This window comes from Streptomyces sp. NPDC025721 (assembly GCF_055558595.1).
Genome location: NZ_JBVHMF010000006.1, coordinates 48834 through 277128, shown reverse-complemented (window position 1 = coordinate 277128; position 228295 = coordinate 48834). Strand labels below are relative to the sequence as shown.

The 228295-nt window shown below is 71.5% G+C and carries 200 protein-coding genes, 3 tRNA genes, 3 pseudogenes and 3 riboswitches; of the genes and pseudogenes, 63 read left to right on the top strand and 143 right to left on the bottom strand.

The window, feature by feature from the left end:
* Positions 1 to 41 precede the first annotated feature (41 nt).
* From ACZ4EF_RS12250 to rimP, 3 genes are all read right to left on the bottom strand, one after another.
* On the bottom strand, positions 42 to 320 hold the full coding sequence (locus ACZ4EF_RS12250; protein ID WP_355350310.1) for a YlxR family protein: 279 nt from the start codon (positions 318 to 320) through the stop codon (positions 42 to 44).
* 138 nt (positions 321 to 458) lie between these two features.
* Complete coding sequence (nusA, locus tag ACZ4EF_RS12245; protein WP_188279440.1) at positions 459 to 1445, bottom strand: transcription termination factor NusA; 987 nt, start codon at positions 1443 to 1445, stop codon at positions 459 to 461.
* Between the two features lie 2 nt (positions 1446 to 1447).
* Complete coding sequence (rimP, locus tag ACZ4EF_RS12240; RefSeq protein WP_401723056.1) at positions 1448 to 2005, bottom strand: ribosome maturation factor RimP; 558 nt, start codon at positions 2003 to 2005, stop codon at positions 1448 to 1450.
* A 147-nt stretch (positions 2006 to 2152) separates the two neighbouring features.
* Here rimP and ACZ4EF_RS12235 point away from each other — a divergent pair, with 147 nt between their 5' ends.
* From ACZ4EF_RS12235 to ACZ4EF_RS12225, 3 genes are read left to right on the top strand one after another with little or no spacing between them, the layout of a single operon-like run.
* Entirely contained in the window at positions 2153 to 2698 is a 546-nt protein-coding gene (locus ACZ4EF_RS12235; protein ID WP_467504145.1) for a hypothetical protein, read from the top strand.
* Positions 2695 to 3114 carry a ferritin-like domain-containing protein gene (locus ACZ4EF_RS12230; protein WP_355350320.1) on the top strand — a complete coding sequence of 140 codons (420 nt, stop codon included), beginning with the start codon at positions 2695 to 2697 and terminating at the stop codon, positions 3112 to 3114. The genes ACZ4EF_RS12235 and ACZ4EF_RS12230 overlap by 4 nt, the downstream gene beginning before the upstream one ends.
* A 43-nt stretch (positions 3115 to 3157) precedes the next feature.
* Entirely contained in the window at positions 3158 to 4102 is a 945-nt protein-coding gene (locus ACZ4EF_RS12225) for an aminoglycoside phosphotransferase family protein (protein WP_355350323.1), read from the top strand.
* A 163-nt stretch (positions 4103 to 4265) separates the two neighbouring features.
* Here the strand turns inward: ACZ4EF_RS12225 and ACZ4EF_RS12220 are convergent, their stop codons facing one another.
* The 8 genes from ACZ4EF_RS12220 to ACZ4EF_RS12185 form a co-directional block, all read right to left on the bottom strand.
* Entirely contained in the window at positions 4266 to 5963 is a 1698-nt protein-coding gene (locus tag ACZ4EF_RS12220) for a proline--tRNA ligase (protein ID WP_467504142.1), read from the bottom strand.
* Positions 5964 to 6073: 110 nt separating this feature from the next.
* The gene (locus ACZ4EF_RS12215; RefSeq protein ID WP_355350329.1) at positions 6074 to 6607 is read right to left on the bottom strand and encodes a GNAT family N-acetyltransferase; all 534 of its coding nucleotides are present in this window, start codon (positions 6605 to 6607) and stop codon (positions 6074 to 6076) included.
* 43 nt (positions 6608 to 6650) lie between these two features.
* Entirely contained in the window at positions 6651 to 7496 is an 846-nt protein-coding gene (locus ACZ4EF_RS12210) for a GNAT family N-acetyltransferase (RefSeq protein WP_401306076.1), read from the bottom strand.
* A gap of 179 nt (positions 7497 to 7675) precedes the next feature.
* Positions 7676 to 8830, bottom strand: a complete 1155-nt coding sequence (ispG, locus tag ACZ4EF_RS12205; protein ID WP_391050316.1) for a flavodoxin-dependent (E)-4-hydroxy-3-methylbut-2-enyl-diphosphate synthase — start codon at positions 8828 to 8830, stop codon at positions 7676 to 7678.
* A 100-nt stretch (positions 8831 to 8930) separates the two neighbouring features.
* Positions 8931 to 10247, bottom strand: coding sequence for a M50 family metallopeptidase (locus ACZ4EF_RS12200; protein WP_391050317.1), 1317 nt, complete (start codon positions 10245 to 10247; stop codon positions 8931 to 8933).
* A complete protein-coding gene (dxr, locus tag ACZ4EF_RS12195) occupies positions 10244 to 11554 on the bottom strand; it encodes a 1-deoxy-D-xylulose-5-phosphate reductoisomerase (RefSeq protein ID WP_467504139.1) in 1311 nt (436 codons plus the stop codon). Before dxr ends, ACZ4EF_RS12200 begins: the two co-directional genes overlap by 4 nt.
* Before the next feature lie 29 nt (positions 11555 to 11583).
* The gene (locus ACZ4EF_RS12190) at positions 11584 to 13524 is read right to left on the bottom strand and encodes an acyl-CoA dehydrogenase family protein (RefSeq protein WP_401723043.1); all 1941 of its coding nucleotides are present in this window, start codon (positions 13522 to 13524) and stop codon (positions 11584 to 11586) included.
* A gap of 200 nt (positions 13525 to 13724) precedes the next feature.
* Complete coding sequence (locus ACZ4EF_RS12185) at positions 13725 to 15185, bottom strand: aldehyde dehydrogenase family protein (RefSeq protein WP_355346583.1); 1461 nt, start codon at positions 15183 to 15185, stop codon at positions 13725 to 13727.
* A gap of 650 nt (positions 15186 to 15835) precedes the next feature.
* Here ACZ4EF_RS12185 and ACZ4EF_RS12180 point away from each other — a divergent pair.
* The 5 genes from ACZ4EF_RS12180 to ACZ4EF_RS12160 are packed head-to-tail and all read left to right on the top strand — an operon-like array spanning position 15836 to position 25354.
* Positions 15836 to 16345 (top strand): CU044_2847 family protein, encoded by a 510-nt coding sequence (locus ACZ4EF_RS12180; protein ID WP_467504136.1) that lies wholly within the window; start codon positions 15836 to 15838, stop codon positions 16343 to 16345.
* On the top strand, positions 16342 to 17304 hold the full coding sequence (locus tag ACZ4EF_RS12175; RefSeq protein WP_467504134.1) for a trypsin-like peptidase domain-containing protein: 963 nt from the start codon (positions 16342 to 16344) through the stop codon (positions 17302 to 17304). Before ACZ4EF_RS12180 ends, ACZ4EF_RS12175 begins: the two co-directional genes overlap by 4 nt.
* 4 nt (positions 17305 to 17308) lie before the next feature.
* Positions 17309 to 19036, top strand: a complete 1728-nt coding sequence (locus tag ACZ4EF_RS12170) for a VMAP-C domain-containing protein (protein ID WP_467504133.1) — start codon at positions 17309 to 17311, stop codon at positions 19034 to 19036.
* Between the two features lie 54 nt (positions 19037 to 19090).
* A complete protein-coding gene (locus ACZ4EF_RS12165) occupies positions 19091 to 20191 on the top strand; it encodes an AAA family ATPase (RefSeq protein WP_467504131.1) in 1101 nt (366 codons plus the stop codon).
* Positions 20192 to 20203: 12 nt separating this feature from the next.
* The gene (locus ACZ4EF_RS12160; RefSeq protein ID WP_467504129.1) at positions 20204 to 25354 is read left to right on the top strand and encodes an SAV_2336 N-terminal domain-related protein; all 5151 of its coding nucleotides are present in this window, start codon (positions 20204 to 20206) and stop codon (positions 25352 to 25354) included.
* A 15-nt stretch (positions 25355 to 25369) separates the two neighbouring features.
* On the opposite strand, the gene ACZ4EF_RS12155 is transcribed toward ACZ4EF_RS12160, so the two are convergent.
* Together ACZ4EF_RS12155 and ACZ4EF_RS12150 are read right to left on the bottom strand one after the other, a co-directional pair.
* Positions 25370 to 26917 carry a helix-turn-helix domain-containing protein gene (locus ACZ4EF_RS12155; protein ID WP_355346565.1) on the bottom strand — a complete coding sequence of 516 codons (1548 nt, stop codon included), beginning with the start codon at positions 26915 to 26917 and terminating at the stop codon, positions 25370 to 25372.
* A 227-nt stretch (positions 26918 to 27144) separates the two neighbouring features.
* Complete coding sequence (locus ACZ4EF_RS12150; RefSeq protein ID WP_467504127.1) at positions 27145 to 29487, bottom strand: type IV secretory system conjugative DNA transfer family protein; 2343 nt, start codon at positions 29485 to 29487, stop codon at positions 27145 to 27147.
* A 278-nt stretch (positions 29488 to 29765) separates the two neighbouring features.
* On the opposite strand from ACZ4EF_RS12150, the gene gabT reads away from it, so the two are divergent.
* On the top strand, positions 29766 to 31097 hold the full coding sequence (gene gabT, locus ACZ4EF_RS12145) for a 4-aminobutyrate--2-oxoglutarate transaminase (RefSeq protein WP_355346559.1): 1332 nt from the start codon (positions 29766 to 29768) through the stop codon (positions 31095 to 31097).
* 56 nt (positions 31098 to 31153) lie between these two features.
* The gene (locus ACZ4EF_RS12140; protein ID WP_467504125.1) at positions 31154 to 32185 is read left to right on the top strand and encodes a phosphatase PAP2 family protein; all 1032 of its coding nucleotides are present in this window, start codon (positions 31154 to 31156) and stop codon (positions 32183 to 32185) included.
* On the opposite strand, the gene ACZ4EF_RS12135 is transcribed toward ACZ4EF_RS12140, so the two are convergent.
* From ACZ4EF_RS12135 to ACZ4EF_RS12100, 8 genes are all read right to left on the bottom strand, one after another.
* Positions 32157 to 33689 (bottom strand): CoA-acylating methylmalonate-semialdehyde dehydrogenase, encoded by a 1533-nt coding sequence (locus tag ACZ4EF_RS12135; protein ID WP_391161430.1) that lies wholly within the window; start codon positions 33687 to 33689, stop codon positions 32157 to 32159. The two genes, ACZ4EF_RS12140 and ACZ4EF_RS12135, sit on opposite strands and share 29 nt — an antisense overlap.
* 68 nt (positions 33690 to 33757) lie before the next feature.
* The gene (locus tag ACZ4EF_RS12130; RefSeq protein WP_355346550.1) at positions 33758 to 34210 is read right to left on the bottom strand and encodes a hypothetical protein; all 453 of its coding nucleotides are present in this window, start codon (positions 34208 to 34210) and stop codon (positions 33758 to 33760) included.
* A 201-nt stretch (positions 34211 to 34411) separates the two neighbouring features.
* Positions 34412 to 35806 carry an NAD(P)/FAD-dependent oxidoreductase gene (locus ACZ4EF_RS12125; RefSeq protein ID WP_467504123.1) on the bottom strand — a complete coding sequence of 465 codons (1395 nt, stop codon included), beginning with the start codon at positions 35804 to 35806 and terminating at the stop codon, positions 34412 to 34414.
* Between the two features lie 57 nt (positions 35807 to 35863).
* The gene (locus ACZ4EF_RS12120; protein WP_188280861.1) at positions 35864 to 36664 is read right to left on the bottom strand and encodes an ABC transporter permease; all 801 of its coding nucleotides are present in this window, start codon (positions 36662 to 36664) and stop codon (positions 35864 to 35866) included.
* Positions 36664 to 37611 (bottom strand): ABC transporter permease, encoded by a 948-nt coding sequence (locus ACZ4EF_RS12115; protein ID WP_467504120.1) that lies wholly within the window; start codon positions 37609 to 37611, stop codon positions 36664 to 36666. The genes ACZ4EF_RS12120 and ACZ4EF_RS12115 overlap by 1 nt, the downstream gene beginning before the upstream one ends.
* Positions 37608 to 38771, bottom strand: coding sequence for an ABC transporter ATP-binding protein (locus ACZ4EF_RS12110; RefSeq protein WP_188280859.1), 1164 nt, complete (start codon positions 38769 to 38771; stop codon positions 37608 to 37610). The genes ACZ4EF_RS12115 and ACZ4EF_RS12110 overlap by 4 nt, the downstream gene beginning before the upstream one ends.
* A 47-nt stretch (positions 38772 to 38818) precedes the next feature.
* Positions 38819 to 40051: an ABC transporter substrate-binding protein gene (locus ACZ4EF_RS12105; protein WP_391050330.1), complete on the bottom strand. Its 1233-nt coding sequence runs from the start codon at positions 40049 to 40051 to the stop codon at positions 38819 to 38821.
* A gap of 16 nt (positions 40052 to 40067) precedes the next feature.
* The gene (locus ACZ4EF_RS12100; RefSeq protein WP_467504118.1) at positions 40068 to 41582 is read right to left on the bottom strand and encodes a gamma-aminobutyraldehyde dehydrogenase; all 1515 of its coding nucleotides are present in this window, start codon (positions 41580 to 41582) and stop codon (positions 40068 to 40070) included.
* A gap of 309 nt (positions 41583 to 41891) precedes the next feature.
* Here ACZ4EF_RS12100 and ACZ4EF_RS12095 point away from each other — a divergent pair, with 309 nt between their 5' ends.
* Positions 41892 to 42935, top strand: coding sequence for an adenosine deaminase (locus ACZ4EF_RS12095; RefSeq protein WP_467504116.1), 1044 nt, complete (start codon positions 41892 to 41894; stop codon positions 42933 to 42935).
* Complete coding sequence (locus ACZ4EF_RS12090; protein WP_355346528.1) at positions 42926 to 43618, top strand: glycerophosphodiester phosphodiesterase; 693 nt, start codon at positions 42926 to 42928, stop codon at positions 43616 to 43618. The genes ACZ4EF_RS12095 and ACZ4EF_RS12090 overlap by 10 nt, the downstream gene beginning before the upstream one ends.
* A 48-nt stretch (positions 43619 to 43666) precedes the next feature.
* Here ACZ4EF_RS12090 and ACZ4EF_RS12085 read toward each other — a convergent pair whose 3' ends face one another.
* The gene (locus ACZ4EF_RS12085; RefSeq protein ID WP_355346525.1) at positions 43667 to 45103 is read right to left on the bottom strand and encodes a gamma-aminobutyraldehyde dehydrogenase; all 1437 of its coding nucleotides are present in this window, start codon (positions 45101 to 45103) and stop codon (positions 43667 to 43669) included.
* A gap of 192 nt (positions 45104 to 45295) precedes the next feature.
* On the opposite strand from ACZ4EF_RS12085, the gene ACZ4EF_RS12080 reads away from it, so the two are divergent.
* From ACZ4EF_RS12080 to ACZ4EF_RS12060, 5 genes are all read left to right on the top strand, one after another.
* Positions 45296 to 45772, top strand: coding sequence for an Lrp/AsnC family transcriptional regulator (locus ACZ4EF_RS12080; protein WP_355346522.1), 477 nt, complete (start codon positions 45296 to 45298; stop codon positions 45770 to 45772).
* Between the two features lie 2 nt (positions 45773 to 45774).
* Positions 45775 to 47166 carry an aspartate aminotransferase family protein gene (locus ACZ4EF_RS12075; protein WP_355346519.1) on the top strand — a complete coding sequence of 464 codons (1392 nt, stop codon included), beginning with the start codon at positions 45775 to 45777 and terminating at the stop codon, positions 47164 to 47166.
* 216 nt (positions 47167 to 47382) lie between these two features.
* A complete protein-coding gene (locus ACZ4EF_RS12070) occupies positions 47383 to 48126 on the top strand; it encodes an ABC transporter ATP-binding protein (protein WP_391161438.1) in 744 nt (247 codons plus the stop codon).
* Positions 48127 to 48235: 109 nt separating this feature from the next.
* Positions 48236 to 49393, top strand: coding sequence for a hypothetical protein (locus tag ACZ4EF_RS12065; protein ID WP_467504114.1), 1158 nt, complete (start codon positions 48236 to 48238; stop codon positions 49391 to 49393).
* Between the two features lie 26 nt (positions 49394 to 49419).
* Positions 49420 to 50562: an LOG family protein gene (locus tag ACZ4EF_RS12060; RefSeq protein WP_467504112.1), complete on the top strand. Its 1143-nt coding sequence runs from the start codon at positions 49420 to 49422 to the stop codon at positions 50560 to 50562.
* A 123-nt stretch (positions 50563 to 50685) separates the two neighbouring features.
* Here ACZ4EF_RS12060 and ACZ4EF_RS12055 read toward each other — a convergent pair whose 3' ends face one another.
* From ACZ4EF_RS12055 to rpsB, 9 genes are all read right to left on the bottom strand, one after another.
* On the bottom strand, positions 50686 to 51726 hold the full coding sequence (locus ACZ4EF_RS12055; RefSeq protein ID WP_391161441.1) for an ABC transporter ATP-binding protein: 1041 nt from the start codon (positions 51724 to 51726) through the stop codon (positions 50686 to 50688).
* Positions 51726 to 53363, bottom strand: coding sequence for an ABC transporter permease (locus tag ACZ4EF_RS12050; protein WP_355346599.1), 1638 nt, complete (start codon positions 53361 to 53363; stop codon positions 51726 to 51728). Before ACZ4EF_RS12050 ends, ACZ4EF_RS12055 begins: the two co-directional genes overlap by 1 nt.
* A 158-nt stretch (positions 53364 to 53521) precedes the next feature.
* Positions 53522 to 54619: a thiamine ABC transporter substrate-binding protein gene (locus ACZ4EF_RS12045; protein WP_467504110.1), complete on the bottom strand. Its 1098-nt coding sequence runs from the start codon at positions 54617 to 54619 to the stop codon at positions 53522 to 53524.
* Positions 54613 to 54724: riboswitch (TPP riboswitch) on the bottom strand. Its footprint overlaps the gene before it by 7 nt.
* Positions 54725 to 54815: 91 nt before the next feature.
* Entirely contained in the window at positions 54816 to 55922 is a 1107-nt protein-coding gene (gene rlmN / locus ACZ4EF_RS12040; protein WP_355346501.1) for a dual-specificity RNA methyltransferase RlmN, read from the bottom strand.
* An 84-nt stretch (positions 55923 to 56006) separates the two neighbouring features.
* Positions 56007 to 57032, bottom strand: a complete 1026-nt coding sequence (locus ACZ4EF_RS12035; protein WP_391161444.1) for a phosphatidate cytidylyltransferase — start codon at positions 57030 to 57032, stop codon at positions 56007 to 56009.
* Between the two features lie 219 nt (positions 57033 to 57251).
* Positions 57252 to 57809: a ribosome recycling factor gene (gene frr, locus ACZ4EF_RS12030; RefSeq protein WP_188281238.1), complete on the bottom strand. Its 558-nt coding sequence runs from the start codon at positions 57807 to 57809 to the stop codon at positions 57252 to 57254.
* A gap of 145 nt (positions 57810 to 57954) precedes the next feature.
* Entirely contained in the window at positions 57955 to 58713 is a 759-nt protein-coding gene (gene pyrH, locus ACZ4EF_RS12025; protein WP_355346495.1) for a UMP kinase, read from the bottom strand.
* Between the two features lie 166 nt (positions 58714 to 58879).
* Positions 58880 to 59716, bottom strand: coding sequence for a translation elongation factor Ts (gene tsf, locus ACZ4EF_RS12020; protein WP_391050340.1), 837 nt, complete (start codon positions 59714 to 59716; stop codon positions 58880 to 58882).
* A gap of 173 nt (positions 59717 to 59889) precedes the next feature.
* Complete coding sequence (gene rpsB, locus ACZ4EF_RS12015; RefSeq protein ID WP_467504107.1) at positions 59890 to 60828, bottom strand: 30S ribosomal protein S2; 939 nt, start codon at positions 60826 to 60828, stop codon at positions 59890 to 59892.
* Positions 60829 to 61093: 265 nt separating this feature from the next.
* Here rpsB and ACZ4EF_RS12010 point away from each other — a divergent pair, with 265 nt between their 5' ends.
* Positions 61094 to 61783: a peptidoglycan DD-metalloendopeptidase family protein gene (locus ACZ4EF_RS12010; RefSeq protein ID WP_467504105.1), complete on the top strand. Its 690-nt coding sequence runs from the start codon at positions 61094 to 61096 to the stop codon at positions 61781 to 61783.
* Here ACZ4EF_RS12010 and ACZ4EF_RS12005 read toward each other — a convergent pair.
* The 3 genes and pseudogenes from ACZ4EF_RS12005 to ACZ4EF_RS11995 form a co-directional block, all read right to left on the bottom strand.
* Positions 61746 to 62333 carry a TetR/AcrR family transcriptional regulator gene (locus tag ACZ4EF_RS12005; protein ID WP_355346483.1) on the bottom strand — a complete coding sequence of 196 codons (588 nt, stop codon included), beginning with the start codon at positions 62331 to 62333 and terminating at the stop codon, positions 61746 to 61748. The two genes, ACZ4EF_RS12010 and ACZ4EF_RS12005, sit on opposite strands and share 38 nt — an antisense overlap.
* 30 nt (positions 62334 to 62363) lie before the next feature.
* Positions 62364 to 63200 carry an RNA polymerase sigma factor WhiG gene (gene whiG / locus ACZ4EF_RS12000; protein ID WP_355346480.1) on the bottom strand — a complete coding sequence of 279 codons (837 nt, stop codon included), beginning with the start codon at positions 63198 to 63200 and terminating at the stop codon, positions 62364 to 62366.
* A 281-nt stretch (positions 63201 to 63481) separates the two neighbouring features.
* A pseudogene (locus ACZ4EF_RS11995) lies at positions 63482 to 64162 on the bottom strand (DNA-processing protein DprA); the annotation flags it as partial.
* Between the two features lie 172 nt (positions 64163 to 64334).
* Between ACZ4EF_RS11995 and ACZ4EF_RS11990 the strand changes: the two are divergent.
* The gene (locus tag ACZ4EF_RS11990) at positions 64335 to 65375 is read left to right on the top strand and encodes an HNH endonuclease (protein WP_467504103.1); all 1041 of its coding nucleotides are present in this window, start codon (positions 64335 to 64337) and stop codon (positions 65373 to 65375) included.
* A 31-nt stretch (positions 65376 to 65406) separates the two neighbouring features.
* Here ACZ4EF_RS11990 and ACZ4EF_RS11985 read toward each other — a convergent pair whose 3' ends face one another.
* Positions 65407 to 66642 carry a hypothetical protein gene (locus tag ACZ4EF_RS11985; protein ID WP_467504101.1) on the bottom strand — a complete coding sequence of 412 codons (1236 nt, stop codon included), beginning with the start codon at positions 66640 to 66642 and terminating at the stop codon, positions 65407 to 65409.
* Between the two features lie 137 nt (positions 66643 to 66779).
* The gene (locus ACZ4EF_RS11980) at positions 66780 to 67490 is read right to left on the bottom strand and encodes a hypothetical protein (protein WP_467504099.1); all 711 of its coding nucleotides are present in this window, start codon (positions 67488 to 67490) and stop codon (positions 66780 to 66782) included.
* A 156-nt stretch (positions 67491 to 67646) separates the two neighbouring features.
* On the opposite strand from ACZ4EF_RS11980, the gene ACZ4EF_RS11975 reads away from it, so the two are divergent.
* The gene (locus tag ACZ4EF_RS11975) at positions 67647 to 68426 is read left to right on the top strand and encodes a hypothetical protein (protein ID WP_467504097.1); all 780 of its coding nucleotides are present in this window, start codon (positions 67647 to 67649) and stop codon (positions 68424 to 68426) included.
* A 69-nt stretch (positions 68427 to 68495) separates the two neighbouring features.
* On the opposite strand, the gene ACZ4EF_RS11970 is transcribed toward ACZ4EF_RS11975, so the two are convergent.
* From ACZ4EF_RS11970 to proS, 20 genes and pseudogenes are all read right to left on the bottom strand, one after another.
* The gene (locus tag ACZ4EF_RS11970; RefSeq protein ID WP_467504095.1) at positions 68496 to 68987 is read right to left on the bottom strand and encodes a hypothetical protein; all 492 of its coding nucleotides are present in this window, start codon (positions 68985 to 68987) and stop codon (positions 68496 to 68498) included.
* Positions 68984 to 71134 (bottom strand): hypothetical protein, encoded by a 2151-nt coding sequence (locus tag ACZ4EF_RS11965; RefSeq protein WP_467504093.1) that lies wholly within the window; start codon positions 71132 to 71134, stop codon positions 68984 to 68986. Before ACZ4EF_RS11965 ends, ACZ4EF_RS11970 begins: the two co-directional genes overlap by 4 nt.
* Positions 71131 to 73026, bottom strand: a complete 1896-nt coding sequence (locus ACZ4EF_RS11960; protein ID WP_467504091.1) for a hypothetical protein — start codon at positions 73024 to 73026, stop codon at positions 71131 to 71133. The genes ACZ4EF_RS11965 and ACZ4EF_RS11960 overlap by 4 nt, the downstream gene beginning before the upstream one ends.
* A gap of 20 nt (positions 73027 to 73046) precedes the next feature.
* Positions 73047 to 74372 carry a hypothetical protein gene (locus tag ACZ4EF_RS11955; protein WP_467504090.1) on the bottom strand — a complete coding sequence of 442 codons (1326 nt, stop codon included), beginning with the start codon at positions 74370 to 74372 and terminating at the stop codon, positions 73047 to 73049.
* Positions 74373 to 74669: 297 nt separating this feature from the next.
* Positions 74670 to 75350: pseudogene (locus ACZ4EF_RS11950) on the bottom strand (DNA-processing protein DprA); the annotation flags it as partial.
* Positions 75350 to 76981: a YifB family Mg chelatase-like AAA ATPase gene (locus ACZ4EF_RS11945; protein ID WP_467504088.1), complete on the bottom strand. Its 1632-nt coding sequence runs from the start codon at positions 76979 to 76981 to the stop codon at positions 75350 to 75352. The gene ACZ4EF_RS11945 and the pseudogene ACZ4EF_RS11950, both read right to left, overlap by 1 nt.
* Positions 76981 to 77467, bottom strand: a pseudogene (locus tag ACZ4EF_RS11940) (YraN family protein). Before ACZ4EF_RS11940 ends, ACZ4EF_RS11945 begins: the two are co-directional and overlap by 1 nt.
* A gap of 85 nt (positions 77468 to 77552) precedes the next feature.
* Positions 77553 to 77879 (bottom strand): DUF2469 domain-containing protein, encoded by a 327-nt coding sequence (locus tag ACZ4EF_RS11935; RefSeq protein WP_188281213.1) that lies wholly within the window; start codon positions 77877 to 77879, stop codon positions 77553 to 77555.
* Positions 77880 to 77919: 40 nt separating this feature from the next.
* Entirely contained in the window at positions 77920 to 78399 is a 480-nt protein-coding gene (locus ACZ4EF_RS11930) for an NUDIX hydrolase (RefSeq protein WP_355346595.1), read from the bottom strand.
* 5 nt (positions 78400 to 78404) lie between these two features.
* Complete coding sequence (gene lepB / locus ACZ4EF_RS11925; protein ID WP_355346404.1) at positions 78405 to 79169, bottom strand: signal peptidase I; 765 nt, start codon at positions 79167 to 79169, stop codon at positions 78405 to 78407.
* Positions 79170 to 79266: 97 nt separating this feature from the next.
* The gene (lepB, locus tag ACZ4EF_RS11920) at positions 79267 to 80013 is read right to left on the bottom strand and encodes a signal peptidase I (RefSeq protein ID WP_467504176.1); all 747 of its coding nucleotides are present in this window, start codon (positions 80011 to 80013) and stop codon (positions 79267 to 79269) included.
* 124 nt (positions 80014 to 80137) lie between these two features.
* Complete coding sequence (gene lepB / locus ACZ4EF_RS11915; RefSeq protein ID WP_355346398.1) at positions 80138 to 81424, bottom strand: signal peptidase I; 1287 nt, start codon at positions 81422 to 81424, stop codon at positions 80138 to 80140.
* Complete coding sequence (gene lepB, locus ACZ4EF_RS11910; RefSeq protein ID WP_467504086.1) at positions 81417 to 82178, bottom strand: signal peptidase I; 762 nt, start codon at positions 82176 to 82178, stop codon at positions 81417 to 81419. The genes lepB (ACZ4EF_RS11915) and lepB (ACZ4EF_RS11910) overlap by 8 nt, the downstream gene beginning before the upstream one ends.
* 32 nt (positions 82179 to 82210) lie before the next feature.
* Positions 82211 to 82561: a 50S ribosomal protein L19 gene (gene rplS / locus ACZ4EF_RS11905; protein WP_093716565.1), complete on the bottom strand. Its 351-nt coding sequence runs from the start codon at positions 82559 to 82561 to the stop codon at positions 82211 to 82213.
* A gap of 140 nt (positions 82562 to 82701) precedes the next feature.
* A complete protein-coding gene (gene trmD / locus ACZ4EF_RS11900) occupies positions 82702 to 83523 on the bottom strand; it encodes a tRNA (guanosine(37)-N1)-methyltransferase TrmD (protein WP_355346392.1) in 822 nt (273 codons plus the stop codon).
* 1 nt (position 83524) lies between these two features.
* Entirely contained in the window at positions 83525 to 84151 is a 627-nt protein-coding gene (gene rimM, locus ACZ4EF_RS11895; RefSeq protein ID WP_467348447.1) for a ribosome maturation factor RimM, read from the bottom strand.
* Positions 84152 to 84329: 178 nt separating this feature from the next.
* Entirely contained in the window at positions 84330 to 84569 is a 240-nt protein-coding gene (locus ACZ4EF_RS11890) for an RNA-binding protein (RefSeq protein WP_355346386.1), read from the bottom strand.
* Between the two features lie 2 nt (positions 84570 to 84571).
* Complete coding sequence (gene rpsP / locus ACZ4EF_RS11885) at positions 84572 to 85024, bottom strand: 30S ribosomal protein S16 (RefSeq protein WP_467504084.1); 453 nt, start codon at positions 85022 to 85024, stop codon at positions 84572 to 84574.
* Between the two features lie 149 nt (positions 85025 to 85173).
* A complete protein-coding gene (locus tag ACZ4EF_RS11880; protein ID WP_188281222.1) occupies positions 85174 to 85764 on the bottom strand; it encodes a hypothetical protein in 591 nt (196 codons plus the stop codon).
* A 198-nt stretch (positions 85765 to 85962) separates the two neighbouring features.
* Positions 85963 to 87375, bottom strand: coding sequence for a proline--tRNA ligase (gene proS, locus ACZ4EF_RS11875; protein ID WP_391161453.1), 1413 nt, complete (start codon positions 87373 to 87375; stop codon positions 85963 to 85965).
* Between the two features lie 212 nt (positions 87376 to 87587).
* Between proS and ACZ4EF_RS11870 the strand changes: the two genes are divergently transcribed.
* Together ACZ4EF_RS11870 and ACZ4EF_RS11865 are read left to right on the top strand one after the other, a co-directional pair.
* On the top strand, positions 87588 to 88463 hold the full coding sequence (locus ACZ4EF_RS11870) for an SAM-dependent methyltransferase (protein ID WP_391161454.1): 876 nt from the start codon (positions 87588 to 87590) through the stop codon (positions 88461 to 88463).
* A gap of 226 nt (positions 88464 to 88689) precedes the next feature.
* A complete protein-coding gene (locus ACZ4EF_RS11865) occupies positions 88690 to 89196 on the top strand; it encodes a ribonuclease FAU-1 family protein (RefSeq protein ID WP_467504081.1) in 507 nt (168 codons plus the stop codon).
* A gap of 64 nt (positions 89197 to 89260) precedes the next feature.
* On the opposite strand, the gene ACZ4EF_RS11860 is transcribed toward ACZ4EF_RS11865, so the two are convergent.
* The 6 genes from ACZ4EF_RS11860 to nsdA form a co-directional block, all read right to left on the bottom strand.
* On the bottom strand, positions 89261 to 89785 hold the full coding sequence (locus tag ACZ4EF_RS11860) for a GNAT family N-acetyltransferase (RefSeq protein WP_355346371.1): 525 nt from the start codon (positions 89783 to 89785) through the stop codon (positions 89261 to 89263).
* Positions 89786 to 89857: 72 nt separating this feature from the next.
* Positions 89858 to 91417, bottom strand: a complete 1560-nt coding sequence (gene ffh, locus ACZ4EF_RS11855) for a signal recognition particle protein (RefSeq protein WP_391050350.1) — start codon at positions 91415 to 91417, stop codon at positions 89858 to 89860.
* A gap of 160 nt (positions 91418 to 91577) precedes the next feature.
* Positions 91578 to 94013, bottom strand: coding sequence for a [protein-PII] uridylyltransferase (locus ACZ4EF_RS11850; protein ID WP_391161456.1), 2436 nt, complete (start codon positions 94011 to 94013; stop codon positions 91578 to 91580).
* A 70-nt stretch (positions 94014 to 94083) separates the two neighbouring features.
* On the bottom strand, positions 94084 to 94422 hold the full coding sequence (locus ACZ4EF_RS11845) for a P-II family nitrogen regulator (protein ID WP_355346362.1): 339 nt from the start codon (positions 94420 to 94422) through the stop codon (positions 94084 to 94086).
* Positions 94419 to 95756 carry an ammonium transporter gene (locus ACZ4EF_RS11840; RefSeq protein WP_391050352.1) on the bottom strand — a complete coding sequence of 446 codons (1338 nt, stop codon included), beginning with the start codon at positions 95754 to 95756 and terminating at the stop codon, positions 94419 to 94421. The genes ACZ4EF_RS11845 and ACZ4EF_RS11840 overlap by 4 nt, the downstream gene beginning before the upstream one ends.
* Positions 95757 to 96129: 373 nt before the next feature.
* Positions 96130 to 97614, bottom strand: a complete 1485-nt coding sequence (gene nsdA / locus ACZ4EF_RS11835; protein ID WP_467504077.1) for a transcriptional repressor NsdA — start codon at positions 97612 to 97614, stop codon at positions 96130 to 96132.
* A gap of 311 nt (positions 97615 to 97925) precedes the next feature.
* On the opposite strand from nsdA, the gene ACZ4EF_RS11830 reads away from it, so the two are divergent.
* Positions 97926 to 98624, top strand: a complete 699-nt coding sequence (locus ACZ4EF_RS11830; RefSeq protein WP_391050354.1) for a bifunctional DNA primase/polymerase — start codon at positions 97926 to 97928, stop codon at positions 98622 to 98624.
* 140 nt (positions 98625 to 98764) lie between these two features.
* Here the strand turns inward: ACZ4EF_RS11830 and ftsY are convergent, their stop codons facing one another.
* Positions 98765 to 99973: a signal recognition particle-docking protein FtsY gene (gene ftsY, locus ACZ4EF_RS11825; RefSeq protein WP_391050355.1), complete on the bottom strand. Its 1209-nt coding sequence runs from the start codon at positions 99971 to 99973 to the stop codon at positions 98765 to 98767.
* Positions 99974 to 100278: 305 nt separating this feature from the next.
* Between ftsY and ACZ4EF_RS11820 the strand changes: the two genes are divergently transcribed.
* Positions 100279 to 101265, top strand: a complete 987-nt coding sequence (locus ACZ4EF_RS11820) for an LLM class flavin-dependent oxidoreductase (RefSeq protein WP_188281234.1) — start codon at positions 100279 to 100281, stop codon at positions 101263 to 101265.
* A gap of 79 nt (positions 101266 to 101344) precedes the next feature.
* On the opposite strand, the gene ACZ4EF_RS11815 is transcribed toward ACZ4EF_RS11820, so the two are convergent.
* The 4 genes from ACZ4EF_RS11815 to ACZ4EF_RS11800 all read right to left on the bottom strand — a co-directional run bounded on the left by ACZ4EF_RS11815 (position 101345) and on the right by ACZ4EF_RS11800 (position 107737).
* Complete coding sequence (locus tag ACZ4EF_RS11815) at positions 101345 to 102760, bottom strand: sugar porter family MFS transporter (RefSeq protein ID WP_355346347.1); 1416 nt, start codon at positions 102758 to 102760, stop codon at positions 101345 to 101347.
* A 108-nt stretch (positions 102761 to 102868) separates the two neighbouring features.
* Positions 102869 to 106744, bottom strand: coding sequence for an AAA family ATPase (locus tag ACZ4EF_RS11810; RefSeq protein WP_467504075.1), 3876 nt, complete (start codon positions 106742 to 106744; stop codon positions 102869 to 102871).
* A gap of 211 nt (positions 106745 to 106955) precedes the next feature.
* Entirely contained in the window at positions 106956 to 107159 is a 204-nt protein-coding gene (locus ACZ4EF_RS11805; RefSeq protein ID WP_188281861.1) for a hypothetical protein, read from the bottom strand.
* 296 nt (positions 107160 to 107455) lie between these two features.
* Positions 107456 to 107737 (bottom strand): acylphosphatase, encoded by a 282-nt coding sequence (locus ACZ4EF_RS11800; RefSeq protein WP_355349478.1) that lies wholly within the window; start codon positions 107735 to 107737, stop codon positions 107456 to 107458.
* 145 nt (positions 107738 to 107882) lie between these two features.
* Between ACZ4EF_RS11800 and ACZ4EF_RS11795 the strand changes: the two genes are divergently transcribed.
* Complete coding sequence (locus ACZ4EF_RS11795) at positions 107883 to 108767, top strand: CAP domain-containing protein (RefSeq protein WP_355349475.1); 885 nt, start codon at positions 107883 to 107885, stop codon at positions 108765 to 108767.
* Between the two features lie 127 nt (positions 108768 to 108894).
* Positions 108895 to 109320, top strand: a complete 426-nt coding sequence (locus tag ACZ4EF_RS11790; protein ID WP_391050358.1) for a winged helix-turn-helix transcriptional regulator — start codon at positions 108895 to 108897, stop codon at positions 109318 to 109320.
* Here ACZ4EF_RS11790 and mutM read toward each other — a convergent pair.
* The 9 genes from mutM to ACZ4EF_RS11745 all read right to left on the bottom strand — a co-directional run bounded on the left by mutM (position 109293) and on the right by ACZ4EF_RS11745 (position 118389).
* The gene (gene mutM / locus ACZ4EF_RS11785; RefSeq protein ID WP_467504072.1) at positions 109293 to 110159 is read right to left on the bottom strand and encodes a bifunctional DNA-formamidopyrimidine glycosylase/DNA-(apurinic or apyrimidinic site) lyase; all 867 of its coding nucleotides are present in this window, start codon (positions 110157 to 110159) and stop codon (positions 109293 to 109295) included. The two genes, ACZ4EF_RS11790 and mutM, sit on opposite strands and share 28 nt — an antisense overlap.
* A 175-nt stretch (positions 110160 to 110334) precedes the next feature.
* The gene (gene rnc / locus ACZ4EF_RS11780; protein WP_188281856.1) at positions 110335 to 111075 is read right to left on the bottom strand and encodes a ribonuclease III; all 741 of its coding nucleotides are present in this window, start codon (positions 111073 to 111075) and stop codon (positions 110335 to 110337) included.
* 19 nt (positions 111076 to 111094) lie between these two features.
* Complete coding sequence (rpmF, locus tag ACZ4EF_RS11775) at positions 111095 to 111268, bottom strand: 50S ribosomal protein L32 (RefSeq protein WP_188281855.1); 174 nt, start codon at positions 111266 to 111268, stop codon at positions 111095 to 111097.
* A 2-nt stretch (positions 111269 to 111270) separates the two neighbouring features.
* Positions 111271 to 111879 carry a YceD family protein gene (locus ACZ4EF_RS11770; RefSeq protein ID WP_467504174.1) on the bottom strand — a complete coding sequence of 203 codons (609 nt, stop codon included), beginning with the start codon at positions 111877 to 111879 and terminating at the stop codon, positions 111271 to 111273.
* Positions 111880 to 112054: 175 nt separating this feature from the next.
* The gene (locus ACZ4EF_RS11765; RefSeq protein ID WP_391050359.1) at positions 112055 to 113230 is read right to left on the bottom strand and encodes an ATP synthase subunit B family protein; all 1176 of its coding nucleotides are present in this window, start codon (positions 113228 to 113230) and stop codon (positions 112055 to 112057) included.
* A 10-nt stretch (positions 113231 to 113240) separates the two neighbouring features.
* Positions 113241 to 113720 (bottom strand): pantetheine-phosphate adenylyltransferase, encoded by a 480-nt coding sequence (gene coaD / locus ACZ4EF_RS11760; RefSeq protein ID WP_355349488.1) that lies wholly within the window; start codon positions 113718 to 113720, stop codon positions 113241 to 113243.
* Positions 113721 to 113790: 70 nt separating this feature from the next.
* Positions 113791 to 114369: a 16S rRNA (guanine(966)-N(2))-methyltransferase RsmD gene (rsmD, locus tag ACZ4EF_RS11755; protein WP_355349461.1), complete on the bottom strand. Its 579-nt coding sequence runs from the start codon at positions 114367 to 114369 to the stop codon at positions 113791 to 113793.
* A 62-nt stretch (positions 114370 to 114431) separates the two neighbouring features.
* Positions 114432 to 116663 carry an ATP-dependent DNA helicase RecG gene (gene recG / locus ACZ4EF_RS11750; protein ID WP_391050360.1) on the bottom strand — a complete coding sequence of 744 codons (2232 nt, stop codon included), beginning with the start codon at positions 116661 to 116663 and terminating at the stop codon, positions 114432 to 114434.
* A gap of 76 nt (positions 116664 to 116739) precedes the next feature.
* Positions 116740 to 118389 carry a DAK2 domain-containing protein gene (locus ACZ4EF_RS11745; RefSeq protein WP_355349455.1) on the bottom strand — a complete coding sequence of 550 codons (1650 nt, stop codon included), beginning with the start codon at positions 118387 to 118389 and terminating at the stop codon, positions 116740 to 116742.
* A 278-nt stretch (positions 118390 to 118667) separates the two neighbouring features.
* On the opposite strand from ACZ4EF_RS11745, the gene rpmB reads away from it, so the two are divergent.
* The gene (rpmB, locus tag ACZ4EF_RS11740) at positions 118668 to 118853 is read left to right on the top strand and encodes a 50S ribosomal protein L28 (RefSeq protein WP_028426177.1); all 186 of its coding nucleotides are present in this window, start codon (positions 118668 to 118670) and stop codon (positions 118851 to 118853) included.
* Between the two features lie 120 nt (positions 118854 to 118973).
* On the opposite strand, the gene thiD is transcribed toward rpmB, so the two are convergent.
* Positions 118974 to 119822: a bifunctional hydroxymethylpyrimidine kinase/phosphomethylpyrimidine kinase gene (gene thiD / locus ACZ4EF_RS11735; protein WP_467504069.1), complete on the bottom strand. Its 849-nt coding sequence runs from the start codon at positions 119820 to 119822 to the stop codon at positions 118974 to 118976.
* A complete protein-coding gene (locus ACZ4EF_RS11730) occupies positions 119819 to 120784 on the bottom strand; it encodes a thiamine-phosphate kinase (protein WP_401852144.1) in 966 nt (321 codons plus the stop codon). Before ACZ4EF_RS11730 ends, thiD begins: the two co-directional genes overlap by 4 nt.
* 179 nt (positions 120785 to 120963) lie before the next feature.
* Between ACZ4EF_RS11730 and ACZ4EF_RS11725 the strand changes: the two genes are divergently transcribed.
* Together ACZ4EF_RS11725 and ACZ4EF_RS11720 are read left to right on the top strand one after the other, a co-directional pair.
* Positions 120964 to 121197, top strand: a complete 234-nt coding sequence (locus tag ACZ4EF_RS11725; RefSeq protein ID WP_188284985.1) for an Lrp/AsnC family transcriptional regulator — start codon at positions 120964 to 120966, stop codon at positions 121195 to 121197.
* Between the two features lie 51 nt (positions 121198 to 121248).
* On the top strand, positions 121249 to 121695 hold the full coding sequence (locus tag ACZ4EF_RS11720) for a DUF3515 domain-containing protein (RefSeq protein WP_355349448.1): 447 nt from the start codon (positions 121249 to 121251) through the stop codon (positions 121693 to 121695).
* Positions 121696 to 121752: 57 nt separating this feature from the next.
* On the opposite strand, the gene ACZ4EF_RS11715 is transcribed toward ACZ4EF_RS11720, so the two are convergent.
* From ACZ4EF_RS11715 to ACZ4EF_RS11705, 3 genes are read right to left on the bottom strand one after another with little or no spacing between them, the layout of a single operon-like run.
* The gene (locus ACZ4EF_RS11715; protein ID WP_391050363.1) at positions 121753 to 122988 is read right to left on the bottom strand and encodes a D-alanine--D-alanine ligase family protein; all 1236 of its coding nucleotides are present in this window, start codon (positions 122986 to 122988) and stop codon (positions 121753 to 121755) included.
* Between the two features lie 12 nt (positions 122989 to 123000).
* Positions 123001 to 124002, bottom strand: coding sequence for an NAD(P)H-dependent glycerol-3-phosphate dehydrogenase (locus tag ACZ4EF_RS11710; protein ID WP_467504066.1), 1002 nt, complete (start codon positions 124000 to 124002; stop codon positions 123001 to 123003).
* Positions 123999 to 124721, bottom strand: coding sequence for a lysophospholipid acyltransferase family protein (locus tag ACZ4EF_RS11705; RefSeq protein ID WP_355349439.1), 723 nt, complete (start codon positions 124719 to 124721; stop codon positions 123999 to 124001). Before ACZ4EF_RS11705 ends, ACZ4EF_RS11710 begins: the two co-directional genes overlap by 4 nt.
* A gap of 151 nt (positions 124722 to 124872) precedes the next feature.
* On the opposite strand from ACZ4EF_RS11705, the gene cofC reads away from it, so the two are divergent.
* Together cofC and ACZ4EF_RS11695 are read left to right on the top strand one after the other, a co-directional pair.
* Positions 124873 to 125526, top strand: a complete 654-nt coding sequence (gene cofC, locus ACZ4EF_RS11700; RefSeq protein ID WP_355349436.1) for a 2-phospho-L-lactate guanylyltransferase — start codon at positions 124873 to 124875, stop codon at positions 125524 to 125526.
* 71 nt (positions 125527 to 125597) lie between these two features.
* Positions 125598 to 125816: a hypothetical protein gene (locus tag ACZ4EF_RS11695; RefSeq protein ID WP_467504064.1), complete on the top strand. Its 219-nt coding sequence runs from the start codon at positions 125598 to 125600 to the stop codon at positions 125814 to 125816.
* Positions 125817 to 125995: 179 nt separating this feature from the next.
* Here ACZ4EF_RS11695 and ACZ4EF_RS11690 read toward each other — a convergent pair whose 3' ends face one another.
* The 4 genes from ACZ4EF_RS11690 to leuC form a co-directional block, all read right to left on the bottom strand.
* Complete coding sequence (locus tag ACZ4EF_RS11690) at positions 125996 to 126613, bottom strand: HU family DNA-binding protein (protein WP_355349430.1); 618 nt, start codon at positions 126611 to 126613, stop codon at positions 125996 to 125998.
* A 132-nt stretch (positions 126614 to 126745) separates the two neighbouring features.
* Complete coding sequence (locus ACZ4EF_RS11685) at positions 126746 to 126970, bottom strand: SCO5555 family protein (protein ID WP_188284977.1); 225 nt, start codon at positions 126968 to 126970, stop codon at positions 126746 to 126748.
* A gap of 220 nt (positions 126971 to 127190) precedes the next feature.
* Positions 127191 to 127796: a 3-isopropylmalate dehydratase small subunit gene (leuD, locus tag ACZ4EF_RS11680; protein WP_467504062.1), complete on the bottom strand. Its 606-nt coding sequence runs from the start codon at positions 127794 to 127796 to the stop codon at positions 127191 to 127193.
* Between the two features lie 6 nt (positions 127797 to 127802).
* Positions 127803 to 129227, bottom strand: coding sequence for a 3-isopropylmalate dehydratase large subunit (gene leuC, locus ACZ4EF_RS11675; protein ID WP_355349424.1), 1425 nt, complete (start codon positions 129225 to 129227; stop codon positions 127803 to 127805).
* A gap of 183 nt (positions 129228 to 129410) precedes the next feature.
* On the opposite strand from leuC, the gene ndgR reads away from it, so the two are divergent.
* On the top strand, positions 129411 to 130127 hold the full coding sequence (gene ndgR, locus ACZ4EF_RS11670) for an IclR family transcriptional regulator NdgR (RefSeq protein ID WP_188284974.1): 717 nt from the start codon (positions 129411 to 129413) through the stop codon (positions 130125 to 130127).
* Between the two features lie 155 nt (positions 130128 to 130282).
* On the opposite strand, the gene ACZ4EF_RS11665 is transcribed toward ndgR, so the two are convergent.
* From ACZ4EF_RS11665 to ACZ4EF_RS11640, 6 genes are all read right to left on the bottom strand, one after another.
* Positions 130283 to 130355, bottom strand: a tRNA-Glu gene (locus tag ACZ4EF_RS11665).
* 61 nt (positions 130356 to 130416) lie between these two features.
* Positions 130417 to 130489 (bottom strand) — tRNA-Glu (locus ACZ4EF_RS11660).
* 27 nt (positions 130490 to 130516) lie between these two features.
* Positions 130517 to 130588: transfer RNA gene (locus tag ACZ4EF_RS11655), tRNA-Gln, on the bottom strand.
* Between the two features lie 86 nt (positions 130589 to 130674).
* Complete coding sequence (locus ACZ4EF_RS11650; RefSeq protein WP_401722926.1) at positions 130675 to 131394, bottom strand: HAD family hydrolase; 720 nt, start codon at positions 131392 to 131394, stop codon at positions 130675 to 130677.
* A gap of 22 nt (positions 131395 to 131416) precedes the next feature.
* Positions 131417 to 132232: a fumarylacetoacetate hydrolase family protein gene (locus ACZ4EF_RS11645; RefSeq protein ID WP_355349418.1), complete on the bottom strand. Its 816-nt coding sequence runs from the start codon at positions 132230 to 132232 to the stop codon at positions 131417 to 131419.
* Between the two features lie 35 nt (positions 132233 to 132267).
* The gene (locus ACZ4EF_RS11640) at positions 132268 to 132471 is read right to left on the bottom strand and encodes a hypothetical protein (protein ID WP_188284971.1); all 204 of its coding nucleotides are present in this window, start codon (positions 132469 to 132471) and stop codon (positions 132268 to 132270) included.
* A gap of 580 nt (positions 132472 to 133051) precedes the next feature.
* Here ACZ4EF_RS11640 and ACZ4EF_RS11635 point away from each other — a divergent pair.
* The 8 genes from ACZ4EF_RS11635 to ACZ4EF_RS11600 all read left to right on the top strand — a co-directional run bounded on the left by ACZ4EF_RS11635 (position 133052) and on the right by ACZ4EF_RS11600 (position 143933).
* Positions 133052 to 137173, top strand: coding sequence for a sensor histidine kinase (locus ACZ4EF_RS11635; protein WP_467504059.1), 4122 nt, complete (start codon positions 133052 to 133054; stop codon positions 137171 to 137173).
* Positions 137174 to 137182: 9 nt separating this feature from the next.
* The gene (locus tag ACZ4EF_RS11630) at positions 137183 to 137596 is read left to right on the top strand and encodes a roadblock/LC7 domain-containing protein (RefSeq protein WP_317452960.1); all 414 of its coding nucleotides are present in this window, start codon (positions 137183 to 137185) and stop codon (positions 137594 to 137596) included.
* Positions 137597 to 137669: 73 nt separating this feature from the next.
* Positions 137670 to 138077 carry a DUF742 domain-containing protein gene (locus tag ACZ4EF_RS11625; protein ID WP_093717892.1) on the top strand — a complete coding sequence of 136 codons (408 nt, stop codon included), beginning with the start codon at positions 137670 to 137672 and terminating at the stop codon, positions 138075 to 138077.
* A complete protein-coding gene (locus tag ACZ4EF_RS11620) occupies positions 138058 to 138666 on the top strand; it encodes a GTP-binding protein (RefSeq protein ID WP_391050368.1) in 609 nt (202 codons plus the stop codon). The genes ACZ4EF_RS11625 and ACZ4EF_RS11620 overlap by 20 nt, the downstream gene beginning before the upstream one ends.
* Positions 138667 to 139155: 489 nt before the next feature.
* Positions 139156 to 142257 (top strand): sensor histidine kinase, encoded by a 3102-nt coding sequence (locus tag ACZ4EF_RS11615; RefSeq protein WP_391050369.1) that lies wholly within the window; start codon positions 139156 to 139158, stop codon positions 142255 to 142257.
* A gap of 9 nt (positions 142258 to 142266) precedes the next feature.
* The gene (locus ACZ4EF_RS11610) at positions 142267 to 142680 is read left to right on the top strand and encodes a roadblock/LC7 domain-containing protein (protein WP_033173109.1); all 414 of its coding nucleotides are present in this window, start codon (positions 142267 to 142269) and stop codon (positions 142678 to 142680) included.
* A gap of 94 nt (positions 142681 to 142774) precedes the next feature.
* On the top strand, positions 142775 to 143353 hold the full coding sequence (locus ACZ4EF_RS11605; RefSeq protein ID WP_391050370.1) for a DUF742 domain-containing protein: 579 nt from the start codon (positions 142775 to 142777) through the stop codon (positions 143351 to 143353).
* Complete coding sequence (locus tag ACZ4EF_RS11600; RefSeq protein ID WP_355349403.1) at positions 143334 to 143933, top strand: GTP-binding protein; 600 nt, start codon at positions 143334 to 143336, stop codon at positions 143931 to 143933. The genes ACZ4EF_RS11605 and ACZ4EF_RS11600 overlap by 20 nt, the downstream gene beginning before the upstream one ends.
* Positions 143934 to 144035: 102 nt before the next feature.
* Here the strand turns inward: ACZ4EF_RS11600 and ACZ4EF_RS11595 are convergent, their stop codons facing one another.
* The 4 genes from ACZ4EF_RS11595 to ACZ4EF_RS11580 form a co-directional block, all read right to left on the bottom strand.
* Positions 144036 to 144257: an acyl-CoA carboxylase epsilon subunit gene (locus ACZ4EF_RS11595; protein WP_355349400.1), complete on the bottom strand. Its 222-nt coding sequence runs from the start codon at positions 144255 to 144257 to the stop codon at positions 144036 to 144038.
* 2 nt (positions 144258 to 144259) lie between these two features.
* Complete coding sequence (locus tag ACZ4EF_RS11590; RefSeq protein WP_355349397.1) at positions 144260 to 145843, bottom strand: acyl-CoA carboxylase subunit beta; 1584 nt, start codon at positions 145841 to 145843, stop codon at positions 144260 to 144262.
* 168 nt (positions 145844 to 146011) lie between these two features.
* Complete coding sequence (locus ACZ4EF_RS11585) at positions 146012 to 146881, bottom strand: HpcH/HpaI aldolase/citrate lyase family protein (RefSeq protein ID WP_467504056.1); 870 nt, start codon at positions 146879 to 146881, stop codon at positions 146012 to 146014.
* Entirely contained in the window at positions 146878 to 147996 is a 1119-nt protein-coding gene (locus tag ACZ4EF_RS11580; protein WP_467504054.1) for an HpcH/HpaI aldolase/citrate lyase family protein, read from the bottom strand. The genes ACZ4EF_RS11585 and ACZ4EF_RS11580 overlap by 4 nt, the downstream gene beginning before the upstream one ends.
* Before the next feature lie 211 nt (positions 147997 to 148207).
* Between ACZ4EF_RS11580 and ACZ4EF_RS11575 the strand changes: the two genes are divergently transcribed.
* On the top strand, positions 148208 to 148423 hold the full coding sequence (locus ACZ4EF_RS11575) for a type II toxin-antitoxin system VapB family antitoxin (RefSeq protein WP_355349388.1): 216 nt from the start codon (positions 148208 to 148210) through the stop codon (positions 148421 to 148423).
* Entirely contained in the window at positions 148420 to 148842 is a 423-nt protein-coding gene (locus ACZ4EF_RS11570) for a PIN domain-containing protein (RefSeq protein WP_467504052.1), read from the top strand. The genes ACZ4EF_RS11575 and ACZ4EF_RS11570 overlap by 4 nt, the downstream gene beginning before the upstream one ends.
* 34 nt (positions 148843 to 148876) lie before the next feature.
* Here the strand turns inward: ACZ4EF_RS11570 and ACZ4EF_RS11565 are convergent, their stop codons facing one another.
* The 3 genes from ACZ4EF_RS11565 to ACZ4EF_RS11555 are packed head-to-tail and all read right to left on the bottom strand — an operon-like array spanning position 148877 to position 150725.
* Positions 148877 to 149917: a hypothetical protein gene (locus ACZ4EF_RS11565; protein ID WP_467504050.1), complete on the bottom strand. Its 1041-nt coding sequence runs from the start codon at positions 149915 to 149917 to the stop codon at positions 148877 to 148879.
* Positions 149914 to 150477: an RNA polymerase sigma factor gene (locus ACZ4EF_RS11560; RefSeq protein ID WP_391161472.1), complete on the bottom strand. Its 564-nt coding sequence runs from the start codon at positions 150475 to 150477 to the stop codon at positions 149914 to 149916. The genes ACZ4EF_RS11565 and ACZ4EF_RS11560 overlap by 4 nt, the downstream gene beginning before the upstream one ends.
* Positions 150474 to 150725: a hypothetical protein gene (locus tag ACZ4EF_RS11555; RefSeq protein ID WP_355349376.1), complete on the bottom strand. Its 252-nt coding sequence runs from the start codon at positions 150723 to 150725 to the stop codon at positions 150474 to 150476. The genes ACZ4EF_RS11560 and ACZ4EF_RS11555 overlap by 4 nt, the downstream gene beginning before the upstream one ends.
* Positions 150726 to 150865: 140 nt before the next feature.
* Here ACZ4EF_RS11555 and ACZ4EF_RS11550 point away from each other — a divergent pair, with 140 nt between their 5' ends.
* The 7 genes from ACZ4EF_RS11550 to ACZ4EF_RS11520 all read left to right on the top strand — a co-directional run bounded on the left by ACZ4EF_RS11550 (position 150866) and on the right by ACZ4EF_RS11520 (position 155377).
* Complete coding sequence (locus ACZ4EF_RS11550) at positions 150866 to 151687, top strand: helix-turn-helix domain-containing protein (RefSeq protein ID WP_391050376.1); 822 nt, start codon at positions 150866 to 150868, stop codon at positions 151685 to 151687.
* On the top strand, positions 151684 to 152022 hold the full coding sequence (locus tag ACZ4EF_RS11545) for a DUF397 domain-containing protein (RefSeq protein WP_467504047.1): 339 nt from the start codon (positions 151684 to 151686) through the stop codon (positions 152020 to 152022). Before ACZ4EF_RS11550 ends, ACZ4EF_RS11545 begins: the two co-directional genes overlap by 4 nt.
* A gap of 78 nt (positions 152023 to 152100) precedes the next feature.
* Positions 152101 to 152577 (top strand): SRPBCC family protein, encoded by a 477-nt coding sequence (locus ACZ4EF_RS11540; RefSeq protein WP_391161476.1) that lies wholly within the window; start codon positions 152101 to 152103, stop codon positions 152575 to 152577.
* 82 nt (positions 152578 to 152659) lie between these two features.
* Entirely contained in the window at positions 152660 to 153238 is a 579-nt protein-coding gene (locus tag ACZ4EF_RS11535) for an RDD family protein (protein WP_467504045.1), read from the top strand.
* A 69-nt stretch (positions 153239 to 153307) separates the two neighbouring features.
* Positions 153308 to 153838 carry a hypothetical protein gene (locus tag ACZ4EF_RS11530; protein ID WP_467504043.1) on the top strand — a complete coding sequence of 177 codons (531 nt, stop codon included), beginning with the start codon at positions 153308 to 153310 and terminating at the stop codon, positions 153836 to 153838.
* A 64-nt stretch (positions 153839 to 153902) separates the two neighbouring features.
* Complete coding sequence (locus ACZ4EF_RS11525; RefSeq protein ID WP_467504041.1) at positions 153903 to 154850, top strand: RHS repeat domain-containing protein; 948 nt, start codon at positions 153903 to 153905, stop codon at positions 154848 to 154850.
* Between the two features lie 26 nt (positions 154851 to 154876).
* On the top strand, positions 154877 to 155377 hold the full coding sequence (locus tag ACZ4EF_RS11520; protein ID WP_402710918.1) for a hypothetical protein: 501 nt from the start codon (positions 154877 to 154879) through the stop codon (positions 155375 to 155377).
* Here the strand turns inward: ACZ4EF_RS11520 and ACZ4EF_RS11515 are convergent.
* From ACZ4EF_RS11515 to ACZ4EF_RS11485, 7 genes are all read right to left on the bottom strand, one after another.
* Positions 155370 to 155873, bottom strand: coding sequence for a YfbM family protein (locus ACZ4EF_RS11515; RefSeq protein WP_391161482.1), 504 nt, complete (start codon positions 155871 to 155873; stop codon positions 155370 to 155372). The two genes, ACZ4EF_RS11520 and ACZ4EF_RS11515, sit on opposite strands and share 8 nt — an antisense overlap.
* A 51-nt stretch (positions 155874 to 155924) precedes the next feature.
* Positions 155925 to 156383 (bottom strand): GNAT family N-acetyltransferase, encoded by a 459-nt coding sequence (locus ACZ4EF_RS11510; protein WP_355348151.1) that lies wholly within the window; start codon positions 156381 to 156383, stop codon positions 155925 to 155927.
* 209 nt (positions 156384 to 156592) lie between these two features.
* Positions 156593 to 157531 (bottom strand): lipase family protein, encoded by a 939-nt coding sequence (locus ACZ4EF_RS11505; protein ID WP_401306181.1) that lies wholly within the window; start codon positions 157529 to 157531, stop codon positions 156593 to 156595.
* 317 nt (positions 157532 to 157848) lie between these two features.
* Positions 157849 to 158367 carry a hypothetical protein gene (locus ACZ4EF_RS11500; protein WP_355348146.1) on the bottom strand — a complete coding sequence of 173 codons (519 nt, stop codon included), beginning with the start codon at positions 158365 to 158367 and terminating at the stop codon, positions 157849 to 157851.
* Positions 158368 to 158596: 229 nt separating this feature from the next.
* Positions 158597 to 160210, bottom strand: a complete 1614-nt coding sequence (gene cimA, locus ACZ4EF_RS11495; protein ID WP_355348143.1) for a citramalate synthase — start codon at positions 160208 to 160210, stop codon at positions 158597 to 158599.
* Between the two features lie 363 nt (positions 160211 to 160573).
* The gene (locus tag ACZ4EF_RS11490; RefSeq protein WP_355348140.1) at positions 160574 to 161662 is read right to left on the bottom strand and encodes a branched-chain amino acid aminotransferase; all 1089 of its coding nucleotides are present in this window, start codon (positions 161660 to 161662) and stop codon (positions 160574 to 160576) included.
* Between the two features lie 243 nt (positions 161663 to 161905).
* A complete protein-coding gene (locus tag ACZ4EF_RS11485; protein WP_391044771.1) occupies positions 161906 to 162949 on the bottom strand; it encodes a 3-isopropylmalate dehydrogenase in 1044 nt (347 codons plus the stop codon).
* A 165-nt stretch (positions 162950 to 163114) separates the two neighbouring features.
* Here ACZ4EF_RS11485 and ACZ4EF_RS11480 point away from each other — a divergent pair, with 165 nt between their 5' ends.
* Entirely contained in the window at positions 163115 to 164728 is a 1614-nt protein-coding gene (locus tag ACZ4EF_RS11480; RefSeq protein WP_391161488.1) for a fibronectin type III domain-containing protein, read from the top strand.
* 94 nt (positions 164729 to 164822) lie between these two features.
* On the opposite strand, the gene ACZ4EF_RS11475 is transcribed toward ACZ4EF_RS11480, so the two are convergent.
* From ACZ4EF_RS11475 to ACZ4EF_RS11465, 3 genes are all read right to left on the bottom strand, one after another.
* Positions 164823 to 164966 (bottom strand): hypothetical protein, encoded by a 144-nt coding sequence (locus ACZ4EF_RS11475; protein WP_188284990.1) that lies wholly within the window; start codon positions 164964 to 164966, stop codon positions 164823 to 164825.
* A gap of 234 nt (positions 164967 to 165200) precedes the next feature.
* On the bottom strand, positions 165201 to 166832 hold the full coding sequence (gene pruA / locus ACZ4EF_RS11470) for an L-glutamate gamma-semialdehyde dehydrogenase (RefSeq protein WP_391044767.1): 1632 nt from the start codon (positions 166830 to 166832) through the stop codon (positions 165201 to 165203).
* 85 nt (positions 166833 to 166917) lie between these two features.
* Positions 166918 to 167847 carry a proline dehydrogenase family protein gene (locus ACZ4EF_RS11465; protein ID WP_355348129.1) on the bottom strand — a complete coding sequence of 310 codons (930 nt, stop codon included), beginning with the start codon at positions 167845 to 167847 and terminating at the stop codon, positions 166918 to 166920.
* A gap of 132 nt (positions 167848 to 167979) precedes the next feature.
* On the opposite strand from ACZ4EF_RS11465, the gene ACZ4EF_RS11460 reads away from it, so the two are divergent.
* A complete protein-coding gene (locus ACZ4EF_RS11460) occupies positions 167980 to 169176 on the top strand; it encodes a PucR family transcriptional regulator (protein ID WP_355348126.1) in 1197 nt (398 codons plus the stop codon).
* A 73-nt stretch (positions 169177 to 169249) separates the two neighbouring features.
* On the opposite strand, the gene serA is transcribed toward ACZ4EF_RS11460, so the two are convergent.
* From serA to ACZ4EF_RS11430, 6 genes are all read right to left on the bottom strand, one after another.
* Positions 169250 to 170842: a phosphoglycerate dehydrogenase gene (serA, locus tag ACZ4EF_RS11455; protein ID WP_355348123.1), complete on the bottom strand. Its 1593-nt coding sequence runs from the start codon at positions 170840 to 170842 to the stop codon at positions 169250 to 169252.
* A 266-nt stretch (positions 170843 to 171108) separates the two neighbouring features.
* Positions 171109 to 172107 carry a ketol-acid reductoisomerase gene (gene ilvC, locus ACZ4EF_RS11450; RefSeq protein ID WP_355348120.1) on the bottom strand — a complete coding sequence of 333 codons (999 nt, stop codon included), beginning with the start codon at positions 172105 to 172107 and terminating at the stop codon, positions 171109 to 171111.
* 117 nt (positions 172108 to 172224) lie between these two features.
* Positions 172225 to 172752 carry an acetolactate synthase small subunit gene (ilvN, locus tag ACZ4EF_RS11445; RefSeq protein ID WP_188284938.1) on the bottom strand — a complete coding sequence of 176 codons (528 nt, stop codon included), beginning with the start codon at positions 172750 to 172752 and terminating at the stop codon, positions 172225 to 172227.
* Between the two features lie 36 nt (positions 172753 to 172788).
* Positions 172789 to 174666: an acetolactate synthase large subunit gene (locus ACZ4EF_RS11440; RefSeq protein WP_355348116.1), complete on the bottom strand. Its 1878-nt coding sequence runs from the start codon at positions 174664 to 174666 to the stop codon at positions 172789 to 172791.
* A gap of 216 nt (positions 174667 to 174882) precedes the next feature.
* Positions 174883 to 177711, bottom strand: a complete 2829-nt coding sequence (locus ACZ4EF_RS11435) for a putative bifunctional diguanylate cyclase/phosphodiesterase (RefSeq protein ID WP_355348113.1) — start codon at positions 177709 to 177711, stop codon at positions 174883 to 174885.
* Positions 177712 to 178130: 419 nt separating this feature from the next.
* On the bottom strand, positions 178131 to 179075 hold the full coding sequence (locus ACZ4EF_RS11430; protein WP_391044844.1) for a 2-hydroxyacid dehydrogenase: 945 nt from the start codon (positions 179073 to 179075) through the stop codon (positions 178131 to 178133).
* A gap of 92 nt (positions 179076 to 179167) precedes the next feature.
* On the opposite strand from ACZ4EF_RS11430, the gene ACZ4EF_RS11425 reads away from it, so the two are divergent.
* Positions 179168 to 180160 (top strand): aldo/keto reductase, encoded by a 993-nt coding sequence (locus ACZ4EF_RS11425; protein ID WP_355348110.1) that lies wholly within the window; start codon positions 179168 to 179170, stop codon positions 180158 to 180160.
* A gap of 97 nt (positions 180161 to 180257) precedes the next feature.
* A complete protein-coding gene (locus tag ACZ4EF_RS11420; protein ID WP_467504036.1) occupies positions 180258 to 181475 on the top strand; it encodes a PQQ-dependent sugar dehydrogenase in 1218 nt (405 codons plus the stop codon).
* Between the two features lie 15 nt (positions 181476 to 181490).
* On the opposite strand, the gene ACZ4EF_RS11415 is transcribed toward ACZ4EF_RS11420, so the two are convergent.
* The 22 genes from ACZ4EF_RS11415 to ACZ4EF_RS11310 all read right to left on the bottom strand — a co-directional run bounded on the left by ACZ4EF_RS11415 (position 181491) and on the right by ACZ4EF_RS11310 (position 209217).
* Positions 181491 to 184502, bottom strand: coding sequence for a helix-turn-helix transcriptional regulator (locus ACZ4EF_RS11415; RefSeq protein WP_401852202.1), 3012 nt, complete (start codon positions 184500 to 184502; stop codon positions 181491 to 181493).
* 161 nt (positions 184503 to 184663) lie between these two features.
* Entirely contained in the window at positions 184664 to 184885 is a 222-nt protein-coding gene (locus ACZ4EF_RS11410) for a hypothetical protein (RefSeq protein WP_355348101.1), read from the bottom strand.
* A gap of 161 nt (positions 184886 to 185046) precedes the next feature.
* On the bottom strand, positions 185047 to 185739 hold the full coding sequence (locus ACZ4EF_RS11405) for a hypothetical protein (protein WP_467504033.1): 693 nt from the start codon (positions 185737 to 185739) through the stop codon (positions 185047 to 185049).
* Between the two features lie 217 nt (positions 185740 to 185956).
* The gene (gene gatB, locus ACZ4EF_RS11400) at positions 185957 to 187465 is read right to left on the bottom strand and encodes an Asp-tRNA(Asn)/Glu-tRNA(Gln) amidotransferase subunit GatB (protein WP_355348095.1); all 1509 of its coding nucleotides are present in this window, start codon (positions 187463 to 187465) and stop codon (positions 185957 to 185959) included.
* Positions 187466 to 187494: 29 nt separating this feature from the next.
* Positions 187495 to 187719, bottom strand: a complete 225-nt coding sequence (locus ACZ4EF_RS11395) for a hypothetical protein (protein WP_467504031.1) — start codon at positions 187717 to 187719, stop codon at positions 187495 to 187497.
* Positions 187716 to 189209, bottom strand: coding sequence for an Asp-tRNA(Asn)/Glu-tRNA(Gln) amidotransferase subunit GatA (gene gatA, locus ACZ4EF_RS11390; protein ID WP_355348089.1), 1494 nt, complete (start codon positions 189207 to 189209; stop codon positions 187716 to 187718). Before gatA ends, ACZ4EF_RS11395 begins: the two co-directional genes overlap by 4 nt.
* Before the next feature lie 4 nt (positions 189210 to 189213).
* A complete protein-coding gene (gene gatC, locus ACZ4EF_RS11385) occupies positions 189214 to 189510 on the bottom strand; it encodes an Asp-tRNA(Asn)/Glu-tRNA(Gln) amidotransferase subunit GatC (protein ID WP_355348086.1) in 297 nt (98 codons plus the stop codon).
* Between the two features lie 212 nt (positions 189511 to 189722).
* Positions 189723 to 191861 (bottom strand): putative bifunctional diguanylate cyclase/phosphodiesterase, encoded by a 2139-nt coding sequence (locus ACZ4EF_RS11380; RefSeq protein WP_401852209.1) that lies wholly within the window; start codon positions 191859 to 191861, stop codon positions 189723 to 189725.
* Positions 191862 to 192083: 222 nt separating this feature from the next.
* Positions 192084 to 194390, bottom strand: a complete 2307-nt coding sequence (gene ligA, locus ACZ4EF_RS11375; RefSeq protein WP_401852212.1) for an NAD-dependent DNA ligase LigA — start codon at positions 194388 to 194390, stop codon at positions 192084 to 192086.
* Positions 194391 to 194415: 25 nt separating this feature from the next.
* Positions 194416 to 195426 carry a methionine synthase gene (locus ACZ4EF_RS11370; protein WP_355348077.1) on the bottom strand — a complete coding sequence of 337 codons (1011 nt, stop codon included), beginning with the start codon at positions 195424 to 195426 and terminating at the stop codon, positions 194416 to 194418.
* A 94-nt stretch (positions 195427 to 195520) separates the two neighbouring features.
* Complete coding sequence (locus ACZ4EF_RS11365) at positions 195521 to 196735, bottom strand: hypothetical protein (RefSeq protein ID WP_391044745.1); 1215 nt, start codon at positions 196733 to 196735, stop codon at positions 195521 to 195523.
* A 378-nt stretch (positions 196736 to 197113) separates the two neighbouring features.
* Entirely contained in the window at positions 197114 to 197803 is a 690-nt protein-coding gene (locus ACZ4EF_RS11360) for an SDR family oxidoreductase (RefSeq protein WP_355348071.1), read from the bottom strand.
* Positions 197800 to 198330: an LOG family protein gene (locus ACZ4EF_RS11355; RefSeq protein ID WP_355348068.1), complete on the bottom strand. Its 531-nt coding sequence runs from the start codon at positions 198328 to 198330 to the stop codon at positions 197800 to 197802. The genes ACZ4EF_RS11360 and ACZ4EF_RS11355 overlap by 4 nt, the downstream gene beginning before the upstream one ends.
* Positions 198327 to 199511, bottom strand: a complete 1185-nt coding sequence (gene mnmA, locus ACZ4EF_RS11350; RefSeq protein WP_467504171.1) for a tRNA 2-thiouridine(34) synthase MnmA — start codon at positions 199509 to 199511, stop codon at positions 198327 to 198329. Before mnmA ends, ACZ4EF_RS11355 begins: the two co-directional genes overlap by 4 nt.
* Positions 199512 to 199594: 83 nt before the next feature.
* Positions 199595 to 200761: a cysteine desulfurase family protein gene (locus ACZ4EF_RS11345; RefSeq protein WP_401722840.1), complete on the bottom strand. Its 1167-nt coding sequence runs from the start codon at positions 200759 to 200761 to the stop codon at positions 199595 to 199597.
* Positions 200762 to 200975: 214 nt separating this feature from the next.
* Positions 200976 to 201839, bottom strand: coding sequence for a thioesterase family protein (locus ACZ4EF_RS11340; RefSeq protein WP_355348062.1), 864 nt, complete (start codon positions 201837 to 201839; stop codon positions 200976 to 200978).
* A gap of 178 nt (positions 201840 to 202017) precedes the next feature.
* On the bottom strand, positions 202018 to 202677 hold the full coding sequence (locus tag ACZ4EF_RS11335) for a trimeric intracellular cation channel family protein (RefSeq protein ID WP_355348059.1): 660 nt from the start codon (positions 202675 to 202677) through the stop codon (positions 202018 to 202020).
* A gap of 125 nt (positions 202678 to 202802) precedes the next feature.
* Positions 202803 to 203834 carry an ABC transporter ATP-binding protein gene (locus ACZ4EF_RS11330; RefSeq protein WP_391044839.1) on the bottom strand — a complete coding sequence of 344 codons (1032 nt, stop codon included), beginning with the start codon at positions 203832 to 203834 and terminating at the stop codon, positions 202803 to 202805.
* 254 nt (positions 203835 to 204088) lie between these two features.
* Positions 204089 to 205135, bottom strand: coding sequence for an ABC transporter ATP-binding protein (locus ACZ4EF_RS11325; protein WP_391161733.1), 1047 nt, complete (start codon positions 205133 to 205135; stop codon positions 204089 to 204091).
* A 98-nt stretch (positions 205136 to 205233) separates the two neighbouring features.
* On the bottom strand, positions 205234 to 206244 hold the full coding sequence (locus ACZ4EF_RS11320; RefSeq protein ID WP_355348056.1) for an ABC transporter permease: 1011 nt from the start codon (positions 206242 to 206244) through the stop codon (positions 205234 to 205236).
* A gap of 95 nt (positions 206245 to 206339) precedes the next feature.
* Positions 206340 to 208115, bottom strand: a complete 1776-nt coding sequence (locus ACZ4EF_RS11315) for an ABC transporter substrate-binding protein (RefSeq protein ID WP_355348053.1) — start codon at positions 208113 to 208115, stop codon at positions 206340 to 206342.
* Between the two features lie 103 nt (positions 208116 to 208218).
* The gene (locus tag ACZ4EF_RS11310; protein ID WP_188283044.1) at positions 208219 to 209217 is read right to left on the bottom strand and encodes an ABC transporter permease; all 999 of its coding nucleotides are present in this window, start codon (positions 209215 to 209217) and stop codon (positions 208219 to 208221) included.
* 308 nt (positions 209218 to 209525) lie between these two features.
* Between ACZ4EF_RS11310 and ACZ4EF_RS11305 the strand changes: the two genes are divergently transcribed.
* The gene (locus ACZ4EF_RS11305) at positions 209526 to 211046 is read left to right on the top strand and encodes a DUF885 family protein (RefSeq protein ID WP_467348520.1); all 1521 of its coding nucleotides are present in this window, start codon (positions 209526 to 209528) and stop codon (positions 211044 to 211046) included.
* Between the two features lie 38 nt (positions 211047 to 211084).
* Here ACZ4EF_RS11305 and ACZ4EF_RS11300 read toward each other — a convergent pair whose 3' ends face one another.
* Positions 211085 to 211798 carry an enhanced serine sensitivity protein SseB C-terminal domain-containing protein gene (locus ACZ4EF_RS11300; RefSeq protein ID WP_401306573.1) on the bottom strand — a complete coding sequence of 238 codons (714 nt, stop codon included), beginning with the start codon at positions 211796 to 211798 and terminating at the stop codon, positions 211085 to 211087.
* Between the two features lie 204 nt (positions 211799 to 212002).
* On the bottom strand, positions 212003 to 212776 hold the full coding sequence (locus ACZ4EF_RS11295; protein ID WP_355348046.1) for an enhanced serine sensitivity protein SseB: 774 nt from the start codon (positions 212774 to 212776) through the stop codon (positions 212003 to 212005).
* A gap of 94 nt (positions 212777 to 212870) precedes the next feature.
* Positions 212871 to 212968, top strand: a riboswitch (glycine riboswitch).
* A riboswitch (glycine riboswitch) is annotated at positions 212969 to 213083 on the top strand. It abuts the riboswitch before it with no gap.
* 65 nt (positions 213084 to 213148) lie between these two features.
* Between ACZ4EF_RS11295 and gcvT the strand changes: the two genes are divergently transcribed.
* From gcvT to ACZ4EF_RS11275, 4 genes are all read left to right on the top strand, one after another.
* The gene (gene gcvT, locus ACZ4EF_RS11290) at positions 213149 to 214279 is read left to right on the top strand and encodes a glycine cleavage system aminomethyltransferase GcvT (protein ID WP_467504026.1); all 1131 of its coding nucleotides are present in this window, start codon (positions 213149 to 213151) and stop codon (positions 214277 to 214279) included.
* A 120-nt stretch (positions 214280 to 214399) separates the two neighbouring features.
* Positions 214400 to 214780: a glycine cleavage system protein GcvH gene (gcvH, locus tag ACZ4EF_RS11285; RefSeq protein ID WP_355348040.1), complete on the top strand. Its 381-nt coding sequence runs from the start codon at positions 214400 to 214402 to the stop codon at positions 214778 to 214780.
* A 149-nt stretch (positions 214781 to 214929) separates the two neighbouring features.
* The gene (gene glyA / locus ACZ4EF_RS11280) at positions 214930 to 216183 is read left to right on the top strand and encodes a serine hydroxymethyltransferase (protein WP_355348037.1); all 1254 of its coding nucleotides are present in this window, start codon (positions 214930 to 214932) and stop codon (positions 216181 to 216183) included.
* Positions 216184 to 216408: 225 nt separating this feature from the next.
* Entirely contained in the window at positions 216409 to 217794 is a 1386-nt protein-coding gene (locus ACZ4EF_RS11275; RefSeq protein WP_467504024.1) for an L-serine ammonia-lyase, read from the top strand.
* Positions 217795 to 218400: 606 nt separating this feature from the next.
* On the opposite strand, the gene ACZ4EF_RS11270 is transcribed toward ACZ4EF_RS11275, so the two are convergent.
* Positions 218401 to 218769, bottom strand: a complete 369-nt coding sequence (locus tag ACZ4EF_RS11270; protein ID WP_467504022.1) for a hypothetical protein — start codon at positions 218767 to 218769, stop codon at positions 218401 to 218403.
* A 136-nt stretch (positions 218770 to 218905) separates the two neighbouring features.
* On the opposite strand from ACZ4EF_RS11270, the gene ACZ4EF_RS11265 reads away from it, so the two are divergent.
* Both ACZ4EF_RS11265 and ACZ4EF_RS11260 read left to right on the top strand, forming a co-directional pair.
* The gene (locus ACZ4EF_RS11265; RefSeq protein WP_467504020.1) at positions 218906 to 221143 is read left to right on the top strand and encodes a CATRA conflict system CASPASE/TPR repeat-associated protein; all 2238 of its coding nucleotides are present in this window, start codon (positions 218906 to 218908) and stop codon (positions 221141 to 221143) included.
* Between the two features lie 297 nt (positions 221144 to 221440).
* A complete protein-coding gene (locus tag ACZ4EF_RS11260) occupies positions 221441 to 223801 on the top strand; it encodes an ATP-binding protein (protein ID WP_467504018.1) in 2361 nt (786 codons plus the stop codon).
* Here ACZ4EF_RS11260 and ACZ4EF_RS11255 read toward each other — a convergent pair.
* Positions 223795 to 224778 carry a helix-turn-helix domain-containing protein gene (locus ACZ4EF_RS11255; RefSeq protein ID WP_391044724.1) on the bottom strand — a complete coding sequence of 328 codons (984 nt, stop codon included), beginning with the start codon at positions 224776 to 224778 and terminating at the stop codon, positions 223795 to 223797. The genes ACZ4EF_RS11260 and ACZ4EF_RS11255 overlap by 7 nt on opposite strands.
* A 255-nt stretch (positions 224779 to 225033) precedes the next feature.
* On the opposite strand from ACZ4EF_RS11255, the gene ACZ4EF_RS11250 reads away from it, so the two are divergent.
* Together ACZ4EF_RS11250 and ACZ4EF_RS11245 are read left to right on the top strand one after the other, a co-directional pair.
* Positions 225034 to 225756, top strand: coding sequence for a hypothetical protein (locus ACZ4EF_RS11250; protein ID WP_467504016.1), 723 nt, complete (start codon positions 225034 to 225036; stop codon positions 225754 to 225756).
* 172 nt (positions 225757 to 225928) lie between these two features.
* Positions 225929 to 226315 (top strand): hypothetical protein, encoded by a 387-nt coding sequence (locus ACZ4EF_RS11245; RefSeq protein WP_355348019.1) that lies wholly within the window; start codon positions 225929 to 225931, stop codon positions 226313 to 226315.
* A gap of 72 nt (positions 226316 to 226387) precedes the next feature.
* Here ACZ4EF_RS11245 and ACZ4EF_RS11240 read toward each other — a convergent pair whose 3' ends face one another.
* Positions 226388 to 227086 carry a hypothetical protein gene (locus tag ACZ4EF_RS11240; protein ID WP_401722813.1) on the bottom strand — a complete coding sequence of 233 codons (699 nt, stop codon included), beginning with the start codon at positions 227084 to 227086 and terminating at the stop codon, positions 226388 to 226390.
* A 100-nt stretch (positions 227087 to 227186) separates the two neighbouring features.
* The gene (locus tag ACZ4EF_RS11235; protein ID WP_391044718.1) at positions 227187 to 227561 is read right to left on the bottom strand and encodes a CATRA system-associated protein; all 375 of its coding nucleotides are present in this window, start codon (positions 227559 to 227561) and stop codon (positions 227187 to 227189) included.
* Between the two features lie 12 nt (positions 227562 to 227573).
* Here ACZ4EF_RS11235 and ACZ4EF_RS11230 point away from each other — a divergent pair, with 12 nt between their 5' ends.
* Positions 227574 to 227705, top strand: coding sequence for a hypothetical protein (locus ACZ4EF_RS11230; RefSeq protein WP_467504013.1), 132 nt, complete (start codon positions 227574 to 227576; stop codon positions 227703 to 227705).
* Here ACZ4EF_RS11230 and ACZ4EF_RS11225 read toward each other — a convergent pair.
* The gene (locus ACZ4EF_RS11225) at positions 227684 to 228166 is read right to left on the bottom strand and encodes a CHAT domain-containing protein (RefSeq protein ID WP_467348535.1); all 483 of its coding nucleotides are present in this window, start codon (positions 228164 to 228166) and stop codon (positions 227684 to 227686) included. The two genes, ACZ4EF_RS11230 and ACZ4EF_RS11225, sit on opposite strands and share 22 nt — an antisense overlap.
* Between the last annotated feature and the right edge of the window lie 129 nt (positions 228167 to 228295).

Below are 228295 nucleotides of genomic sequence, written 5' to 3'. Positions count from 1 at the left end.
GTACCTGACCGCACGGTGACCCGTGCCGTTCTTCCTACTTCTTACGGGGCTGCCTGCTCGACGAACCGGCGCAACTCCGCGGTGTCGGGCGTCACCGGGCCTTTGAAGGCCCGGTTGAACGCCCGGCGGCGGACCGCCAGGTCCAGACAGGCAAGGGCGGGGTGCAGATACGCACCCCGACCGGGCAGCGTACCGCGATGATCGGGAACACAGGTGTCACCGTCCACCGCCACACGCAGCAGCTCGCTCTTGGCCGCACGCTCCCGGCAGCCGATGCAACTTCGCTCCGGGCATGCTGGGGTTCGCGTCCGACCAGACACTCTTTAGTCTACCTCCCCGCACCGACCTCACTCCTTCGAGTGTGCCGACGCACGGTTGTTCGTTTCCTGCCCGCCGCCGGCGGAGGGCATGCATTGCCCGCCGCCGACCGCTTTCGGTCCGTGTTCCGGGCCCGGCCCTCAGCTCTGCGGCTGCTCGGTGTCCGGGCGGATGTCGATCCGCCAGCCGGTCAGCCGGGCGGCCAGGCGGGCGTTCTGCCCCTCCTTGCCGATGGCGAGCGAGAGCTGGTAGTCGGGCACGGTCACCCGCGCCGACCTGGCACCGGCGTCGACCACCTCGACCTTGGAGACGCGGGCCGGGGACAGCGCGTTCGCCACCATCTCGGCCGGGTCGTCCGACCAGTCGACGATGTCGATCTTCTCGCTGTTCAGCTCGGCCATCACGGCCCGTACCCGCGCGCCCATCGGGCCGATGCAGGCGCCCTTGGCGTTCAGCCCCGAGCGGGTCGAGCGGACCGCGATCTTCGTACGGTGTCCGGCCTCGCGGGCGATGGCCTCGATCAGCACCGAGCCGTCCGCGATCTCCGGGACCTCCATCGCGAAGAGCTTCTTCACCAGGTTGGGGTGGGTCCGCGACAGGGTCACCGACGGGCCGCGTACGCCCTTGGCGACCCGGACCACGTACGCCCGCAGCCGGGTGCCGTGCCGGTAGTCCTCGCCGGGCACCTGCTCCTGGACCGGCAGGATCGCCTCCAGCTTGCCGATGTCGACCAGCACGTTCTTCGGGTCCTTGCCCTGCTGGACCAGGCCGGAGACGATGTCGCCCTCGCGGCCCGCGTACTCCCCGAAGGTGATGTCGTCCTCGGCGTCGCGCAGCCGCTGGAGGATCACCTGTTTGGCGGTCGACGCGGCGATCCGGCCGAAGCCGGTCGGGGTGTCGTCGAACTCGCGCGGCTCGGCGTCCTCGGCGACCTCCTCCGGGTCCTCCTTCGCCCATACGGTCACGTGTCCGCTGGTGCGGTCCAGCTCCACGCGGGCCTTGCGGTGGCTGCCGGGCTCGCGGTGGTACGCGATGAGGAGCGCCGACTCGATCGCCTCGACCAGCAGGTCGAACGAGATCTGCCTCTCCTGCACCAGACCCCGCAGGGCCTTCATGTCGATGTCCACGGCTACGCCTCCTCGTCGTTCTCGTCGTCTTCGTGTACGTCGTGTACGTCTTCGTCTTCGTCGTGCACGTCGTCACCGGCCGCGTTCTTGCGGTTGAACTCGACCTCCACGCGGGCCTTCTCGATCTCGGCGAAGTCCGCGCGGGCGGGCTTGGGCTTGCGGCCCTTGACGCCGGGGACCTCCAGGTCGAGACCCGCGTCGTCCACCGTCATGATCCGCGCGATCAGCTCGCCGCGCTCCTTGAGCTGGAGCTTCACCAGCCGGCCGCTGTTGCGCCGGAAGTGCCGGGGCTCGGTCAGCGGCCGGTCGGTGCCCGGCGAGGTGACCTCCAGGACGTACTCCGCGTCGCCCATAGCGTCCGAGGCGTCCAGCGCCTGCGAGATCTCCCGGCTCAGCGCCGCGACCGCGTCGAGCTGCACGCCCTCGTCCGAGTCCACGACGACCAGCAACTGCCGCCGCTTGCCCGCGGCCGTCACCGTGACCTCTTCCAGATCCAGTCCCGTCCTCACGACGAGCGGCTCAAGCAGCCCGCGCAGCCTCTCGCTCTGGGTGGTGCTCATCCGGGTGACTCCTCGGCCGCGTGTGCTGTTGTGGTGGAAGGTCGCGTGTAAAGGAAAGATTACCCGAGTTTCCACACGTCGCCGCGCCATCGCGGGCCGCCGGGAGGCGGCGCCGAGCGCCCTCCCGCGCACCCTTACACTCGCCCAATGATCCCGGACGTGCCTCGGCTCAGCAGGCGGAGTGTGGTGGCGGTGGCGGCCGTTGTCGTCAGTGCCGGGTGTTCCAGAGGTGGTGGAACAGCGGGCTCGGACGGGGCCGGACACAAGGCCACGCTGCCCGAACCGGGCGAGCTGGCGCTGCGCCAGGCGGTCCGCGACAGCGCGGCGTTGCTGGCGCGGTACGACGCGGTGGCCGCCGCGTATCCGGCGCTCGCCGGTCGGCTGGCGCCGCTGCGGGCCGAAGTGGCCCTGCACGTGGGCGCGTTCGGCGGCCGGGCGGCGCCCGTACCGACCGGCTCGCCGTCCCCCGGCGCGACGTCCGCCGCGACCCCCGCCTCCTCGCCGTCCGCTCCCCCGGCCTCCTCGCCGTCCGCGGCCCTGAAGTCCCTGGCGGACGAGGAGCGGCGGCTCGCCGACAGCCGGGCGACGGCGCTGCTCAATGTGCCGGGCGAGACGGCCCGGCTGTTCGCGTCGGTGGCGGCGGCGGGCGCCGGGCACGTGGCGCTGCTCGGGACGAAGGGGGCGGTGCGATGAGCGCGGTGCTGGACGCGGCGCAGGCGGCGCTGGCCGCCGAGCACGCGGCGGTGTACGGCTACGGCGTCGTGGGCGGCCTGGTCGGCGGGAGCCGCCGGCCCGAGGCGCGGCAGGCGTACGACGCGCACCGCGCGCGGCGGGACGTGCTGGGCCGCACCGTGCGCGATCTGGGCGGGGTGCCGGTGACGGCGGCGGCGGGTTACCAGCTGCCGTTCCCGGTGGCGGACGCGGCGGCGGCGCTGCGGCTGGCGGCGTATCTGGAGGAGCGGGTGGCGGGCGCCTACGGCGACGTGGTGCGGTCCGCGATCGGGGACATCAGGCGGGACGCGGCGGGCGCGATGCGCGAGGCGGCGGTGCGTGCCGTGCGGTGGCGCGGCGGCAGCGTAGCCTTCCCGGGGTTGGCGGAACGGAGCTGATCACCGTTCCCCGCCGCACACGACACGGAGGGAACGCACAGGGATGGCTTCAGCAGCGCACCACGGGGGGCCGGAAGGCGTACGGCTGGAGCCGCCGGAGCGGCTGGTCCGCACCGTCGGGGCCTGGGAGGGCGAGGCGGGCCGGGTGTGGCTGGCCGAACTCCCCGACCGGGTGGCGCGGTTCCTGGAGCGGTGGGGGCTGACCGTCGAGCGGGTCTTCGCGGCCGGGGGCCAGATCAGCATGATCGTGCTGGTCCGCACTGCGGACGGGGTGCCGGCGGTGCTGAAGGTCGGCATGGTCACGCGGGAGACCGAGCACGAGCACGCGGCGCTCGCGCACTGGGACGGGCGGGGCGCCGTACGCCTCCTCGACGCCGATCCCGGCGAGGGGGCGATGCTGCTGGAGCGGCTTCAGGCAGATGTGTCGCTGCGGTCGCTTGCCGAGCCCAAGGCGATGCTGGAGGCCGCCGGGGTTCTTCAGCGGCTCTGGGTGCCGCCGGCCGAGGGGCATCCCTTCACGTCGGTCGCCGACTACACCGGTGCGTTGGTGGCGCTGCTGCGCGAGCGGCGGGAACGGCCTTGGGCGGCCGAGGCGGTCGGGCTCGTCGACGAGGCGCTGTCGGTGCACGCGGAGCTGGTCGCCTCGGGCGCCGAGGAGGTGCTGCTGCACGGGGATTATCACCACGGCAATGTGCTGGCCGGGGAGCGGATGGCGTGGCTGGCCATCGACCCGAAGCCGCTGGTCGGTGAGCGGGCCTACGATCTCGCCTGGCTGGTCCGTGACCGGCTTCCGACCCTGGCCGCCCAGCCCGGTTCCCGGGCCGCGGCCCGGCGGCGGCTCGCCAAGCTCGCCGCCTCTCTTGAGGTCGAGCCCGAGCGCCTTCGCGGCTGGGCCCTCTTCCGTGCCGTCGAGGCAGGCGTCTGGTACCTCTCCGTCGGCGACCGCGAAGCCGCCGAGCTCCTCCTCGAATTCGCCTCCTGGCTCTAGCCCCCGCCCCTCCCCGAAAGTCCTCAATCGCCGGACGGGCTGAGTTGGGGTTGGGTCTGATCCCGCAAGGAGCCGCCTTCCCAGGGACGCGGGGACCCGCGCGACCGCCGTCCGCACGGCGGGGTCGATCCGTCACCGCGCGATCAGCCACGGCGGCGAGCCGTCAGTGGGGGGTGGTGAGGAGGGCGAGGGCTTCGGGGAGAGGGAGCTCTCGGCGGGTGCCGGTGCGGCGGTCCTTGAGCTCGACGACGGCGTCGCGGGCGCGGCGGCCGGCGATGAGGAGGGTGGGGACGCCGATGAGCTCGGCGTCGGTGAATTTGACGCCGGGCGAGAGGGAGGGCCGGTCGTCGAGGAGGACCCGCAGTCCCGCGGCGTGCAGCGCGGCGGCGGCCTCCTCCGCGAGAGCGGTCTGTTCGGCCTTGCCCGCGGCGATGACGTGGACGTCGGCGGGGGCGACCTCGGCGGGCCAGCACAGCCCCGCGTCGTCGGCGGTCTGTTCGGCGAGGGCGGCGACGGCGCGCGAGACGCCGATGCCGTAGCAGCCCATGGTGACGCGCACGGGCTTGCCGTCGCGCCCGAGGACGTCGAGCTGGAAGACGTCGGAGTATTTGCGGCCGAGCTGGAAGATGTGGCCGATCTCGATGGCCCGGTCGAGGCGGAGCCCGGCGCCGCACCGGGGGCAGGGGTCACCGGCGCGGACGGTGACCACGTCGAGGTAGCGGTCGACGGTGAAGTCCCGGCCGCAGACGACGTTGGCGGCGTGCCTGCCGGGCTTGTTGGCGCCGGTGACCCACGCGGTGCCGGGGGCGATCCGGGGATCGGCGAGGTAGCGGACGCCCAGGCCCTGGGGGCCGACGTAGCCGCGTACGAGATCGGGCCGGGCGGCGAAGTCCTCGGCGGTGACGAGTGCGACGGCTGCGGGCGCGAGGTGTTCCGCGAGCTTGCCGAGGTCCACCTCGCGGTCGCCGGGGACGCCGACCGCGGTGATCTCGCCGTCCACCGTGACCAGCAGGTTCTTGAGTGTGGCGGAGGCGGGCACGCCGAGGCGGGCGGCGAGCGATTCGATGGTGGGGGTGTCGGGGGTGTCCAGTTCCTCGACGGGGCCGTGCTCAGCGGCAGCCGGGTCACCGGGCGCGGCCGTGAAGGTGACCGCCTCCGTATTGGCGGCGTAGTCGCAGGCGGGGCAGTCCGCGAAGGTGTCCTCGCCCGCGGCGGCGGGCGCCAGGAACTCCTCGGAGGCGGAGCCGCCCATGGCGCCGGAGACGGCGGAGACGACGCGGAAGTCGAAGCCGAGGCGTTCGAAGATCCGGATGTACGCCTGCCGGTGCAGCCGGTACGACGCGGCGAGTCCTTCGTCGTCGGTGTCGAAGGAGTACGCGTCCTTCATCTGGAACTCGCGGCCCCGCAGCACGCCCGAACGGGGCCTGGCCTCGTCGCGGTACTTGGTCTGGATCTGGAAGAGGGTCAGGGGCAGGTCCTTGTAGGACGTGCACTGGTCCTTCACGATCTGCGTGAAGACCTCCTCGTGGGTGGGGCCGAGCACATAGTCGGCGCCCTTGCGGTCGGTGAGCCGGAAGAGCAGGTCGCCGTACTCGTCGGCGCGCCCGGTGGCCGCGTACTGCTCGCGGGGCAGGAGCGCGGGCAGCAGCACCTCCTGGCCGCCGATCGCCTCCATCTCCTCGCGTACGACGCGGGCGACGTTGTCCAGGACGCGTTTGCCGAGCGGCAGCCAGGTCCACATCCCGGCGGACGAGCGGCGCACGTATCCGGCGCGGACCAGCAGCTTGTGGCTGGCGGTCTCCGCGTCGGCCGGGGCGTCGCGCAGCGTCTTGAGCATCAGCCGGGACATGCGCAGGACCATGGCGTTCTCCGTGAAGGTCGGGGGTGCGGCGAGGGTAGCCGGGCCGCCGGGCGCCCGCACAACCCTTTTCCCCCACGCGCGCCCGCCCCTACGCCGTGATGGGCCGCGCTCTACCGCAGCAGCGGCAGCGGCGCGCCCATCACGGCGTAGGGGCGGGCGGCGCTCGGGAAGTGCACCGGGCGGGCCAGGTCCTGGTACCCGAGGGCGTGGTAGAGGCGGCGGGCGGGGCTGTCGCCGTCGATCGCGGAGAGGATGCTGCGCGGCTCGGTGGCGGTGTCGGTGATCTCGGTGATCAGGCGGCGGCCGACCCGGTGGCCCTGGAAGTCGGGCAGCACGTGCAGTTCGGTGATGACGAAGGAGTCGTCGAGCCAGCCGTCGGTGCCGCGCTGCCGCAGGTACGGCTGGACGACGCTCGACCACCAGTGGCCGCGGTCGTTGGGCAGCCCGTAGACGAAGCCGACCAGCCGTCCGTCGTCGGTCTGGGCGCCGAGGGCCCGCGCACCGGGGTAGTTGAGGTGCCGGAGCACGATCTGCCGCCGGATGGCGACCTCGCCGGGGCCGAGCCCGAAGGCGAGCGCCTGTACGGCGAGGGCTTCGTCGACCCGCGCGCCGAGGTCGACAGGTCCGACCACCACGTTCTCCATGGGCCGGGACACTACCCCCAGCGCCCGCGGCCTTCGAGCGCGGTCAGAACAACACACTCATGAACGCGCCGACTTCGGAGAATCCGACCCGCTGGTAGGCGGCCCGCGCGGGGGCGTTGAAGTCGTTGACGTAGAGGCTGGCGACCGGGGCGACATCGCGCAGGGCGTAGTGCAGGACGGCGGCCATGCCGGTCTCCGACAGGCCCTTGCCGCGGTGTTCGGGGGCGACCCAGACGCCCTGGATCTGGCAGGTGTGCCGGGTGACGGCGCCGATCTCGGCCTTGAAGACGACCCGGCCGTCCTCGATGCGGGCGAAGGCCCGTCCGGTGGAGACCAGTTCGGCGACGCGGGCCTGGTAGAGCAGGCCGCCGTCGCCCGCGAGCGGGGAGACGCCGACCTCCTCGGTGAACATGGCCACGCACGCGGGCATGATCACGTCCATCTCGTCGCGCCGGACGCGGCGGACCAGCGGGTCGGGCGTGATGTCGGCGGGCAGCGCGCGGGTGGTCATCAGCGGCTGGTGGGAGCGGACCTCGCGGGCCGGGCCCCAGTGGGGTTCGAGGAGCGCCCACAGGTCGGCGGTGGGTTCCGCGGGGCCGACGATCGAGGAGCAGCGGCGGCCGGCCCGGCGGGCGCGCTCGGCGAAGGCGCGGATGGCCTCGGGGGTGGCGCACAGCGGTACGAGGTTGGCGCCCGCGTAACAGAGCGAGGTGAGTCTGCCGCCGCTGTACCAGCCCCACATCTCGCCGCCGAGCCGCCAGGGGTCGAGCCCGGCGACATTGACCCGGGAGGTGACGAAGGCGTTGGCCACCGGGTCGCGGTTGAGTACGGCGAGGGCGGCGTCGAGATCGCCCGGTTCGAGGACCTTGGCAGTCGATGTGGTCAACACGTGGGTGCCTCACCGTACGGGCCGCAGCAGGCTTGGCTTGAGCAGCAGGCTTGGGATGATCTGCGCACTTTACCGCGCGGGGCCGTGCCGCGCCCCGCGTCCGGCCACCGGTGGGCGGCGGGCGGCGGGCGCGGGGCTCGGGCGTGGCCCGGCGGCCGGTCGCGCGGGCTGCTCGGCAGTCAGGAGACGCTCACCTGCGGTTCGCCTGACATGGTGCCGTCGGCCTCCATCTGCTCGGCGAGTTTCATCGCCTCTTCGATCAGCGTCTCGACGATCTTCGACTCCGGCACGGTCTTGATGACCTCACCCTTGACGAAGATCTGACCCTTGCCATTGCCCGACGCCACACCGAGGTCGGCCTCACGGGCCTCACCCGGACCGTTGACGACACAGCCCATCACCGCGACCCGCAGCGGGACCTCCATACCGTCAAGACCCGCCGACACCTGATCCGCCAGCTTGTACACATCCACCTGCGCACGCCCGCACGACGGACACGACACGATCTCCAGCCGCCGCTGCCGCAGATTCAACGACTCCAGAATCTGAATCCCGACCTTGACCTCCTCCGCCGGAGGAGCCGACAACGACACCCGGATCGTGTCCCCGATACCCTCCGACAGCAGCGCACCGAACGCCACAGCGGACTTGATCGTCCCCTGGAACGCCGGACCCGCCTCCGTCACACCCAGGTGGAGGGGGTAGTCCGACTGCGCCGCCAGCAGCCGGTAGGCGTTGACCATCACCACCGGGTCGTTGTGCTTCACCGAGATCTTGATGTCCCGGAAACCGTGCTCCTCGAACAGCGACGCCTCCCACAGCGCGGACTCCACCAGCGCCTCAGGCGTCGCCTTCCCGTACTTCTTCAGCAGCCGCGCGTCCAGCGACCCCGCGTTCACACCGATCCGGATCGGCGTCCCCGCGTCCGAAGCCGCCCGCGCGATCTCCTTGACCTTGTCGTCGAACTGCTTGATGTTCCCCGGATTCACCCGAACCGCCGCACACCCGGCATCGATCGCCGCGAACACGTACTTCGGCTGAAAATGAATGTCCGCGATCACCGGAATCTGCGACTTCTTCGCGATCGTCGCCAACGCGTCGGCGTCATCCTGCGTCGGACACGCCACCCGCACGATCTGACAGCCCGAAGCCGTCAGCTCAGCGATCTGCTGAAGAGTGGCACCGATGTCAGAGGTACGGGTCGTCGTCATCGACTGGACGGAAACAGGCGCGTCCCCGCCCACCGGGACCGACCCGACCTGGATCTGACGGCTCTTGCGGCGTTCGGCGAGCTTGATCGGAACATCTGGCATCCCGAGCGAAATCGCGGTCATTGCGTGGCATCCCCAAGGTGTGGATCGAGGTCCCGCGTGGGCGGGCTCCGATAACCGAGGTTACGGCACCCCGCCCACGACCCACACGCCCCTCATCCCATTACGAACTCAGTTTGACGGGGTTGACCACGTCGGCGATCAGGACGAGCAAGGTGAAGGACACAAAGATTCCGGCCACGACATAGGCGATCGGCATGAGCTTGGCGACGTCGAAGGGGCCGGGGTCCGGCTTGCGGAAGACCTTGGCGGCCTTGCGCCGGACGGACTCCCACAGCGCGCCCGCGATGTGGCCGCCGTCCAGCGGCAGCAGCGGGAGCATGTTGAACAGGAACAGCGAGAGGTTGAAGCCGCCGACGAGCATGACCATGGTCATGACGCGGTTGATGGCGGGCTCCTGGAGCGCGAAGACCTCGCCGCCGACGCGGGCGGCGCCGACGACGCCCATCGGGGAGTCCGGCTTGCGCTGCGCGCCGTTGAAGGCCGCGTTCCACAGGTCGGGAATCCGCTTGGGCAGGCTGATCAGAGAATTCACGCCCTGTTTGGCCATGTCGCCCATGTGGTTCACGGAATCGGTGAAGCCCAGCGGCTGGATGTGGCTGGCCGGGCTGAAGCCGAGGAAGCCCGCCTTGACCGTGCCGTCCACGTAGTTGCCGTCGCTGTCGGTCTTGGCGACGGTGTTGGTGGTGATCGTGGGGTGCAGGGTGAGCCGCTGTCCGTCGCGGACCACGACGACGCTGGCCGGGCCGATGCCGTCGCGGATGTCCTTGGACAGGGCGTTCCAGTCGCCGACCGGGTGGCCGTTGAACTCCACGATCTTGTCGCCGGCCTTGAAGCCCGCGGTCTTGGCGGGCGCGACCGGGTCGGAGGGCAGGCACGGGTTGTTCACGTCGCGCTTGGCGGTGTCCGCCTGCGAGATCACACAGTCGCTGACCTGGCTGACCACGGTGGTGCGCATGCTGATGCCGAAGCCCATGAACACGCCGAGGAACAGCGCGACGGCCAGGATCAGGTTCATGAACGGTCCGGCGAACATCACGATGACGCGCTTCCACGGCTTGCGCGTGTAGAACATCCGCGTCTCGTCGCCGGGCTGGAGCTCCTCGTACGCCGCCGAGCGGGCGTCCTCGATCATGCTGCGCCACGGCGAGGTCGACCGGGCGGAGACCTTGCCGTCCGCCCCCGGCGGGAACATCCCGATCATGCGGATGTAGCCGCCGAGCGGCACGGCCTTGAAGCCGTACTCGGTCTCGCCCTTGTGCCGGGACCAGATCGTCGGGCCGAATCCGACCATGTACTGCGGCACGCGGATCTTGAAGAGCTTGGCCGTGGAGAGGTGGCCCAGCTCGTGCCAGGCGATGGAGACCATCAGGCCCACGGCGAAGACCACTATGCCGAGGACCGTCATGAGAGCGGTCATACGCCTGCTGCCTCCGATGTCGACGCGCTCGTGTTCACGTTCCCGTTCACGTCCGCACTCCCGTTGTTCCCGTTCACGTTCGCGAGTTCCCTGGCACGGGCACGGGCCCACGCCTCCGCTTCGAGGACGTCCTCGACGGTCAGTCGAGTTCCCGTCCCGGGCACGCCGTGTTCCTCGACGACCTTCGCGACGGTGTCCACGATCCCGGTGAACGGCAGCCGGCCGGCGAGGAAGGCGTCGACGCACTCCTCGTTGGCCGCGTTGAACACCGCGGGCGCGGTGCCTCCGAGGCTACCCACATGTCGCGCCAATGCGACGGACGGGAACGCGTCGTCGTCCAGCGGGAAGAATTCCCATGTCGAGGCTTTCGACCAGTCGAAGGCGGGCGCGGCGTCCGGGACCCGGTCCGGCCAGCCGAGACCCAGCGCGATCGGCATCCGCATGTCGGGCGGGCTGGCCTGGGCGAGCGTCGATCCGTCCACGAATTCCACCATCGAGTGAATGTAGGACTGGGGGTGGACGACGACCTCGATCCGCTCGAACGGGATGTCGTAGAGCAGGTGCGCCTCGATGACCTCAAGGCCCTTGTTGACCAGGGTCGCGGAGTTGATGGTGATCACCGGGCCCATGTCCCAGGTGGGGTGCGCGAGGGCGTCGGCGGGCTTGACGTCGGCCAGCTCCTCGCGGGTACGGCCGCGGAAGGGGCCGCCGGAGGCGGTGACGACGAGCTTGCGGACCTCGGCGCGGCTGCCGCCGAGCATCGCCTGGAAGAGCGCGGAGTGCTCGGAGTCGACGGGCACGATCTGGCCGGGCTTCGCGACGGCCTTCACCAGGGGGCCGCCGACGATCAGCGACTCCTTGTTGGCGAGGATCAGCACCCGGTCGGCCTCCAGCGCCGCCAGCGTGGGCCGCAGGCCGATCGAGCCGGTGATGCCGTTGAGCACCGCGTGGCACTCCAGGGTCGCGGCCTGGGTGGCGGCTTCCGGGCCGACCAGCAGCTCCGGCCCGTTGCCGGGGCCGAAGTGCCTGGTCAGGGCCTGTCGCAGCGGCTCCACGGCGGCCTCGTCCGCGACCGCGACCGTATGCACCTGAAGCTGGTGCGCCTGTTCGGCGAGCAGTTCCGCGCGGCTGCCCGCGGCGGAGATGGCCACGACGCGGAAGCGGTCCGGGTTGCGGAGCACCACGTCGATGGCCTGGGTGCCGACAGAGCCGGTCGAGCCGAGGATCACGATGTCCCGTCGGCCGGCGGCCGCCGCCTCTCCGGTCGTGTACGGGCGGTAGTGCGGGTCTGCGAGAGCGTCCGTCATGGGGCCATTCTGTCCTGCCGTGGCGGCTGTCAGTGCACCGGTCGGCGGACGTTGTCCGCCCGCGACGGGCCGGGCTCGGCCTCCGCGATCCACGGGCCCTCGCGGCTGGCGTCGACGATTCCGGCTTCCAGCCAGGTGAGGTCGCCGTTGAGCACGGAGCGGGTGAGGCGGCGGTCGGTGCTGTCGGTGTTGGTCCACAGCCGGGCGAACAGCTCCTCGGTGCGGATGCGCGACTGGTGGCAGAAGGCGTCGGCCAGACGGCGGGCCTCCCGGCCGTGGTCGCCGGTCGCGGCCAGGTGCTGGGCGCGGACGCAGGCGGCGCTCATCGCGAAGAGTTCCGCGCCGATGTCGACGATCCGGGCGAGGAAGTTCTGCTTGGTCTCCATCCGGCCCTGCCAGCGCGACATCGCGTAGAAGGTGCAGCGGGCCAGCTTGCGCGCGCTGCGTTCCACGTACCGCAGGTGTCCGGCGAGCGGCCCGAATTCGGCGTACGCGTGCGGGAGCTGGCCCGGGCCCGCGACGAGTTTGGGCAGCCAGCGGGCGTAGAAGCCGCCTGCCTTGGCGCCCGCCTTGGCCTTGTCGCCCAGGGTGGTGTCGGGGTCGATGAGGTCGCCCGCCACGGACAGGTGGGCGTCGACGGCCTCGCGGGCGATCAGCAGGTGCATGATCTCGGTGGAGCCCTCGAAGATCCGGTTGATCCGCAGGTCCCGGAGCATCTGCTCGGCCGGGACGGCGCGCTCGCCGCGGGCGGCCAGCGAGTCGGCGGTCTCGAAGCCGCGCCCGCCGCGGATCTGCACCAGTTCGTCGGCCATCAGCCAGGCGGCCTCAGAGCCGAAGAGCTTGGCCAGCGCGGCCTCGATCCGGATGTCGTTGCGGTCCTCATCCGCCATCTGGGACGACAGGTCCAGTACGGCTTCGAGCGCGAACGTGGTGGCGGCGATGTACGCGATCTTCGCGCCGACGGCCTCGTGCTCGGCGATCGGCTTGCCCCACTGCTCACGGGCGGCCGACCACTCGCGGGCGATCTTCAGGCACCACTTGCCCGCGCCCGCGCACATGGCGGGCAGTGACAGGCGGCCGGTGTTCAGGGTGGTCAGCGCGATCTTCAGGCCCGCGCCCTCGGCGCCGATCCGGTTCGCTGCCGGGACCCGGACCTGGTGGAAGCGGGTGACGCCGTTCTCCAGACCGCGCAGGCCCATGAAGGCGTTGCGGTTCTCCACGGTGATGCCCGGGGAGTCGGCCTCCACGACGAAGGCGGTGATGCCGCCCCTGTGGTCCTCGTAGGTGTCCGCGCCGCCGTCCGGCTTCGGCACCCGGGCCATGACGACGAGCAGGTCGGCGATGACGCCGTTGGTGGTCCACAGCTTCACGCCGTCGAGTACGTAGTCGTCGCCGTCGCGGACCGCGCTGGTGGCCAGCCGCGCCGGGTCGGAGCCGACGTCGGGCTCGGTGAGCAGGAAGGCGCTGATGTCGGTACGGGCGCAGCGCGGCAGGAACTTCTCCTTCTGCTCCCGCGTGCCGAACATCTTCAGCGGCTGCGGTACGCCGATCGACTGATGGGCCGACAGCAGCGCGCCGATCGCGGGGCTCGCGGAACCGGCGAGGGCCAGCGCCTTGTTGTAGTACACCTGGGTGAGGCCGAGGCCGCCGTACGCGGTGTCGATCTTCATCCCGAAGGCGCCGATTTCCTTCAGGCCCGCGATCGTCTCGTCGGGAATCCGCGCCTCGCGCTCGATCCTGGCGCCGTCGACCTTCGTCTCGCAGAAACCCTTGAGCAGGTCGAGGAACGCCTCGCCCTTCTCCACCGCCTCGGCCGCGGGCAGCGGGTGGGGGTGGATCAGGTCGAGGCGGAAGCGGCCGAGGAACAGTTCCTTGGCGAAGCTGGGCTTGCGCCAGTCCTGTTCTCTGGCGGCCTCCGCCACCTGACGTGCTTCGCGCTCCGAGACCTTGCGTGCGGTGGGTGCGGACACGGTTGCGTCACCTCCGGGTAGCCGGTTACCAACCGGTGCTACTTGTCCGTACTACCCGAATCCGGCCGACCCGACCATCCGCGGCGCGAGGTCGGCCGAATCCCTCGGGGCTCGGAGGCCGGTGCCTGGAGGTCCCGTGTCTGGAGGTCCCGCGCCTGGAGGTTCCGTGTCTGGAGGTTCCGTGTCTGGAGGTCCTGTGTTTAAAGGTCCAGGCCGGTGAGGACCAGCACGCGCTCGTACGTGTAGTCGTCCATCGCGTACTTGACGCCTTCGCGCCCGGTGCCGGAGTCCTTCACACCGCCGTACGGCATCTGGTCGGCGCGGTAGGAGGGCGCGTCGCCGATGATGACGCCGCCGACCTCCAGTTCGCGGTGGGCGCGGAAGGCGGCCTGGAGGTCGTGGGTGAACACGCCGCTCTGGAGGCCGAAGCGGGAGTCGTTGACGGCGGCGAAAGCCTCGTCGGTGCCGTTCACCCGGTGCAGCGACAGGACGGGGCCGAATGCCTCGGCCGAGGCGAGGACGGCGTCGGCGGGCAGGTCGGCCAGGACGGTCGGGGCGTAGCTCGCGCCGTCCCGCACCCCGCCGGTCAGCAGCTTGGCGCCCTTGCCGACGGCGTCGTCGACCCAGGAGGCGACGCGCTCGGCGGCGGCCTCGCTGACCAGCGGACCGACGTCGGTCGCGTCGTCGGCGGGGTCGCCGACCGCCTGCGCGCGCACCTTGGCGACGATCTTCTCGGCGAGCGCGTCGTAGACGGCGGTGTCGGCGATGACGCGCTGCACCGAGATGCAGGACTGGCCCGCCTGGTAGTTGGCGAAGGTGGCGATCCGGCTCGCCGCCCAGTCCAGGTCGGCCTCGGACGACCAGTCGGCGAGGACGACGGCGGCGGCGTTGCCGCCGAGTTCGAGGGTGACGTGCTTGCGCGGCACGGAGTCCATGATCTGGTAGCCGACGGTGTCGGAGCCGGTGAAGGAGATCACCGGCAGCCGCGGGTCCTGGACCAGCGAGGACATCCGGTCGTTCGCCACCGGCAGCACGCTCCAGGCGCCCTCGGGCAGGCCGGTGGTCTCGGCGAGGAGTTCGCCGAGCAGCAGCGCGGACAGCGGGGTCGCGGGGGCGGGCTTGAGGATGATCGGCGTGCCGACCGCGATGGCCGGGGCGATCTTGTGGGCCACCAGGTTGAGCGGGAAGTTGAACGGCGCGATGCCCAGCACCGGGCCGCGGCTGAAGCGGCGGGTCAGCGCGAGCCGCCCGACGCCGCCGGCGTCGGTGTCCAGCCGCTGCGCCTCGCCGCTGTTGAAGCGGCGGGCCTCCTCCGCGGCCCAGCGGAAGACGGACACGGCGCGGCCGACCTCGCCGCGCGACCATTTCATCGGCTTGCCGTTCTCCGCCGTGATCAGCCGGGCGACCTCCTCCGACCGCTCCGCGAGCCGCTTCGACACGTGGTCGAGCGCCGCCGCGCGCACATGGGCGGGCGTCGCCGAGAACGCGTCCTGCGCCGCCGCTGCCGCCGCCACCGCCTCCTCGACCTGCGCGTCCGTCGGCACGCTCACCCGGCCGACCGCCGCGCCGTCCCACGGGCTGGTCACATCGAAGGTGTCCGTACCGGTGGCCTCACGGCCCGCCAGCCAGAACGCGTACGCGGCTGCGCCTGTCGTTGTCACGGTGGGTCCCGCCCTTCAGAAGTTCGATTGTGCTGCCGTCCCGTCTCTCACGGTAGGCGCGCCCGCGGACACCGCACGTTGTCCACGACGTAGTACGTGCCCACTGACGCGCGCCGTAATGGCCGGAATGGCCCGGCGCTGCGAGGGGGCCCTTCTTCCGGGGGACCGCCGGGGCCCCGGCGGCGGCCGGTCGGGGCGTACCGGACGGGGTGTACCGGACGGCGTCCGGTGGGGCGTCGGTGCCGGGGGAAGGCGGGGCCGGGCTTACGTGGACCGCCAGGGGCCCGGCGGCGGCCGGTGGACCGCCGGTGCCTGGGACGGCAGGGGCCGGGCTTATGGGGACCACCAGGGGCCCGGCGGCGGCCGGTGGACCGCCGGGGCCGGGGACGGCAGGGGCCGGGCTTATGGGGACCGGCCGCGTTCGGCAGTGGCCCGGCGGGGTGACCGGAAGCCTTCCGACGGCGGCTGGTGAGGCTCCGGCCGGGGGCCGCGCGGGCGGACGGCGTCGGGTACGGCCCCAAGAGGGCCGGGGCACGGCCGGGGTACGGCCGGTCGGCGGCAGCGGCTTCGGCCGGGGGGGCAGGTGGGGAAAGCCGCACGGCGTGCCCTCGGGCGCCTCTATCCTGCTGGCGGGACGGGGAGGGAACGCCATGACGGAGACCGTGACGATCGACCTGGGCGACGGCTCGACGGTGGAGGCCGAGGTCATCGGCGACCTCACCTTCCGGCAGCCCGGTGAGGCCGCCTCCGGCGCGGGCGGCGCCGACGCGTACGGCGACGTCGGTGTCGACGTCGGCCGCCGCGCCGCCGCGCTGGGCTCGGCCGTCGCCCTGAGCCTCGGCCAGGTGCGCGACACCGTCCGCAGTGTCGGCCGCTGGGCGGCCGAAACGGTGACGGAGGGCGGCGCCGCCGGTTCCCCCGACGCCTTCGAGGTCGAATTCGGCCTCAATCTGGCCGTGAAGTCCGGCCAGCTCTTCGGGATCATCGCGGAGGCGGGCAGCGAGGCCAGCCTGACCGTACGGCTCTCCTGGGACCTGGCGGCGCGCAGAGCCCGCGCGGAAGCGGCCGAGGCGGCTGAGGCTGCTGAGGCGGCCGTCACGGCGGTGGTCGGAGCCGCCGCGGACGGGGACACGGGCTCCGGGTCCGGCGGACAGCCGTGAGCGCTGGGGCCGTCGCCTGGTGGGGCGCCGGGCCGCTGGGCGGCGAGGCGCACTTTCGCGCGGTGTGGCTGGAGATCGGCGGGACCTTCCGGGGCAGCGGCTTCCTCGTACGGGACGGGCTCGTCGTCACCGCCGCGCACGTGGTGGCCGGAGCGGCCGGAATCGTCGTACGTCACCCGTCCGGCGGTGGTCCCGTGGCGGCGGACGGCGTACGGGCGGTGCCTCCGCACAGCGACGGCGGGCGCTTCCACCCGTATCCGGACTTGGCGCTGCTGACCGTGGCCGGGTGGTCCGGGCACCCCGTCGCGTCGCTCGCGGCCAGCGACCCCGAGCCGGGCACCGAGGTGACGGCGCTCGGCTACTCGGAGTTCACCCCCTCCCCCGGCGTCCAGCCGGACTCGCTCGCGCTGCGCACAGGAGCCAGGTCAGGCGACTTCTTCCGGGTGCTGGGCGACGGCGTCCGCGAGGGCTTCAGCGGCAGCATGCTGCTCGACCGGGCCGGTCTCGTGGTCGGTGTGGTGAAGGGCAGCCGCTCGTACCGGGACGACCGGGGCGGCTGGTGCACCCCGGTCTCGGCCCTGCGCGGCCTCCTCGGTATCGCCGACGCCCCGGCCGGCTCCGCCCCGACGGCCGCCGCGCCCGGCCCGCCGCCCACCGACATGGAACTGGTCGACGCCCTGCTGGCGTTCCCCTCTCTGGGACGCGCGGACAACCGCTACGACCTGCTCGACCGGATGGGCGACCACCTCGGCCTGCCGTACTCCTTCGAGGTGGAGGAGCGGCCGGGCCGCCGGGACCACCTCTTCCGGCTGGTGCTGAGCTGCCGCCGGTTCCGGGACGAGGGGGCCGCGTGGCGCGCCCTGTTCACGGCGATGGAGGAGATCGTGCCGGACGACCGGGCCCTGGAGCGGCTGCGCGACCTGGTCGGGCGGGCGATCGGCGGCTGGGGGGACGCGTAGCGCGATGGGTTCCGTGGAGGGGAAGTGGACGGCGAAGCGCCTGCTGGCCAAGGTCGGCAGGGCCGGGGACGGTCCCGGTCCGGCGGCCGACGGGGGTCCGTGGCCGGTCGGCGCGGCCGAGCTGCTGGGTGAACTGCTGGAGGACTTCCCGCAGTTGTCCCGGCACGGCGACCGGCTCGACCTGCTCCAGCGGATGGACGAGGCGGCGGAGCGCCACGAGCCGCGGCCGTACGGTCCGGGCGGCGTGCGGGGCGCGCGCCGGGCCCGCTTCCGGCTCGACGTCCGCGAGGAGTTCGTCGCCCGCGCCCACCTGCGCAATCTCGTCGGCGCGATCGAGACCCGCCCCGACCCCGACGCGGCACTGGACGCGCTGCGGGCGGCGCTGCGCGGTCAGGCGCCGTACGACAAGGCCCTGCCGTGGCTGGAGTTGGCCGTCCTGGGCCTGACCGGCGCGGCGCCCCTGCCGCCCGACGCCTCGCTCACCGTCCTCACCGCGCTGCGCGCGGACCTCCCGCATCTCCCCTCCCCCGCCCAGCTCGCGCGCCATGTCCCGCACGGCGCGCCCGGCACCGCGCTGCTCACCGGCCGCGAGACCCTGCCGGAGATCCTGGTGCGCCTGTCCGATCTGCGGGGCGGCGGCCCCGGCGGCGACGCGGGCCGGGCGGTACCGCTGCTGCGCTTCCTCGGCTCCGTCACGGCCGACACCGACCTTGCCGCGTACGCCCGTTGGGCGGCGCTGCGCGACCTGCTCGGCGCGCTGGGCGGCGGCCGGGCCGGGGACACCGGGACGGCCGGCGGCGGAGCGCAGAGCCCGGAGGCCGCCGACCGGCTGATCGTGCAGATCCGCGTCGAGGCCGCGGGCCCCGAGCATGTCGAGGACGGCAGCTACGAACTGCGCGGCGCCTACTACCGGCAGGCCGTGCACGGCGGCCCGCTGCGCCGGGTGGCGGCGCTGCCGCCCAGCGAGCCCTTCCGCCGCAGCGAGCTGACCGGCGCGGGCAGCGCGCGGATGTCGGCGTGGACGGAGCTGGCCCGCGAGGTGCGCGGCGCGGGCGGCGGTGTACGGGTCGAATTCCTGCTGCCCGAGGCCCTGTTGGGGTACAGCGCCGAGCTGTGGTCGGCCGGGCCGACCCGTACCCCGCTCGGCCAGCACCACCCCGTCGTCGTACGGTCCCTGGAGCGGTACACCGACTCCTGGGTCATCGGCGCGTGGCGGCAGCGCTGGCAGCATCTGCGCCGGGACCCGCAGCGAGCGGCGGCGAGCCCGCTCGGCGACGGGAACGGCGACACGGCCGGAACCGGGGCTCGGGAGGCGGACCCGGCGGACGACGCGCTCGGCAGGATCTCCTGGCCCCGGCTGCACGGGCGGTCCGCCGCGACTGAGCTGACCGAATCCCTCGTACGGCAGCCCGAGTTGGCCTGCCTCGGCCTGACCGTGCCGTACGACCGGCTCTCGGCGCACCTGCTCGCGGCCGTGAAGGACGCGCTGTACACCGAGGGCGTGCCCGTCATGCTGTGGCGGCGCGACCCCGGCGACCCGCGCGAGCTGGTGACGGCGCTGCGCGCCCACCCCCCGGCCCGGCTGCTCGACCTGCCGGAGACCGTGCACCGTTGCCGCAAGTACGGCAGGACGGCGGGCGCCGACGACGTGCGGAACAACATCACGCTGCTCTGGGACGACCCGGACAGCGTGGACGCCGACCAGGACACGCCGTACGCGGGGATGGCCTGACATGCGGAGGACGCGCACAGGACGCACAGGACGAAGAGGACAAGGAGCGGTGCGGTGACGGCGAACGGCGACGACTGGTGGGTGTACCGGGGTACCGGCACCCCGCACGACGGCATCAACGGCCTGCCGGAGGCCCCCGCCTGGCGGGCCTTCGGCACCGAGTACGGCGACCCCGGCGAACTGCCCCCGCCGCCCGCCGACGGCACGGGACCGGGCGCGGACGGCGCCACCGCCCGGCGGCTCGGCCGCGACCGCCAGGCCGTCGCCTATCAGGCCGACCGGCGCGAGGTGCAGCTCGTCAACCTGGCCCTGCACCTGCGCCGCCCCCTGCTCATCACGGGCAAGCCGGGAGTCGGCAAGTCGACACTCGCCTACGCGGTCGCCCACGAACTGCGCCTCGGTCCCGTGCTGCGCTGGCCGATCACCAGCCGCGCCACCTTGCGCGACGGTCTGTACGCGTACGACGCGATCGGCCGTCTGCACGACGCGGGCATGGGACGCGGTCCGGCGGGGAGCACGGGCGGCGCGGGGAGGGACGGCACCGGGGGCGGCACCGGCAGGGAGGAGCCGCCGCCCGTCGGCCGCTATCTGCGGCTCGGTCCCCTCGGTACGGCGCTGCTGCCCTGGCGGCACCCGCGGGTGCTGCTCATCGACGAGATCGACAAGAGTGATCTCGATCTGCCCAATGACCTGCTGAACGTCTTCGAGGAAGGCGAATTCGGGATTCCGGAACTCGCCCGGCTGGGGCCGGGTGATCAGGAAGTCATGACCGCGGACGGTGCGCGGACGGCCACCGTCACTGGCGGGACGGTGCGCTGTGCTCAGTTCCCCTTCACCGTCTTGACGAGCAACGCCGAGCGGGAGTTCCCGGCCGCGTTCCTGCGTCGCTGCGTCCGACTGGAGATCCAGCCGCCGGACGCGGACCGGCTCGCCGCGATGGTCACCGCGCACCTGGGACCCGGCGCCCCCGGCGCGGCGGCCGAACGCGCCGCGGTCATCGCGGAGTTCCTGCGCCGCCAGCGCGAGGAGGGCGCGGAGCTTGCCAACGACCAGCTCCTGAACGCCCTGTTGATGGCCGACCGCGGCCTGTGGTCGGGCCGGCAGGACCGCGAGTTCATCGAGAGCGTCCTCCTCCGCCCCCTCAACGAGTCCTGACCCGCGCCCGCCATGCCCCCACCCCCACCCCCACCGCCGCGGCCACCCGAGCACCCCGACGGGCTCAGGGCCGTACTGGCCGGGCTCCTCGGCGGCCACGAGGACGGCCCCACGGCTGTCGAAATGGCCGATGTGGTGTGGCTGGCACGGCTGGCCGGACTGACGGCGGAAGACGGGGCCGACGAGGTGGACGGCGGCGGCCCGGAGGAACCGCCGCGGGCGGTCGCACCGGAACCGGACCCCGTACGGCCGGGCCCCGAACCGGCGGAGCGGGAGCGCGCACCGGACCCCGGACCCGGACCGCGCCGCCCACCGGCCGCGCCCGCCGCCCCCGCCCCGCGCGTCGGCCTGCACTCGCTCACCAAGGCCGCGCCCGCGCCCGGCGGCCCCGCCGCGCATGTCGTGCGGGTCACCCAGCCGCCCGCGCTCAGCGGTTCCCTGGACCTCGCCCGGGCCCTGCGCCCGCTGCGCCAGTCCGTGCCCGCGCCGGGACCCGCGGTCCTCGACGAGGAGGCCACCGCCCAGGCGACCGGCGAGGCGGAGTATCTGCTGCCGGTCTGGCGGCCGGCGAGCGAACGCCGGTTCTCCGTCGACCTGTTGATCGACACCGGCGCCACGATGGCGGTCTGGCACCGCCTGGCCACCGAGCTGTGCACAGTGCTGGAGCGGCACGGCGCCTTCGCCGACGTACGGTGCTGGTCGCTGTCGACCGACGGCCCCGCGCCGCGCCTGTCCCCCTTCCGCCGCCGCAAGTCCGCCCGCCCGGCGGCCCCGGCGGGTCCCGCGGGCCCGCGCTGGAGCCGCGCCCTGGAGGACCCCACCGGCCGGACGCTGCTGCTCGTGCTCACCGACGGCGTCGGCCCCGCCTGGTACGGCGACGAGCTGCCCGAATTTTTGGCCCGCGCGGGCCGGGAACGCCCGGTGGCCGCGCTCCAGGTCCTGCCGCGCAGGCTGTGGCACCGCACCGCGCTGCGTACGGCGCCCGTCGAATTGCGGGTGCCCGACGCGGCGCGGCCGGTCGCCGAGGTACGGACGGCCGCCGCCGTGCCGGGCCTGCCGCGCGGCGCCCGCCCGCACGGCGTGCGCTGGCTGCCGGTGATGGAGGTGGACGGCGCCTGGCTGGCACCCTGGGCCGGTCTGGTCGCGGGCCGCGTGCCCGGCTGGTCCCCGATGCTGGCGGCGCCCGTACACGGCGCGCCCCGGCCCGCGCGCGCCGCCGCCCCCTCGGAGCCGCCGGGCCCCGCGGAGCGCGTCGCCCGCTTCCGTTCCGGCTGCTCCCCCGACGCCTTCCGCCTCGCCTGCCACCTCGCGGCGGCCCCGCTGAGCCTGCCCGTCATGCGGCTCGTCCAGCAGGCCACCGTCCCCGGCTCGGGCCAGACCGACCTCGCCGAACTCTTCCTCTCCGGCCTGATCGAGCGCCGCGGCCCGGCCCCCGATGACGCTGCCGCGCCCGCACCGCCCACCGACCCCGACGAGGTCGTCTACGACTTCGCCCCCGGCGTCCGCGACGCGCTGCTCGCCGAGCTGACCCGTACCGAATCCCTGCACGTCCTGGACGACGTCCTCGCGCGCGTCTCCGGCCGCGTCGCCGCGACCTTCGGCGGCACCCTGGACTTCCGGGCGCTGGCCTCCCTGGCCGTCGACGCCGCCTCGGCCCCGGCGGCGGCCCCCGAGAACGGCGCCTCCGGCCGGCTCCTGCCCGAACGCAGCCTCCCCTTCGCCGAGGTCGCCGCCGCCGTCCTCAGCGGCGCGGGCGGCCAGCACCGGGCGCTGGCACGGCAGTTGACGGCAGCGGCCGAGGGACGCGCCCTGGACGTGCTCGACGCCGGGCCGCACGAGGGGGCGGCAGCGACGCCGCACGCCTCCACCGTCCCGCACCCCGAACACCTCCTCCCCGTCCCGCCGGTCACCACCCCGCCCGATCCCGAGCGGATGATCGGCCGCGCCCCCGAACTGGACACCCTGAAAAGGACGTTGCGACCCTCCCCCGCCGACCGCACGGCGGACCGCGGCTGGAGCATGCCCTCGGTGGCCGTCGTCGTCGGCGCGAACGGGTCGGGCCGCACCCGCCTGGTGCAGGAGTACGTCCGCAAGTACGGGCCCCGGCACAGCTTCGTCCACCGGATCGACGCACGGACCCGGCAGAGCCTGCGCGAAGGGCTGACCGCGCTGGAGTCCGCGCTCACCCCGGACCGGGAGCACCGCTCCGCGCCCCCCACGGACCTGTGGGCACGCCTGGGCGCACACCGCGACTGGCTGCTGATCTTCGACCGGGTCCGGTCCTACGGCGAGGGCCTGCGCGAGGCGCTGGAGGGATGCCTTCCCCCGTACGGCCGGGGCTCCGTGCTGTTCACCGTGGCCTCCCTCGACGGCGTTCGCGACCCGTCGAGCCTGGGCACCGTCGTCACCCTCGGCGAGCTGACCCGCGCCGAGATCATGGACCACCTCACCGCGAACATCGAGCCGGACCTGCTGGCGCTGGACCGCTCCACTCCGAGCAGGCTCTACGAGCTGGCCCAGCGCATGCCGACCAACCCCGGCGCGCTCCAGGCGATCGACGTACGGGCCGAGTTCGGCCGCCTGTTCGGCAGCCCCGACGAACCGGTCCTGCCGCTCTACGAGTGGGCCACAGCCAAGGGCGACCGGGGCCTCGCCGGATACGTCTGGGGCGGCAGCGTGTGGCTGATGGCGGCCGGTTACGGCCAGGGCGCGCACCTGTGGGACGCGGCCGGGAGCGCGGGCCCGGGCGTACCGCTGGAGGGCGGCCCCGACGCCGTGCAGACGCTCACCGTCTTCCCCGACGCGAACGGCCGTCCGCAGGCCGCCGTCGCGGGGATCGGCGGCGCCGTCTCCCTCTGGGACCTCCTTGCGGGCACACGGACGCGCACGCTCGTCGCCGGCCCGTCGTCCGGGGCGCACCTCCTGACGACCTTCACCGACGCGGACGGACGGCTCGTCCTGGTCACGGCGGGCCCTGACGTCGCCCTGCGCTGCTGGGACCCCGGGACCGGCACCGAATTCGGCTCGGCCCTCACCCCCTTGGTGGGCCGCGTCCGCGCCCTCACCTTCTTCACCGGCCCCGGCGTACGGCCGCTCTGCCTCCACGTGACCGGGGACCACCCGCCGGAGAACCGCACCGTCCACGTCAGGGACGCCGCCAGCGGCGAGGAGGTCGACAGCGACCTGCCCGCACGGCTCGGACAGGTGGACGCGCTCACCACCGTCCACGTCCATGGCCGGCCCGACCTGGTCGCGGCGATCGACGCCGAGGGCACGGTCACGCTCTGGGACACCGCGTCCGCTCAGCCGGTCGGCACCGTCGCCACCGGGGACACCAGCCGTGTGGTGGCCGTCGCCGCCTTCAACGGCACGTACGGCAGGCCCCTGTTGGCCACGGCCTCGTCCTTCGGCCGCGCGCGGATCTGGGACGTGGCGTCGGTGACGGCGGGTTTCACGGCGCGGGAGGCGGCCGACGCCGGTCCGTTCTCCCCGGTGCTTCCCCTCAGCCCCGACCTGCTGCTCACTCTGTGGCTGCTGGACTTCCTCGACACCGGCGACGGCGTCACAGGAGCCACGGTGTCCGCGCTGTGGGCGTCGTGGCCGGAGGGACGCGGTCCGTCCTCCGAACTCCCCGTCGACACCGCACGGTTGGTGGAAGGCAATCTGGCCGAGGTCGACGGGACGGCGCTGCGGCTGACCGAGTCGGCCCGTACCGCCGTGCGGGCCCGGGTGACCCGCCAGGACGCCGCGCGCTTCCGGCGCGCGCTGGTCGGGACCCTGTCCCGCTTCTACCCGGAGCCGACCCCCGATCCCGCGACCTGGGCCGCGTATGAAAGTGGGCCGCCGTTCGGCGAGTTGGTCGGGCGGGTCATGGATACCCGCGAGGACCAGGTGCTCCCCACCACCGACCCCATCCTCACGCTGCTCGTGAACTGGAGCCGGTATCAGCTGCTGCACGGCTCCGCGGCGGAGGCCGAACGGCTGGCCCTGATCGCGCTGGGCGACGACAGGCCCCTGTCGAGGTCGCTGTTCATCCCCAACGAGCGCCAGAGTTGGCGGATCATCTCCCTGCGGGCACGGATGGCGCGCGGCCTGGTGCGGCAGGCGCTGGAGCGCTGCACCGAGATCGAGGCGGCTCCCGGCGCCGGGCGCGGTTCGCCTTCCGCGAAGGAGGAGGCCGCGCTGGCCAGAGCCGAACTCGCGCTGTGGTGTGGCTCGTTGGATGCGGCGAAGGAGGAATACCTGAGGCTGGAGCCGACGGTGTCTCAGCGTGGTCGGCGCCTTGTCGGCCAGGGTCTCCTGAGGCACGGGTTCGTGACCGGCGACCTCAGCCGGGCGTCCCGGTCGTACGGCCGGTCGGCGGAGCCGTCGTCCTGGGGAGGTCGCAGGGACGACATGACGGCGGAACTCCTCGACAGCTGCCGGGACTCGTTCCTCGACGCCTCGATCGCGGCCGCCAGGGACGAAGTGTCATCGTCCGCCATCGGTGCCGCTGTGCCGCTGGCCGAGGAGGCACTCCTGCGGTTGCGCCTCGGCGCCGCCGACAGCGGCACCGAGGCCGACCTCGCGTCTCTGGCCACGGCCGCGACACGCGAGCACTTCGATCTGTACCTGGCCCTCACCGAATTGCTCGCGACAAGCCTCGCGCAGTACGCGTCCGGCTCGCAGTGGGCCGAACGGGAACCGTACAGCGACGACCGGTGGTATCGGGCCATCACCCGCGCCCAACGGCACATCGATGCGATGCGGCCCTTCGTGGAGCGCGCGAACGTCGAACGGCCGCATCTCTACGCGCGGTTCAGGACGGCGGAGGGCCATGTGCTGCTGGCGGCCGGGGACGTCCAGGCGGCGGCGGTCCAACTGCTGCGCGCGCGCGACGCCACCGTGGACGTCTACGGCTCCCGGTGCCCGCTGCTGCCGCGCCTGGAACTGCTGCTGGCCCGCGCCCGTGAACTGGCGGGTGACCGGTCGCGGGCCGAGGGGCACCTGTCCGCCGCCGAGTCGCTGCTGGACAGCCTCTTCGCCGACCGCCCGCACCAGGACCGGGTGACCGCGCTGCGGGCCAAGTCCCTGCTGGCGAGGCGGCGTTCGGACGCGCGGGACGCCGAGCGGCAGGCGCAGAGCATGGCCGCGCGGCTGCTGGCCGACAACCGGCAGGGCTGACCGCGGGTCAGCGCCTCACGGCCCGGTCTTCAGCGCCAGCCACAGCTCCATCCGCACGTCCGGGTCGTCCAGCGAGCGGCCCAGGATTTCCTCGACGCGCCGCATGCGGTAGCGGAGCGTGTGGCGGTGGACGCCCAGGTCGGCGGCGGCGGCGTCCCATTGGCCGTGGTGGGAGAGCCAGGCGTGCAGGGAGGCGACGAGGTCGCCGCGGGAGGTGGCGTCGTGGTCGCGCAGTGGCCGCAGCAGACCTTCGGAGAAGGCGCGGACGGCGTCGTCGGCGAGGAGGGGCAGGACGGAGCCCGCGCCGACCTCGCCGTGCTCGACGAGGTTGCGGCCGCGGCGCAGGGCGACGGCGAGGGCGCGTTCGGCCTGGCGGTGGGCCTCGGGGACCTCGGCGGGGAGTACGGGCGCGGACAGTCCCGCGGCCAGCGCGTCCTCGGCCTCGGCGAGGTCGGCGGCGGTGGACAGGGCCATGGACTCCTCGGCGGCCAGCACGATCAGCCGGGGGCCCTCGCGGACCGCGAGGAGTGCGTCGCCGGAGCGGGAGGCGACGGCCTCGGCGCGTTCGCCAAGGAGGGTGACGGCGTCGGCGCCCGCGGTGGCGTGGGCCTCGGCCGGTTCGGCGATGAGCACGCGGACCGGGTGGTCGAGGAGGGTGCCGTAGAGCTTGCCCGCGACGCTGCGGGCGTGGCCGGGCTCCCCGGCGAGCAGCATCCGCAACAGGGCGGCGGCCAGGCGCTGTTCGGCGTCCTGGAGGGTGCGGGACTGTTCGAGGGAGAGGGTGAGCAGGGCGACGGCGGCGTGCACGACGTAGCGCGCGGCGGTGTCGAGGCGTTCCTCGGTGCCGACGGCGAGGAAGCCGCGGGGGCGGCGGCCGGTGCCCAGCGACTGGAGTTCGACGCGGTCCTCGCTGCCCGCGGGTCCCGCGACGGCGGCGCTGGCCGGGGCGGGCGTGTCGCGCAGCCGGTCGATCTCGCCCGCGAGCCGGGCCGCCCTGCGGCCCGCCCAGTCGGGGGCCGCGGCCAGGACGGCGCCTGAAGCGTCGTAGAGCGCGGCCCAGCCGTCGAGGTGCTGGGCGAGGCGGCTCAGGAGCGCGGCGGTGCCGTCGGGGGCGAGGGCGGCGCGGGTCAGTTCGCGCTGGGCCTCGAAGCCCGCCGTGACGGCCTTGTACTGGTCGGCGGCGACGGCCGCGGAGACCGCTTTGCTGATGGCGATGAACGGGGTCTTGCGCGGCACCTCGAACAGCGGCAGCCGGGCGGTCTCCGCCGCGGCCACCAGGGCGGGGGGCACGGCGTCGTGGCCGACCCCGACGCCGAAGCCGAGGCCGACGACTCCGGCCGCCGCCAGCCGCGTCACGTACGCGCGTATGTGCTCCGCGTCGTCCACGGGCAGTTTCAGGCCGGTGGTGAGCAGCAGTTCGCCGCCCTCCAGGTACGGTCCCGGGTCGTCCAGCTCGCTGGTGTGGACCCAGCGCACTTCGGTGTCCCCCAGCCGGTCGCCTCCGGCGAGGACGGTGAGCTTGAGGACCGAGTGGTGGGCGAGGGACGCGAGCGTGAGGGGCATAGGTGCCTGGTACGGGAGAAGGCCGATTTTTGGCCGACCGGGAGCGGTCGCCACCCCCAATTGTGCCGCACCGTCCAGCACTGCCCTGACGCCAGCCGCCAATACCGGACACGCACGCCCCTCCGCCGCCCGACCCGACCGGACACGCACGCCCCGCCGCCGCCCGACCCGACCAGGCCCGCACGCCCTGCCAGCGCCACCGGCGCCCGGCCCGCACGCCCTCGGCGCTACCCCCGCAGGTCCACCAGGACCGGCGGGGCGCTCTCCCCCGCGGTGGTCGTGAGCGAGACGACGGCCTGCCCGGCGGGCACGGTGTGGGCGAGGTCGGAGGCCGACCAGCGTTCGCGCTCGACCTCGCGGACGGTGACGGCGTCGGCGGTGACGACCCGGCCGGTGATCATCCGGCGTGCCACGCGGTTGACGCGCTGCGCCATGCCGCCCGACTGGTCGGCGCGGGTGACCTCGCGGGTCTCCACCCGCGTGGTGCCCCAGGACTCGGCGAAGAACTTGCCGTCCCACGGCGTGACCCCGGCCAGGGACATCCGGCAGCCCGCGGCGGCGACGAGCGGGCCGCGCAGGTGCTCGGGCACGTCGGCCAGGGTGCGCAGGCCGAGGACCATGCCCGCCGTGGTGGACGGCAGGGCCGCCAGCGCGCGGACGGTCTCCGCGGTGACGGCCTGGCCGATGTCGTCGACGATCAGGCAGACGAACCGGGTCCAGGTGCGCTGGGCGCGGACGGCGGCGGTGAACTGGGCGAGCAGCAGCCGGACGAGGATCCGGGAGGCTTCGGCGTGGCCGCGTTCGGGCAGTTCGATCCGCACCCGGATGGGGTGCACGAGCGCTTCCATCGAGAACGGCCGGGCCCGGTCGGGGGCGCCGAAGGACCCGGCGAAGGCGGGCCGGTCGAGCAGCGCGATCCGGTTGGCGAGGTCGCCGCCGATGTCCCCGGTGCGGGCGGACTGCCGCTGCCTGGCGTCGAGTTCGCGCAGCAGCGCGGGCGCGCCCGCCGCGTCCACGGCGCGGCGCAGGTCCTCGTACGCCTCGGGGGCGCCGTCCAGCAGTTCGCGGAGCACCGGCACCGGGGGGAAACGGCCGTGGGCGGCGGCGTAGGGGCCGAGGAGCTGGCCGAGGGCGGCGACGGCGCGGCGCTGTTCGGCCTCGGGGCCGTCGACGAGGGCTTCGGCGAGCAGCCAGGCGGCCATGTCGGGGTCGGTGGTGCCGCCGTACAGGTCGAGGCTGTAGCGGGAGGCCGGGTCGCCGGGCGCGATGACGACGTCGTACGCCTCGTGCGGTCCGAGGTCGGTGTCCGCGCCGGCCACGACGACCACGGCGGCGGTGCCGGTGAGCGCCTGGAGGCAGAGCGACTCGGCCGCCGGGCGCATGACGCGGCGGGTCCTGTCGGCGCCGGGCGGGCCGACGACGAGCAGTCCCGTACCGAGCAGTGCGGGGTCGAGGGCCATGCCGGAGCCGCGGTACTGGAAGCCGTTGCGGTCGTCCTCGACGCCGCGGCCGATCCTGACCTGGCCGCCGAGCAGGTCGTGCGGGGCGGTGCGGGCGGGCAGGTCGCGCTCGCCCGACGGGTGGAGGCAGGCGCCGCCGCCGAGGCGCCGGACCTCGTCGGTGAACGCCAGGACCTCGCGGGGGCGCTGCCGGGTCTCGTCCCACGCGTGCCGGACGCGGACGCAGTCCACGTCGTTCATCCGGCCCAGGCCCACATCCCGCGCCAGCCGGTCGGCCGCGTCGGAGCGCCCGGCCGCGCGCAGTTCCGGCCAGTCCGCGGGGGTCTCCCCGGAGGGGTCGGCGCCGGTGCGGGTGTACGAGGGGGCGGCGGGGCGCGTTCCCGCGGTGTCGTCGGGCTGCCAGCCGGGGATGCCGAACCAGCCGCCGAATGTGGCGCAGGGCCAGGCGATCAGCGCGGCGACGAGGGCGTAGATGGCGTAGGTGACCGCGGCGGCCCGGTTGGGGTTGCCGCCACCGCTTATCCACGAGTACGGGAAGAGGTCGAGCACCGTGTCGAGGAGGGGCACGTAGCCCGTCCAGCTCAGTTGCCACACCAGGGCGCCCGCGGCGAGCGCGAACCAGCCGCGGCGCGCGGGGGTGTTCAGGAAGCGGCGGGCCGCCTCGCCCCAGTTGCCGAGCCTGCCGGTGATCCAGACGATCACGGCGGCCGACAGCACGCTGTAGAGGTTCTGGGTGAAGACCTCGGGGCGGGACTGGTGGCCGCTGAAGGACCAGCTGTGCGGGGTCAGGATCTTGAGCGGGAACTGCCACCAGGGCAGGAAGCCGTTGTTGCGCAGGGACCAGATGAGGATTCCGGCGAGGAGGGCGAGTGCGGCGCGGCCGAGGACGCGGCCGTCGGGGACCCGGTCGGCTTCGTTGGGCACGTGTCCGTAGGCGTACACGCCGGGCGCGTCGGAGATCCGGGGGGTGCGCAGCCAGCGCTCGGTCTCGGACATCGGCGGTGCCTGTTTGGGCACGGGGGGCGCGGCGGCCGGGCGCGCCGGTGTCCCGGCGGGCCGGGGCGGCACCTCGGGCCGGTGGCCGTACCCGTGCGCGCCCTCGTGATCCATGGCATCCATGGTGCGTGCCCCTCGCCCCTCGTCGCCGACGATGCGCTCAATGTAGTCGAGCGGCTACCGCCGTAAAAGGATCTTGCCGGTGGCGGGCGGTGGCACGCCGCGGCGCGCGCACTGGCCGTTACGGCGAATCGTCGGTGGGCAGTGTTACCTATCGGCGTATGCGGGCGGGCCGGGACGCGGCCTAGCCTGCGGGAAGAGCTGAAAAGTCCGAAGAGATCCGAAGAGACACCGCACAGACACCGCCGCCCGGCTTGAGGAGAGCACCCGCCATGACCGCACTTCCGCAGGAACGCAAGCTGGTCACCAGCATTCCCGGCCCGAAGTCGCAGGAGCTGTCGGCGCGCAAGAGCGCCGCGGTCGCGAACGGGGTGGGGGTGACGCTGCCGGTGTACGTGACGCGCGCCGGGGGCGGCGTGGTGGAGGACGTGGACGGGAACCGGCTGATCGACTTCGGCTCCGGGATCGCGGTCACGTCGGTGGGCAACAGCGCGGAGGCCGTGGTGCGCCGGGCCACGGCGCAGCTCGCCGACTTCACGCACACCTGCTTCATGGTGACGCCGTACGAGGGGTACGTGGAGGTCGCCGAGGCGCTGAACGAGCTGACGCCCGGCAGCCACGCGAAGAAGACGGCGCTGTTCAACTCGGGCGCGGAGGCGGTGGAGAACGCGGTGAAGATCGCGCGTTCGTACACCAAGCGCCCGGCGGTCGTGGTGTTCGACCACGGCTATCACGGCCGGACGAATCTGACGATGGCGCTGACCGCGAAGAACATGCCGTACAAGGAGGGCTTCGGGCCGTTCGCGCCCGAGGTGTACCGGGTGCCGCTGGCGTACGGCTTCCGGTGGCTGACCGGGCCGGAGCACGCGGCGGAGGAGGCGGCGGCGCAGGCGATCGACATGATCACCAAGCAGATCGGCGCGGAGCACGTGGCGGCGATCGTGATCGAGCCGATCGCGGGCGAGGGCGGCTTCATCGAGCCCGCCAAGGGCTTCCTGCCGCGGATCGCGCAGTTCGCGAAGGACAACGGGATCGTGTTCGTCGCGGACGAGATCCAGACCGGCTTCTGCCGTACCGGTCAGTGGTTCGCGTGCGAGGACGAGGGCGTGGTGCCGGACCTGATCACGACGGCGAAGGGCATCGCGGGCGGTCTGCCGCTGGCGGCGGTGACCGGCCGCGCGGAGATCATGGACGCGGCGCACGCGGGCGGCCTCGGCGGCACCTACGGCGGCAACCCGGTGGCGTGCGCGGCGGCCCTGGGCGCGATCGAGACGATGAAGGAGCTGGACCTCGCGGCGAAGGCGCGGCGGATCGGCGAGGTCATGAAGGCGCGGCTGACCGCGCTCCAGGAGAAGTTCCCGGCGATCGGCGAGGTCCGCGGGCGCGGCGCGATGATCGCGGTGGAACTGGTCGAGCCGGGCACCACGACCCCGGACGCGGCGCTGACCGGCGCGATCGCCCGCGCGTGTCACAGTGCGGGCCTGGTTGTCCTCACTTGTGGCACCTACGGCAACGTGTTGCGTTTCCTCCCGCCGCTGGTTATCGGGGAGGATCTGCTCAACGAGGGCCTCGACATCATCGAGGGGGCCTTCGCCGGGGTGTGACCGGCGGTAAGGAATGGGGGGACGTGAAGAACGTGTGCGGGCCTGATGGCGGAGGGGTGATCCCTGGCCTTGTGGCCCTCCCGGTGACGTACGGTCTGAGCAGAACACCCCGCTCGGGGCGGTCTCCGAAGGAGATCACCACGGGCGACACCGCGCCGGTGTATCCCCAACACCGGCTCAGCAGTGCCCTCGCGCACGACACCGCCGGGACCGTAGGCCCCGGCACTCCTCGCCGATCGGTCGGCCGTTCGTCCCACACCCCCCGGGACGAGCGGCACGGCGGTCGCCCTGGCCGCCCCGGAACTCTCCCCCCTGTTCCGGGGCGGCTGACTTTTCTCCTGCTGCTGAGCGCCGTCGGCGCCGCCCTGTTCTCCCTGCTCACCTGGCAGGTCGAGACCGGCGGGCGGCTGGTCGGCCGCGACTGGACCGTACTCGGCTGGTTCCGGCGGGCGTCCGCCGCGCATCCGGGCGTGCACGGCACCGCGCAGGTCGTGAGCGACTTCGGCAACATCGAGGTGGCGGTGCCGGTCCTGCTCGTCGCGGTCGTGGCCGCCGCGGTGCTCGGGCGGCGGGCGGCCGTCGTCCGCTGGTGGCTGCCGCCGCTGGCCGCCTGCGTGGCCATGGCGCTGCTGCCGGTCGTCGTCGACACGGTCAAGTCCGCGGTGCACCGGCCCGCGCCCGGCCGCCTCCTGCCCCGGCTCGACGGCTACGGCTACTTCCCCTCCGGTCACGCCGCGACCTCCGCCGTCGCGTACGGCCTGGCCCTGCTGCTCTTGCTGCCGTACGTGCGCCGCCCCGCGGCCAGGACCGCGCTGACCGTTTTCACCCTCGCCCTCCAGGCGGCCGTGGGCGTCGCACTGGTGTGGTGCGACTACCACTGGCCGCTGGACGTGCTGGCGAGCTGGTTCCTGACGGTCACGCTGGTGGCGTGGGTGGCGGCGGCCGGGCTGTTCAGCCACGCGCCGGAAGCCGGCGAACCGGACGCCGACGGTTCGAGCGCCGACCGTCCGGGCGTCGGCGGACCGGACGCCGACGGACCGGACGCCGACGGACAGACGGTCAGCTATTCGTCGGGAAGCCCAGATTGATGCCCCCGTGCGAAGGGTCGAGCCAGCGCTGCGTGACGGCCTTGCCGCGGGTGAAGAAGCGGACCCCGTCCTCGCCGTAGGCGTGGGTGTCGCCGAAGAGCGAGGACTTCCAGCCGCCGAAGGAGTAGTACGCGACCGGCACCGGGATCGGCACGTTGATGCCGACCATGCCGACCTCGACCTCGTGCTGGAAGCGCCGCGCGGCGCCGCCGTCGTTGGTGAACAGCGCGGTCCCGTTGCCGTACGGGTTGGCGTTGATCAGCGCCAGGCCCTCCTCGTACGAGGCGACGCGGACGACGGAGAGCACCGGGCCGAAGATCTCGTCGTCGTAGACGGACATGCCGGGCGTGACGCGGTCGAAGAGGGTGGGGCCGAGCCAGAAGCCGTCGGCGGTCTCCGCGCCCGAGATCGGGTGCTTGCGGCCGTCGACGGCCAGTTCCGCGCCGTCCGCGACGCCGGAGTCCAGATACGCGGTCACCTTGTCGCGGTGCACGCCGGTGACCAGCGGGCCCATCTCGGAACTGGCGGCGCAGCCGGGTCCCACGGTCAGACCCGCGACGCGCTGCTTGATCCGCTCGACCAGGCCGTCGCCGACCGGGTCGACGGCGACCAGCACGGAGACCGCCATGCAGCGTTCGCCCGCGGCGCCGAAGCCCGCGTTGACGGCGGCGTCGGCGGCCAGGTCCAGGTCCGCGTCGGGCAGCACCAGCATGTGGTTCTTGGCGCCGCCGAGGGCCTGGACGCGCTTGCCGTGCCGGGTGCCGGTCTCGTACACGTAGCGGGCGATGGGGGTGGAGCCGACGAAGGAGACGGCCTTGATGTCGGGGTGTTCCAGCAGGCGGTCGACGGCGGGCTTGTCGCCGTGCACGACGTTGAAGACGCCGTCGGGCAGGCCCGCCTCCTGCCAGAGCCCGGCCATGAAGTTGGCGGCGGAGGGGTCCTTCTCCGACGGCTTGACGACGACGGTGTTGCCCGCGGCGATGGCCAGCGGGAAGAACCACATCGGCACCATGGCGGGGAAGTTGAACGGCGAGATGATCGCGACCGGGCCGAGCGGCTGGCGGATCGAGTAGACGTCGATGCCGGTGGACGCCTGCTCGGTGAAGCCGCCCTTGATCAGTTGCGGGATGCCGCACGCGTACTCCACGACCTCGATGCCGCGGGCGACCTCGCCGAGGGCGTCGGAGTGCACCTTGCCGTGCTCGGCGACGATGATCGAGGCCAGTTCGTCGCGGCGGGCGTTGAGCAGTTCGCGGAAGGCGAAGAGGACGCCGGTGCGCTTGGCGATCGAGGTGTGCCGCCACTGCTGGAACGCGTCGAGGGCGGCGTCGACCGCCGCGTCCACGACGTCGGCGGACGCGAGGTCCACCTGCCCGGTGATCGCGCCGGTCGCCGGGTCGTACACGTCTGCGTGCCGTTCCGCGCCGCCGGTCCAGCCCTTGCCTGCGATCCAGTGGGTGATGTGCTTGGTCGTCACGGGCTGACCCTTCCGTCGTTGTCTCATGTCAGTCTCCCCAGGCCGGGGAGGTGGTCACAAGCACCGCGCGGTGGGCTCGCTCCGCGGTGCGTCCTTCAGCCGCCGCCCGCGATCTGGGCGGCGGCCTCGTGCATGGCCAGTTCGAGCAGCACCGGGTCGGTGAGGTGTCCGCTGCCGTCCGGCGGCACCAGCCACCGCACCCCGCCGGTCGCCCGGCCCGGGTACGGCACGACGATCCAGGTGCCGCGGCCCGCCGTCCGTACGCCGGTGGCCAGCCAGCGCGCCGCCGTGCCCGGCGGTACGAAGAACCCCATCCGGGAGTCGCCGAAGTCGGCGAGCACCGGGCCCGGCCGCTCCACGAGCCGGGTCAGGACGTCCAGGGTGGGGTAGCCGAGATCCCCGGTGAGGATCAGGACGTCCCACAGTTTCCCGGCGGGCAGCAGCGTGACCCCGAGGGGGTTGCGCTCCCACTCCCACCGGCAGCTCACCGGATCCACCGCCACCGACACCAGCCACTCGACCGCGCTCTTCGCACCGGTGCTGACCATGACCGGCTCCTCCGTCTCTTCCGCCCGACGACCGCTGTGGACGGTCGCTGTCATGGAAGAGAGCGGGTTGGGGGCCGATCATTACGCGGGTTTCGCTACTCATTGGTAGTGAAGTGGCTCACGCCGTATGCCGGTTGTGCGCCGGGGGATCACCGCGGGTCCGCGCCGGGCGGCCCCAGGGCCTGTCCGGCGGATCAGGCCCTAGCTGTCGAAGCCGAGCCCGGCGCGGTCCATCGCCTTCAGCCACAGATTGCGCCGCCCTCCCGACCGGTCGGCGCGGGCCAGCGACCACTGGGTGATGCCGATCCCGACGGTGGCCAGCGGCTCCGGCGGGAACGGCAGCGGCTTTTTGCGGACCATCTCCAGGCGGGTCCGCTCGGTCTCCTCCCCCGCCAGCAGGTCCAGCATCACGTCGGCGCCGAAGCGGGTGGCGCCCACGCCCAGCCCGGTGTACCCGGCCGCGTAGGCGACCCGGCCGCCGTACGCGGTGCCGAAGAAGGCGGAGAAGCGCGAGCAGGTGTCGATCGCGCCGCCCCAGGCGTGGGTGAAGCGGACGTCCTCCAACTGCGGGAAGCAGGTGCGGAAGTGCTCCGCCAGCTTCAGGAAGGTCTCGGGCCGCTGGTCGTACTCCGCGCGCATCCGGCCGCTGCGCGGATAGACCGCGTCGTAGCCGCCCCACAGGATGCGGTTGTCCGCGCTGAGCCGGAAGTAGTGGAAGTGGTTGGCGCTGTCGCTCAGTCCCTGGCGGCCCTGCCAGCCGATCGCCGCGAGCCGCTGTTCGGTCAGCGGCTCCGTCATCAGCGCGTAGTCGTAGACCGGCACGGTGTACGGGCGGGCCCGGCGGACCAGTGACGGGAAGACGTTGGTGCCGAGCGCCACCTGGCGGGCGGTCACCCTGCCGTACGGGGTGCGCACCCCCAGCGCCGTGCCGTAGGTGGCCAGGTCGCGGGCCGGGGTGCGCTCGTAGATCCGTACGCCCGCGTCGGCGGCGGCGCGGGCCAGGCCCCAGGCGAGCTTGGCGGGGTGCAGCATGGCGACGCCGCGCCGGTTGTACAGGCCGCCGAGGAAGGTGGGCGAGTCGACTTCGGCACGGACCTGGTCGCGGTCCAGCAGTTCCGCGTCCAGGCCGTGCTCGGCGCCTTCCTGGGCGGCCTCGCGCAGTTCGTCGTACTGGTGCGGCTCGGTGGCCACGTCGATCTCGCCGGTCCGCTCGAAGTCGCAGTCCAGGCCGTAGCGGGCGACGGCCTCCTCGATGGCGTCGAGATTGCGGTCGCCCAGGCGCTGGAGCGCGTCGAATTCGTCGGGCCAGCGGGCGAGTCCGTTGGCGGCGCCGTGGGTGAGGCTCGCGGCGCAGAAGCCGCCGTTGCGCCCGGAGGCGGCCCACCCGATCCTGTCCCCCTCGACCAGCACCACGTCCCGCTGCGGATCGCGCTCCTTGGCCAGCAGCGCGGTCCACAGCCCGCTGTAACCGCCCCCGACCACCAGCAGGTCGCAACTGTCGTGGCCGGTGAGCGCGGGGTGCGCCTGCGGCCTGCCGGGGTCGTCCAGCCAGTACGGTCGGGCCTCGGCCTCGGCGAGCGAGCGGGCTGCGTCCATGGTTCTCACACCTTCGTGATGCGCGGGTCTGCGTCCGGAATACGGGGGCGGTACGGGTCAGGTGCGCGCCCTCCTGCGGCTGCTGCCGAGAAGCTGCCCGGCCAGTACGAGCAGCACCGCGATGACGAACATCGCCGTACCGATCACATTGACCTGGACGGGTGTGCCGCGCTGCGCGGAGCCCCACACGAACATCGGGAAGGTGACGGTGTTGCCCGCGTTGAAGCTGGTGATGATGTAGTCGTCGAAGGAGAGCGCGAAGGACAGCAGGGCGCCCGCCGCGATACCGGGCGCGGCCAGCGGCAGCGTGATCCGCAGGAACGTCTGCGTCGGGGTGGCGTAGAGATCCTGCGCGGCCTGCTCCAGACGGGGGTCCATGCTCATCACGCGGGCCTTGACGGCGACGACGACGAAGCTCAGGCAGAACATGATGTGCGCGATGAGGATGGTCCAGAAGCCGAACTGGATGCGCATGTTGAGGAAGAGGGTGCCCAGCGAGGCGCCCATCACGACCTCGGGCATCGCCATCGGCAGGAAGATCAGCATGTTGGTGGTGGCGCGGCCCCTGAAGCGGTAGCGGGCCAGCGCGAAGGCGGTCATCGTGCCGAGCACGGTGGCGCCGATGGTCGAGTAGACGGCCAGCTTCAGGCTGAGCGTGAGGGAGTCGCACATGCCCGCGACGTCGCAGGGGTGCTGCCAGGCGTCGGTGGAGAACCGCGTCCAGGTGTAGTTGTAGCGGCCGTTGGGCTTGTTGAAGGAGAAGAGCAGCACCACGAGGTTGGGCACGATCAGGTACGTCAGGGTGAGCACCCCGGCGATCACCACGAGGTTCTTGCGCAGCCAGCGGATCGGACGCATCAGACCAGTTCCTCCGTTCCCGCGCGGCGGACGTAGACCATGACGATCGCCAGGATGACCGCCATGAGGATGAACGACAGGGCGGCGGCCGTCGGGTAGTCCAGCACCCGCAGGAACTGCGACTGGATGACGCTGCCGATCATCTTCTGGTTGGTGGAGCCCAGCAACTCGGCGTTGATGTAGTCGCCGGAGGCCGGGATGAAGGTGAGCAGGGTGCCGGCCACCACGCCCGGCATGGACAGCGGGAAGGTCACCTTGCGGAAGGTGGTGAACGGGGTCGCGTACAGGTCGCCCGCCGCCTCGTGCAGCTTGCCGTCGACCCGCTCCAGGGACGTGTAGAGCGGCAGGATCATGAACGGCAGGAAGTTGTACGTGAGGCCGCAGACCACCGCCAGCGGGGTGGCCATCACCCGGTTGCCCTCGGTGATGCCGAGCGCGGACGTGACGTCCAGCAGGTGGATGTGGTTCAGGAACGACACCAGCGGGCTCTGGTCGGCGAGGATCGTCTCCCACGCCAGGGTGCGGATCAGGAAGCTGGTGAAGAAGGGCGCGATCACCAGGATCAGCACCAGATTGCGCCAGCGTCCGGTCCGGAAGGCGATGGTGTACGCCAGCGGGTAGCCGATGCCCAGGCACAGCACGGTGGCGATGCCGGAGTAGACCAGCGACTTCACGAACTGCGGCCAGTACTCTTGGAAGGCGTCCCAGTACGTGGCGAAGTGCCAGGTCACCTTGAAGCCGTCGTCGAGCGAGCCGGTCTGCACCGAGGTCGACGCCTGGTAGACCATCGGGGCCACGAAGAAGACCAGCAGCCAGGCGACGCCCGCGAGCAGCAGCAGGTACGGGATGCGCCGCCGTCTGCGGGCGGCCTTCTTCAGGGCGGCGGGCAGCGGGGCCGCCTCGGCCGGGGCCGGCGGCCCGGTGACGGGCGCGGTCGCTGCGCTCATGCGGCGGCCTCCCCCTCGTCGGTGTCGGTACCGGCGTCGATGTCCTGGTCGGCGTCGAGGCCGAAGGTGTGCTCGGGGTTCCAGTGCAGGACGACGGGCGCGCCGGGCACCAGGCGGCCGTCGCGTTCCACGTTGGGCACGAAGACCTCCAGCTCCGGGCAGACCGGGCTGTCGATGACGTACTGCGTGGAGACGCCGATGAAGCTGGAGTCGACGATCCGGCCGCGCACCCGGTTGCGGCTCTCGGCTATCTCGTGCTCGTCGTCACTGTGCGCCAGGGTGATCTTCTCGGGGCGGACCCCGGCCAGCACCCGGCCGCCGGTCGTCACGTCGACGCGACATCGGGCGGCGGGCAGGGTCAGCTTCTGTCCGGCGGCGGTGAGCTGGAGTTCGCCGCCGCTGACGCCGGTCACCTCGGTCTCGATGAGGTTGGAGGTGCCGAGGAAGTTGGCGACGAAGGTGGAGGCGGGGTTCTCGTAGAGGTCGGCGGGCGCGCCCATCTGCTCGACGCGTCCGGCGTTCATCACCGCGACGGTGTCGGCCATCGTCATGGCCTCCTCCTGGTCGTGGGTGACGTGGATGAAGGTGATGCCCACCTCGGTCTGGATGCGCTTGAGTTCGAGCTGCATCTGGCGGCGCAGCTTGAGGTCGAGCGCGCCGAGCGGTTCGTCGAGCAGCAGCACCTGCGGCTGGTTGATCAGCGCGCGGGCCACGGCGACGCGCTGCTGCTGGCCGCCGGAGAGCTGGTGCGGCTTGCGGCGGGCGAGCGCGCCGAGCTGGACGAGGTCCAGCATGTCGCCGACCTGCTTCTTGACGGATTTGATGCCGCGGCGGCGCAGCCCGAAGGCGACGTTCTCGTAGACGTCGAGGTGCGGGAAGAGCGCGTAGTTCTGGAAGACGGTGTTGACCGGGCGCTTGTACGGCGGCAGGGCGGTGACGTCCTGGCCGCCGAGGCGTACGGAGCCGGAGGAGGGGTCCTCCAGGCCCGCGATCATGCGCAAGGTGGTGGTCTTGCCGCATCCGGAGGCGCCGAGCAGTGCGAAGAAGGAACCGGCGGGCACGGCGAGGTCCAGCGGGTGGACGGCGGTGAAGGAGCCGTAGGTCTTGCTGATCCCGGTGAGGCTGACGGCGTCGTCGGCCGGGGTCTTGGGGGTCGTCATGAGGTGTCCCGGAAGTCGTCGGGGAGTGCGGGCTGCTGGAGCGCCGGTCAGGCGCCGGTGAGCTTGGAGAACTTCGCCTCGTACCGGGTGTCCTCGTCCTCGCTGAGCGAGCGGAAGGCGTGCGACGTGGCGTTCATCTGGGCGTTCGGGATGATCAGCGGGTTGGTGGCGAGCGACGGGTCGATCTTGGCCAGTTCCTCGCGGACGCCCATCACCGGGGACACATAGGTGGTGTAGGCGGCCAGTTCGGCCGCGATCCGCGGCTGGTAGTACCAGTCGATCAGCCGCTCGGCGTTGGTCTTGTGCCGCGCCTTGGCGGGGATCAGCAGATTGTCCGTGGAGGTCATGTAACCGGCGGCCGGGAAGGAGTACTCGATGTTCGGGTCGTCGAGCCTGAGCTGCACCAGGTCACCGGCCCAGGCGATACAGGCGGCGATGTCGCCCTTGCTGAGGCCGTCGGTGTACTCGCCGCCGGTGAACTTGCGGATCTGCCCCTTGTCCACCGCGCCCTGGATGCGGTTGAGCGCGGCGTCGTACTCGTCGTCGGTGACGGTCTCCGGCTTCTTGCCCATGTCGAGCAGCGTCATCCCGACGGTGTCGCGCATCTCGGAGAGCATGGCGGCCTTGCCCTTGAGCGCGGGGTCGTCCAGCAGTTGCGACACCGAGGTGACTTTGCGGCCCTTGGTGACCTTCTTGTTGTAGGCGATGCAGGTGGGGATGCCGGCCCAGGGGTAGGAGTAGGCGCGGCCGGGGTCCCAGTCGGGGCTGCGGAAGCGCTGTTCCAGGTTGGCGAAGGCGTGCGGCAGGTTCGAGGGGTCGAGCTTCTGGACCCAGCCGAGCCGGATCATCCGGCCCGCGAGCCAGTCGGTGAGCACCATCAGGTCGCGGCCGGTGTCCTGGCCCGCGGACAGTTGCGGCTTGATCTTGCCGAAGAACTCGACGTTGTCGTTGATGTCCTCGGTGTAGTCGACCTTGATGCCGGTGGCCTTGGTGAACTGGTCGAGGCTCGGGCGGTGCTTGCCGTCGTCGGTGACGTCGATGTACTGGTCCCAGTTGGAGAAGTTCACGACCTTCTCCTGCGCCGAGTGGTCGGTCGACGCCGTGGTGTCGCCCTTGCGGCCCGCGGCCGGGATGCCGCACGCCGTCAGTCCCGCCGTGGCGACGGTGCCCAGCCCCGCGGCGCGCAGCAGCGTCCGGCGGCCGAGGGCGCCGCGCCCGCCGGTCATGCTGCGGAGTATCGCCGCGCGCACCGGCGGGGACAGGGTCTCGTACTGCTCCATGGGTGGTGCCCTTCCGCTATCGGTCTCCGAAGACGGTGCGGTGCCAGTCCTTGCGCGCCACCGCGGTGTTGTCGAACATCACGTGCTTGACCTGCGTGTACTCCTCGAAGGAGTACGTGGACATGTCCTTGCCGAAGCCCGAGGACTTCGCTCCGCCGTGCGGCATCTCGCTGACGATCGGGATGTGGTCGTTGATCCAGACGCAGCCCGCGGTGATCTCCCGCGCGGCCCGCCCGGCCCGGTAGACATCGCGGGTCCAGGCGGAGGCGGCCAGGCCGTACGGGGTGTCGTTGGCGTACGCCAGGCCCTGATCGTCGCTGTCGAACGGCAGCACCGCCAGTACCGGGCCGAAGATCTCCTGCTGGACGGCCTCGCTGTGCTGCGGCGCGCCGGTGAGCAGCGTGGGCCGGTAGTACGCGCCCGCCGCGAGCCCGCCGCCGGGCGCCGCGCCGCCGGTGACGACGGTGGCGTACGTACGGGCCCGCTCGACGACGGCCGCGACGCGGTCGCGGTGCGCGAAGGAGATGAGCGGGCCGAGGTCGGTGGCCGGGTCGGCGGGGTCGCCGAGCCGTACGGTCGCCATCAGGTCGGCGACGGCGGTCACGAAGGCGTCGTACAGCGGGCGCTGGACGTAGGCGCGGGTGGCGGCGGTGCAGTCCTGGCCGCTGTTGATCAGGGCGGCGGCGACCGCGCCGTGCACGGCCGCGTCGAGGTCGGCGTCGTCGAAGACCACGAAGGGGGCCTTGCCGCCGAGTTCGAGGTGCAGGCGCTTGACGGTGCCCGCGGTGAGCCGGGCGATCCGGGTGCCGACGGCGGTGGAGCCGGTGAAGGACGTCATGGCGACGTCGGGGTGGGTGACCAGGTGCTCGCCCGCGCCCTGCCCCGTGCCGGTGACGATGTTGAGCACGCCGTCCGGGATTCCGGCCTCGGTGGCGGCCTCGGCGAACATCAGGGCGGTCAGCGGGGTCAGCTCCGACGGCTTGAGCACGATGGTGTTGCCCGCCGCGACCGCCGGGAGGATCTTCCACCCGGCCATCTGGAGCGGGTAGTTCCAGGGGGCGACGGAACCGATGACGCCGACCGGCTCGCGGCGCACGTACGAGGTGTGGTCCGGGCTGTACTCGCCTGCCGCCTTGCCCTCCAGGTGGCGGGCGGCCCCGGCGAAGAACGCGGCGTTGTCCACGGTGCCCGGCACGTCGAATTCGGTGCTGAGCTTGATCGGCTTGCCGCACTGGAGGGTTTCGGCGCGGGCCAGTTCGTCGGCGCGCGCGTCGAGGGCGGCGGACAGCCGGTACAGCGCGGCGGAGCGCTCGCCGGGCGCGGTGGCCGCCCAGCCGGGCAGCGCGGCCTTCGCGGCGGCGACGGCGGCGTCCACGTCGGCGGGTCCCGCGGTGGCGTACGTCCACACCGTGCGGCCCGTCGCCGGGTCCACGACGGAGTGCGTGTCGCCGCTGCCGCCGGTGCGCGGGCGGCCGTCGATGTACTGGGCTCCGCCCGCGAACCGTTTCGCCACGTCCGTCACGTGGTCCATCACGTTCTCCTCGCCTCCGCGCCCACTCCTGGCGGCGTGGCCAAACTCTGGATTGATCGCCGATCCTGGCAGAGGAGCTGTCCTTCAACAAGTGATTCCGTTGTTGCCTTTTGGTTACGCGACGAATTCTGTGTGAATCCGGCCGTCGCGGCGATCCCCGGCGGCGTGACCGGGGGACGTCTGGGGGCCATGGTGCGACGTCGGCCGTCCCCGCCCGCCGTCACGGCGTCCCCGCCCGCCGTCCCAGCGCCGTTTCCCGGTGCCGTTTACGATGAACCGCACCGATCGGACCCCTGGGAGGACCCCCGCATGCCCGACACCGCGCCCGGCTCCGGCTCCGGCCTCGACACCTTCATCGCCGGACTTCCGAAAGCCGAGTTGCATGTCCACCACGTCGGGTCCGCGTCACCGCGGATCGTCGCGGAACTGGCCGCCCGGCACCCGGACTCCGCGGTCCCCGCCGACCCCGCGGCCCTCGCCGACTTCTTCACCTTCAAGGACTTCGCGCACTTCATCCAGGTCTACCTGTCGGTGGTCGACCTGATCAGGGACGCCGAGGACGTACGGCTGCTCACCTTCGAGGTGGCCAGGGACATGGCGCGGCAGAACATCCGCTACGCGGAGCTGACCGTCACCCCGTTCAGCTCGACCCGGCGCGGCATCCACGAGCAGGCGTTCATGGAGGCCATCGAGGACGCGCGCAAGGCCGCGGAGTCCGAGCTGGGCGTGACCCTGCGCTGGTGCTTCGACATCCCCGGCGAGGCGGGTCTTGAGTCCGCCGAGCAGACCACGCACCTGGCGCTCGACCTGCGCCCCGAGGGCCTGGTCTCCTTCGGTCTGGGCGGCCCGGAACTGGGCGTGCCGAGGCCGCAGTTCAAGCCGTACTTCGACCGGGCGCGCGCCGCCGGTCTGCACAGCGTGCCGCACGCGGGCGAGACGACGGGCCCCGAGACGATCTGGGACGCGATCAACGAACTGGGCGCGGAGCGCATCGGCCACGGCACCAGCGCGGTACGCGACCGGCGGCTGCTCGATCACCTCGCGGAGCAGCGCATCCCGCTGGAGGTCTGCCCCACCTCCAACATCGCCACCCGCGCGGTCACCGAGATCGACCAGCACCCGATCAGGGAGATGATCGACGCGGGCGTGCTGGTCACGGTCAACAGCGACGACCCGCCGATGTTCGGCACCGACCTCAACACCGAGTACGCGGTCGCCGCCCGGCTGCTGGAGCTGGACCACACCGGGGTCGCGGCGCTCGCCAAGAACGCCGTCGAGGTCTCCTTCCTCGACCCGGCGGGCAAGCGTGCGCTGGCCGCCGAGATCGACGCGTACACGGCGGCGTGGCGGTGACCGTCGCGGTCTCCCACCGCGGCGACCCGTACCACGAGCGCGAGAACACCCTGCCCTCCGTGCGGTCGGCGCTGCTCAAGGGCGCGGGCGCGGTGGAGGTCGACGTGAAGCTGACCGCCGACGGCGTGCCGGTGCTGCTGCACGACGAGACGCTGGAGCGGCTGTGGAAGGTGCCGGAGGCGGTCGGCGACCTGTCGCTGAACGACGTCGTGGACCTCACCGACGGCCGTGTGCCCACCCTGGCGGACGCCTTCGCTGAGCTGCTGCGGCACCCCGGCGGCGGCCGGATGATGCTGGACCTGACCTCGGTCGGCCAGGTGAAGGCGACCATGGCCGCGGTGGCGGAGGCGGGCGTCGGCGACCGCGTCTACTACTGCGGCGGGCTCGGCGCGATGCTGACGGTGCGCGACCTGGACGCGTCGGCGGAGATCGCCATGACCTGGACGACGGTGGCCCCGCCGCCGCGCTCGCTCCTGGACGAGCTGAAGCCGCGGTGGATCAATCTGCGCTTCGGGCTGATCGACGCCACGACCGTGCGGTGGGCCGCGGACAACGGGCTGCTGGTCGGCGCGTGGACGGCGGACTGGCAGCGCAACATGACCCGGCTGCTCGACCTGGGCGTGGACGCGATCACCACGAACCGGCTGGACGCCTTGCAGCGGCTGCTGCGGCGCCGCGCCTGACCGCCCCTCCCCCGCGGGCCCGCCCGCGGGGGAGGCCGGACGGCCGGCTCAGCCGTCCAGCGAGGTCATCACGTGCTTGATCCGCGTGTAGTCCTCGAAGCCGTAGCCCGACAGGTCCTTGCCGTAGCCGGACCGCTTGAAGCCGCCGTGCGGCATCTCGGCGACCAGCGGGATGTGGGTGTTGATCCACACGCAGCCGAAGTCCAGCCGCTTGGACATCCGCATGGCGCGCCCGTGGTCCTTGGTCCACACCGAGGACGCCAGCGCGTAGTCCACGCCGTTGGCCCAGGCGACGGCCTGCTCCTCGTCGGTGAAGGACTGGACGGTGATGACGGGGCCGAAGACCTCGCGCTGGATGATCTCGTCGTCCTGCCGCAGCCCGGACACGACGGTCGGCGCGTAGAAGTAGCCGCGCTCGCCGACCCGGTGGCCGCCGGTCTCGACCTTGGCGTGCGCGGGCAGCCGCTCGATGAAGCCGCTGACCTGGGCGAGCTGGTTGGCGTTGTTCAGCGGCCCGTACAGCACGTCCTCGTCGTCCGGCAGGCCGGTCCTGGTCTCGGCGGCGGCCTTGGCGAGGGCCGCGGTGAACTCCGCGTGGATCGACTCCTGGACCAGGACGCGGGTGGCCGCGGTGCAGTCCTGCCCGGCGTTGAAGAATCCGGCGACGGCGATGTCCTCGACGGCCTTGGCGATGTCGGTGTCCTCGAAGACCACGACGGGGGCCTTGCCGCCCAGTTCGAGGTGGACCCGCTTGACGTCCTTGGCGGCCGATCCGGCGACCTCGATGCCCGCGCGTACCGAACCGGTGATGGAGGCCATCGCGGGCACCGGGTGCTCGACCATCGCCCGGCCGGTGTCCCGGTCGCCGCAGACGACGTTGAAGACGCCCTTGGGGAGGATGCCGCCGAGGATCTCGGCGAGCAGCACGGTGGAGGCGGGCGTGGTGTCGGACGGCTTGAGGACGACGGTGTTGCCCGCCGCGATGGCCGGGGCGAACTTCCACACGGCCATCATCATCGGGTAGTTCCAGGGCGCGACCTGCGCGCAGACGCCGACCGGCTCGCGCCGCACGATGGACGTCATGCCGTCCATGTACTCACCGGCCGAGCGGCCTTCGAGCATGCGCGCGGCGCCCGCGAAGAAGCGGATCTGGTCCACCATCGGCGGGATTTCCTCGCTGGCGGTCAGTCCGATCGGCTTGCCGGTGTTCTCGCTCTCCACCGCGATAAGCTCATCGGCGCGCGCCTCGATCGCGTCGGCGATCTTCAGCAGCGCCTTCTGCCGCTCCGACGGGGTGGCGTCGCGCCACGCGGGGAAAGCGGCCGCCGCGGCGGCCATCGCCGCGTCCACGTCGGCCGCGCCGGACAGCGGCGCGGTGGCGTACGCGTCGCCGGTCACCGGGCTGACCACCTCGGTGGTCCGGCCGTCCGCGGCGTCGCGGAACTCTCCGTCGATGTAATTGCGCAGAGTACGGAGTTCGGTCACGGCGCTTGCTCCCTGGTCGTACGAGTCCGGTGTCCACGGGCTGAGACGTTCCCCAGCTTAGCCGCAGGACTGCCGTATTCGACACACCCATCCCCCCTCAACAACCGATTCGGTACCACAGAGGGCCGTCGGCGACGATTTTCATCGTGAAGGGCTTGCGCGACCGTCGACCTCTCCTGCACAGTGGGGCGCGTGGCCACTCGGGACAAGAACGGCGGAGCGCCGTCGATAGACGCGGTGTCGAACGCGATCATCGAACAGCTCCAGCAGGACGGACGCCGTCCGTACGCGACGATCGGCAAGGCCGTGGGCCTGTCCGAGGCGGCGGTGCGGCAGCGCGTACAGAAGCTGCTCGACCAGGGCGTCATGCAGATCGTCGCCGTCACCGACCCGCTCACCGTGGGCTTCCGGCGGCAGGCGATGGTCGGCATCAACGTGGACGGCGACATCGACCCGGTCGCCGAGACGCTGACCGCGCTGGACGAGGTCGACTACGTCGTCATCACCGCCGGTTCCTTCGACCTGATGGTGGAGATCGTCTGCGAGGACGACGACCACCTGCTGGACCTGGTGAACAAGCGGATCCGGGCACTGCCCGGCGTCCGCTCCACCGAGACCTTCGTCTACCTCAAGCTGCGGAAGCAGACCTACACCTGGGGAACCAGATAGCCATGACCTCCACGAACCCCGCACCGTCCGCGACTGCCTCGGACTCCTCCAGGACCGCCCACGACCACCTGTGGATGCACTTCACCCGCATGTCGTCGTACGAGAACGCCCCCGTGCCGACCATCGTGCGCGGCGAGGGCACGTACATCTACGACGACCACGGCAAGCGGTACATCGACGGTCTGTCGGGGCTCTTCGTGGTCAACGCCGGTCACGGCAGGCACGAGCTGGCCGAGACCGCGTACAAGCAGGCCCAGGAGCTGGCCTTCTTCCCGATCTGGAGCTACGCGCACCCCAAGGCGATCGAACTGGCCGAGCGGCTCGCGCACTACGCGCCCGGCGACCTCAACAAGGTCTTCTTCACCACCGGCGGCGGCGAGGCCGTCGAGACGGCCTGGAAGCTCGCGAAGCAGTATCACAAGCTGACCGGCAACCACACCAAGTACAAGGTGATCTCACGGGCGGTCGCCTACCACGGCACCCCGCAGGGCGCCCTGTCGATCACCGGGCTGCCCGCCCTGAAGGCCCCCTTCGAGCCGCTGGTCCCCGGCGCGCGCAAGGTGCCCAACACGAACATCTACCGCGCCCCGATCCACGGTGACGACCCCGAGGCGTTCGGCCGCTGGGCCGCCGACCAGATCGAGCAGCAGATCCTCTTCGAGGGCCCCGACACCGTCGCCGCCGTCTTCCTGGAGCCGGTGCAGAACGCGGGCGGCTGCTTCCCGCCGCCCCCCGGATACTTCCGGCGCGTCCGCGAGATCTGCGACCAGTACGACGTGCTGCTCGTCTCCGACGAGGTCATCTGCGCCTTCGGGCGGCTCGGCACGATGTTCGCCTGCGACAAGTTCGACTTCGTGCCCGACATGATCACCTGCGCCAAGGGCATGACCTCCGGGTACTCCCCCATCGGCGCCTGCATCATCTCCGACCGGCTCGCCGAGCCCTTCTACAAGGGCAACAACACCTTCCTCCACGGGTACACCTTCGGCGGCCACCCCGTCTCGGCCGCCGTCGGCATCGCCAACCTCGACATCTTCGAGCGCGAGGGCCTCAACCAGCACGTCCTGGACAACGAGGGCGCGTTCTTCGACACCCTCAAGAAGCTCAACGACCTGCCGATAGTGGGCGACGTCCGCGGCAACGGCTTCTTCTACGGCATCGAACTCGTCAAGGACAAGGCCACCAAGGAGACCTTCACCGACGAGGAGACCGAGCGCGTCCTGTACGGCTTCCTCTCCAAGGAGCTGTACGCCGCCGGCCTCTACTGCCGCGCCGACGACCGCGGCGACCCCGTCGTCCAGCTCGCCCCGCCGCTCACCTCCGACCAGTCCCTCTTCAACGACATCGAGGCCATCCTGCGCGGCGTCCTGACCGAGGCGTGGACCAAGCTCTGACGCTTCCAGCGCGCTCCCTCGGCGTGAGACGCCATCGCCGTGCTTCTTTTGGGGGCGCGGGGAACTGGGGCACCCGCCTGCGTCAGGCAGGCGTCGGGGGCTTGTCACCCGGACGGGCGGCTCGCGGGGGACGTACGCCGTGCCTGCGGGCCGCGGGGGCTGACGGCGCCTAACCTCCCCGGAGGGGATTGGTTCGCGAACCGCGGAGGTAACGGCATGGTGGCCCCGCCGGACAATGACGTGTTGTGGGCCCGTTCGCTGCGCCACGCGCACGACGGGTCCCCCGCGCTGCTGGGTGTGTCGCTGGGCGTACGGCAGGGCGAGATCCTGGCCGTCGTGGGTCCGCGAGGCGCGGGCAAGTCGACGCTGCTGCGCTGCCTGTCGGGGCAGTTGGTGCCGGACGAGGGCGAGGTGTGGTTCAACAGCGCCCCGGTCCACACCCTCCCCGAGACGGCCAGGGACGAGCTGCGCAGGGACCGCTTCGGCTGGGTCGGCAGCACCTCGCAACTGCTGCCCGAGCTGACGGCCTGGGAGAACGCGGCGCTGCCGCTGCTGCTGCGCGGCACCAAGTACCGCGCGGCCAGGGCCGCGGCGCAGGAGTGGCTTGACCGGCTCGACATCGGGGCCGCCGCCCGCAAGCGCCCGGCCGAACTCCTCCAGGCCGAGCGGCAGCGGATCGCGGTGGCCCGCGCCCTGGTCACCACCCCGGAGATCGTCTTCGCCGACGACCCGGGCGCGCCGCTGCACCGTCCCGACCGCGCCCTGGTGATGCGGACCCTCACCAGCGCGGCCCGCTCGCACGGCATCACCGTCGTGCTCAGCGCCTGCGACCACGACATCGCGCCCTTCGCGGACCGCGTGATCCCGCTGCTCGACGGCCGGGTCAACGCCGCGATGCCCGCGCAGGAGCGGGATTCCGAGCCGACCGCGACGACGACGACGCGGGCCGCGTCCGTATGACCTCGACTGTCCATACCGCCCGTGCCCTTACGGGTGCCCGCTTCGGCGGGGCCGGTGCCGTGGCCATGGCCCGTACGGGGCGGCGGCCCGTGTCGGAAGGGAGCCGGGCGTGCTGAGTTTTCGTGTCGTACGCGGGGCGCGGTACACCGCGCTGGTGCGGTGGGTGCTGGTCGCCGCCGCGTCGGCGGCCACCGGGCTGCTGCTGCTGGCCGCGCTGGGATACGCCCTCGGGCACCCGCACCGGCCGGCCGACGCCGCCGCGCGGCTGGCGTGGTGCGCGCTGCCGGTCGTGGTGACCGTGCAGTTCGCGGTGGCCGCGGGGCGGGCGGTGCCCGCGCGGTGGCCGCGTCCCGGACTGGCCGCGGTGGGCCTCGGCCGGGCCGGCGTGGCCCTGCTCGCCGCGTCGGCGACCGCCCTGACCTGCGCGGTCGGCAGCGCGGTGGCCCTGCTGGCGTTTCTGCACCTGCGCGGCGACCTGACGGGCGCGCTGCCCTTCCACGGCGCCGCCTCCGACCTCCTCGGCGGCGGCGAACAGGTGCCGCTCGCGGGCGCGTTGACGCTGCTCGCGCTGGTCCCGGTGAGCGCCGCCGTCATCGGCGCGGCCCAGTTGTGGCCACCGCGCACCGTCTCCACCGCGCCCGCCCCCGCGACCCGCAAGGTCTCCGCGGCCGATCCGCCCGGCGGCCTGCCCTGGGGCGTCGCCCTGATCGCCGTCGGGCTCGCCGCCGAGGTGGCCGCGCCGCACGGCCACGAGGTGCCGCTGCCCGGCGGTCTCGGCTCCATCGCGCCGCTCGCGCTCGGCGGCTGGGTCGTCGCCACCGCGGGCATGGTCCTCGCGGGTCCCGGCCTCGTGCACGCCTGCGGACGGCTGCTCGCCGCCTTCCGCCCCGGCGCGCTCCGGCTGCTGGCCGGACGCGCCCTCCAGGAGGAGGCCGGTGCGGTCGGCCGCCCGCTCGGCGCCCTGTGCGCCACCGCCGCCGCGGCCGTGGCCGCGTACGACCTGCACCGCGGCGGCGCCCGCCCCTTCGGCCCCCTCACCGCCCTGGCCGGTGTCCTGATCGTGGTGTGCGTGCTGGCCACCGCGGGCACCGCGCTGCTGGAGGCCCGGCGCGGCCGGGAGCCCGCGATGGCCGCCCTGCGCCAGGTCGGCGCCTCCCCCGCGCTCCTGCGCGGCGCGGTCGCGCTGCGGGCGGGCGTCCTGCTGGCCGCCGCCGTCCCCCTCACGGCCCTGGTCGCCGTACTCACCACCGTCCCGCCGGGCCGGTGAGCCGCACCGAGGACTATCGTTCAGACGTGCCCGCCGACATCCCGCCCGCAGCGCCCGACACTCCCCGAACTCCCGGACGGGACAGGGAAGTTGAGTCGCTGGCCGAATTCGACCAGGTCGCCCTGAGCGGTTCCTTCGCCGGATACCGCGTACAGGCCGTCGACCTGACCGACCGTACGTTCGCGCTCCTCGTCACCGACACCTCGCAGGCCGTCTTCCTCGGCTGCCCGATGGAACCGCAGGCCCTCGCCCATGTGCGCGCGGGCGGCGCGCTGGTCTTCCCGCCCGTCCCCGACCTGCCCTTCGACCCGTACCGGGGCGCGCTCTACAGCCCCGACGAGCTGTACGCGGGCCTCGACGAGGACGGTTACGAGCGGACGCCGGACGCCCGTACGCACGCCTGGGCGCGCTCCGCCGCGGCGGAGGGCGACATACTCGCCTCGATGCTGCGCTCGATCCACGACGACGCCGTGTCCGACGCCCTCGACGAGCGCCTGCGCGGCCTCAGCGTGGTCGGCGTCATGGGCGGCCACGCCATGGAGCGCGGCTCCGACGCCTACGCGGGCGCCGCACGGCTCGGCCGCGACCTCGCCAGGGCCGGGCACACCGTCGCCACCGGCGGCGGCCCCGGCGCGATGGAGGCCGCCAACTTCGGCGCCTACGCCGCGCCCTACGACGACCTGATGCTCCGCAAGGCCCTCGCCGTCCTGGCCGGCGTCCCGTCCTTCGCGCCCTCCGTCGGCGACTGGGCCCGTACCGCCTTCGAGGTACGCGACCGCTGGCCGGACGGCGGACCCTCCTACGGGCTGCCCACCTGGTTCTACGGCCACGAGCCGCCGAACGCCTTCGCCTCCGGCATCGCCAAGTTCTTCGCCAACGCGACCCGCGAGGACGGGTTGCTCTCGCGCTGCACCGGCGGGGTCGTCTTCCTCCCCGGCGCCGCCGGGACCGTCCAGGAGATCTTCGACGCCGCCACCCCCGACTACTACTCCTCCCGAGGGGTTCCCGTTCCCCTCGTCCTCGTCGACCGCGTCCACTGGACCACCACTCTCCCCGCCTGGCCCCTCCTCACCGCCCTCGCCTCCGGCCGCCCCATGTCCCCCCTCCTCGCCCTCGTCGACTCCGTCGCGGAAGTCCCCGCCGCCCTGTCCAAGCTGGCCACCCCCTAGAACGGCTCACTGACCGAGACGGTCAGCCGGTCTTTTCCCCCAACGGGGCGGATCGGTTGTCGTCGGACCACCGGCCGGTGGCGGATTGCTCGCGCGGTTCCCCGCGCCCCTGAAGGACCGGCCCTAGGGGCGGTGGGGGGCGTCCGCGAGGAGGACGACCTCTTCGGGGGCGAAGGTCACGGCGACCTCGGCGCCGACCTCGGGTGCCGCCCGCCAAGGGCACCCGGCTTCGAGGCGCGGCCCCGCCTCCGGCGCCAGGACGAGCGTGATGTGGTCACCACGAAACGTGCGGGCGACGACAGTGCAGCGAAGCCCGGACCCGGGGCCGGTGAGGCGCACCCCGGCGGGCCGGATGAGCAGGTGGCAGGGCCCCTGCGGGGTGCCGGAGGGCACCGGCACCTTCCCCCACGGCGTATCGGCGACGCCACCCCCGACGCTGGCGTCCACGATGTTGTCGAAGCCGAGGAAGCGGGCCACGAAGGGCGACACCGGCCGCTGCCAGACCTCCAGCGGCGTACCGGACTGCGCGATGCGCCCGTCGCGCATCACCACGACCCGGTCCGCGAGGGCGAACGCCTCGCTCTGGTCGTGCGTGACGGCCAGGACCGTCGTCCCCAGGCGACGGAAAAGTTCGCGCAGCTCCACGACGAGCCGTTCGCGCAGCGCCCGGTCGAGCTGTCCCAGCGGCTCGTCGAGCATGAGCAGCCGCGGCTCGGGGGCGAGGGCGCGGGCCAGGGCGACCCGCTGCTGCTCCCCGCCGGAGAGCGTGGCGACGCCGCGCCCGCCCGCGCCGGGCAGCCCGACGAGGTCGAGCAGTTCGCGCACCCGCTCCTCGCGCCGCTCGCGCGGCACCTTGTGCATGCGCGGCCCGAAGGCGACGTTGCCGCCGACGTCGCGCTGCGGAAAGAGCTGGTGGTCCTGGAACATCAGGCCGACGCCGCGCCGGTGCGCGGGAACGCCCGCCTGGTCGGCGCCGTCGAGCAGCACCCGTCCGCCGTCCAGCGGCTGGAGTCCGGCGACGGCCCGCAGCAGCGTGGACTTGCCGCTGCCGCTGGGCCCGAGCACGCACACCGTCTCGTGCGCGGCCACCTCCAGCGTGACGGCGTCCAGCGCGGCCCGCGCGCCGAACCGTACGGTCGCGTCCTCGACTCGCAGCAGCGTCATCAGAACTCTCCGGGTGAGGGGTCGGCGCCCCGCCCGCGCGGGCGCAGATTCTCCAGCACCAGCAGCGACGCGGCGCAGACCAGCATGAGGATGGTGCTCAGTGCCATGGCCTGGCCGTACGTGGACGGGCCCGCGCGGCCGAGCAGGCGGGCGACGGCGACCGGGAGGGTCGGGCTGTCGGGGCGGGCGATGAAGACGGTGGCGCCGAATTCGCCGAGCGACACGGCGAAGGCGAAGCCCGCGGCGACGGCCAGCGCCCGTCCGACGAGCGGGAGTTCGACCTCGCGCCAGACCCGTAGCGGTGACGCGCCGAGCACCGCGGCGGCCTCCCGCAGCCGGTCGTCCACGGCGCGCAGCACCGGCAGCATGACGCGTACGACGAACGGCACACCGACCAGCGCCTGGGCGAGCGGCACCAGGATCCAGGAGGACCGCAGGTCGAGCGGCGGCTTGTCGAGGGTGATCAGGAAGCCGAAGCCGACGGTGACGGCGGAGGTGCCGAGCGGCAGCATCAGCAGCGCGTCGAAGCCGCGGACCAGCCGTCCCGCCCTGCGGACCAGGGCCGCGGCGGCGAGCCCGCCGACCGTCAAGGCGATGACGGTGGCGACGGCGGCGTACCGCAGCGAATTCCAGACCGTCTCCAGCGGGGCGACGGTGAAGGTGCCGCCGCTCCGACCCGAGCCGACGGAGCCGAGCGAGCGGTAGAAGGCGAAGCCGTAGCCGTCCGGGCCGTCCAGCGAGCGGGCGACGAGCACGCCCAGCGGCAGCAGGATCAGCAGCGCGATGACGGCGAGCACTCCGGCGAGCAGCGTCCGCTCCCCCCTGCCGCGCGGCCGGTGCGCGGTGGTGGCCGCGTCGACCAGCCGCAGCGTGGACTCCCGGCGGCGTACGGTCCAGGCGTGCACGGCGAGGATCGCGGCGACGGCGGCGAATTGCAGCAGGGTCAGCACGGCGGCGGTCGGCAGGTCGAGGAGTTCCGCGGTCTGCCGGTAGATCTCCACTTCGAGGGTGGAGTACAGCGGGCCGCCGAGGATCTGGATCACGCCGAAGGAGGTGAAGGTGAACAGGAACACCATCAGCCCGGCGGCGGCCACCGAGGGGCCGAGCGCGGGCAGCGTGACCCGCCGCCAGGCGGCGAGCCGGCTCGCGCCGAGCATCCGCGCGGCCTCTTCCTGGCGCGGGTCGAGCTGCGCCCACAGGCCGCCGACGGTGCGGACGACCACCGCGTAGTTGAAGAAGACGTGCGCGATGAGGATCGCCCACACGGTGGTGTCCAGGCGGACGCCCCACAGCGAGTCGGTGAAGCCGCCGCGGCCGAGCAGCGCGAGGAAGGCCGAACCGGCGACCACGGTCGGCAGCACGAAGGGCACGGTGACGACGGCCCGCAGCAGCCGCTTGCCGGGGAAGTCGAGCCGCGCGAAGACGTACGCGCCGGGCAGGGCGACGGCCAGGGTCAGCGCGGTGGACGCGGCGGCCTGCCAGCAGGTGAACCACAGCACGTGCCGGATGGAGCCGTCGCCGAGGACGTCGCCGATCCGGCCGAGCTGCCACCGGCCGCCCTGGTGCAGGCCGCGGCCGACGATGGAGATCACGGGGTAGGCGAAGAACACCCCGAAGAAGGCGGCGGGCACGGCCATCAGGGCGAGCCGGATCGCGGTGCCGCGACCGGGTACGAGCGACCGGCCCCTGCCGCGTACCGCCGATGCCGTGCCGGTCGTGTCCGTCGTATCGGTCGTGTCCGTCGTATCGGCGTGGCCCGACGTATCGGCCGCGTCCGTCTTTTCGGCGCCGGGCGTCACTTGAGGACGATCGACGACCATGCCTTGACCCACTCGTCGCGCTTGGCGGCGATCTTGTCGGGCGCCAGCGTCTTCGGGTCGGTGATCTTCGCGCCGTATTTGGTGAACACCTCGGGCTCGGCGGCGTCCTTGCGCACCGGGTCGACGTACATCTGGAGGGGCATGTCCTCCTGGAACGTCCTGCTCAGCAGGAAGTCGATCAGCGCCCGGCCGCCCGCGGTGTTCTTCGCGCCGTGCAGCAGCCCGGCGAATTCGATCTGGCGGAAGCAGGTGCCGGTGGAGACCCCGGTCGGGGACTGGGCGGGCGCGGGGGTGACGCCCACGACCTCGGCGGGCGGGCTGGACGCGTACGACACGACCAGCGGCTTGTCGCCCTTGGCCTTCTTGCCTGCCGAGGAGCCGGAGAAGCGGTCGTTGTACGCCTGCTCCCAACCGTCCACGACCTCGACGCCGTTGGCCTTGAGCTGCTTCCAGTACGACTGCCAGTCGGAGTCCCCGTAGGCGGCGGCGCTGCCGAGCAGGAAGGCCAGACCGGGCGAGGACGTCGCGGCGTTCTCGGTGACCAGCAGGTTCTTGTACTCCGGCTTGACCAGGTCCGCGAAGGTGGCGGGCGGGGCCAGCTTGTGCGCGGTGAAGTACGCCCGGTCGTAGTTGACGCACACGTCACCGGAGTCGATGGGCGTCACCCGGTGCTTGACCGCGTCGAGTTGGAGGTCGGCGGGCACCTGGTCGAGGCCCTTGGCCGCGTACGGGGTGAACAGGCCGTTGTCGAGCGCGCGGGACAGCAGCGTGTTGTCGACGCCGAAGAAGACGTCGCCCTGCGGGTGGTCCTTGGTGAGGATCGCCTGGTTGACGGCCGCGCCCGCGTCTCCGCCGCGCAGCACCTTGACCGTGTAGCCGGTCTCCTTGGTGAAGTCCTTGAGCACGGCGTCGGACGCCGCGAACGAGTCGTGGCTGACCAGCGTCACGGTCTTGGACGTGCTGCCGCCGCTGGTCTTGGTGCCGCCCGAGTCGCTGCCGCACGCGGCGAGCGCGGTGGCGCCGACCGTGGCCAGGACGAGCGCGCCGATGGCACGCCGACGGATGGTGTTCATCTGTGCAGACTCCCTACGCCGGTATGACCCGGATCAGGTCCGAGGGTCTGCGGTCTCGTGGGCCGCACTCTCAGCGCCGTCTCAGGCGCTCCCCTGTCGGAATGTTCACTTGTACGTACTTGTGTGATTGCACGTGCACGATAGCAGCAGGTGCGAAAGGGCTGGTCAGCGCCGGGCCCCTAACGCGCCCGGCGCCTCAGCGCTCCGAGGCCGCGAGCTGGCCGCACGCGCCGTCGATCTCCTGGCCGCGGGTGTCCCGCACGGTCACGGGCACGCCGTGGGACTCGAGCGCGGCGACGAACGCCCGCTCGTCCTCCGGCCGGGAGGCCGTCCACTTGGAGCCGGGCGTGGGGTTGAGCGGGATCAGATTGACGTGCACCCGGTGGTTCTTCAGCATCCGGCCGAGCCGGTCCGCGCGCCACGCCTGGTCGTTGATGTCCCGGATCAGCGCGTACTCGATGGAGATCCGGCGGCCGGAGACCTCGGCGTAGTGCCAGGCCGCGTCCAGCACCTCGCGGACCTTCCAGCGGGTGTTGACCGGCACCAGGGTGTCGCGCAGCTCGTCGTCCGGCGCGTGCAGCGAGACCGCGAGGCGGCACTTCAGCCCCTCGTCGGCGAACCGGTAGATCGCCGGGACCAGGCCGACCGTGGAGACGGTGATGCCGCGCTGCGACAGGCCGAGGCCGTCCGGCTCGGGGTCGGTGAGGCGGCGGATCGCGCCGATCACGCGCTTGTAGTTGGCCAGCGGCTCGCCCATCCCCATGAAGACGATGTTCGACAGCCGCGCGGGCCCCCCGGGCACCTCGCCGTCGCGCAGGCTCTTCATGCCCGCGACGATCTGGTGCACGATCTCGGCGGTGGACAGATTCCGGTCGAGACCGGCCTGCCCGGTCGCGCAGAACGGGCAGTTCATGCCGCAGCCCGCCTGCGAGGAGATGCACATCGTGACCCGGTCCGGGTACCGCATCAGCACCGACTCGACGAGCGTCCCGTCGAACAGCTTCCACAGCGTCTTACGGGTGTCCCCGTCGTCGCACGACGCGTGCCGCACCACCGTCATCAGCTCCGGCAGCAGGTCCTCCGCCAGCTTCCCCCGCGCCGCGGCCGGAATGTCCGTCCACGCCGCCGGATCGTCGGCGTACCGCGCGAAGTAGTGCTGCGACAGTTGCTTCGCCCGGAACGGCTTCTCCCCGAGCGCGGCCACCGCCTCCCGCCGCTCGACGGGAGTGAGGTCGGCAAGGTGCCGCGGCGGCTTCTTGGCCCCACGCGGCGCGGCAAAAGTGAGTTCTCCGGGTACAGGCATGATCTGACAAGTGTCGCAGATCGAAATGGGTCGGCCGGTCGCCCGCTGGTCCGGGGGCTGTCGCTCGGGCGGCGGCCGTCGGGGTCAGCCGGTGCCGACGAAGACGGCCAGGAGGAGCCAGACCACGGGGGCGGTGGGGAGCAGGGAGTCGAGGCGGTCCATGATGCCGCCGTGGCCCGGCAGGAGGGTGCCCATGTCCTTGATGCCGAGGTCGCGCTTGATCATGGATTCGCCGAGGTCGCCGAGGGTGGCGCTGACGGCGGCGGCGAGGCCGAGGAGGAGGCCCTGCCACCAGCGGCCGTCGTCGATGACGTACTGCATGAGCAGGGCGCCCGCGACCATGGCGAAGGAGATCGCGCCGAGCAGGCCCTCGCGGGTCTTGCCGGGGCTGATGCGGGGCGCGAGCCTGTGCTTGCCGAAGCGCCAGCCGACGGCGTAGGCGCCGGTGTCGCTGATCACGGTGAGCAGCAGGAAGACCAGGACGCGGCGCGGGCCGTCGTCGGCGGCGAGCATCATGACCACGAAGGTGGCCAGGAAGGGCACGTAGAAGGCGGCGAAGACGCCGGCGGTGACGTCGCGCAGGTAGTTCTCGGGCGGCTCCGTCATGCGCCACACGAGGATGGCGAGCGCGGTGAGGGCCATCGCCACCCAGGCGCCGTCCGCGCCGCGCAGATACCCGGCGATGATCATCGCCGTACCGCCGGCCGCGATCGGGATCAGCGGGGCGCGGATGCCCTTGCGCTCCGCCAGCCGCGAGGTCAGCTCCCAGACGCCGACGGCGGCGGCGACGACCACGACGCCGACGAACACCGCCTTCACGATGAAGAGCGAGGCGACGATGACCGCGCCGAGGCCGAGGCCGACCCCTATCGCCGCGCGCAGATTCCGCCCTGCGGACTTCTTCGCGGGGGGCTGCGGCGGCGGTGTCGGCTCCGGGGCGGTTGGCATAGGAGGAGTCTTCCTGCCGCGCCCGGAATCGGGTGCGGAACCCGCCGGATAGATGATCGTGTCATCCGCAATCGAGCCGTCGGCCGCGCCGTTGGTGACCGTGTCCTCGGGCGCTCCCCAGTGACCGGCGCGTGGCGAAGCGCCCCAGGAAGAGTCGTTCACTGAGCTTCGCCTCGCGTCGTCGTGTGTCGGCCGGGAAGGGCTGAGGGCGGGATCGTGCATACGGTCGTACTGCCGGTGTCCGGACGGGCGTCAGGAATGGTGCCCGGACGGGCGTGTCCGGACGGGCGTGTCCGGACGGGCGTGTCCGGACGGGCGTGTCCGGACGGACTGAGATGTCCGGGGCGGTGTTTCCGGGGCGGGCCCGGGGGCCCGGCCCGGTCAGACCTCCAGCAGCTCGGCTTCCTTGTGCTTGAGCAGCTCGTCGACCTGGGCGACGTACTTCGACGTCGTGTCGTCCAGCTCCTTCTCCGCGCGGCGCACCTCGTCCTCGCCCGACTCGCCGTCCTTGACGAGCTTGTCGAGGGTCTCCTTGGCCTTGCGGCGGACGCTGCGGATCGAGATCTTGGCGTCCTCGCCCTTGGTCTTGGCGACCTTGATGTACTCCCGGCGCCGCTCCTCGGTGAGCTGCGGGAACGCCACCCGGATGATCCGGCCGTCGTTGCTCGGGTTGACGCCGAGGTCGGAGTTGCGGATCGCCTCCTCGATGTTGCGCAGACTGCTGCTGTCGAAGGGGGTGATCACCGCCATCCGCGGCTCGGGCACCGCGAACGAGGCGAGCTGGTTGATCGGGGTGGGCGCGCCGTAGTACTCGGCCACGATCTTGTTGAACATCGCGGGGTGCGCCCGGCCGGTACGGATCGCCGCGAAGTCCTCCTTGGCGACGACGACGGCCTTCTCCATCTTCTCCTCGGCCTCGAGGAGGGTCTCTTCAATCACCATGTGCTCCTGGTATTCAGAAGGCGGAGCCTGACGGTCGGGCCCCTGCGCGCGTCTTTCCTGCACGGTGTCCGACCGGCAGCCTGTTGTCCATCCCCGGACCGGGCGAACCGGGACGTGTCACCACCCGGCGCTCGGGCGGTCATTAAGCCCTGGAGCCCCGGTCGTTGACCAGCGTGCCGATCTTCTCACCCTTCACGGCCCGCGCGATGTTCCCTTCGGCGAGCAGCTCGAAGACGAGGATCGGCAGCTTGTTGTCCTGGCAGAGGGTGATCGCGGTGAGGTCGGCGACCCGCAGGTCGCGGGTGATGACCTCGCCGTACTCCAGGGCGTCGAACTTCACCGCGTCCGGGTTCAGCTTGGGGTCGGAGTCGTAGACCCCGTCGACCCCGTTCTTGCCCATCAGCATGGCCGCCGCGTCGATCTCCAGGGCCCGCTGGGCGGCGGTGGTGTCGGTGGAGAAGTACGGCATGCCCATACCGGCGCCGAAGATGACGACGCGGCCCTTCTCCAGGTGCCGTACGGCCCGCAGCGGGATGTACGGCTCGGCGACCTGGCCCATGGTGATCGCGGTCTGCACGCGGGTCTCGACGCCCTCCTTCTCCAGGAAGTCCTGGAGGGCCAGGCAGTTCATGACCGTGCCGAGCATGCCCATGTAGTCCGAGCGGGCCCGGTCCATGCCGCGCTGCTGGAGTTCGGCGCCGCGGAAGAAGTTGCCGCCGCCGACGACGAGGGCGATCTCGTAGCCGTCCGCGACGACCGCGGCGATCTCGCGGGCGATGGCGTGCACGACGTCGGGATCGACTCCGAGACCGCCTCCCCCGGCGAACGCCTCGCCGGACAGCTTCAGCAGATAGCGGCGGTGGGCGGTGGTGTGGTGGGCCGTATCGGCGCCTTTGTCCATGGAGATCTCCTCGTGCACGTACGAAGGAGGCCATTGCCGCGGGTCCTCGTGGGTTCCCTGTACGGCAATGGCCTCCTCGTCACATCTGCGGCCGGTCGGCGGGCGGCCGACCGCGTACGACCCTAGCCGGGCCGTCGGTCATTCGCTGCTTTCGTGTCCAGCGCGATCAGACGCCGACGCGGAAACGCGCGAAACGCTTCAGCGTGACGCCGGCCTCGTCCAGCACCTTCTGGACGGTCTTCTTGGAGTCCTTCGCGAAGGCCTGCTCCAGGACGACGTTCTCCTTGAAGAAGCCGTTCACCCGGCCCTCGACGATGCGCGCCAGGGCGGCCTCGGGCTTGCCCTCCTCGCGGGCGGTGGCCTCGGCGACGCGACGCTCGTTCTCGACCGTCTCGGCCGGGATCTCGTCGCGGGACAGGGCGGTCGGCGCGAAGGCGGCGATGTGCTGGGCGACGTCCTTGGCGACCTGCGCGTCGGCCTTGTCCAGCTCGACCAGGACGCCGACCTGCGGGGGCAGGTCGGGGCTGGTGCGGTGCAGGTAGGAGGTCACGTAGGTGCCGGAGAACTGGGCGAAGCGGTCGAGCACGATCTTCTCGCCGAGGGTGGCGTTCGCCTCGTCCACGTACGCCTGGACGGTCTGGCCGTCCTTGATCTCGGAGCCGAGCAGCGCCGTGATGTCGGCCGGCTTGCTGGCGGCGACGTGGGCGGCGATGGCGTCGGCCACGGCGACGAACTTGTCGCCCTTGGCGACGAAGTCCGTCTCGCACTTCAGCTCGACGAGGACGCCCTCGGAGTTGTCGGCGGCGATCAGGGAGACGACCGCACCGTTGGAGGCCGAGCGGCCCTCGCGCTTGGTGACGCCCTTCTGGCCCTTGACCCGAAGGATCTCGACGGCCTTGTCCAGGTCGCCTTCGGCCTCCACAAGGGCGTTCTTGCAGTCCATCATGCCCGCGGCGGTCAGCTCGCGGAGCTTCTTGACGTCAGCGGCGGTGAAGTTCGCCATGGGTTTAAGTCTCTTCCCGAATGGTCGGTGGATCTACGGGTGGACGGCGGGGGCATGGGCCCCCGCCGTCGTCACGCGTGGTTCACGTCGTACGCGTCGTACGCGATACGCGTCCTGCTGCTGTGCGGTTGACCGGTGGTGCCGGTGTGCCGTCGGTACGGGTCGGAACAGGCTCAGGCCTGCTCGGACTCGCCCTCCGTGGCGGCCGGGGCGGCGTCGGCCGGAGCCTCGGCGGTCTCGGCGTCGGCCGGGGCGGCGTCGGCCGGAGCCTCGGCCTCGGCGGCGGGCGCCTCGGCAGCGGCGGCGGTCGCGTCGGCGGCGGGCGCCTCGTCGGCCTTCTTCTCGCCCTCGAGCAGGTCACGCTCCCACTCGGCGAGCGGCTCGGCGACGCCTTCGGCCTTCTTGTCACCGGTGGCGGCACCGGAGCGGGCGATGAGGCCCTCGGCGACGGCGTCGGCGATCACACGGGTGAGCAGCGTGACGGAACGGATCGCGTCGTCGTTGCCCGGGATCTTGTAGTCGACCTCGTCGGGGTCGCAGTTGGTGTCGAGGATCGCGACGACCGGGATGCGGAGCTTGCGCGCCTCACCGACGGCGATGTGCTCCTTCTTGGTGTCGACGATCCAGACGGCGCTCGGCACCTTCTGCATCTCGCGGATGCCGCCGAGGGTCTTCTCCAGCTTGTCCTTCTCGCGGGAGAGGACCAGCAGCTCCTTCTTCGTGAGGCCGGACGCGGCCACGTCGTCGAAGTCGATCTCCTCGAGCTCCTTCAGGCGCTGGAGGCGCTTGTAGACGGTCGAGAAGTTGGTGAGCATGCCGCCCAGCCAGCGCTGGTTGACGTAGGGCATGCCGACGCGGGCGGCCTGCTCCGCGATGGCTTCCTGCGCCTGCTTCTTGGTGCCGACGAACATGATGGAGCCGCCGTGCGCGACGGTCTCCTTGACGAACTCGTAGGCGCGGTCGATGTACGACAGCGACTGGAGCAGGTCGATGATGTAGATGCCATTGCGCTCGGTGAAGATGAAGCGCTTCATCTTCGGGTTCCAGCGACGGGTCTGGTGCCCGAAGTGGACGCCGCTCTCCAGCAGCTCCCGCATCGTGACGACGGCCATGGCCGTACTCCTTGAGGTACTCGGTTATCGCGACCGCCGGACGGCGGTCGCGCCTGACGTCCCGACGCGCCGTGCCACGAGGGACCGAGGGGCGCGGCCACCGTCCCGATGAGGGGAGTGGGTGGCGGGGCGTGCGAAGTCGACCCGGTGACCCGGATCGCCAGAGAAAGTGTACGGGACCGGTGGAGTGCCGGGCGACACCCGAGTTATCCACAGGCCAGGACCATGATCATCTTTCGCCGCCCGGATCCGGGATGCTCGTGCCATGGCACTTCACATGTGGTTGACGGTGGTGATGACGGCTCTGCTGACGGCCCTCCCCGGCGGCACGGGGACGGCGGGCGGCGCCGGTACGGCGGGCGGCACGGGGACGGCCGGCGGCACGGGGACGGCGGGCGGCGCGGGGTGCGCGGGCGCCGGCTCGGACGCGCGCTGCTGGCCCGTGGCAGGGCCGGGAGTACGGGGGCGGCCGGCGGTGCTGCGCGCCTTCGAGCCGCCCGCGACGCCCTATGCCGCGGGACACCGCGGGGTCGACTTACGCGCGGGGCCGGGGAGCGTGGTGCGGGCGGCGGCTCCCGGCGAGGTGACCTTCGCGGGGAAGGTGGCGGGCACCGATGTCGTCGTGCTGCGGCTCGACCGGCCGGACGCGAGCCTGCGCGTCACCTATGAGCCGGTACGGGGGACGGTCGCGGTCGGCACCCGGCTCGCGGCGGGCGGGCCGTTGGGAGTGGTGACCGACTCCGCCGTCCACCGCTCACCCGGTTGCCTCCACTGGGGCCTCCTGCGGGGTGACGTCTACCTCGACCCGTTGACCCTGCTGCCGCCGTGGCTGCTGCGCGCGGGGCCCTCCCGGCTGCTGCCGGTGTTCGGCGCGGCGGCGGGCGGGACGGAACGGAAGGCGGAGGCGGCAGCGCGGGTCAGGGGCGGCCGGTCACCCCGTGCAGCGCCATCGTGACGGCCGACTCGGTGATGTGAACGGGGTCTTCTGCGGCGCCGAGTTCGATCCGGCGGACCGCGGCGTCGACCACGCCTTGCAGGAGCATGGCGGTCAGGCGGGGCTCGGCGTGGCCGAGGGCCGCGAGGGCGGCGCCGACCATCGTGACCAGGCCGCCGTGGGCGGCGCGGATCTTCTCGCGGGCGCCCGCGTCCAGTTCACCGGCGGAGATCGCGACGACGGCGCGGTGGCGGCGGTCGCCGACCAGCGCGAGCTGGCTGCGTACGTAGGCCTCGATCTGGCCCTCGGCGGTGTCGGCGGCCTGCATGGCGGCCTCGACCTCGGCGGCCCAGACGGGGAAGTCCACGGCGCACAGCTCTTCGACCACCGCGGCGCGGGAGCGGAAGTACTCGTAGACCGAGGAGCGCGCCAGTCCGGTGCGCTCGGCCAGGGCGGGGAAGGTCAGCGCCTCCGTGCCGCCCTCGGACAGCAGCGAACGCGCGGCGTCCAGCAGGGCCTGGCGCTGCATCGTCCGGTGTTCGGCCACCGAGGCCGCTCGAATCCTGGGCATCCCACCACTGTAGACACTGTGCCGCGCCTGTCACCGCCCGACGTCGGCCAGCTTTGCCCGTAGTTGGAGGACGGACTTGGTGTGGATCTGGCTGACCCTGCTTTCGGTGACGCCGAGTACCTGGCCGATCTCGGCGAGTGTCAGGCCCTCGTAGTAGTAGAGGGTGACGACGGTCTTCTCGCGTTCGGGAAGGGTGTTGACCGCGCGGGCGAGCAGTCGGCGCAGCTCACGGTCCTCGGCGACCTCGACGGGGTTGTCGGCACCGGTGTCCTCCAGGGTGTCGACGAGGCTGAGCCGGTCGCCGCCCTCGCCGCCCGCGTGCAGGAGGTCCTCCAGCGCGACGACGTTGGCCAGGGACAGCGCGCTGAACACCGCGTGCAGGTCTTCGATCCCGACGCCCATCTCCGCCGCCACCTCGGGCTCGCTCGGAGTGCGGCGCAGCTTGGCCTCAAGGGTGGCGTAGGCGCGTTCGACGGCGCGCGCCTTCTGCCGGACGGAGCGCGGGATCCAGTCGAGCGCGCGCAGTTCGTCGATCATGGCGCCGCGGATACGGGTGATCGCGTAGGTCTCGAATTTGATCGCGCGTTCCGGGTCGAACTTCTCGATCGCGTCGATGAGTCCGAACACCCCGGAGGAGACGAAGTCGGCCTGCTCGACGTTGGCCGGGAGTCCGACGCTGACCCGGCCCGCCACGTACTTCACCAGCGGCGAGTAGTGCAGGATCAACTGCTCCCGCAGCCGGGCGTCCCCCGTGGACTTATAGGTCCGCCACAGTTCGTCGAGCGACGTGGGGGCGGCTGGCCGAGGGGAGGTGCGGGGGGCGGTCGCCGCCGTCGCCCGCTCGGACCCGGGGGTGTACTGGGGCATGTGCCGTTTTGAGCCGTTCTGCCGAGACGTGGGCGGGAAATCGAGCCTCCGCGAGCGTAGCGTGACCATAGTGTCGCTTATTGCTACATCATCCGTATGGGACATGCGCAGATACGTTCCTCTACCGGTGCGCGCTCACCGGACCGGCTATACCGCCCGGTACGGGGCCCGAGCGGGAGCCCCTCGGGTCATCATGGTGGGCCGCCGGGCCGCCCGCGGCCGGTCCTACGATCGTCCCAGGTCACGGCGGTTTCCTGTCACCTGATGGTGTGTCGATGGCGTCAACCCTCCCGACGCGGCGCGCCGTCGTGCGCGGTACGGACCAACTTCCACCGCCCGTCGTCGCGTTCGACGAAGCCGAGGGCCTGCAATTCGTAGAGCCGTCTCAGCGTGTCGTCGCTGGTGGACCCCACGACGAGGGCGATCTCCTCTTCGCAGGCGTCCCCTTGACCGGGGAGCGCTTCCAGTACGCGGGCCGCCGCCGGGTCGAGCAGATCGCGCGGCAGTACGGGTCCGCGGCGGGCGGGTGCGAGGTCGGCGCCGATCTCCCCCACCATCTCGATGACTTCGGCCGCGTCGGTCACCACCACGGCGTCCCCGCGCAGCAGTTCGTGCACCCCTTCCGACAGACCGCTCGTGCAGGGCCCCGGCACCCCCATCGTCACCCGCCCCAACTGGGCGGCCCGCCGCGCGGTGACCAGGGAACCGCTGCGGTAGCGCGCCTCGACCACCACCGTGCCGCGGGTCAGGGCGGCGATCACCCGGTTCCGCAGCACGAATCTGCTGCGGGTGGGGTGGTCGCCCGGCGGCAGTTCGCCGACTAGCAGGCCGCGTTCGGCGATCTCGCCGATCAACTGGGTGTTGCCCGGCGGGTACGGCACATCGACGCCGCTGGCCACCACGCCGATGGTGGCGCCGCCCGCCCGCAGCGCGCCCCGGTGCACCACACCGTCCACCCCGTAGGTTCTCTAGCCGGTCCGAGCGTGTTGCATCTGGATGCTCCACAGTCTGCAACCCAGCGTCTTCAGTCGGTGGCAGAGCCAGGACCTGCGGCAGCCGCGCACGAGTATCAATGTCAGTGGCTCCTCGTAGTCTGCAAAGTCGACCTCTAAGGATCATGACGGGGAGGGACTCGTGAAGTCTTGCGAAGGGTGCGGCGAACTGTTACCGCCGAGCAAGAACCCGATCGCGCGGTTCTGTGACCGCGACTGTTACTGGAAGAAACAGCGCGACGATCGAGCGGCCAAGAAGCGGCCACTCAAGTGCCAGGCTCACAACTGTGGCGTCGAGTTCCTGCCGACTCGATCAGATCAGATCTACTGTTCGAAAACCTGCAAGGGCCGCGTCAACGCCATCAAGTCGAACGCGAAGCGCGTCGCGAAGGACAAGGAAGATCGCTTGCAACGACGCAAGGGGCGGACTTGCAAGCTCTGCGAGGGACCGATCCCTGAGTCACGTACGAACAAGGCGGAGTACTGCAGCTCCGACTGCGCTGCCGGATATCACCCGGTCCACAACCCCAAGCAAGTGATCGACCCGCTGGAAGACTGCGCATGGTGCGGCGGAGCAATCAGCGATGATCGAGCCTCCAATGCGATCTTTTGCTCACACAAGTGCAGCAGCGAGGCCCGGAGTGCCGCCCGCGACGGACTGTCCCGACCTGACTATATGCACTTGCTCCAAAATCGCCGATGCCTGGAGTGCGGCACTCCCATCTCCGAGTCTCGTTCGACTCGCGCGCGATTCTGCCGCGGCAGGATCTGCCTCCAGCGCTTCAACATCCGCCGCTGGTCGAACGCCAACCGCGACCGCGTGAACGAGTTGGGTCGCGCCAGTGCTCAGCGCCGCCGCGCCCGCATGGCTGCGGTCGTCGTGGAGCGGTTTTCTCACGAGGAGATATTTGAGCGTGACGGATGGGTCTGCCAGCTATGCAGTGAGCCTGTGGACCCTGGATGCACGTGGAACGACCCGCTGACGCGGCCACTGAGCGCCAGCCTCGACCACATCACCCCTCTGGTGAGAGGAGGAGACCATACCCGCGGCAATGTTCAACTGGCCCATCTGCTGTGCAATCTGCGTAAGGCAGACAAATTGGTGGGCGAGGCATCTTTCCAGAGTAACGAGCAGCTCGTCGCGCGGCAGGGTTTCCTCTTTGAGGTGGAGTGCGGTGTCTGAGCCGCCTGAGGCCAGAGTGGCACGAAACTGCTCAGCTGTTGACGAACGGCATCAGCTCGTTGTTGATGAAGGTGGCGGGTCGCCACCCTTTCCTGAAGCGGTCGAGGACCAGGCGATCGAGCATGGCCAAGCCGAGAGCCGCTGTCGGAGCGGCGAGCTCGGCTGTGGTCGCATGGCCGGCAACCATGCCGAAGTCAACGACGGTGGGTAGAACCCAGGTCAGTTCCTTGTTGAGCGGGAGCTTCTCGAACGGGCTCTTCTTGAACGCCTCCGCGTAATACGTGGCGACAAGGTCAGAAGTGGGAGCCTGCTTGTCGAGCCAAACCCGGAAGTCCTCCGCCTTGTCAAGAACGTCGAGGAACTCGCGGAAGGTGCGCTGCCCCGAGTTGATCGCTCCCCCCATATCGTCAATTCCCTTGACGACCAGCGTCTGGAACTCCTCGATCTTGCCCTGCTGACTGTCCAGCTGGGCAAAAAGCTCGGTGCACTTGGTCCGCATAATCCGCTCACTCAGACGATCCTGGGCGAGCGAGGTCCCCAGATCCGCCCCTAGGGCAAGATCTTGGCGCATCTCAACCATGCCGAGCAGTACCTTGACGGGGTCAAGGAGGCCTGCATCGCCATCCGAGCCACTCGCTCGTGACACAGCAGCCCAGTCCAGGTTCGTCTCGAACTTGTAGTGCTCGTCGGCGGTGGGGGTAAGACATACCTTGAAGTCGCTCGGAATCGCATAGTCCGGGGCAAATTCACGAACGAGGTCGACGAGCACCTGGCGAACCAATCCTTGGTCCTCCCAGTCCTCATTGGCCAGGCCCAGCAGATTCGGGTCGAACGCATGGACATCTATCTGTCCGAGGAACCGATTGGCCATCCGCCGTCCGGCGCCAGACTTTCCGGTGGCCTCGCGGAACATCTCGATAACCAGCGACTCGAGCGTCTGGGGGGCATACGTGGTCTCGTCGCCGCGCTGGATCGAGTCCATCACGGTGATCGTGGCTGGCCGATGCCGGGCTTCCCCCGTCCCCGTGTCTTCCGTCCGCAGGACGAAGTCACGGTCCAGAAAGATCAGGTCGACGTTCGGATTCTTGGAGAGTTCCAAGGCCACGTCTGGTCCGAGTGAAACGATCAGCTGTTTCAGGCTGTGACGTGTGACCGCCAGTCGAACCTTGCGGTAGAAGAGCATCGACTCAGCGAGCCGACCAAGGTCAAGCGGTCCCCCGGAAGCTCCAGAGGGAGCGGTGCGCCGGATCGCAATCGCGTCGAACACGGCGGCCAGCTTATCGGCATGGCGTGGCCCTGTCCGGGACTTGTCGTCGCTGCCTCTCAGATGGCCCGCTCGCTCCGACCACACGCACTTGATAGTGAACGTATGTTCTCTAGCTGGCCTGGTCGTATTGCTAAGAGTTAGAGCTTCGAAACGTGCAGTCCAAGCGTGAGCGGCGGCAGCTTCTGCCAGACCGGTTGAGGTGCCTGTAGGTGCTTGGCAGCAGCTTCCGCAGTCAGCCGGACGGTCGCTCGAAAGAAGCCGACGCAGTCAATAGCGTCGGTGAGGCGAAGCGTGGGCGCGGACCTGGCCTTGTGAGACGCGTTGGCGTCACGTACTGCGGTCAGGACAGGAACGGCGTGGATCGTGGCATGGCCGTGGGCAACATCGTGCCTCACGCGAAGCCACTGCGTGATCACTTCAGCGACGTGCTTGGGCTGCACTATAAGGGGGTGCTTGCCCCTGCCCCCGCCTTGCTTCCAGGTCCAATGGGGGCGGGGGTCGAAGCCGACGCGTCCGAGGAGCGAGCAGGACTGCGCGGGTCCTGGAGTGGAGAACTTTTCGAGGGCCGCATCGAAGTCAGTGGCCCAGCTTTTCATCGCTCCAGCCAGCAGCGGAGCACCCGAGATCGTGTTGAGCTCGGCCAGTGCCTCGTCGCGCAACGCGCAGGCAGTGTCCTGGACGAATGCCTGCCAGGCCGCGACTGCCAGCACGATCGTTCCCCGGTTGACCGAGGTCTCAGCAGTTCGGCGGCCGCGGATCCCGCTCCCAGCAGCCCGATGGACGTCGATCAGGTTGTCACAGTGCTTCATGGCACCGGCGTAGTTGTCGACGGCGGTTTGGATGTCCACGTTCGCTCTCATCGCATCTAGGTGACTGATAGTCACGACTACTTTTTTGTGCCATCAAGTGGATCTCTTGACAACGCAGGCCAGGATCGCTGTCGGTGGTTCGTCGGTTCCGACCAACTAGGTTCGCGTGTCAGACCGCAGCTCTAGGCTTGCTGGGTGACTTCAGAAGTCGGCAAGACCTCCAACGAGGAGGCGGCGCTCTCCGTCGAAGAGATCGTCCTCGGGCAAACGGCCTGGTTCCTTCATGATCAAGGAGACGTTCAAGCAGCGGCTCTTCTCCTGGACGTCGAGGGGATCGAGTGGTCTCCCGGCAACAGGTTTGGCGACTGGATGGATGCCCGCCTCCTCGTCCCGGGGTGGCTGATGGATCGGTTCACCGAGGACGTTCTTGCGCGGATCCGAGATGCTCTCTTGCCGATCGCTGAGCGGAACGGAGTGGAAGCACATTCTGTCTATATCGGGCCAGCGCTTCCAGAGGTGGGTTCGGACTGGAGACAGGACCTGCAAGGTCGACTCACGTCCGATACCACGACAAACCACGCCGCGCGGGTCACCGATCCGAAGCCCGAACTGCGACGCGACGGATTCGTCTTTGATTCCCGCGAGGAACTACGGGTCTATGAGGCGCTCAAGCGAGCTCAGGCCGCCCTTCCTGCCGACGCCACCATCTCGATCTTTCCCTTGCCCTTGGGGCGTGTGGGTGTCGGCAACACGTGGACGCCAGACTTCCTCGTCGTTCGCGAGGGCAGGGCTGGCCTGATCGAGGTCGACGGGCCGCATCACCGCGGCCGACTGGCAGCCGACGGAACTCGGGATCGGCACTGGCGGAACAGCGGCTTCGTTCACATTGAGCGCATCCTGGTGGAGGAAACCGCTCAGGACCCGGAGCTGGACGCGCTGGTCCGGACCTTCCTCAAGCGGCTGCGGACCCATTAGTCGGCCCCGAGTCACCCTTACTGCCTTGTCCTCGGAATGCGTCCGTTCTGTTCCTGATGAGCGGCCGCATCAGCGCCGCCCGCGCGGAAGCGGGCGGTGAACCCGGCCGGCGGGGGCCGTCCTCTGCGGTGGAGGATTCAGGGTGGTAACACCCAGCGCGGCGTCCAGGGCGGCCAAGGCCTCGTCGCGTTCCGCGACCGCCTGGGACCGCTCCGTCGCAAGCTGTTCGATCATGACCGCGTAGGTGCTCAGCAGGTCCGCCAGCTGTCGCTTCTCCTTCCGGGCGCTGGCCAGGTCCTCGCGGAGCTTGTCGATTTCGGCCTCGGCCTTCTTAACCGGCTCGCTCTTATGTCGGGCTGCCTTGAACTCGGCCTGGTACTTGGCCATGAGGGTCGTCGGGTGCTTGTGCGTCAGCAGCCACCGCTTGACCTGGGCTTCCTCGGCGAGGTCGAGAATGGTGAGCTTGCCCGAGGAGTGCAGCGGGGTGCCGGCCAGCAGCCGGTCGGCGGCCCCCCGCAGCTTAAGACACAACTCCTGCGGCGGGTCCTGCTCTGCCTTCACCGTCTGTCCCCTCCCGGGCGCCCGCGATCGTGCTCGTCGATGAGCCCGTCCAGGTGAGCCAGGCGGCGGCGTTCTCGTCCCCAGCGGATCTGCGGGCTCGCCTCATCAGCGACCTTGATCCGCAACTCCGCGGCCTCGGCCCGTAGTTCGTCAATGTTTTCCTCGGTGCGGCAGATGTTGCCGCAGGCCGGGTGACAGCCCTCGGTGTCCGGTGTGACCCGTGCGTCATCAAGTGAGGGCTCCAGTTCGCAGCGTGCCGTCGGGGCGGCGAAGACGCAGGTCATCCCCTTGCCCGGGTAGATTTGCAGCGAGGGGTTCGCCATCACGTGCCTCGCCTCCGCCCCGGTCCGTAGGACGCGCCCGGCGAACTTCCTCGCCCCTCCGCTGACCCGCGACCGGTAGGCACCGGCTGCCGGGCCGCTGACGTGCTCGCCGGCCTTCAGTCGCCGATCGGCGTCCTGCAGGTCCTCCAGTCGGGTCAGCCACCGCTCGAACGCGAGGTCGTCGGGGAATCCCGAGGCGTAAGTGCCGGCATAGCCCTGGGTGATCTGGACCCGCAGATGCCCGTACTGAATCGCCGCAGCGACCATGCCGCGCGGGCGGCGGCAGATAAACCAGGCCAGTGTGCGCCGCAGGCGTGAGATCGTCAGACGCTTCGGATCGACGGGGATCACATCGCTGCGGCCGTGTCGGCCGCAGAAGGCATTTACCCAGACGACGAAGCGGTTCAGGTCGTCGTTGATCGAGGCGAGGGTCCGGGCCCCGCCGCCCTCATGCTGGTCGCGCTCGTCCGCCACCAGCCAGACGGGAAAGAGGGCCTCAGCGTCGTGAAGGCGTTCTTGGACGCCGATCGCCGTGGCGACCAGATCGGGGGCGATCCACGGCTCGTCGCGGAATTGCCCCTCGGGGATCTTGGCGCCGTTCTCGTCGCGGGCGTTCTTCCACTTCCGGCCGTGGACCTCCCACAATTTCGTCACCTTGTCCCGGCGCAGGCAGCCGCGCCGCAGGCTGACCGCCTCCCCGGGGCGGCAGCCGGTCAGATAGGCCACCAGGAGGAAGCAGGCGGTCGACAGCGTCCGCACCAGCTTCTTGACGTCGCCGTAGGCGATGTTCTTCGTCCAGGGCTCGCCGTCCAGCAGGCCCTTCGGGCGGGCCGTCAGGAACGTGCCGCGGGCGACGGGGAGGCCGGAGGTCAAGAACATGCCCCGGTAGGCATCGTTCTTCTGCATCGCCCCGGGGTCGATGTCCAGGAGCTTGGCAAGAAAGGGCCAGTCCGGCTCCCAGGTGCCGTCCTCCCGCTGCCTGCCGGGCAGGTCACGGCCCTGCGCGCGGAAGGATTCGATCAAGGCGCCGACCTCTGGGGTCGCCCCGGCTTTGCCTGGGATCCGGACCCGGCGGTGCGGGCCGGGGCTGTAGCGACCGGGCTTGAAGCCGAACAGCGGCCGGAACTCCTCCATGGCCGCGATGATGTCCTCGGCGAAGTCCTCGACGAACCGCGCCGCCCACAACACCGCCATCGCCATCGTCGTCTCCTGGATGCGGGCAGTGGCGTTCTCCCGGTCCCGCTGGGACTTGCCCAACAGGACCCTGGACTCCTTCCCGCCCCAGGGCGGCATCTCCGGCAGCCGCCCCTCGGACGGCAGCAGCTCACGGAAGGCCCACAACCGGCGGACGGCCTGCAACAGATCCGAGCGGTTGCCGTGGGTCATTTCCGCGTCCCGCACCGCGTCGAGATAGTCCTCCAGATCCTCCGGCGACACCTCCGCGATCGAGGTGAACCCGTAGACATCCATCCAGTCCAGCAGGCCGCGCAGGCAGCGAAGTTGGGAGACCATCGTGTAAACGGCCAGCTTGCCGTCGATGTTCGCCCGGCGAAGGATCGTCAGATCCTCGTCGCAGTTCAGCTCCATCCAGATGTAGATCTTGGCAATGTCACGGAACCGCTCGGGCACCAAGGCGAAGTTGATGCTGACCGAAGCCATGTGATCCTCAAGGATCGCCGGCCGCAGATTCCAGCGCATATCGCCCACCACCGACAACGTCGAGCGGTCCGTGCCCTCCCGCAGCCGCCGGTTGTGCAGCACCACCGTGCCGGGGCCGGGCACGAAGAGCTCTTTCGGCTCGTGGACAGCGTCGTCCGTACTCATCGTTCGTCCAGCTCCCCGTCCAGCAGCCTCCGCACCAGTTCCCGCTCCTCCTCGCCGGCCGCCGCGCGAGCCCGGTCCTCGGCGCGCTTGCCCGCCAGCCGGATCAGGTCTTCGAGCTCCTCCAAGGGCAGCGCGAACCGCTCGGCCCAACGCAGGGCCGTCATGTGTGTGCGGCGTTCGTCGATCATGTCCCGGGCCACCACCTGAAGCGGCAGATGATGGGGCATCGCGCGGGCGCACGGGCATTCCAGACACTTCAGGAACGAGGCCCGGCAGGGCTCACCAGGCGGGCTGTGCGGGCCGTTCTCGTTGTCCGCGCAGGCAGCCAGCACCGTGTCGGCATCGCGCGCCACCAGCAGCCGCATCATCTCCATGCTCACCCCGAAGCGTTTGGCGACCGTCTCCGGGTCGCGTAGGGCCTCGGCGACATCCACCGTGCTCAGCCGGGTGATGCGGCCCGCGGTGCGAGCCTTGATGACTTCCTTCTCCAGCACGTCGGCGACCAGCTTCTGGTACTCGCGCAGGCTCGACTTGTCCCGCCGCAAATAGATGTTCGCCAGCGTCTCCCTGGTCTGGGCCACCGGCTTCTGTTCCCGTGCCCCGTGGGTGACCCGCATCCGTCCGACGCCCACGATCAGCCGTTGCGGATTGCCGTCCTCGTCCCGCTCCTCGGCGACCAGGTTCAATCCAGCGCCCCAGAATCCGACCGCAGAGTCCGACAGCCGGTCGCGGAAACCCCGTCCGCACTCGTTGCGGCGCTTGACCACCTCGGCCCGCTTGGCCTTGGGACCCTTCCCGGCCTTGGGAACCCAGTAGACCAGCAGCCGGTCACTGCCCTTGATCCTTCGCGAGGAGGCCGCCAGTTCCAACGCGAGCATGTAGAGGCCGAACGGCGTGTGCAGCTCATCGCGGGCCGACAGCTCGCCCTCCTCATCCGGCGCCGCGGCCCACGACGGCAAGTCGCTCAGAGTGGCCGTCATGTAGCGCCGCGGGCCCCGCCTCGGCTTACTCAAGTCGACCTGGACCGTGGCCAGCGGCCCGGCCCCGCCGTCAGGGCGGTGGAAGGCAGCCGGCGCCTTGATGATCGTCGAACCGTTCTCTCCCGTGAGCCGCACCAGCAAAATCACCAAAGCGCAGGTCTCGGCCAGGCTCAGGTGCAGCCGGGTGGTCAGGTCGGTCACGGTGCCGTGCGGGACGATCCACAGCGCCAGGCCATTGCCCCACTTGTTGCGCGGCATCTCCCCGCTCTTCTCGACCATGTCGAGGATCGAGCCGTACTCGTAGAGCACCGGCTCGTCCTCGCGGGAGATGCCGCCCTCACGCCACCGCTCCAGCACCTCGCGGGAATCTCTGATGCGCTTCGCGGCCGCCCGCACCACCTTCCGCGCGGCGTCCAAGATCGCCTTCTCCTCGGCCGGGCTGTAGCTGCCCCGCGAGGTGATCTGATTGCGCCGTCCCGGCACCCACTGGGCGCACTGCGCGGCGAACTGCGGCGTTAACCCCTCCATGTTCATCAGCAGGGACCGCAGCAGCCCCACCGCCATCCCGGCAGTCGGTGCGTCTCCCCTGTTGAGCAAGAACCCCTTCAGGTGCCGCGGCGCCAGGTCCTGCGGGACCTGCGGCGGTTCCTCGTCGAAGAGCAGGACGTCGATGAAGTAGCCCAGATGCCGGAAGGCGTTGGTGGCGGCCCCGATGGCTTTCACTTGCCCGGCCGGCCCGACATGCGCGTCGAAGGCGCGGGCGAAGGACTCCTGCAGCGGGCGGGCAACCGGGAACGTCGTGAAGTCATAGTCGACCACCTCGTCGAGGTCCTGCTCGGAGAAGAACCGCACCCGGCATTGGCCATTCTCCAGGAACAGCCGCTGCGGAGGCGTGTAGCCCGCCTCCGGCATCGACGACTCGCGCCCTGGGCTCACCGGGCCGCCACCGGATCGCCCAGCACCCGCCGGTCGGCACCGTAGACCGCCGCCATCAGATCCGGGATGCCGCTGTTGTCGGCATGCATCAGCAGCAACTCCAGCTCCAGGGCCTCGAACGGCTCCAAGTACGTCTCCTTGGTGGTGCGCTGATCCGCATGCCCGAGCATCAGCCGCACCAGGTCCCAGGTGCTGCCGAACTCGTAACGCAGGTCACGCAGCTCCTCCCCGTCCAGGTGCGCGAACTTCTTGTCGAACAGCAGCCGCCCTACCGAGAACCACCGCAGGGCGACGCTGTGGCGGAGCATGTGGGCGGCGCCGGCGAAGCCCTCCAGCCCCAGGTCGTCCCGCAGCCGCTTGTTGGCCTGGGTGAAGATGTGCTGCCACCCGTGCGGGTCCCGCGGCAGCCCATCCTCGTTCAGCCACAGCGCCACCGGTTCCAGCCCCTGCGGCGTCTCACGCAGCAGCATCCGGCGGGCCGCCGGCGTCAGTGAGTCGAGCGGCACCTCCTCCACCCCGCCGTCCTGCCCGACCAGCCTCGCCCGCCGCCCGGCCAACACCCGCACCAGCAGCCGGGACCCCGTCATGCGCTCATAACGCCCGGCGGCCTGGGCCCGACGCACCGCCGTGGCCCGCTCGCCCTCGCAGTAGTTCAGCACCGGCACCAGGCCCTTGCGCGACATCCAGAACTTGCGCGCCACCTTGCCCTTGGCCGTCTGCTCGGCCAAGTGGCAGGTGTAGAAGCCGCGGCTCGGGTCGTCCGGCGGGAGCTCGACCAGCAGCAGAGAACCGCCCTCCTCCAGCCGTAACCCCGAGTTGTAGAGGCAGTCCGCGAAGGCGGCGTTGCGCTGCCCGTTGCGCCCTCGCCAGCCCGGGTCCTCGTCGCCTTCCAGCGTCAGCCCGAGCAGCCCGCAGTCCCGATACCGCTCGTAGCCCGCAGGGTCGAACCACTTCACATCCCGGTCCCGTGTGGCCTTCGGGTCGGTCACCACTTTCTCCGAGCGGGTGCCGTCCCGGCGCTTGCCCCGCCCCGGGCGGGTCCGGATCGGATTGGGGATCTGGAACTCGTTCGCCGCCCAAAGGTAGAAGAGCCGGACGTTAATGAGGTTGTCGCTGTAGGTGCCCGACTCCACCGGGCGCGTGTTGCGACCGTCCAGCATCCGCCAGGTCTTGAACGCCTCCACCGCGGTTGGCTCGACGTCGTCCCATGGCCGCCCGTACGCCCACAAGAAACTCAGCCACACCACAAGGCTGTACGCGTACTTCCGCCAGGTCAGCCGACCCAGATCACGGACGTCGTCACTGTCGAACCATCGATCCACCCGAAGATCCGGAGCTCCCAGGGGATCCAGCAGGAAGGGCTGACCGGCCCTCCGCGGCGCCGCTGCAGCCCGCAACAGGACGTCCCGATGTTGCAACACGACCGGATCGTCGTACGCGGGGAGAAGATCCACCCGTTCTCCGTGAAAGTAGACCTTCCATCTCACGTCACGGATCTTGCAGAGCCCCACGTCACACCGGGACCTCAACAACCATCAATCACCCGAATGGGTGACGCTTCCTGTGCTCGGCTCCAGCAACACGGATCTGCAACAACACGGATCTCGCTAGAGAAGTGATGCGGCTCCCGAGACCACCACCCAGCCCGCCCGCGCCAGTCCCCCGCCGAGCCGCGCCGCCATGTGGGCGCCGTAGTCGGTGCAGGCCCGTGCGCCGACCACGGCCACCGAGCGCAGTGCCCACAGCCGTAGCGACGGCTGCCCGCGTACCCACAGGCCGTACGGGCGCTGCGGCCCGAGGTCGTCCAACTGCCCCGGCCAGTCGGCGTCCTCGGGGCACACGAACCGTCCTCCGGCCCGGCGTGCGGCCTCCAGATCCCGCTCGGGGTCGGCCCGAACCGACCGCGTCCGGTATCCGTCGGTCCGGCGCGGACCGGCTCCGGGCAGCGCCTCCCCCTCCCGTAGCGCGCGCAGCACCTCTTCGGCTCCCCTCTCCCGCAGCGCCCGCCCCACCACCTCGTCCCCGGGATCGGCGATCCGCGTGATCGCCACCCGCGCCAACCGCTCCGCCTCCGGCACGGCAGCCGCCAAGGCAGGTACCGCCAAAGCGGGCACCGTCGGCGGGGGCACCGCCAGCGTCGGTGGCCCGGCCCCACCGGTTACGAGGCCGACCTGAGAGCCATCGGCGGCCTGCGAACCCCGGACCCTCCCTGCGCCAACCTCGGCGGCTGAACCAGTGGCCGTCTCCTCCCCCGGCGGCCCGGCCCCATCGGGGCCCGGCGACCCCCTCCGCCGCCGCATCACACACCTCCCGCTACGGGCACGCCGCGGCTGACACCGGTCCTGAGGTGGAGCGCCTGGAAGACGTCGTCGACATCGGGGCGGTCGTGGCCCGCGAGGTCGGCGAGGGACCAGGCAACGCGCAGGACGCGGTCGAGGCCACGGGCGGTGAGCAGGCCGCGTTCCATGTCGCGCTCGGCGGGGTGCAGGGCGCCGGGGGCGACGTGCCAGCGGGTGCGCATCTCGTGGCCGGGGATCTCGCTGTTCAGCTTCCAGGGGGTGTCCCGGTAGCGGGTCGCGGCACGCTCGCGGGCGGCGACGACCCGGGCGGCGACGGTGGCGGTGGATTCGCCGGGGCCCTGGCCGAGGAGGTCGGATCTGCTGACGGATTCCACTTCGACGCGCAGGTCGACGCGGTCCAGCAGCGGCCCAGAAAGCCTGCCCTGGTAGCGGCGGACGGCGGTGGGCGAGCAGTCGCAGCCCTCGCCCAGCATCGAGTAGCGCCCGCAGGGGCAGGGGTTGGCGGCGAGCACCAGCATGAAGCGGGCAGGGAGCCGCATCACGCCCGCCGCGCGGGCGACCACGACATGGCCCGATTCGAGCGGTTGCCGCAGCGCCTCCAGCGCCCGCACGCTGAATTCCGGAGCCTCGTCAAGGAACAGCACCCCGCGATGGGCGAGCGAGACCGCGCCCGGTCGGGGCAGTCCGCTGCCGCCGCCGACCAGCGAGGGCATGGTGGCCGAGTGGTGCGGCGCGCAGTACGGCGGGGCGTCGACCATGGGCCGTCCTGGCGGGAGGATGCCCGCCACCGAGTGGACGGCGGTGACCTCCAGGAACTCCTGGCGGGTGAGCGGCGGCAGGATGCCGGGCAGTCGCTCGGCGAGCATCGTCTTGCCCGCGCCCGGCGGGCCCTTCAGATACAGATGGTGTCCGCCGGCGGCGGCGACCTCCAGCGCGGTGCGGGCGGTCCGCTGTCCGGCGACGTCGGCCAGGTCGGGGCCGTGGCCGGTGAGCGAGGCGTCGCCGAGGCCGCCGGCCAGTCCGGTCCCGACGCCGCCGCCCGGCACGGTCAGCCCGGCCAGTATCGGGTCGGGGCGGCCGTCCGCCCGCGCCGGGTCCTGGTCCTCCTCGGGGGCCAGCTCGTCGTTGAGGAGGGCGACGAGCTGCCGCAGGGTGCGGATGCCGAGGACGGAGACGCCGGGGACCAGGGATGCTTCGGCCGTGGTGCGCTCCGGCACCACGACGTGCCGGTATCCGGCGTCGGCCGCCGCCAGGACGGCGGGCAGCACCCCCCGGACCGGGCGGACCCGTCCGTCGAGTCCCAGCTCACCGATCATCATGAGATCGGCGATGGACCCGGGGGCGATGCGGTCGTTGGCGGCGAGGATCGCACACGCCACGGCGAGATCGAACCCCGAACCGCCCTTGGGCACCGAGGCCGGGCTGAGGCCGACGGTGAGCTTCTTCTGCGGCCAGACCTCGCCGCTGTTCACGATCGCGGCGCGCACCCGGTCGCGGCTCTCGGTGAGGCTCTTGTCGGGCAGGCCGACCAGGGCGAAGGCCGCCACGCCGGGTTCGAGGTCGGCCTGGACCTCGACCACGACGCCTTCGACGCCGATCAGCGCGACCGAGCACGTACGGGCGAAGCCCATCACGCCACCCCCCGCACATGCTCGACGCGGGCCGCGCCGCGGGCGGGCAGCAGGATGCCGACCAGGTCGATTCTCACGCCGCCCGGTGGCGCGCCGCCGTGTTCCGCCGCCCAGCGGTCAGCGAGCGACCGCAGCCGGTGGATCTGCCGCGGCCCGAGCGCCGCCATGGGGTGCTGGAAGCCGCCGTCACGGCGGGTCTTCACCTCGCACACCACGAGGGCGTCCCCCTCGGACGCCAGAATGTCGATCTCCCCGTCGCGCCCGCACCGCCAATTCCGGTCGAGCACGGTCAGTCCCGCGTCCTCCAGCCTGCGGGCCGCCAGCCCCTCGCCGTACCGCCCCAGCGCACCTCGTGCGTTCATGCGTACCACCTCCGTCACTCACTGTGACAGAGTTCGACCGCCGAAGATGATCTTGGTCCCAGCCTGTGGATAACTCCCCGCGACCCGCGCCGCGACCCCGCACCGTGGCCCGCGCCGCGCCCATACACCGGGGCCCGCACCACCACCCGGCCCGCGCCCCACCAAGAGCGCACCGGCACCCCCGAAGCCCCCTCAAAAGGGCCTCAGCTTCAACTATTGAAGCCCGACTCGTCCGACGGCAGATCCAGATCCGCCTTGTTCAGCTCCTCAATGTTCACGTCCTTGAACGTGAGGACACGGACCTGCTTGACGAAGCGGGCGGGCCTGTACATGTCCCAGACCCAGGCGTCGGCCATCGAGACCTCGAAGAAGACCTCACCCTGGACCGAGTGCACCTGCATCTCGTAGTCGTTGGTGAGGTAGAAGCGTCGCTCGGTCTCGATCACGTACTTGAACAGGCCAACGACATCGCGGTACTCCCGGTAGAGCTTCAGCTCCATCTCGGTCTCGTACTTTTCGAGGTCCTCGGCGCTCATGGCATGTTCCCCTTCAGCCGTACGTGCCCCCCATTGTGCGTCAGTCGCGCTCCGTCCCCAGGGGGATCGGGGATTGCGGGGGGCCTTCGCCGAGCAGCGTACGCAGCAGCTCAGCGAGTCTGATGGGGTACACCGTCTCACGAGTGCGCAAAAGTTCCTCGCAGGTCCACCAGCGCAACGACGAGACACTTCTGCGTTCCAGGTCCGTCTGGCCGCTGGTGTCGACGTCGACCGTGTCGGTACGGCCCAGGTGATACCACTCGTCCTGCTCCCAGCGCCGCCCGTCGAAGCTGAAGGAGCTGGTCCGCTCCCACAGCACCGGGCCGAGCCGTACATCGGTGATGCCGGTCTCCTCGGCGAGCTCGCGCAGCGCCGTCTCCTCCAGGCTCTCACCGCCCTCGACCCCGCCGCCCGGCGTGAACCACGAGCCCACCGCCGGATCGGCCGGATCGACGCCGTTCAGCAGCAGGATCCGGTCCGCCGGGTCGAGCAGCACCACACGGGCGACGCGCCGACGCACCACGGTCACCTGCGCCGCCTCAGCAGCCCGGCCACCGGTCCGTACGCCGCGCCGCCGAGAATCAGCACGGCGCCCACGACCACCATGACGACGATCCAGCGCAGCGGCCCCTCGGCGGACGTACCGCCGCCCGGCACGGCCTTGAAGGCGGTCGTGGGCGACAGCGTCCCCATCCGCCCCATGGGCCACACCGTGCCGTCCACGCGGCCCTTGACGGCGCTCACGGGGACCGCGCCGTGCTGGGCGTCGCTGAGGCGGATACGGGAGTCCTGGGAGACCGCGCGGTTGTCACCGAGCAGGAAGAGCGAGCCGCGCGGCACCGTGGTGCTGAACTTCGTCACGGAGGCGGGAACGCCGGGAAGGCCGGAGCCACCGGGCGCGGCGGAGGCGTCGGAGCCGTCGAGATAGCCCTCTTCGTCGACCGCCGTGCCGTTCACCGTGAGGCGGCTCTGGGTGTCGCAGCACTTGACGACGTCGCCGCCGACGCCGACGACCCGCTTGACCTCGGGCAGGTCGCCCCAGAGCTTGTCCTGGAAGACCACCACGTCGCCGCGGCGCACATCGGAGCCGGATACCTTCTGGGCCAGCACGCGGTCGCCCGGCTGCACGGTCGGCTGCATGGAATTGGTGGGCACTGTGTACGGCCGGTACTCGACCGCTCCCCAGGCGAAGCCGCCGAGGAACAGGGCACAGCCAAGAGCGATGGCCAGCCCGGACACCGTACGTCCGAACCGGCCCTCACCCTTGCGTATCGCACTGCTGCTGCTCATGGACCGGAACCCTACCCGGCGGTACGCCCCGGACCGTAGGCCCGGACGCCCGTCGGTGCTCGACCGGGCGCCCGCCGCCGCGGGCCGGGTACGTCCGTCAGTCCTCTTCCGTCTCCGCAGTGACCGGCGGCTGTGCGCGCAGCAGCTTGCGGCGGCGCATCAGCACCAGCGGCGCGGCACCGAGGAGGCCCACCGCGGCCGGGCCCGCGGTGCCCGCCGCGTTGATGCCCGGCTGGCTGAAGGTGCTGGGGATGGAGAGCCAGTCCCAGCGGTTGACCGGCCAGGCCACCGTCACGGCGCGGCCGACGACCTCGTTGTCGGACACGGTGCCGCCGCCGGGCAGCGTCATGTGGTACCGGGAGTCGAGGGAGTCCTGGCGGTGGTCGCCCATGACCCAGATCCGGCCCTTGGGCACGGTGACCTTGAACGGCCGGTCGGGGGTGCAGGGGGTGTTGCCCGCGAAGACGTACGGCTCGTCCAGCGCCTTGCCGTTGACCTTCACCGGTCCCGTGCCGTTGCACTCGACCGTGTCACCGCCGACGCCGATGACCCGCTTGATCAGGTCCTTCTCCTCGGCGGACGGCATCAGACCGATGAAGCTGAGGCCCTTTTGCACGCCCCTGGTCACCGCGTTGCCGCTGGCGGGCGGATTCTCGCCGAGCCAGCCGCCCGGGTCGTGGAAGACGACGACCTCGCCGCGGCTCGGCTTGGAGCCGAACCAGGGGGTGAGCTTGTCGACCAGGACGCGGTCGCCGCGCTCCAGCGTGTGCTGCATGGAGTCGGACGGGATGGAGAACGCCTGCACCAGGAAGGTCTTGATCAGCAGCGCCAGGACCAGCGCGATGCCGATCAGGAGCGGCAGTTCCTTCCAGAACGACCGGTTCTTGCTCGCGGAGCCGCCCGAGGAGTGGGACGGCGGCTCGTCACCCGAGCCGGGGTCCCCGGGGCCGCCGGGGCCCTGGGGGCGGTCAGCGGGACCGCCCGCCGCGGGGTCCCGCGGGTCCGTGCCGTCCGCCGGCCCCGCGGGGGCCTCCGGAGCCTGGCCGGGAACCTGACCCGCATCGGCGTGGCTGCCGGGGTACGACCCGCCGCCCGGGTACTGCCCGCCGCCGTACTCCGTACTGTCCGCGGGCTCGGGGACTCGGCCATCGGCCTCCGACTTGTCGACAGACGGCACCGTGACATCCCCTTTTTCGGGCTCGCCGGATCCAGACCGTGCGCCGACCACCAGGTCCCCCACATCCACTCCTCACTCCAGTCCGCCGCCTGCCCCGTTTCCGGCGCAGGCCCGCCACTCCCATAACGAGCGGGAGTTCCGCAGGAGTCGGTGTCTGGCTCGTTCCTTGGCCGTTGTTGGCCTGGGCCACCCTAGCCGTCCCGGCTGTGGCCGCGGTCGCCGCCACCTGCGCGTCGGGGACGGACGCGAACGTGCCGGGTTCCTTCAGTCGCTCCCAGTGACCGAACGGCCAGGCGATGACGAAGGCCCTTCCCACCACCAGATTCAGCGGAATCGTGCCGCCTCCGGGCTTGTCCGTGTGGTACCGCGAGTCGGCCGAATCCGACCGGTGGTCGCCCATCACCCAGAGCCTGCCCTGGGGTACGTGCACGGTGAATTTCATCATTGAGGGTGGATTACCGGCGTAAAGATACGGCTCACTGAGGGGCACGCCGTTGACGGTGATGCGCCCGTCGGCGTCGCAGCACTTCACGGTGTCGCCGCCGACGCCGATGACCCGCTTGATCAGGTCCTGCTCGTCGGCGGACGGCAGCAGGCCGATGTAGGTGAAGAACTGCTTCACCTGCTTGATCACCACGGGGTCGGGCTTCTTCTGCTCCTCGGGCGGCAGCCAGCCGCCGGGGTCCTTGAAGACCACGACGTCACCGCGGTGCGGTTCGGCGCCGAACCACGGGGTGAGCTTGTCGACCAGCACCCGGTCGCCGATCTTGATGGTCTGCTCCATCGACCCGGACGGGATGACGAACGCCTGGAGCAGGAACGTCTTGAGCACCAGCGCGATCAGCAGGGCCACCATGACCAGCAGCGGCACCTCCCTGGCGAGCGAGCGGCGGCGCTTGCGCTTGACCTTGCGGGCCAGTTTGCGGCGCTCGATACGAGTGCTGCCGCCGCCGGGCGGTCCGCCGTACGCGCCGTCGCCCGTGCCGCTTCCCGGGGCGCCGCCCGCGCCGGAGCCCGCCGCGCCCGTCACCGGGGCGGCGCGGTGGTGGCCGTAGCGGGGCCGCCCGCGGTTACCCATGGTGACCCGCGGCGGGTGCGGGGACGGCGGCGAAGGTCGCGGGGCGGTGGAGCCGGGTCCAGTGGCCGAACGGCCAGCCGATCCACTCGGCCCGGCCGATCACCTTGCCGAGCGGTACGGTGCCGCCGCCCGGTTCCCCGAGGTGGTCCCGTGAGTCGCGGGAGTCGTCGCGGTGGTCGCCCATCACCCACAGCCTTCCGTCCGGCACCACGATGTCGAAAGGTACCCGCGAGGGCGCGTCGCCGGGGAAGAGGTAGCCCTCGTCCAGCGGGCGTCCGTTGACCAGCAGCCTGCCCTGCTTGTCGCAGCAGGTGACGCGGTCGCCGCCGATGCCGATGACGCGCTTCACGTAGTCCGTCCCACCCTGCTGAGTGAACGATCCGTCGCCGTCGAAGACGATCACGTCCCCGCGCCGCGGATGGCCGCCGAAACGGTACGCCAGCTTGTTGACCAGCACCCGGTCGCCGACCCGCAGCGTGTTCTCCATGGAGCCGCTGGGCACTTGGAAGGGCTGCACGACATACGTGCTCACCAGCAGCAGCGCGACGACGCAGCCGACCGCGAGCAGCACCGTACGCCGCCACTCCGCCCACCAGCGCGGCACGGCCTCGCGCACGAGGACCCGCATCGGGGACCGGGATCCGGGACCCGCCGCATCGCGTCCTGACACGACGAAACGCGACCGCTCCTCCGTATCCGCCTCGTCGGCGGGAGAGGAACGGTCGCGTTCCGGAAGTGTCGCTTCGCTGTCCATCGAGGCCAGAGCTTATCCGGCCTTCCCATGGATCAGTTGTCGCGCTTCTCCTTGATCTTCGCGGCCTTGCCGCGCAGCTCACGGAGGTAGTACAGCTTCGCGCGACGGACGTCACCGCGGGTGACGACCTCGATCTTCTCGACGATCGGGGTGTGCACGGGGAACGTGCGCTCGACACCGACGGAGAAGCTGACCTTGCGGACCGTGAAGGTCTCGCTGATGCCCGCGCCCTGGCGGCGGATGACAACACCCTTGAACTGCTGCACACGGGAGCGGTTGCCCTCGATGACGCGCACGTGGACGTTGACGGTGTCGCCGGGGCGGAAGGCCGGGACGTCGGTGCGCAGCGAGGCGCTGTTGACGCTGTCGATCAGGTTGGGCATGAGATTCTGCTTCCTCGCCGATGCCACAGGTCATCGACGGAATGTCGCGATGCGGATTTGCCAAAAAATGGGGTGCCGCCGCGTCGGACGGACGTCGTTCCCCCTGTGGCAGGGGCGCGCGCCGGACGGACAGCAGCGGCTCATTCTTCCACGGCCTCCGGGCTGGGCCCAAATCGGCCGTCGGGGCCGGGGCCCCAGCCGAGGATGGAGAGCATCTCGCGGTCCTTCTTGTCGAAGGCCGCGGGGTCGCAACGCTCCACCAGGTCGGGCCGGTTGGCGACGGTACGGCGCAGCGCCTCGTCCCGCCGCCAGCGCGCGACCTTGCCGTGGTGGCCGCTGAGCAGCACGTCGGGGATGCCGCGCCCGCGCCACTGCGGCGGCTTGGTGTAGACCGGGCCCTCCAGCAGATTGGCCATCGGTCCCGGCGCGAAGGAGTCGTCGCGGTGCGACTCGGCGTTGCCGAGGACGCCGGGCAGCAGCCGGGCCACCGCCTCGGTGATCACCAGGACCGCCGCCTCGCCGCCGGCCAGCACGTAGTCGCCGATGGAGACCTCGTGGACCGGCAGCCGGGTCGCGTACTCGTCGGTGACGCGGGTGTCGATGCCCTCGTAGCGGGCGGGTGTGAAGATCAGCCAGGGGCTGGCGGAGAGTTCGACGGCGAGCGCCTGGCTGAAGGGCCGGCCGCTGGGGGTGGGGACGACGAGCGCGGGGCGGCGGGCGCCCGCCTCGTAGCCGTCGGCGAGGGTCTGGTCGAGCGCCTCGCCCCAGGGGCCGGTCTTCATGACCATGCCGGGTCCGCCGCCGTACGGGGTGTCGTCCACCGTGTTGTGCCGGTCGTACGCCCACCCGCGCAGGTCGTGCACCCGCACGTCGAGCCGCCCGCTCGCCCGCGCCTTGCCGACCAGCGAGACGTTCAGCGGCTCCAGGTACTCGGGGAAGATCGTGACGACGTCGATCCGCATGTCACACGCCGTCCGCGTCGTCGCCGGACGTGGCATCGGCATCAGTGGCGCCGTCATCCGTGGCGTCGCCGGACGTGGCGCCGCCCGCGCCCTCGCCGGACGTCGCCACTTCCGCGTCGGCCTCGTCCAGCAGCCCCGGCGGCGGGTCGATCACCGCGCGCTGCTCCTCCAGGTCGATCTCCGGCACGATCTCGCCGACGAACGGGATGAGCACCTCGGTGCCGTCAGGCCGCCGGACGATCAGCAGGTCCTGGTACGGGAGATGGCTGATCTCGGCGATCCGGCCGACCTCGCGCCCGTCGACCGTCACCACGTCGAGGTCGATGAGCTGATGGTCGTAGAACTCCTCGGGGTCCTCCGGCGTCTGCTCCGGGTCGACCTCGGCGATCAGCAGCGTATTGCGCAGCGCTTCGGCGGCGGTGCGGTCGGCGACGCCCTCGAAGCGCAGCATCAGCCGGCCGCTGTGCACGCGTCCGGTGGCGATGGTCAGCGGGCCCGTGGCGGCCGGGTCGGTGGCGAGGACGGCTCCGGGCGCGAGCCGCAACTCCGGCTCGTCGGTCCGCACCTCGACGCTGACCTCGCCCTTGATGCCGTGGGCGCGGCCGATCCTGCCGACTACCAACTGCATGTACGGCTCACTCTCCGACTCCGGAACAGGGATGAAAAGGGTACGAACGCGGGGGGGGGGGGGGGGGGGGGGGGGGGGGGGGGGGGGGGGGGCCGGGGGGGGGTGTGGGGGGGGTGGGGGGGTGGGGGCCGCCCCCCCCCCCCCCCGCCCCGCGCCGGTGTTCTCTGTGTCGGCCCGCTCAGCGAACCTGGTCCACGTCGACGAGGTCGACACGGACACCACGGCCGCCGAGGGCGCCCACGACGGTACGCAGCGCGCGGGCGGTACGGCCGTTGCGGCCGATCACCTTGCCGAGGTCGTCGGGGTGCACCCGGACCTCGAGCACGCTGCCGCGACGCAGGGTGCGCATACCCACGTGCACATCGTCAGGATTGTCGACGATGCCCTTCACGAGGTGCTCAAGGGCCTCCTCGAGCATGCTCAGGCCTCGGTCGACTCGGCCGCGGCCGGAGCCTCGGCGGTGTCATCGGCCTTCTTCTCGGACTTCTCGGACTTCTTCGCCTTCGGGGTGATCGCCTCACCCTTGGGCTCGTCCGCGCTGTCCTTGGCGGCGGCCTCGAAGAGGGCGCGCTTGTCGGCCTTCGGCTCGGAGACGAGCAGCGGTGCCGGGGCATCGAGGCCCTTGTACTTCTGCCAGTCGCCGGTGAGCTTCAGGATGGCGAGCACGGGCTCGGTCGGCTGGGCGCCGACGGAGAGCCAGTACTGCGCGCGGTCCGAGTCGACCTCGATGCGCGAGGGGTTCTGCACCGGGTGGTACAGGCCGATCTCCTCGATGGCCCGGCCGTCACGGCGGGTACGGGAGTCGGCGACGACGATGCGGTAGTGAGGCGAACGGATCTTGCCCAGACGCTTCAGCTTGATCTTGACTGCCACGGGAGTGGGTTCTCCTGGAATTGACGTGTTTGGGCACGGCGGACTTCCACGTGGGGTTGTGGGAGTCGTCGCGCCCGGTGGACGCGTCAGCCGAAGGAGAGAGGGTTCCTGCACGGCTGTCGAGTTCTCGACTGGACATTCTGCCACACTCAGCCGACCCCGACGACCTCCGGGATCCGGAACGGCTGCCCGCAGGCCCCGCACATGATGGGCGCCTGGGCCAGCACCGACGGGACGACCCGGACATTGCGCCCGCAGTCGCACACGGCCTTGACCCGTACCCCGCCGCCCGACGAGCCGTGCCTGGCGGCCGGCCCGCGGAAGGAGCGTGCGGTGTCGGCGGTGGTAGCCACGGTGTGCGCCTTGAGGGCGCGCTGTAGCCGGTCGATGGTGACCCGGTAACGCTTCCGGGTGTCCGGGCGCATCACCACGAGGGAGAAGCCGCTGCTCGGGTGCGGCTCCTCCGCGTGATCGAGGCCCATTTCGTCGGCGATGGCCAGGAATCGGCGGTTGTGGTAGCGGCCGGCACGCGAGGTGTCACGGATTCCGCGGGCAGCGGCGATCCCGTGCACGGCCTCGTGCAGCAGCCTTTCGAAGGAGAGCTCGTTGCCGCAGGCGGACGACGACTCTCCGATCAGGGACTCGGGCGCGGCCAGGTCGGGCAGCTCGGGATGGTGCCGTTGAATATCGGCCCAGGCGACTGCCAGCTCGGCGGCGAGAACAGGTGGTGTCGTGCTCACGCCGTGACAACGAGCCGGGCGCTCCCGGTGTTCCGATACCGGGCTACCGTAAATAATTTGCACTGATCGGTCAGTTCCGGATGATGCGCATGACGAAGGGCGGGTGTGCAGGTCTGTGGAGAACCCGCGCACCCGCCCCATCGACGGACGATTCACATATAACGCACGCCGCTTTTCGGTCAGCGGACGCGAGCGGCCTCAGTAGGCGCGCGCGACGATCGCCAGCGTGCCCGGAGTGTCGTCGGCGTCCGGCACCGAACCGTCGGGCGCGACCAGGCAGCGTACGGAAACGCCCTGCTCAGCCAGCTTGGCCTCGCCCTCGGGACCGAGGTCGGCCCAGGGGATGCGGGCCCAGCCGGTGGCGGCGGCCTCGGCGGCCTCCTCGATCGTCGTGACGTCCACGGTGCGGGACGTCCGGCGCTCGCGGGACTCGCGCAGCAGCGTCGCCTGGTCCTCTTCGAGCACCTTGGGCAGCAGGTCGGCCAGGGTGTCGATCGCGACCGGCTCCTTGCCGCCGGGAATCCGGCGGGCCAGCATCGCGGTGCCCGCCTCCAGGTCGCGCGGCCCGATCTCGACGCGGACGGGCACGCCCTTCAGCTCCCAGTCGACCGCGCGGCGGCCGAAGGGGGTGTCGGTGCGGTCGTCCACGTGCACGCGCAGCCCGGCCGCGCGCAGCGTCTCGCCGATCTCCCGCACCTTGGCGACGACCGCCTCGTCGCCCTTGATCGCCAGCACCACGACCTGGGTCTGCGCGAGCCTCGGCGGCACCCGCAGCCCGTTGTCGTCGCCGTGCGTCATCACCAGGGCGCCGATCATCCGCGTCGTGCTGCCCCAGGACGTCTGCCAGACGTGCTCCTGCGTGCCGTCCTTCGACAGGTACTGCGTGTCGAACGCCTTGGCGAAGTTCTGCCCCAGTTCGTGGCTGGTGCCGAGCTGGAGCGCCTTGCCGTCACCCATCATCCCTTCCAGGGTGAGGGTGTTGATCGCGCCCGCGAACCGCTCCTTGGCGGTCTTGCGGCCGAGGACGACGTCCATCGCCAGCACGTTCTCCATGAAGTCCGCGTAGACGTCCTTCTGGATCCGGGCGGCGTAGGCGCGCGCGTCCTCGTACGTGGCGTGGGCGGTGTGGCCCTCCTGCCAGAGGAATTCGGTGGTGCGCAGGAACAGCCGCGGGCGCAGCTCCCAACGGACCACGTTCGCCCACTGGTTGATCAGCAGCGGCAGGTCGCGGTAGCTCTGCACCCACTTGGAGAAGTACTCGTTGATGATCGTCTCGGACGTGGGCCGGACGACGATCGGCTCTTCCAGCTCCTTGCCGCCGGCGTGCGTGACGACCGCGAGCTCGGGCGCGAAGCCCTCGACGTGCTCGGCCTCGCGCGTCAGGTACGACTGCGGGATGAAGAGCGGGAAGTACGCGTTCTGCGCGCCCGCTTCCTTGATCCGCGCGTCCATGTCCTGCTGCATCCGCTCCCACAGGCCGTAGCCGTAAGGCCGGATGACCATGGTGCCGCGCACCGGGCCGTTGTCGGCCAACTCGGCCTTGCTGATCAGGTCCTGGTACCAGCGCGGGAAATCGTCCGCCTGGGGGGTGAGAACGGGAGCCTTTGCCATGACGCAGATGTTACGGCCCCGCCCGCCCCGAGCGTGAATCGGTCCGGTCGGCCCCGGGACCGGTGCGGCGCCTGGGCGGGTAGTTCCAAAAATGGGCACTCCGGACCCTGGACGGCGTCGGGATTCAGCAGTTGTCTGGCTTTCGGGGACGCAAGCGGCAGGTACGGCACCACGGGGGCAAAACGACGGCGCACATCTGATTGGGGCGGTCGATGGCTTCTACGCTCTATCGCGGAACCAGGTCCGACGCGGAGAGCAGGGCGCGGGACTGGGCGGAGATCCAGGAACGGATGCTCGTCCCGCTGTACGAGAGCGTGTACGACCGGCTGGAGGTCGGCGCGGACACCCGGTTACTGGGCCTCGGCTGCGGCGCGGGGCTCGCGCTGCTGCTGGCGGCGGACCGGGGCGCGGCCGTCACCGGCTTCGAGACGGACGAGCAGCGGCTGGCGCTGGCCCGCGAGCGGCTGCTTCCCGCGCATCCCTGGGGCGGACCGGCGCGCGCCCGGGGCAGGACGCGGCTGACGGCGGGTGTTCCGCACCGGCTCACCGGCGGCTTCGACCTGGTCACGGCCTTCGACCCGGCGGCTCCCGCGGCCGAGTTGCTGCCGTCGCTGTGCGCTGCCGCGGCCACGGCGGACCCGGACACCGCGATCGTCCTGGCGGGCTGGGGTCCGCCCGAGCGGTGCGCGACCTCGCGGGTCCTGCGGGTGGCGACCCGGCTGGCGGAGCCGCGCGGGCCCGCCGCCCGGGAGGTACGGCTCAGCGGCCGGGACGACCTGGAGAATCTGGCGCTCGCCGCGGGGCTGCGCCCTGACGGCTCGGGGCGGGTGTCCTGCCCCTTCGGCTACCCGGATCTGCCGAGCGCGGTGCGCGGTCTGCTCTCCACCGGGCTCTTCGACGCGGCGGTCGAGGCCACCGACCGGCAGCAGGTCGACAAGGAGATCGCCGAGGCGCTGCACCCGTACCGGCGGCCGGACGGCTCGGTGCGGATGGAGAACGTCTTCCGGTATCTGATCGTCCGCACGCCGGACGCGGGTGATCCCGGCGCAGACCGGCCCGGCGGGCAGGCCGCGCGGAGGCGGGCGTAGGCGGGCGTAGGTAAAATCTTGCCCCGCTCCGATAACGGGTCCGCGTCCGAACCCGCGCCGGCGTCGTATACGAAGCGGCGCACGCGGTCCGGCCGGCCCACCCGCCGAAACCTCGCGGGGCCGTAGGAATCCGGTGGTCCGCGGGCATCCGGTGGCTCGCGCAGAACCAGGCGGTCCGTGGAAATTCGGTGGCCCGCCCCGCCGCGCGTCGGACAGGGTCGGCGGCATGCCCGACACTCCCCCGCCGCTCCCGGCCGCCGCCCCGACCACGGTCCGTCTGACGAAGGCCGGCCGCGAGAAGCGCCGCTATCCCGCGACCGTGCTGCACGACGACGGCGTACGCGTGACCGTACGCGCCGACTGGGCGGCGCCCGAGGCCAGGGACTTCGGCTTCGTCCGCTTCGAGCCCGGCGACGTGTTCACCGAGACCTACTGGCGCGACCGCTGGTACGCCGTGAAGGAGGTGCGCGACGGGCGCGGCTGCCTCAAGGGCTGGTACTGCGACATCGCCAGGCCCGCGCTCGTGGCCGCCGACGGCCTCACCGTCGAGGATCTGGACCTCGACCTGTGGGTGTCCGCCGACGGCACGGCCGTACTGCGCCTGGACGAGGACGAGTTCGCGGCGAGCGGCCTGCCGGGCACCGACCCCGAGGCCGCGCGGCGGGCCGTGCGCGCGCTGGACGAACTGGAGGCGCTGGCACGGGCCGGAGGGCTGCGCGGGCTGCTGGCCTGAGCGCCGGGCCCTGCGACCGCACCCCTACGGATACGGATACGGATACGCGTACGGCGGCCGGTCGTCAGTCGGACGGCAGGCCCGGCCACTCCTCGGCGGTGAGCGCGAACCGCTCGTGGTCGCGCCACGCGTCGTTGATGAAGAGCATGCGCGGCGAGAAGCCCTCGTGGCGGAAACCGAGCCGCTTGGCCATCGCGACCGAACGGCTGTTGTCCGGCTGGACGTTGATCTCCAGGCGGTGCAGCCCGAGCCCGTTCGGATAGCTGGTGAAGCAGCGGTCCACCACCAGCCGCAGCCCCTCGCTCATCCGGCCGGTGCCGTTGTACGGCAGGTAACTGTCGTAGCCCAGCGCGGCGTTGCGGAAGCGGGCCCGCACGATGTTGGCGACATTGCACTTGCCGACCAGGCCGCCGTCCTCGTCGTTGAAGATGAGGAAGGTCCGCAGCTCGCCGCCCTGCTGCCGCAGCAGCTCGTGGAAGCCGTCCGGGTCCACCGGATTCCACGGTCTGAGGTGTTCCGCTGAGCGCAGCACCGCCGCGCGGTGGGCTTCGGCGTCTGCGGGCCTGGGCTCTCGAATGGAAACGCGCATGCGCCCATCATCGCCTCCGTTACGGCGTGCGCGCCTGCGGGATGCGCACGCCGCCGGGTCCCGTCGCCGGGCTCAGCCCATGAACTTCTTGAACTCGTCGGGCAGTTCGAAGTTCTCGCCGCCCGGGGGCAGACCGAACGGGCTGTCGCCCTCCTGCCCCTGGCCCTGCTGCTCGCGGCGGGCGGCGGCAGCCGCGGCCTCCGCCTTGCGCTTCATCGGGTTGCCCGACTGCCGCTTGCCCTTGGCCTGCTTCTGCTGCTTCTTCTGCCGCCCCGGACCGCCGCCCATGCCCGGCATCCCCGGCATTCCGGGCATGCCGCCGCCCTGGGCCATCCGCGACATCATCTTGCGCGCCTCGAAGAACCGCTCCACCAGGCCCTTGACCGCGCTGACCTCGACGCCGGAGCCCTTGGCGATACGGGCGCGGCGCGAGCCGTTGATGATGTGCGGGTCCTGCCGCTCGCCAGGCGTCATCGACTTGATGATCGCGGCGGTGCGGTCGACGTCCTTCTCGTCCAGATTGTTGATCTGGTCCTTGATCTGGCCCATGCCCGGCAGCATGCCGAGCAGCTTGGAGATGGAGCCCATCTTGCGGACCTGCTCCATCTGGGCCAGGAAGTCGTCGAGCGTGAAGTCCTTGCCGCCCTTGCTGCTCTGCAGCTTGGCGGCCATCTTCTCGGCCTCGGCCTGGCTGAAGGTCTGCTCGGCCTTCTCGATCAGCGACAGCATGTCGCCCATGCCCAGGATCCGGGAGGCCATCCGGTCCGGGTGGAACGCGTCGAAGTCGTCCAGCTTCTCGCCGTTCGACGCGAACATGATCTGCTTGCCGGTGACGTGCGCGATCGACAGCGCGGCGCCGCCTCGGGCGTCGCCGTCCAGCTTGGACAGCACCACGCCGTCGAAGCCGACGCCGTCGCGGAACGCCTCCGCGGTGTTGACCGCGTCCTGGCCGATCATCGCGTCGACGACGAAGAGGATCTCGTCGGGGCGTACGGCGTCGCGGATGTCCGCGGCCTGCCGCATCAGCTCCTCGTCGACACCGAGGCGGCCCGCGGTGTCGATCACGACGATGTCGTACTGCTGGGTCTTCGCGAACTCGATGGAGTCCCCGGCGACCTTGACGGGGTCGCCCACCCCGTTGCCCGGCTCGGGCGCGTAGACGGCGACGCCCGCGCGCTCGGCGACGACGCTGAGCTGGTTGACGGCGTTGGGGCGCTGGAGGTCGCAGGCGACCAGCAGCGGGGTGTGTCCCTGGCCCTGGAGCCACTTGCCGAGCTTTCCTGCGAGCGTCGTCTTACCCGCGCCCTGGAGGCCCGCGAGCATGATCACGGTCGGCGGCTGCTTGGCGAACCTCAGGCGGCGGGTCTCGCCGCCGAGGATGCCGACCAGTTCCTCGTTGACGATCTTGACGATCTGCTGCGCGGGATTGAGCGCCTTGGAGACCTCCGCGCCCAGGGCGCGCTCCTTGACGTTCGCGATGAAGGAGCGCACCGCGGGGAGGGCGACGTCGGCTTCGAGCAGCGCGATCCGGATCTCGCGCGCGGTGGCATCGATATCCGCCTCGGACAGACGGCCTTTGCCCCGGAGGTTTTTGAAGGTTGCTGCAAGGCGGTCGGAGAGGGTATCGAACACGTCGGTCGTGGATCCTCGCGTCGGGGGTGGGCGGTGGTCGTCCTCAAGGGTACTTGGCCGACCCCCGTGCGGTTCGCCCCGGATTCATTGTCGCCGCCGCGACCGCGATTCATCGCCGCCGCCGCGACCGCGATTCATCGCCGCCGCCGCGACCGCCCCGTCACCGCAGCGCCTTCTCGACCTGGCGGGCCACCTCGGCCGCGCGGGCGGGCGGCAGCGGCTCGCCGTCCTTGCCGACGACGTAGAAGGCGTCGACCGCGTTCGCGCCCAGGGTGGAGATGCGCGCGGAGCGGACGGTGACGGCGGTGGCGGTCAGGGCGAGGCCGATGCGGTGCAGCAGGCCGGGGGCGTCGTGGGCGCGGACTTCGAGGACGGTGGCGGTCTGCGAGGTGCCGCCGGGGGCGACGCTGACGCGGGGCGGCGGCGGGGTGATGCCGCGCCGCCGCGGATAGGCGGCCTCCCGCTCGGCGAGCCTGGCCTCGATGTCCAGGGTGCCCTCGACGGCGCGGGCGAGGTCGGCGCGGAGCCTGGCGGCCTCGGGCAGCGCGCCGTACTCGGCGGAGACCCGCCAGGTCAGCAGCGCGATCGGGCCCTCGCCGAGGGGGTCGACGGCGCGCAGGTCGGCGGCCCTGACGGTGAGCCGGTGCAGGGCGAGGACGCCCGCGGCCTGGGCGACCAGGCCGGGCCGGTCGGGGACGGCGAGGACGAGTTCCACGCCCAGCGCCTCGTCCTGGGCGTCGCCCTCGGCCTCGGGCTCGGTGTGGGCGTGCAGCGCCAGCACCGGGCCGCCGGTGCGGGCGGCCTCGATGACCAGGCGCTCCTCCTCGGCGGTGGGCTCGCGGTCGGCGACCTGCGGCAGCGCGCCGCTGTCGAGGGCCCCGGCGACCCGGTCGACCAGGTCGGCCAGGAGCGAGGCCCGCCAGGTGCTCCAGGCGGCGGGCCCGGTGGCCAGCGCGTCGGCCTCGGTGAGGGCGGCGAGCAGTTCCAGCGTGGAGGTGTCCCGTACGGTCTCGGCGACCGACCGGATGGTCTCGGGGTCGTCGAGGTCGCGGCGGGTCGCGGTGTCGATGAGCAGCAGGTGGTGGCGGACCAGCAGGGCGAGGGTGTCGACGTCGGCCTCGTGGAAGCCGATCCGGGTGGCGACGTCGCGGGCGATGACCTCGCCCGCCTCGCTGTGGTCGCCGGGCCAGCCCTTGCCGATGTCGTGCAGCAGCGCGGCGGTCAGCAGCAGGTCGGGGCGGCCGACGCGGCGGGTCAGCTCGGCGGCCTGCACGGCGGTCTCCACCAGGTGCCGGTCGACGGTGAAGCGGTGTACGGCGTTGCGCTGCGGGCGGCAGCGGACCCGCTCCCAGTCGGGCAGGAGCCGGGTGATCAGCCCTTCGGCCTCCAGCGCCTCCCAGACCTGGACGGTGGACTCACCGGCGCCCAGCAGCGTCACGAGCTGTTCGCGGGCCTCCCCCGGCCACGGCACGGGCAGCGGCTTGGCCGACGCGGCGAGCCTGCGGACGGCGTGCAGCGACAGCGGCAGCCCGGCTTGGGCCGCGGCCGCCGCGGCGCGCAGCGCCAGGACGGGATCGCGGTCGGGTCTGGCGGCCAGCGCCAGCACGGCCTCGCCCTCCTGCTCCACGACGCCGTCGGCCAGCGGTACGCGCTCGGGGGTGTGGACGGCGGCGGGGGTCGTACGGCCGCGGCCGAGCAGTCCGCGGCGGCGGGGCCGCTGCTGGCGTGAGCGCAGGACGCGGCCGACCTCGCGCCAGGTGACGTCGGAGGCGTACGCGATCCGCCGGGCGGCCTCGTAGACCTGGCGCAGCAGCGCGTCGGCGTCGAGCAGGCCGAGCGCGTCGGCGACCTGGTCCTGCTCCTGGAGGGCGAGCCGGTCGGTGGCGCGGCCGGTGGCCAGGTGCAGGGCGTCGCGGGCGTCCAGCAGGGTGGTGCGGGCCTCTTCGAGGCCCTCGCGGGGCGCGTCGGCGAGCCAGGAGGCGGCGACGGCCCGCAGCGCGGTGGCGTCGCGCAGGCCGCCGCGGGCCTCCTTGAGGTCGGGTTCCAGCAGGTACGACAGCTCGCCCTGGCGTTCGGCGCGCTCCTGGCACATCTCGTGCAGCGCGGGCAGCCGCTTGGGTGCCTGATTGCGCCAGTCGGCCAGGACGCTGCTGCGCAGGGCCGCGGTGAGCGCGGAGTCGCCCGCGATGTGCCGGGCGTCGAGCAGGCCGAGCTGGACCTTGAGGTCCTCCCCCGCGGTCTGCCGGGCCTCCGCCGGGGTGCGTACCGAGTGGTCCAGGGCCAGGCCGAGGTCCCAGACCGGGTACCAGATGCGGTCGGCGAGGGCCGCGACGGTCTTCTGCGAGTCGTGCAGCAGCACCAGGTCGAGGTCGCTGCGCGGTGACAGCTCGCCGCGCCCGTAGCCGCCGACGGCCAGCAGGGCGAAGCCCGTGGTGCCGGTGGCCGCCGCGGCCTCGGTGGCGAGCTGCGCGAGCCACTGGTCGGTGAGGGCGGCCAGGGCCGCACGGCGCGGCGGCCCGGACCGCGCCTCCTCGTTGAGGAGACGCAGCCGGGCCGCCGCGTAACTGCTGTCCTGCGCTTCGACGCTGTCGGTCACTCGTTCTCCACGCTGGGGGCCAATGGTGTGGTCCTGGTGCCCCTCCCGGCGAACACCGCCGGTCACGGCACTAAAGCGCGTCGGGGCCGCGCTCGCCGGTGCGGACCCTGACGGCCGTGTCGACCGGCAGACTCCACACCTTGCCGTCACCGATCTTGCCGGTTCTGGCCGCTTTCACGATCACTTCGATGAGCTGTTCGGCGTCCGCGTCCTCCGCCAGTACCTCTATGCGGATCTTCGGCACCAGGTCGACGGTGTACTCCGCGCCCCGGTAGACCTCGGTGTGTCCACGCTGCCGACCGTAGCCGCTGGCCTCGGTGACCGTGAGGCCGTGGACGCCGAACGCCTGGAGTGCTTCCTTGATCTCGTCGAGCCGGTGGGGCTTCACGACGGCGGTGATGAGCTTCACGCGTCCACCTTCTTGCTGGAGGCGTCCGCCTCGCTGTTCGCACCGGGCACGGGGACGGAGGACCGGCCGCCGACACCCGCGAAGTCGTACGCGGTCTCGGCGTGCAGGACCTGGTCGACGCCGGTGACCTCTTCGTCGTCGGTGACCCGGAAGCCCATGGTGACATCGATGAGCTTGGCGAGGATCGCGGCGCACACCAGGGAGTAGCCGAGGACCGCGCCGACGCCGATGAACTGGAGGCCGAGCTGGTGCCAGCCGCCCCCGTAGAAGACGCCCTTGGCGGTCTGGCCGACGCCGCCGGTGGCGAAGAAGCCGATGAGCAGGGAGCCGACGATGCCGCCGACCATGTGGACGCCGACGACGTCGAGCGAGTCGTCGTAGTTGAAGCGGTACTTCAGGCCGACGGCCGCGGCGCAGGCGACACCGGCGATCAGACCGACGGCGATGGCGCCGAGCGGGGAGACCGAGCCGCAGGCCGGGGTGATGGCGACCAGACCGGAGACCGCGCCGGACGCGGCGCCCAGGGTGGTGAAGGAGCCGTGCCTGATCCGCTCGTAGATCAGCCAGCCGAGCATCGCGGCGGCGGTGGCGACCTGGGTGTTGGTGAAGGCCACGGCGGCGACGCCGTCGGAGCCGAGCCAGGAGCCCGCGTTGAAGCCGAACCAGCCGAACCACAGCAGGCCGCAGCCGAGCATGACCAGCGGGAGGCTGTGCGGGCGCATCGGGTCCTTCTTGAACCCGTTGCGCTTGCCGATCACGAGGATGACTCCGAGGGCCGCGGCGCCGGCGTTGATGTGCACCGCGGTACCACCGGCGAAGTCGATGACACCCTTCTTGAACAGCCAGCCGTCGGAGGCCCACACCCAGTGCGCGACCGGGAAGTAGACGACCGTGGCCCACAGGGTGATGAACAGCGCCCAGGCGGTGAACTTGACGCGGTCGGCGAGGGCGCCGCTGATCAGCGCCGGGGTGATGATCGCGAACATGAGCTGGAAGACGGCGAAGACATAGACCGGGATGCCGTATCCGGGCCAGAGCTCCGAGATACCGATACCGCGCATGCCCAGCCAGTCGGTGCCGCCCATGAAGCCGCTACCGCTGTCGAAGGCGAAACTGAATCCGTACAGCGTCCAGAGAATGGTGATGATGCCCAGACTGATAAAACTCATCATCAACATGTTCAGGGCGCTCTTGACGCGCACCATGCCGCCGTAGAAGAAGGCGAGACCTGGGGTCATCACCATCACTAGGGCGGCGCTGATCAGCATGAACGCCGTACTTCCGGTATCGAGCTTGGGCGCATCCGCGGCCAGCGTGATGATGGCTGGTGCCATCGGCGTCTCCTCGTCATCCGAACGGCCCGTGCGGGCGGTGCAAGGGTTGGGCCGGTTTTCGCCAAGAGATTCGCTCAGGCGGGTTTCCGACGATGCCGCACGGTGTTTCGGCGCCGTGACGAAGAAGTCGCGCGTGTTACGTGAAGGTGAACCGGCCGTACGTGACCGGAAGGCTGTATACGCGTGTGACGTGGGATGGGATACGAAGCGGATACGGACCGGCCACGAGTCGGGGAAGCCGGTCGGATACCCGTCGGTATACGGGACGGCCGGGACAGGCGTGACAGTAATGCCGCGTTACGCGGAGGGCCGAGCCACAGCGGACGCCTCGACGTTTACGCGGGCGCGTTGACGTGTACGGACGCGGCGACGTTCACGCGGACGCGGCGACTTCCGGGAGCTCCGCCGAGAGCCGGTCGGAGAGCGCGACGACCTCGGCGACATCGCCGTAGTCGCGTACCGCGGACTGGGTGGTCTTGCGGATACGGGTGTTGACGCGCTCGGAGCGGACCCGCTTGGCGACGGTGATGGCGTGCTCGGTGAAGTGCGCGGCCTGCTCGGGGTTCTGCTGGAGCAGGTGCACGGTGGCCATGCCCACCAGATTGAGCGCGTACGCGCGTTGGTGCACCGGGTCGTCGCTGAACAGCTCGACGGCGCGCTCCATGACGGGGTGCGCGAGGGAGGCGTACGTGGGGCTGCGGCCCGCGATGTAGGCGAGGTCGCGGTAGGAGTGCGCGTTCTCCGCGTTCAGCTCGGCCTCGTTGAAGAAGCTGATCCAGGACGGGTCCTCGGCCGGGCGGGAGTCGCTCCAGGTGTCCTCGGCCATCCGGACGGCGCGGTGGCACTTGTTGACCTGGCCCATGTTGGCGTACGCGCGGGCCTCCAGCGAGTGCAGCATCGCCTGGGTGGTGACGGTGGCCGAATCCCGACTGCCGTACTGCGCGAGGTGGATGAGCTCCAGGGCGTCGTCCGGCCGGTCCAGGTGGATCATCTGACGGCTCATCGAGGACAGGATGAAGGCGCCGAGCGGCCGGTCGCCCGCTTCCTTGGCCGCGTGCAGCGCGAGGACCAGGTACTTCTGGGCGGTGGGCTGGAGTCCGACGTCGTAGCTCATCCATCCGGCGAGCGCGGCGAGGTCGGCGGTGATCCGGTACAGCCTGCGGGCCACGGCCTCGGGCTGCGGTTCCTGGAGCAGGTCGGTGACCTCGTGGAGCTGGCCGACGACGGCTTTGCGGCGCAGGCCGCCACCGCACTGATTGTCCCACTCGCGGAACATCACGGTGGTGGACTCCAGGAGCTGCAACTCCTGTTCCGACAGCCTTGAGGGGCGTCCCGCGGTGTCGCGGGGCGCGGTGAGCAGCGGTCCGTCGGCCCCCGATGGGCCCTGCGGGCCGCCCGCGGCGGAGCCGGTGGGCACCAGCCAGCGCTGCATGGGCTCGATGAGCGCGGGGCCCGCGGACAGCGCGAGCGAGGCGCCGAGGAAGCCGCGGCGGCCGAGCATCAGGTCGCTGCGGGAGAACTCGTTGATCAACTGGACGGTCTGCGGGCCCGCCCACGGCAGGTCGACGTCGCCGCCCGCGGCGGGCTGGTGCGCGGAGCGCAGTCCCAGGTCCTCGACGGGCACCACGCAGCCGAAGCGCTCGGAGAACAGCTCGGACAGGATGCGCGGGATGGGCTCGCGGGGCTGCTCGCCGTCGAGCCAGCGGCGCACGCGTGAGGTGTCGGTGCTGACGTGGTGGGCGCCCAACTGGCGTGCCCTGCGGTTCACCTGACGGGCCAGCTCGCCCTTGGACCAGCCGCTGCGCACGAACCAGGAGGTCAACTGCGCGTTGGGCTGCTTCTCTTGTGTGCCGCCCACGGTCAAGCCCCCATCCGAACTAGCTCAACCCTTTGGATACCAGGGCTGGTTGAGTCCTGTCGACACCGCACGCACCGCCGTAGGCATGCCTGCGGCACAACCGAGCAGGCGTGCGGACGGCCCTCGTCGGCCTACGAACCGAAAGTAATCCTACGATCACCCGTCCGCGACCGTTGTTGCGGAAACGCCACCATTCGCCACCCCTTCGAATGAACTCGACTATGGCGACAGGCGATTCACTTGACACATGCCGGTCGGACGAGGTCAGGCGGGTGCGTAACCATCGGGCGCGGCGATCCGTTGGAGGTGTCATGGTGTTCACGATCGGCAGCATGCGGGAGATCCGGCAGCAGCGGACCGGAGGGCGGTCCGGGGTTCGGCCCGGCGCGCGCCGGCGAACGCGCGCCGCCGTGTGCACCACTGTCGCGGAGTACACGGGGTTGTGCGGCTGGGCCGTGGTGCCCGGCGCGCGGGCCTCGCGCGGCGGCGGTTCGTGCTCGTGCGGCGCGGACGACTGCAAGGAGCCGGGCGCGCATCCGCTGCCCTTCGCCGACGAGATCCCTGCGGGCACCACGCTTGAGCGGGCCGCCCATGCCTGGTCACAGGTGCCGGGGGCCGCGGTGCTGCTGCCCGCGGGGCGGACCTTCGACGTGCTCGACGTGGCCGAGGCGTCCGGGCGCCGGGCGCTGGTACGGCTGGAGCGGATGGGACTGCGGCTCGGTCCGGTCCTGCTGACGCCGACGGGGCGCGCGCAGTTCTTCGTCGCGCCGGGCGCCGCCGCCGAGCTGCCGCACCTGCTCTACCGGATGGGCTGGGACGACGCGCGCCTCGACCTGCGCTGCCTGGGCCCCGGCGACCATGTGACGGCTCCCCCGTCCGACCTCGGCGGCCACGGCCCGGTCCGCTGGCTGCGCGAGCCGGTCCTCGACTCGGCCGCCCAGCCCCCCGAGGCCCGCCTCCTGCTCGGCACTCTGGCGTACGTCAGCCACCGCGACAGCGCCTTCGCCTGAGCCCTGCCGTCCCGCTCGGCGCTCGGGGCTCGGCGCTTGCCGCTCGCTCCTCGCCGCCTGCCGCCTGCCGTACACAACCAGGTACGAGTAAGGGACGCCCACCTGGGTGAGCGCCCCTTACCGCAGCCGTACGACAGGCCCTAGTCCCCGATGAGCGCGTCCACGAAGGCGCCCGGCTCGAACGGGGCAAGGTCGTCGGCGCCCTCGCCGAGGCCGATGAGCTTGACCGGGACGCCCAGCTCCCGCTGGACGGCGACGACGATGCCGCCCTTGGCGGTGCCGTCGAGCTTGGTGAGGACGATGCCGGTGATGTCGACGACCTCGGCGAAGACGCGCGCCTGGACGAGGCCGTTCTGGCCGGTGGTGGCGTCGAGGACGAGCAGCACCTCGTCGACCGGGCCGTGCTTCTCCACGACGCGCTTGACCTTGCCCAGCTCGTCCATCAGGCCGGTCTTGGTGTGCAGGCGGCCCGCGGTGTCGATGAGCACCGCGTCGGCGCCCTCGGCGATGCCTTCCTTGACCGCGTCGAAGGCGATGGAGGCGGGGTCGCCGCCCTCGGGGCCGCGTACCGTACGCGCCCCGACGCGCTCGCCCCAGGTCTGGAGCTGGTCGGCGGCGGCGGCGCGGAAGGTGTCGGCCGCGCCGAGCACGACGCTGTGGCCGTCGGCGACCAGCACGCGGGCGAGCTTGCCCGTGGTGGTGGTCTTGCCGGTGCCGTTGACGCCGACGACCATCAGGACGGCCGGGGACGTCTCGTGGCTCTCGGTGTGCAGGGTGCGGTCCAGCTCCGGGTCGAGGAGCGTGATCAGCTCCTCGCGGAGCAGCCCGCGCAGCTCGTCCGGGGTCCGGGTGCCGAGCACCCGCACGCGGGTGCGCAGCCGCTCCACCAGTTCCTGGGTGGGCGCGACGCCGACGTCCGCGGTGAGCAGGATCTCCTCGATCTCCTCCCACGTGTCCTCGTCGAGGCGTTCACGGGAGAGCAGCGTGAGCAGGCCCTTGCCCAGCGAGTTCTGCGAGCGCGACAGGCGTGAGCGCAGCCGGACGAGGCGTCCCGCCGTGGGCTCCGGCTGTTCGAGCACCGGCGCCTGGGGGACCTGCACCTCCTCCACCGCGTCGGGCGCGGCGGTCGCGCCGGGCAGGGCGACCTCTTCGATGGTCCTGCGGGGCTCCTCCCGCGGGGCCTCGGCCTCGTCACCGACGTGCGGTTCCGCGGGAGGCGCGGTGACGGACGGGCTGCTCGGCGGCGTCGGCGGGAGCTGCCGCTTCTTGCGGCGGCTGCCGACGACCAGTCCACCGGCGCCGAGGATCACGACCAGGGCGATGACTACGGCAAGGACGACGATTTCCATGGTTTCTTTCGGAGCCTTTCACCAGGTCAGGGCGTGTGCATGCTAGCCCACCGACGCTCGGGACCACCGAGGCGTCACGGCTCGGTCAGGCACACGCGCACGTCAACCGTACGGGAAACCCCCCGCCCGCCCAGGACCCGCGCCCGTATCCGCGCCGCGCGGGCGGCGAGCGGGCGGCGAGCGGGCGGCGGACCGCGGCCTTCCCGGCCCGCCCCAGCCGTCCCCGGACCGTCGCGGCCCTGTGAATCTGACGCTGCGTCAGCTAATCTCCGGTCGCCCGCATCCGGCGAAGGGGGCCGTCCGCCATGACCGTGACCGTCGTGCGCATGAATCTGATCGATCCGGGGGCCGAGCCGAAGGCACTCGGCGCACGGTACCGGGCTGCCCTGGAGATGGCCAGGTACGCCGACGAGCACGGCGTCACCACCGTGCAGACCGAGGAGCACCACGGCGCGGAGAACAACTGGCTCTCGGCGCCGCTGGCCTTCGCGGGAGCGGTGCTCGGCGCCACCAGCCGGATCTCGGTGACGGTGTCCGCGCTGATCGGGCCGCTGCACGACCCGCTGCGGCTGGCGGAGGACCTGGCCGTACTGGACCTGGTCAGCGGCGGGCGGCTGGTCACGGTGGCCGGGATCGGCTACCGCCCGGAGGAGTACGCGGCCTTCGGCCAGGACTGGCACCGGCGCGGCGCCCTCCAGGACGAGGTGCTCGACACGCTGATCGCGGCCTGGACCGGCGAGCCCTTCGACTACCGCGGCCGGACCGTACGCGTCACGCCCCGTCCGTACTCCCGGCCGCATCCGCCGCTGCTGATCGGCGGCAGCTCACGGGCCGCGGCCCGCAGGGCGGCCCGGCTCGGCCTGCCGTTCTTCCCCAGCGCGCACCTGCCGGAGCTGGCGGCGTACTACGAGGAGCGGCTGGCCGCGTACGGCACGGAGGGCTGGTGCCTGATGCCCCCTGCCGACGTGCCGCTGCTGCACATCGCCGAGGACCCGGACCGGGCCTGGGCCGAGTACGGCGGGCACCTGCTGCACGAGGCGCGTACCTACGCGTCCTGGCAGTCGGGCGACATCCACTCGGCGGTCCGCTCGGCCGCGTCGGGAGTGGCGGAGCTGCGCGCGGAGGGCGTCTACCGGATCGTCACACCGGCGCAGTGCGTCGCCCTCGCCGAGGCGGGCGGTGACCAGGCGAGCCTGGTGCTGCACCCGCTGTGCGGGGGCATGCCCGTCGACGAGGGCTGGCGGAGCCTGCGGCTGCTCGCGGAGCAGGTGCTCCCCAAGCTCGCCGCGTAGCCTCCGGGGCCCGCGGCCCGACACCCGGCACCCGGCACCCGGCACCCGGCACCCGGCACCCGGCGAGCTTGGCGCCCGGCTATCCCATCTCCTCCAGCGTCTTGCCCTTCGTCTCCTTCACGAACACCAGCACGAACGGGATGGAGAGCGTCGCGAAGCACGCGTAGATGACGTACGTGCCCGACAGATTCCAGTCCGCCAGGCTCGGGAAGCTCGCGGTGATGGCCCAGTTGGCGATCCACTGCGCGGAGGCGGCGACGCCGAGCGCCGCGGCCCGGATCTTGTTGGGGAACATCTCGCCGAGGAAGACCCAGACGATGACGCCCCACGACAGGGCGAAGAAGAGCACGAAGCAGTGAGCGGCGATCAGGGCGACCGTGCCCTCGGTGTTCGGCAGGGTGGCACCGGACTTGGACGAGAAGGCCCACGCCTCCAGGGCGAGCGCGACGGCCATGCCGGTGGAGCCGATCAGCGCCAGCGGCTTGCGGCCGATCCGGTCCACGAAGATCATCGCGATCACCGTGCCGATGATGTTCACGATCGACGTGGTGAAGGAGTAGAAGAACGAGCTGCTGGGGTTGATGCCGACCGACTGCCAGAGCGTGGACGAGTAGTAGAAGGCCACGTTGATGCCGACGAGCTGCTGGAAGACCGACAGGCCGATACCGATCCAGACGATCGGCAGGAAACCGCCGCGGGAGCCGAGCAGGTCCTTGAAGGTCGACTTGTGCTCGCGCCGCATGGCGGTCTCGATCTCGGCGACACGGGCGTCCAGGTCGGTGTCCGAGCCCTCGACATCGGCGAGTACGGCCTTGGCGTCCTGCTCGCGCCCCACGGAGATCAGGAAGCGCGGCGACTCGGGGATCGCGAACGACAGCAGCCCGTAGACCACCGCGGGGATGACCATCACACCGAGCATGACCTGCCACGCCTCCAGGCCGACGATGTGGCCGCGCTGGTCGCCGTGGGCGCCCTTGAGGATGGCGTAGTTGACGAGCTGCGAGACCGCGATGCCGAGCACGATGGCGGCCTGCTGGAACGAGGCGAGCCTGCCGCGGTAGGCGGGCGGCGAGACCTCGGCGATGTAGGCCGGGCCGATGACCGAGGCCATGCCGATCGCGAAGCCGCCGATGATCCGCCACAGGGCCAGGTCCCACAGCGCGAAGGGCAGTGCCGAGCCGACGGCGCTGACGGTGAACATGACGGCGGCGATCTGCATGCAGCGGATACGGCCGATCCGGTCGGCGATCCGGCCCGCGGTCGCGGCGCCGATGGCGCAGCCGATCAGGGCGATGGCGATGACCTGGGCGAGCGTGCCGGAGCCGATGTTGTACTTGTCACGGATGGCCTCGACGGCGCCGTTGATGACGGAGCTGTCGTAGCCGAAGAGAAAGCCGCCCATGGCGGCGGCGGCCGTGATGAAGATGATGTGGCCGATGTGCTCCGGCAGCGGGTTGTGATCTGCCGAGGCGGAGGCTCGTGCGGTGCTGGTCAAGATGGCTCCTCGGGCTCGGCGGTGAGCCCTCACATGAGGGTCTGGATCTTCGAGTGTCAGCCGACGCGTCGGTCACCACCACTCGGGAACCGGGCCTGACCCGGAGCCCTACGCGGCCGGCTGCTTGCCGTTCCGCAGCCGTTGGCTGATCACCTTGGAGACACCGTCGCCCTGCATCGATACGCCGTACAGGGCATCGGCGACCTCCATCGTCCGCTTCTGGTGCGTGATCACGATGAGCTGCGAGCTCTCCTGAAGCTCCTCCATGATCCGGATGAGCCGCTGGAGATTGGTGTCGTCCAGCGCGGCCTCGACCTCGTCCATCACATAGAACGGACTCGGCCGTGCCTTGAAGATCGACACCAGCATCGCCACCGCGGTCAGCGAGCGCTCACCGCCCGACAGGAGCGACAACCGCTTGACCTTCTTCCCGGGCGGACGCGCCTCAACCTCCACACCTGTGGTCAGCATGTTGTCCGGGTCGGTGAGCAGCAGCCGACCCTCCCCACCTGGGAAAAGCCGCGAGAAGACGCCCTCGAACTCGCGGGCGGTGTCATGGAAGGCGGCGGTGAAGACCTGCTCCACCCGCTCGTCCACGTCCTTGATCACCTGGAGCAGGTCGGCCCGTGTCCTGCGCAGGTCCTCCAGCTGCTCGGTGAGGAATTTGTGCCGCTCCTCCAGCGCCGCGAACTCCTCAAGCGCCAGCGGGTTGACCTTGCCGAGCTGCGCGTACGCCTTCTCCGCCGCCTTCAGCCGCTTCTCCTGCTCGGGGCGGTGGTACGGGCGCGGCTGGTTGCGCGGGTCCTCCGGGTCCTCGGGCAGGATCTCGCCCTCGGCGGGCGGCGACGGCGGCACGAGCTGGTCGGGGCCGTACTCCGCGACGAGCCCCGCGGGCTCCATGCCGTGCTCCTCCAGCGCCTTGGCCTCCAGCTGCTCGATCCGCATGCGCTTCTCCGCGCCCAGCACCTCGCCCTTGTGGACGTCGCCGGTCAGCCGGTCCAGCTCGCTCTTCAGGTCCCGGCCGCGCCGCCGCTCCTGGCCCAGCTCCGCCTCGCGCTCCGCCCTCGCCTGCTCGGCGGCGGCCCGCTCCTCCTCGGCGCGGCCCAGCGAGATCTGGACGCAGTCCAGCAGCGCCCGGGCGCCCTCCACCACGGCCGCCGCGACGGACGTCTCGTAGGCGAGCCGGGCCCTGCGCTGCTGGGCGCGGGCCCGGGTCTCGCGCTCGGCGCGCGCCGCCCGGTCCAGGCCGTCGGCCCGGCCCGCCAGGCCCTTGACCCGCTCCTCGTGCGTACGGACCTGGAGCCGCGCCTCCATCTCGGTCTGCCGGGCGTTCGCGCCGTCGGCGGACAGCCGGTCCCGTACGGAGGTGTCCGGCTCCTCCTCGCCGGGCTCCTCCTCGGCCTCGCTCAGCCGGTACGACAGCTCCTCGAACTCCTCGCGGGCCGCCGCCAGCGCCTCCTCGGAGCGGCCCACGGCCGCGGCGGCCCGGTCCGCCTCCCCCGCCGCCGCCCTGGCCTGGCCGCCGAACCGGCCCAGCTGCTGCGCGACCGACGACTTCTCCTTCTCCGCCGCGCGGCGCAGCTGGGTCAGCGCCTCGACCTCGCGCGTCGCCACCGCCCGGCGCTCCTTGGCGTCCTGCTGCTCGGCCGCCAGCGCCGCACAGCGCGCGTCGAGCTGCTCCAGCTCGGCCGTCGCCTCGTCCACCTGCGCCTGCACTTCCAGCAGGCTGGGCGCCTTCGCCGAGCCGCCCTGCGCGAGATGCGCGGACAGCACATCGCCCTCCGCGGTCACCGCGGTCAGCTCGGGACGCCGTCCGACCAGCGCCTCGGCCTCCTCCAGCGACTCCACGACGACGATCCCGTCCAGCAGCCGCCGCACCGCGGGCAGCAGCTCCCCGTCCGCGGCGACCAGTTCCACGGCCCACCGCGCCTGCCCGGGCAGCCCTGCGGCCTCCGGCCTCGGACCCGGCACACCGGCGCCCGCCGTCGCCGCCGGAAGGCGACCCCCGTCACCGGACCCGGCGGAGCCGCCGCCCGCCTGCCCCGGCAGCGCGGCACGCCGCCCGCCCGCTTCGGCCGCGTCCGGCCCCGGGTCGCCGGAAACGCCCGCGTCTGCCGGGCCCGGGCCCGACCCGCCGGACCCCGCGCCGCCCCCGGAAACGCCCCCGCTCGCGAGGCCCTGACCGTCCCCGTCGGCCGCGTCGCGGGCGGCCTCCGTCGGCGGGCGGTGGTCGCGGGCGACGACGGGCTCGGCGGCCGGGGCCGCGAGGAGGAGGGCCGCGCGGCCCGCGTCCTCTTTGCGGAGCAGGCGCAGCGCGTCCGCGGCGGCGGAGGGGCCGGTGACCGCGACGGCGTCGGCGGCGGCGCCGAGCGCGGCGGCGAGCGGGATCTCGTAGCCGGGGGTGACGCGGAGCAGCGCGGCGGCCGAGCCCAGGATGCCGGGCAGGGCGTCGCGCCCCTCGCCCGCGCTGAGCAGCGCGCCGGTGCCGTCCTTGCGGCGGAGCGACGGCGCGAGCGCGTCCCGGCGGGCGGCGACGGCGGCCCGGCGGCGCTCCGCCGCGGTGGCGGCCTCGCGCGCGGCGCTGAACGCCTCCTCCGCCGCGGCCTGTTCGCGGCGCGCGGCCTGGAACCGCTCCTCCAGCTCCGAGTCGTCGGCGTCCAGGCCGTCGACCTGCGCGCGCAGTTCCTCGTACTCGCCCTGCGCGGACTCCGCCCGGTCGCGGGCCTCGTCGCGGGCGGCGGCGAGGCGGCCGATCTCGGCCTCGGCGGAGGCGGCCTTGGAGCGGGCGGCGTTGACCTGGGCGTGCAGCCGGGCCAGGCCCTCACGGCGGTCGGCGATGGCGCGGGCGGCGGTCCTGAGCCGGGCCTCCTCCTCGGCGAGCCGGCGCTCCAGCTCGGCGCGGTGGTCGACGGTGTCGTCCAGGGCGCGCTGGGCCGCGTCCAGAGCCTCGGACAGCTCGGCCTCCTGCTCGCGGATGCGGGCGGCCTCGCGTTCCATGTCCTCCGGGTCCCGGCCGCGCCGCTCCTCGGCGGGCTGGGACGTGGCGTGCCGGTGCCGCTGCTCGGCGAGGCCGATCGTGCCGCGTACGCGTTCGGCGAGCTGGGACAGCGCGTACCAGGTGGCCTGCGCGTCGGTCAGCCGCGGCGACAGGGCGCGTACCTGCTCCTCCAGGCGGGCCTCGCGCTGGACGGCGGCGGCCAGTTCCGTCTCGACGGCGTCGCGGCGCTCCTTGAGCGCGGCCTCGTCGGCGACCTCGGCGCTCAGCGCCTCCCGCAGCGTGACCAGGTCGTCGGCGAGCAGCCGCAGCCGGGCGTCGCGCAGGTCGGCCTGGATGACGGCGGCGCGGCGGGCGACCTGGGCCTGGCGGCCGAGCGGTTTGAGCTGGCGGCGCAGCTCACCGGTGAGGTCCGTCACACGGGCGAGATTGGCCTGCATCGCGTCCAGTTTCCGCAGCGCCTTCTCCTTGCGCTTGCGGTGCTTGAGCACACCCGCGGCCTCCTCGATGAAGGCGCGGCGGCCCATCGGGTCGGCGTGCAGTACGGAGTCGAGCTGGCCCTGGCCGACGATGACGTGCATCTCGCGGCCGATACCGGAGTCGGAGAGAAGTTCCTGGATGTCCAGCAGGCGGCAGGTGTCGCCGTTGAGCTGGTACTCGCTGCCGCCGTTGCGGAACATGATCCGCGTGATGGTGACCTCGGCGTACTCGATCGGCAGGACGCCGTCGCTGTTGTCGATGGTCAGGGACACCTCGGCGCGGCCCAGCGGGGGGCGGCCCGTGGTGCCGGCGAAGATGACGTCCTCCATCTTGCCGCCGCGCAGCGACTTGGCCCCCTGCTCGCCCATGACCCAGGACAGCGCGTCGACCACATTGGACTTGCCGGACCCGTTGGGGCCGACGACGCAGGTGATTCCGGGTTCGAAGCGCAGGGTCGTCGCCGAGGCGAACGACTTGAAACCGCGCAGCGTGAGGCTCTTGAGATGCACGCCGGTCGACTCTACTAGCCGTCCTCGGTTTCACCGAGGAAGGCGCAGGGCACATCATGCGTTAAGAAGCGAACGTCCAGGCGGGGAGCGGGTGGGGAGCAGGGCGAGGGGACAGCGCGCGGAATGACGAAAGGGACGCCGAAGCGTCCCTCGCGGATTCTGCAGATTCTCAGGCGGTGTCCGGGGACACCTGTCCGGGCCGGGGACCGGTTCAGGCGAGCACGGGCTCCGCGCGAGATACGTCGATGCTGCTGAGCAGCGACTCTTCGTGCGATGCGACAGTCAGAGCGTCGTTCTCGGCCTGCATCCGGACAAGCTCGGATTCCAGATCCTGAACGCGCTGCTGGAGCCTTCGCATCTCGGCGAGAAGTCGCGGGTCGGGACCGCCGACGTAACCGAGAAGCGCCTTTGCCATGATGGATGGTCCTCCACGCTGAGTGACCGACCGAATGCGGTTTGGGTCGTGGGTGAGGGTTGCTCGCCCGCGCAGGGTGAGTGCCGTGACCGCCGCTGAACAATCCTGGAGCCACGATGCGCGGGGCTTCCAGAGTCTCACCAAATAACGGGACGGTCAACACGATCACAGCCCAGTCGTCGGGTCCGCCTCAGAAAACACGGCGCTGACGGCGCCGCGGGCTGCCCGCGTGGCATAGGGATCATGCTCGATGGGGGCAGCCTGACACGGCGATCGTCGTATGGCAACCAAATTGCTCAGCGGATCTCGAAACCTTCGTATCCGCCCCGCGGCCGGCCCCAGATCTCGGTCACTCCGTCGACCCGTCCGGGCGTGTCCCCGCGGCGCAGCCACTCCAGCAGCCGCTCGCACTGTTCGCGCGTGCCCTCGGCCACGACCTGGACCCGGCCGTCGCCCAGATTGCCCGCGTAGCCGACGAGGCCGCCCAGTTCCAGGGCGGTGGCCCGGGTCCACCACCGGAAGCCGACGCCCTGGACGCGGCCGCGCACCCACGCGGTGAGCCGGACATCTTCGTTCATGTCCGCACGCTATCCCGCCAGTTGGATCAGCAGCACATCGGCGGGCGGCGTCATTCGCTACAGTCACCCGACAACGGGGTCACCCGTTCGGGTTAATCCGCCGAATCGGGCCGCCAGAACCGAGCCGACCAGAGGAGCGCGAAGGATGGGCCGTCACAGCCGTCATGCGCAACCGGCAGCGCCGGAGACGGGACCCCGCTCGCACCGCGGGCGCCGTAAGCACCACCCGGTCCGTACCGGACTGCTCGCCACGTCGGCCGCGATGGCCGTGGGCGCGGTCGCCGCGTCCTCCGGGATGCTCAGCGGCCTCACCGCCGGTCTCGACTACCGCCAGGGCGACGCGGGCCACACGCAGGCCGACGGCCCGGCGGACCCGTCGCGCGACGGCAGCGACATGCCCTCGCCGCTGGGCGACAGCACGGTGCCGACCCCCGGGCAGACCACCGGCTCCCCCGGTACCCCGTCCTCCGGTACGCCGTCGAAGCCGGGCACGATGCGGTCGAACACGGCGACGCCGTCCCGTACGGCCACCAGCCCGGCCGCCGCCCCCACGCCGACCCGTACGACGGCCGCGCCCACCACCCCGGTGCCGACCACCACCGCGGCCCGCACCCAGCCGCCCACGACCGCCGCCCCGGCCTCCGCCGACGCCGTCACGGCGGCCCGCGCGGCGATCCTCTCCCTGGTCAACACCCAGCGGGCGAGCGCGGGCTGCTCGCCGCTCACCGCCAGTTCCTCCCTCGACGGCCTCGCGCAGGCGTTCAGCGAGGACATGGCCGCCCGCGGCTTCTTCGACCACACCGACCCCGACGGCAAGACCCCGTGGGACCGCGCCAAGGCGCTGGGCATCACCAACCTCGGCGGCGAGAACATCGCCCGCGGCCAGGCCACCGCCCAGGCCGTCATGGACGCCTGGATGAACAGCCCCGGCCACCGCGCCAACATCCTCAACTGCGACTACAAGACCCTCGGCGTCGGCATTCACTACGGCAGCGGCGGCCCCTGGTGGACCCAGGACTTCGGCTTCTGAGGCCGCTGGAGCCGTCGCGGCCTGTGGAGCCGTGGGAGCCGCTGGAGCCGGAGCCGCCCTGGCCAGGGCGCTAACCGGTGGATCGCGCACCCCTGAGGTGAGCGCTGTGCGGGGGTACGCTGGGCGTATGACAGACAGCGACCGGACGGCGGAGTGCGCCGGGGCCACCGTGAAGGACGACGGCAGGCTCGCCTTCGACGTCTTCGCGCGCTCCTGCCCGTCGCGCGGGACGCTGGAGCACGTCACCGGGCGGTGGGGCGGCCTGACGCTGGGCGCGCTCTACGAGGACACGCTGCGGTTCAACGCGCTGCGCCGCCGCGTGGACGGGGTCAGCGAGAAGATGCTGTCGCAGACGCTGCACGCGCTGGAGCGCGACGGCCTGGTCGTCAGGGACGCGCGGCCGACGAATCCGCCGCACGTCGAATACCGGCTCACCCCGCTCGGCCGGGACACCGCCGCGCGCCTGCTGTCACTGATCGCGCTGGTCGAGGGCCGGATGCCGGAGGTACTGGCCGCGCGCGAACGCTACGACGCGGAGCGCGGCACCGGCTGACAGCGCGGGCAGAAGTAGCTCGACCTGTTCATCCACGGCCGGCGCCTGATCGGTGTGCCGCAGCGGCGGCACGGCTCGTCTTCACGGCCGTACGCGTCCAGCGACCGGTCGAAGTAGCCCGATTCACCGTTCACATTGACGTACAGGCTGTCGAAACTGGTGCCGCCCGCGGCGAGCGCGTCGCCCATCACCTCGCGGATGTGCGTGACCAGCTCCACCGTACGCGGCCTGGTCATCGACGCCGTCGGCCGCTCGTAGTGCAGCCGCGTGCGCCACAGCGCCTCGTCGGCGTAGATGTTGCCGACCCCGCTGATCAGCGACTGGTCGAGCAGCGCCCGCTTGATCGTGGTGCGCTTGCGGCGCAGCGCCGTGTGGAAGGCGTCCTCGTCGAAGGCGTCGTCCAGCGGGTCGCGCGCGATGTGCGCCAGGACCGCCGGGAGGCCGTCCGCCGCGCCCGGCACCGCCTCGTGCAGGGACAGCCCGCCGAAGGTGCGCTGGTCGACGAAGCGCAGTTCGGTGCCGAGGGTGTCCTGGAATCGGATACGGATCCGCAGGTGGGTCTCGGCCGCCGCGGTTTCCGGCTGCACCAGGAGCTGACCGCTCATCCCCAGGTGGGCCATGAGCGACAGGTCCTCGGTGACCGGCAGCCACAGATACTTGCCCCTGCGGTGCGCCTCGCCCATCGCCGCGCCCTTGAGCCGCGCCGCGAAGTCCTCGGGCCCGGCCACGTGCCGCCGTACGGCCCGCGGATGGAAAACGGTGGCCGTCTCGACGGTGCGGCCCGAGACCCAGCGCGAGAGTCCGCGCCGGACGACCTCCACCTCCGGCAGCTCCGGCATGACATCCCCTCATGGTCCACGCGGGTGCGTGTGCCCCTGCCATGGGCGCGGGGAACCGCGCGACAGGCCCCCCACGGCCGGTGGTCGGGAGACGACCGGTCTGCCCCGCCGGGGCCGGTGGTGACCTGCGGCCGCGTCGCGGCCGATCGCGCGGTTCCCCGCGCCCCTTCGGGGCTCAGCTCGCCGCTGAGGCGGCGGCTTCGCGGATGGAGCGCCAGGCGGACTCCGCCGCCTGCTGCTCGGCTTCCTTCTTGCTGCGGCCGGTGCCGGTGCCGTACTCGACGCCACTGACGCGGGCGGCAGCCGTGAAGGTCTTCTCGTGGTCGGGTCCTGATTCGGTGACCACGTACTCGGGAACGCCGAGCCCTTCGGCTGCGGTGAGTTCCTGGAGGCTGGTCTTCCAGTCCAGTCCCGCACCGAGGTTGGAGGACTGCTCGATGAGCGGGTCGAAGAGCCGGTGCACCAGCTCGGAGGCCGCTTCGAGCCCCTGGTCGAGATAGACCGCGCCGATGACGGCTTCCAGGGTGTCCGCGAGGATGGATGCCTTGTCCCGGCCGCCGGTGCCCTCTTCGCCCCGGCCCAGGCGGATGAACGCGCCGAGGTCGAGCCCGCGGCTCACGCCCGCCAGGGCACGCGAGTTGACCACCGCGGCCCGCAGCTTGGCCAGTTGGCCCTCGGGCAGGTCGGGGTGGGTGCGGTAGAGGGTGTCGGTGACCACCAGGCCGAGCACGGAGTCCCCGAGGAACTCCAGCCGCTCGTTGGTGGGCAGCCCGCCGTTCTCGTACGCGTACGAGCGGTGGGTCAGCGCACGCACCAGAAGGGCGGGCTCGAGGGTGTACCCGAGCCGCCCTTCCAGAAGCGTGGGGGACGAGGCTTTGTCCGCCGTGGCCGACTGTGGCGCTGAGGCGTCTGACATGGAGCCTGTCACCTGCCGATCAGACGTCGATGACCTGACGGCGGTTGTACGTGCCGCAGCTCGGGCACGCGATGTGCTGGAGCTTCGGCTCGTGGCAGCGCTCGCACGCCACCAGGCTCACGGGCGCAGCCTTCCACTGCGAACGGCGGTGGCGCGTGTTGCTGCGCGACATCTTCCGCTTCGGAACAGCCACGGCTACTTCTCCTGGTTCTCGTCGGCACCATGGTCGGTACCGAAACTCTGGTTGAGATCCTTCAAGGCCGCCCACCGGATGTCGGTGACCTCGTGGTGGTGGTCCGGGTCGTCCGCGAGGCGAACTCCGCATTCGGAGCACAGCCCTTCGCAGTCCTCCCGGCACACCGGCTGCAACGGCAGTGCGAGCACCACCGCGTCGCGCAGTACGGGTTCGAGGTCGAAGAGATCGTCCTCGAGTTCCAGCGCGTCCTCGTCCTCGGCGTCGTCACCGGCTTCGTCCTTGCGGGCGGTCCTGGTGTCGGCGTCGGGGTAGGAGAACATCTCCTGGAATTCCGCGTCCAGCTCACGCTCGACGGGTTCCAGACACCTTACGCACTCCCCCGTGACCGGCGCATGGGCGGTGCCGGTGACCAGCACACCCTCCATGACCGACTCCAGGCGGAGCTCCAGCTCGACCGTGGCGCCCTCCGGCACCCCGATGACATCGACGAGGCCGAGGTCCTTGGGGGCCGGCAGCGAGCGGGAGACCTTCCTCATCGCACCAGGACGCCGGCCCAGCTCGTGTGTGTCGAACACAAGTGGGTTGCGGTGGTCGAGGCGGGTGTTCAGGGCTTCCTGCTTTCATCGGTACGGCCTGCCCCGCGGCCCTCGCGGGCGACCCTTGCGGGCGGGCAGGCCAAAGCGCCGGGAATTCACACGGCTGGAAGTGACAGGATACTGGACCACCCCGCCCGCACCCAAACGGAGCCTGTCCGGGGCCGCCGGCAGGCTCCCGCGGGCGTCCTCAGCGGCCCTGCTCCAGCTCTCTCAGCCGGTTGAGGTCGATCAGTCCGGTGTCGAAGAAGCTGGTCTCGTCCAGCGCCGCGGGCTGCTGCCCCTGCGGCTGCTGCTGCGGATAGCCCTGCTGCTGGTACGGGATCTGCTGGTCGTACTGCTGCTGGTCGTAGCCGTAGCCGGCCGCGTCCTGCTGGTACGCGGGCTGCTGCTGGCCGTACGGGTCCTGGGCCTGGGTGCCGTAGTCGACGTAGGCGCCGGAGTCGGCGGCGGCCTGCTGGTACTCGGGCCGGTAGCCGCCGTCGCCCTGGTAACCGCCCTGCTGGTACGCGGTGTCCTGCTGCGAATAGCCGTAGCCGGGAGCCGCCGCGGCGGCGGCCTGCTGCGGGGCCGGGTCGTAGCCGTACTGCGCCAGGTCGGCCTGCTCGGGGGCGGTGGGCGCGGCCAGGCCCGCCATGTAGTCGGCGTCGCTCTGCCGCTGCCCGCCGTGCTCGCCGTCGCCGTCCGCGGCGTCCTGCGCGGCCATCTGCGCGGCGAGGTCGTCGATCGGATTGTGGCCGGTGAGCTTCAGGCGCCCGCGGCCGACGGCCTCCAGGGTCTTGCTCAGGACGGCCTCGAAGGCGCCCAGCTTGGCGTCCACGTACTCGTCGGCGCGGCGGCGCAGGGTCTCCGGGTCGGCGCTGCGCTCGGGGGCGTCCGCGTCCTCCTCGGCCTGGTCGTAACCCTGGTCGTAGCCGTTGGGGTCGTGGCCGAGCAGCTTCTCCCGGCCGCGGTCGACCGAGCCGATGGTCTTGGTGAGGACCACTTCGAAGTTGGCGAGCTTGCTGTCGACGTAGTCGTCGGCCTCGGCGCGGATCTCGGCGGCCTCGCGGCGCGCCTCGGCGACGATCCGCTCCGCCTCGTCCTGCGACTGGCGGGCCACCTGGGTGTCGGAGACCAGCGATCCGCGTTCGGCGTGGGCCGATTCGATGATCCGCTGGGCTTCGGCTCGGGCCTCCCCGACCATCGTCTCCCGGTCGCCGAGCAGTGCCTGCGCCTGGGAGAGGGAGTCGGGAAGCGCGGCGGCGACCTCGTCGAGCATGGCGAGCAGCTCGGCACGGTTCACCACGCAGGAGGCCGACATCGGCATCGACCGGGCGTTAGCCACGGTGGCCGCGATCTCATCGAGCTTCTTCTGGACGTCCACGGGGGAGAGCCTAGCGCTGTCGGAGTTTGGGCTTGAGCGCGTCGAGGACGACGGACGGCACCAAGTGGGAGATGTCGCCGCCCCATTGGGCGACTTCCTTGACCAGACTCGAGGACAGGAAGCTGTAGGCGGGGTTGGTGGGGACGAAGAGGGTCTCGACACCGGTGAGGCCGATGTTCATCTGGGCCATCTGCAACTCGTAGTCGAAGTCGCTGACCGCGCGCAGGCCCTTCACGATGGCCGGGATCTCGCGCTGCTTGCAGAAGTCCACCAGCAGGCCGTGGAACGACTCGACCTTGACGTTGCCCAGGTCGCCCGTGACCTCCTCGATCAGCGCGATGCGCTCCTCGATGGTGAACAGGCCCTGCTTGGACTGGTTGATCATCACGGCGACGTACACGGTGTCGTACAGCCGTGAGGCGCGGGCGATGATGTCGAGGTGTCCGTTGGTGATGGGGTCGAAGGACCCCGGACAGACGGCGCGGCGCAAGAGTGGTTCCTCGCTCTCCGTACGGCGGGTGCTACGGCTCATGGTGCGGGTTCATGTCGACTCCGCGGGCTCATGACCCGGCGGTGACCCGGGCGGCGCGACCGTACCAAAGCGTCGCTTCGCCGTACCGCCGGGACCGCAGGCCCGTGAAACCCGGGGGCCAGCCGAATTCGCCGCCCCGGGTCCTGCGCTCCACGGTGACCAGCGCTTCCTCCGTCAGCCAGTCATTGGCCAGGAGTGTGAGCAGGATCTCCCGCAGTTCGCCGTCCTCGACGTCGTACGGCGGGTCGAGGAAGACCACGTCGTACGGCCGCGGCGCCGGTCCCGCGACGATCTTCTCCGCGCGTCCCGAGCGCACCTCGGCGCCGGGCAGTTTCAGCGCCGCCACGTTCTCCCTGATCACCCGAGCCGCCCGCGGCTCGGCCTCGGCCAGCAGGACGTGTTCGGCGCCGCGCGAGAGCGCTTCGAGGCCGACCGCGCCGGAGCCCGCGTAGAGGTCGAGCACCCTGGCCCCCTCCAGCGTGCCGCGCAGCGACTGAAGGGTGGAGAACAGGCCCTCCTTGGCGCGGTCGGACGTCGGCCTGGTGCCGTCGCCCGGCGGTACGGCGAGGCGCCGCCCCCCGGCGGCGCCGGCGATCACGCGGGTCATGGAACTCACTTCCGGTGCGGGGACCTGGTCCGACGCGCCCCACGATACGGGCCCCGGCCCGGCTACCCCTTTTCCAGATACTCCTCGCGGTCCGCGTCCAGCAGGCTGTCCAGGGCGCTGCGGAGGTCGGGGTGCGCGGTGAGTTCGGGATCGGCGGTCACGACCGCGGTGGCCTCCTCGCGGGCGGCCTCGATGACGTCGCGGTCGTCCATGACGGTGAGCACCCGCAGCGAGGAGCGGCTGCCGGACTGGGCCTGGCCGAGGACGTCGCCCTCGCGGCGCTGCTGGAGGTCGATCTCGGAGAGTTCGAAGCCGTCCAGCGTCCCGGCCACCGCGTCCAGGCGCATGCGGGCCGGGGTCGCCTCGGGCGCCTCGGAGACCAGCAGGCACAGGCCGGGCGCGGAGCCGCGGCCGACCCGGCCGCGCAGCTGGTGGAGTTGCGAGACGCCGAAGCGGTCGGCGTCCATGATCACCATGGCGGTGGCGTTCGGCACGTTCACCCCGACCTCGATGACCGTGGTGGCGACCAGGACGTCCACCTCGCCCGCGGTGAACCGGCGCATCACGTCGTCCTTGGCGTCCGGCTGCATCCGGCCGTGCAGCACCTCGACGCGCAGCCCGCGCAGGGCCCCCTGGGCGATCTGCTCGGCGACGTCCAGCACCGCCAGCGGCGGCCTGCGCTCGTCGTCGTCGGGCCCCGGCTCCTTGTCCTTCTTGGCCGCCTTGGCCTTGCCGCTCCCCTTGCCCTCCTCCTCGTCGCCGATCCGCGGGCACACCACGTACGCCTGGTGCCCGCCCTCGACCTCCTCCCGTACCCGCTCCCAGGCCCGGCTGAGGAAGTGCGGCTTCTCGGCCGCCGGTACGACATGGGTGGCGATCGGCGAGCGCCCGGCGGGCAGTTGGTCCAGTACGGACGTCTCCAGGTCGCCGAAGACCGTCATGGCGACGGTCCGCGGGATCGGGGTGGCCGTCATCACCAGCAGGTGCGGCGGCTGGGCGGCCTTGGCGCGCAGCGCGTCCCGCTGCTCCACGCCGAAGCGGTGCTGTTCGTCGACCACGACCAGGCCCAGGTCGTGGAACTTCACCTTGTCCTCGATCAGCGCGTGCGTGCCGATCACGATCCCGGCCTCGCCCGTCACCAGGTCGAGCAGCGCCTGCCGCCGCGCGGGCGTCCCCATGGAACCGGTCAGCAGCACGACCTTCGTCCCGAGGTCCGAGCCGCCCAGCATGCCGGAGGACTCGGCCAGTTCGCCCATCATCTCGGTGACGGAGCGGTGGTGCTGCTGGGCCAGCACCTCGGTCGGCGCGAGCATCGCCGCCTGGCCGCCCGCGTCCACCACCCCGAGCATCGCCCGCAGCGCCACCATCGTCTTGCCCGAGCCGACCTCACCCTGGAGCAGCCGGTGCATCGGGTGCTCGGCCGCCAGGTCCTCGAAGATCTCGCCCGACACCCTCCGCTGGCCGTCGGTCAGTGTGAACGGCAGCTTCGCGTCGAACGCCGTCAGCAGCCCGTCCCGGCCCGGCCGGCGCGGCACCGCGGGCAGCGCGGAGTCCGCCGCCCTGCGGCGGGCCAGCGCCACCTGGAGCACGAACGCCTCGTCCCACTTCAGCCGGTCCCTGGCCGCCGCGATGTCCGCCTTCGTCCGCGGCCGGTGGATCCGCTCCAGCGCCTCCGGCAGCGGCGCGAGCCCGCGCGCCTCGCGCAGCGCCGCGGGCAGCGGCTCCCCCACGCCCTCCCAGCCGATCGCCGTCAGCGAGTTGAGCGCGGTGTCCACCGCCTGCCCGATCCGCCACGAGGTGATCTGCTTGCACGCTGGATACAGCGGGATCAGCCGGTTCGCGAACGCGTCCAGCGCGTCCTTCTCCGCCCCCTCGTCCGCGTCCAGCAACTGGTAATCCGGGTGGGCCAGTTGGCGCGTCCGGTTGAAGACCGAGACCTTCCCCGAGAACATCCCCCGCCGCCCCGGGATCAGCCGGTGGGCGTGCGCGTGCGCCGCCTTGCTGAAGAACACCAGGGTCAGCGAACCGCTGCCGTCGGTCACCACGACTTCGAGCCGCACCCCGGACCCGCGGCCGTACGTCCGCTTGTCCGCCTTCGCGATCTGCGCCACCACCGTGACGTACTCGTCCACCGGCAGATCCGCCAGCCGCGTCAGCTCCCCGCGCTCGGCGTACCGGCGCGGATAGTGATGCAGCAGGTCACCGGCGGTGTGCAGCCCGAGGTGGTCGGCGAGCACCTTCGCGGTACGGTCACCGACGATTTTCCGCAGCGGATCGTCCATGGGGTTCGACATCGGGATCTATCTTGGCGCACCCCACCGACAAATCCCCCTCGGGCAGGTCCGCGCGGCGGTCCGCGGGAGGGGCGGGTTACTCGACGCCCACTAGCAGGGGGCAGGTGCCCTGGCCGCCCTCGTAGGTCACGGTGTCCACCGCCAGGTGGGCCTCGCGGACGTGGGACTCGATGTGGGCGGTGAGGTCGGCGGGGGCGTCGGGTCCCGGGATCAGGGTGACGAGTTCGCCGCCGGCGGCGAGCATGCGGTCCAGGACGGCGGTGGCGGTACCGGCGAGCGTGGTGCCGATGACGGAGACGTCGCCGTCGATGAGGCCGAGGATGTCGCCGGCCTGGCAGATGCCGGCCGAGGTCCAGGAGCGGTGCTCGGCGACGGCGAGTTCGGCGTAGCGGGTGGCTCCGGCGGCGGAGGTCATGGCGACGACGTCCTCGTCGAAGCGCCGGGAGGGCTCGTGGACGGCGAGGGCGGCCAGGCCCTGGACGGCGGAGCGGGTGGGGATGAGGGCGACCCGGACGCCGTCGGCGCGGGCCTGTTCCGCGGCGGCGCCCGCCGCGTGCCGCAGGTCGCGGTCGTTGGGCAGCAGGACGACCTCAAGGGCGTGGGCGCGGCGGATGGCGGCGGCGATCTCGCCGCTGGCGGGCTGTTCGCCGGGGCGGACGGCGACGACGGTGGCCCCGGCGCGGGCGCACAGTTCCGACAGGCCGTCGCCGCGGACGACGGCGACGACGGCGCGGTGCGCGGGTTCGGTGCGCGGCCTGGTCTGGTCGGCGAAGTGGGTGACGCGGATGCGGTACGGGCGGCCGGCCTCGATGCCCGCCTCGATGGCGGCGCCGACGTCGTCCACGTGGACGTGCACGTGGAAGAGCCCGTCGCCGCCGACGACGACGAGGGAGTCGCCGAGCGCGTCGAGCCGGGCCCGCAGCAGGGTGACGGCGGAGTCGGCGGCCTCCAGCAGGAAGATCACCTCGAAGGCGGGGCCGTCGGGGACCGCGTCGTCGGGGCACAGGTCCTCGTCCTCGACCGGGACGGTGTGCCCGGCGCGGAAGTCCGTTCCGGCCAGGGGCTGTTCGGGGGCGTCGCCGGTCACGGCGTCGGCCAGCGCGCCGAGCACGGCGACCAGGCCGAGGCCGCCCGCGTCGACCACTCCCGCGCGGCGCAGCACGCCGAGCTGTCCCGGGGTGGCGGCCAGCGCGGCGCGCGCTCCGGCGTACGCGGCCCGTACGACCTCGTCGACGCCGCCCGTGGCGGCCTCCGCGGCGTCGGCCGCGCCGACGGCCACCGTGAGCATCGTGCCCTCGACCGGCCGGGCGACCGCGTCGTACGCCGATTCCGCGGCGATCCGCAGGGCCCGCCGCAGTTCGGCGGCCCCGATCCGTTCAGGGGCGTCGGCGGGCGAGGCGACCGCCTCGTTCATGCCGCGCAGGAGCTGGGCGAGGATCGTGCCGGAATTGCCGCGGGCGCCGATGAGGGCGCCGTGCGACATGGCGCGGAGCACGTCGGGGAGGGTGGGCCGGGTCGCGGGGGCGGCGGCCGTCGCGTGCGCGTCGAAGACCGCTTCCACGGCCTGCGCGGCGGACTCGAACGTCAGGTACAGATTGGTGCCGGTGTCCCCGTCCGCGACGGGATAGACGTTGATCGCGTCGATCTCCTCGCGGGCCCTGCCCAGTGCCTGGAGCGAGAGGCGGCACCAGGCGAGCACCGCGGAAGCGTCGAGCGAGGGCGGCAACAGGTCCTCCTGCGGAACACCGGGATATCGGGAACTGCCAGGTGAGCCTAGGCCCTTTCGGGGCGGTCGGGAGCGGGCCGGGCGGCGACGGGGCCGCCCGTGACCGCACGGAAACGGCCTGGTGGTGACCCCGGTCACGGGGGCGGGCGTCCGGATCTGGGCGCCCGCGGACCATGGTAGTTTCGTTGTACGGGAGCGGTCGTTGTATGCTGCTCCGGTTGCCTGGGGCTCTCTCAGGCTTTTCATCGTAAGTGCATCTGAAGTCTTTGGAGTGACCCGTGGCTGCCAACTGCGACGTCTGCGGCAAGGGGCCGGGCTTCGGCAACAGCATCTCCCACTCGCACCGCCGTACCCCGCGTCGTTGGAACCCCAACATCCAGCGCGTGCGTGCAGTGGTCGGGCGGACGCCGAAGCGCCTCAATGTCTGCACCTCGTGCATCAAGGCCGGTAAGGTCTCGCGCTGACGCGTCGTCGTACATCACGTCGTAGCAGCGCAGCCTTAGCGGCTACTCGAATGCCGGTCCACCTCAGGGTGGGCCGGTTTTCTTGCGTTGTACGGGTGCCCGTGCGGCTCGGGTGACGGCTCAGCGCGTGCGCCAGCCGTGGTCGACGGGGCCGGTCCCGGCGCCGAGCGGGAAGCCCGCCGCGATGGCGCCGGTCACGTACGTCTTCGCCCGTCCGACGGCGTCCGGCACGTCGCGGCCGAGGGCGAGGTGGCAGGCGATCGCGCTGGCCAGGGTGCAGCCCGTCCCGTGGGTGTGCCGGTTGTCGAGCCGCGGGGCGCGGTACCAGTGCTCGGCGGCGCCGTCGGTGAGCAGGTCGACGGCCTCGGCCGAGCGGCTGTCGGCGAGGTGGCCGCCCTTGACCAGGACCCAGCGCGGCCCGTGGGCGAGTACGGCGTCGGCGGCGGCCCGCATGCCGGCCTCGTCGTGCACGGTACGACCGGTGAGCTGGGTGACCTCGTCCAGGTTGGGGGTGGCGACGGTGGCGAGCGGCAGCAGCCGGGTGCGTACGGTCTCGACGGCTTCCTCGGCGAGCAGCGCGTCGCCGTGCTTGGAGATCCCGACCGGGTCGACGACGACGGGGACGCGGCCGTCCAGCGCGGCGAGGAGACCGGCGACGGTCTCGGTGAGGGCCGCCGAGGAGAGCATGCCGGTCTTGACCGCCGCCACCCCGATGTCGCCGACGACGGCGTGGAACTGGGCGCGTACGGCCGCCTCCGGCAGGTCCCAGACGCCGTGCACGCCCAGCGAATTCTGCGCGGTGACGGCGGTGAGCACGCTCATGCCGTGCACGCCGAGGGCGAGCATCGTCTTGAGGTCGGCCTGGATGCCCGCGCCGCCGCCGGAGTCGGATCCGGCGACGGTGAGCACCCGGGCGGGGGCGGCCCGCACAGGCGCGGGGCGCGGGAGGCCGGGGTTCGGGAGGGTCACTCCTCGTCCCCGAAGTGGTCCCAGCCGCCCGCCTTGTCCCAGGGCGCGCCGTCCACGGTGACCTGCGGGGTGCGGCCCGCGGGGGCGCTGACGGCGCCGATGACCCGCCAGCGGGCGGGCAGCTTCACATCGCGGGGGAAGGCGGCGACGATCGCGTGGTCCTCGCCGCCGGTGAGCACCCAGTGCAGCGGGTCGACGCCCACGGCCTGCCCGATGTCGGACATCTGGGCGGGTACGTCGATATCCGCGGAGCGCAGGTCGATGTCGACGCCGCTGGCGGCGGCGATGTGGCCGAGGTCGGCGACCAGGCCGTCGCTGACGTCGGTCATGGCGGTGGCGCCGAGTTCGGCCGCCGCGGGGCCCGCGTGGTACGGCGGTTCCGGGCGGCGGTGGGCCTCCACGAAGGCGCGCGGGGAGCGGAAGCCGCGGGAGAGCACGGCGAGTCCGGCGGCGGACCAGCCGAGCCAGCCGGTGACGGCGACGATGTCGCCCGCGCGGGCACCCGATCGGGTGATGGCCTCGCGGCTGCGGAGGTCGCCGAGCGCGGTGACGGCCACCGTGATGGTGTCGCCGCGTACGACGTCGCCGCCGACCACGGCCGCTCCCGCGACCTGGCACTCGTCGCGGATGCCGTCCATGAGTTCGACGGCCCAGGTGGCGGGGAGTTCGGCGGGGACGACGAGGCCGAGCAGCACGGCGGTGGGGAAGGCGCCCATGGCGGCGATGTCGGCGAGGTTCTGCGCGGCGGCCTTGCGGCCCACGTCGTAGGCGGTGGACCAGTCGCGGCGGAAGTGGCGGCCCTCGATGAGGACGTCCGTGGTGGCGACCACCCGGCGGTCGGGCGCGGCGACCACGGCCGCGTCGTCACCCGGTCCGATTTTCACCGCGGGTGTGGTGGTGAGCCGGGAGGTCAACTCCCTGATGAGCCCGAACTCGCCCAACTCGCCCACAGTCCCCTTCATCCCAACGTCCCCTCGAGTCGCGGCCTGAGCCGGTTCTGCTGCGTGTTTCCCGTCAATACGGGCGTGAGACCCGTCAATACGGGGGTCAGGTACCGCGCGGGTCTCCCCGCTGTGCGCGACGACGCGATAACGTGGCGTCCCCCTTCCCACATGATCCTCGAAGCCGCCCTGGAGGTTCCGTGGTACAGGCGTACATCCTGATCCAGACCGAGGTCGGCAAAGCCTCGGCAGTAGCGGAGGTGATCTCCAAGATCGAAGGAGTCATTCAGGCCGAGGACGTCACCGGTCCTTATGACGTCATCGTCAGGGCCCAAGCAGACACGGTCGATGATCTCGGCCGCATGGTGGTCGCCAAAGTCCAGCAGGCGGACGGCATCACTCGAACGTTGACCTGCCCCGTCGTCCATATCTAGCCCCCACTATGCTCACCGGTGATGCTGTATCGCCGAGTTGTACTGACCGCCGTGTCCGCCGTCGCGTGCCTTTCTGCGGCGGCGGTCTACGCGTTCACGTCCGGTACGGACGAAGCGATCGCCGTACCGGTTCCTGACGCACGTGTCGCCGGATACTGTCACGCGCTGTACGGCGATCTGCCCGCGAAGGTCGACGGTCTCTCCCGGCATGATCTCAAGCCGGAATCGGAGCTGACAGCCGGGTGGGGCAATCCACCGATCGTGTTGCGCTGCGGTGTCCCGCGGCCCGCCGCCGACGCGGACCCCTCCACTTACGGCGCCGAGGTGGACGGCGTCTCCTGGTCGGTGGAGCAGGGAGCCGACGGTGGGGTGCTGATGACGACAACGCTGCGCAAGGCGTATGTCGAGGTGGCTCTGCCGAAGCGTTTCGCCCATGACATCAGTCCGCTGACGGATCTCGCGGACGCGATCAAGCGCACGATCCCCGAGGGGGTCTGACCCCCTCGGGGTTCGGCTGTCCGTCCGAAGGCCGCGCACAGGCGCGGCCCCGGCGGGCTAGCGCAGGCCGGTCGAGCGGCGCAGCGCCGCCTGGATGAGCAGGTCGACCAGTTGCCGGTAGTCGACGCCCGTCTCCTGCCACATCCGCGGGTACATCGAGATCGGGGTGAAGCCCGGCATCGTGTTGATCTCGTTGATGACGAACTCCCCGCTGTCCAGCAGGAAGAAGTCGGCGCGGACCAGGCCCTCACAGGACGCGGCCTCGAACGCCTCGACGGCGAGCCGCCGTACCTCGGCGGTCTGCTCCTCGGTGAGCGGCGCAGGAACGATTCCCTCGGCGGAGTCGATGTACTTCGCCTCGAAGTCGTAGAACGCGTGGCTGGTGACCGGCGGGATCTCGGCCGGTACGGAGGCGCGCGGGCCGTCCTCGAACTCCAGGACGCCGCACTCGATCTCGCGTCCGCGCAGCAGCGCTTCGACGATGACCTTGGGGTCGTGCCGCCTGGCCTCGGTGATGGCCGCGTCGAGCCCTTCCGGGCCTTCGACCTTGGTGATGCCGAAGGACGATCCGGCGCGGGCGGGCTTCACGAACAGCGGCCAGCCGTGCTCGGCGGCGAAGTCGGTGACCTTGCGGCGTACGGCGTCGCTGTCGCGTTCCCATTCGCGGGGGCGGATGACGGTGTAGGGGCCGACGGCCAGGCCGAAGGAGGTGAAGACGCGCTTCATGTACTCCTTGTCCATGCCGACGGCGGAGGCGAGCACGCCCGCGCCGACGTACGGGACGCCGGAGAGTTCGAGCAGGCCCTGGAGGGTGCCGTCCTCGCCGTACGGGCCGTGCAGCATGGGGAAGACGACGTCGACCTCGCCGAGCGCCTTCGGGACGGCGCCCGCTTCGGTGTAGACGACCTCGCGGTTGGCCGGGTCGACCGGGAGCATGACGGCGCCCTCGTGGTCGGTGACCTGTTCGACGGTCGGCATCCGGCGGTCGGCGATGGCCATCCGCTCGGGGGCGTCCGCGGTCAGCGCCCAGCGGCCCTCGGTGGTGATGCCGATGGGCAGGACGTCGTACTTGTCGCGGTCGATGGCGCTGAGCACGCTGGCCGCGGTGACCACCGAGACGCCGTGCTCGGAGCTGCGTCCGCCGAAGACGACCGCGACCCGCGGCTTGCGCGGGTAGTTCTCGCTCGCGTGGCCTACCACGCGCCGGTCCGCGTACGGGTCCGCGGGCCGGTCCGGGCCGGATTCGCGCCGGTCAGGGCTCTGGGAGCTGTCGTGGGATGCAAGGTTGCTCATGTCGCGATGACCCTACCGTTCCGGCTTGGCGGAGCGTGACATCAACTCCTGTACGGCCACGACGGGCGGTTTCCCGTTGTGCACGATGTCGACCACGGTTTCCGTCAGCGGCATGTCGACGCCGTGCCTGCGGGCCAGATCGGCCACGGACTCGCAGGACTTGACGCCCTCGGCCGTCTGGCTGGTGACGGCGATGGTCTCGGCCAGGGTCATGCCGCGGCCGAGGTTCATGCCGAAGGTGTGGTTGCGCGACAGCGGTGAGGAGCAGGTGGCGACCAGGTCGCCCATGCCCGCGAGGCCGGCGAAGGTGTGCGCGTCGGCGCCCATCGCCATGCCGAGCCTGGTGGTCTCGGCCAGGCCGCGGGTGATCAGGGACGCCTTGGTGTTGTCGCCCAGGCCCATGCCGTCGGCGATGCCGACCGCGAGGCCGATGACGTTCTTGACGGCGCCGCCCAGTTCGACGCCGACGACGTCGGTGTTGGTGTATGGGCGGAAGTAGCCGGTGTGGCAGGCGGCCTGGAAGCGGCGGGCGACGGCTTCGTCGCGGCTGGCGACGACGGCGGCGGCGGGCTGCCTGGCGGCGATCTCCGGGGCGAGGTTGGGGCCCGACAGGACGGCGACGCGGTCGGGTCCTGCCTTGGCGACCTCCTCGATCACCTCGCTCATCAGCTTGGCGGTGCCCAGTTCGACGCCCTTCATCAGGCTGACCAGGACCGCGTCGGGGCGCAGCAGCGGTGCCCAGTCGGCGAGGTTGGCGCGCAGCGTCTGGGACGGGACGCACAGGATGACGAATTCGGCGTCGGCGGCGGCTTCCGCGGGGTCCGCGGTGGCGGTGACGGCGGCGGGCAGTTCGAGGTCGGGGAGGTATTCGGGGTTCCTGCGGTCGGCGTTGATCGCCGCGGTCAGCTCGGGGCGGCGGCCCCAGAGCGCCACCTCGCACCCGGCGTCGGCGAGGACCATCGAGAAGGCGGTGCCCCAGGAGCCGGTGCCGTAGACGGCGCAGCGGACCGTCATGCGCCCTCCCGTGCCTTGCGCGGGTCGTAGAGACCGGCGGGCGCGGGTTCCTGGCGTACCTCGGCGAGCAGCGCGGTGACCGCGAGCATGATGGTCTCGGTGACGGCGCGCAGCACGTCGGGGGTGGGGTCCTGGCCGTAGAACGCGGTCAGGTCGACGGGTTCGCCCGCGAGCACCCGCAGCGTCTTGCGCGGCAGCAGGCGTACGCGCTTGCTCTTGGCGTACGGCGGCACGGCCTCGTTGGCGCCCCACTGGGCGACGGGGATCACGGGCGCCTTGGTGAGCAGCGCGACGCGGGCGACGCCGGTCTTGGAGACCATCGGCCACATGTCGGGGTCACGGGTGAGGGTGCCTTCGGGGTAGAAGGCGACGCACTCGCCGGAGTTGATGGCGTCGACGGCGGCGCGGAAGGCGTTCGCGGCGTCGGTGGTCTCGCGGAAGACGGGGATCTGGCCGGTGCCGCGCAGCATCGTGCCGACGAAGAAGGGCTTGAAGAGCCCCGCCTTGGCCAGGAAGCGGGGGACGCGGCCGGTGTTGTACTGGAAATGCGCGTACGACAGCGGGTCCAGGTACGAGTTGTGGTTCACCGCCGTGATGAAACCGCCGTCGGCCGGAATGTGCTCCATTCCGTGCCAGTCCCGCTTGAACAGCACAATGAGCGGCGGTTTCGCGATGACGGCCGCCAGGCGGTACCAGAAACCGATTCTGCGGCGGGACACCAGGACTCCTCTTCGTTGCTGTGACGCTGCGCTCGTAGAGGCTCGCGCAGCACCACCCGTGCGGCAGCCGCACAAGTCTGCGGCTATGGACACGTTAACGCCAGGGCCCGGCGGCCCGTGGGGCGCCTGGGGAAGGCCGCACAATGGTGCGGTGGCGATAGATGTGACCTGGAAGTGGTCCCTTGTCGTGCCGCTGAAGCCGCTGGCCGTGGCCAAGAGCCGGTTGGCCACGGCGGCCGGTGCGGTACGGCCCGCGCTGGCCCTGGCGTTCGCGCTGGACACGGTCGCGGCGGCGCTGGCCTGCGCCGAGGTGGCCGACGTGACCGTGGTCACGGACGACGAGCGGGCCGGGGCGGAGCTGGCCGCCCTGGGTGCCTTCGTGGTGCCCGACGCCCCGGCGGCGGGGCTGAACGCCGCGCTGCGGTACGGGGCGGACCGGGTGCGGGCCCGCGATCCGTACGCGGCGGTCGCGGCGCTGAACGGCGATCTCCCGGCCTTGCGGCCCGCTGAGCTGGCGTGGGTGCTCCGGGAGGCCGCGGGCGGCCAGGAGCGGGCTTTTCTGGCCGACGCGGCCGGTGTGGGGACAACCTTGCTCGCCGCTCCGCGCGGTTCGGCCCTCTCCCCCGCCTTCGGCGGCGCCTCCCGCGCCCGCCACCTGGCCACCGGGGCCCGCGAGATCGCCCTGCGGCGGGTGCCGTCGGTGCGGCAGGACGTGGACACCGGCGACGACCTGCGCGCGGCCCTGGCCCTGGGCGTCGGCGAACGTACGGCGCTGGCCGCCGCCGGGCTGCTGATCGCGGACTGAACCACCGGCCGGGCCGGGCACCCGTGCCGTGACCGGCGGTCTCCCCGGGGCCGGGCACTAGGCTGCGGCCCATGCAGGCAACCGCGTTCACCTACGACCCCGAGACCCGCGGCGGCAGCGTGCTCCTCGACGACGGGACGCCGCTGCCCTTCGACGCCGCCGCCTTCGACGCGGGCGGCCTGCGCCTCCTGCGCCCCGGCCAGCGCGTCCGCATCCGCACCGACGGCTCCGCCGACACCCGCCGGGTGGTCTTCATCACCCTCCAGACCTTCCCGGACCCTGCGGTGTAGCGAAGGGGCTCCCTGACGCAGGGCGGTTCGCCGGTAGCCGGCGAGCCGAAGGCGGGTCCAAGCCGCCCATGGGGGCGCCCCCGGACGGAGTCCGGGGGAGAGAAGGCGGCCAAAAAAAACGAGCGCGGGCCGGGCTCCCCTGGGGGAACCCGGCCCGTCGCGGTCCGTGGGACGGACTACTACCTGGTGGCGCTCCGCTTGGCGGCGGTCTTGCGGGCGGTCGCGCGCTTGGCCGGGGCCTTCTTCGCGGCGACCTTCTTGGCCGGGGCCTTCTTGGCCGCCGCCTTCTTGGCGGTGGTCTTCTTCGCCGTGGCCTTCTTGGCGGTGGTCTTCTTGGCCGCCGTGGTCTTGGCCGCGGCGGTCTTCTTGGCGGCGGAGGCCTTCTTCGCGACCGTCTTCTTGGCCGCGGTGACCTTCTTGGCCGCCGCCTTCTTGGTGGTGGTCCTCGTGGTGGTGGAAGCGCCGCCGCTGAGGCTGCCCTTGGGCGCCTTCTTCACCGCGACGTCGTTCTTCGGGAGCTTCTTGGTGCCGCTGACCAGGTCCTTGAAGCCCTGACCCGCGCGGAACCGCGGCACCGAGGTCTTCTTGACCCGGACCCGCTCCCCGGTCTGGGGATTGCGGGCGTAACGGGCCGGACGCTCCACCTTCTCGAACGAACCGAAACCGGTGACCGAGACCCGGTCGCCCGAGACCGTCGCACGGACGATCGCGTCGAGAACCGCGTCAACCGCGTCCGCGGCGGCCTGGCGGCCACCTACCTTGTCGGCAATCGCTTCTACGAGCTGCGCCTTGTTCACGTCTTCCCCTTCGGAAACTTGCCCGGCGAATGAGTGCGGGCTTTTTCGCACGCTAGGCGGATATATACCGCAAATCAAATACGAAACGGGCGAATCACCCTTGTGCCGCAACGAACTCGGTGCTCTACGGGATCAGCGATCCGGGATTCCGAGGTCGTCCAACTCAGCCGTTAACACGTCCAGGCGCCGTGCCGCGTCGGCGAGATCGTGCTTCGCCACAGCGGTCACCGCGAGCAGCCGGCGACTCAACTCCCGCCGTGTCCCATCAGGGACTTCGGGATTCGCGACGCGCAGATGCGCCTGCTTCAGACGCGCGGCGAGAACCCCGTAGAGCTGGAGTTGGCCGTCGCGTTCCATGCGTCGATTGTGCCATCTGCGGCGAGTTGTCGGGAGCGACAGGGCCAACCGGGTGTTCCGGGCCGTTTTCCGGACACTCCTGGACCGCCCGGACGGACCCTCCTGGGCCGCCCCCACGGGCACTTCGGGACCGGCCCAGACATCGCCCGGACACGCAGAAGCGCCCTCTGCGGACGGGCAGAGGGCGCTTCTTGGGGCCGAACAGGGCCGAACGGGTCGGTCAGACCTGCACGGTGCTCGGCTTGAAGGACGGGCGGCCGGCTTCGAACGCCGAGATGTCGGCCTCGTTGGCGAGGGTCAGACTGATGTCGTCCAGCCCTTCCAGCAGCCGCCAGCGGGCGTTGTCGTCCAGCTCGAACGGCTCGGTCAGCGACACACCGGGGCCCTCGGCGCGCACCTCGCGGGCCACCAGGTCGACGGTGATCTCGGCCTGCGGGTCGGCCTCGACCAGCTTCCAGAGCGATTCCACCGTCTCCTGCGGCAATACGACCGTGAGCAGGCCGTTCTTCAGCGAATTGCCGCGGAAGATGTCCGCGAAGCGGGACGAGATCACGGTCTTGAAGCCGTAGTTCTGCAAGGCCCAGACCGCGTGTTCGCGCGACGAACCGGTGCCGAAGTCGGGTCCGGCGACGAGCACGGTGGCGCCCTGCCGCTCGGGGGCGTTGAGGACGAAGTTCTCGTCCTTGCGCCAGGCTTCGAACAGGCCGTCCTCGAATCCGTTGCGCGTGACCTTCTTCAGCCAGTGCGCGGGGATGATCTGGTCGGTGTCCACATTGCCGCGGCGCAGCGGTACGGCCCGGCCGGTGTGCGTGGTGAAGGCTTCCATGGGGGCTCAGACCTCCGTCAGGACAGGGGCGTCGGACAGGTCGGCGGGCGAGGCGAGGTGGCCGAGCACCGCGGTGGCGGCGGCCACCTGCGGCGAGACCAGGTGCGTACGGCCGCCCTTGCCCTGCCGTCCCTCGAAGTTGCGGTTCGAGGTGGACGCGGAGCGCTCGCCGGGGGCGAGTTGGTCCGGGTTCATACCCAGGCACATCGAGCAACCCGCGTGCCGCCATTCGGCGCCGGCGGCGGTGAACACCTTGTCCAGGCCCTCCTCGACGGCCTGCAACGCGACCCGTACGGAGCCCGGCACGACCAGCATGCGGACGCCGTCGGCCACCTTGCGGCCCTCGACGACCGACGCGGCGGCCCGCAGGTCCTCGATCCGGCCGTTGGTGCAGGAGCCGACGAAGACGGTGTCCACGGCGACCTCGCGCAGCGGCTGGCCCGCGGACAGGCCCATGTACTCCAGCGCCTTCTCGGCGGAGAGCCGGTCGCCGGGGTCGGCGAAGGACGCCGGGTCCGGCACGGCCGCGCTCAGCGGCGCGCCCTGGCCGGGGTTGGTGCCCCAGGTGACGAACGGCGCCAGGGTGGCGGCGTCGATCCGCACCTCGTGGTCGAAGACCGCGTCGTCGTCGGTGCGCAGCGTCTTCCAGTACGCCACCGCCGCGTCCCAGTCCGCGCCCTTGGGGGCGTGCACGCGCCCTTCCAGGTAGTCGAACGTGGTCTGGTCGGGGGCGATCATGCCGGCCCGCGCGCCCGCCTCGATCGACATGTTGCAGACGGTCATCCGCGATTCCATCGACAGCTTCTCGATGGCGGAGCCGCGGTATTCGATGACATAGCCCTGGCCGCCGCCGGTGCCGATCTGCGTGATCACGGCGAGGATCAGGTCCTTGGCGGTGACGCCGGGGGGCAGTTCGCCGTCCACGGTGATCGCCATCGTCTTGAACGGCGCGAGCGGCAGCGTCTGGGTGGCCAGCACGTGTTCGACCTGGGAGGTGCCGATGCCGAACGCCAGCGCGCCGAAGGCGCCGTGCGTGGAGGTGTGCGAGTCGCCGCAGACCACGGTGGTGCCCGGCTGGGTCAGCCCGAGCTGCGGGCCCACCACGTGGACGACGCCCTGCTCGACGTCGCCCAGCGGGTGCAGCCGCACGCCGAACTCCGCGCAGTTCTTGCGCAGCGTTTCGAGCTGGGTGCGGGAGACCGGGTCGGCGATGGGCTTGTCGATGTCGAGGGTGGGGGTGTTGTGGTCCTCGGTGGCGATGGTGAGGTCGGTACGCCGCACCGGTCGGCCGTTCATCCGCAGCCCGTCGAACGCCTGGGGGCTGGTCACCTCGTGGAGCAGGTGAAGATCGATGAAGAGCAGATCGGGCTCGCCCTCGACGCGGCGGACGACATGGTCGTCCCAGACTTTTTCCGCGAGTGTCCTACCCATCGCTGTCCCTCCGGCCCGCACCCTCGCGGGCCAACTCGTGTGTGGTGCACGTGTATGCCGGACGCCGTCGGTTCCCCTGGTGTCTCCGCGGGAGCACGGCGGTCCTGCCCTGTGCCCCCAGCCTGACGGCTTCCCCGGAAAATTGAGCTTGCGTTTCACAGTGTGAGACGCGAATATCGTTGCATGGACAATTCTAGCGGCGTCGGCGTTCTCGACAAGGCGGCTCTGGTGCTCAGCGCACTGGAGTCGGGACCGGCCACCCTGGCCGGCCTCGTCGGCGCCACGGGCCTGGCCCGCCCCACCGCGCACCGCCTGGCGGTCGCGCTCGAACACCACCGCATGGTGGCCCGCGACATGCAGGGCCGCTTCATCCTGGGACCGCGGCTGTCGGAGTTGGCCGCCGCCGCGGGCGAGGACCGGCTGCTGGCGACGGCGGGCCCGGTCCTGACCCACCTGCGGGACGTCACGGGAGAAAGTGCCCAGCTCTACCGCCGTCAGGGCGACATGCGCATCTGCGTGGCCGCGGCGGAGCGCCTTTCCGGCCTGCGGGACACCGTGCCGGTCGGCTCCACGCTCCCGATGAAGGCCGGGTCCGCCGCGCAGGTCCTGATGGCCTGGGAGGAGCCCGAGCGGCTGCACCGCGGCCTCCAGGGCGCGCGCTTCACCGCCACCGCGCTGTCGGGCGTACGCCGCCGCGGCTGGTCGCAGTCGATCGGCGAGCGGGAGCCCGGGGTCGCCTCGGTGTCCGCGCCCGTCCGCGGCCCCTCCAACCGCGTGGTCGCCGCCGTCTCCGTCTCGGGACCGATCGAGCGGCTGACCCGGCACCCGGGCCGGATGCACGCGCAGGCCGTCATCGACGCCGCGGCCCGGCTGAGCGAGGCGCTGCGCCGCAGCGGCTGAACCGTCCTCGGCAGGGGCCGCCGGTGCGCGAACGCCCCTGCCCGGTACGGCGGTTGGCCCGTGGGAGAGGACGACGGCCGGGAACGGCGGCCGGAAACGAAAAAGGCCCCCACCTGAGTGAGGACCTCGGCCGTACCGTTACTTCTCTGCTTGCGTACCCCCGACCGGATTCGAACCGGCGCTACCGCCTTGAGAGGGCGGCGTGCTAGGCCGCTACACAACGGGGGCCCTAGCGATCCTGCATCATGACCAACGGGTGCGACCCAGGTGATCACGCGAGAAGGATCTGTACCCCCGACCGGATTCGAACCGGCGCTACCGCCTTGAGAGGGCGGCGTGCTAGGCCGCTACACAACGGGGGCTCGCACTGCAATGCACTGAACTATGCGCTGGGGTACCAGGACTCGAACCTAGAACAACTGAACCAGAATCAGCCGTGTTGCCAATTACACCATACCCCATCAAAACGCAACCCCTTGCGGGATTGTGCTTGGATCACGCCCCCCTGCCGGACCTTTCGGCCCTCTCGGGCGGCGCAGGAAGAACATTACCCGATGCGGGACACCGCTCCAAAACGAGTATCGCCGCGCAGCAGGTCAGCAAGCTCGGCGAGACCGGTGATGCGGGTGAGGTCGGGACGGGAGCCGAGGTCGTGGCGGTCCAGCCAGATGCCGACCAGGCCCGCGTCGGCCGCGCCGCGGGCGTCGATGTCCGGCTCGTTGCCCACGTACGCGACCTCGTGCGGCTCCAGGGACAGCGCCTCGCAGGCCGCGTGGAAGGCCGCGGCGGCGGGCTTGGAGACCCCCAGCTCCGCGGCGCACAGCAGCACCTCGAAGCGGTCCCGTACGCCCAGCGCGCGCAGCTTGCGGTCCTGTACGACGAAGGCGGAGTTGGACAGCACCGCGTGCCGGTAGTGGGGGGTGAGGCCGTCCAGGGCGGGTACGGCGTCGGGGAAGAGGGACCAAGCGGCCTCGTAGTGCGTGCGGTGGCGGTCGAACCACTCCTCGGCCTCCGCGTCCGTCAGCGGCAGCCCCAGGAAGTCGCGCACGCGGTCCCTGCGCTGCGCCTCGAAGTCGCACTCCCCCGCCGAGAACCGCGCCCAGTGGAGCTCGGTCAGCTCGGCCCAGCGCAGCACGGCGGCGTCCACGCTCCCGCACCCGTCCGGCAGTCCCTCGACGGCCAGATGGGCCCGCAGGCCGACGCGGTCGGCGCTCGCGTAGTCGAAGATCGTGTCGTCGATGTCCCAGAGAACCGCTCGTATCGGCATAACGCCCAGGGTACGAAGCGGGTCAGCTCCGCGCGACGACCTTGTTGGTCAGGGTGCCGATGCCCTCGACCGTCACGGAGACCTCGTCACCCGGCCGGATCGGGCCGACGCCCGCGGGGGTGCCGGTGAGCAGCACGTCACCGGGGAGCAGCGTCATCGCCTCGGTGATGTTGACGATCAGGTCCTCGATCGAGTTGATCATCTGCGCGGTGCGGCCCGCCTGGCGCAGCTCGCCGTTGACCGTCGCGGTGATGGCGAGGTCGGAGGGGTCGAGGTCGGTCTCGATCCAGGGGCCGAGCGGGCAGGAGGAGTCGAAGCCCTTGGCGCGCGCCCACTGCTTCTCGGTCCGCTGGGTGTCGCGGGCCGTCACGTCGTTGGCGCAGGTGTAGCCGAGGATGACGTCGCGGACCCGCTCGCGCGGCACCTCGCGGCACAACCGGCTGATGACGACGGCCAGTTCGGCCTCGTGGTGCACCTCCTGCGAGAAGGAGGGGTACACGATCGGGTCGCCGTGGCCGATCACGGAGGTGGAGGGCTTGAAGAAGGCCCAGGGCGCCGTCGGCACCTCGTGGCCCAACTCCTTCGCGTGGTCCGCGTAGTTGCGGCCGATGGCGACGACCTTGTTCGGCAGCACGGGCGGCAGCAGCCGCACCTTGTCGAGCGGGACCCGCGTACCGGACAGCTCGAAGTCCGCGAAGGGGATGCCCTTCATGATGTTGATGACGAGGCCGTCGTGGCCGGCTGTTCCGCCGTCGCCTTCGCCGCCGTCGGTGCCTTCGGCCGCTTCGACAGCCCCAAAGGCGACATTGCCGTCGATCGAGAACCTCGCGATACGCATGGGCCCAGCTTAGTGGCCGGGCCCATACGCGCCGATCAGGCGGTGGGCAGCTCGTGCAGGACGGTGCGGCGCGGGTTCGCGGTGACCTGCGGCAGGGGCTCGGCGACGGCCTGCTCGGCGGTCGTGGCGGCTTCGGTGTCCGACGCGGCGGGGACCCCGAGTTCAGCGGCGTCCTTGAGGTGCGCGAGGGTGGTGCGGCGCGGGTTCGCGATCGGACGGAACAGCATGGTGGTCTTCATCGGCCGTGTGGACCTCGGTGACTCGGGGCGCCCGCAGGGCGCGGGTTGACAGAAAACCGCGATGTGTAAAGCACCAGGCTAGTGCGGCCCTTTCCCGGAACAACGTGGCCCAGACATGCACCAGGCTGTGATTTTGCTCACTAAGTGAGTCGCAAAGCAGGCATTGCGCGCATCCGACCGGCAGACTCAAACCGGTCAAGTCCCACACAGTCGTACGATTCAGCTGTCATCGACCCGGCTGGGACAGCGAGTGACTCGTGCGAACAGGGGGGTGCTAGGTCCGGAATCCCCCGCTTTCACCACATCAAATGTCAACACTCAGTGCTTGGCCCGACGCGACGAGTAACGGATTCCAACAGGTCGGCTACGGCCCTTGTTGGGAGATCCAGCACTGTGCTGGAATTCCCCGGACCGCCGCATCACATCGAGCCGGCGCGCAGGGGGCGCGTTCGAGCACCGAGCGGTGGTGAAGGGCATCAATCGGCCTCCTCGCAACCCGGGGCGGCCTGAGCCCCCATGACTCGACACCGTCCTGTCCGCTTCATCGCGGGGGACGCCTGGTCCAGAGGTTGCGACGCTAGTGCAGGGACGTTTCAAGAGGGACAGCGGCGCTGCGGGCGACCCGGAGCAGCAGCCCGGCGGGACCGGCAACGGCCCGACACCGCAGCAGGCGGGTGACTCGGCGAGCACTGCGCCGGGCACGACGGCTGCCACCGGACGACCGAGCACGCCCAGCGGCATCGAGGCGGGCAAGATCACCGGTCTCGCGGGCAAGCCGGGGCCCCGAATAGCCATGCGCAACTGGCGCATCAGCACCAGACTCGTCTCCCTGCTCGCCCTCCCGGTGGTCACGGCCACCGTCCTGGGCGGCATGCGCATCAACAGCTCGCTGGACAACATCAACCAGCTCGAGCACATGAAGACGCTGACCGACATCACCGAGCACGCGACGCAGCTCGCCGCCGCGCTCCAGGAGGAACGGGACAGCTCGGCCGGACCGCTGTCGTCCGGCGACAAGACCAACGACGCGGTGGAGGCCTCCCGGCAGGCCACCGACCGCGAGTACAAGCAGTATCTGAACGCCAGCGACAACGTCTCCGAGCGCGACCCGGTCTTCTCCGGCGTCCGCGCCACCCTGCTGGCGATCGGCACCCAGCTCGCCAACCTGGCGGAGATCCGCGACGAGGCGTACACCTCGACCTCCACCATCTCGCAGACGGTCTCGCAGTACGACGACCTGGTGCAGTCCCTGCTCTCGCTGTCCCAGGACATGGCGCAGGCGACCAACAACCCCGAGATGATCCAGAGCACCCGCGCGCTGGCCGCCTTCTCCTCCGCCAAGGAGTACGAGTCGATCCAGCGCGCGGTGATCAGCGCCGCGCTCGCCACCGGCGGCAAGCTGAACGCCAACGACTACCAGTCGGTGAAGTACGGCGCCGCGAACGAGGACACCGCGCTCACCCGGTTCCAGAAGATCTACGGACCCAAGAGCGCGGCGCTGCTGACCCCGATCGAGGGCGGCAACCTCACGATCAGCGCGCACGACACCACGCGCCAGCGCATCGCCGCCTCGCAGAACGCGATCACCAAGATCGACAGCTCGTACCTCGACTGGGACGACGCGGCCAAGACCAAGATCCAGGCGATGAGCCAGATCGAGCGGTCGCTGCTCAACGAGATGCAGCAGAAGGCCCTCAAGCTGCAGAGCGAGGCCAAGCAGTCCGCGCTGATCTCCGGCGCGATCATCCTGCTGGTCCTCGGCGTCGCCGTGGTCGGCGCCTTCATCGTGGCCCGCTCGATGATCCGGTCGCTGCGCAGGCTCCAGCAGACCGCCAACGACGTGGCCCAGAAGCGGCTGCCCGAGCTGGTCAAGCAGCTCTCCGAGACCGACCCGCAGGACGTCGACACCTCGGTCGAGTCGATCGGCATCAACAGCCGCGACGAGATCGGCCAGGTGGCGCGGGCCTTCGACGAGGTCCACAGCGAGGCCGTACGACTCGCCGCCGAGCAGGCCCTCCTGCGAGGGAACGTCAACGCGATGTTCACCAACCTCTCGCGCCGCAGCCAGGGCCTCATCCAGCGTCAGCTCTCGCTCATCTCCGAACTGGAGTCCCGCGAGGCCGACCCGGACCAGCTCTCCTCGCTCTTCAAGCTCGACCACCTCGCGACCCGCATGCGCCGCAACGGTGAGAATCTGCTGGTCCTCGCCGGTGAGGAGCCGGGCCGCCGGTGGACCCGCCCGGTCCCGCTGGTCGACGTGCTGCGCGCCGCCGCGTCCGAGGTGGAGCAGTACGAGCGGATCGAACTGACGTCGGTACCGTCGGCCGAGGTCACCGGCCGTATCGTCAACGACCTCGTCCACCTGCTCGCCGAGCTGCTGGAGAACGCGACGTCGTTCTCCTCGCCGCAGACCAAGGTGAAGGTCACCGGTCACTCGCTGCCGGACGGCCGGGTGCTGATCGAGATCCACGACACCGGTATCGGCCTGTCGCCCGAGGACCTCGCGGACATCAACGAGCGGCTGGCGAACCCGCCGACGGTGGACGTCTCCGTCTCCCGCCGCATGGGTCTGTTCGTGGTCGGCCGCCTGTCCCTGCGGCACGGCATCCGGATCCAGCTCCGCCCGTCCGACTCCGGCGGTACGACCGCGCTGGTCATGCTGCCCGTGGACGTCACGCAGGGCGGCCGTAACCCCAAGAACATCGGCCAGATGGGCGGCGGGCGCCCCGCGGGCGCTCCCCCGGCCGCCGCGGGCTCCGGCATCGCCGGCGCGTTCGGCAACTCGCCCAACTCCGCGCCGGTCAACCGGCCGCCGCAGCGCACCCCGGTCGCGGGCGGCCAGCAGCGTCCGGCGCTGAGCCCCGGAGCGGGCCGTCCCGGCGGTCCCCCGCAGCAGGGCGGCACGCCGCGCTGGGCGCAGGACCAGAACGGCGGCCAGCAGGGCTTCCCCGACGACCGCGGTCTCCAGGACACCCCGCGCGGCCACGAGGACGTCGAGGCGGCCTCCGCCTTCGACGCTCCCGGACAGGGCCCGCGCGGCGACTTCCAGCAGCCCGGTGGCGCCTTCGGCCGTCCCCCCGGCGGCGGTCAGGACTTCGGCCAGGGCGGCCAGGGCGGTCAGCAGGGCGGCCAGAACTTCGGCGGCCGGCAGGGCGGTCAGCAAGGCGGCCAGCAGAGCGGACAGCAGCAGCCGGGCCAGTTCCCGCCGCCGCAGCCGCAGAGCACCGGCCCCTCCGGCTTCCGTTCCGACGTGTTCGGCGGTCGCTCGGGCCCCGCGCCGCGGCAGAACGGCCCCGCTGACACCGCGCAGTTCCCGCCGGTCCGCGACGACGACTTCGCACCGACCGGCCAGGGCAACCAGAGCCAGGGCGGCCAGGGTCAGGGCAACCAGGGCAACCAGGGCGGCGGTCGCGGCACCAGCGACACCGGGCAGTTCCCGGTGCAGGGCGGCCCCCACCCGGGCCTGCCGCAGCGCGGCGCCCGCAGCCCCGAAGAGACGTACAGCACGGGCCAGTTCGCGATGCCCGGCCAGCCGCAGGGCGGCCAGGGCCAGGGCGGTCCCGGCGACACGGCGCAGTTCCCGGCCGTGCAGGCCGACGGCACCGGCGAGTTCCGGATGCCCGGCCAGCAGCCGCAGGCCCGTCCGGGCCAGGGCGGTCAGCAGGGACAGGGCGGTCAGCCCGGTCAGCAGCAGGGCTTCCCCGGCAGCAACCAGTACCAGGGCCCGCCCCCCAGCGGCCCGCGCCCCGACGCCTTCCCCGGCCAGGGTCTGCCGCAGCGCGGCGGCCCCCAGCAGGGCAACGGCGGCCAGGGCTACGACCAGAACCAGCAGCAGTACCAGGACCCGTACGGGACCGGGCAGTTCCCCGTGCAGCCGCAGCAGCCGCAGCAGGGCAACACCGGTCAGTACCCGGTCCAGCAGCCGATGCAGAGCCCGCAGCAGCCCCAGGCGCCGCAGCCTCAGCAGCAGCCCCAGCAGCCCGCCGAGCCGATGGCGCTGCCCCCGGCCCCGACCCGCGGGGACGAGCCGACGCCGATCTTCTCGTCGATCGAGTCGGACTGGTTCCGCACCGGCCAGGCCGAGCGGATGCAGCAGATCCACGTGGAGCAGAGCGCGCGCGGCCAGGAGGCCCCGCCGGTCCGCCCGGTGGGCCGTACGGCTCCGCCCGCGGCCCCGCAGCGGTTCCGCCCGCAGCGCCCCGGCACGACGGCGCCCGGTGTCGCCAATGGCAACGGCAATGGAAACGGCAACGGCGGCAACGGCGGGAACGGCAACGGGAACGGCGTCCAGCGCCCCGGCGGCGGTCAGCAGCAGCCCGTACAGGCGCCGCCCGCCTCCGTGCCCGCTTCGGCGCAGTACCAGGGCCAGGCTCCCGCCGCTCCGGTGGCGCAGCCGCTGCCCAGGGAGACCCCGAACTGGCGGACCTCGCCCAACGACGCGCTGCGTCAGCGGGCCGAGCAGATCCGCGAACCTTCGGCCGGCGGGGTCACTCCGTCGGGGCTGCCGCGCCGGGTGCCGAGGGCCAACCTCGTCGCCGGTGGCGCGGCGCCGCAGCAAGCGCCGCAGGGCGGCCCGCAGATCTCGCGGGCGCCCGACGACGTACGCGGACGTCTGACCAACCTCCGCCGTGGTATCCAGCAGGGCCGCGAGGCCGGGGGCAACACCGACGGCCGTGGTTTCGGTACGAATCAGGAGCGTTAGTTGAGTGCGATGAGCCAGGCGGCACAGAACCTGAACTGGTTGATCACCAACTTCGTGGACAACACCCCCGGGGTGTCCCACACGGTGGTGGTCTCCGCCGACGGCCTGCTGCTCGCGATGTCCGACGGATTCCCCCGCGACCGCGCCGACCAGCTCGCCGCCGTCGCCTCCGGGCTGACCTCCCTCACGGCCGGGGCGTCCCGGATCTTCGAGGGCGGCGCGGTCAACCAGACCGTGGTGGAGATGGAGCGCGGCTTCCTCTTCATCATGTCGGTCTCCGAGGGTTCCTCCATCGCCGTGCTGGCGCACCCCGAGTGCGACATCGGCCTGGTCGGCTACGAAATGGCCCTGCTCGTCGACCGAGCGGGCACCGTCCTCACCCCGGATCTCCGTGCAGAGCTCCAGGGCAGCCTCATGCACTGAACCATCCGTCTCCCCCCATGTTTTTCCGTACTTCCCGCACCGCGACAGCACTGCCCGGACACGGAGGACCCTCATGACCCCGCCACCCGCTTCGCCGGGCCCGTACGGCGCGTCCCACCACGCGCCGTACGGGGTGGAAGGCGATCAGCCGCTGGTTCGGCCGTACGCCATGACAGGTGGCCGCACTCGGCCCCGCTACCAGCTCGCCATCGAGGCGCTGGTCAGCACGACCGCCGACCCGGGGCAGTACGCGGGGCTGCTGCCGGAACACCAGCGGATCTGCCATCTCACGCGCGAGATCAAGTCGGTCGCGGAGATCTCCGCTCTGCTCGCCATCCCGCTCGGTGTGGCCAGGATTCTTGTGGCCGACCTCGCCGAGGCCGGCATGGTCGCCATCCATCAGCCGGGCAGCGGCGAGGCGGGCGGCCAGCCTGATGTGACACTGCTTGAGAGGGTGCTCAGTGGACTTCGGAAGCTCTAGGCCGCAGCCGCAGCCGGCGTACGGCGCGCAGCAATCGGTGCGGTCCACCACGTCTGCGAAGATCGTGGTGGCGGGTGGCTTCGGTGTCGGCAAGACCACGTTCGTGGGTGCCGTGTCGGAGATCAACCCGCTGCGCACCGAGGCCGTGATGACCTCGGCCTCGGCCGGGATCGACGACCTGAGCCACGTCCAGGACAAGACCACCACCACGGTGGCCATGGACTTCGGCCGTATCACCCTGGACGACGACCTGATCCTGTACCTGTTCGGGACGCCCGGCCAGGACCGTTTCTGGTTCATGTGGGACGACCTGGTGCGCGGTGCGATCGGCGCCGTGGTGCTGGTGGACACCCGCAGGCTCGCGGACTGTTTCCCGGCCGTCGACTACTTCGAGAACAGCGGCCTGCCGTTCGTCATCGCCCTCAACGGCTTCGACGGACACCAGCCGTACCGTCCGGAGGAGGTGCGCGAGGCCCTCCAGATCGGGCCCGAGGCACCGATCATCACGACCGACGCCCGCCATCGCGGCGAGGCGAAGAGCGCGCTGATCACGCTGGTCGAGCACGCGCTGCTTGCCCGGCTGAAGTAGCGGGCAGGCTCGGAAGAAGGCTCAACAGACAGGCGCCAGCGGCGAGTTGCTGGTGAAAACAAGCCACGGGGACCGGCTGTGTCAGGAGACACGGCCGGTCCCCGTCTTCATAACATTTCGAGAGAGTTTCGGCGGGCGTCGAACACGGCTCGCGCTCAGCCGGTGTCGCAGCGCGTACATCTGTCATATGGTTTGACGGGGGATTTTACTTATGCCCGTTTTATCTTCGCCGTTACTGTGCCGCGTCCCATATGCCGGACGTTTGGCTGGGGCCTACATGACGTGCTGGAATTCGCAGAACCCGAGAGTAGTAACGGCCTTCGTTCGTGCCGTCGCCGAGAGGTTGTTGGTCCAGTGAGGAACACGAGGCGAGCAGAAGCGGGCCCTGCTCAGGGTCCGCGGGGGAACTTCACGCCGCCCCAACGTCCCGGGGGCGCACCCGCCATCTCGGCTCCCGAGCCGCCGGACGACCCGGGCACCCGGCTGAGCATGCGCAACTGGCGGGTCGCGACCCGCCTCAACGTCATCCTGCTGATCCCGGTCCTGGTCGCCCTCGTCTTCGGCGGCTTCCGGGTCAAGAGCTCGGTCGACACCTGGAGCCAGGCCGACGACGCCGTACGTACCGCGAATCTGGTACGCGCCGCCACGACCTACAGTCACGCACTGATCAACGAACGTGATGTCACCGCGGTTCCGCTGCTGGCGGGAAAACGTGACGATCCGGCGGTCTCCACCGCCCGCGCCGCCACCGACGAGGCGGCCCGCGAATTCGACGCCGCCGCGGCCAAGATGCCGAACGAGGCCGGGCTCAAGCGCCGGATGGCCAACTTCAGGACCGTCGAGCCGCAGCTCGCCACGCTCCGCAAGGTCGCGTACACCCGTCAGCTCTCCGGGGTGCAGACCGAGGAGTTCTACGTCAAGATCCAGCACCCGCTGTTGGAACTGGACAATGAGCTGGGTTACGGCACCAGCAATGTCACCGCCTACGGCCGCACCCTCTACGCGGTGTCACTGGCCAAGGCCGCCGAGTCCCTGACCAGGTCGATCGGCACGCACATCCTGGTGCAGAAGCCGGTCTCCGACAAGGAGCTGGCCCTCCAGAAGACCGCGCTGGGCTCGTACCAGTACCTCCAGGGCATCTCGGTCGCGGAGTACAACGGCAGCGGTACGGCCGCGGACGTGCAGCGGCTGAAGGACGCGCAGGCCGCCGCGGAGAAGAAGGGCACCGACCTGATCGGCGAGGCGCAGCGCAAGGCGGAGGCCGCGCACACGGCGTTCGTCGTACCGCCGGACCTGCCGAAGATGGTCACCGAGATCGCCACGCCGGGGAAGACCGTCGCGCAGCTGCGCGCCGAGGGCATCACGCCCGAGTCGTACTTCGCCGCCTCCACGCTCTCCTTCGACGCGTACCACACGGTCGAGAACTCGCTGGCCGACCAGGCCGCCGCCGACGCCTCGACGATCGCGTCGAACGCCAAGCGGGACGCGATCGTGAACTCCGCGATCGTGATCGTGGCGCTGATCCTGGCCTTCATCGTGGCGGGCATGATGGCCCGCTCGATGAGCCGGGCGATGCGGCGGCTGCGCGGCGCGGCCTTCGAGATCGCCGAGACGCGGCTGCCGTCGATGGTCGACCAGCTCTCGCGGACCGACCCGGGCCGGGTGGACACCACCGTGGCGCCGATCCCGATCAACAGCCAGGACGAGATCGGCGAGGTCGCGCGCGCCTTCGACCAGGTGCACCGCGAGGCCGTGCGGCTCGCCGCGGAGCAGGCGCTGCTGCGGGGCAACGTCAACGCGATCTTCACCAACCTCTCGCAGCGCAACCAGGGCCTCATCCAGCGCCAGCTCACCCTGATCACCGAGCTGGAGAACAACGAGGCCGACCCCGACCAGCTCGAGCACCTCTTCCAGATGGACCACCTCGCCACCCGCATGCGCCGCAACGGCGAGAATCTGCTCGTCCTCGCGGGTGAGGAGCCGGGCAGGCAGTGGAATCAGCCGATTCCGCTGGTCGACGTGCTCCGCGCCGCCGCGTCCGAGGTGGAGGCGTACGACCGTATAGAGCTGGTCGGCATCCCGGAGACGGACATCCACGGCAGCGCCGTGACCGACCTGGTGCACCTGCTGGCCGAGCTGCTGGAGAACGCGACGACGTTCTCCTCGCCGCAGACCAAGGTGCGGGTGACCGCGACCCGGCTGCCGGACGGCCGGGTGATGGTGGAGATCCACGACAAGGGCATCGGCCTGACCGCCGAGGACTTCGCCGACATCAACCACAAGCTGGCCGACCCGCCGACGGTCGATGTGGAGATCGCCAAGCGGATGGGCCTGTTCGTGGTCGGGCGGCTGTCCGACCGGCACGGCATCCGGGTGCAGCTCAGGCCGTCGGGCGAGCAGGCGGGTACGACCTCACTGGTGATGCTGCCCGAGCCGATCACCCACGGCGGTGGCGGCGAGGCCCTGCTGCCGGAGGACGACGAGCGCGACTTCACCGTCTCGCGGATCGTGCCCGAGCAGTCGGTGCAGGACGTCGGCCACATGCCGACCGCGGCCGAGCTGGGCTTCGACGACTCGCGTTACGAGACCGCCGACGGTACGGCGGCGCCGACGCTCGACCCGGTGGGCCGGTCGCTGGTCCGCGAGGAGCGCCGCGCCCAGCTCGAAGCGGCCACGTCGGACCGCCAGGGCGACGAGCCCGGCTTCCCGGAGCAGAACGGTTTCCCCGGACAGGGCGGCTACCCGGAGCAGGCGGAGCAGAACGGCTACCCGGAGCAGGGCCGGCAGGCGCAGCCCGCGTACGACCCGAGCTTCGACCCCGGCTATCAGCAGCAGACCTACGAGCAGGGCTTCCAGTCCGGTTACGAGCAGCAGGGCTACCAGGGGAACGGTTTCCCCGAGAGCGCGCGGGCCTTCGACGACGGCGCGGTGCCGGGGTACGGGCAGGGCGCTCAGCAGGGCTATGACCAGGGCGTCCCGCAGGGCTTCGACCAGGGATTCGACCAGCCCTACGACCCCGCGTACGGCCAGAGCTTCCAGCCGGAGTTCACCGGTTACCAGGCCCCGTCGCAGGAGTGGCCGGTTCCGGAGCCCCCGCAGGAGCCCGAGCCGCGGGCGGACGTAACGGAATCCGCTCCGCCGCTCCCCCAGCGGCCGTCCGAGAGCGTAGGCTCCCCTTCGCTGACGGACGCGGGTTTGCCGCGCCGTGACCGCCAGCGGCCGGAACCACCTCAGGAACAGCCTGCCCAGGAGGCTCCAGAGCCCCGGCAGCACCGGGAACCGGAGCCGACGACCGAATGGCGGTCGACGAATGACGAGAACTGGCACCGGGCCGAGCAGGTCCGCGAGCCCAAGGCGGGCGGGGTCACCCCCTCGGGCCTGCCCCGACGGGTGCCCAAGGCCAATCTGGTCCCGGGTACCGCGGCGCAGACCCCGCAGGGCGGCCCACAGGTCTCCCGCGCCCCCGAGGACGTACGCGGCAGGTTGAGTAACCTGCGGCGTGGCGTCCAGAAGGGACGCACTGCTGGAACTGATACGAACGGACAGGCCACCGAGCACCCATTCGGCGGCCCCCAGAACCAGGAGCGCTAGTTGAGTCCGATGAGCCAGGCGGCACAGAACCTGAACTGGTTGATCACCAACTTCGTGGACAACACCCCCGGGGTGTCCCACACGGTGGTGGTCTCCGCCGACGGCCTGCTGCTCGCGATGTCCGACGGATTCCCCCGCGACCGCGCCGACCAGCTCGCCGCCGTCGCCTCCGGGCTGACGTCGCTCACCGCCGGGGCCTCCCGCATCTTCGAGGGCGGCTCCGTCAACCAGACCGTGGTGGAGATGGAGCGCGGCTTCCTCTTCATCATGTCCGTCTCCGACGGATCCTCGCTGGCCGTACTGGCGCACCCCGAGTGCGACATCGGCCTGGTCGGCTACGAAATGGCCCTGCTCGTCGACCGAGCGGGCACCGTCCTCACCCCGGACCTGCGGGCCGAGCTTCAGGGCAGCCTGCTCAACTAGCTCGAACAGCGTCAACAAAGCGAAGGGCAGCGGTCGTCCGAGTACCAGCCGGGTACTCGGACGGGGGATCGCAGCCGTATCAGGAGGAGGACTCGTGAGCACGTCCCCCGGTGGAGACCCGTACGGCAGCCAGCATCAGCCGCCCCTCAACCCCTACAACTTCCCCTCGGCGCCCTCTCCGGAGCCCGAGCCGCAGTACCGGCAACCGCGTATCCAGCCCTACGCGCCGCCGCAGGGCCCCCGCCACGGCGGCGGCAGCGGCGGTCACGGGGGCGGCGGCAGTTACGGGAACGGCGGTGGGAGCGGCGGCGCGAGCAAGCGGCCCCCCGCCCCTTCCGGGCTCGTGCGCCCTTACGCGATGACCGGCGGCCGTACCAGGCCGCGTTACCAGCTCGCCATAGAGGCGCTGGTCAGTACCACCGCCGACCCCGAGCGACTGCGTGGGCAGTTGCCGGAACACCAGCGGATCTGCCTGCTCTGCCGGGAGATCAAGTCGATCGCGGAGATCTCCGCTCTGCTGACGATTCCGCTCGGTGTGGTCCGGATTCTCGTGGCCGACCTGGCTGAGGCCGGACTGGTCCAGATCCACCAGCCCGGCGGCGACGAGTCCTCGGGCGGACAGCCAGCCGTGACATTGCTTGAAAGGGTGCTCAGTGGACTTCGGAAGCTCTAGCGGGGGCTCCAGCGGGGGCGATACGGTCCGCCGGTCGACCACGTCTGCGAAGATCGTGGTGGCCGGCGGGTTCGGCGTGGGCAAGACCACGTTCGTCGGGGCCGTGTCGGAGATCAATCCGTTGCGCACCGAAGCAGTGATGACGTCCGCGTCGGCCGGGATCGACGATCTGACGCACGCGCCGGACAAGACCACGACGACCGTGGCGATGGACTTCGGCCGCATCACGCTCGACGAGGATCTGATCCTCTATCTGTTCGGGACGCCGGGGCAGGACCGTTTCTGGTTCATGTGGGACGACCTGGTGCGCGGCGCGATCGGCGCGATCGTGCTGGTCGACACGCGGCGCCTGGCGGACTGCTTCCCGGCCGTCGACTACTTCGAGAACAGCGGCCTGCCGTTCGTCATCGCCCTCAACGGCTTCGACGGACACCAGCCGTACGGTCCCGAGGAGGTCCGCGAGGCCCTCCAGATCGGGCCCGAGGCCCCCATCATCACGACGGACGCGCGCAACCGCGGCGACGCCAAGAGCGCGCTCATCACGCTGGTCGAGCACGCCCTGATGGCGCGGCTGCGGTAGGCGCCGGGTCCCCTCTCCCGTAACGGCTTCGGGCCCCACCGCGAAAGCGGTGGGGCCCGAAGCCGTCGTGGGTCGCGCCGGGCGGCCCGTGGAAGGTGCGGCTCAGCCCTGCCAGGAGTGCGGGGCGCGGAAGCCGGGGGTGCGCTCCAGGCGGCGCCAGCCGGCCGTGGAGCGGCGCTTGGGGGTGTCGGCGGCCTCGGGGGCGTCACCGGCGGCGGCACGCGCCAGCAGGATGGCGGTGAGCGCGGCCAGCTCCTCAGGAGCGGCGTGCCCCTTCTCGACGCGCACGAGGGAATCGGCGGGAGTGCTCAAGGTGGTCTCCATGACTACTGGGGCGGGTTGCCGTGCTTGCGCGACGGCAGGTCCGCGTGCTTGGTGCGGAGCATCGCCAGCGAGCTGATCAGCACCGCGCGGGTGTCCGCGGGGTCGATCACGTCGTCGACGAGGCCGCGCTCGGCCGCGTAGTACGGGTGCATCAGCTCGGACTTGTACTCCTTGACCATGCGCGTCCGCATCGCCTCGGGGTCGTCGGCCTCCGCGATCTGGCGGCGGAAGATGACGTTGGCGGCGCCTTCCGCTCCCATCACCGCAATCTCGTTGGTGGGCCAGGCGTAGGTCAGGTCGGCGCCGATGGACTGCGAGTCCATGACGATGTACGCGCCGCCGTACGCCTTGCGCAGGATGATCGAGATGCGCGGCACGGTGGCGTTGCAGTACGCGTACAGCAGCTTCGCGCCGTGCCGGATGATGCCGCCGTGCTCCTGGGAGACGCCGGGCAGGAAGCCCGGCACGTCCAGCAGCGTGACCAGCGGGATGTTGAAGGCGTCGCACATCTGGACGAAGCGGGCGGCCTTCTCGGACGCCTCGATGTCCAGCACACCGGCCAGCGACATCGGCTGGTTGGCGATGATGCCGACCACCTGTCCGTCGAGCCGGGACAGCGCGCAGATGATGTTGGTCGCCCAGCGCTCGTGGATCTCCAGGAACTCGCCCTCGTCGACGATCTCCTCGATGACCTTGCGCATGTCGTAACCGCGGCTGCCGTCGGCCGGCACCAGGTCGAGCAGGACGTCGCCGCGCCGGTCGGCCGGGTCGTGGCTCTCGACGGCGGGCGGGTTCTCGCGGTTGTTCTGCGGGAGCAGCGAGAGCAGGTAGCGCACCTCTTCGAGGCAGGTCTGCTCGTCGTCGTACGCGAAGTGCGAGACGCCGGAGACCTCGGAGTGGACGTCGGCGCCGCCGAGCCCGTTCTGCGTGATCTTCTCGCCGGTCACGGCCTGGACGACGTCGGGACCGGTGATGAACATCTGCGAGGTCTCGCGGACCATGAACACGAAGTCCGTGAGCGCCGGGCTGTACGCCGCGCCGCCCGCGCACGGGCCGAGCATCACCGAGATCTGCGGGATCACGCCCGACGCCTTGGTGTTGCGCTGGAAGATGCCGCCGTATCCGGCGAGCGCCGAGACGCCCTCCTGGATGCGGGCCCCGGCACCGTCGTTGAGGGAGATCAGGGGCGCGCCGGCCGAGATGGCCATGTCCATGATCTTGTGGATCTTGGTGGCGTGCGCTTCGCCGAGCGCGCCGCCGAAGATCCGGAAGTCGTGGGCGTAGACGAAGACCGTACGGCCGTGGACGGTGCCCCAGCCGGTGATGACGCCGTCGGTGTAGGGCCGCTTGGCTTCGAGACCGAAGCCGACCGCACGGTGCCGCCGCAGCGGTTCCACCTCGCGGAAGCTGTCCTCGTCGAGCAGCAGATCGATCCGCTCGCGGGCGGTGAGCTTGCCCTTGGCCTTCTGGGCCTCGGTCGCCCGCTCGCTCGGCCCGCGACGGACCTGCTCGCGGATGGCGAGCAGATCGGCTACGCGACCGCGGGCGTCGTTCACGTCCGCAGGCACCTCTTGCGATGTGGTCATGCCTCGACAGTACGAGCGGGAACCGAATAACGGGCCATCTACTTCGTACAGTGTCCGTCCGCACTTCATGGTGGATCCCAACAGAAGCGCATGCGGGCGGGGCCCCGCCGCCGGTCGGCCGGGCCCCGCTTCTTGTCGCTTTTTGCCCGTCCTTGACGGGCATTCGGGTCAGCGTCCGGCGACGGCCTCGGCCAGGGTGAGGACCCTGCGGGCCTCTTCCACGTGCAGATTCTCGATCATCCTGCCGTCCACGGTGACCACGCCTCGCCCCTGTGACGTGGCCTCTTCGAAGGCTTCGACGATCCGGCGGGACCTGTCGATCTCCTCCTGCGCGGGGGCGAAGATCCGGTTGCACGGTTCGAGCTGCGTGGGGTGGATCAGCGTTTTGCCGTCGAAGCCGAGCTGCCTGGCTTGTCGGGTCTCGGCTTCGAAGCCGGGCAGATCACGTACGTCGTTGTAGACACCGTCCAAGACGGCCTTGCCGCTGGCGCGGGCCGCGAGCAGGGCGAGCGACAGACCGGTGAGCAGCGGGGCCCTGCCCGGTACGTGCTCGGCGCGCAGTTCCTTGGCGAGGTCGTTGGTGCCCATGACGAGGACGGTGAGCCGCGGGGAGGCCGCCGCGATGGCCGCGGCGGCGAAGACGGCCCGCGGGGTCTCGATCATCGCCCAGATCGCGGTGCGGTCCGGGGCCCCGGCCCTCACCAGGGCCTCCTCGACCTCCCGTACGGTCTCCGGGGAGTCGACCTTCGGTACGACGACGGCGTCCGGGGCCGCTTCCGCCGCGGCCTTCACGTCGTCGGCGTGCCAGGGGGTGCCGGGCGCGTTGACCCGGACGGTCACCTCGCGGTAGCCGTACTCGCCGCTCGCCGCGGCCTCGGCGACGCGCTTGCGGGCGTCGGCCTTGGCGTCGGGGGCGACGGAGTCCTCCAGGTCGAGGATGAGGGCGTCGGTGGGGAGGGTCTTGGCCTTCTCCAGGGCGCGGTCGTTGGCGCCGGGCATGTAGAGGACGGAGCGGCGGGGGGTGATCCGGTCGTTCATCGGGTGTCCTCCTTCTCGGCCTGCTCGGCCTTCTCCACTTGCTCGGCCTTCTCCGCCTTCTCCGCCTTCTCCGCCGCCGCGTAGGCGTCGGCCAGCTCCGGGTCGCGGGCGGCGAGGGCGTCCGCCAGTTCCGACACCACCAGGCACTGCTTGTACGTGGCGTCGTCCTGCATCTTGCCGTCGATCATCACCGCGCCCGTACCGTCGCCCATGGCGTCGATCACCCGGCGCGCCCAGGCCACGTCCTCGGGGGCGGGCGAGAAGACCCGCTTGGCGACCGCGATCTGCACCGGGTGCAGCGACCACGCGCCGACGCACCCGAGCAGGAAGGCGTTGCGGAACTGGTCCTCGCAGGCCGTCACGTCCTGGATGTCCCCGAAGGGGCCGTAGTACGGCAGAATCCCGTGCGCGGCGCAGGCATCGACCATTCGGGCGATCGTGTAGTGCCACAGGTCCTGCTGGTACGTCGCCCGGGGCGCGCCGTCGCCCTTCGGGTCCTCCCGCACCAGGTAGCCGGGGTGTCCCCCGCCGACCCTGGTGGTCTTCATCCGGCGGCTCGCGGCGAGGTCGGCCGGCCCGAGCGACAGCCCCTGCATCCGGGGGCTCGCGCCCGCGATCTCCTCCACATTGGCCACGCCGGTCGCCGTCTCCAGGATCGCGTGCACCAGGATCGGCCGTTCGACGTGTGCCTTGGCCTCGAGCTGCGCCAGCAGCCGGTCCACGTAGTGGATGTCCGCCGCGCCCTCCACCTTCGGCACCATGATGACGTCGAGGCGGTCGCCGATCTCCGTCACCAGCGTCAGCAGGTCGTCCAGCGCCCACGGCGAGTCCAGGCTGTTGATCCGCGTCCACAACTGCGTGTCGCCGAAGTCGTTCGCCTTCGCGACCGCCACCAGGCCCTCGCGCGCCACCACCTTGCGGTCCGCCTGTACGGCGTCCTCCAGATTGCCCAGCAGCACGTCGACCTGCGGCGCCAGCGTCGGCACCTTCGCCGCCATCTTCTCGTTGCCGGGATCAAAGAAGTGGATCATCCGCGAGGGCCGGAACGGCACCTCCCGCACGGGGGCCGGTGCCCCCACGGCCAACGGCCGAAAGAAGTCCTTCGCCGAGCGCATTCCATCTCCCGTTTCATCGATCGAGGGTGGGGAGCCTACGTCTGTGCCCGCACGTATGAGCCCGCCCGCGCCCATCCGTACGCCGCTCACCTTATGACCGCGCCCCTCTCCGGGTTACCCGACAGTACGTGTGCCGTTCGTCACCGGCCCGTTTTCGATATCGAGCGAGATATACTCGACACCTAAGTTGATATCACCAGAGGTGCATCATATGAGCCGGACCGTGATCGACCTGGACGACGAACTGCTCGCCGATGTGGCCCAGGCCCTTGGCACGGGCACGAAGAGAGAGACCGTCAACACAGCCCTGCGTGAGGTTTTGGAGAACCGGAGACGAGCGCTCGCCCTCACGCGTTTGCGTGCCCAAGCCGCCAACGGGGCCTTCGACTTGGAGATCTTCGAGGACAAGACGAACTACCGCCGGTGAGCGCGGCGCAGTTTCTGATCGACACCAGCGCCCTCGCACGGATCATGCGCGGCGACGCGGAGCAGTTCGGCTGGGACCAAGCGGCAGCGGCCGGTCTGATCGCCACCTGCCCGATCACCGAGTTGGAGTTCTTCTACAGCGCACGGTCGGCCGCCGACCGTGCGCAGGCCACCGCCGACATGCGCATGCTGTTCGGCCGGGTGCCCGTGGACGACCGCGCGTACGACCGCGCCTGGCAAGTGCAGGGCCTGCTCACGGAACGCGGAGAGCACCGTAGCGCCGGCGCCGTGGACTTGGTGGTCGCCGCCACAGCGGAACTGCAGGGCCTCACCCTCCTGCACCGCGACCGCGACTTCGAGCGCGTCGCGGCCGTTACCGGCCAGGCACTCCAGTGGTACGGGCCTCCGGCCGGGAAGTAGTCGCCCCCAGGGCAAGCCGGGCTCTGGGGGCCTCCTACGGGTCCACGGAGTCGGAGACGGTGGCCGAGTCGCCTCGGACGACGTAGATGGCGCTGCCCGGCGGGGACTCGTCCGAGCGGGAACGGAGGTCGGCGAGGTCGAAGCCGGGGGGCCAGCGGGTGCCGGTCTCGGTCCAGCGGACGGCGGTGAGGTCGGCGCCGCGCAGGTCGACCGAGGTGAGGTCGGTGACGGTGAAGTCGTCCAGGAGCAGCGCCATCCGCTGGTCGTCGTGGGTGACCAGGTGAGTGGCGAACTGGCTCCGCACCAGGGCGATCCGGACCGCGCCGAGGATGCGGGCGGCGCGTTCGGCCAGGGCCCGGTCGAGGCCGGGGGCGGCGGCGATTTCGTAGGCCAGATCAGCCGTCCGCGACAGGTAGGAGTCTCCTCCGGCGGCCATTCCGTGCGTCGCCTCGCGGGCGAGTCGCAGAGCCTCCCTGAGATAGCCGTCCGCGGTCAGGGGCCGGCCGGGCGCCGGTTCAGCGCGCCCGAGGAAGGTCGCCGCACGGCGGAAAGCGCTGACGAACTCGGGTTCCCTGACCATATGCCGGGCGAAGTCGAGGACCGCCGCGAGCAGATCGACGCGGTCGAGGGCGCGCCCCCGGTCTCCGCCGTCGTCGTCCGCGAGGCGCTGTGCCAGGAAGACGGCCCGCGTACCGGCGGCGATCTGCGGCTGGCTCCGCACTTCCATGCGCCCGACGGCCGGGGTCAGCGTGGATTCAAACTTGGCCATGCCAGCAGGGAAGTTGACGTGCAGCATCGCCTCCACGAGGTTCGGACTCCTGGGCGGGGCGTACTTCGTGGTCGGGGCGGGTGGCGGCGGCGCGCCGGGAATCCGGTCCGGGTCCGGCGCGGGGAGTACGGACGCGAGGCCCGCGTCGACGTCGAGGGGCACGTCCTGCGTGAGAGCCGCGTGGCGGGACTGGAGCAGCACCTCGGACAGACCCGCCTCGATGTCGAGGACGCCGTCGAGGTCCCCGGCGAGGGAGCGGGCGCGCTCGGCGAGCAGCCGCTCGTCGTGGTGGTGTTCCGCGGTCACCGGTCGTCCTCCTCGGCGAGGAGACGCACGGCGGCGCGCCGCGCCTTCTTCAGACTGGCGCGTACGGCCTCGGGAGTCATCGTCAGTTGCTCGGCGATCTCGGCGGGCGCGTACCCGTCCAACGTCCAGGCCAGGATCTGCCGTTGGCGCGGCGGAAGACTCCGGAGCAGGGCGAGCGTCACATGCCGCTCCTCCCAGTCGGCGTACGCGTCCGGACGCGGCAGCAGCGAGGTGGGTTCCGGCACCTCGTCCACCGGGTCCTCCCGGACCGCCGCCGTCTTGCGGGCGAGCGCGCGGGCGGCGACGGTGCGGACGTACGCGCGCGGAGTGCGGACCGTGGTCCAGTAGCGGTGGACCTGGATCATCGCCTCCTGCGCCATGTCGGCCGCGACGGCCAGCGCGGCCCCGTGGTGCAGCAGAAAGACGACGAGGCCGCGTATCTCGGCGCGGTAGAAGTCCGAGAACTCCTCGTCCACGGTGCCGCGTACGCGCTCGGGGGCCCCGGTCTCCCCCGGTAAGCGCTGTGCCGACGCGGTGGTCGGCGGTTCATGGTCGGTCACGTGCTCTCATCGTCCCTTCGGCCCGCCGCGCGGCTGATCGTCAGGTGGAGCCGGTGGCCGCCACCGCGTGCGTCGTCCAGTTCCAGCCGGTCCCCCGCCCCGAGGCCGTTGACAGCCTCGGCGAGATACGCGGCGCGCGCGTGCTCGTAACGCGCCCGCCAGCGCAGCCGCAGCCAATACCCCAGCAGCGCGCACCCCTTGGCCGTGAGAACCGAGAGAACGGTGACGGCAAGCGTGGCCCGGTCCATGGTGTCCCTCCCCGAGGGGCCGTGGATTTCGGCCCGCTACAGAAGAAGAGGCGCGGGACCGTACCCCGCGTGAACCCGTACAACCGGACTGTACGAGCCGGACGAGGGTGGCGCGGGTTTGGGACGGAAATAGAGATCGCATGCCCTACGGAAAGCGACCACGAAAAAACTCAGCGTGGCGCGTCATCGGCGCCACGGTCGGCCAGTTCAGGCGTGCGAGCGGTATGTCGCAGCAGCGGCTCGCCGACGAGGTGAACCTCAGCCTGGACCAGATCGCATCGATCGAGCAGGGCCGCAGACCGCTCGGCCTGCGGCTGGCCCGCCAGCTCGACCAGTTGCTCCGCACGAGCCAGACGCTGGAGGTGGCCGTCGCCGAAGTCCCGCAGGCGGAGCGGTATCCGCTGTTCGCGCAGGACTACATGGAGGAGGAGCCGCTGGCGCTGAGCCTGATGTCGTACGAAAACGCCCTGGTACCGGGCTTGCTCCAGACCGAGGAGTACATGCGGGCGGTCTTCAACGAGCAGTTTCCGCCGCTCAGCCCCGACGAGGTGGAGCAGCGGGTAGCCGACCGGCTCGTCCGACAAGCAATGTTCGAGCGCAAGCCGTCGCCGCCGCTGATGTCGTACGTCCTGGAAGAGGCTGTGTTCGACCGGCCTCTTGGTGGCAAAGCGGCCATGCGCCGCCAGATCCAGCGTCTCAGGGAGGTGGCTGACCTCCCCTTCAGCTGTCTCCAGGTCATGCCACGAGACCGCCCGCACGCTTCCCTCGCCGGTCCCATGGTGCTCCTGGAGACCCCCGCCCACGAGCACTTGGGCTACTTCGACGCACACGGCTTCAGCGTGCTCGTCGATGATCCGGATGAAGTCAGCGTGCTCCATCAGAGATATGCGATGCTGCGTTCACAGGCCCTCACTCCTGAGGAGAGCAAGCGCCTGTTGGACGATTTGCTAGGAGAGCAATGAACCACGTTGTACGGCCGCAGCCCTCCCCCGACCTGATCTGGTTCAAGTCGAGCCACAGCAGCGGCGATGGCGGGAACTGCGTCGAACTCGCCTACGACTGGCGCAAGTCCTCGTACAGCGGCAGCGAGGGCGGGAACTGCGTCGAGGTCGCGTGCGACTGGCACAAGTCCTCACACAGCACCGGCGACGGCGGCAACTGCGTCGAGGTCGCCGCGCATCCGCAGGCGATTCACATCCGCGACTCGAAGGACCCCGAGGGCCCGGCGCTCACCGTCACGCCCGCCGCGTGGTCGGCGTTCGTGACGTTCGCCGCCGCGCAGCAGCCCGCGCTCTGACGTATCGGGCGACACGTCCGACGGATCGCCCGCACGGCGTGAGTGCGGGCGCCGCCGTTGCGGTCCTAGACTCGGCTCATGGGTAGGACCGACCGCGCCAGCCGGGTGATCGCGGCACCACCGGCGACCATCTACGGCGCCCTCATCGACCGCGACTCCCTCGAAGCCTGGCTGCCGCCTGACGGTATGCGCGGCCGGATCGAGCACTGGGACCCCCGCCCCGGCGGCGGCTTCCGTATGGTGCTCACGTATCTCGACGCGGCCGACAGCCCGGGCAAGTCCTCGGACGCGACGGACGTCGTCACGGTCGCCTTCACGCAATTGGTCCCGCACCGCCGCGTCGTCCAGCAGGCCGTCTTCGAGGCGGACGACCCCTTGTATGCGGGCACCATGACGATGACCTGGTCTCTCACGCCCACCGACGACGCCGCCGACGCCACCGAGGTCGCCGTCACCGCCACCGACGTACCGCCCGGTATCGACCAGGCCGACCACGAAACCGGCATCGCCTCCTCGCTCGCCAACCTCGCCACGTACGTCGAACCGATCGGCTGACCGGCCCCGGCTGGGCGAGTGGTACGCAATCGTTGCAGGTAGAGGGTTGTCTCCTGCCGGTAGGCCCTGTGTACTCGGCGGCATGAGTGACAGACAGCCACCTCCATACGACGGCGACAACGGCGGACAGTCCGGCCCCTGGGAGCACAACCCGCAGGGGCAGCAACAGCCCAACCCCTATGGCCAGCCCGGCCCTTACGGGCAGGGACCCATACCGTCCTACCCCGGCAGCGGCCAGCCTGACGTCGCGAACTACGGTCAACAGCCGACCGGAATGCCCCCGTTGGCCAACTGGGGGGCGCGGGCGGGTTCGTATCTCATCGACGCGCTCATCCTCGGTGTCCCGTACGCGATCCTGCGCTTCGGCATCGGCGGCACGGCCGGGGCCCTGCTGGGCGCGGTCGTCGCCCTGGCCGGTTCGATCTACTTCTCCTACATGGAGGGTACGACCGGGCAGACGCCGGGCAAGAAGGTCGTGGGCACCCGCACGCTGCGCGAGGCGGACGGCCAGGTCCTCGGCTTCGGTCTGGCCTTCGGCCGGCGCCTGCTGCACATCCTGGACGCTCTGCCCTGCTACCTCGGCTTCCTGTGGCCCGCCTGGGACGCCAAGAAGCAGACCTTCGCGGACAAGATCGTCCACTCCGTCGTCATCAAGCCCTGACCCGCACCCTGTTGTCCGTGTGCCCCGGCCCTGCCGCCGGGGCGCCCGGACACGGATAGGCCCGCCTCCATGGACTGGGACCGCGAACGTCCCTGGCGCGACAACATATGGGTCCGCCTCGCGCCCGCCGTGCTCTACGTCGCCGTGTGCCTGTTCTGGCTGCCCGCCCCCACCGTCCCGCTCGTCGGCGGCATGGCCGGCGGCTTGGTGTTTGCGTGGCGAGACCTGAGAAGCCGGCGGCACATCGCCTCAGAGACCGGGCTCACCCCCCGGCAGGTCACCGTGGCCGCCCGCCTCATGCGCAAGGAGGTCATCCCCTCCGACCCCGCGGCCCGCCACGCCATGACCCTCCTCCTGCACCGCCAACGCCGGGCAGCCCGCACCACCCGCCGTCTGGCGCTCGTCGTTGCCACGCTCTTCGCCGCCCTGGGCGCCGCCGTGCTCCTGTGGGGCCCCACCGCCAAGGACCTCGCCGCCATCTACCTGGCCCTCGCCGCCCTCCTTCTCCTCACCACCCTCCCCTCCACCCGCCGCACCACCCACCGCCTGGCCCGCACCGAAGCCCACCTCACCCCGCCCCCTCCCCTGCTGGAGCAGTGATCCGCAGGCCGCGACCACCTGTTCCGGTCATCGGGAACCCCGCCGCAGTTCCCACACGTCACTTATGACCGAGGTGAAACAATGCCCCGGAGCTGACGGGGACCACGGGGGGACGGGCGTCACCACGCCGGACGGCAGCGTCTGGCGCTATCTGTACGACGCGCTGGGCCGCCGGATCGCCAAGCAGCAGTGGGGCGACAGCGGCCTCATCGCGGAGACCGTGTTCGTCTGGGACGGCGCGCGCATGACGGAAGAGGTGACGGGGCAGGCCGCCACGACCTGGGAGTACGCGCCTGGCACACACCGTCCGCTGGCCCAGATCGACGAACGCTTCTACGCCATCGTCACCGATCTCATCGGTGCCCCCAGCGAACTCATCGGCTCCGACGGCGATGTGGCGTGGCGGAGCACGCGCACGGTATGGGACCGGCAACCAGCCGTCGGCGGGCAGACCGACTGCCCGCTGCGCTTCCCCGGCCAGTACGCCGACGCCGAGACCGGACTCCACTACAACCATCTGCGGTATTACGACCCGGTCACCGCCCGCTACCAGAGCCCCGATCCCCTCGGCCTGGTCCCGGCTCCCAACCACCACACGTATGTGGAGAATCCATACGACGAGATCGACCCGTTCGGCCTGAGTCCCTGTACGGAACTGGGTCGCGCCCTCAAGCCGGGCGAGATCTTCATCTACCGTGCCGTCCAGGCCAAGGAGCTGGCACAGCTGCTCAAGACGCGGCGGTTCGAGAACGTCCTCGGCATCGAGACCAAGTACTTCTCGACGACGATGGAGGGCGCGGCGGCTTATGCCCGGGCCGCGTTCAAGGCGTACAAGGAAGAAGGTCCTTATACCCTGGTCAGATCGGTGATCCACAAGGACGCGATCAACCCCGAGAGCCTGATCGACCACCTGGCGGACGCGGGCGGCGGAATCGACGCTCTGGCCCTGTCCGTGGAAGAGATGGCCCACGCGGGACGAGTTCGCGTCCTTCCCTTCATGCCCCTGCCCTGATGCACCCCTTCTGAGTGGAACGCGACGTGGACATCATCATCGTTTCGGACAACGCACGGCTTCTTGAGGTGTGGCGGCGGCATTTGGGGGATGGTCTGCCGGTGGAGTTGTGGGAGGCCGAGGCCCGGGATGTGGGCGCTGATGCCGTGATGGTGGCCGGGGTGTTCGCGCACGGGCGGTACGGGGGGAGGCCGACGCCGGGGCGGGCGCAGATTTTGCGGAACGTGCGGGGGGACGGTTATCCGGGTCTTGTCGTGGTGCCCGCCACTCGCCCGGCGATGCTGGACGGCGAGGGGCGACCGGTGGTGCGGCCGGAGTACGCCGACGTCAGCCCCGCGTATTTCGGGGTGTCGCGGGCGCTCGAGGCGGTGCGGGAGTGGAACGCGGGCGGGGAGGTGCCGCGAGTGGACGTACTGCTGTTTCCGCTCGGGCTGTTGGGAATGGAGTCCGTCGAGGACACGGCTACGCCGGAGGCTGTGGGGAGGGCGGTGCGTGAGGGGTGGGAGGCGCTGGGAGGGGCTAGCTGAGCCAGAGGGCTATCGCGTCGCCTTCGGCGGCTGCCGCTTGGAAGAAGGGGACGAGGGCCTCGTAGTGCTGGGTCGCGTATTCGAGCGTTTCGAGGGCCTGGCCCTCGACGCTCGGGTAGAGGACGCCCTCTTCGACCTCGGCTTCGGTGAGGTCCTTGGTGAGGGCGGCGGCGGGGAGTGCGGTCAGGGCGGCGGCGGCCGTGCGGACCTGGTCGGGGGTGAGGTAACGGGGCGGGCCGTAGCCCCAGTCGCCGGCGCCGGGTATCGGCTGGCCGCCGTGGACGATGTCGAGCGGGAACTCGATCCGCCGGAACAGGAAGTCCAGGGCGTCCCACGCCTTGTCGATGTCGAGACAGCGCGGCTGACCCGCGCCCGTGGTCTCCTCCGACTCGGCGTACATCAGGTCGAAGACGAACTCCTGCGTCCAGTCCGGTTCCCGGACGGCGCGGTCGAGTTCGGCGGGTGTCAGACGTGCGTAGTTCTCGATCATGCCCATGCGTCGCATGCTAGCGCCGGGGTCTGACACCCGCCGCCCCCGGAATGGGAGTTACGGCCAGCGCATGGAGAGGTCGGGCTCCTTCTCCATGTTGCGGGAGCCGTCGTTGGTGTCGACCAGCGTGAAGCCGTGGTGCTCGTAGAAGGCGCGGGCGTCGGTGTTGCGCTGGAAGGCGAAGAGGGTGAGGCCGGCGGGGCTGTGCGCCTTGGCGCGGGCGAGGAGGCGGCTGCCGATGCCCTGGCGGCGCACCTCCGCCAGGAGGTAGAGGGCGTCGAGGACCCCGTCCTCGACGGACGCGTAGCCGACGACGGCGCCGCCCTGCTCGGCCACCCACACCGCCGAGCCGGGCAGCACGATGTCCCGCACCCACGCCTCCACTTGGGCATCCGTCCGCTTGCGCGGCGGCAGGTACGGCATGGTCACCTCGCGCGAGGTGACGTGGACGTGCGCGATGGCGGCGGCGTCGGCCGCCACCGCGTCCCTGACGATGGTCTCGGGGGTGTCTGTCACCCGCGTGACCTTACGTATCGGGGGCCGTGGGCTCGACCCATTTTCCGTCACCCCTGCCAGGACGGCCCCGCCCGGGACGGCCCCGCCCGGGACGGCTGCCGCCGTGGGCGGGGCTCGGGGTGCTGGCCGCGTGGGCGGCGGCGGCCCTGCTCGGGGGCGGGCTGCTGCTGCGGGGACGGGACGCGTGACGGAGCAGGGGGGCGCGCTCCTCACAGGGCGGGCAGGTGCAGGCGGCCCCGGCCCTCCCGCACGTGGGGCAGGACGGTCGGGTCGCCGACCAGCGCGCCGTCCAGGTCCGTCGTCACGCGCAGGGCGTGTTTGCCGAGGTAGACGGGGCCCGGCTCGGGCTCGTCGCGGTAGAGGACGAAGCCGGTGACGCGGTCGACGCGGTTCGGGAGCAGCCGCCACACGCCGGTCGCGGAGCACACCGTCGCCTCCGGGACCGCCTCGGCCAGCCACGCGGCGGCGCTCGCCTCCACGGCGGCGGCGAAGCGCTGGCTGTCGTCGAAGGGGCGGACGAGGTCGAGGCGCCCCGAGCCGGGGACGGGGACGCCGTCGCGCCATTCGAACCAGGCGCGGTAGTACGGGCGTTGGCCGGACAGGGCGGCGAGCCGCCGTCTCGCGGTCACCCGCAGCAGCGTCGGGGCGCTCGGGTCGCGGTCCTTCAGGCCCGCCACCAGGTCGGGGTGGGCGATCAGTACGGTCGTGGGCGTGGCGCCGGACCAGCGGGTCAGGCACGCGGCGATACGGGTGAGGAGGTCGTCGACCGTTCCGTTACGGGGGTCGGCCGCGATCCAGGGCTCGGCGACGACGTTGCCGAGGGCGTACACCTCGTAACCGCCTGCGCGGAACGCCGCGTCGAGGCCGCGCCAGGTACGCGCCCGGTCCAGGGCGTCCGCCACCGCCTTGCGCAGCTCGTCCTCTTCCGGCTCCGCCCGGTCCACCCTCAGCCGCACGACGGCGTCCGGGTCGTCCGTCACCCGGAACATCACCTCGGCGCCGCCGGCCGCGGGGAAGCGGGAACGCGCGCCGTAGACGGCCAGTCGGCCGGGGAAGAGGCGGTCGCCCATGCGGGCCGCCGTGCGGCGCTGCCGCCGCGTGCCGAGCAGACCTGTCGCCGCTCCGAGCAGCATCACCAACCACAGCACGGGGGGCTCCTTTCGCCTGACCCGACGCTAGCCGTCCGCCTCCGGCGCGGGCCTGAGCATCCGTACTCATCCTTCCCGGGGCGCGGCCCCGTGCGGTTCCTCTGCTGTGGGGCGGTTCGCCGATCTTTTGAGGGGCGCGGGGAACCGCGCGCTCAGCCACCGACGGTGGCGCGGCCTTCTGAAGACCGGCGCCAGCGGGGCAGATGCCGTTGTCTTCGGGCTGACAGCCCGGTGGGGGCTGGTCGCGCGGTTCCCCGCGCCCCCAAGAACAAGGCCCTGCGCTGCGGCAGCGCACGTTCCCCGCGCCCCGGAGGGGGTCAGCAGCCGCCGCAGGTGTAGAAGAGGGCGTCCCAGTGGCTGCCCTCGTCGGCGTAGATGTTGCCGGAGGCAGCCTGGTACTGGGGGTAGCCGTCACCGCGGAGACCGATGTAGGTGAAGGCGCTGTGGATGTAGTTGGTGATGCAGGTGTTCTTGCCGAAGTCGAGCTTGTAGCCGTTCCAGTGGGAGTACGTGCCGCTGGCGTGGCCGGTCTCGGTGCCGCCGGTGATGTTGAGGGCGCAGCCGCTGGCGTGCTTGAGGGTGACGGCGCCCTGGGCGGTGGTGAGGTTGAGCTGGTCGAAGGACGTACACGTCGAGACGTTGCGGTTGGAGCAGCCGCCGGAGGACGACCAGGTGATGCCCGCGCCGCTGAACATGCTCGTCGCCTGGGCGTGGGTGAGCTTGGTGACGGCGAACGCGTCGGTGGAGCTGGCCAGTCCGATGCCGGGGGCGAACACCGCGGTGAGGACGAGAGTCAGGACACTGAGCACGGATCGGGCGCGCAGACGTAGCGTCATGCGATTCCTCCTGCTGTTTCCGCTGGGGTGGGTGGTGTGCGGGTGACCGGTGTGCAGGTGGCGCAGGAGGAGTGTGCCCGAGCTCTACGCGCGTCCGCCAGTGTCCGCACATGAACGGTCCCGGTCGCGGGGAACACGACCGGGACCCGGAGCACGGCAAAGACCGGCAAAGACCGGTAAAGGCCGGTAAACGGCCCGCGAGGGGTGACGCCCAGGGGGCCAAATCCCGCTACTGCTCCTGGGGTTCGAGGCCCGCGCGCAGCAGCCCGTACGTGTAAGCGTCGTCAAGTGCCGCCCAGGACGCGGCGATCACGTTGTCCGCGACGCCGACCGTGGACCACTCGGCGGCGCCGTCCGTGGTGGTGATCAGGACGCGGGTGGTGGAGTCGGTGCCCGAACGGCCTTCGAGGATACGGACCTTGTAGTCGACCAGCGCGAAGGCGGCGAGCTGCGGGTAGATCCGGCCGAGGGCCGCGAGCAGGGCGCGGTCCAGGGCGTTGACCGGGCCGTTGCCCTCGGCGGTGGCGACGATGCGCTCGCCCTTGGCCCACATCTTCACCGTCGCCTCGTTGGCGTGGGTGCCGTCGGGGCGGTCCTCGGTGATGACGCGCCAGGACTCGGTGCGGAAGAAGCGGCGCGGGCCGCCGTTCTCAGCGCGTTCCAGCTCCTCGCGCAGCAGCAGCGCGAACGACGCGTCGGCGGCCTCGTAGGTGTAGCCCTTCAGCTCCCGTTCCTTGACGCGCGCGACGACCCGGCCGACCAGCTCGCGGTCGCCGCCGAGGTCGATGCCGAGTTCCTTGCCCTTGAGCTCGATGGAGGCGCGGCCCGCCATGTCGGAGACCAGCATCCGCATGGTGTTGCCGACCTGCTCGGGGTCGATGTGCTGGTAGAGGTCGGGGTCGACCTTGATCGCGGAGGCGTGCAGACCGGCCTTGTGCGCGAAGGCGGAGACGCCGACGTAGGGCTGGTGGGTGGAGGGCGGCAGGTTGACGACCTCGGCGATGGCGTGCGAGATGCGGGTCATCTCGCCGAGCGTGCCGGGCGGCAGGACGCGGCGGCCGTGCTTGAGCTCCAGCGCGGCGACCACCGGGAAGAGGTTGGAGTTGCCGACGCGCTCGCCGTAGCCGTTGGCGGTGCACTGGACGTGGGTGGCGCCCGCGTCCACGGCGGCCAGGGTGTTGGCGACCGCGCAGCCGGTGTCGTCCTGCGCGTGGATGCCCAGGCGCGCGCCGGTGTCGGCCAGGACCAGCCCGGTGACGGCCTGGACCTGGGCGGGCAGCATCCCGCCGTTGGTGTCGCACAGGACGACGACGGACGCGCCCGCCTCGTGCGCGGCCCGTACGACGGCGGTGGCGTAGGCGGCGTTGGCCTTGTAGCCGTCGAAGAAGTGCTCGCAGTCGACGAAGACGCGGCGCCCTTGGGCGACGAGGTGGGAGACGGTGTCCGTCACCATCGCCAGGTTCTCTTCGAGAGTGGTGCGCAGGGCCAGTTCCACATGCCGGTCGTGGGACTTGGCGACCAGGGTGATCACCGGGGCGCCGGAGTCCAGCAGGGCCTTGACCTGCGGGTCCTGCGCGGCGACCGCGTTGGGGCGGCGGGTGGCGCCGAAGGCCACCAGCGTCGCGTGTTTCAGGTCCAGTTCGGTGGCGGCTCGGGCGAAGAACTCGGTGTCGCGGGGATTGGCGCCGGGCCAGCCGCCCTCGATGAACCCCACTCCGAAGTCGTCCAGGTGCCGGGCGATCGTCAGCTTGTCGGCGACGGTGAGGTTGATTCCCTCGCGCTGGGCGCCGTCGCGCAGCGTGGTGTCGAAGACGTGGAAGCTGTCGTCCAGTTCGGCGGTCATGGCTGTCGTAACTCCTGTCGGGTGAGTGGGTTCCCGTCCGGACATGCGGATATCGGGAGGATCCAGCTCCACTTGCCCCCATCGTCCCTCGCGCCCCGCCTCCCGGCGGTGGTGGGCCGGAAAACGAAAAAACCTCTCGCGGATGCGAGAGGTCTGCACGCGGGTCTGGGCGGGTGACGCTCCCCTGTGGTCAGGGGATCAGTCACTGCGGACCGGCGTGCCTGCGGCCAATAATCACGTTGGCGTACGGGTGCACGTTGGCAGTGTGCCACAAACCGGCCCGCTCGGGACGCCGGTCTCACCATTCGGTCGCTTCTCTGCTGGGCGGCGCCTCGCGGTCCGACGCGCCGCCCCCGCCCGCGCTCAGCCGCCCAGCGGGTGCATCCAGCCGTACGGGTCGGCGGCCCGGCCGCCCTGGATGTCGAGAAGCGCCTCCCGTAGGCGCATGGTGACCGCGCCGGGCGCGCCGTCGGCCACCGGCCAGCTCGCGCGGGTGGACTTGACGGACCCGACCGGAGTGATCACGGCGGCGGTGCCGCACGCGAAGACCTCGGTGAGGGTGCCGTCGGCGGCGTCCCGCTTCCAGTCGTCCACGGAGATCCGGCCCTCGCCGACCTCGTAGCCGAGGTCCGCGGCGATGGTGAGGAGGGAGTCGCGCGTGATGCCCGGCAGGAGGGAGCCGGACAGCTCGGGGGTGACGATGCGGTTGCCGTACACGAAGTACAGGTTCATGCCGCCCATCTCCTCGATCCAGCGGCGCTCGATCGCGTCGAGCCAGACCACCTGGTCGCAGCCGTGCTCGATGGCCTGGGCCTGGGCGACGAGGGAGGCGGCGTAGTTGCCGCCCGCCTTCGCGGCGCCGGTGCCGCCGGGCGCGGCGCGCACGTACTCCTCGGACAGCCACACCGAGACCGGCTTGACGCCGCCGGAGAAGTAGGAACCGGCCGGGGAGGCGATCACCAGGAAGAGGTACTCGTTGGCCGGGCGCACCCCGAGGCCGACCTCGGTGGCGATCATGAAGGGCCGCAGGTACAGGGACGCCTCGCCCGCGTCCGGCACCCACGCCTTCTCCTGCCTGACCAGCACGTCGCACGCCTCGATGAAGGTCTCGACCGGCAGCTCGGGCATCGACAGGCGGCGCGCGGAGGACTGGAAGCGCCGCGCGTTGGCCTCGGGCCTGAAGGTGGCCACGGTGCCGTCGGGCTGGCGGTACGCCTTCAGGCCCTCGAAGATCGTCTGCGCGTAGTGCAGCGTCATGTTCGCCGGGTCGATCGAGAGCGGGGCGTACGGCACGAGCTGGGCGTCGTGCCAGCCGCGGCCCTCGGTCCACTTGATGGTGACCATGTGGTCGGTGAAGTACCGGCCGAAGCCGGGGTCGGCCAGGATCGCCTCGCGCTCGGCGGCGGCCAGCGGGTGGGCGGAGGGCTTCAGCTCGATCGTGGGTGTCGTCATGTCCGTGTCCTTCGCCGTGTTCGCTGTCGTTCGCCGTCGTTCGCCGTCGTGCGCTGGCAGGTGCTGTCAGCGCAGGTCAGCCGTTGTCGTTCGCCGTCGTGGCGGCGGGGACACCGGGACAGGTCCTAGGACGTCCGAGCATCCGGTCGCACCGCGGCCCCACCGCCGATTATCGCAGCGGTGGGGCCGGGTACCTACAGGTGGGGCCGGGGCAGCCCCTGGCCTCGAGGTCGGACCGCCGCGTCAGGCGGATACCCGGGCGGCCAGCGCGTCGCCGATCGCGACCGTGCTGCGGGCGGGCTGTCCGGTGCGCTCGGACAGGTCGGCCTGGACGGCGGCGTCGATCCGCTCGGCCTCGGCCTCGTAACCGAGGTGCCGCAGGAGCAGGGCGACCGAGAGCACGGTGGCGGTCGGGTCGGCCTTGGACTGGCCCGCGATGTCGGGCGCGGAGCCGTGCACCGGCTCGAACATCGAGGGGAAGTCGCGGCTGGGGTTGATGTTGCCGCTGGCGGCCACGCCGATGCCGCCGGAGACGGCCGCGGCCAGGTCGGTGATGATGTCGCCGAAGAGGTTGTCGGTGACGATCACGTCGAACCGCTCGGGCTGCGTGACGAGGAAGATCGTCGCCGCGTCCACGTGCAGGTAGTCGGTGCTGACCTCGGGGAACTCGGCGCCGACCTGCTCGAAGATCCGGGTCCACAGGTGGCCCGCGTACACGAGCACGTTGTTCTTGTGCACGAGCGTGAGCTTCTTGCGGGGGCGGGCCTGGGCGCGGGCGTACGCGTCGCGCACCACGCGCTCGATGCCGAAGGCGGTGTTCAGGCTGACCTCGGTGGCCACCTCGTGCTCGGTGCCGGTCCTGATCGAGCCGCCGTTGCCGGTGTACGGGCCCTCGGTGCCCTCGCGGACCACGACGAAGTCGATCTCCGGGGTGCCCGCGAGCGGCGAGGCGACACCGGGGAACAGCTTGCTCGGCCGCAGGTTCACATGGTGGTCGAAGGCGAAGCGGAGCTTGAGCAGGAAGCCGCGCTCCAGCACGCCCGACGGCACCGACGGGTCGCCGATCGCGCCCAGCAGGATCGCGTCGTGCGCCTTGAGCCGGCCGAGGTCGTCGTCGGTCAGCGTCTGACCGGTGGCGTGGTAGCGCTTCGCGCCGAAGTCGAACTCCTCCGTCTCCAGCTTGACGTCCTGCGGAAGCACGGCGGCAAGGACCTTGAGGCCCTCCGTCACGACTTCCTGGCCGATTCCGTCACCGGGGATCACTGCGAGGCTGATGCTGCGAGACATGCCGTGCACCCTACTCCGCGTCCCAGCCCCTGACACGGCGTGTCCGCATGCCGGACGACCGGAGGTATCCGGCATCCTGGGCGTCAGCCGGTCGCCACGCCGCGTTCACCGCACGGACGGACGCCAGTCGGGCCACGGTAGGACGGCGCTGGGAGATTGCGCGTCATGGACACACCACAGATGGGTATCGACGCCAGGCTCGCCGGTCGGATGAGCATGGCGGAGCAGCACGAGTACCTGCGCGCCAAGCTGACCCGCCGCCGGGTCATCGGCGGCAGTGTCGCGGCCGCGGGCACGATCGCCGCCTCCGGCCTCCTCAGCGGCGTCGCCGCCGCGAGCACCCCGAGCCCCGGCGCGGGCCCGACGCTGCTCGGCCGGCCCGCCACCGGGCACCACGTCGACGGCGCGCTGGTCGCCCCGTTCGGCCGCCACCTCGCCTTCGGCCCCGACCCGAAGACCCAGTTCCGGGTCTCCTGGCAGGTGCCGCTCGCGGTCCGCAGGCCGTTCCTGCGGGTCGGTCTCCAGCCCTGGTCGCTCAGCCACAAGATCGAGGCGGAGGTGCGGGCGCTGCACACCCCGCAGCTCCTCAACAGCAAGCTGCCGCCGGTCGACCAGTTCTACCTGCACGTGGCGCTGGACAAGCTGCGTCCCGACACCACCTACTACTACGGCGTCGGCCACGAGGGCTTCGACCCGGCGGACGCCGCCGCCTTCGCGACCGTGGGTTCCTTCACCACCGCTCCCTCGCAGAGCAAGCGGGAGCGCTTCACCTTCACCGCCTTCGGCGACCAGGGCGTCAGCTACCACGCGCTGGCCAACGACTCGCTGATCCTGGCCCGCAACCCGGCATTCCACCTGCACGCGGGTGACATCTGCTACGCCGACCCGGACGGCGCGGGCCTGCCCGCGGACGGCGCGGACTACGACGCGCGCACCTGGGACTCCTTCCTCGCGCAGACCGAGTCGGTGGCCGCGCGGGTGCCGTGGATGGTGACCACCGGCAACCACGACATGGAGGCCTGGTACTCGCCCAACGGCTACGGCGGCCAGGAGGCCCGCTGGGCGCTGCCCGGCAACGGCCACGACCCGAAGAACCAGCCGGGCTCGTACTCCTTCGTCTACGGCAACACCGCGGTGATCGCGCTGGACGCCAACGACGTCTCGTACGAAATCCCGGCCAACTACGGGATCACCGGCGGCAAACAGACCGCGTGGCTGGACCGGACGCTCGGCCAGTACCGCAAGCAGCACGGCATCGACTTCCTGGTGGTCTTCTTCCACCACTGCGCGTACTCGACCACCAACGCGCACGCCTCGGACGGCGGTGTGCAGGCGCAGTGGGTGCCGCTGTTCGAGAAGCACCGGGTGGACCTGGTGATCAACGGCCACAACCACGTGTACGAGCGCACCGACGCGATCCGCGGCGGGCAGGTGTCCCGGCAGGTGGCGATCGGTGCGACGACCCGGCCGGAGACGGACGGCGTCGTCTATGTGACCGCGGGCGGCGCGGGCCGCAGCCTGTACGACTTCCCGGCGCCGGACTCGGTGGAGGGCGCGGAGCACCACGTGGACTCGGTCACGACGTGGCACTCCGCGAAGGGCGGCGGCAAGGTCGCCGACACCGTCGAGTGGTCGCGGGTCCGCTACACCGGCTACTCGTTCATCTCCGTGGACGTCGAGCCCGCGCGGCCGGGGCGGGAGTCGACCCTGACCGTGTCCGCGCTGGCGGAGACGGGTGCGCGGATCGACCACTTCACGGTGGCGCGGCGCGCGCGGTAGGGCCGGAACCGTGAGACCGGTGGTGGGGAGCCGGTCTCATGAGGCCGGGCCACGGGGCCGGCCGCGGGCCGCGCGCCGCTCGTGCGGGGTGCGGTCAGCGGGCCTCGTGGCCCGTGCTGCCGCCGTTGTCGCGGCGGTCCATGCTGCGCTGGAGGGCGCGGAGGGCGTTCTGGCGGGCGGTCTCGTCCATGGTGATCAACTCCAGGGAAAACTTGAGGAGATGGATGGCGGTCGCCACGGAACGGGGCGGGGAGCGGGCGCCGCGGGGGTGACCCGCGCGAAGGGCGCTGCTCGCATCCGCCGCTCGCTCGATGGAGCGAGACGTTCGGCTCCTTACAAAGTTAGGTCAGCGTGGCCGTCCTGTCGCCACAATTACTCGGACTTCCTACTATCTGAGACGACCGTCACCCATGAGGAGGCCCCCGCCACCGGATGGGGACCGGTGACGGGGGCCGCTGAGGGCAGGGCGTGGTCAGCCCTGGTGCGGGTAGCGGTAGTCCGTCGGCGGGACCAGCGTCTCCTTGATGGAGCGCGTGGACGTCCAGCGCAGCAGATTCTGCGCGGCGCCCGCCTTGTCGTTGGTGCCCGACGCCCGGCCGCCGCCGAACGGCTGCTGGCCGACGACGGCGCCGGTCGACTTGTCGTTGATGTAGAAGTTGCCCGCGGCGAACCGCAGCTTCTCCATCACGTCGGCCACCGCGGCCCGGTCCTGCGCGATGACCGAGCCGGTCAGGCCGTACGCCGAGACCGACTCCATCTGCGCGAGCATCGTCTCGAAGTCGGCGTCCTCGTAGACGTACACACCGAGCACCGGGCCGAAGTACTCCTCGCGGAAGATCTCGTTGGCCGGGTCGGTGGAGACCAGGACGGTCGGGCGGATGAAGTACCCGACCGAGTCGTCGTACGTGCCGCCCGCGACGACCTCGATCGTCGGGTCGGCCTTGGCGCGGTCGATGGCGGCCTTGTTCTTGGCGAAGGACCGCTCGTCGATGACGGCGCCGAGGAAGTTGGACAGGTCGGTGACGTCGCCCATGGTGATGCCGTCGACCTCGGCGGCGAACTCCTCCTTGAAGCCGCCGTCCCAGATCGAGCGCGGGATGTAGGCGCGGGAGGAGGCCGAGCACTTCTGGCCCTGGTACTCGAAGGAGCCGCGGGTCAGCGCGGTCTTCAGGATCGCGGGGTCGGCGGACGGGTGCGCGACCACGAAGTCCTTGCCGCCGGTCTCGCCGACGATCCGGGGGTAGGACTTGTAGCCCTCGATGTGCTCCCCGACCGTGCGCCACAGGTGCTGGAAGGTCTTGGTGGAGCCGGTGAAGTGGATACCGGCGAGGTCCGGGTGGGTCAGGGCGACCTCGGAGACGGCGATGCCGTTGCCGGTCACCAGGTTGATGACGCCGTCGGGCAGCCCGGCCTCGCGCAGCACCTTCATCAGCAGGACGGCCGAGTGGGTCTGCGTCGGCGACGGCTTCCACACCACGACGTTGCCCATCAGGGCGGGCGCGGTGGGCAGATTGCCCGCGATGGCCGTGAAGTTGAACGGCGTGATCGCGTAGACGAAGCCTTCGAGCGGGCGGTGGTCGAGGCGGTTCCAGACGCCGGGGGCGTTGGCGACCGGCTGCTCGGCGAGGATCTGCCGCGCGAAGTGGACGTTGAACCGCCAGAAGTCGACTAGTTCGCAGGGGCTGTCGATCTCGGCCTGCTGGGCGGTCTTGCCCTGGCCGAGCATCGTGGAGGCCACGATCGTCTCGCGCCAGGGTCCGGCGAGCAGTTCCGCGGCGCGCAGGATGATCGCGGCGCGGTCGTCGAAGGCCATCGCGCGCCAGGCGGGGGCGGCGGCCAGCGCGGCGTCGACCGCGTCCTGCGCGTCCTGCGCGGTGGCCTCGGCGTAGCTGCCGAGCACGGCGCCGTGGTTGTGCGGCTGCACGACGTCGGAGCGCTCGCCGCCGCCCATGCGCTGCTCGCCGCCGATGAACATCGGCAGGTCGACGGGGTTGCCCGCCAGTTCCTTGAGCTTCGCCTCCAGACGGGCGCGCTCCGGGCTGCCCGGCGCGTACGAGTGCACCGGCTCGTTGACCGGCGCGGGAACCTGGGTCACGGCGTCCATGAAGCGTTTCTCCTTCGGTGAAGAAAGGGGGATCAGCGGGCGGGAGTCGACGGGCGGATCAGGGGCCCGGGACCGGCGGGCCGGATCAGCGGGCGGGGAGGAAGGAGCGGAGGAAGAAGGCGAGGTTCGCCGGGCGCTCCGCGAGGCGGCGCATGAAGTATCCGTACCAGTCTGCGCCGTACGGCACATAGATGCGCATACGTTCGCCTTCATCCGCGAGCCGCCGCTGCTCCGCGGCCCGGATGCCGTACAGCATCTGGAACTCGTACGACCCGGCCGGCCGGTGGTTGCGCGCCGCCAGGTCCTGAGCGATGGCGATCATGCGCGGGTCGTGCGAGCCGACCATCGGGTAGCCGTCGCCCGCGAAGAGGATGCGCAGCGCCCTGACGTACGCCTTGTCCACGTCGGCCTTGGCCTGGAAGGCGACCTCGGCGGGCTCCTTGTACGCGCCCTTGACCAGCCGTACGCGCGAGCCCGCGACCGCCAGCGCGCGGGCGTCGTCCTCGGTGCGGAAGAGATACGACTGGAGGACGGCGCCGGTGCCGGGGTGCTCGCGGCGCAGCTCGTGGAGTATCGCCAGCGTCGAGTCGACGGTGGTGTGGTCCTCCATGTCGAGGGTGACGGTGGTGCCGACCTCGGCGGCCAGTTCGGCGACCCGCCGTACGTTGGCCAGCGCGATGTCGTGGCCGCCGTCGGGCAGCGTCTGGCCGAAGGCGGACAGCTTCACCGACACCTCGGCGCGGCTGCCGAGGCCGTCGTTCCGCAGCGCTTCCAGCAGCCGCAGATACGCGTCCCTGGTGGCCTGCGCGGTGGCCCGGTCGGTGACGTCCTCACCGAGGTGGTCGAGGGTGACGTCGAGGCCGGAGGCGGTCAGCGACCGCACGGTGTCCATCGCGGGGCGCAGTTCGTCGCCCGCGATGAAGCGGTTCACCACGGGACGGGTGACGGGTGCGGCGGCGACGACGCGGCGCATACGGTCGCTGCGCGAGGCGGCGAGCAACACGGGACCGAGCACGGTGGCTCCTCCGGGACGAGGGCGGTACGGGGGAACGGCCGTCCCCGGCCGTCGCCCCGAATCTAGGATTCGCCTACCCGTTGGACCAGCGACACCTGTCACGCATCAGGGTGTGGTCCCTCATACAGATGTATGAGGGAGAATGGACGAGTGCGTAGTGACTACGGCGGCAGCGGCGGTTTCAGTGGCTTCGGCGGCGATCTCCAGGAGCTGGTCGACGAGGTGTCGGCGCTGCTGGGGGCGCCCGCGACCTTGGAGGACCGGGACTTCCGGCTGATCGCCTTCGGCGTGCACGACGGTGACGACGGCGCGACGGACCCGGTGCGTACCCGGTCGATCCTCACGCGCGGCTCCACCACCGAGGTCCGCGCCTGGTTCGAGCAGTTCGGCATCACCCGCGCCACCGGGCCGGTACGGATTCCGGCCGCGCCCTCGGCGGGCGTCTTCCGCGGCAGACTCTGCCTGCCCGTGCGGCACGGCGGCGTGGTGCACGGCTACGTCTGGCTGCTGGACGAGGCCGAGCACACCGCCACCCAGCTCGACGCGGCGATGGCGGTGGCCGCCAGGATCGGCGACCGGCTCGCGGTGACGGCCCGCGAGGGCGCGGGCACCGGCCGGGCGCTGCGCGACCTGCTGACCGCCCGCACCCGCGCCGCCCGCGACAACGCGGAGGACGCGCTGCGGACGGCGCTCGGCCCGGACGCCGACGAGCCGCACGCGCTGGTCTGCATCCGGCCGCCGTCCGGCGGCGAGGACGACCTGCCGGGGCCGCGGACGATCCCGTCGGCCGCCGCGCTCTGTTTCGTGCCGGGCCCGCGCGGCGACTGCGTCGCGCTGCTGGTGCGGCTGCGCACCGTACAACTGCTGGCCACGGCCAGGTCGGCGGCGGCGCGGGTGCTCGGGGAGGTGGCCTCGGAGGGCGCGGTGGCCGGGGTCAGCGACGGGCGCAAGTCGCTCGCGGAGCTGCCGGAGGCGTGGCGGGAGGCGGGGGACGCGGCGCGCGCCGCGCTCGCGCAGCCGCTGCACGGGCCGATCGCGAAGTGGTCGGGCATCGGCCCCTACCGTTTACTGACCGCGCTCCCGGCGGACGTCCCGCCGGACCCGGTGATCGCCCCCTTGCTCTCCCCCGCGCACCGCGAACTGGCCCACACCGCCGAGGCGTTCCTCGACAACGCCGGGCAGGCCGGCCGCACCGCCACCGCGCTGGCCATCCACCGCCAGACTCTCTACTACCGGCTCTCGCGCATCGAGCAGTTGACCGGCCTCGACCTGGCCGACGGCGAGTCGCGGCTGCTGCTCCACATGGCCCTGAAGGCGGCGCGGCTGTAGGGCGGCCGGGACATACGGCGGTGCCGCCCCCCACACCCGGTGGGAGGCGGCGCCGTCGTACGCGTGCGGACCGTCAGTCCGTCAGGTTCACCGCGCGGGCGGACGTCGCGCCGATCTCCGCCGCGATGTCGCTGAGGACACCGGCCGGGATCGTGGAGTCGACGGTGAGGGCGACCAGCGCGTCGCCGCCTGCGGCGGCGCGGGCGACCTGCATACCGGCGATGTTGACGCCGACCTCGCCGAGGATGCGGCCGAGGGTGCCGACCACGCCGGGGCGGTCGGTGTAGCGCAGGAAGGCCATGTGGTCGGCGAGCACCAGGTCGGTGTCGACGTCGCCGACCGCGACGATCTTCTGGATGTTCTTCGGCCCGGCCAGCGTGCCGGAGACCGAGACCTCGGTGCCGTCGGCGAGCGTGCCGCGCACCGTCACCAGATTGCGGTGGTTGGGCGACTCGGAGCTGGTGGTGAGGCGGACCTCGACCCCGCGCTCCTGCGCGAACAGCGGCGCGTTGACGTAGGAGACCGTCTCGGCGACGACGTCCTCGAACACGCCCTTGAGCGCGCTGAGTTCCAGCACCTTCACGTCGTGCTGGGTGATCTCGCCGGAGACCTCGACGTCGAGGCGGGCCGCGACCTCCCCGGCCAGCGCGGTGAAGATCCGGCCGAGCTTCTCGGCGAGCGGCAGAGCGGGCTTGACGTCCTCGGCGATGACGCCGCCCTGGACGTTGACCGCGTCCGGGACCAGCTCACCGGCGAGCGCGAGGCGCACCGAGCGGGCGACGGCGATGCCCGCCTTCTCCTGCGCCTCGTCGGTGGAGGCGCCCAGGTGCGGGGTGGCCACCACGTTGTCGAACTGGAACAGCGGGGAGTCGGTGCACGGCTCCTTGCTGTATACGTCCAGACCCGCGCCCGCGACCCGGCCCTCCTTGAGCGCCGAGGCCAGCGCCTCCTCGTCCACGATCCCGCCGCGCGCGGCGTTCACGATCCGGACCGACGGCTTGACCTTGTGCAGCGCCTCGTCACCGATCAGGCCGAGCGTCTCGGGCGTCTTGGGCAGGTGCACGGTGATGAAGTCCGCGGCTTCGAGCAGCTCGTCCAGCGTGAGCAGCTTGACGCCCATCTGCGCGGCGCGCGCGGGCTGCACATAGGGGTCGTACGCGACGATGTTCATCCCGAAGGCGGACATCCGCTGGGCGACCAGCACGCCGATCCGGCCGAGGCCGACGACGCCGAGGGTCTTCTCGCTCAGCTCGACGCCCGTGTACTTGTTCCGCTTCCACTCGCCGTTCTTGAGCGCGGCGTTGGCCGGGGCGATGTTGCGCGCGGTGGCGATGATCAGACCGCAGGCCAGCTCGGCGGCGGTCACGATGTTGGAGGTCGGCGCATTGACGACCATGACGCCGGCCTTGGTGGCGGCGGAGACGTCGACGTTGTCGAGGCCGACGCCCGCGCGGGCGACGACCCGGAGTTTGCTCGCGGCGGCTACGGCTTCCGCGTCGACCTTGGTGGCGCTGCGGATCAAGATGGCGTCGACATCGGTGATCGCGGACAGCAGGTCGGCTCGGTCCGCCCCGTTGCAGTGCCGGATCTCGAAGTCCGGGCCGAGCGCGTCCACCGTGGCGGGCGACAGCTCTTCTGCGATGAGTACGACAGGCTTCTGGCTCACGTGGTCCTCACTTGTCCTTCGTGGGCGGCCGGTCCCGCGGTCGCTCCAGGGAGGGAGGGGATGGCATGCCGCGTGGAAGACGCACGACGCTGTGAGCCTGACGCGCTTGTTAAGGCAGTGTATCGGCGCGTTGACGGGCACCCTACGCCTTGGTGTAAGGATCACCCGAAGGTGGTTGTACGCCACGGCCAAGGGGCTTCTCACCCGCCGGACAGACCCCTTGGCCCGCCCGGCGGCCGAGAGCCCCCGAGACCGCGTGAGGGGTGTTACGCCTCTTCGTCGACCCAGCTCATCAGCTTGCGCAGCTTGCGGCCGGTCGTCTCCAGCAGGTGGTCCTCGTCGGCCTTCTTGTACTCGTTGTACTTCGGCAGACCGGCGTTGTACTCGGCGATCCAGTTGTTGGCGAAGGTGCCGTCCTGGATCTCGCCGAGGATCTTCTTCATCTCGGCCTTGGTGTTCTCGTTGATGATCCGCGGGCCGGAGACGTAGTCGCCCCACTCGGCGGTCTCGGAGACCGACCAGCGCATCTTCTCCAGGCCGCCCTCGTACATGAGGTCCACGATCAGCTTCAGCTCGTGGAGGCACTCGAAGTACGCGATCTCCGGCTGGTAGCCCGCCTCGACCAGGGTCTCGAAGCCGGCCTTGACCAGTGCGGAGGTGCCGCCGCACAGGACCGCCTGCTCACCGAAGAGGTCGGTCTCGGTCTCCTCGGTGAAGGTGGTCTTGATGACGCCGGCGCGGGTGCCGCCGATGCCCTTGGCGTACGACAGGGCCAGCGGGAAGCCCTTGCCGGTGGCGTCCTGCTCGACGGCGGCGATGCAGGGCACGCCGCGGCCTTCCTCGTACTGACGGCGGACCAGGTGGCCGGGGCCCTTGGGGGCGACCATGCACACGTCGACACCGGCCGGCGGCTTGATGAAGCCGAACCGGATGTTGAGGCCGTGGCCGAAGAAGAGGGCGTCGCCGTCCTTCAGGTTGTCCTTGATGGACTCCTCGTAGACCTTGGCCTGGATCGGGTCCGGGACCAGGATCATGATCACGTCGGCCTCGGCGGCGGCCTCGGCCACCGACACCACGCGCAGGCCCTGCTCCTCGGCCACGGTCTTGGACTTGGAGCCCTCGTGCAGACCGACGCGCACGTCGACGCCCGAGTCACGCAGCGACAGCGCGTGGGCGTGGCCCTGGCTGCCGTATCCGATGACCGCGACCTTGCGGCCCTGGATGATGGACAGGTCGGCGTCGTCGTCGTAGAACAGCTCGGCCACTTCGGGTCTCTCCTTGGATCGGGTTGTACGGCCCACCGTACGACGGGTGGGGACACGGGGGTTGCGGGGTCTCGCCATACGGATTCGGGCGAGGAGGCGTTACGTGACGCCGCGGTGCTACGCGGAGCGGTCCAGCGCGCGCAGGCTGCGGTCGGTGATGGAACGGGCGCCCCGGCCGACGGCGATGGTGCCGGACTGGACGAGTTCCTTGATGCCGAAGGGCTCCAGCATCTTGAGCATGGCCTCCAGCTTGTCGGCGCCGCCGGTGGCCTCGATGGTGACGGCCTCCGGGGAGACGTCCACGGTCTTGGCGCGGAAGAGCTGGACGATCTCCACGATCTGGGAGCGCGAGTCGTTGTCGGCCCGCACCTTCACCAGAACGAGTTCGCGCTGAACCGCCGACGCGGGGTCGAGTTCGACGATCTTCAGCACGTTGACGAGCTTGTTGAGCTGCTTGGTGACCTGCTCCAACGGCAGTTCGTCCAGCACGTTGACCACGATGGTGATGCGGGAGATCTCGGGGTGCTCGGTGGTGCCGACCGCGAGGGAGTCGATGTTGAAGCCGCGCCGGGAGAACAGCGCCGTGATCCGGGCGAGGACACCGGGCTTGTTCTCCACCAGGACGGAGAGGGTGTGCTTGGACATGGTCGGGATTCCTTCTCTCACGTGTCCGCGGTCGCTTCAGTCGTCCAGCTCGTCGCTGAAGTCCGGGCGGACGTCGCGGGCGGCCATGATCTCGTCGTTGGAGGTGCCTGCGGCGACCATCGGCCACACCATCGCGTCCTCGTGGACGATGAAGTCCACGACGACGGGGCGGTCGTTGATGGAGTTGGCCTTGGCGATGACCGCGTCCAGCTCCTCGGGGGTCTCGCAGCGCAAGCCCACGCAGCCCATCGCCTCGGACAGCTTCACGAAGTCCGGGACGCGGGTGCCGCGGTTCTGGATGGAGCCGACGCCCTGCGTGGAGCCGGGGACGTTCTCGGCGCCGGAGTGCAGCACGGTGTTGGAGAACCGCTCGCCGTAGAAGAGGTTCTGCCACTGGCGGACCATGCCCAGCGCGCCGTTGTTGATGATCGCGATCTTGATCGGGATGTTGTTGAGCGCGCAGGTGACCAGTTCCTGGTTGGTCATCTGGAAGCAGCCGTCGCCGTCGATCGCCCAGACGGTGGCGTCGGGGCGGCCGGCCTTGGCGCCCATGGCGGCCGGGACCGCGTAGCCCATGGTGCCCGCGCCGCCGGAGTTGAACCAGGTGGAGGGCTTCTCGTACTTGATGAACTGGGCGGCCCACATCTGGTGCTGGCCGACGCCCGCGGCGAACAGCGTGCCCTCCGGGGCGAGTTGGCCGATCCGCTCGATGACCTGCTGCGGGGACAGGCTGCCGTCGGAGGGCAGGTCGTAGCCGAGCGGGTAGGTGTTGCGCCAGAAGTTCAGGTGCTCCCACCAGCCGGTGTAGTCGCCCTTGTGACCGGCCTCGTGGTCGGCCTGGACGGCGACGATCAGATCGGCGAGCACCTCGCGGGCGTCACCGACGATCGGGACGTCCGCGACGCGGTTCTTGGAGATCTCGGCCGGGTCGATGTCGGCGTGCACGACCTTGGCGTACGGCGCGAAGGTGTCGAGGCGGCCGGTGACGCGGTCGTCGAAGCGGGCGCCGAGGGCGACGATCAGGTCGGCCTTCTGGAGCGCGGTGACCGCGGCGACGTCGCCGTGCATGCCGGGCATGCCGACGTGCTGCGGGTGGCTGTCGGGGAAGGAGCCGAGCGCCATCAAGGTGGTGGTGACGGGCGCGCCGGTCAGTTCCGCGAGGATGCGCAGCTCGCCGGTGGCGCGGGCCTTCATGACGCCGCCGCCGACGTAGAGCACGGGGCGCTTGGCCTCGTTGATCAGCCGGGCGGCCTCGCGGATCTGCTTGGCGTGCGGCTTGGTCACCGGGCGGTAGCCGGGCAGGTCCTGCTGCGGCGGCCAGGAGAACGTCGTCTCGTTCTGCATCGCGTCCTTGGCGATGTCGACCAGGACCGGGCCGGGGCGGCCGGTGGAGGCGATGTGGAACGCCTCGGCGATGGTGCGCGGGATGTCGGCCGCGTCGGTGACCAGGAAGTTGTGCTTGGTGATCGGCATGGTGATGCCGCAGATGTCCGCCTCCTGGAAGGCGTCGGTCCCGATGGCCTTGGCGGCGACCTGCCCGGTGATGGCGACGATCGGCACCGAGTCCATGTGGGCGTCGGCGATCGGCGTCACGAGGTTGGTCGCGCCGGGGCCCGAGGTGGCCATGCACACGCCGACCTTGCCGGTGGCCTGCGCGTAGCCGGTGGCGGCGTGACCGGCGCCCTGCTCGTGCCTGACCAGGATGTGCCGGACCTTCGCGGAGTCCATGAGCGGGTCGTACGCGGGCAGGATCGCGCCCCCGGGAATGCCGAATACCGTGTCGGCGCCAACGGCCTCGAGGGAGCGGATGAGCGACTGCGCGCCCGTCATGCGCTCGGGGGTGGCTGCTGCGGCGGGAGCCGCGCTGCGGGTCCGCGGCTGCGGATGGTGGGACCCGTTGGCCTGCTCGGTCATCTGCGTTCTCTTCTCTCGAAGATGGGGGTGATGAGGGTTTTGTGGGGGTGTCCGACGGGGGCCGGACAACAAAAAACCCCTCGTGCCGTGAGGCAAGCGAGGGGAGCGCGTCGGTGCGTGTGCGAGGCTGTACGGCCTCGGTCAGCCGACGCGCTTTCCAAGTACGAGAATTCGGGTGCGCATGGCCTTGACCTTCCTCCCGGACCCCGGCGGGTGTCAAGCCGGTGGGACACGCGTCTCAGTATTTGAGCGACGCGAGGGCAGCGGAAGTCCGTTCGATGTGACCTGTTCACGGGGTGTTTCCCGCGGTACGGGATAGCCGCCGCGGGTCAGCGAGCCGCGCAGCCGGTGCTCGTCCAGCGGCCCCGAGAAGGCCATGCCCTGGCCGTGCGTACAGCCCATGTCGCGCAGGACGTGCAGCTGCTCGGGGCGGTCCACGCCGTCGGCGACGCTGCCCACGCCCAGGTCGTGGGCGATCCGCAGCAGACCGCGGGTGATCTTGTGCAGCCGGGCCGACTCCACGACGCCCTCCACGAAGCAGCGGTCGAGCTTGACGAGGTCGACGGGGAGTCTGCGCAGCGCGATGAGCGAGGCATAGCCGCCGCCGAAGCCGCCGAGCGCGATCCGTACGCCCATCCTGCGCAGCGCCGACAGCCGCCGTTCCAGGTCGTCCAGGGCGATCCGGGGGTCGCCGCCCGCCAGCTCCAGGACGAGGCCGCCGGGGGGCAGTCCGTGCCGGGTGAGCATGGTCTCGATGCCGGACACGGGGAGGTCGCGGTGGAGCAGGCGGTGGGCGGGGAGCCGGACGGCGACGGGGACGGTGTGACCGGCCCCGTACCGCAGCGCCGCCTGCTCCACCGCCTGTTCCAGCAGCCACCGCCCCAGTTCTAAGGAACGGTCGGTGTCCTCGGTGGCGCGCAGGAATTCGGCGGGGGTGAAGAGGATGCCCTGCGCGGACCGCCAGCGGGCCTGCGCCTCGACGGAGGTGACCCGGCCGCTGTCCAGTTCCACCACGGGCTGGTGGAGCAGGGTGAACTCGCCGTCGTGCAGCGCCTTGCGGAGCCGGCCGGCCAGTTCGGTGCGGCGGACGACGTCGGCCTGCATCTGCGGTGCGTAGACCTCGACGCGGCCCTTGCCCGCCTGCTTGGCGCGGTACATCGCCAGGTCCGCGTTGCGCATCAGCTCGCCGGGGGTGGCGCCGGGTTCGGCGAAGGCGATGCCGATGCTGGCGGCGACCCGTACCTCGCCGCCCTCCACGCGGTACGGCTCGCAGAGCACCGACCGCAGGCGCTCCGCGATGTCGAGGATCTGGAACTCGCGCTCACGCGGGTCGGCGCTGGCGCCGCAGACCAGGGCGGCGAACTCGTCGCCGCCGAGCCGGGCCGCGGTGTCGCCGGAGCGCAGCGCGTCCCGTATCCGCCGGGCGGCCTGGACCAGCAGTTCGTCGCCCGCCTGGTGGCCGACCGTGTCGTTGACGGCCTTGAAGCCGTCGAGGTCGACGTAGAGCAGGGCGGCGTGGGCGTCACCGGCCCTCCGGCCGCTCAGGGCGCGGGTGACGCGCTCGGTGAACAGCGCGCGGTTGGGCAGGTCGGTGAGCGGATCGTGCGAGGCGTTGTGCTGCAACTGGGCCTGGAGCCTGACGCGTTCGGTGACGTCCCGGCTGTTGAAGATCAGGCCGCCCTGGTAGCGGTTGACGCTGGACTCGACGCTGAGCCAGCAGTCGTCGGCCATCGAGCCGTCCTGGTTGCGGGTGTGGCCGGAGCGGATGCGGCACTCGATCCGGGTCGCGGGTTCGTCACCGGGCGGCGCGGCGAGGAATCTGCGGACCTCGTGGACGACGCGTCCCAGGTCGTCGGGGTGGATGTGCGCGGCCAGTTCGGTGCCGACCAGTTCCTCCGGGTCGCGGCCGTAGACGCCCTGCGCGGCGGGGCTGACGTAGCGCAGCACTCCGGTGGGCGCGGCGATCATGATGACGTCGCTCGACCCCTGGACCAGGGAGCGGAAGTGGTTCTCCTTCTGGGCCAGTTCCTGGGTGAGCGAGATGTTGTCGAGCAGCATGATGCCCTGGCGTACGACGAGGGCGAGGACGACGGTGCAGCCGGTGAAGAGGACGACGCGGTCGCACTTCTGGCCGGTGATCACGTTGTAGAGGATGCCGAGGGTGCAGACGGCGGCGGCCAGATACGGCGTGAGGGCGGCGAGCGAGCCGGTGACCTTGCGGGTCGCGGTGGCGGTGCGCCGCACCGGGTCGGTGCGGGTGCCGGTCCACGGCGCGTACGCCAGCAGCATGCTGCCCGCGAACCAGCCCGCGTCGAGGATCTGGCCCGAGCGGTAGTGCTCGCGCAGGATCGGCGAGGTGAACAGGGCGTCGCACAGCACGGTCATGGCGAGCGCGGCGATGGCGGTGTTGACCGCGGCGCGGTTGGCGGCCGAGCGCCGGAAGTGCAGGGCGAGCACCATGCTGACCAGGACGATGTCCAGCAGCGGGTAGGCCAGCGAGAGCGCCATGCGGGCGGTGCTCGGGCCGTCCCAGGCCGCGGTGTGGGCGAGCGCCAGGCTCCACGACAAGGTGAGCAGCGAGCCGCCGATCAGCGACGCGTCCAGCGCCAGGCAGACCCAACCGGCTCTGGTGACCGGGCGTTTGGCCAGGACGAGCAGACCGATGATGGCGGGCGGCGCGAACATCAGGAAGCAGAAGTCGGCGGCGGAGGTCTGCGGCACCGGGCGGCGCAGCACCACCTCGTACCAGCCCCAGATGCCGTTGCCGAGCGCGACCATCGCGGAGGAGACCGCGAACAGCAGCCAGGCGGGGCGGTGTTGGCCGCAGACCTTGCGCGCGTAGACCAGCGAGGAGACGGTGGCGGTGGCCGCGGCGGCGGAGAGTCCGAAGTCGCCCATGACCAGGGCGACTTCGCTGGAGCCCCAGCCGAGCACGGCGCCGGTGGTGTAGCCGCCGCACAGGACCGCGACCAGGAGTTGGGGCAGCAGGCCCGCCCGGCCGCCGCGCGCCGAAGGGCGGGCGAGCACCGCCCCGGTGGAGCTCACCGTGCGGTCCGGTGTCGTCGGCGCGGGCCGAACGGCCGCGGTGTGCTGCTCAGTACGGCGCTCTGGGCCCGCGCGCTGGAGTGACCGGAGTGAATCCATCGGCCGTGCATCGCCCGTCGCCCCCCTTCACTTGCTCGTCGTTCACATCACCGTGGCCGTCCCTCCCGGCCCCGGTGAGTCCCCCGATCGGGACGATACACCAGATCCGTCACTCAGGGACATAGTTCCTCTACTCAGCGTAACCACAGGGAAGATGGCGGACGCGCGTGCGGTCGCCGCGTGCCGAAGGGCCGTCCTCCCCCGTGCTGTAGGCGTGCCCGTCCCGCCTCACGCATACGCGTCGGCCGCGCCCCGACGGCCGTGCGCGGGACGTCTCGGTCCGCCCATCGGCCGGTCGGCCGGTCGCTCGGCCAGCCGGGTCAGCTCGTCGCGACGACGTTCTCCAGCGGCTCACCGGCCGCGAAGCGTACGAGCTGCTCGCGGATCAGCCGCTGGGCGCGCGGCATGAAGGCCGAGGTGCTGCCGCCCACGTGCGGGCTGATCAGCACGCCCGGCGCGTGCCACAACGGGTGCCCCGCGGGCAGCGGTTCGGGGTCGGTGACGTCGAGCGCCGCGGTCAGCCGCCCCGCCCCGGTCTCGGCGAGCAGCGCCTCGGTGTCGACGACCGGGCCGCGCGCCATGTTCACCAGCAGCGCGCCGTCCTTCATCCGGGCCAGGAACTCCGCGCCGGCCAGACCGCGGGTCTGCTCGGTCAGCGGAGTGGTGAGCACCACCACGTCGGCGGACGGAAGGAGGCGCGGCAGCTCGGAGAGGGCGTGCACCGGTCCGCGCGGCGCGTTCCTGGCGCCGCGCGCCACCCGCACCACCTCGCACTCGAACGGGATCAGCCGCTCCTCGACGGCCGCGCCGATCGAGCCGTACCCGACGATCAGCACCTCGCGGTCGGCGAGCGCCGGGTAGAAACCGCCGTGCCACTCCTCGGCGTCCTGGCCGCGCACGAAGCGCGGGATGCCGCGCAGCGAGGCGAGGACGAGCGCGAGGGCGAGTTCCGCGGTGCTCGCCTCGTGCACCCCGCGCGCGTTGCACAGGCTCACGCCGGGCGGCAGTCGCTCCAGGTGCGGCAGGATGTGGTCCACTCCGGCGCTGAGCGTCTGCACGGCGCGCACCCCGGTCATCCGCGGCAGCGGCAGCGCTCCCGCGGTCGCGCCCTTCATGTAGGGGACGACGTAGAAGGCGGCGTCCGCCGGGTCGGCGGGGAAGTCGCCGTCACCGTCCCAGAAGACGTACTCGAAGGCGTCCGGCAGTCCGTCCACGCCCTCGGGCGGCACGGAGAGCCACACCTGGGGACGGCGGTCTCGGGTCATGTCGTTCATGGTCAGGAGGCTATGACACAGTGGGGCGGCGGCTGGGATCGGTCCGGCGGATCACGAACGGCCCTTTGAGGGAGGACGGTCGGGTGGAGCGCAGGACAATCGGTGCAGCAGCTCTCGAAGTGGGCGCCGTGGGCCTGGGATGCATGCCGATGAGCTGGGCGTACAGCACCTCGCGCCAGGACGGCGAGACGTCGCTGCGGGCCGTGCACACCGCGCTCGACACGGGTTCGACGCTGCTGGACACCGCCGACATGTACGGCCCGTTCACCAACGAGCTGCTGCTGGGGCGGGTGTTGAGGGAGCGGCGGCGCGACGCGTTCGTCTCCACCAAGTGCGGGCTGCTCGTCGGCGAGCAGCACATCGTCGCCAACGGCCGCCCCGGGTACGTCAAACGCGCCTGCGACGCGTCGCTGCGCCGCCTCCAGACCGACGTCATCGACCTCTACCAGCTCCACCGCGTGGACGCCGAGGTGCCCATCGAGGAGACCTGGGGCGCGATGGCGGAACTGGTCGCGGCGGGCAAGGTGCGGGCGCTCGGCCTGTGCGCGGTCGGCGCGCGCGGCAACCGCCGTACCGGCGCGCACCTGCACGACGAGACGATCCGGCACCTCGTACGCGCCCAGCAGGTCTTCCCGGTCAGCTGTGTGCAGGCCGAGCTGTCGGTGTGGGCTGCCGAGGCCCTGGAGTCGCTGCTGCCGTGGTGCGCGGCGCGCGGGATCGGCTTCATGGCCGCGATGCCGCTGGGCAACGGCTTCCTCACCGGCACGCTGACGCCCGGCGGCGGTTTCGAGCCGGACGACCTGCGCGCCCGGCATCCGCGCTTCACCGCCGAGATGATGGCCGCCAACCAGCCCGTGGTGGCCGGACTGCGCCGGGTGGCCCAGCGGCACGACGCGACCGCCGCCCAGGTCGCCCTGGCCTGGGTCCTCGCCCAGGGGCCGCACGTCGTGCCGGTCCCCGGCGCCAAGTCGGCCCGCTGGACGGCCGAGAACGCCGGGGCCGCGCGGCTGCGGCTGACCTCGGAGGACCTGTCGGAGATCGCGGAGCTGCCCGCCGCGCGCGGCTCGTGGGACTGACGCGGGTCTGCCGTGCGGCCCCGGCGGGTACGGGTGATCGGCGGGCGGGACGCCGCTCGCGTGTGATGTGCTGGGGCGAAACGAGGGAGTGAGCGCCGTGAGGTCTTGGAGCGCAGTGCGCCGCGGGCCGGTCCGCCGGACGGCGGCCGGGACTGTGGCCGCCGTGGCCGTACTCGTCCTCGGCGGCTGCTCGTCGGACGGCCCGAATCTCGTCACTCCCCGGCCGTCGGGCAGTGGCGCCTCGCCGTCCGCGCCCTCCCCGAGCGGCGGCACGGCCGGGACCACCGCGCCGCCCGCCAGCCCGTCGGAGTCCGCCGCGCCCGCCAAGGGCACCGCGAAGGTGACCGGCACCGTCGCCTCCGGGCTCGACACCCCGTGGGGCGTCGCGACGCTGCCGGACGGCACGATGCTGGTCGGCTCCCGCGACACCGGCCGGATCGTCCGCGTGGACCCGGTCAAGAAGACCACCAGCGCGGTCGGCACCGTGCCCGGCGTCCAGGCGGGCGGCGAGGGCGGGCTGCTCGGCCTCGCGGTCTCCCCCGACTTCGGCTCCGACCGGCTGGTCTACGCGTACTTCACGACCGCGTCGGACAACCGCATCGTCCGGATGCTGTACGACACCTCGCACGCCGAGGGCCAGCAGCTCGGCGCCCCCGACACGATCCTGCGGGGCATCCCCAGCGGCACCATCCACAACGGCGGGCGGATCGCCTTCGGCCCCGACAAGATGCTGTACGCCGGGACCGGCGAGACCAACCAGCGCGGGCTCGCGCAGGACAAGTCCTCGCTCGCCGGGAAGATCCTGCGGATGACGCCCGACGGGCAGCCGCCCAAGGACAACCCCACGCCCGGCTCCCTCGACTACTCCGACGGCCACCGCAATGTGCAGGGCCTGGCCTGGGACGACAAGGGCCGCCTGTGGGCCTCGGAGTTCGGCCAGGACACCTGGGACGAGCTGAATCTCATCGAGCCCGGCAAGAACTACGGCTGGCCGGTCGTCGAGGGCATCGCGCACCGCGCGGGGTACGTCGACCCCGTCGTCCAGTGGCACACCGACCAGGCGTCGCCCAGCGGGATCGCCTACGCCGCCGGGTCCATCTGGATGGCCGCCCTCCACGGCGCCCGCCTGTGGCGCATCCCCCTCGACGGCGCCCACGCCGCCGCCCCGCAGTCCTTCTTCACCGGCGCCTACGGCCGCCTGCGCACCGTCGTCGCCGCCGACGACGGCACCTTGTACCTGACGACCAGCAACACCGACGGCCGCGGCACTCCCGCCAAGGGCGACGACCGCATTCTGCACCTCACGGTGAGCTGACCCGCGCGGGCGGCGTCAGGACGCCGCCGGGGCGAAGAGGTTCAGCCGGTGGGCCAGCGCGGCGGCCTCACCGCGGGTGGACAGCGAGAGCTTGGCGAGGATGTTGGAGACGTGGACGCTCGCCGTCTTGGGTGAGATGAACAGGACTTCGGCGACCTGACGGTTGGTGAGGCCGTCGGCGACCAGGCGGAGCACGTCGCGTTCACGGGCGGTGAGCCCGAGGGATTCGACGGGGTCCGCGGCGGGGGGCGCGGGGCTGTCCAGGGGCAGGCGACCGCGCTGGGCCAGTCGGGTGATCCGGTCGCGCAGGGGGCGCGCGGCGAAGGCGTCCGCCGTCGCGTACGCCTGCGCGAGCAGGCACCCGGCCTCCTCACGGCCCTCGGGTCCCGCGGCCAGCAGCGCCTCGGCGTGCCGGTGGCGTACGGCGGCCAGTTCGTACGGCCGTTCCTGGCGGGCGAAGGCGAGCGCGGCGGCGGCCCACAGGTCGGGCTCCGTACGGCCTTCGGCGCGGGCCAGTTCGGCGTCGACCACCAGGGCGTACGCCTCGGCGAGCGGCGTCGGCCGGGACAGCTCGCGGGCGGCGGCGCGGATACGTTCCAGGACGCGCGGTTCGGCGGCGCCGTCGGCCTCGGCGGCGGCTCCCGCGGCGAGCAGGGGCCAGGCGAAGCGGGTGGTCCCGGTGGCGAAGCCGCTGTCGATCGCGCCGAGGAGTTCGCGGCGCGCGTCGTCGAACCGGCCCTGGGCCGAAGCCAGTTGGAGCGCGAGGGTGCGACTCGGGATGAGGTGCTGCGGCTGCGTGTCGTGGAGGAGACCGGCCCGGGCGGCGGCCTGGTAGCGGACGGCGGCCTCGGTGTCGCCGAGCAGCAGGGCGAGGAATCCGTGGTGCATCTCGATGCCCGCGCGCGGATACGAGCCGTCGGCGTACCGCAGCGCCTCGGCGAGGGCGACGGCGGCCTCCGCGTACCGGCCGAGCGAGATCAGCGACTCCCCCTCGTTGGTGAGCAGCCACGAGCGGATGCCGAGCGAGACGCGCGCGCCGATCAGCCGCTGGCCCTCGCGGGCGACGGCGACGGCCTCGCGGGAGCGGCCCGCGCCCTCCAGGACGGAGGACAGATTGCCGTAGGTGCGGGCGATGGCGCCGGGCACCGCGTGGTCGCCGCTGAGCAGCCGCCGTACCTCCTCGACCTCCGCGATGCCGCCGTCGATGTCACCGCCGTCGGCCTGGAGCAGGCCGAGGGTGACGCGGGCGTGCAGTTCGGTGTCGCGGGCGCCGGCCTGCCGGGCGTACTCGACGGCGCGGCGCCCGATGTCGATGCCCTCGGCGCCGGATTTGTGCACCATGATCCAGCTCGCGATCATCGTGAGGACCTCGGCGTGCGCGGCGGACGGCGGCTGGCCGCGGACCAGTTCGCGGGCGCGCGACAGCTCGTCCCAGCCGTCGCCGCGGCCGAGCGCCTCGGTGACGCGGGAGCGCTGCGCCCAGAACCAGGCGGCGCGCAGCGGGTCGTCGCCGCTGTCGGCGCGGTCCATCAGCCGCAGTGCCCGCTTGGCCATCGCGTGCGCGCGTTCCCGCTCGCCGCCGAGCCGGGCGGCGACGGTGACCTCGGCGAGCAGGTCGAGCAGGCTCAGCGGGGTGTCGGGGTGGCAGCCGCACGCCGGGTACGCCTCCGCGTAGTCGGCGGGCCGCAGCTCGGCGCGGGTCTCCTCGGGGGCGTCGTCCCACAGTTCGAGCGCGCGTTCCAGCAGCCGGTACTGCTCGGCGTACGCGTGCCGCCGCCTGGCCTCGACGGAGGCGCGCAGGACGGCGGGCAGCGCCTTGGCCGGGTCGTGGGCGGCGTACCAGTAACTGGCGAGCCGCGCGGCCCGCTCGTCGGCGCGGACGAGCGTCGGGTCGGCCTCGACGGCCCGCGCGTACCGCCGGTTGATCCGGCTGCGCTCGCCGGGCAGCAGGTCGTCGCCGACGGCCTCGCGGACCAGGGAGTGCCGGAAGCGGTAGCCCTCACCGCTGTCGGAGGGCAGCAGGATGTTGGCGCCCACGGCGGTGCGCAGCGCGTCCAGCAGGGCGTCCTCGTCCAGTCCCGTGATGGCTTCGAGCAGCCGGTACTCCACCGTGCTGCCGCCTTCCGCGACGAATTTCGCCACCCGCTGGGCGTCGTCGGACAGCGCCTCGACGCGGACCAGCAGCAGGTCGCGGAGGGATTCGCTGATGCCGGTGGCGCAGCCGCGGGTGATGCTGCACGCCAGCTCCTCGACGAAGAAGGGGTTGCCGTCCGAGCGGGTGAAGACCTCGTCCACGACGGCGTCCGCGGGCTCCGCGCCGAGGATCGACGCGAGCTGACGGCGCACTTCGGCGCGGCTGAAGCGGGGCAGCTCGATGCGCTTGACGGTCCGCAGCCGGTCGGTCTCGGCGAGGAAGGGCCGCAGCGGGTGCCTGCGGTGGATGTCGTCGGCGCGGTAGGTGCCCGCGATCAGCACGCGGGCGCGCTGGAGGGAGCGGAAGAGATACGCCAGCAGCTCGCGGGTGGAGCGGTCGGCCCAGTGCAGGTCCTCCAGGACGACGACGAGCGTACGGTCGGCGCCGAGCCGTTCCAGCAGGCGGGCGGTGAGCTCGAAGAGGCGGACCCGGCCGTCCTCGTCGTGCGGGTCGCGGGGCAGGCCGCCGCCGGATTCGGCCAGCTCGGGCAGCAGCCGGGCCAGCTCGGCCTCCTGCCCGGCCGCGGCGGCCGTCAGCTCGGCGCCGAGCGCCCGGTACAGGGCGCGCAGCGCCGTCGAGATCGGGGCGAACGGCAGTCCGTCCGCGCCGATCTCCACGCAGCCGCCGACCGCGGTGACCGCGCCGGCCGCCCGCGCGGCGGCCACGAATTCCTCGGTCAGCCGGGTCTTGCCGACCCCCGCCTCCCCGCCGATCAGCACCGCCTGCGGCTCCCCCGCCGCCGCGGCGGCCAGCGCGGCGCCGAGCTTCGCCAGTTCGGCGTCACGGCCAATGAACTCGGGACTCAGCGACTGCGTCTGCACGCTGCCGAGCATCGCACGCCCACGCCTTCTCCCGACACCGATTACCCGGGCGGCGCCTTGCCCATCCCTCCCGCCGGGCGCGGGAGAGGGGCCGCCCGCCGGGGGCGGCCCCTGCGCCCGCGCACCCGGCAGCGCGGTCGCGGTGGTCCGGGCCGGCGCCGGGTGCGGCGCAGTCATGCGGCTTGGTGGCGGGCTCGGCCGCGGGACGGGCGCGGGGAGGCGGGGGCCTCCGCGGCCGAGTCCGCCTCGGTGCCGGTGCGGGCGGCGGTCCTGGTGGTCCTGCGGTTCCTGCGGGCGGCGTCGCGGGCGGCCTTGGCGTCCCGGGCCAGCCGCCAGGCGTCGGCGCGGTGCTGGAGGTCGTCACGGCGGGCCTGCTGGAGTTCGTAAGCGAACATCGGTCTCTCCCCTTGGATGATGTGCTTGTTCCGCTGCCACAAGCTTCGTCTCCAAGGGGGTCCCGCCACATCGGGCAGTTGCCGCAACTCTCGGCCCCAGGGGGCCTTAGACGGCCGCCCCGTACGGGGTGCGGGTGCCTTAGACGCTCACCGCGCGGGGGTCAGGACGCGGGGACCGTAGGGAGGTCGGCGAACACGTCGAACCACATGGCGCCCGCGATGAGCAGGCCGATGAAGGCCAGGACGACACCGCCCCAGGCGAGCGCCTGGCTCCAGTGGCCGCGGGCGGCGCGGGCCCGGGAGGCCGGGTGCAGCAGCACTCCGCCGCAGACGATCAGCGCGACGACCGCGAAGATGCCGTTGACCAGGGCGATCGCGTGCCAGGGCGTGCCGTATCCGGCGGCGATCTGCTGCTTGGCGGTGCCGCTGGACGTCTTGATCTGGCCGATCAGGCCCTGCCGCTGGGAGACGACGTTGCTGAGCCAGGTGCCGGTGAGCGAGGACAGCGCGAGCGCGGCGCCCGCGACGGCGGCGGCGCCGGTCACGATGGCGGAGGCGGCGGACGGCGCCGCGGGCTCCGCGGCGAGTGCGTCGTCCCCCTCCTCGGCGTCGGCTCCGTCGCCGATCACCTCGTAGTCGGTCTCGTCCACGACTTCGAGGTCGGCCGCGGTCTCCGCGGCGGGGGTGCCGGGCTTCTCCCGCGCGGACGCGGTCCCGCTCTCGGTCCCGGTCTCGGTCTCGGTCCCGGTCTCGGTCTCGGTCCCGCTCTTGGTCCCGGTCTCGGTCTCGGTCCCGCTCTCAATCCCGCTCTCGGTCTCGGCGTCGGTCACTGTGGGGGGCTTGGTGGTCTCCATGGTCCGCACCGTAGGGATGCTTTCTGAGAGCGGACTGAGAGCCGTCTGAGAGTGCCCGCCTCAACCTGTGAGATCCACTGTCCACATCCCGGCCGACTCACGTCGCCGGGCACGGCCGAGGCCGCCCACGGCGACGGGACCGCCCACGGCCGAGGGCGGCCCCCGCCACCGGGAACCGCCCTCGTATAACCGTCCGGCACGCGCGGGCGGCCTGGCCTCAGCCCTGCACGCCCAGCTTCTCCAGCACCAGCTCACGGACCCGCTTCGCGTCCGCCTGCCCGCGCGTGAGCTTCATGACGGCGCCGATCAGCGCGCCCGCCGCGGCCAGGTTGCCGCCACGGATCTTGTCCGCGATCGCCGCGTTGGCCGCGATGGCCTCGTCCACGGCCGCGCCCAGGGCGCCGTCGTCGGACACGACCTTCAGGCCGCGCTTGTCGACCACCTGGTCGGGGTCGCCCTCGCCCGCGAGAACGCCCTCGATGACCTGGCGGGCCAGCTTGTCGTTGAGGTCGCCCGCCGAGACCAGCGCCGCGACCCTGGCCACCTGCGCCGGGGTGATCGGCACATCGGCCAGCTCGGTGCCGGACTCGTTGGCGTGCCGGGCCAGCTCGCCCATCCACCACTTACGGGCCGCCGCCGCGTCCGCGCCCTCGTCGATGGTGGCGAGGATCAGGTCGAGCGCGCCCGCGTTGAGCACCGACTGCATCTCGTGGTCGGCGATGCCCCAGCTCTCCTGGAGCCGCTTGCGGCGCAGCCGCGGCAGCTCGGGCAGCCCGGCGCGCAGCTCCTCGACCCAGTCACGGGCCGGGGCGACCGGCACCAGGTCGGGCTCGGGGAAGTACCGGTAGTCCTCGGCCTCCTCCTTGATCCGGCCGGAGGTCGTCGACCCGTCCTCCTCGTGGAAGTGCCGGGTCTCCTGGAGGATCGTGCCGCCGGAGGACAGCACCGCCGCGTGCCGCTGGATCTCGAAGCGGGCCGCCCGCTCCACACTGCGCAGCGAGTTGACGTTCTTGGTCTCGCTGCGGGTGCCGAACTTCTCCCGCCCGTGCGGGCGCAGCGACAAGTTGACGTCGCAGCGCATCTGGCCCTGCTCCATCCGGGCCTCGGACACGCCCAGCGCCTTGATCAGCTCGCGCAGCTCGGCGACGTACGCCTTGGCGACCTCGGGGGCGCGCGCGCCCGCTCCCTCGATCGGCTTGGTGACGATCTCGATCAGCGGGATGCCCGCGCGGTTGTAGTCCAGCAGCGAGTGCGAGGCGCCGTGAATCCGCCCGGTGGCGCCGCCGACGTGCAGCGACTTGCCGGTGTCCTCCTCCATGTGGGCGCGTTCGATCTGCACCCGGAAGACCTCGCCGTCCTCCAACTGGACGTCCAGATACCCGTTGTACGCGATCGGCTCGTCGTACTGCGAGGTCTGGAAGTTCTTCGGCATGTCCGGGTAGAAGTAGTTCTTCCGGGCGAAGCGGCACCACTGCGCGATGTCGCAGTTGAGCGCGAGGCCGATCTTGATCGCGGACTCCACGCCGACCGCGTTGACCACCGGCAGCGCGCCGGGCAGGCCAAGACAGGTCGGGCAGGTCTGCGAGTTGGGGTCGGCGCCCAGTTCGGTCGAGCAGCCGCAGAACATCTTGGTCCTGGTGCCCAGCTCGACATGGACCTCAAGGCCCATCACCGGGTCGTACGACGCCAGCGCGTCCTCGTAGGACAGCAGCTCCGTGACGGTCACAGTTCCCTCTACCTTCTCAGTCCGTCCGGTCAGCCGGTCAGGATGTCGTCGTCGTTCGCCTGGCGCAGCTCGCGGATGAGCAGGGCGACGCCGGTGGCCACCGCGGCCACCCGGATCAGGCCGTCGACCAACTGGAGGGTGTCCTGCTCGCCGCGGGCGGTGCGGACCTTCTTGATGTTGCTGAAGGCCGCGAAGAGCGTGCTGCCGATGGCCAGGTACGTGCCCGGCTTGCCCTTCTTCTTCATGGTGCTCATAGCTGGGGTGCCTCCTCTAGCAAGGGGTGGCCCCACTTCTTCACGAAGGCGGCCTCGACGGCGGCGCCGACCCGGTAGAGCCGGTCGTCCTTGAGTGCGGGTGCGATGATCTGGAGTCCCACCGGCAGCCCGTCCTCGGGGGCCAGTCCGCAGGGCAGCGACATCGCCGCGTTGCCCGCGAGGTTCGCGGGGATGGTGCACAGGTCCGCGAGGTACATCGCCATCGGGTCGTCGGCGCGCTCGCCGATCGGGAAGGCGGTGGTCGGCGTCGTCGGCGAGACGATCACGTCGACGCTCTCGAATGCCTTCTCGAAGTCCCGGGTGATCAGCGTGCGGACCTTCTGCGCCGAGCCGTAGTACGCGTCGTAGTAGCCGGAGCTGAGCGCGTACGTGCCGAGCATGATGCGGCGCTTGACCTCGGGGCCGAAGCCCGCGTCACGGGTCAGCGCGGTGACCTCCTCGGCCGACTTCGTGCCGTCGTCGCCGACCCGCAGGCCGTAGCGCATGGCGTCGAAGCGGGCCAGGTTGCTGGAGCACTCCGACGGCGCGATCAGGTAGTACGCGGCGAGCGCGTACGTGAACGACGGGCAGGAGATCTCCACGATCTCGGCGCCCAGGTCGCGCAGCAGCTCCACCGACTCGTTGAACCGCTGGACGACACCGGCCTGGTAGCCCTCGCCGCCGAACTCCTTGACGACGCCGACCCGCAGGCCCGCCACGCCGCCGTTGCGCGCGGCCTCGACGACCGGCGGCACCGGCGCGTCGACGGAGGTGGAGTCGAGCGGGTCGTGCCCGGCCATCACCTCGTGCAGCAGCGCGGCGTCCAGCACCGTACGGGCGCAGGGGCCGCCCTGGTCGAGCGAGGACGAGAAGGCGACCATGCCGTACCGCGAGACGCCGCCGTAGGTGGGCTTCACGCCGACCGTCGCGGTCACCGCGGCGGGCTGCCTGATGGAGCCGCCGGTGTCGGTCCCGATGGCCAGCGGCGCCTGGTACGAGGCGAGCGCCGCGGCCGAACCGCCGCCGGAGCCGCCGGGGATACGGGTCAGGTCCCACGGGTTGCCGGTCGGGCCGTACGCGCTGTTCTCCGTCGAGGAGCCCATCGCGAACTCGTCCATGTTGGTCTTGCCGAGGATCACCACGTCGGCGGCCTTCAGCCGCTTCGTGACGGTCGCGTCGTACGGCGGGATCCACCCTTCGAGGATCTTCGAGCCCACGGTGGTGGGCACGCCCTCGGTGGTGAAGATGTCCTTCATCGCCAGCGGCACACCCGCCAGCGGGCCCAGCGGCTCGCCCGCCGCGCGCTTGGCGTCCACGGCGCGGGCCTGCTTGAGCGCGCCCTCGCGGTCGACGTGCAGGAAGGCGTGCACCTTCTCGTCGACGGCCTCGATCCTGGCCAGGTGCGCCTCGGTGACCTCGACCGCGGTCAGTTCGCCGGACGCGATCTTCTCCGCCGTCTGAGCGGCGGTCAGCCTGATGATGTCCGTCATGGTCTTAGTCCTCCCCCAGGATCTGCGGCACCTTGAAGCGCTGCTGCTCCTGCGCCGGGGCGCCCGACAGGGCCTGCTCCGGGGTCAGCGACGGCCGGACGTCGTCCGGGCGCATGACGTTGGTCAGGGGCAGCGGGTGCGAGGTCGGCGGTACGTCCTCGCCGGCCACCTCGGACACGCGGGCTACCGCGCCGATGATGTCGTCGAGCTGTCCGGCGAAGTGGTCCAGCTCGTCGGCGGACAGTTCCAGCCGTGCCAGCTTGCCGAGGTGGGCGACCTCCTCGCGCGTGATGCCAGGCATGCGATTGCGATCCTCTGCGGGGTGAGATGTCGGTGGACCCCTCATCCTACGGGCCCGGGGGCACGCCCCCAGACCCCATTTCCCTCCCGCGCGCGGCAACCCGATCTTTTCAGGGGCGCGGCCCCGGTACGGTGCGCTGACGCGGGACCGTGCTTTTCAGGGGCGTACCCACCTGCGCAAGCGGACGCACAAGGGCCGTGCCCATGGGCGCGTCAGGGTCGGCGGATCTCCGGCAGAGCCGAATGCTCGGGCTCGGGTTCGGGCGTCGCCGCCAGCGCGGCGACAGGCCGCTGCCACCCCCGTTCACCGCGGGCGCGCAGCCACGCCGTGGCTTCGTCGGGAGGCATGGCGGCGGCGACGAGCCACCCCTGGACGGCGTCGCACCGCAGGTCACGGAGGCGTTCCCAGGTCTCGTCGTCCTCGACGCCCTCGGCGACGACGAGGAGGCCGAGGGAGTGGGCGAGGTCGATGGTGCAGCGCACGATCTCGGCGTCCTCGTTGTCGATGACCAGGCGGGCGACGAAGGAGCGGTCGATCTTGAGTTCGCTGACGGGGAGCCGTCGCAGGTGGACCAGGGAGGAGTAGCCGGTGCCGAAGTCGTCGAGGGACATCTTGACGCCGTGTCCGGTGAGCCCGTTGAGGGTGTCGGCGGCGCGCTGCGGGTCTTCGAGCAGGACGTGCTCGGTGATCTCCAACTGGAGCGAGCCCGGCGGGACCTGGTGCCGGGCGAGGCGGGCGGCGACGGCGCCCGCGAAGCCGGGGCTGTGGACGTCGCGGGGCGAGACGTTGACGGCGACGGGGACTTCGAGGCCCATCCGGCGCCAACGGGCGACCTGTGCGAGGGCGGTGTCGAGGACGTACTCGGTGAGCTGCGGCATGAGCCCGGACGTCTCGGCCATCGTGATGAACTCTTCGGGGTTCACCCGGCCGCGCTCCGGGTGTTCCCACCGCACCAGCGCTTCGAGTCCGGCGACCTGGCCGTCGAAGCGGACCTTGGGCTGGTAGTGGAGCTGGACGTCCCCGGCGTCCAGGGCGCGGCGCAGGTCGCCGAGCAGGCCGAGCCGGTCGGGGGTGTTGCCGTCGCGCTTGGCCTCGTAGACCTCGACGCCGCTGCGGTCCAGCTTGGCCTGGTACATCGCGACGTCGGCGCGGCGCAGCAGCCCTTCGGCGTCCACCGCGTGGTCGGGGAAGACGGCGACCCCGGCGCTGGCCTCCAGCACCAGGGTCAGGCCGTCCAGGCTGATCGGGGAGCCGAGCGCCAGGGCCAGTGCGCGGGCGACGCGCTGGGCGCGGGTCGGCGAGTCGCAGATGGGCAGCAGGACGGCGAATTCGTCGCCGCCGAGCCGGGCGGCCTCGGCGCCGCGCGGCAGCGCGAGCCGCAGCCGGTCGGCGACCTGGAGGAGCAGCCGGTCGCCCGCGAGGTGCCCGAGCGTGTCGTTGACCGAGCGGAATTTGTCGAGGTCGATGAGGATCAGGGCGCTGCGCTCGCCGCGTCCCTGGGCGATGTCGAGCGCCGACCGGACGCGTTCCAGGAGCCATTGACGGTTCGGCAGGCCGGTGAGCGGGTCGCGGAGCTGTTCCTCGGCGCGGGCGTGCGCGATCCACAAGGTGGAGTCCAGCGCGATCAGCGGGACGGAGAACAGCGGCAGCAGGACGGGCATGTCGCAGGCGACGACCAGGATCAGCGGGGAGATGCCGAGCAGGGCGACGCCGACCATGCCCTGCCGGATGAGCGCGGTGCGCGCGACCGTGGGCAGGCCGCCGCCGCGCGGGGCGAACGCGAGCCACAGCAGCAGCCGGGTCGCGGTCAGATAGGCCAACGCGGTGACGAGGATGGCCGGGGCGGCGGACAGCGTCCAGGCGGCGGGCCGCCAGGGGCCCTCGACGGAGGGGTGGTCGCCGAAGCAGTAGAGGGTGAGCGCGCCCGCGCCGATGCCGAGGATGTCGATGGCGCCGTGCAGGGCGGCCTCCCGCCAGCGGTGCCTGCGGGCGGCCCCGACCAGGACGACCACGGCGAGGCTGACGAGGACGGCGGGCACCCAGCCGTAGAGCAGGAGCATGGCGAGGGTGAGGGCGGCGCCGGATCCGGTGCCGCCCCACCAGCGGTCGCGGCCCATCGCGACCAGGTGGCCGACAACGATGCCGGTGAGTACGGCCAGGGCCCAGCCGATGGTGCCGCCGGGGAAGAGCGCGTGGCCGCTGACGACCATGCGGACGACGCCCGCGACGAGCGCGGCACCGGCCACCGCCGGCACCCCTATCCGGATCGACGGCCGGGTCGCGCACGGGAGCGGTGTCGCGGCCTGGCTGCTGGGCAGCGGCGCCGCTACGACGCCCTCCGTCGTTTCCATGCCCGTCCCTCTCGCAGCCTGGTGTGGCAAGCAGGTCCACCGCGCCGGTGCCCGCGGTGGGACCCGCTGAGGCCGCTGGAAGGTTCATGCCCGGCGGGCGCGCTTCTCAACAGTAGGCCGCGACACGCCACCTCGGGCACCGATCGGCAGGGGTTCCCGGAATGCGACCTGGGCGGTCGCCGTATTCTGATATAGGCCGAACGGGTGACATCCCAGGGCCATTCAGCCGGATTCGGCGGCCGTTTCTGTGCCGTCGGCGTCCGCCGCTTCCACGTCTTCGGCCACCGGCTTGTCCGCGGCACCTTCCTCCGTTTCCGCCGCCTCCGGCGGATTCACCGCGACGGCTCTGGCGGCTTCGGCCCCCTGTTCGAGCAGGACGGCGAAGCCCGGCTCGTCCAGCACCGGCACCTTCACCTGGAGCGCCTTGTCGTACTTGGAACCGGGGTTGTCGCCGACGACGACGAAACTCGTCTTCTTGGAGACCGAGCCGGTGACCTTCGCACCGCGGCTGACCAGGGCCTCCTTGGCGCCGTCCCGGGTGTGTCCGGCCAGTGTTCCGGTCACGACGACGGTGAGTCCTTCGAGGGGACGCGGTCCCTCGTCCGAGCCCTCCTCGGTGAACTTGACGCCCGCGGCCCGCCACTTCTCGATGATCTCCAGGTGCCAGTCCTCGGCGAACCACTGCTTCACCGACGCGGCGATGGTCGGGCCGACGCCGTCGACCGCGGCCAGTTCCTCCTCTGCGGCGTCCTTGATGCGGTCCAGGTCGCGGAATTCGCGGGCCAGCGCCTCGGCGGCCACCGGGCCGACATGACGGATCGACAGACCGGTGAGGATGCGGGCCAGCGGGCGCTCCTTGGCCGCGGCGATGTGCTCCAGCATCGCCAGCGCGTTCTTCTTCGGCTCGCCCTTCTGGTTGGCGAAGAAGGTGACGATCTTCTCGTCGCCGCTGTCGGCGTCCCGCTTGGGCAGGCCGGTGTCCTGGTCGAGTACGTAGGAGCGGATCGGCAGCAGCTCCTCGATCTCCAGGCCGAACAGGTCGCCCTCGTCCTTCAGCGGCGGCTCGGAAGGCTCCAGCGGCTGCGTCAGGGCGGTCGCGGCGACGTATCCGAAGTTCTCGATGTCGAGGCACTTGCGGCCCGCGAGGTAGTAGATCCGCTCGCGCAACTGGGCAGGGCAGTAGCGGGCGTTGGGGCACCGCAGGTCGATGTCCCCTTCCTTCATGGGCTGGAGGGCGGTGCCGCAGTCCGGGCACTCGGCGGGCATCACGAACTCCCGCTCGCTGCCGTCCCGCAGGTCCGCGACCGGCCCGAGGATCTCCGGGATGACGTCGCCCGCCTTGCGCAGCACGACGGTGTCGCCGATCAGGACGCCCTTCTTCTTCACCACGTCCTGGTTGTGCAGCGTCGCGAACTCGACCTCGGAGCCCGCCACCGTCACCGGCTCGACGACCGCGTACGGCGTCACGCGCCCGGTGCGGCCGACGCCGACGCGGATGTCCACCAGCTTGGTGTTGACCTCCTCGGGCGGGTACTTCCAGGCGATCGCCCAGCGCGGCGCCCGCGAGGTGGAGCCGAGCCGTCCCTGGAGCGGGATCTCGTCCACCTTGACCACGACGCCGTCGATCTCGTGCTCGACGTCGTGCCGGTGCTCGCCGTAGTAGGCGATGACGTCGGAGACCTCGGCGAGCGAGTCGACCACCTTGTTGTAGCGGGCGGTCGGCAGGCCCCACTCGCGCAGCAGCTCGTACGCGTGCGACTGGCAGTCGATGTCGAAGCCCTGGCGGGCGCCGATGCCGTGCACCACCATGCGCAGCGGGCGGCTCGCGGTGATCCGCGGGTCCTTCTGCCGCAGTGAACCGGCCGCCGCGTTGCGCGGGTTGGCGAAGGGCTTGTCGCCCGCCTCGACCAGCCGCTCGTTCAGCTCCTCGAACTTCTCGCCGGGGAAGTACACCTCGCCGCGGATCTCCACCAGTTCGGGCACGCGGTCGCCCGCGAGCCGGTCGGGGATGTCGGCGATCGTCCGTACGTTGGGCGTGATGTCCTCGCCGGTCCTGCCGTCGCCGCGCGTGGCGGCGCGGGTGAGGCGGCCCTGTTCGTACGTCAGATTGACCGCGAGGCCGTCGACCTTCAGCTCGCACAGGAAGTGGTACGGACTGTGCGTGTTGTCCGGCGGGCCCAGCTCCGCGGCGACGCGCTCGGCCCAGGTGGCCAGCTCCTCCGGCGCGAAGGCGTTGTCGAGCGACAGCATCCGCTCGCGGTGCTGGACGGAGGTGAACTCCGTCTCGTACGCGCCCGCGACCTTCTGGGTCGGCGAGTCGGGGGTGCGCAGGCCCGGGTGCTCCTCCTCGACCGCTTCGAGTCGGCGCAGCAGCGTGTCGAATTCGGCGTCGCTGACGACGGGCGCGTCGTTGACGTAGTAGCGGAAGCGGTGCTCCTCGATCTGCTCGGCGAGGCGTGCGTGCTCCTCGCGTGCCTCGGCGGGGATCTCCGCCGCGCTCGCCTCGCCCCGGCTTGCGTCGTCGTCCACGGCTGCCACGAAACTGTCCCTTCCCTCACTCAGGGTTGTCGACGAGCGATCGCGCCGCCTTCGCGCAGTGCACCAGGGCGGCACGGGCATAGGCCGGAGAGGCCCCCGCCAGACCGCAGGAAGGGGTGACCGCGACCGAGGAGCCCAATGCCCCCGGCGCCAGCCCCAGCCTGCGCCACAGCGCCCGAACACCACTGACGCTACCGCCAGGGTCTGACAATGGGGCATCCTTGCCGGCGACGACACCGGCGAAGAGCGCGGTGCCGCCTTCCGCGGCCTCCCCGAAGTCGTCCCAGTCACGCTCGGTGAGCAGGTCGAAGTCGAAGGAGATGCCGACGACCCCGGCGCGCCGCAGCAGACCGAAGGGCACCTCGGGGGCGCAGGAGTGGACGACGGCCGGTGCGCCGACCGCCGCGATCAGGTCGCGCAGCGTCGACTCGATGACGGCGCGGTCCACCGCGCGGTAGGTCTGGTAACCGCTGGCCGTCCTGATCCTGCCGTGCAGCACGGAGGTGAGCGACGGCTCGTCGAGCTGGAGCACGATCTGGGCGCCGGGGACCCGGCGCCGCGCCTCCTCGACGTGCAGCCGCAGGCCCTCGGCGAGCGATCCCGCCAGGTCGCGTACGGCCCCGTGGTCGCGCAGCGCGGCCTCGCCGTTGCGGGTCTCGACCCCGGCGGCCAGCGTCCACGGGCCGACCGCCTGGATCTTGAGCGGCCCTTCGTAGCCCTGGGTGAACTCCTCCAGCGCGTCCAGGTCCTCGCCGAGCCAGGACGTGGCCCGCTTCGAGTCCCGTCCCGGCCGGTCGCCGAAGCGCCAGCCGCTGGGCTCCACGCGGGCGTAGAGGTCCACGAGCATGCCGAGGGTCCGGCCGATCATGTCGGCGCCGGGGCCCCGGCCGGGCAGCTCGGGCAGGAAGGCCATGCCCGCCGTGGCCTCCACGGCCACCCGCGCCGCCTCCCGGGCGTCGCCGCCCGGCATGGACCCGACACCGGTCGCGGTGCCCGCGGGCAGGGAGAAGTCAGTCTGGGTACTCACGTCCGAAAGCGTATGCGCTCCGCGGCCGGTCGCTTTCCCTCGCGGCGGTCGCCCTCTCCTCCGGCGGTCGTCCTCTCCTGCCGGTCGCCCTCCCCTACGGCGGGCCGTTCCACACCAGCGACAGGTGGACTCCGTAGATCGCGGAGGCGACGGCGGCGAAGGAGAGGGTGCAGGCGATGGTGCGCGGGTGGGTGCGGGCGAGGACGCGGGCCAGCGGGATCAGCAGGGGGAAGCCGGGGAGCAGGAAGCGGGCGCGGGCGATGTAGACGCCCGCGCCGAGGGTGAGGACGGCGAGGAGCGCGCCGCTGAAGAGCAGCAGCGGCAGCGGCTGGCGCTGGACGAGGCTGAAGGCGAAGAGCGCGAAGCAGGCCACGACGACGAGGGTGACGACGACGAAGGCGACGGGTACGTCGCTGCCGCGCGGGCCGAGGAAGACCCAGCGGAAGCGCCGCAGCAGGTAGCCGCCCTTGCTGAAGCGGTTGCCCCAGGCTTCCTGGACGGCGAAGTAGCCGTCGGCGCGGTGCACGCGCACGCCCACCCAGACGACGAAGGCCAGCCATCCGGCGGGCGCGAGCAGCATGCCGAGCGCGGGCCGCCAGACCGGCCCCCACCAGGGTCCCTCGCGCGGCTGCCGCAGTGCCCGGACCGCGGCGAGCCCGGCGGTGAGGCCGACGGCCGCGGCGATGGCGACGCCGGTGGGCCGGGTGAGTCCGGCCAGCGCGGCGAACGTCCCGGCCCACACCCAGCGTTTGGCCAGCGTGGCGTAGAGGGCGGCGGCGCAGAGCGCGGTGAACAGCGACTCGGTGTACGCCATGCTCTCGACCAGCGCGTGCGGCAGGCAGCCCCACAGCACCGCGAGGATGACGCCGGTACGCCGCCGGTGGAGGCGGTTGCCGACCAGGAAGATCAGCCAGGCCGCGGCCATCGAGGCGGTCAGCGAGACCAGCCAGGACGCCTTGGCGTCGCCGACCGGCAGGACCGCGTCCGCGACGCGGCAGAGCGCCGGGTACAGCGGGAAGAACGCGAGGTTGCTCCAGCCGTGCCAGGCGTTGGGCACTCCGGTGACCGTACGGTCGTAGCCGTGCTCGACCACGTCCTGGTACCAGCGCGAGTCCCAGGACCCGTACAGCACCGTGCCGGGTGAACGGCCGCGCCGCTCGGCGAAGTAGCAGAGCAGGACGATGCCGAGGGCGCGGGCGGCGCCGTAGCCGAGCAGCGCGGGGGCGGCGAGCCGCAGGGCGGCCTCGGCGCGGGTCCGTACGTCCCGCCCGGCGCTGCTCGGCCGGGGTACTGCGGTGGCAGAGGCCATGGTCGGTCCGCTCCCTCGGATCGGGGTGGGGCGCGGATGACCTTAAGGTGCGGAAGTGACGAAAGCGGTCGGATATCGGCTGCGCCGGAGCAATCGACCGGCATAAGTACACGGTTGGGCGACCGCCCCCCTGCGGGAAGCCCAGCGAAACCGGCGGGGCGGGGGGCCGCCCGCCCGAAACGTGACGCGCCCCCGGCCGCCGAGACGCGACGCGACGGTCCGGGGCCGACGTACGACCGGGCGCCGGGCTGCCTCACGCGCGGCGCACGCCACCCGCCACAGCCCGCACCCCGCCGTCGCCGTCAGCCGTCACCGTCAGCCGTCGCCGTCAGCCGTGCCGGAGGCGGCACACCGCTGCCGCCAGGCGCGCCCGAGGCGTTACCGGCCCGGTCGGACCGTCAGGTCGGTGATCTCCGCGTCCCGGGGCAGATCGATCGCGGTGAGGACCGTGGTGGCGACCGACTCGGGCGCGATCCAGCGCTCGGCGTCGTACTGCTTGCCCTCCTGCTGGTGCACCTTGGCCTGCATGGGCGTGGCGGTGCGGCCGGGGAAGACGGAGGTGACGCGCAGGCCGTTGGCGTGCTCCTCGCGGCGCAGGGCGTCCGCGAGGGCCTTGAGGCCGTGCTTGCTGGCCGCGTACGGGCCCCACTGCGCGTGCGCGTCGAGTCCGGCGCCGGAGTTGACGAAGACCACATGGCCGCGGGAGAGCCGCAGTTGGGGCAGGAAGAGCCGGGTCAGCTCGGCGGGGCCGACGAGGTTGACCGCGAGCGTCTCGTTCCACACCTTCGGGGTGAGGTCGCCGATGTCGCCCAGTTCGACCACGCCCGCGATGTGCAGCAGCGAGTCCAGCCGGTCGGGCGGCGACTGGTGGCCGAGCGCCCAGGACAGCCGGGACGGCTCGGCGAGGTCGCCGACCAGGGTCCGCGCGCCGGGGAAGGCGGCGGCCAGCGCCTTGGCCCGGCCCGCGTCCCTGGCCAGCAGCCACAGTTCGTCGCCGCGCTCCAGCAGCCCGCGCGCGACCGCGGCGCCGATGCCGGAGCCGGCTCCGGTGACCAGGTGGATGCTCACACGTTCTCCGTCAGGTAGGTCATGGCCTCTTCGCCGGTGTCGGCGAAGGCCACCAGATCGGCCAGCGGGAGCGGCAGGAAGCCCTCCGCGTCCATCCGGTGCAGTTGTTCCCTGAGCCCGTCGTAGAAACCGGCGCTGTTGAGCAGCACGACGGGCTTGGCGTGCAGCCCGTGCTTCTTCAGCTCCAGGATCTCGGTGGCCTCGTCCAGCGTGCCGGTGCCGCCGACCATGATGACGATCGCGTCCGCGCGCCGCAGCAGTTCCGCCTTGCGCTCGGCGAGGTCGACCGCGGTCACCATCTCGTCCGCGTTCTCCCGCGCCTTGGACCGGAGGAATTCCACCGACACCCCGACCAGCCGGCCGCCGCTCTCCTGGACGCCGTCCGCGACGACCTTCATCAGGCCGACGTCCGAGCCGCCCCAGACCAGGGTGTGGCCGCCGCGCCCGATCAGCTCGGCGAATTCACGGGCAGGGGCCGTATACCGCTCGTCGAGATCGGCGGCAGAGAGGAAGACACAGATGTTCATACGGTCACGGTATCGGCGCCCGCGCGCGCTCCTGCGGCCTGATCGGCGTTCACGGCGGCGGTCCGTTCCGGCCGCGGGTCCGTCCGGTCGCCGGTGGCCCGGTCCGCGGCCGAACCCGCCCGGTCCGTCGTGGCGATCGTCGCCGAGCCGACGACGCGCGTGCCGTCGTACAGCACGACGGCCTGGCCCGGCGCGATGCCGCGCACCGGCGCGCCGAAGCCGACCCGCAGCTCGCCGTCCACCAGCTCCGCCGTCACCGGTACGTCCTCGCCGTGCGCCCGCAGTTGCGCGGTGTACGCGGCGGGGCCGGTCGGCGGGGTGCCGCACCAGCGCGGCTTGATCGCGGTGAGCGATGTCACGTCGAGAGCGTCGAGGGGGCCGACCGTCACGGTGTTGTCGACCGGCGAGATGTCCAGGACGTAGCGCGGCTTGCCGTCGTCCGCGGGGACGCCGATCCGCAGGCCCTTGCGCTGGCCGATGGTGAAGCCGTAGGCGCCCGTGTGCGTGCCGACCCGCGCGCCGTCCTCGTCCACGATCGCGCCCTCCGCGGTGCCGAGGCGCTTGGCCAGGAAGCCCTGGGTGTCGCCGTCCGCGATGAAGCAGATGTCGTGGCTGTCGGGCTTGCGCGCCACCGCGAGCCCGCGCCGCTCGGCCTCCGCGCGGATCTCGTCCTTGGTGGTCAGGGTGTCCCCCAGCGGGAACATCGCGTGCGCGAGCTGCCGCTCGTCCAGGACGCCGAGCACGTACGACTGGTCCTTGGCCGCGTCGCTCGCCCGGTGCAGCTCGCGCGTGCCGTCGTCCTTGACCAGCACGGTCGCGTAGTGCCCGGTGCAGACCGCGTCGAAGCCCAGCGCCAGCGCCTTGTCCAGCAGCGCGGCGAATTTGATCTTCTCGTTGCAGCGCAGGCAGGGATTCGGCGTCCGGCCCGCCGCGTACTCCGCGACGAAGTCCTCGACCACGTCCTCCCGGAAGCGCTCCGCGAGGTCCCACACGTAGAACGGGATGCCGATCACGTCGGCCGCCCGCCGCGCGTCCCGCGAGTCCTCCACCGTGCAGCAGCCCCGCGCGCCCGTCCTGAAGCTCTGCGGATTCGCCGACAGCGCCAGGTGCACGCCGGTCACGTCGTGCCCCGCCTCGGCGGCGCGCGCCGCCGCCACGGCGGAGTCCACACCGCCGCTCATCGCGGCCAGTACGCGCAGCTTCTTGCGATCGGCGTCAGGGAAGTCATTCACTCCCCCAGAGTAACGGCCTCCCGGCCCGGCCCTCAGGTCTGGCCCGCGGCCCTGGCGCGTTCGACGGCCGGGCCGATGGCGGCGGTGAGGGTGGCGATCTCGGCGGGGGTGGTGGTGTGGCCCAGGGAGAAGCGCAGGGTGGCGCGGGCATGGGTGGGGGGCTGGTGCATGGCGAGCAGGACGTGGCTGGGCTGGGCGACGCCCGCGGTGCAGGCGGAGCCGGTGGAGCAGGCGATGCCCTGGGCGTCGAGGAGCAGGAGGAGGGCGTCGCCCTCGCAGCCGGGGAAGGTGAAGTGGGCGTTGCCGGGGAGGCGGCCCGCGGGGTCGGGGTCGCCATTGAGGATGGCGTCGGGCACGGTGGCGAGCACGTCGCGGACGAGGGTGTCGCGCAGGGCGCCGATGTCGCGGGTGAAGGCGGTGCGGCGCTCGGCGGCGAGGGTGCCTGCGGTCGCGAAGGCGGCGATGGCCGGTACGTCGAGGGTGCCGGAGCGGCTGCGCTCCTGGCCGCCGCCGTGCAGCAGCGGTACGGGGGTGTCCTCGCGCCGCAGCACGAGCGCGCCGACGCCGTACGGGCCGCCGATCTTGTGGCCGGTCACCGTCATCGCGTCGAGGCCGCTCGCGGTGAAGTCCACCTCGGCCTGGCCGAACGCCTGCACGGCGTCGGAGTGCATCGGAATGCCGAACTCCCGTGCCACCTCAGCCAGTTCGGCGACCGGCAGCACCGTACCGACCTCGTTGTTCGCCCACATCACGGTGATCACGGCCACGTCGTCGGGGTCACGCTCGATCGCGGCGCGCAGTGTCTCGGGGTGGACCCGGCCGTAGCCGTCGACGTCCAGCCACTCGACGACGGCGCCCTCGTGCTCCGCGAGCCAGTGGACGGCGTCCAGCACCGCGTGGTGCTCGACCGGGCTGGCCAGTACGCGGACCCTGCGCGGGTCGGCGTCCCTGCGCGCCCAGAACAGGCCCTTCACCGCCAGGTTGTCCGACTCGGTGCCGCCGCCGGTGAAGACGATCTCGCTGGGGCGCGCGCCAAGTGCCGCGGCGAGCGCTTCCCGTGACTCCTCGACGGTCCGCCGGGCCTGCCGCCCGGCGGCATGCAGAGCGGACGCGTTCCCGGTCACCGTGAGGTGGGCGGTCATCGCCTGGACCGCCTCCGGGAGCATGGGCGTGGTGGCGGCGTGGTCGAAGTAGGCCATGGTGCCCCGATTCTACGTTCGCCGGAGCAACCTTCCGACCCCCACCCGCGTCCGCCCCCTCCCCGCCCCTCGCCCCCACCCCGCGCCCCCACCCCGAATCGGGCGGGAAACAGGTGTGTCCTCACCGCTCCATGCCCCCTCTCCGGGTGGGACCCGGCGCCTCACCGTATGGCCAACGGCACCGGCGTGGTGGCCGACCGCGGCGGGAGGGGGGTCAGGGGCGGGGGGCGCGGGCGAGTTGGCGGGACTGGGCCACGAGGCGGTTGGCGGTGTCCCAGACTTCGGCGTCCTCTTCGAGGAGGCCGCCGGCGAGATTGCGGGTGGTGAGGGCGATGCGGAGGGGGCCGGGGGCCGGGCGGGCGCGGAGGTGGACGGTGAGTTCGAGGGTGGGGACCCAGCCCTTGAGGCCGAGGTCGAAGGCGGTGGGGGGCAGGGCGTCCACGGCCAGGAGGAGCGAGAGGACGTCGTGGTCGCGGCCGTCGGCCAGGCCGAACCAGCCGCGCATGTCACCGCGCCCCGAGGGCGCGCCGACGGCCCAGCCCGCGGTGGCCGGATCGAGCCGGAGCGCGATGCGGTCGAGGAGGGCGCTGGAGCCGGGCAGCGGCGCGCCGCCCTCGGGGGCGTCCTCGGGGCCGACGCAGTCCGCGTACTCCGGCATCGACGGCTCGGGCGCGGTGGTGCGTACGTCGTCGGGCAGCGCGCCCAGGTCGCCGTACGCGGCGATGACCCGCATCCGCTCGACCTCACGGCCCTGCTCGTCGGTCTGGTAGAGCGACGCCTGCCCGCTGGAGAGGGTCCGGCCCGCCCGTACCGTCTCGGTCCTGATCACGGCGGGGCCGGGGCCTGAGGCGGTCAGGTAATGGGCGGTGATGGTGAAGGGGTCGTCGTGCGGCAGCGCGTCGCGCAGGGCGCGGGCGACGACGGCGAGCAGATACCCGCCGTTGACGGCCGCGGCGATGGTCCAGCCCGGTGACAGGTCGATGTCGTACGTGCCGGGCTCGCCCGGCCGGGCCGTCACCGTCGTGTCGCGGTCGAATTCGCTGTCGCCGAGGGTCGCGCGGGCTGTCGCATGTGCCATGCCCCGATGTTACCCAGCGGTAGAGACTCCGTGTCCAGCGCTGGCGGTTTCCCGCCGCGGCGACCGGCCGCGCGACCCCGCCGTTCATACGCACGGCCCGGCACACGCGCGGCCCGCGTACGCACGGCCCGGCACACGCGAGGCCCGCGTACGCACGGCCCGGCCCGGACGGAGTCCGCTACTCCCCCTCCGCCGCCGCGCTCCTGCGGTGCCACGCCCGCGGCGCCCGCCAGTGGAACCGCAGCGCCAGCAGCCGCAGGACGAAGGCGACCAGCGCCGCGAGCCCCGCGGTCACACCGCCCAGCACGTCGAAGTGGATCAGCAGCGCGACCGTACTCGCGCCGACCAGGGCCGGGACGGCGTACAGATCGCGGTCCCAGCGCAGCAGCGACGGCACCTCGTTCGCCAGCAGGTCGCGCAGGACGCCGCCGCCCGCCGCCGTGGCGAGGCCGAGCGCGACGGACGGGGTGAGCCCGAGCCCGTACGTGTGCGCCTTGATCGTGCCGCTCACGCAGAACAGCCCGAGCCCGGCCGCGTCGAAGACGTTCATCGTGGCGGTGATCCGCTCGACCTCGGGGTGCAGGAAGAAGACCAGCGCGGTGGCGACCAGCGGCGTCGAGAAGTAGCCGACGTCGGTGAAGGCGGCGGGCGGCACCGCGCCGATGACCAGATCGCGGAAGACCCCGCCGCCGAGCGCCGTGACCTCGGCGAGCACCGCCATGCCGAACACGTCGTAGTTCCTGCGGACCGCCGCCAGCGCGCCGGAGATCGCGAAGACGAAGATCCCGACGACGTCGAGCGTGTGCTGGACGGTGGGCGTGAACAGATCCGTGGCCATGCCGATGTTGTACTACGGCCCGCCGTACGAACCGCGAGGCCCACCGTACGAACCGGCGCCGGACCGGCGGCGCCGGCCGTACGGCCACAAAGCAGCGACCGCACGGCCCGCCCCGTCACGACTGCCTACGGCGTGACAGCCGCGCTGTCCTGCTGGTTGTCCGGCTGGTTCTCCGGGTGGTGGCACGCCACTTGGTGGCCGGTCGCCAGCGGCGCCAGCGGCGGCTCCTGCGTCTTGCACACCTCCGTCGCCTTCCAGCACCGGGTGTGGAAGCGGCAGCCGCTCGGCGGCGAGATCGGCGACGGCACGTCACCGGTGAGCAGGATGCGCTTGCGCTGCGTGCGCCGCCGCGGGTCGGGCACCGGCACCGCCGACATCAGGGCGGTGGTGTACGGGTGGAAGGGCGCGCTGTACAGCGCCTCCCGGTCCGCGATCTCCACCACCTTGCCGAGGTACATCACCGCGATCCGGTCCGAGACATGGCGGATCACCGACAGGTCGTGGGCGATGATCACATACGTCAGGCCCAGCTCCGACTGGAGGTCGTCCAGCAGGTTCACCACCTGGGCCTGGATGGACACGTCCAGCGCCGAGACCGGCTCGTCGGCGACGACCAGCTTCGGCTTGAGGGCGAGCGCCCGCGCGATGCCGATCCGCTGCCGCTGACCGCCGGAGAACTCGTGCGGGTAGCGGTTGTAGTGCTCGGGGCTGAGCCCGACCAGCTCCAGCAGATTCTGCACTTCGCGCTTCACACCGTGCTCGGTCGCGACCTTCTGGAGCTTGTACGGGGCGCCGACGATCGTGCCGATGGTGTGCCGCGGGTTCAACGAGGAGAAGGGGTCCTGGAAGATCATCTGGACGTCACGCCGCATCGGGCGCATCGCCCCGGTGCTCAGGTGCGTGATGTCCCGGCCCTGGAACTCGATCGTGCCGCCGGTCGGTTCGAGCAGCCGCGTGATCAGCCGTCCCATCGTGGACTTGCCGCAGCCCGACTCGCCGACCACGCCGAGCGTTTCGCCCGCCGCGACCTCGAAGTCGATGCCGTCCACGGCCTGTACGGCGCCGACCTGGCGGCGCAGCAGGCCCTTGGTGATCGGGAAGTGCTTGACCAGACCGGTCACCTTGAGCAGCGGCTCGCCGCCGCGCTGCCGCGGCAGCGGGACGCTCTTGTCGAGCGAGGGCCTGCCCGACGACGTGCCGCCGTCCGGCGAGGCGTTGTCCGAGGGCGCGTCGTCCGCGGCGGCATTGTCCGACGAAGTGCCGCCGTCCGAGGCGGAGTTGTCCGGCGAGACGTCGTCCGACGCGGCTCCGTCCGGGGGTGTGCCGTCCGACTGTGTGCCGTGCGACGAGGACGCGTCCTGCGGCGGCTCGTCCGGCGAGGGGTTCTCGGCCACGGGTTCTTCCTGACCCTTCACAGCTTCGGTTCGATCTCTTCGGTCCAGATCCGGAGGCGGTCGGCCTCGCCGAGGTGGCAGGCGGCCATGTGGCCGGGGCCCACCTCGCGCAGTTCCGGCACGTCCGTCTCCGCGGCGCCGCCGGTCAGCGCCGCGTACGGGCAGCGCGGGTGGAAGGCGCAGCCGGACGGCACGTTGATCAGGCTGGGCGGGGTGCCCTTGACCGGGTTGAGCCGCTCCAGGCGCTCCCGGTCGAGACGCGGCATGGAGCCCAACAGGCCCCAGGTGTACGGGTGTCGCGGCGCGGTGAACAGCGTCTCGGCGGTGCCGCGCTCCACGGCCCGGCCCGCGTACATCACCAGCAGGTCGTCGGCGACCTCGGCGACCACTCCGAGGTCGTGGGTGATCATGATGACCGCGGAGCCGAACTCCTTTTGCAGGTCCCGGATCAGGTCCAGGATCTGCGCCTGCACGGTCACGTCGAGCGCGGTCGTCGGCTCGTCGGCGATCAGCAACTCGGGGTTGTTGACCAGCGACATGGCGATCATCGCGCGCTGCCGCATACCGCCGGAGAACTGGTGCGGGTAGTCCGAGAAGCGCTTCCGGGGCTCCGGGATGCCGACCCGGTCCAGCATCTCCACGGCCCGCTCGGCCGCGACCTTCCGCGACACCTTCTGGTGCACCCGGTACGCCTCGACGATCTGCGCGCCGACCGTGTAGTAGGGGTGCATCGCGGAGAGCGGGTCCTGGAAGATCATCGCCATCTTGCGCCCACGCAGCCGCCGTACGTGGTCCGGGTCGGCGGCGACCAACTCCTCGCCGTCCAGCCAGACCTCGCCGGATATCCGGGCCCGCGAGGTGCGGTGCAGGCCCATGATGCCCAGCGACGTCACGGACTTGCCCGAGCCGGACTCGCCGACGATGCCGAGCGTACGGCCGCGCTGGAGGTCGAAGCTGAGGCCGTCGACCGACTTCACCAGGCCGTCGTCGGTGTCGAAGTGGATCCGCAGGTCACGTACCGACAGATACGCGTCCCCCGCGGGGGCCGGGCCGGGGTCCGCCACCGGCTCCCCGACGACGGACGCCGCCTTGTCGAACCCGACGGCGCCGCCCTCGGACGTTTCGGACGTGCCGCTGTCGGGGGCACTGCCGTCCGTGGTGCTCACGAGTACCTCACGCGGGGGTCGATGGCGGCGTACAGCAGGTCCACCACAAGGTTGCAGAAGACGATGAAGGTGGCCGCGACCATCGTCACGCCGAGCACGATCGGCAGGTCGTTGTCCTTGACGCCCTGCACGGCGTAGGCGCCGACTCCCTGGAAGGAGAAGACGCGTTCGGTGATGATCGCGCCGCCGATCAGCAGGCCGAAGTCCATGCCGAAGATGGTGACGATCGGGGTCAGGGCCGCGCGCAGCGCGTGCTTGCCGACGACCGTCCGCTCCGGCAGGCCCTTGGCCCGCGCGGTACGGATGTAGTCCTCGCCCATCGTCTCCAGCATCCCGGCTCTGGTGAGGCGGGCGTACAGCGCGGAGTAGAGGAAGGCCAGCGCGATCCACGGCAGGATCAGATTCCACGCCCATTGGGCGGGATCGGTGGTGAACCCGACGTACTCGACGTTGTCCCAGATCGTCCACTTGTAGGAGAACAGGCCGAGCAGCACCATGCCGGTGAAGAAGATCGGCAGTGAGACACCGGCCAGGGCCACGCCCATGGAGATCCGGTCGAAGACCGTGCCGCGCTTGAGCGCGGAGATGACGCCGATGACGACACCGGAGACCACCCAGATCACGGCCGCGCCGATCGCCAGCGAGAAGGTCACCGGGATACGGGTCTTGATCTGCGGCCACACCTCGACGTGCGACTTGAAGGAGTAGCCGAAGCAGGGGCGGTGGCAGACCGCCGCGTCCGGGCCGAACTTGTAGTTCGCGCCCATGACGATGGCCTTGATGAAGTGCCAGTACTGCTGGTAGAGCGGCAGGTCCAGCCCGAGGTTCTTCTTGACCGCCGCGATCGACTCGGGGTTGGCGTCCTTGCCCACGTACTGCGTGGCCAGTTGGGTCGTGCTCTGGCCGCCGATCTTGGGGACCAGGAAGAAGATCGCGAAAGTGACCGCGCTGACGACAAGCACCAGGATTATCGCGGCGATCACGCGTCGAATGATGTACGCAGTCACAGCGGTTCGGCGCCGGGTCCGCCGGGCCGGGGGTCAACCCCGGTCCCGACGGACGCCGATGCCTTCACCTGCCTTCCGGTGTTCGGTGCTCTCGCTTACTTGGAGGAGCTGAGCAGCAGGTAGTCGTACATGCCCAGGTACGCCTGAGTGATCGTCACGTTCGTGGCGCTCTCCGGGCGGTACAGCAGGTTCTTGCGGTAGATCAGCGGCACGACGGTGGCGGTGTCGAGCACCATCTTGTCGATGTCGCCCCAGGCCTTCTCACGGGCGGCCGCGTCGGTGTTGGCGATCGCGTCCGACAGCGCCTTGTTGATGGCCGGGTCGTTCAGCTCCATCAGGTTGTTGCCGCCGGAGGGCTTGATGGCGCTGCCGTCCACGATCTGGTCGAGGAAGCCGTAGCCGGTCGGCCAGTCGGCGCCCCACGCCATCATCATCAGGCCGAGCTGGTGCTCGTGCACGTAGCTCGGGACACCGGCGAAGTTGGCGAAGTACTTGCCCGCCGGGTAGCTCTTGATGTTGGCGGTGATGCCGACCTGCTTGAGCGAGTTCTGCACCGCGGTGGCCTGCGCCATCTCGGCCGGACGGTCCGAGCGGGCGGTCAGGTTGGTGGTGAAGCCGCCCGGCTTGCCGCAGGCGCTCAGGGCCTGCTTGGCCTTGGCCACATCGCCCTTGTTGCCCTCGGTCGGGTACTGGTCGAACTTCGCGTAGCCGTTGACGGTCGGCGGGAGCAGCGTGGTGGCGATGTCGCCCTTCACGCTGCCGCCGATCGCGGTCTGCACCGAGACCTTGTCGATCGCGTACTCGACGGCCTTGCGGCACTCGATGTTGTCGAACGGCGCGACCTTGGAGTTGATCGCCATGTACGCGGTGGCGCCGGCGTACGAGTCGTCGGTGCTGCCCTTGTACTTGGGGCCGAGCACCTTGCCCTGGGTCTGCGGGGTGACACCGGTACCGCCGGAGTCCACCGTGGTGTTGCCCGCCAGCAGGTTGTTGTCGATGGTGACCGCGTCGACCTTGAACTTGATCGTGTACTTGTCCGGCAGCGGGTTGCGCACCGGGTCGGTGGCCTGGCTCCACTGCGGGTTACGGACCAGCGTGGCGCCCGCGCCCTCGGTGTACGAGGAGAACTTGTACGGGCCGGACGACACGATGTGCTTCACGTAACCGGCGCCGTCGTCCTTCGCCTGCGGCACGGGGGCCGTCTGCGAGAACGTCGCCAGGTAGTCGAAGTCCGCGAAGGGCTTCGCCAGGTGGAAGACGATCGTGGTGTCGTTCGGGGTCTCGATGGACGCGAGCCCGTTGGGGTTCTTGTCCTTGTACGGACCCTGGTACTTGTCGCCGCCCGCGAGGTACGCCTTGAAGTACGTCGGGCCGTTGGACAGCGCCTCGGGCGCGAAGTTGCTGCGCTCGATCGCGTACTTGATGTCCTTGGTGGTGATCGGCGTGCCGTCTTCGTACTTCAGGCCGGACCGGATGGTGTACGTCCAGGTCTTGGCGTCCGGGCTGGCCTTGCCGAGTCCGGTGGCGAGGTCGGGGACGACGGTGAGGCCGTCCTTGCCCGCGGCGGGCTTGAAGGTGAGCAGGGTACGCGCGTAGAGGCGGGAGAAGTTCTGCACCCAGCCGTAGTACGTGTTGCCCATGTCCAGGGAGTCCGGCACGTCGGAGTTCTCCATCACGACCGTCCCCCCCTTCTTGTCGGACTTGTTGACGATGGAGGTGAGCGCGGCGTCGGAGCCGGAGGCGGACTTGCTGCTGCCGCCGCTCGGGTTCTTGCCGCCCTTGTCGTCCTTCGAGTCACTGCTGCACGCGGATGCTCCCAGGGCCAGAGCCATGGCAAGCGCCAGCGCGGCTGTCGCTTTTCTGCTGTTCATGCCGAGGAAAGCCTCCAAATCGAATGGATATACGTGGTTTCAGCGGTGGTACGGGCGGGCTGGTACCCGGTACGGGCGGTGCGGCGTGGCGTGCTGCGGCCGTTCACTTGCTGCGCGGGTCGAGGGCGTCGCGCAGTCCGTCGCCCAGCAGGTTGAAGGCCAGGACGGTGATGAAGATCGCGAGGCCGGGGACGACCATGTACTGCGGGTCGGCGTAGAAGAGGTCGACGGCGTCGTTGAGCATGCCGCCCCACGAGGCCTGGGGCGGTGCGATGCCGACGCCGAGGAAGCTCAGGGCGGCCTCGAAGAGGATGTTGGTCGGGATCAGCAGCGTCGAGTAGACGAGGATCGGCGCGACCAGGTTGGGCAGCAGTTCCTTGAAGAGGATGAAGGGGCCGCGGGCGCCCATGCTGCGGGCGGCTTCGACGAACTCGCGTTCGCGCAGGCTCAGCGTCTGGCCGCGCACGATGCGTCCCATGTAGGGCCAGTTGAAGAAGCCGATCACGAAGATCAGCACGCTGATCCGCAGCGGCAGCCCGTTCATCCCGAAGGCGCCGTCCTGGAGGGAGGCGGAGATCGAGATCGCGAAGAGCAGCAGCGGGAAGGCGAGGAAGGTGTCCATCAGACGGCTGATCAGGCTGTCGACCCAGCCGCCGTAGTACCCGGCGATGACGCCGAGGACGGTGCCGATGATGTTGGACAGGATCGTCGCGCCGGTCGCCACCAGCATCGAGACCCATGAGCCCTCGATGATCCGGGCCAGCAGGTCACGGCCGAACTGCGGGTCGATGCCCAGCGGGTGGGCCCAGCTCATGCCGCCGAAGGGGCCCTTGGGGGCGACGCGGACGGGGTCCACGAGGTCCTGGTGGAAGGCGGTCGGGTCGAGGCCGAAGACGTGCTCGATCGGCTTGGCCAGGATCGCGAGCAGCACCAGCAGGATGACGACGACACCGCCGGCCACCGCCACCTTGTCGCGCTTGAAGCGCATCCAGGCGATCTGACCGAGGGACCGGCCCTCGATCTGGCTCCGCTCGACCCCGCTGAGGATGGCTTCCGGCTGTGCCTCGGCCTGCCCATGGGTGGTCTCAATCGGTGCGGTCATGGTGTGACTGACCCCTCTCGCCGGCGGGTAACCGGCGCGCGCCCGCCGCTGTAGCGGCTTTACTCATCAGTCGTGCTGCTGGTGCGAGTCTCATGAATTGCGTGATGCATGAACTGGCTCTGCAGAAAGTGCTGTTGGTACGAGGCGGTGCAGGTGGTGCAGATGACAACGGGGGCCTGAGGCCCTTGCCGCTGGATTCTTCTGCGATGTGTCGATCACCCGCCAGCCCTCACCACGAAGGGATGCGCAACTGTGATGTGGTGATTCATCGACCGTTACCGACGCGTACCTCGGGGTACGGTCGTGTGGTGAACGAGCGGCTGCGTGCGGTATGCGACCTGATGGTGCCGGTGGTACGGGAAATGGCGGGGCGTCACGAGTACGACGGCCGCGTCCAGGACCTGTCGCCGGACGGCGTCCGTCGCGGCCTCGACGCGATGGCCCGCGCCCAGCGCGCCGCGGGACCGCTGGAGTCCGCCCACGACGACCGGCACCTGACGGTCTTCGAGGAGGCGCTGCGCGTGCAGTACGGGGAGCTGGAGCTGCACAGGCGCGACCCGTACCCGCATCTGTCCAATCTCGAACTCGCCTGCTACGACCGGGAGTACGCCTCCGGGCGGGAGCGCGCCAAGGCCCGCCGCAAGCATCTGGCGCGCTGGCCGGAGGCCGTGGACGCGGCGGTGTCGTCACTCGACCGGGTGAGCGCGCCGGTCGCGGACGCGCTGCTGGGCGCCGTACGCGGACTCGCCGCCGGGCTCGACGCCGAGGACAGCCCCGACACCGCCGCCGCGCTGGCCGCGCACGGGCGGCTGGTCGCGCACATCGAGCGGGCCGCCGAGCACGGCGACCCCGACCCCCGGCTCGGCGGCAACGCGCTGGCCGCGCTGATGGGCAGTCAGGAGGGCCTGAGCGTCGACCTGTCGGCGCTCGCCGTCGAGGCCGACCGGGAGCGGGCCCGGCTCACCGAGCTGCTGGTCGACTCCTGCCGCGCGTACGACCGGCACCGGCGGGTGGACGAGCTGCTCCCCGAGCTGATGGCCGACCACCCCGACGCCGACGGCGTCATCCCCGAGGCGGCCAGGCTCACCGACGAGGTGATCGCCTTCACCCGCGCGCACAAGCTCGCGCCGTACGTGGACGGGGACTGTCTCGTCGGGCCCGCGCCGCCCTCCCGGCGCTGGGCCATGGCCATGATGAGCTGGGCCGCGCCCGCCGAGGCCGATGCCGCGTCCTGGTACCACGTCACTCCGCCGGAGCCGGACTGGCCGGCCGAGGAGCGCGAGGAGTGGCTGACCGTCTTCAGCCGCACCAGCCTGCCGTCGATCACCGTCCACGAGGTCGCTCCCGGGCACTTCGCGCACAGCCGCTCGCTGCGGCGGGCCGCGACGCCGGTGCGGCGGGTCCTGCACAGCCTCTCCTTCGCCGAGGGGTGGGCGCACTACGTCGAGGAGGTCTGCCTCGAAGAGGGGTTCCGGGCGCGGGACCCGCGCTTCGCGATCGGGGTCGCGCTCGAAGCGCTGGTCCGCGTGACGCGGCTGACGTGTTCCATCGGGCTGCACACCGGGGCGCTGTCCCTAGAGGACGCGACCCGGCTCTTCATGCGCGACGCCCATCTCGCCCGGGCCGGGGCCTCCGCCGAGGCGCGGCGCGGCACCTTCGACGCGGCCTACGGGCGGTACACCTGGGGCAAGCTGGAGATCATGCGGCTGCGCGAGCGGGCCAAGCGGAAGGCTTCCTTCACCTTGCCCGAATTCCACGCCGCCCTGCTCGCCCTGGGCAGTCCACCGCTCGGCCTGATGTCCGCCGCCCTGGACGATTCCGGCGCCTGAGGGTCGCTCATCGCCTTTCGTGATCCGCCGGACAGGCCCTAGCGGGGGCCCCAGGCCGGGCCGCCGGCGAAGGCTTCGCGGTCGAAGAAGGGCTGCCCGTTGGCGCGCATCCACATGGCGACGGGATCGTAGGCGTCGGCCATGGCGACGGTGGAGACGGGCAGGCCGTCGGGGACACCGGCCACGGACTGCTGCATCATGAGGCGGACGGACTCGACGGACTGCGGAGAGTCGTCGTAGACCTCGACGCCGATGGCGAGATAGGGCTCGCCGAGGGTGGGCTGGACCCAGGCGCGCCGGAGGGCGCGCACGGCGGGCGTGCGGTGCGCGGCCTGCGCGAGCAGAGCGTAGAACTGCGGAATCTGTAGCGAGGGTTCGCCGATCTGGAGCGGCCCGGCGGGCAGCAGGTCGAGCCCGGCGGCGATCCGGCGCAGGTCGAGCCAGGGCACCCCGACCCCGCCGCCCGGCGCGTGCGGGTTGAGCCAGAGGCCCCAGCGGTCGGGGAAGAGGGTCAGGGCGATGTCGCGCCCCGAGACGACCTCGTACTCCCGGGTCCAGCCGCTGGCGGCCAGCTCACGCGGCGAGGTGACGCACGGCGCATAGCCGTGACCGCCGATCCGGAGGTTGCCGTACTGGGCATCGGCCGAACCGGGCGCGCCGTGCCAGAGCAGCATCCACACCTGGCCCTCGGCCAGCGACGCGAGCAGGTTCTCGTATGCGTCGAAGCGACCGGGCGCCACCTGGAGCAGCATCTGCTCCACATGGCCGGCCGCCGCCGCACCGCCTTGCGCGCCCGCGATCACGTGGGACCGCCCCTTCCCCTCGTTCGGTCTGCCCGGCGCACACCTGTGCGCCGCCCGCCATCAAACCAGGTCACGTCCTGGATCCCCACCCGTGCCGTACGGCCTCCCACCGGTCGGTCCCGTTCGGTCCCGATGAGTCCGGTTCGGTCCGGTTCAGTCCCGCGTGAAGAACGGCCGTACGGTCTCCAGCATCCAGTCCGCGACCGGGTCCTGTGCGACGTCCAGCAGAATCAGGTGGACGGGCCAGGGCAGCGGCGCGGCGCCGAGGGCGCGGCCGATGGCGTCCATGGCCGCGGCGCGGTCCACGTCCTGCCAGCGGTCCAGCTCGACCCCGACGAAGAGCGCGGGCGGCTCCTCCTCCACGGCGGCCAGCGCGCGGCGGGCGGACAGCACGACCGGGGTGACGGCGAACTCCCCCGCGGCGGTGGCGAGGAAGTCCACCGGCTCGTCGTCGTGGTCCGGTTCCCACAGCCGTACGCGGGCGCCGACCGTACGGCCGGGCGTGCCGTCCTGCTCGTACCGTTCGGCGGCGCCGCCGCGGCACAGCTCGGCGACGGCGGCGGGCGGCAGCGGCACTCCGACGGCGCCGCCGGGGTTCAGGGCGATGCCGACCAGCGGCGGCAGGCCGCGGGCGAATTCGTGGACGGGCGCGACGGTGCAGGCCATGCCGTCGGCGGCCTGCCGGAACTGCTGCTCGGAGCTGAAGACCGGCACATAGGTCGCGCCCTCCAGTTCGACGGTGGGCAGGTCGAGCCCCGGCGCGTCCGGCGCCCCGCCGTTCGGCAGCGGCACCCAGACATGGGAGCGCCCCAGCACCTCCAGCAGCCGGGGGGCGGCCGAGGGGTTGCCGAGGCTCGCGGTGAGCACCTCTTCCAGCTCGTTGGCCGGCCATATGTACGGTGCCGTGTACGGTGCCGGAATCTCCATGTCCACCCTTGTCCGCCCATGTGCCACTGTCCTGCCCGGAAACCCTAGCGGCTGGCGTGCAATGATTGGCGGCACAACTTGCATACCGGCCGTTGGAGGCCGCGCGGGAGAGTTCCGTCCCCTCACCGGGCCGGGCGCCGAAGGAGCAAGCCCTCCCTTGAATCTCTCAGGCACAGATACCGCGCGGGCGAGGCAGATCTGAAAAGCGGGCGGCTCCCTTGACGGGGAGCGGCCCCACCCAAGGTGCAAACCGGGACCCGCGAGGGTCACGGTGAACCTCTCAGGTTCCGATGACAGATGGGGAGACCCGGGGCGAGCATGCCCCGGCCCGCCCTGTCCGTCCCGTGCCGTCACCCCTCTGGGAGCCCTCCGATGAGCCAGCCACCGACCTCCCCGCGCCACACCGCCCTCGACGCGACGCACCGCGCGCTCGGCGCGACCATGACCGACTTCGCGGGCTGGGACATGCCGCTGCGGTACGGCAGCGAGCGCGACGAGCACACCGCCGTCCGCACCCGCGCCGGACTCTTCGACCTCTCCCACATGGGCGAGATCACCGTCACGGGACCGCAGGCGGGCGAGGCCCTCGACCACGCGCTGGTCGGCCACCTGTCGGCGCTCGCGGTCGGCAGGGCCCGCTACACGATGATCTGCGCACCCGACGGCGGCATCCTGGACGACCTGATCGTGTACCGGCTCGCCGAGCAGGAGTTCATGATCGTCGCCAACGCCTCCAACGCCCAGGTGGTGCTGGACGCCGTCACCGAGCGCGCGGCCGGTTTCGCGGGCGCCGCCGTACGCGACGACCGGGACGCGTACGCGCTGCTCGCCGTCCAGGGTCCGGAGTCCCCCGGCATCCTGAAGTCGGTCACGGACGCGGACCTGGACGGGCTGAAGTACTACGCGGGCCTGCCCGGCACGGTCGCCGGGGTGCCCGCCCTGATCGCCCGTACCGGTTACACCGGCGAGGACGGCTTCGAGCTGTTCGTCGCGCCCGCCGACGCCGAGCGGCTGTGGCAGGCGCTCACCGAGGCCGGGGCCGCGGCCGGGCTCGTACCGTGCGGCCTGTCCTGCCGGGACACGCTGCGCCTGGAGGCGGGCATGCCGCTGTACGGGCACGAGCTGACCACCGCGCTGACGCCGTTCGACGCGGGGCTCGGCCGGGTCGTGAAGTTCGACAAGGCGGGCGACTTCGTGGGCCGGGCGGCGCTGGAGGCCGCGGCGGAGAAGGCGGCGGCCACCCCGCCGCGCAAGCTGGTCGGGCTGATCGCCGAGGGCCGCCGGGTGCCGCGCGCGGGGTACGCGGTGACCGACGCCTCGGGCGCCGTGGTCGGCGAGGTCACCTCGGGCGCGCCGTCCCCGACGCTGGGCGTGCCCATCGCGATGGCGTACGTGGACGCCGCGCATGCCGCGCCCGGTACGGAAGGGGTCGCGGTCGACATCCGCGGCACCCGTGAGCCGCACCGGGTCGTGGCGCTGCCGTTCTACAAGCGTGAGCGCTGACACGCTCGTACCGCCACCTGGTACCGGGCCTGTCCGGCCGGTACCGGACCTGTCCGTCGAGCCGACCGACCGCGCCGTCCCCGCGCGCGGGCACCCCTTCGCATCCGGGAGAATTCCGTCATGAGCATCAACCCCCAGAATCTTCGGTACACCAAGGAACACGAGTGGCTGTCGGCCCCCGAGGCCGAGGGCGTCACCGTCGGGATCACCTCGCACGCCGCCGACGCGCTCGGCGACGTCGTGTTCGTGCAGCTTCCCGCGGTGGGCGACGCCGTCACGGCGGGTGAGACCTGTGGTGAGCTGGAGTCCACCAAGTCCGTCAGCGACCTGTACTCGCCGGTCACCGGCGAGGTCACGGAGATCAACCAGGACGTCGTGGACGACCCGGCCCTGATCAACTCCTCGCCCTTCGCGGACGGCTGGCTGTTCAAGGTCCGCGAGCCGCAGGCGACCGACGAGCTGCTGTCCGCCGCCGAGTACGACGCCTTCATCGCGGGCTGACCTTCCGGCCTCCGTCACGGGCCGGTCCCCCGGCCGTCACGGCGGGCCGGCCCCCGGCTGTCATCGCGGGCTCGCTTCCCGCCGGGCCCGCCGTCACCGGCCGTTCGCCGGCCCCCGGTATTCATCGACCTTCTGACCAGGAAGATCTCATGTCGCTGCAGAACCAGTCCCTGCACGAGTTCGACCCGGACGTCGCCGCCGCGGTCGACGCCGAACTCCACCGCCAGCAGTCCACCCTCGAAATGATCGCGTCGGAGAACTTCGCGCCGGTCGCGGTCCTCGAGGCCCAGGGCTCCGTGCTGACCAACAAGTACGCCGAGGGCTACCCGGGCCGCCGCTACTACGGCGGCTGCGAGCACGTCGACGTGATCGAGCAGCTCGCGATCGACCGCGTCAAGGCGCTGTTCGGCGCCGAGGCCGCGAACGTGCAGCCGCACTCCGGCGCGTCCGCGAACGCCGCCGCGATGACCGCCCTGATCAAGCCGGGCGACACCATCCTGGGCCTCGACCTGGCGCACGGCGGCCACCTGACCCACGGCATGAAGATCAACTTCTCCGGCAAGCTGTACAAGGTCGCGGCCTACCACGTCGACGAGCACACCGGTCTGGTCGACATGGCCGAGGTCGAGAAGCTGGCCAGGGAGCACCGGCCGCAGCTCGTCATCGCGGGCTGGTCGGCGTATCCGCGCCAGCTCGACTTCGCCGAGTTCCGCCGGATCGCGGACGAGGTCGGCGCGTACCTGATGGTCGACATGGCGCACTTCGCGGGCCTGGTCGCGGCCGGTCTGCACCCCTCCCCCGTGCCGTACGCGGACGTGGTCACCACCACGACCCACAAGACGCTCGGCGGCCCGCGCGGCGGTGTGATCCTCTCCAAGGCCGAGCTGGCCAAGAAGATCAACTCGGCGGTCTTCCCCGGTCAGCAGGGCGGCCCGCTGGAGCACGTGATCGCCGGAAAGGCGGTCGCCTTCAAGGCCGCCGCCACCGACGAGTTCAAGGACCGGCAGGCGCGTACGCTCCAGGGCGCCAAGATCCTCGCCGAGCGGCTGGTACGGGACGACCTCACCGAGGTCGGCGTCTCCGTCCTGTCCGGCGGCACCGACGTCCACCTGGTGCTGGTCGACCTCCGCGACTCCGCGCTCGACGGCCAGCAGGCCGAGGACCGCCTCCACTCGGTCGGCATCACCGTCAACCGCAACGCGATCCCCAACGACCCCCGGCCGCCCATGGTCACCTCGGGGCTGCGCATCGGCACGCCCGCGCTGGCCACGCGGGGCTTCGACGCGGAGGACTTCCGGGAGGTGGCGGAGATCATCGCGGCGGCCCTCAAGCCGAGTTACGACGCCGCGGCTCTCCGGGACAGGGTCGCCGCCCTGACCCGCAAGCACCCGCTCTACGCGTAGCCCCGTAGGGGCGAGGGGGGCACCTCCCGGCCGGAGGCCGACGGAGGAACCGCGTGCTCAGCCGGAGCGCTCCCGCAGGTCACCACCCGCCCCGGCGGGCAGTCCGGTTGTCGCCGGACCACCCGCCGGTGGGGGCTGGTCGCGCAGTTCCCCGCGCCCCTGGGAAACCCTCCTCCACGGGAGGAACCGTGAAGGGGCCGTGCCCCTTCGAGATCTGGAGTCCTCATGGCAATATCCGTATTCGACCTCTTCTCCGTGGGCATCGGCCCCAGCAGCTCGCACACCGTGGGTCCGATGCGTGCCGCGGGCATCTTCGTGCACCGGCTGAAGAACGAGGGACTGCTGGCGCACACCGTGTCGGTCCGGGCGGAGCTCTTCGGGTCGCTGGGGGCGACGGGCCACGGGCACGGGACGCCGAAGGCGGTGCTGCTGGGGCTCGCGGGCCACTCGCCGCGGACGGTGGACGTGGAGACGGCGGACGACGAGGTCGCGGCGGTGCGCGCGGCGGGCAGGCTGAGCCTGCTCGGGGCGCACGAGATCGCCTTCGACCCGCAGACGCAGATCGTGCTGCACCGGCGCAGGTCGCTGCCGTACCACGCCAACGGGATGACGCTGTTCGCGTACGACGCGGACGGCGCCCCGCTGCTGGAGAAGACGTACTACTCGGTGGGCGGCGGCTTCGTCGTGGACGAGGACGCGGTCGGCGAGGACCGGATCAAGCTGGACGACACGGTGCTGCGGCACCCCTTCCGCACCGGGGACGAGCTGCTGCGGCTCTCGCGCGAGACGGGGCTGTCGATCTCGGCGCTGATGATGGAGAACGAGAAGGCGTGGCGTACGGAGGAGGAGATCCGCGCCGGGCTGCTCGACATCTGGCGGGTGATGGAGTCCTGCGTGCGGCGCGGGATGTCCCGTGAGGGCATCCTCCCGGGCGGCCTGAAGGTCCGCCGCCGCGCGGCGCAGTCGGCGCGCCAGCTGCGCGCCGAGGGCGATCCGGCCGCGCACGCGATGGAGTGGGTCACCCTCTACGCGATGGCCGTCAACGAGGAGAACGCGGCGGGCGGCCGGGTCGTGACCGCCCCCACCAACGGCGCCGCGGGCATCATCCCGGCCGTCCTGCACTACTACCTGAACTTCGTCGCGGCGCCGACCGCCGGCGCCGTCGACCAGGAGGACGCCGTCGTGCACTACCTGCTGACGGCGGGCGCGATCGGCATGCTCTTCAAGGAGAACGCCTCCATCTCCGGCGCCGAGGTCGGCTGCCAGGGCGAGGTCGGCTCGGCCTGCTCGATGGCGGCCGGCGGCCTCGCCGAGATCCTCGGCGGCTCCACGGAACAGGTCGAGAACGCCGCCGAGATCGGCATGGAGCACAACCTCGGCCTCACCTGCGACCCGGTCGGCGGCCTCGTCCAGATCCCCTGCATCGAGCGCAACGGCATGGCCGCCGTCAAGGCCGTCACCGCCGCCCGCATGGCCATGCGCGGCGACGGCCGCCACCACGTCTCCCTCGACAAGGTCATCAAGACCATGAAGGAGACCGGCGCCGACATGAAGGTCAAATACAAGGAAACCGCCCGCGGCGGCCTGGCGGTGAACGTCATCGAGTGCTGATCGCATAGCCGCTGACCTGCAGCGTCCGGTCTTTCAGCTCTGTCGGAGCCTTCCGTGCTTGCACGGCGGAACGTCCCTCGGAAGTCCCTCCGACAGAGCGGAGAGTCCCTGACTCCGCGTAGGCACGCACGGGCTCGGCCGTTGAGGCAGTGCATCACGGTGCGAAACCCGAGCACCAAAGAACAGGGCAATAGACGAGCGACCAGGAGGTCGCCACTGGCCGAGCGCATCACGACAAGGAATGTCACCGACCCTGCGGAAATCCGCACGCCCAAGGGTGCCGCACGGAAGATCTTTCGCAGGCGTTGGCGCTGCCCTCGGGGATGGGGTTTGCTAGGCCCTCCCTGAAGGGAGGACCTAGCGGGCTGTGTTCCCCAAGGGGGGACGAGTTGTGCGGCTGCTTGACGCGACAGCGCTCGTCGCGAGTGCCTACCCGTGACGGTTGTCCCGCAGCGCTCTTACGATATCGATGGCCATAAAGCCTATACCGACGCCCATGAGGGCTACAGTGGGCCACGAAGAGTGGCTTATCGCTTCGATCATTACGGCCGCGAGCAGTAGGGCGATAAGCGCCGGGATAGTGATCCGGACAGGTCTAGGCATCGATCAGCACTTCCGTTCGTTGATTCGCCAGAATCCGGTGGGGAGATCTGTGACGAAGGTGACACAGCGTGCTCGCACTGCCGCGTGGGATGCCTTGGCCGTGACTGCCCACAGCCCCCAACGGAGCGCGTAGGCAATAGCCTTGACAGCGGGCCACGGAATCGTGGATTCGATCATGCCGAAGCCCCCCCGCCACAGCGGAACAGTAGGTCGTGACGGTGGCCCCGCGTCGGTGCCCGCGGACTTGGGCAGGGTGGCCTTGATGACGCGGCCCTGGGCGTCGTAGGCGGTGGTCGTGACCAGGTTCAGTCCGGCCGGGTCGGTGTCCTTGTTCGTACCGGCGTCGGCCGCCACGCTTGTGGTGTTGAACACCGATACGGTCGACAGCAGTTGAGCACGTAGCCCGAGAGATCCTCGACACGGCCGAACCGTCAGTAGAATGCGGGGACTTACCGTAGTGAGTACGGCACGCAGCCCGGGGGCGAACGACCGAGTGCACGAACTCGCCGTGACGGAACAGGAAGTCGTGGCCCACGTCTTCGTCCCGCTCGACGCGCCGCGTGCCGACGTCTGGCCGACCGCAGTCCGCGTGATGTGGCAGCGCTTCCGTGCCCTCCAGGGCGCGAACCAGCCGGTGTGGGCGACGGCACCCACCGAGATCCCGGAGGTGCTGCCGGACGCGGCGCTGCACGGCTCGGTGACGGTGGCTGCCGTCCAGTCGCCCGGGGGCCTCGACCAGGCGATCGTGCGACGTCACGGTGCCGTACTGAATCTGTCGCTGCTGCTCGGGGCGCGCGAGGACCGTGCCTGGCCGGAGTTGGAGCAGCGGGCCGCCGACGTGCTCGGCCCGCTCGACGCCAGCTGCCTGGGCGCCGTGGTGCTGCTGGTCGGCAAGCAGCCGGGCGGGGCGGTCGGCGGGCTGGACCTGCTGGAACCGGAGCGCGAGGACGACGACCGGTACCTGCGCCGGCTCCTCCTGCTCGGGCATCCGGAGCAGGACGCCTTCCTCGGTGCCTGGGCGTGGTCGGCCGACAGCAGTGCCGAGATGCCGCCGTTCGTCAGCTACCTGATGCATATGGCCACTGTCCGGCATCAACTGCGGGTCCACAAAAGGCTCTCCGCCATCGACGGCGGCGACACGGGTCTGCGGGCCTTGGTACGGCTCCCCTACGGCGGCGGGATCGGCGAACTGCCGCTCGGCGATCCGGCGCGGGCACTGCGCGGCCTCCGGCACACCGTGGACGTCACGTGGACCAACGCGCGGCTGGCCCTGCGTCGGAGCCGCGAGGCACACGGCGGCGATGTGACCGACACCGACGTGCTGGACGACGACCGCGAGGTCGTCGACTGGTTCGTCCAACTTCTTGAGGACGGCATCACGCGCGTGGAGACGACCGACAGCCTGCCCGTAACGGCAACCGCCGAGCGTCAGGGCGCACGGCAACCGCCGCCGGACAACGACGAATCGGAACCGTCGGCAGAGTTGGCGCCGGTCGCGGCGACGGCGCCGACGCGGCCGGACGGCTGCCCCGTGCGGGTGCTCGCGGTGACCGACGAGTGGTTTCCCGCGCACGGCGGCCTGACGGCGTTCAACCGAGGGCTGTGCCTGGCGCTGACGGCGGCGGGCGCCGAAGTCCACGTGCTGGTGGAGAATTTCACCGCCAAGGAACAGGCCGACGCGGAGGAGCACGGGGTGCGTCTGCTCGCCGCGGCCCGGCCGGGCCGTACCGGGCGGCAGTCGCTGATGCGTCGCGCCGAATTGCCGGAGGGAGTCGTGCCGGACCTCGTCATCGGGCACGGCAGGGTCAGCGGACCTGCGGCGCAGGCACAGGCGGAGGACCATTTCAGGGGGGCGCGGCGGCTGCACTTCCTCCATGTCGAGCCGGACCAGGCGGAATGGTCCAAGGAAGACGAGGGTGACGACGTGGGTGCCCGCGCCGAGGCCCTCACGGAGTTGGAGTTCGACCTGTGCCGAGGTGCCGCCCGCATCATGCCGGTGGGACCGCGCCTCGAGGAACTGCTGGAACGGGAGCGCGGTCTGCCGGGATACCGGGACCTGCCCCCGATACAGCGCATCGACCCCGGATTCGACGGCGAGCCCGACCCGGTGGACGGACCGCGCTCCGGTCGGACGCAGATCCTGTTCATGGGGCGCCTGAAGGATGCGCAGTTGAAGGGGCTGGACATCGCCTGCCGGGCACTGGAGAAAGCGGTACCGCCGAGGTCCGGGCCCGGACACTGGGAACTGCTGGTCCGCGGCGCGCCCGAGGACACCTCCCGCAGCCTGAGCGAGTACGCGAAGGACTTGATCGGCCATCCGGCCATCGACGTCAAGGTGCGGACCTATACAGAAGACCAGGAGAAGATCCGCAGGGATGTGCGACGGGCCAGTCTGGTGCTGATGCCGTCCCGAGCCGAGGCGTTCGGTCTGGTGGCGCTCGAGGCGATCGTGGCCGGGGTGCCGGTTCTTGTGAGCGGCCGCAGCGGGCTGGGCATGCTGCTTCGCGAGATACTGCCCGCGGAGGCGGAGCAGGTCGTCGTTGACGTGGACGGTTATGAGAAGCGGCTGGCGGCGGACGCCGCCGCGTGGGAACGGGCCATCAACTCAGTGATGTTCGACCGGCCGAGCGCCTTCGCCCGGGCCGCCCGCCTGCGCAAGGCGATGGCTGAAAGAGTGACGTGGGGCACGGCCGCCGCCCACGTGCTGCGGTGCGCGGAGGCGGACGGCCGGCCCCAGGAGTCCTGACCCGACGGTCGTGCCGGGGTCTTCCGGTGGGTGTCCTCAGTGAGTCTGCATGGCTGTCGTCCTCCCGGGGCCGGCCCGGCGAACAGCGCGCCGCCGGTGTCGGACCCCACCGGAACACGCGGATCCTCAGCACTCCCGGCCGCTCTGGAAGACACTGGACAAGTCTGGAGGCGCGGTACGAATCCGCACGGGTCGTATGCGTCACGATCCGGGTACGAGACACGCGGCGGGCATGCCGTACGGGTGTGCACGTCAGCCACGTCCGCCAAGGCGTAGGGCCGGTACGGAGGGAAAGCGGTGGCAGGGGATCGGACCCCGGCGACGGATGAGGACCCGTCGGCGCTCAGGCAGCGGCTGGCCGTCGAGTTGGCCCATGCCGTGGTCCGCGCCGAGAAGCGGCTCGGCCGCGCGTTGGACCGGACCGAACTGGCCAGACGGCTGAACGTCTCGCCGAGCAGTCTGTACGCCTACCTCAACGGGACGACGCTCGCGGGGGTGGGCGTCTTCGATGAACTGCTGGTCGCACTCGGCGTCGGCGGCCCGGAAGCCGGTCGGCTGAGCACGCTCCGGGACCGCGCCGAAGCGGCCCGGAGGCTCCGCCCCGCCGCGGCCAGAGCGACCGTCGGCACGAGCGGTCCGCCACCGTCCTCCCGCGTGCCCCACCAACTTCCCCCGTCTCTGCGGAATTTCGTCGGCCGGGAGCCCGAACTGCGGCGGCTTGACGGGTTACTGGAGCCGGATCCGGTCGCGGCGGTCCGGCCGGTGGTGATCACCAGCATCGAGGGCACTGCGGGAGTCGGCAAGACATCCCTGGCGCTGCACTGGGCACGCCGGGTGGAGGAGCACTTTCCCGACGGTCAACTCCACCTGAATCTGCGGGGCTTCGACTCGGGAGTGCCCATGTCCCCCGCGGAAGCGCTGTACGACCTGTTGCAGTCGCTGGGCGTGACGCCCGACGCGATCCCGGCCAGGGAGACCGCCGCCGCAGGTCTGTTGCGTACCGTGCTGGCGGGCCGTCGGGTGGTGGTGGTGCTCGACAACGCGCGCTCGGCCGATCAGGTTCGCCCGCTGCTGCCGGGCGGGCCGGGATCGCTGGTGATCGTCACCAGCCGCAACCGCCTCGACGGACTGGTGGTACGGGACGGGGCGTTCCGGGTCACCCTGGACGTGCTGCCGCGGTATGCCGCCCGGGCCCTGGTGGAAGGGCAGATCGGAGCCGACCGGCTGGCGGACGAACCACGGGCCGCTGACGAACTCGTGGACCTGTGCGCCCGGTTGCCCTTGGCCCTGAGCGTTGCCGGCGCGAGGGCGGCGCTGGAGCCCAAGGGCTCGATCGGTCTTTTCGTCGCACGGCTCCGGCAGGCCAACGCGCGGCTGGGCATCCTGGAACTCAAGGACGCGGACGTCAACCTGCGGTCGGTCTTCCAGGGTTCGTACGCCCTGCTGCCACCGCCCGTGGCGCGGCTGTTCCGGCTGCTCGGCTGCCACCCCGGCCCTGACCTCGACGCGACCGCGTGCGCGGCGCTGCTCGGCGAACAGGCGCCGCCGGACGAACTGCTCGACGCGCTCACCGCCGCCCATCTGGTGCGGCAGCACGCGCCGGGCCGGTATGTACTGCACGACCTGTTGCGGCTGTACGCGCAGGAGTTGGCGGACGACGGCCCGGCCGCCGAGCGCGCCACCGCCGTCGAGCGCCTGCTGCGGCACTATCTGAGTGCCGCGCGACTGGCGGACCGCCGCCTCGAACCGTGGCGGCGCACTCCGGTCGAGCCGACTGGCACCGAACCGCCCGTTGAGAATCACGCGGCGGCCATGGCGTGGTTCGAGGCCGAGTTGGGCACGCTACAGGCGGTGATCGCGCTGGCCGCGCGGAGCGAGGGGCTGGAGTCGTACACCTGGCGCCTCGCCCAGGCGTGCGCGGTCTATCTGCGTCGCTCGGGGCGGCGGTTCCAGCGCGGCCTGGTGCACGAAATCGCCCGGGACGCGGCCGCGAAGGCCGGGGACCGCCGGGCCTGGGCGTCGGCCACCCGCCGGCTGGCGGACGCCCTCTCCCGCCTCGACCGGTCCGACGAAGCCCTGTCGCTGCTCTACGAGGCGCTGCGCGAATGCCGCCGGCTGGGTGATGACGACGGCGCGCGCCAGGTCCGGCTGTCCCTGGTGCGGGTGTACGCCGCGCGCGGCGACCACCGGCGGGCGCTCCCGCAGGCCCGGCTCGCGCTGGCGATGGCCGAGCGGACCGCGGATCCGCTGCCGCTGGCAGACGGCCTCAGCGCCCTGGCCCAGGAGCAGGAACGCTCGGGGGACCACGCGGCGGCGCTGGTACACGGCCGCCGGGCGTTCGACCTGTACGCGGAACTCGGCCATCTGGACGGCCAGGCGGCGATCCTGCTCACCACCGGGCGGGCCGAGCAGAGTTCGGGCCGGCACGCGGCGGCGATCGGCACCTATGAACGGTCCCTGGCTCTCGACCGGGCGGTGGGCGACCGCTACCGCGAGGCGCACGCCCTCGATCATTTGGCAGACGCGCACGCCGCGCTCGGCCACGACCGCGACGCGTACGCGCTGCGACGGGAAGCGCTCGATGTGCTGCGGACCCTGCACCACCCGGACGCCGCCCGGATCAGCGCCAAACTGCCGGACGCGCCGATCTCTCAGTAGCCGGGCGGCACTTCGGGCTCGGGCTCGGGTGCGGCAGGGGCGGGTCCGTCCTGCCAGCACAGTCCGTAGCCGTATCCCACCCGCATCGCGTCGAACTCCACTGCCACCGTGCCCTGCCGGTCGGGGCGCAGGAGGGATGTCCCCGGCGCTCGCTGGTAGATGACGGCGGTCGGGACTCGGCTCAACTGCCAGACGGACAGCGGCGGACGTCCGGGGGCGAAGCGCACCCGCAGGCTGAAGCGTTCGCTGCGGGTCAGCGGGACATGGACGAAGTGCGGTGCCATCGGCTGGTCCTGGGGGATGCGCAGCCGGAGCGTGTACGTGTGGCGGGCACCTGTGCGCAGCGGGGTCGGGAGGATCAGCCGCTGTTGGAAGAAGCTCTCGTAGGGGTGCTCGGGCAGATCGAGGCGGCCGCCGTCGAGGACAGAGACCTCCAGACCGTGGCCGTCGGCCTCGTCGTCGGTGCGGCGCGGCACGCTGAACGCGACCGGGATCTCGGCGAGGCCGTCGCAGGTGGCGACGATGACCCGCCGCTCCACCGCCTCGGGTGTCACGGTGTCCAGACGCAGCCGGGTCTCGACCGACTCGGTGTACCAGCCGTGCGGATCGGTACGGGCGCAGCCGCTCGGACAGAGTTCGCCGTGCGCCCCGCCCGCGATCGACGGGGTCCAGGGGGGCGGCGAGACGATGACAGTCCCGGGCACGGCGTCCTTGTCCAGGGCGCGGTGCACCTCGGCCCAGAACGCGCCCCACTTGTCGATGTCGCCGCCGCAGGCGCCGACGATCGCCATCGTCACCGGGAGCGTCGGGTGCGAGTCCCCGCGGAGCGCGTCGGTCATGGTGGTGCGACCGTACCCGGTGTGACGGGACAGTTGGTCGAAGGTCAATCCCGCGGTCCGACGCAGATCTCGCAGCCAGAACGCGAACAGCGTGACGGGCGAACCGTCGGGAGGCAGTTCCTTTTGCGGACGGCCCATGCCCCGAACTCCCTTTCGCCGCCTGCTGCCACCGCCGAGTCTGGCACAACGCCCGGTGGCCTGGGAGCGCCCGGCGGCCGGTGCCGGTGCCGTGCGGAGTTCTCCGGAGATCGTCCGGGTACGCCGGAGAACCATTGTGCCCATTCTCCGTCCGTTGCTAGACACGTACTGCCGCCGGACACGTACCGACCGGACACGCGGACCGGTTCGCGGCCCACGTCGCCGTGGACGGCACGGTCGAAGCAGGGAGGGATCATGAAAGTCGCTTCGGACGCCACAGGCTCCTCACGGCTCCCGGCCGATGTCGTTCTGCGGATGGAGCGGTTCGGCCGTTTCGAATTCGATGCCACGGGGATCGAATTCGGCGCTGATCTGGTGTGGAGCGAACTACAGGCGCCGTTTCTGGAATTCGCCCAGTCCGACAGTGACCGGTTCACCACTCAACTGGCCGCGGCCGTCATACCGGCAGGCGGCTTCGCGCTCTTCGGAGCGGCCAGGACGGTCTGGAACCTGCTCGGCCCGGACTTCGCGCATCCCTGCTACGACGCCTTGCGGATGGACGCGCTGGAGTTCTTCCGAGCTCGCGGGGTACCCGGCAACCGCCTGTCCGCAGGGGATCGCGAGTTCTGGCGACTGCACCGGGGACCCGACGAGCCTTGGCTCGTCGGCCGACCGCCCCCGGCGCCGGGGGCGGCTCTCCCACCGCTGGCAACAGGGGAACTGCGCCCGGTCGCCCGGATGTCGGCCGGACCTCACGCCGAGACCGTGTACGCCAGGGCCGATGCCCAGGACGGCTGCGTGGCGGTGGTCGAGGCATGCGGTCGGGGCCGCGATCCGGCCGGTTGCCGGTTCGACTGGTTCGGCGCCGCGACGCAGTACGAACTCTATCTGCGGATCGGCGAGGCATTACAAGTCCCGGCCCATTGGGTCGCCGACGAGCTCATGCCGTTCATTCCCTTCTCCGCGCCGAGCCTCTGACCGGCCGGCCGAAAACGCCGCACGTCACGGTAACCGCTGCCGTACTTCCGGAAACCGTGCAACAAAACCCACCGCGGTTCCGTTTCAGTGAGAAGGTCGTGGCGGAACGCAGTTCCCGCACAAGAGCACCGCCCCCACGGCACCACGGGGTTCACATCGGGGAGTTGAGCAGATGACCAAGCAGCCGGTGGATATATCCACCACGGCCTCCGTGGAGGACGCAGCGGCCTTGTTCCGCACGGATATGCGAGCGAACTGGTTCGGGGAGAACAACACCGGAATCGCCACGACGTTCACGGAGAGCGGTGGTTCACCGCTCGGCATCCACCACACCGATATGCCGGACCTCGCACTGACGGCCGAGCTCGTGAGCCGGGGAGAGAGCACCGAGCGGTTGTCGGTCCACCTCCTCATCTGGGACCGGGGGGAATGCCGGAAGATCCGGCTCGAAGCCGAAGGCAACGTGCGCGCCCTGCGCATCCTTGCCAACCGCAAGATGCGCCGATTCGTCGTCTCGCTCCAGGAGGAAGATCCCTCCCTCACCTACACGGGCATCTGAGCGGACAAGGGGAGGGGCCGCAAGGCCGGTCCGCCCGCCCGACGAATGAACGTCCGGCTTCGCGCCGGGCGTTCATTCGTGTCCGAAGGCCGTGGCCGAGACGTCCCGTTCCAGCACGGCCCGGTGGATTCCGTATGTCGTGAGGTGCGATGCCTTGATCACGATGCAGTAGCGGTCCACCGAGACGAGGGTCCTGCCGAGCCGGTCGTACTCGCGCCGCAAGAAGTTGATGGCCGCCTGGTTCGCCGCGGAGGTCTGGCCGCATATCAGCAGCACGGGGCGGCTGGACTCCGCAGGCGTGAACTTGGCGACGAGGGCGTACTCCTGATTGCCGCGGTCGAAGAGGAAGCGGTCACCTCCGACCTCGATGGCCACCGAGTCGGGCCCGCCGTTGTAGGGGTGGATGGTCACGCCCGGCAGGTGGGCGGCCAGATGGCCGCCGGTGCGGATGTTCGAGTCGCCGATCGGTCCGCCGACACAGAATTCCGTGCGGTCGGCGTTGCTGCCGCGGAACTCTCCGGACTCGACGGTCACCCGGCAGCCCAGCTCACCGGCGAGCATGGCCAGTTCGATGACCGCCCGCACGTCCCGGTGCTGTGCGGTCCCGGGGGCGTTGTGCTTGTTGCTGAGCACGATGAGGCAGGTTTCACCGGGGCGGACGCCGAAGAAGGCAGCTTTCCTATTCAGTGCGCGGGACCGCCTGCCCCGCTCCCACAGCCAGCCGAAGCCGAGGCCCAGGAGGCTCGTCACCAGCCCGATCGCTATGTTCACCAGCACTGAGATAATCGCGCCGCCCTCCCCGGACAGTCCCCCATTGTGGGCAGTTCACCGTGCGGCCGGAAGATCTCGACCGGTCACACCCATGGCCACGTCATGCCTTGCCGTTGCCCGCGGGCGGTGCCTGGCCGCCGCCGCCCGCCGGCTTCGAGGCCGGGTCCAGGGTGTGGATGAGAGCGACGACCCGTTCACGCACCCGAGGCGGCGACTGCTGCTTGCCGTCGGGTGCCGTAGTGCCATGGGGACCCATCCGTCCGACACGCCGACCGTTCGTCTCCAGCTCCGCCGTCACCTCACCGACCAGGACCGTGTCGCCCTCGCCGACCGCTTTCGTCAGCACGGCGATCCGCTCGTCGACCTCCTCCCACGAATCCGGCGGCAGCCGCCAGGCCAGCACCGCGTCAAGGACCGCCAATGCCTCGAACCTGGCCGTCCTTCCGATCCGTCGTGCTCCGTCCGACGTACCCATCACTGCCTCCTGTTGATCTTGCTGATCCTGGAAGTGCTGCCGGTCCTGGAAGTGCTGTCGGTCCTGGTGGCGCTGTCGGTCCTGTCGACCGTCGTCATCGGCGGCCGGAAAGGCGTACTGCCTCACCGGCCGGTGTGGATGTAGGGCGCCCACGCCGCCGGTGAGGCGGCGTGGCGAGCGCGAAGTTCGCGTACCACCCCGTGCAGGGCGACGGCGCAGTCGCCCACGTCGATGCCGCCGCCGTAGCGCCGCAGCGAGCGGTACAGCCGACGGGCGAGGCCGGCCGAGACCAGGTCCGCCGCCTCCCACAGTGAGCCGATCACCTGGGGGTATCCCGCGGTCAGGAACGCCGACGTCAGGTGAATCGCCTCGTCCGGGAGCCGGTCGGTCCGCGAGGTGTTGCAGGCGAGCAGCACGGCGAGCTGGGCGTACGGCAGTTCGTGGCGGTTGACGGCCCGCACCTCAAGGGGTCCGTCGGCCAGCAGCAGGTGGCTCTTCGAGGGGTTGTCGGGGTCGCTCACACCGTGACAGGCGAAGTGCACCGTGGACGCCGACGGCAGTGCGGCCAGCACCCCGTCGACCGTGGCGTCGGCGTCCGCGATCACCCGCAGTCCGGCCAGCGCGCCGGGGGGGGGGGGGGGGCGCCCCCCCGGCGCCCCCAAACCCTCACCCCCCCCCGGGGCCGCGCGCTCCCAGACAGTGTGGGGAGGCGTACTTCTCCGTGGGTGGCGCTG

Bases quoted from the DNA above. Each gene is read 5' to 3' on its own strand.
- rimP (WP_401723056.1), bottom strand. From the start codon at position 2,005: ATGAGCACCACCCAGAGCGAGAGGCTGCGCGGGCTGCTTGAGCCGCTC.
- ACZ4EF_RS12235 (WP_467504145.1), top strand. From the start codon at position 2,153: ATGATCCCGGACGTGCCTCGGCTCAGCAGGCGGAGTGTGGTGGCGGTG.
- ACZ4EF_RS12230 (WP_355350320.1), top strand. From the start codon at position 2,695: ATGAGCGCGGTGCTGGACGCGGCGCAGGCGGCGCTGGCCGCCGAGCAC.
- ACZ4EF_RS12225 (WP_355350323.1), top strand. From the start codon at position 3,158: ATGGCTTCAGCAGCGCACCACGGGGGGCCGGAAGGCGTACGGCTGGAG.
- ACZ4EF_RS12220 (WP_467504142.1), bottom strand. From the start codon at position 5,963: ATGGTCCTGCGCATGTCCCGGCTGATGCTCAAGACGCTGCGCGACGCC.
- ACZ4EF_RS12215 (WP_355350329.1), bottom strand. From the start codon at position 6,607: ATGGAGAACGTGGTGGTCGGACCTGTCGACCTCGGCGCGCGGGTCGAC.
- ispG (WP_391050316.1), bottom strand. From the start codon at position 8,830: ATGACCGCGATTTCGCTCGGGATGCCAGATGTTCCGATCAAGCTCGCC.
- ACZ4EF_RS12200 (WP_391050317.1), bottom strand. From the start codon at position 10,247: ATGACCGCTCTCATGACGGTCCTCGGCATAGTGGTCTTCGCCGTGGGC.
- dxr (WP_467504139.1), bottom strand. From the start codon at position 11,554: ATGACGGACGCTCTCGCAGACCCGCACTACCGCCCGTACACGACCGGA.
- ACZ4EF_RS12180 (WP_467504136.1), top strand. From the start codon at position 15,836: ATGACGGAGACCGTGACGATCGACCTGGGCGACGGCTCGACGGTGGAG.
- ACZ4EF_RS12170 (WP_467504133.1), top strand. From the start codon at position 17,309: ATGGGTTCCGTGGAGGGGAAGTGGACGGCGAAGCGCCTGCTGGCCAAG.
- ACZ4EF_RS12160 (WP_467504129.1), top strand. From the start codon at position 20,204: ATGCCCCCACCCCCACCCCCACCGCCGCGGCCACCCGAGCACCCCGAC.
- ACZ4EF_RS12155 (WP_355346565.1), bottom strand. From the start codon at position 26,917: ATGCCCCTCACGCTCGCGTCCCTCGCCCACCACTCGGTCCTCAAGCTC.
- ACZ4EF_RS12150 (WP_467504127.1), bottom strand. From the start codon at position 29,487: ATGGATCACGAGGGCGCGCACGGGTACGGCCACCGGCCCGAGGTGCCG.
- gabT (WP_355346559.1), top strand. From the start codon at position 29,766: ATGACCGCACTTCCGCAGGAACGCAAGCTGGTCACCAGCATTCCCGGC.
- ACZ4EF_RS12135 (WP_391161430.1), bottom strand. From the start codon at position 33,689: ATGAGACAACGACGGAAGGGTCAGCCCGTGACGACCAAGCACATCACC.
- ACZ4EF_RS12130 (WP_355346550.1), bottom strand. From the start codon at position 34,210: ATGGTCAGCACCGGTGCGAAGAGCGCGGTCGAGTGGCTGGTGTCGGTG.
- ACZ4EF_RS12125 (WP_467504123.1), bottom strand. From the start codon at position 35,806: ATGGACGCAGCCCGCTCGCTCGCCGAGGCCGAGGCCCGACCGTACTGG.
- ACZ4EF_RS12120 (WP_188280861.1), bottom strand. From the start codon at position 36,664: ATGCGTCCGATCCGCTGGCTGCGCAAGAACCTCGTGGTGATCGCCGGG.
- ACZ4EF_RS12115 (WP_467504120.1), bottom strand. From the start codon at position 37,611: ATGAGCGCAGCGACCGCGCCCGTCACCGGGCCGCCGGCCCCGGCCGAG.
- ACZ4EF_RS12110 (WP_188280859.1), bottom strand. From the start codon at position 38,771: ATGACGACCCCCAAGACCCCGGCCGACGACGCCGTCAGCCTCACCGGG.
- ACZ4EF_RS12105 (WP_391050330.1), bottom strand. From the start codon at position 40,051: ATGGAGCAGTACGAGACCCTGTCCCCGCCGGTGCGCGCGGCGATACTC.
- ACZ4EF_RS12100 (WP_467504118.1), bottom strand. From the start codon at position 41,582: ATGGACCACGTGACGGACGTGGCGAAACGGTTCGCGGGCGGAGCCCAG.
- ACZ4EF_RS12095 (WP_467504116.1), top strand. From the start codon at position 41,892: ATGCCCGACACCGCGCCCGGCTCCGGCTCCGGCCTCGACACCTTCATC.
- ACZ4EF_RS12075 (WP_355346519.1), top strand. From the start codon at position 45,775: ATGACCTCCACGAACCCCGCACCGTCCGCGACTGCCTCGGACTCCTCC.
- ACZ4EF_RS12070 (WP_391161438.1), top strand. From the start codon at position 47,383: ATGGTGGCCCCGCCGGACAATGACGTGTTGTGGGCCCGTTCGCTGCGC.
- ACZ4EF_RS12055 (WP_391161441.1), bottom strand. From the start codon at position 51,726: ATGACGCTGCTGCGAGTCGAGGACGCGACCGTACGGTTCGGCGCGCGG.
- ACZ4EF_RS12050 (WP_355346599.1), bottom strand. From the start codon at position 53,363: ATGGCCGTGCCCGCCGCCTTCTTCGGGGTGTTCTTCGCCTACCCCGTG.
- ACZ4EF_RS12045 (WP_467504110.1), bottom strand. From the start codon at position 54,619: ATGAACACCATCCGTCGGCGTGCCATCGGCGCGCTCGTCCTGGCCACG.
- rlmN (WP_355346501.1), bottom strand. From the start codon at position 55,922: ATGCCTGTACCCGGAGAACTCACTTTTGCCGCGCCGCGTGGGGCCAAG.
- pyrH (WP_355346495.1), bottom strand. From the start codon at position 58,713: ATGGACAAAGGCGCCGATACGGCCCACCACACCACCGCCCACCGCCGC.
- tsf (WP_391050340.1), bottom strand. From the start codon at position 59,716: ATGGCGAACTTCACCGCCGCTGACGTCAAGAAGCTCCGCGAGCTGACC.
- rpsB (WP_467504107.1), bottom strand. From the start codon at position 60,828: ATGGCCGTCGTCACGATGCGGGAGCTGCTGGAGAGCGGCGTCCACTTC.
- ACZ4EF_RS12010 (WP_467504105.1), top strand. From the start codon at position 61,094: ATGGCACTTCACATGTGGTTGACGGTGGTGATGACGGCTCTGCTGACG.
- ACZ4EF_RS12005 (WP_355346483.1), bottom strand. From the start codon at position 62,333: ATGCCCAGGATTCGAGCGGCCTCGGTGGCCGAACACCGGACGATGCAG.
- whiG (WP_355346480.1), bottom strand. From the start codon at position 63,200: ATGCCCCAGTACACCCCCGGGTCCGAGCGGGCGACGGCGGCGACCGCC.
- ACZ4EF_RS11965 (WP_467504093.1), bottom strand. From the start codon at position 71,134: ATGAGTACGGACGACGCTGTCCACGAGCCGAAAGAGCTCTTCGTGCCC.
- ACZ4EF_RS11960 (WP_467504091.1), bottom strand. From the start codon at position 73,026: ATGCCGGAGGCGGGCTACACGCCTCCGCAGCGGCTGTTCCTGGAGAAT.
- ACZ4EF_RS11945 (WP_467504088.1), bottom strand. From the start codon at position 76,981: ATGGGCTTCGCCCGTACGTGCTCGGTCGCGCTGATCGGCGTCGAAGGC.
- ACZ4EF_RS11935 (WP_188281213.1), bottom strand. From the start codon at position 77,879: ATGAGCGCCGAGGACCTCGAAAAGTACGAGACCGAGATGGAGCTGAAG.
- lepB (WP_355346404.1), bottom strand. From the start codon at position 79,169: ATGAGCAGCAGCAGTGCGATACGCAAGGGTGAGGGCCGGTTCGGACGT.
- lepB (WP_355346398.1), bottom strand. From the start codon at position 81,424: ATGGGTAACCGCGGGCGGCCCCGCTACGGCCACCACCGCGCCGCCCCG.
- lepB (WP_467504086.1), bottom strand. From the start codon at position 82,178: ATGGACAGCGAAGCGACACTTCCGGAACGCGACCGTTCCTCTCCCGCC.
- rplS (WP_093716565.1), bottom strand. From the start codon at position 82,561: ATGCCCAACCTGATCGACAGCGTCAACAGCGCCTCGCTGCGCACCGAC.
- trmD (WP_355346392.1), bottom strand. From the start codon at position 83,523: ATGCGGATCGACGTCGTCACGATCTTCCCCGAGTACCTGGAGCCGCTG.
- rimM (WP_467348447.1), bottom strand. From the start codon at position 84,151: ATGCAGTTGGTAGTCGGCAGGATCGGCCGCGCCCACGGCATCAAGGGC.
- ACZ4EF_RS11890 (WP_355346386.1), bottom strand. From the start codon at position 84,569: ATGCTCGAGGAGGCCCTTGAGCACCTCGTGAAGGGCATCGTCGACAAT.
- proS (WP_391161453.1), bottom strand. From the start codon at position 87,375: ATGGCAAAGGCTCCCGTTCTCACCCCCCAGGCGGACGATTTCCCGCGC.
- ACZ4EF_RS11870 (WP_391161454.1), top strand. From the start codon at position 87,588: ATGGCTTCTACGCTCTATCGCGGAACCAGGTCCGACGCGGAGAGCAGG.
- ACZ4EF_RS11865 (WP_467504081.1), top strand. From the start codon at position 88,690: ATGCCCGACACTCCCCCGCCGCTCCCGGCCGCCGCCCCGACCACGGTC.
- ACZ4EF_RS11860 (WP_355346371.1), bottom strand. From the start codon at position 89,785: ATGCGCGTTTCCATTCGAGAGCCCAGGCCCGCAGACGCCGAAGCCCAC.
- ACZ4EF_RS11840 (WP_391050352.1), bottom strand. From the start codon at position 95,756: ATGGCACCAGCCATCATCACGCTGGCCGCGGATGCGCCCAAGCTCGAT.
- ACZ4EF_RS11830 (WP_391050354.1), top strand. From the start codon at position 97,926: ATGGTGTTCACGATCGGCAGCATGCGGGAGATCCGGCAGCAGCGGACC.
- ftsY (WP_391050355.1), bottom strand. From the start codon at position 99,973: ATGGAAATCGTCGTCCTTGCCGTAGTCATCGCCCTGGTCGTGATCCTC.
- ACZ4EF_RS11820 (WP_188281234.1), top strand. From the start codon at position 100,279: ATGACCGTGACCGTCGTGCGCATGAATCTGATCGATCCGGGGGCCGAG.
- ACZ4EF_RS11805 (WP_188281861.1), bottom strand. From the start codon at position 107,159: ATGGCAAAGGCGCTTCTCGGTTACGTCGGCGGTCCCGACCCGCGACTT.
- ACZ4EF_RS11800 (WP_355349478.1), bottom strand. From the start codon at position 107,737: ATGAACGAAGATGTCCGGCTCACCGCGTGGGTGCGCGGCCGCGTCCAG.
- ACZ4EF_RS11795 (WP_355349475.1), top strand. From the start codon at position 107,883: ATGGGCCGTCACAGCCGTCATGCGCAACCGGCAGCGCCGGAGACGGGA.
- ACZ4EF_RS11790 (WP_391050358.1), top strand. From the start codon at position 108,895: ATGACAGACAGCGACCGGACGGCGGAGTGCGCCGGGGCCACCGTGAAG.
- mutM (WP_467504072.1), bottom strand. From the start codon at position 110,159: ATGCCGGAGCTGCCGGAGGTGGAGGTCGTCCGGCGCGGACTCTCGCGC.
- rnc (WP_188281856.1), bottom strand. From the start codon at position 111,075: ATGTCAGACGCCTCAGCGCCACAGTCGGCCACGGCGGACAAAGCCTCG.
- rsmD (WP_355349461.1), bottom strand. From the start codon at position 114,369: ATGACCCGCGTGATCGCCGGCGCCGCCGGGGGGCGGCGCCTCGCCGTA.
- recG (WP_391050360.1), bottom strand. From the start codon at position 116,663: ATGTCGAACCCCATGGACGATCCGCTGCGGAAAATCGTCGGTGACCGT.
- ACZ4EF_RS11730 (WP_401852144.1), bottom strand. From the start codon at position 120,784: ATGAAGGGGACTGTGGGCGAGTTGGGCGAGTTCGGGCTCATCAGGGAG.
- ACZ4EF_RS11715 (WP_391050363.1), bottom strand. From the start codon at position 122,988: ATGAGCAACCTTGCATCCCACGACAGCTCCCAGAGCCCTGACCGGCGC.
- ACZ4EF_RS11710 (WP_467504066.1), bottom strand. From the start codon at position 124,002: ATGACGGTCCGCTGCGCCGTCTACGGCACCGGCTCCTGGGGCACCGCC.
- ACZ4EF_RS11695 (WP_467504064.1), top strand. From the start codon at position 125,598: ATGCAGGCAACCGCGTTCACCTACGACCCCGAGACCCGCGGCGGCAGC.
- ACZ4EF_RS11685 (WP_188284977.1), bottom strand. From the start codon at position 126,970: ATGGAACGCGACGGCCAACTCCAGCTCTACGGGGTTCTCGCCGCGCGT.
- leuD (WP_467504062.1), bottom strand. From the start codon at position 127,796: ATGGAAGCCTTCACCACGCACACCGGCCGGGCCGTACCGCTGCGCCGC.
- leuC (WP_355349424.1), bottom strand. From the start codon at position 129,227: ATGGGTAGGACACTCGCGGAAAAAGTCTGGGACGACCATGTCGTCCGC.
- ndgR (WP_188284974.1), top strand. From the start codon at position 129,411: ATGGACAATTCTAGCGGCGTCGGCGTTCTCGACAAGGCGGCTCTGGTG.
- ACZ4EF_RS11650 (WP_401722926.1), bottom strand. From the start codon at position 131,394: ATGCCGATACGAGCGGTTCTCTGGGACATCGACGACACGATCTTCGAC.
- ACZ4EF_RS11645 (WP_355349418.1), bottom strand. From the start codon at position 132,232: ATGCGTATCGCGAGGTTCTCGATCGACGGCAATGTCGCCTTTGGGGCT.
- ACZ4EF_RS11640 (WP_188284971.1), bottom strand. From the start codon at position 132,471: ATGAAGACCACCATGCTGTTCCGTCCGATCGCGAACCCGCGCCGCACC.
- ACZ4EF_RS11630 (WP_317452960.1), top strand. From the start codon at position 137,183: ATGAGCCAGGCGGCACAGAACCTGAACTGGTTGATCACCAACTTCGTG.
- ACZ4EF_RS11625 (WP_093717892.1), top strand. From the start codon at position 137,670: ATGACCCCGCCACCCGCTTCGCCGGGCCCGTACGGCGCGTCCCACCAC.
- ACZ4EF_RS11615 (WP_391050369.1), top strand. From the start codon at position 139,156: ATGCGCAACTGGCGGGTCGCGACCCGCCTCAACGTCATCCTGCTGATC.
- ACZ4EF_RS11610 (WP_033173109.1), top strand. From the start codon at position 142,267: ATGAGCCAGGCGGCACAGAACCTGAACTGGTTGATCACCAACTTCGTG.
- ACZ4EF_RS11595 (WP_355349400.1), bottom strand. From the start codon at position 144,257: ATGGAGACCACCTTGAGCACTCCCGCCGATTCCCTCGTGCGCGTCGAG.
- ACZ4EF_RS11590 (WP_355349397.1), bottom strand. From the start codon at position 145,843: ATGACCACATCGCAAGAGGTGCCTGCGGACGTGAACGACGCCCGCGGT.
- ACZ4EF_RS11585 (WP_467504056.1), bottom strand. From the start codon at position 146,881: ATGAACGACCGGATCACCCCCCGCCGCTCCGTCCTCTACATGCCCGGC.
- ACZ4EF_RS11580 (WP_467504054.1), bottom strand. From the start codon at position 147,996: ATGCGCTCGGCGAAGGACTTCTTTCGGCCGTTGGCCGTGGGGGCACCG.
- ACZ4EF_RS11575 (WP_355349388.1), top strand. From the start codon at position 148,208: ATGAGCCGGACCGTGATCGACCTGGACGACGAACTGCTCGCCGATGTG.
- ACZ4EF_RS11555 (WP_355349376.1), bottom strand. From the start codon at position 150,725: ATGGACCGGGCCACGCTTGCCGTCACCGTTCTCTCGGTTCTCACGGCC.
- ACZ4EF_RS11550 (WP_391050376.1), top strand. From the start codon at position 150,866: ATGCCCTACGGAAAGCGACCACGAAAAAACTCAGCGTGGCGCGTCATC.
- ACZ4EF_RS11545 (WP_467504047.1), top strand. From the start codon at position 151,684: ATGAACCACGTTGTACGGCCGCAGCCCTCCCCCGACCTGATCTGGTTC.
- ACZ4EF_RS11540 (WP_391161476.1), top strand. From the start codon at position 152,101: ATGGGTAGGACCGACCGCGCCAGCCGGGTGATCGCGGCACCACCGGCG.
- ACZ4EF_RS11535 (WP_467504045.1), top strand. From the start codon at position 152,660: ATGAGTGACAGACAGCCACCTCCATACGACGGCGACAACGGCGGACAG.
- ACZ4EF_RS11530 (WP_467504043.1), top strand. From the start codon at position 153,308: ATGGACTGGGACCGCGAACGTCCCTGGCGCGACAACATATGGGTCCGC.
- ACZ4EF_RS11525 (WP_467504041.1), top strand. From the start codon at position 153,903: ATGACCGAGGTGAAACAATGCCCCGGAGCTGACGGGGACCACGGGGGG.
- ACZ4EF_RS11515 (WP_391161482.1), bottom strand. From the start codon at position 155,873: ATGGGCATGATCGAGAACTACGCACGTCTGACACCCGCCGAACTCGAC.
- ACZ4EF_RS11500 (WP_355348146.1), bottom strand. From the start codon at position 158,367: ATGACGCTACGTCTGCGCGCCCGATCCGTGCTCAGTGTCCTGACTCTC.
- cimA (WP_355348143.1), bottom strand. From the start codon at position 160,210: ATGACCGCCGAACTGGACGACAGCTTCCACGTCTTCGACACCACGCTG.
- ACZ4EF_RS11490 (WP_355348140.1), bottom strand. From the start codon at position 161,662: ATGACGACACCCACGATCGAGCTGAAGCCCTCCGCCCACCCGCTGGCC.
- ACZ4EF_RS11485 (WP_391044771.1), bottom strand. From the start codon at position 162,949: ATGTCTCGCAGCATCAGCCTCGCAGTGATCCCCGGTGACGGAATCGGC.
- ACZ4EF_RS11480 (WP_391161488.1), top strand. From the start codon at position 163,115: ATGGACACACCACAGATGGGTATCGACGCCAGGCTCGCCGGTCGGATG.
- pruA (WP_391044767.1), bottom strand. From the start codon at position 166,832: ATGGACGCCGTGACCCAGGTTCCCGCGCCGGTCAACGAGCCGGTGCAC.
- ACZ4EF_RS11460 (WP_355348126.1), top strand. From the start codon at position 167,980: ATGAGGGAGAATGGACGAGTGCGTAGTGACTACGGCGGCAGCGGCGGT.
- ilvN (WP_188284938.1), bottom strand. From the start codon at position 172,752: ATGTCCAAGCACACCCTCTCCGTCCTGGTGGAGAACAAGCCCGGTGTC.
- ACZ4EF_RS11440 (WP_355348116.1), bottom strand. From the start codon at position 174,666: ATGACCGAGCAGGCCAACGGGTCCCACCATCCGCAGCCGCGGACCCGC.
- ACZ4EF_RS11430 (WP_391044844.1), bottom strand. From the start codon at position 179,075: ATGACCCGAGACCGCCGTCCCCAGGTGTGGCTCTCCGTGCCGCCCGAG.
- ACZ4EF_RS11415 (WP_401852202.1), bottom strand. From the start codon at position 184,502: ATGCTCGGCAGCGTGCAGACGCAGTCGCTGAGTCCCGAGTTCATTGGC.
- ACZ4EF_RS11410 (WP_355348101.1), bottom strand. From the start codon at position 184,885: ATGTTCGCTTACGAACTCCAGCAGGCCCGCCGTGACGACCTCCAGCAC.
- ACZ4EF_RS11405 (WP_467504033.1), bottom strand. From the start codon at position 185,739: ATGGAGACCACCAAGCCCCCCACAGTGACCGACGCCGAGACCGAGAGC.
- ACZ4EF_RS11395 (WP_467504031.1), bottom strand. From the start codon at position 187,719: ATGAGCACCATGAAGAAGAAGGGCAAGCCGGGCACGTACCTGGCCATC.
- gatA (WP_355348089.1), bottom strand. From the start codon at position 189,209: ATGACGGACATCATCAGGCTGACCGCCGCTCAGACGGCGGAGAAGATC.
- gatC (WP_355348086.1), bottom strand. From the start codon at position 189,510: ATGCCTGGCATCACGCGCGAGGAGGTCGCCCACCTCGGCAAGCTGGCA.
- ACZ4EF_RS11380 (WP_401852209.1), bottom strand. From the start codon at position 191,861: ATGGAAACGACGGAGGGCGTCGTAGCGGCGCCGCTGCCCAGCAGCCAG.
- ACZ4EF_RS11365 (WP_391044745.1), bottom strand. From the start codon at position 196,735: ATGGCCTCTGCCACCGCAGTACCCCGGCCGAGCAGCGCCGGGCGGGAC.
- ACZ4EF_RS11355 (WP_355348068.1), bottom strand. From the start codon at position 198,330: ATGAACATCTGTGTCTTCCTCTCTGCCGCCGATCTCGACGAGCGGTAT.
- mnmA (WP_467504171.1), bottom strand. From the start codon at position 199,511: ATGAGCGGCGGTGTGGACTCCGCCGTGGCGGCGGCGCGCGCCGCCGAG.
- ACZ4EF_RS11345 (WP_401722840.1), bottom strand. From the start codon at position 200,761: ATGGCCTACTTCGACCACGCCGCCACCACGCCCATGCTCCCGGAGGCG.
- ACZ4EF_RS11340 (WP_355348062.1), bottom strand. From the start codon at position 201,839: ATGGCACATGCGACAGCCCGCGCGACCCTCGGCGACAGCGAATTCGAC.
- ACZ4EF_RS11335 (WP_355348059.1), bottom strand. From the start codon at position 202,677: ATGGCCACGGATCTGTTCACGCCCACCGTCCAGCACACGCTCGACGTC.
- ACZ4EF_RS11315 (WP_355348053.1), bottom strand. From the start codon at position 208,115: ATGAACAGCAGAAAAGCGACAGCCGCGCTGGCGCTTGCCATGGCTCTG.
- ACZ4EF_RS11310 (WP_188283044.1), bottom strand. From the start codon at position 209,217: ATGACCGCACCGATTGAGACCACCCATGGGCAGGCCGAGGCACAGCCG.
- ACZ4EF_RS11300 (WP_401306573.1), bottom strand. From the start codon at position 211,798: ATGCTGCTCCAGGTGGCGCCCGGTCGCTTCGACGCATACGAGAACCTG.
- ACZ4EF_RS11295 (WP_355348046.1), bottom strand. From the start codon at position 212,776: ATGGAGATTCCGGCACCGTACACGGCACCGTACATATGGCCGGCCAAC.
- gcvT (WP_467504026.1), top strand. From the start codon at position 213,149: ATGAGCCAGCCACCGACCTCCCCGCGCCACACCGCCCTCGACGCGACG.
- gcvH (WP_355348040.1), top strand. From the start codon at position 214,400: ATGAGCATCAACCCCCAGAATCTTCGGTACACCAAGGAACACGAGTGG.
- glyA (WP_355348037.1), top strand. From the start codon at position 214,930: ATGTCGCTGCAGAACCAGTCCCTGCACGAGTTCGACCCGGACGTCGCC.
- ACZ4EF_RS11275 (WP_467504024.1), top strand. From the start codon at position 216,409: ATGGCAATATCCGTATTCGACCTCTTCTCCGTGGGCATCGGCCCCAGC.
- ACZ4EF_RS11255 (WP_391044724.1), bottom strand. From the start codon at position 224,778: ATGGGCCGTCCGCAAAAGGAACTGCCTCCCGACGGTTCGCCCGTCACG.
- ACZ4EF_RS11250 (WP_467504016.1), top strand. From the start codon at position 225,034: ATGAAAGTCGCTTCGGACGCCACAGGCTCCTCACGGCTCCCGGCCGAT.
- ACZ4EF_RS11245 (WP_355348019.1), top strand. From the start codon at position 225,929: ATGACCAAGCAGCCGGTGGATATATCCACCACGGCCTCCGTGGAGGAC.
- ACZ4EF_RS11235 (WP_391044718.1), bottom strand. From the start codon at position 227,561: ATGGGTACGTCGGACGGAGCACGACGGATCGGAAGGACGGCCAGGTTC.